Origin of the sequence: Bradyrhizobium sp. CCGUVB4N (assembly GCF_024199945.1) — a bacterium.
In the GTDB taxonomy this organism is placed as follows: domain Bacteria; phylum Pseudomonadota; class Alphaproteobacteria; order Rhizobiales; family Xanthobacteraceae; genus Bradyrhizobium.
Map to the genome: position 1 here is coordinate 1,940,047 of NZ_JANADP010000001.1, position 230,686 is coordinate 2,170,732.

182 protein-coding genes, 28 pseudogenes and 1 riboswitch (2 of these 211 running past the window's edge) are annotated in these 230,686 nt (G+C 58.3%); of the genes and pseudogenes, 147 read left to right on the top strand and 63 right to left on the bottom strand.

The annotated features are described in order from the left end of the window. From NLM31_RS08740 to NLM31_RS08750, 3 genes are all read left to right on the top strand, one after another. On the top strand, positions 1-3,082 hold the 3' portion of the coding sequence (locus NLM31_RS08740; RefSeq protein WP_254192047.1) for a non-ribosomal peptide synthetase. Its footprint begins 3,374 nt before the window's first position; 3,082 of the gene's 6,456 nt are visible here — the last part of the coding sequence; the start codon falls outside the window, past its left edge; it ends in the stop codon at positions 3,080-3,082. 7 nt (positions 3,083-3,089) lie between these two features. Next, positions 3,090-4,490, top strand: coding sequence for an MATE family efflux transporter (locus tag NLM31_RS08745; RefSeq protein WP_309143680.1), 1,401 nt, complete (start codon positions 3,090-3,092; stop codon positions 4,488-4,490). Positions 4,491-5,647: 1,157 nt separating this feature from the next. Next, positions 5,648-6,424, top strand: coding sequence for a DUF4239 domain-containing protein (locus NLM31_RS08750; RefSeq protein WP_254192049.1), 777 nt, complete (start codon positions 5,648-5,650; stop codon positions 6,422-6,424). 60 nt (positions 6,425-6,484) lie between these two features. Here NLM31_RS08750 and gmd read toward each other — a convergent pair. Further along, positions 6,485-7,398, bottom strand: a pseudogene (gene gmd, locus NLM31_RS08755) (GDP-mannose 4,6-dehydratase); the annotation flags it as partial. Between the two features lie 905 nt (positions 7,399-8,303). Here gmd and NLM31_RS08760 point away from each other — a divergent pair. The 4 genes and pseudogenes from NLM31_RS08760 to dctA all read left to right on the top strand — a co-directional run bounded on the left by NLM31_RS08760 (position 8,304) and on the right by dctA (position 12,990). Then, positions 8,304-8,504, top strand: coding sequence for a hypothetical protein (locus tag NLM31_RS08760; protein ID WP_254128818.1), 201 nt, complete (start codon positions 8,304-8,306; stop codon positions 8,502-8,504). Between the two features lie 27 nt (positions 8,505-8,531). Then, positions 8,532-8,783 (top strand): annotated as a pseudogene (locus NLM31_RS08765) (hypothetical protein); the annotation flags it as partial. 2,056 nt (positions 8,784-10,839) lie between these two features. Beyond that, positions 10,840-11,694 (top strand): electron transfer flavoprotein subunit beta/FixA family protein, encoded by an 855-nt coding sequence (locus NLM31_RS08770; protein ID WP_254192050.1) that lies wholly within the window; start codon positions 10,840-10,842, stop codon positions 11,692-11,694. 48 nt (positions 11,695-11,742) lie between these two features. After that, entirely contained in the window at positions 11,743-12,990 is a 1,248-nt protein-coding gene (gene dctA / locus NLM31_RS08775) for a C4-dicarboxylate transporter DctA (RefSeq protein WP_254192051.1), read from the top strand. Between the two features lie 3,171 nt (positions 12,991-16,161). Here dctA and NLM31_RS43385 read toward each other — a convergent pair. Then, positions 16,162-16,353 carry an H-NS family nucleoid-associated regulatory protein gene (locus NLM31_RS43385; RefSeq protein WP_375167477.1) on the bottom strand — a complete coding sequence of 64 codons (192 nt, stop codon included), beginning with the start codon at positions 16,351-16,353 and terminating at the stop codon, positions 16,162-16,164. Positions 16,354-18,634: 2,281 nt separating this feature from the next. Next, positions 18,635-18,946 (bottom strand): hypothetical protein, encoded by a 312-nt coding sequence (locus tag NLM31_RS08780; RefSeq protein ID WP_254128821.1) that lies wholly within the window; start codon positions 18,944-18,946, stop codon positions 18,635-18,637. A gap of 143 nt (positions 18,947-19,089) precedes the next feature. Between NLM31_RS08780 and trpD the strand changes: the two genes are divergently transcribed. The 5 genes and pseudogenes from trpD to NLM31_RS08805 all read left to right on the top strand — a co-directional run. Then, complete coding sequence (gene trpD, locus NLM31_RS08785) at positions 19,090-20,106, top strand: anthranilate phosphoribosyltransferase (RefSeq protein ID WP_254192052.1); 1,017 nt, start codon at positions 19,090-19,092, stop codon at positions 20,104-20,106. Positions 20,107-20,111: 5 nt separating this feature from the next. After that, the gene (trpC, locus tag NLM31_RS08790; protein ID WP_254128823.1) at positions 20,112-20,939 is read left to right on the top strand and encodes an indole-3-glycerol phosphate synthase TrpC; all 828 of its coding nucleotides are present in this window, start codon (positions 20,112-20,114) and stop codon (positions 20,937-20,939) included. Further along, positions 20,936-21,226, top strand: coding sequence for a hypothetical protein (locus NLM31_RS08795; RefSeq protein WP_254192053.1), 291 nt, complete (start codon positions 20,936-20,938; stop codon positions 21,224-21,226). The genes trpC and NLM31_RS08795 overlap by 4 nt, the downstream gene beginning before the upstream one ends. Positions 21,227-21,739: 513 nt before the next feature. Beyond that, positions 21,740-22,240 carry a flavin reductase family protein gene (locus tag NLM31_RS08800; protein WP_254192054.1) on the top strand — a complete coding sequence of 167 codons (501 nt, stop codon included), beginning with the start codon at positions 21,740-21,742 and terminating at the stop codon, positions 22,238-22,240. A 535-nt stretch (positions 22,241-22,775) separates the two neighbouring features. Next, a pseudogene (locus NLM31_RS08805) lies at positions 22,776-22,997 on the top strand (transposase); the annotation flags it as partial. A gap of 1 nt (position 22,998) precedes the next feature. On the opposite strand, the gene NLM31_RS08810 reads toward NLM31_RS08805, so the two are convergent. Beyond that, on the bottom strand, positions 22,999-23,391 hold the full coding sequence (locus tag NLM31_RS08810; RefSeq protein WP_254128825.1) for a type II toxin-antitoxin system HicB family antitoxin: 393 nt from the start codon (positions 23,389-23,391) through the stop codon (positions 22,999-23,001). A gap of 46 nt (positions 23,392-23,437) precedes the next feature. Beyond that, a complete protein-coding gene (locus NLM31_RS08815) occupies positions 23,438-23,626 on the bottom strand; it encodes a type II toxin-antitoxin system HicA family toxin (protein ID WP_254192055.1) in 189 nt (62 codons plus the stop codon). A 122-nt stretch (positions 23,627-23,748) separates the two neighbouring features. Between NLM31_RS08815 and NLM31_RS43390 the strand changes: the two genes are divergently transcribed. Further along, on the top strand, positions 23,749-23,997 hold the full coding sequence (locus NLM31_RS43390) for an ImmA/IrrE family metallo-endopeptidase (protein WP_375167543.1): 249 nt from the start codon (positions 23,749-23,751) through the stop codon (positions 23,995-23,997). Between the two features lie 159 nt (positions 23,998-24,156). Here NLM31_RS43390 and istB read toward each other — a convergent pair whose 3' ends face one another. Then, complete coding sequence (gene istB, locus NLM31_RS08820; protein ID WP_254192056.1) at positions 24,157-24,960, bottom strand: IS21-like element helper ATPase IstB; 804 nt, start codon at positions 24,958-24,960, stop codon at positions 24,157-24,159. A 14-nt stretch (positions 24,961-24,974) separates the two neighbouring features. Continuing rightward, positions 24,975-25,664 (bottom strand): transposase, encoded by a 690-nt coding sequence (locus tag NLM31_RS08825; RefSeq protein ID WP_254192057.1) that lies wholly within the window; start codon positions 25,662-25,664, stop codon positions 24,975-24,977. Between the two features lie 101 nt (positions 25,665-25,765). Here NLM31_RS08825 and NLM31_RS08830 point away from each other — a divergent pair, with 101 nt between their 5' ends. The 3 genes from NLM31_RS08830 (at position 25,766) to NLM31_RS08840 (ending at position 29,197) form a co-directional block, all read left to right on the top strand. Next, on the top strand, positions 25,766-26,068 hold the full coding sequence (locus NLM31_RS08830) for a DUF5372 family protein (protein WP_309143725.1): 303 nt from the start codon (positions 25,766-25,768) through the stop codon (positions 26,066-26,068). 198 nt (positions 26,069-26,266) lie between these two features. Next, complete coding sequence (locus NLM31_RS08835; RefSeq protein WP_254128543.1) at positions 26,267-26,791, top strand: helix-turn-helix domain-containing protein; 525 nt, start codon at positions 26,267-26,269, stop codon at positions 26,789-26,791. 333 nt (positions 26,792-27,124) lie between these two features. Beyond that, complete coding sequence (locus tag NLM31_RS08840) at positions 27,125-29,197, top strand: recombinase family protein (protein WP_254191822.1); 2,073 nt, start codon at positions 27,125-27,127, stop codon at positions 29,195-29,197. Here the strand turns inward: NLM31_RS08840 and istA are convergent. Then, positions 29,186-29,962 (bottom strand): IS21 family transposase, encoded by a 777-nt coding sequence (gene istA / locus NLM31_RS08845; protein ID WP_254192058.1) that lies wholly within the window; start codon positions 29,960-29,962, stop codon positions 29,186-29,188. The two genes, NLM31_RS08840 and istA, sit on opposite strands and share 12 nt — an antisense overlap. A gap of 205 nt (positions 29,963-30,167) precedes the next feature. On the opposite strand from istA, the gene NLM31_RS08850 reads away from it, so the two are divergent. Beyond that, entirely contained in the window at positions 30,168-30,521 is a 354-nt protein-coding gene (locus NLM31_RS08850) for a hypothetical protein (protein ID WP_254192059.1), read from the top strand. Between the two features lie 534 nt (positions 30,522-31,055). Here NLM31_RS08850 and NLM31_RS08855 read toward each other — a convergent pair. Both NLM31_RS08855 and NLM31_RS08860 read right to left on the bottom strand, forming a co-directional pair. Then, positions 31,056-32,090 (bottom strand): LLM class flavin-dependent oxidoreductase, encoded by a 1,035-nt coding sequence (locus tag NLM31_RS08855; protein ID WP_254128827.1) that lies wholly within the window; start codon positions 32,088-32,090, stop codon positions 31,056-31,058. 43 nt (positions 32,091-32,133) lie between these two features. Next, complete coding sequence (locus tag NLM31_RS08860) at positions 32,134-33,225, bottom strand: histidinol-phosphate transaminase (RefSeq protein ID WP_254128828.1); 1,092 nt, start codon at positions 33,223-33,225, stop codon at positions 32,134-32,136. A 261-nt stretch (positions 33,226-33,486) separates the two neighbouring features. Between NLM31_RS08860 and NLM31_RS08865 the strand changes: the two genes are divergently transcribed. Further along, positions 33,487-33,666, top strand: a complete 180-nt coding sequence (locus NLM31_RS08865) for a hypothetical protein (protein WP_254128829.1) — start codon at positions 33,487-33,489, stop codon at positions 33,664-33,666. Between the two features lie 877 nt (positions 33,667-34,543). On the opposite strand, the pseudogene NLM31_RS08870 reads toward NLM31_RS08865, so the two are convergent. Both NLM31_RS08870 and NLM31_RS08875 read right to left on the bottom strand, forming a co-directional pair. Further along, a pseudogene (locus NLM31_RS08870) lies at positions 34,544-34,865 on the bottom strand (thiamine pyrophosphate-binding protein); the annotation flags it as partial. Positions 34,866-34,978: 113 nt separating this feature from the next. Next, positions 34,979-35,242 (bottom strand): LysR substrate-binding domain-containing protein, encoded by a 264-nt coding sequence (locus tag NLM31_RS08875; RefSeq protein ID WP_375143546.1) that lies wholly within the window; start codon positions 35,240-35,242, stop codon positions 34,979-34,981. A 699-nt stretch (positions 35,243-35,941) separates the two neighbouring features. Between NLM31_RS08875 and NLM31_RS08880 the strand changes: the two genes are divergently transcribed. From NLM31_RS08880 to NLM31_RS08890, 3 genes are all read left to right on the top strand, one after another. Further along, positions 35,942-36,160: a hypothetical protein gene (locus NLM31_RS08880; RefSeq protein WP_254128830.1), complete on the top strand. Its 219-nt coding sequence runs from the start codon at positions 35,942-35,944 to the stop codon at positions 36,158-36,160. A 224-nt stretch (positions 36,161-36,384) separates the two neighbouring features. Then, positions 36,385-36,843, top strand: a complete 459-nt coding sequence (locus tag NLM31_RS08885; RefSeq protein ID WP_256561151.1) for a MerR family transcriptional regulator — start codon at positions 36,385-36,387, stop codon at positions 36,841-36,843. Positions 36,844-36,977: 134 nt separating this feature from the next. Continuing rightward, positions 36,978-38,087, top strand: coding sequence for a branched-chain amino acid ABC transporter substrate-binding protein (locus tag NLM31_RS08890; protein WP_254128832.1), 1,110 nt, complete (start codon positions 36,978-36,980; stop codon positions 38,085-38,087). Between the two features lie 349 nt (positions 38,088-38,436). Here the strand turns inward: NLM31_RS08890 and NLM31_RS08895 are convergent, their stop codons facing one another. Continuing rightward, positions 38,437-39,390 (bottom strand): LysR family transcriptional regulator, encoded by a 954-nt coding sequence (locus NLM31_RS08895; protein ID WP_254128833.1) that lies wholly within the window; start codon positions 39,388-39,390, stop codon positions 38,437-38,439. Between the two features lie 933 nt (positions 39,391-40,323). Between NLM31_RS08895 and NLM31_RS08900 the strand changes: the two genes are divergently transcribed. The 8 genes from NLM31_RS08900 (at position 40,324) to NLM31_RS08935 (ending at position 49,148) form a co-directional block, all read left to right on the top strand. After that, positions 40,324-40,917: a NodA family N-acyltransferase gene (locus NLM31_RS08900; RefSeq protein ID WP_254128834.1), complete on the top strand. Its 594-nt coding sequence runs from the start codon at positions 40,324-40,326 to the stop codon at positions 40,915-40,917. 14 nt (positions 40,918-40,931) lie between these two features. Then, the gene (gene nodB, locus NLM31_RS08905; protein ID WP_254192060.1) at positions 40,932-41,573 is read left to right on the top strand and encodes a chitooligosaccharide deacetylase NodB; all 642 of its coding nucleotides are present in this window, start codon (positions 40,932-40,934) and stop codon (positions 41,571-41,573) included. Positions 41,574-41,588: 15 nt separating this feature from the next. Next, the gene (gene nodC / locus NLM31_RS08910; protein ID WP_254128836.1) at positions 41,589-42,941 is read left to right on the top strand and encodes a chitooligosaccharide synthase NodC; all 1,353 of its coding nucleotides are present in this window, start codon (positions 41,589-41,591) and stop codon (positions 42,939-42,941) included. Positions 42,942-42,954: 13 nt separating this feature from the next. Continuing rightward, a complete protein-coding gene (gene nodS / locus NLM31_RS08915; protein WP_254128837.1) occupies positions 42,955-43,566 on the top strand; it encodes a nodulation methyltransferase NodS in 612 nt (203 codons plus the stop codon). A gap of 25 nt (positions 43,567-43,591) precedes the next feature. Further along, the gene (gene nodU / locus NLM31_RS08920) at positions 43,592-45,298 is read left to right on the top strand and encodes a nodulation protein NodU (protein ID WP_254128838.1); all 1,707 of its coding nucleotides are present in this window, start codon (positions 43,592-43,594) and stop codon (positions 45,296-45,298) included. A gap of 9 nt (positions 45,299-45,307) precedes the next feature. Next, positions 45,308-46,222 (top strand): nodulation factor ABC transporter ATP-binding protein NodI, encoded by a 915-nt coding sequence (gene nodI / locus NLM31_RS08925; RefSeq protein ID WP_254128839.1) that lies wholly within the window; start codon positions 45,308-45,310, stop codon positions 46,220-46,222. Then, entirely contained in the window at positions 46,222-47,010 is a 789-nt protein-coding gene (locus NLM31_RS08930; protein WP_254135270.1) for an ABC transporter permease, read from the top strand. The genes nodI and NLM31_RS08930 overlap by 1 nt, the downstream gene beginning before the upstream one ends. An 89-nt stretch (positions 47,011-47,099) precedes the next feature. Beyond that, positions 47,100-49,148: a carbamoyltransferase gene (locus NLM31_RS08935; protein WP_254192061.1), complete on the top strand. Its 2,049-nt coding sequence runs from the start codon at positions 47,100-47,102 to the stop codon at positions 49,146-49,148. Between the two features lie 14 nt (positions 49,149-49,162). Here the strand turns inward: NLM31_RS08935 and NLM31_RS08940 are convergent, their stop codons facing one another. Next, a complete protein-coding gene (locus tag NLM31_RS08940; protein ID WP_256561152.1) occupies positions 49,163-49,942 on the bottom strand; it encodes an IS5 family transposase in 780 nt (259 codons plus the stop codon). A gap of 113 nt (positions 49,943-50,055) precedes the next feature. Between NLM31_RS08940 and NLM31_RS08945 the strand changes: the two are divergent. The 5 genes and pseudogenes from NLM31_RS08945 to nifA all read left to right on the top strand — a co-directional run bounded on the left by NLM31_RS08945 (position 50,056) and on the right by nifA (position 57,143). Beyond that, a pseudogene (locus NLM31_RS08945) lies at positions 50,056-51,109 on the top strand (IS630 family transposase). 112 nt (positions 51,110-51,221) lie between these two features. After that, the gene (locus NLM31_RS08950) at positions 51,222-52,193 is read left to right on the top strand and encodes a nodulation protein NodZ (protein ID WP_254192063.1); all 972 of its coding nucleotides are present in this window, start codon (positions 51,222-51,224) and stop codon (positions 52,191-52,193) included. A gap of 251 nt (positions 52,194-52,444) precedes the next feature. Continuing rightward, positions 52,445-53,671 (top strand): ISL3 family transposase, encoded by a 1,227-nt coding sequence (locus NLM31_RS08955; RefSeq protein WP_254127840.1) that lies wholly within the window; start codon positions 52,445-52,447, stop codon positions 53,669-53,671. A gap of 888 nt (positions 53,672-54,559) precedes the next feature. Next, on the top strand, positions 54,560-54,808 hold the full coding sequence (locus NLM31_RS08960) for a hypothetical protein (protein ID WP_254128842.1): 249 nt from the start codon (positions 54,560-54,562) through the stop codon (positions 54,806-54,808). A gap of 517 nt (positions 54,809-55,325) precedes the next feature. After that, positions 55,326-57,143, top strand: a complete 1,818-nt coding sequence (gene nifA, locus NLM31_RS08965; protein ID WP_254128843.1) for a nif-specific transcriptional activator NifA — start codon at positions 55,326-55,328, stop codon at positions 57,141-57,143. A gap of 248 nt (positions 57,144-57,391) precedes the next feature. On the opposite strand, the gene NLM31_RS08970 is transcribed toward nifA, so the two are convergent. Further along, positions 57,392-57,676, bottom strand: a complete 285-nt coding sequence (locus NLM31_RS08970; RefSeq protein WP_254192028.1) for a hypothetical protein — start codon at positions 57,674-57,676, stop codon at positions 57,392-57,394. Between the two features lie 115 nt (positions 57,677-57,791). Here NLM31_RS08970 and NLM31_RS08975 point away from each other — a divergent pair, with 115 nt between their 5' ends. After that, the gene (locus NLM31_RS08975; RefSeq protein WP_254192027.1) at positions 57,792-59,171 is read left to right on the top strand and encodes a transposase; all 1,380 of its coding nucleotides are present in this window, start codon (positions 57,792-57,794) and stop codon (positions 59,169-59,171) included. A 1,545-nt stretch (positions 59,172-60,716) separates the two neighbouring features. On the opposite strand, the pseudogene NLM31_RS08980 reads toward NLM31_RS08975, so the two are convergent. The 8 genes and pseudogenes from NLM31_RS08980 to NLM31_RS09020 all read right to left on the bottom strand — a co-directional run. Then, positions 60,717-61,161: pseudogene (locus NLM31_RS08980) on the bottom strand (MFS transporter); the annotation flags it as partial. Between the two features lie 1,438 nt (positions 61,162-62,599). Beyond that, positions 62,600-64,135 (bottom strand): class I adenylate-forming enzyme family protein, encoded by a 1,536-nt coding sequence (locus tag NLM31_RS08990; protein ID WP_254192064.1) that lies wholly within the window; start codon positions 64,133-64,135, stop codon positions 62,600-62,602. 295 nt (positions 64,136-64,430) lie between these two features. Further along, positions 64,431-65,120 (bottom strand): hypothetical protein, encoded by a 690-nt coding sequence (locus NLM31_RS08995; RefSeq protein WP_254128848.1) that lies wholly within the window; start codon positions 65,118-65,120, stop codon positions 64,431-64,433. Positions 65,121-65,134: 14 nt separating this feature from the next. Then, the gene (locus tag NLM31_RS09000) at positions 65,135-65,884 is read right to left on the bottom strand and encodes a hypothetical protein (protein WP_254128849.1); all 750 of its coding nucleotides are present in this window, start codon (positions 65,882-65,884) and stop codon (positions 65,135-65,137) included. 218 nt (positions 65,885-66,102) lie between these two features. Then, positions 66,103-66,303 carry a hypothetical protein gene (locus NLM31_RS09005; RefSeq protein WP_254192065.1) on the bottom strand — a complete coding sequence of 67 codons (201 nt, stop codon included), beginning with the start codon at positions 66,301-66,303 and terminating at the stop codon, positions 66,103-66,105. Between the two features lie 363 nt (positions 66,304-66,666). After that, on the bottom strand, positions 66,667-68,253 hold the full coding sequence (locus NLM31_RS09010) for a carboxyl transferase domain-containing protein (RefSeq protein WP_254192066.1): 1,587 nt from the start codon (positions 68,251-68,253) through the stop codon (positions 66,667-66,669). Positions 68,254-68,275: 22 nt separating this feature from the next. Then, positions 68,276-68,779: an acetyl-CoA carboxylase biotin carboxyl carrier protein subunit gene (locus NLM31_RS43195; RefSeq protein WP_254192067.1), complete on the bottom strand. Its 504-nt coding sequence runs from the start codon at positions 68,777-68,779 to the stop codon at positions 68,276-68,278. A gap of 1 nt (position 68,780) precedes the next feature. Further along, complete coding sequence (locus NLM31_RS09020; protein WP_254192068.1) at positions 68,781-70,256, bottom strand: acetyl/propionyl/methylcrotonyl-CoA carboxylase subunit alpha; 1,476 nt, start codon at positions 70,254-70,256, stop codon at positions 68,781-68,783. 1,653 nt (positions 70,257-71,909) lie between these two features. On the opposite strand from NLM31_RS09020, the gene NLM31_RS09025 reads away from it, so the two are divergent. The 3 genes and pseudogenes from NLM31_RS09025 to NLM31_RS09035 all read left to right on the top strand — a co-directional run. Then, positions 71,910-72,302, top strand: coding sequence for a hypothetical protein (locus NLM31_RS09025; RefSeq protein WP_254128853.1), 393 nt, complete (start codon positions 71,910-71,912; stop codon positions 72,300-72,302). 403 nt (positions 72,303-72,705) lie between these two features. Then, positions 72,706-73,066: pseudogene (locus NLM31_RS09030) on the top strand (transposase); the annotation flags it as partial. A gap of 8 nt (positions 73,067-73,074) precedes the next feature. After that, positions 73,075-73,200 (top strand): annotated as a pseudogene (locus NLM31_RS09035) (transposase); the annotation flags it as partial. Between the two features lie 329 nt (positions 73,201-73,529). Here NLM31_RS09035 and NLM31_RS09040 read toward each other — a convergent pair. Beyond that, entirely contained in the window at positions 73,530-74,648 is a 1,119-nt protein-coding gene (locus tag NLM31_RS09040) for an IS110 family transposase (RefSeq protein ID WP_254191884.1), read from the bottom strand. 104 nt (positions 74,649-74,752) lie between these two features. Between NLM31_RS09040 and NLM31_RS09045 the strand changes: the two are divergent. Further along, positions 74,753-75,682: pseudogene (locus NLM31_RS09045) on the top strand (IS701 family transposase); the annotation flags it as partial. A 52-nt stretch (positions 75,683-75,734) separates the two neighbouring features. Here the strand turns inward: NLM31_RS09045 and NLM31_RS09050 are convergent. After that, a complete protein-coding gene (locus NLM31_RS09050) occupies positions 75,735-76,373 on the bottom strand; it encodes a hypothetical protein (protein ID WP_254192069.1) in 639 nt (212 codons plus the stop codon). Between the two features lie 872 nt (positions 76,374-77,245). Here NLM31_RS09050 and NLM31_RS09055 point away from each other — a divergent pair. The 5 genes and pseudogenes from NLM31_RS09055 (at position 77,246) to NLM31_RS09075 (ending at position 90,716) form a co-directional block, all read left to right on the top strand. Next, entirely contained in the window at positions 77,246-82,831 is a 5,586-nt protein-coding gene (locus NLM31_RS09055; protein WP_254192070.1) for a trifunctional serine/threonine-protein kinase/ATP-binding protein/sensor histidine kinase, read from the top strand. Positions 82,832-83,845: 1,014 nt separating this feature from the next. Beyond that, positions 83,846-85,912, top strand: a complete 2,067-nt coding sequence (locus tag NLM31_RS09060; protein WP_254192071.1) for a hypothetical protein — start codon at positions 83,846-83,848, stop codon at positions 85,910-85,912. A gap of 1,466 nt (positions 85,913-87,378) precedes the next feature. Continuing rightward, the gene (ltrA, locus tag NLM31_RS09065) at positions 87,379-88,854 is read left to right on the top strand and encodes a group II intron reverse transcriptase/maturase (protein ID WP_254192072.1); all 1,476 of its coding nucleotides are present in this window, start codon (positions 87,379-87,381) and stop codon (positions 88,852-88,854) included. Between the two features lie 107 nt (positions 88,855-88,961). Continuing rightward, positions 88,962-89,372: pseudogene (locus NLM31_RS09070) on the top strand (transposase); the annotation flags it as partial. Positions 89,373-89,477: 105 nt separating this feature from the next. Beyond that, complete coding sequence (locus tag NLM31_RS09075) at positions 89,478-90,716, top strand: glycoside hydrolase family 28 protein (RefSeq protein WP_256562075.1); 1,239 nt, start codon at positions 89,478-89,480, stop codon at positions 90,714-90,716. Positions 90,717-90,997: 281 nt separating this feature from the next. Here the strand turns inward: NLM31_RS09075 and NLM31_RS09080 are convergent, their stop codons facing one another. After that, positions 90,998-91,984 carry a pectinesterase family protein gene (locus NLM31_RS09080; RefSeq protein WP_254192073.1) on the bottom strand — a complete coding sequence of 329 codons (987 nt, stop codon included), beginning with the start codon at positions 91,982-91,984 and terminating at the stop codon, positions 90,998-91,000. Between the two features lie 630 nt (positions 91,985-92,614). Here NLM31_RS09080 and NLM31_RS09085 point away from each other — a divergent pair. The 4 genes from NLM31_RS09085 (at position 92,615) to NLM31_RS09100 (ending at position 97,714) form a co-directional block, all read left to right on the top strand. Further along, positions 92,615-93,928 carry an LLM class flavin-dependent oxidoreductase gene (locus NLM31_RS09085; protein WP_254192074.1) on the top strand — a complete coding sequence of 438 codons (1,314 nt, stop codon included), beginning with the start codon at positions 92,615-92,617 and terminating at the stop codon, positions 93,926-93,928. A gap of 88 nt (positions 93,929-94,016) precedes the next feature. Further along, complete coding sequence (queD, locus tag NLM31_RS09090) at positions 94,017-94,373, top strand: 6-carboxytetrahydropterin synthase QueD (RefSeq protein WP_254128861.1); 357 nt, start codon at positions 94,017-94,019, stop codon at positions 94,371-94,373. Between the two features lie 1,798 nt (positions 94,374-96,171). Then, positions 96,172-97,008 carry an SDR family NAD(P)-dependent oxidoreductase gene (locus NLM31_RS09095; protein ID WP_254192075.1) on the top strand — a complete coding sequence of 279 codons (837 nt, stop codon included), beginning with the start codon at positions 96,172-96,174 and terminating at the stop codon, positions 97,006-97,008. Positions 97,009-97,519: 511 nt separating this feature from the next. Next, entirely contained in the window at positions 97,520-97,714 is a 195-nt protein-coding gene (locus NLM31_RS09100; RefSeq protein ID WP_254128863.1) for a 4Fe-4S binding protein, read from the top strand. 613 nt (positions 97,715-98,327) lie between these two features. Here NLM31_RS09100 and NLM31_RS09105 read toward each other — a convergent pair. After that, complete coding sequence (locus NLM31_RS09105) at positions 98,328-98,765, bottom strand: response regulator (RefSeq protein ID WP_254192076.1); 438 nt, start codon at positions 98,763-98,765, stop codon at positions 98,328-98,330. A gap of 375 nt (positions 98,766-99,140) precedes the next feature. Here NLM31_RS09105 and nifH (NLM31_RS09110) point away from each other — a divergent pair, with 375 nt between their 5' ends. From nifH (NLM31_RS09110) to NLM31_RS09155, 10 genes are all read left to right on the top strand, one after another. After that, positions 99,141-100,031, top strand: coding sequence for a nitrogenase iron protein (nifH, locus tag NLM31_RS09110; protein ID WP_254192077.1), 891 nt, complete (start codon positions 99,141-99,143; stop codon positions 100,029-100,031). 76 nt (positions 100,032-100,107) lie between these two features. Continuing rightward, a complete protein-coding gene (gene nifD, locus NLM31_RS09115) occupies positions 100,108-101,610 on the top strand; it encodes a nitrogenase molybdenum-iron protein alpha chain (RefSeq protein WP_254192078.1) in 1,503 nt (500 codons plus the stop codon). 47 nt (positions 101,611-101,657) lie between these two features. Continuing rightward, positions 101,658-103,217 carry a nitrogenase molybdenum-iron protein subunit beta gene (nifK, locus tag NLM31_RS09120; RefSeq protein WP_254196158.1) on the top strand — a complete coding sequence of 520 codons (1,560 nt, stop codon included), beginning with the start codon at positions 101,658-101,660 and terminating at the stop codon, positions 103,215-103,217. A gap of 115 nt (positions 103,218-103,332) precedes the next feature. Further along, a complete protein-coding gene (gene nifE / locus NLM31_RS09125; protein ID WP_254192079.1) occupies positions 103,333-105,000 on the top strand; it encodes a nitrogenase iron-molybdenum cofactor biosynthesis protein NifE in 1,668 nt (555 codons plus the stop codon). Positions 105,001-105,023: 23 nt separating this feature from the next. Continuing rightward, positions 105,024-106,406, top strand: coding sequence for a nitrogenase iron-molybdenum cofactor biosynthesis protein NifN (nifN, locus tag NLM31_RS09130; RefSeq protein WP_254192080.1), 1,383 nt, complete (start codon positions 105,024-105,026; stop codon positions 106,404-106,406). A gap of 22 nt (positions 106,407-106,428) precedes the next feature. Beyond that, positions 106,429-106,824, top strand: a complete 396-nt coding sequence (gene nifX / locus NLM31_RS09135; RefSeq protein ID WP_254128869.1) for a nitrogen fixation protein NifX — start codon at positions 106,429-106,431, stop codon at positions 106,822-106,824. Between the two features lie 10 nt (positions 106,825-106,834). Beyond that, on the top strand, positions 106,835-107,305 hold the full coding sequence (locus NLM31_RS09140) for a NifX-associated nitrogen fixation protein (protein ID WP_254128870.1): 471 nt from the start codon (positions 106,835-106,837) through the stop codon (positions 107,303-107,305). A gap of 8 nt (positions 107,306-107,313) precedes the next feature. Then, positions 107,314-107,523 (top strand): CCE_0567 family metalloprotein, encoded by a 210-nt coding sequence (locus NLM31_RS09145; RefSeq protein ID WP_254128871.1) that lies wholly within the window; start codon positions 107,314-107,316, stop codon positions 107,521-107,523. A 2-nt stretch (positions 107,524-107,525) separates the two neighbouring features. Further along, the gene (gene fdxB / locus NLM31_RS09150; RefSeq protein WP_254192081.1) at positions 107,526-107,810 is read left to right on the top strand and encodes a ferredoxin III, nif-specific; all 285 of its coding nucleotides are present in this window, start codon (positions 107,526-107,528) and stop codon (positions 107,808-107,810) included. Positions 107,811-107,940: 130 nt separating this feature from the next. Then, positions 107,941-109,145 (top strand): IS3 family transposase gene (locus NLM31_RS09155; protein WP_375167478.1). Its coding sequence is split into 2 segments (ribosomal slippage): positions 107,941-108,226 and positions 108,226-109,145, totalling 1,206 coding nucleotides; the frame shifts between segments, so codons are not numbered across the junction. Between the two features lie 286 nt (positions 109,146-109,431). Here the strand turns inward: NLM31_RS09155 and NLM31_RS09160 are convergent. Beyond that, positions 109,432-109,746 carry a hypothetical protein gene (locus NLM31_RS09160; RefSeq protein ID WP_254128874.1) on the bottom strand — a complete coding sequence of 105 codons (315 nt, stop codon included), beginning with the start codon at positions 109,744-109,746 and terminating at the stop codon, positions 109,432-109,434. Between the two features lie 347 nt (positions 109,747-110,093). Beyond that, on the bottom strand, positions 110,094-110,684 hold the full coding sequence (locus tag NLM31_RS09165; RefSeq protein WP_254128875.1) for a hypothetical protein: 591 nt from the start codon (positions 110,682-110,684) through the stop codon (positions 110,094-110,096). A gap of 334 nt (positions 110,685-111,018) precedes the next feature. Here NLM31_RS09165 and NLM31_RS09170 point away from each other — a divergent pair, with 334 nt between their 5' ends. From NLM31_RS09170 to NLM31_RS09245, 16 genes are all read left to right on the top strand, one after another. Beyond that, on the top strand, positions 111,019-111,339 hold the full coding sequence (locus tag NLM31_RS09170) for an iron-sulfur cluster assembly accessory protein (protein ID WP_254192083.1): 321 nt from the start codon (positions 111,019-111,021) through the stop codon (positions 111,337-111,339). A 40-nt stretch (positions 111,340-111,379) separates the two neighbouring features. Next, positions 111,380-111,673 carry a NifU family protein gene (locus tag NLM31_RS09175; RefSeq protein WP_254128877.1) on the top strand — a complete coding sequence of 98 codons (294 nt, stop codon included), beginning with the start codon at positions 111,380-111,382 and terminating at the stop codon, positions 111,671-111,673. An 11-nt stretch (positions 111,674-111,684) separates the two neighbouring features. Then, positions 111,685-112,881 carry a cysteine desulfurase NifS gene (gene nifS / locus NLM31_RS09180; RefSeq protein ID WP_254192084.1) on the top strand — a complete coding sequence of 399 codons (1,197 nt, stop codon included), beginning with the start codon at positions 111,685-111,687 and terminating at the stop codon, positions 112,879-112,881. After that, the gene (gene nifT, locus NLM31_RS09185) at positions 112,878-113,102 is read left to right on the top strand and encodes a putative nitrogen fixation protein NifT (RefSeq protein WP_254192085.1); all 225 of its coding nucleotides are present in this window, start codon (positions 112,878-112,880) and stop codon (positions 113,100-113,102) included. Before nifS ends, nifT begins: the two co-directional genes overlap by 4 nt. Beyond that, complete coding sequence (locus NLM31_RS09190) at positions 113,099-113,965, top strand: SIR2 family protein (RefSeq protein ID WP_254128880.1); 867 nt, start codon at positions 113,099-113,101, stop codon at positions 113,963-113,965. Before nifT ends, NLM31_RS09190 begins: the two co-directional genes overlap by 4 nt. Before the next feature lie 331 nt (positions 113,966-114,296). Then, positions 114,297-115,841: a nitrogenase cofactor biosynthesis protein NifB gene (gene nifB, locus NLM31_RS09195; protein ID WP_375143637.1), complete on the top strand. Its 1,545-nt coding sequence runs from the start codon at positions 114,297-114,299 to the stop codon at positions 115,839-115,841. 12 nt (positions 115,842-115,853) lie between these two features. After that, positions 115,854-116,078 carry a 4Fe-4S binding protein gene (locus NLM31_RS09200; RefSeq protein ID WP_254128882.1) on the top strand — a complete coding sequence of 75 codons (225 nt, stop codon included), beginning with the start codon at positions 115,854-115,856 and terminating at the stop codon, positions 116,076-116,078. Positions 116,079-116,416: 338 nt separating this feature from the next. Next, positions 116,417-116,947: a hypothetical protein gene (locus tag NLM31_RS09205; protein ID WP_254135273.1), complete on the top strand. Its 531-nt coding sequence runs from the start codon at positions 116,417-116,419 to the stop codon at positions 116,945-116,947. Beyond that, positions 116,940-117,683: a 4Fe4S-binding leucine-rich repeat protein gene (locus NLM31_RS09210; protein ID WP_254192086.1), complete on the top strand. Its 744-nt coding sequence runs from the start codon at positions 116,940-116,942 to the stop codon at positions 117,681-117,683. The genes NLM31_RS09205 and NLM31_RS09210 overlap by 8 nt, the downstream gene beginning before the upstream one ends. A gap of 27 nt (positions 117,684-117,710) precedes the next feature. Then, positions 117,711-118,031 (top strand): nitrogen fixation protein NifZ, encoded by a 321-nt coding sequence (locus NLM31_RS09215; protein ID WP_254128883.1) that lies wholly within the window; start codon positions 117,711-117,713, stop codon positions 118,029-118,031. Then, the gene (locus NLM31_RS09220; RefSeq protein WP_254128884.1) at positions 118,024-118,263 is read left to right on the top strand and encodes a nitrogen fixation protein NifZ; all 240 of its coding nucleotides are present in this window, start codon (positions 118,024-118,026) and stop codon (positions 118,261-118,263) included. Before NLM31_RS09215 ends, NLM31_RS09220 begins: the two co-directional genes overlap by 8 nt. Before the next feature lie 12 nt (positions 118,264-118,275). After that, the gene (locus NLM31_RS09225; protein WP_254128885.1) at positions 118,276-118,629 is read left to right on the top strand and encodes a hypothetical protein; all 354 of its coding nucleotides are present in this window, start codon (positions 118,276-118,278) and stop codon (positions 118,627-118,629) included. 11 nt (positions 118,630-118,640) lie between these two features. Further along, positions 118,641-118,910 carry a hypothetical protein gene (locus tag NLM31_RS09230; RefSeq protein WP_254128886.1) on the top strand — a complete coding sequence of 90 codons (270 nt, stop codon included), beginning with the start codon at positions 118,641-118,643 and terminating at the stop codon, positions 118,908-118,910. Further along, entirely contained in the window at positions 118,907-120,118 is a 1,212-nt protein-coding gene (locus NLM31_RS09235; protein WP_375167479.1) for a DegT/DnrJ/EryC1/StrS family aminotransferase, read from the top strand. Before NLM31_RS09230 ends, NLM31_RS09235 begins: the two co-directional genes overlap by 4 nt. Before the next feature lie 416 nt (positions 120,119-120,534). Further along, positions 120,535-120,927, top strand: a complete 393-nt coding sequence (locus tag NLM31_RS09240; RefSeq protein ID WP_375143548.1) for a BolA/IbaG family iron-sulfur metabolism protein — start codon at positions 120,535-120,537, stop codon at positions 120,925-120,927. A 19-nt stretch (positions 120,928-120,946) separates the two neighbouring features. After that, complete coding sequence (locus NLM31_RS09245) at positions 120,947-121,285, top strand: ferredoxin (RefSeq protein ID WP_254128887.1); 339 nt, start codon at positions 120,947-120,949, stop codon at positions 121,283-121,285. A 913-nt stretch (positions 121,286-122,198) separates the two neighbouring features. Here the strand turns inward: NLM31_RS09245 and NLM31_RS09250 are convergent. Together NLM31_RS09250 and NLM31_RS09255 are read right to left on the bottom strand one after the other, a co-directional pair. Then, positions 122,199-122,612 carry an ArsC/Spx/MgsR family protein gene (locus tag NLM31_RS09250; protein WP_254192087.1) on the bottom strand — a complete coding sequence of 138 codons (414 nt, stop codon included), beginning with the start codon at positions 122,610-122,612 and terminating at the stop codon, positions 122,199-122,201. Continuing rightward, positions 122,609-122,851, bottom strand: coding sequence for a hypothetical protein (locus tag NLM31_RS09255; protein WP_254128889.1), 243 nt, complete (start codon positions 122,849-122,851; stop codon positions 122,609-122,611). The genes NLM31_RS09250 and NLM31_RS09255 overlap by 4 nt, the downstream gene beginning before the upstream one ends. Positions 122,852-123,426: 575 nt before the next feature. On the opposite strand from NLM31_RS09255, the gene nifH (NLM31_RS09260) reads away from it, so the two are divergent. The 27 genes and pseudogenes from nifH (NLM31_RS09260) (at position 123,427) to hypE (ending at position 150,094) form a co-directional block, all read left to right on the top strand. Further along, positions 123,427-124,317, top strand: a complete 891-nt coding sequence (gene nifH, locus NLM31_RS09260; RefSeq protein WP_254192088.1) for a nitrogenase iron protein — start codon at positions 123,427-123,429, stop codon at positions 124,315-124,317. Positions 124,318-124,417: 100 nt separating this feature from the next. Further along, positions 124,418-125,110: a nitrogen fixation protein NifQ gene (locus NLM31_RS09265; protein ID WP_254135276.1), complete on the top strand. Its 693-nt coding sequence runs from the start codon at positions 124,418-124,420 to the stop codon at positions 125,108-125,110. A gap of 103 nt (positions 125,111-125,213) precedes the next feature. Beyond that, the gene (gene irrA / locus NLM31_RS09270) at positions 125,214-125,609 is read left to right on the top strand and encodes an iron response transcriptional regulator IrrA (RefSeq protein ID WP_309143681.1); all 396 of its coding nucleotides are present in this window, start codon (positions 125,214-125,216) and stop codon (positions 125,607-125,609) included. 138 nt (positions 125,610-125,747) lie between these two features. After that, positions 125,748-126,926, top strand: a complete 1,179-nt coding sequence (nifV, locus tag NLM31_RS09275) for a homocitrate synthase (RefSeq protein WP_254192089.1) — start codon at positions 125,748-125,750, stop codon at positions 126,924-126,926. Between the two features lie 141 nt (positions 126,927-127,067). Continuing rightward, on the top strand, positions 127,068-127,394 hold the full coding sequence (gene nifW, locus NLM31_RS09280) for a nitrogenase stabilizing/protective protein NifW (protein WP_254128891.1): 327 nt from the start codon (positions 127,068-127,070) through the stop codon (positions 127,392-127,394). A 678-nt stretch (positions 127,395-128,072) separates the two neighbouring features. Next, on the top strand, positions 128,073-129,200 hold the full coding sequence (locus tag NLM31_RS09285) for an electron transfer flavoprotein subunit alpha/FixB family protein (RefSeq protein WP_254128892.1): 1,128 nt from the start codon (positions 128,073-128,075) through the stop codon (positions 129,198-129,200). Beyond that, positions 129,197-130,504 (top strand): FAD-dependent oxidoreductase, encoded by a 1,308-nt coding sequence (locus NLM31_RS09290; RefSeq protein ID WP_254128893.1) that lies wholly within the window; start codon positions 129,197-129,199, stop codon positions 130,502-130,504. Before NLM31_RS09285 ends, NLM31_RS09290 begins: the two co-directional genes overlap by 4 nt. Positions 130,505-130,542: 38 nt before the next feature. After that, entirely contained in the window at positions 130,543-130,839 is a 297-nt protein-coding gene (locus NLM31_RS09295) for a ferredoxin family protein (protein ID WP_254128894.1), read from the top strand. 421 nt (positions 130,840-131,260) lie between these two features. After that, positions 131,261-131,458, top strand: a complete 198-nt coding sequence (locus NLM31_RS09300) for a hypothetical protein (RefSeq protein WP_254128895.1) — start codon at positions 131,261-131,263, stop codon at positions 131,456-131,458. Positions 131,459-132,265: 807 nt separating this feature from the next. Next, positions 132,266-132,751 (top strand): hypothetical protein, encoded by a 486-nt coding sequence (locus tag NLM31_RS09305; protein WP_254128896.1) that lies wholly within the window; start codon positions 132,266-132,268, stop codon positions 132,749-132,751. 1,161 nt (positions 132,752-133,912) lie between these two features. Further along, a complete protein-coding gene (locus NLM31_RS09310) occupies positions 133,913-135,238 on the top strand; it encodes a DUF3422 family protein (protein ID WP_254128897.1) in 1,326 nt (441 codons plus the stop codon). 1,512 nt (positions 135,239-136,750) lie between these two features. Continuing rightward, entirely contained in the window at positions 136,751-137,842 is a 1,092-nt protein-coding gene (locus NLM31_RS09315) for a hydrogenase small subunit (RefSeq protein WP_254128899.1), read from the top strand. A 22-nt stretch (positions 137,843-137,864) separates the two neighbouring features. Continuing rightward, positions 137,865-139,655: a nickel-dependent hydrogenase large subunit gene (locus NLM31_RS09320; RefSeq protein WP_254128900.1), complete on the top strand. Its 1,791-nt coding sequence runs from the start codon at positions 137,865-137,867 to the stop codon at positions 139,653-139,655. 18 nt (positions 139,656-139,673) lie between these two features. Further along, a pseudogene (gene cybH, locus NLM31_RS09325) lies at positions 139,674-140,402 on the top strand (Ni/Fe-hydrogenase, b-type cytochrome subunit); the annotation flags it as partial. 15 nt (positions 140,403-140,417) lie between these two features. After that, on the top strand, positions 140,418-140,999 hold the full coding sequence (locus NLM31_RS09330; protein WP_254135277.1) for a HyaD/HybD family hydrogenase maturation endopeptidase: 582 nt from the start codon (positions 140,418-140,420) through the stop codon (positions 140,997-140,999). Between the two features lie 30 nt (positions 141,000-141,029). Then, a pseudogene (locus NLM31_RS09335) lies at positions 141,030-141,317 on the top strand (HypC/HybG/HupF family hydrogenase formation chaperone); the annotation flags it as partial. A gap of 279 nt (positions 141,318-141,596) precedes the next feature. Then, positions 141,597-141,932 carry a hydrogenase accessory protein gene (locus tag NLM31_RS09340; protein ID WP_254128901.1) on the top strand — a complete coding sequence of 112 codons (336 nt, stop codon included), beginning with the start codon at positions 141,597-141,599 and terminating at the stop codon, positions 141,930-141,932. Then, positions 141,929-142,780 (top strand): hydrogenase expression/formation protein, encoded by an 852-nt coding sequence (locus tag NLM31_RS09345; protein WP_254192090.1) that lies wholly within the window; start codon positions 141,929-141,931, stop codon positions 142,778-142,780. Before NLM31_RS09340 ends, NLM31_RS09345 begins: the two co-directional genes overlap by 4 nt. Positions 142,781-142,835: 55 nt before the next feature. Beyond that, a pseudogene (locus NLM31_RS43200) lies at positions 142,836-142,904 on the top strand (hypothetical protein); the annotation flags it as partial. A 68-nt stretch (positions 142,905-142,972) separates the two neighbouring features. Further along, positions 142,973-143,098, top strand: coding sequence for a hypothetical protein (locus tag NLM31_RS42980; protein WP_256562435.1), 126 nt, complete (start codon positions 142,973-142,975; stop codon positions 143,096-143,098). Between the two features lie 13 nt (positions 143,099-143,111). Beyond that, positions 143,112-144,191, top strand: coding sequence for a hypothetical protein (locus tag NLM31_RS09355; protein ID WP_254135278.1), 1,080 nt, complete (start codon positions 143,112-143,114; stop codon positions 144,189-144,191). After that, a complete protein-coding gene (hypA, locus tag NLM31_RS09360) occupies positions 144,184-144,525 on the top strand; it encodes a hydrogenase maturation nickel metallochaperone HypA (RefSeq protein ID WP_254192091.1) in 342 nt (113 codons plus the stop codon). The genes NLM31_RS09355 and hypA overlap by 8 nt, the downstream gene beginning before the upstream one ends. Continuing rightward, entirely contained in the window at positions 144,525-145,424 is a 900-nt protein-coding gene (gene hypB, locus NLM31_RS09365; RefSeq protein ID WP_254128904.1) for a hydrogenase nickel incorporation protein HypB, read from the top strand. The genes hypA and hypB overlap by 1 nt, the downstream gene beginning before the upstream one ends. Continuing rightward, a complete protein-coding gene (hypF, locus tag NLM31_RS09370) occupies positions 145,421-147,670 on the top strand; it encodes a carbamoyltransferase HypF (protein WP_254192092.1) in 2,250 nt (749 codons plus the stop codon). Before hypB ends, hypF begins: the two co-directional genes overlap by 4 nt. Before the next feature lie 11 nt (positions 147,671-147,681). Beyond that, positions 147,682-147,918: a HypC/HybG/HupF family hydrogenase formation chaperone gene (locus NLM31_RS09375; protein WP_254192093.1), complete on the top strand. Its 237-nt coding sequence runs from the start codon at positions 147,682-147,684 to the stop codon at positions 147,916-147,918. Further along, positions 147,915-149,057 carry a hydrogenase formation protein HypD gene (gene hypD, locus NLM31_RS09380; RefSeq protein ID WP_254192094.1) on the top strand — a complete coding sequence of 381 codons (1,143 nt, stop codon included), beginning with the start codon at positions 147,915-147,917 and terminating at the stop codon, positions 149,055-149,057. Before NLM31_RS09375 ends, hypD begins: the two co-directional genes overlap by 4 nt. Next, a complete protein-coding gene (gene hypE / locus NLM31_RS09385; protein ID WP_254128908.1) occupies positions 149,054-150,094 on the top strand; it encodes a hydrogenase expression/formation protein HypE in 1,041 nt (346 codons plus the stop codon). The genes hypD and hypE overlap by 4 nt, the downstream gene beginning before the upstream one ends. 1,130 nt (positions 150,095-151,224) lie before the next feature. Here hypE and NLM31_RS09390 read toward each other — a convergent pair. The 3 genes from NLM31_RS09390 to NLM31_RS09400 form a co-directional block, all read right to left on the bottom strand. After that, positions 151,225-151,659, bottom strand: coding sequence for a hypothetical protein (locus NLM31_RS09390; protein ID WP_254135279.1), 435 nt, complete (start codon positions 151,657-151,659; stop codon positions 151,225-151,227). Positions 151,660-152,354: 695 nt separating this feature from the next. Then, positions 152,355-152,540, bottom strand: a complete 186-nt coding sequence (locus tag NLM31_RS09395; RefSeq protein ID WP_254192095.1) for a hypothetical protein — start codon at positions 152,538-152,540, stop codon at positions 152,355-152,357. 47 nt (positions 152,541-152,587) lie between these two features. Continuing rightward, a complete protein-coding gene (locus NLM31_RS09400) occupies positions 152,588-153,271 on the bottom strand; it encodes a helix-turn-helix domain-containing protein (RefSeq protein ID WP_254192096.1) in 684 nt (227 codons plus the stop codon). Between the two features lie 556 nt (positions 153,272-153,827). On the opposite strand from NLM31_RS09400, the gene NLM31_RS09405 reads away from it, so the two are divergent. Next, on the top strand, positions 153,828-154,103 hold the full coding sequence (locus tag NLM31_RS09405; RefSeq protein WP_254192097.1) for a hypothetical protein: 276 nt from the start codon (positions 153,828-153,830) through the stop codon (positions 154,101-154,103). Between the two features lie 676 nt (positions 154,104-154,779). Here the strand turns inward: NLM31_RS09405 and NLM31_RS09410 are convergent. Both NLM31_RS09410 and NLM31_RS09415 read right to left on the bottom strand, forming a co-directional pair. Beyond that, positions 154,780-155,217 carry a DUF1488 domain-containing protein gene (locus NLM31_RS09410; RefSeq protein WP_309143726.1) on the bottom strand — a complete coding sequence of 146 codons (438 nt, stop codon included), beginning with the start codon at positions 155,215-155,217 and terminating at the stop codon, positions 154,780-154,782. Between the two features lie 90 nt (positions 155,218-155,307). Beyond that, positions 155,308-155,759: pseudogene (locus tag NLM31_RS09415) on the bottom strand (GSU2403 family nucleotidyltransferase fold protein); the annotation flags it as partial. Positions 155,760-156,573: 814 nt separating this feature from the next. Here NLM31_RS09415 and NLM31_RS09420 point away from each other — a divergent pair. Continuing rightward, the gene (locus tag NLM31_RS09420) at positions 156,574-156,903 is read left to right on the top strand and encodes a hypothetical protein (protein WP_254192098.1); all 330 of its coding nucleotides are present in this window, start codon (positions 156,574-156,576) and stop codon (positions 156,901-156,903) included. Between the two features lie 239 nt (positions 156,904-157,142). Here the strand turns inward: NLM31_RS09420 and NLM31_RS09425 are convergent, their stop codons facing one another. The 9 genes from NLM31_RS09425 to NLM31_RS09465 all read right to left on the bottom strand — a co-directional run bounded on the left by NLM31_RS09425 (position 157,143) and on the right by NLM31_RS09465 (position 166,045). After that, positions 157,143-157,790, bottom strand: a complete 648-nt coding sequence (locus NLM31_RS09425; RefSeq protein WP_254192099.1) for a chloramphenicol acetyltransferase — start codon at positions 157,788-157,790, stop codon at positions 157,143-157,145. Between the two features lie 98 nt (positions 157,791-157,888). Next, positions 157,889-158,578 (bottom strand): ABC transporter ATP-binding protein, encoded by a 690-nt coding sequence (locus tag NLM31_RS09430; RefSeq protein ID WP_254192100.1) that lies wholly within the window; start codon positions 158,576-158,578, stop codon positions 157,889-157,891. Beyond that, positions 158,565-159,311 carry an ABC transporter ATP-binding protein gene (locus tag NLM31_RS09435; RefSeq protein ID WP_254128916.1) on the bottom strand — a complete coding sequence of 249 codons (747 nt, stop codon included), beginning with the start codon at positions 159,309-159,311 and terminating at the stop codon, positions 158,565-158,567. Before NLM31_RS09435 ends, NLM31_RS09430 begins: the two co-directional genes overlap by 14 nt. Beyond that, a complete protein-coding gene (locus NLM31_RS09440) occupies positions 159,308-160,324 on the bottom strand; it encodes a branched-chain amino acid ABC transporter permease (protein WP_254192101.1) in 1,017 nt (338 codons plus the stop codon). The genes NLM31_RS09435 and NLM31_RS09440 overlap by 4 nt, the downstream gene beginning before the upstream one ends. 4 nt (positions 160,325-160,328) lie before the next feature. Continuing rightward, complete coding sequence (locus NLM31_RS09445) at positions 160,329-161,192, bottom strand: branched-chain amino acid ABC transporter permease (RefSeq protein WP_254192102.1); 864 nt, start codon at positions 161,190-161,192, stop codon at positions 160,329-160,331. 89 nt (positions 161,193-161,281) lie between these two features. Then, the gene (locus NLM31_RS09450) at positions 161,282-162,622 is read right to left on the bottom strand and encodes an ABC transporter substrate-binding protein (RefSeq protein ID WP_254128919.1); all 1,341 of its coding nucleotides are present in this window, start codon (positions 162,620-162,622) and stop codon (positions 161,282-161,284) included. Positions 162,623-162,651: 29 nt separating this feature from the next. Then, entirely contained in the window at positions 162,652-163,881 is a 1,230-nt protein-coding gene (locus NLM31_RS09455; protein WP_254192103.1) for an ABC transporter substrate-binding protein, read from the bottom strand. Between the two features lie 126 nt (positions 163,882-164,007). Then, positions 164,008-164,844 carry a phosphodiesterase gene (locus NLM31_RS09460; RefSeq protein WP_254192104.1) on the bottom strand — a complete coding sequence of 279 codons (837 nt, stop codon included), beginning with the start codon at positions 164,842-164,844 and terminating at the stop codon, positions 164,008-164,010. A 28-nt stretch (positions 164,845-164,872) separates the two neighbouring features. Then, entirely contained in the window at positions 164,873-166,045 is a 1,173-nt protein-coding gene (locus tag NLM31_RS09465; protein WP_254128921.1) for a cobalamin-independent methionine synthase II family protein, read from the bottom strand. 969 nt (positions 166,046-167,014) lie between these two features. Between NLM31_RS09465 and NLM31_RS09470 the strand changes: the two genes are divergently transcribed. After that, positions 167,015-167,920 carry a LysR family transcriptional regulator gene (locus tag NLM31_RS09470; protein ID WP_254128922.1) on the top strand — a complete coding sequence of 302 codons (906 nt, stop codon included), beginning with the start codon at positions 167,015-167,017 and terminating at the stop codon, positions 167,918-167,920. A 289-nt stretch (positions 167,921-168,209) separates the two neighbouring features. On the opposite strand, the pseudogene NLM31_RS09475 reads toward NLM31_RS09470, so the two are convergent. The 4 genes and pseudogenes from NLM31_RS09475 to NLM31_RS09490 form a co-directional block, all read right to left on the bottom strand. Continuing rightward, positions 168,210-168,525: pseudogene (locus tag NLM31_RS09475) on the bottom strand (EAL domain-containing protein); the annotation flags it as partial. A gap of 71 nt (positions 168,526-168,596) precedes the next feature. Next, positions 168,597-170,039 (bottom strand): phosphonoacetaldehyde dehydrogenase, encoded by a 1,443-nt coding sequence (gene phnY / locus NLM31_RS09480; RefSeq protein WP_254128923.1) that lies wholly within the window; start codon positions 170,037-170,039, stop codon positions 168,597-168,599. Between the two features lie 137 nt (positions 170,040-170,176). Further along, positions 170,177-171,337, bottom strand: coding sequence for a phosphonopyruvate decarboxylase (gene aepY / locus NLM31_RS09485; protein WP_254128924.1), 1,161 nt, complete (start codon positions 171,335-171,337; stop codon positions 170,177-170,179). 70 nt (positions 171,338-171,407) lie between these two features. Continuing rightward, entirely contained in the window at positions 171,408-172,484 is a 1,077-nt protein-coding gene (locus NLM31_RS09490) for a methyltransferase (protein ID WP_254128925.1), read from the bottom strand. A gap of 683 nt (positions 172,485-173,167) precedes the next feature. On the opposite strand from NLM31_RS09490, the gene NLM31_RS43395 reads away from it, so the two are divergent. Then, entirely contained in the window at positions 173,168-173,602 is a 435-nt protein-coding gene (locus NLM31_RS43395; RefSeq protein WP_375167480.1) for a hypothetical protein, read from the top strand. On the opposite strand, the gene NLM31_RS43400 is transcribed toward NLM31_RS43395, so the two are convergent. Together NLM31_RS43400 and NLM31_RS09500 are read right to left on the bottom strand one after the other, a co-directional pair. Then, entirely contained in the window at positions 173,599-173,916 is a 318-nt protein-coding gene (locus tag NLM31_RS43400) for a hypothetical protein (RefSeq protein WP_375143550.1), read from the bottom strand. The two genes, NLM31_RS43395 and NLM31_RS43400, sit on opposite strands and share 4 nt — an antisense overlap. 422 nt (positions 173,917-174,338) lie before the next feature. Next, positions 174,339-174,905 (bottom strand): annotated as a pseudogene (locus tag NLM31_RS09500) (IS630 family transposase); the annotation flags it as partial. Positions 174,906-174,983: 78 nt separating this feature from the next. Between NLM31_RS09500 and NLM31_RS09505 the strand changes: the two are divergent. After that, positions 174,984-176,156: an IS110 family transposase gene (locus NLM31_RS09505; RefSeq protein WP_254191892.1), complete on the top strand. Its 1,173-nt coding sequence runs from the start codon at positions 174,984-174,986 to the stop codon at positions 176,154-176,156. 464 nt (positions 176,157-176,620) lie between these two features. On the opposite strand, the pseudogene NLM31_RS09510 reads toward NLM31_RS09505, so the two are convergent. Then, positions 176,621-177,169, bottom strand: a pseudogene (locus NLM31_RS09510) (IS630 family transposase); the annotation flags it as partial. A gap of 39 nt (positions 177,170-177,208) precedes the next feature. Here NLM31_RS09510 and NLM31_RS09515 point away from each other — a divergent pair. The 6 genes from NLM31_RS09515 to NLM31_RS09540 all read left to right on the top strand — a co-directional run bounded on the left by NLM31_RS09515 (position 177,209) and on the right by NLM31_RS09540 (position 184,302). Next, positions 177,209-177,481 carry a LexA family transcriptional regulator gene (locus tag NLM31_RS09515; RefSeq protein ID WP_254192105.1) on the top strand — a complete coding sequence of 91 codons (273 nt, stop codon included), beginning with the start codon at positions 177,209-177,211 and terminating at the stop codon, positions 177,479-177,481. 48 nt (positions 177,482-177,529) lie between these two features. Continuing rightward, the gene (locus tag NLM31_RS09520; protein ID WP_254192106.1) at positions 177,530-178,669 is read left to right on the top strand and encodes a CoA transferase; all 1,140 of its coding nucleotides are present in this window, start codon (positions 177,530-177,532) and stop codon (positions 178,667-178,669) included. Between the two features lie 7 nt (positions 178,670-178,676). Continuing rightward, a complete protein-coding gene (locus tag NLM31_RS09525) occupies positions 178,677-179,876 on the top strand; it encodes a CaiB/BaiF CoA-transferase family protein (protein WP_254192107.1) in 1,200 nt (399 codons plus the stop codon). A gap of 627 nt (positions 179,877-180,503) precedes the next feature. Beyond that, positions 180,504-181,427 (top strand): 3-hydroxyacyl-CoA dehydrogenase, encoded by a 924-nt coding sequence (locus NLM31_RS09530; RefSeq protein ID WP_254128926.1) that lies wholly within the window; start codon positions 180,504-180,506, stop codon positions 181,425-181,427. Between the two features lie 441 nt (positions 181,428-181,868). Then, a complete protein-coding gene (locus NLM31_RS09535) occupies positions 181,869-182,762 on the top strand; it encodes a 3-keto-5-aminohexanoate cleavage protein (protein WP_254128927.1) in 894 nt (297 codons plus the stop codon). Positions 182,763-182,979: 217 nt separating this feature from the next. Then, a complete protein-coding gene (locus NLM31_RS09540) occupies positions 182,980-184,302 on the top strand; it encodes an MFS transporter (protein WP_254128928.1) in 1,323 nt (440 codons plus the stop codon). A 295-nt stretch (positions 184,303-184,597) separates the two neighbouring features. Here NLM31_RS09540 and metE read toward each other — a convergent pair whose 3' ends face one another. Continuing rightward, a complete protein-coding gene (gene metE / locus NLM31_RS09545; protein WP_254192108.1) occupies positions 184,598-186,928 on the bottom strand; it encodes a 5-methyltetrahydropteroyltriglutamate--homocysteine S-methyltransferase in 2,331 nt (776 codons plus the stop codon). A gap of 108 nt (positions 186,929-187,036) precedes the next feature. Then, positions 187,037-187,262: riboswitch (cobalamin riboswitch) on the bottom strand. Positions 187,263-187,799: 537 nt separating this feature from the next. Here metE and NLM31_RS09550 point away from each other — a divergent pair. The 19 genes and pseudogenes from NLM31_RS09550 (at position 187,800) to NLM31_RS09635 (ending at position 211,010) form a co-directional block, all read left to right on the top strand. Beyond that, positions 187,800-188,708 (top strand): TauD/TfdA family dioxygenase, encoded by a 909-nt coding sequence (locus NLM31_RS09550; RefSeq protein WP_254128930.1) that lies wholly within the window; start codon positions 187,800-187,802, stop codon positions 188,706-188,708. A 1,020-nt stretch (positions 188,709-189,728) separates the two neighbouring features. Next, complete coding sequence (locus NLM31_RS09555) at positions 189,729-191,336, top strand: carbohydrate porin (protein WP_254192109.1); 1,608 nt, start codon at positions 189,729-189,731, stop codon at positions 191,334-191,336. Between the two features lie 141 nt (positions 191,337-191,477). Then, positions 191,478-191,693, top strand: a pseudogene (locus NLM31_RS09560) (IS3 family transposase); the annotation flags it as partial. 515 nt (positions 191,694-192,208) lie between these two features. Further along, positions 192,209-193,561: a coproporphyrinogen-III oxidase family protein gene (locus tag NLM31_RS09565; RefSeq protein ID WP_254192110.1), complete on the top strand. Its 1,353-nt coding sequence runs from the start codon at positions 192,209-192,211 to the stop codon at positions 193,559-193,561. Between the two features lie 7 nt (positions 193,562-193,568). Next, complete coding sequence (locus NLM31_RS09570; RefSeq protein ID WP_254128933.1) at positions 193,569-194,522, top strand: methyltransferase domain-containing protein; 954 nt, start codon at positions 193,569-193,571, stop codon at positions 194,520-194,522. A gap of 342 nt (positions 194,523-194,864) precedes the next feature. Beyond that, complete coding sequence (locus NLM31_RS09575; RefSeq protein WP_254128934.1) at positions 194,865-195,218, top strand: hypothetical protein; 354 nt, start codon at positions 194,865-194,867, stop codon at positions 195,216-195,218. A gap of 294 nt (positions 195,219-195,512) precedes the next feature. Next, positions 195,513-196,343 (top strand): sulfite exporter TauE/SafE family protein, encoded by an 831-nt coding sequence (locus NLM31_RS09580; RefSeq protein WP_254128935.1) that lies wholly within the window; start codon positions 195,513-195,515, stop codon positions 196,341-196,343. A 99-nt stretch (positions 196,344-196,442) separates the two neighbouring features. Beyond that, positions 196,443-196,595: pseudogene (locus NLM31_RS43405) on the top strand (efflux RND transporter permease subunit); the annotation flags it as partial. Positions 196,596-196,778: 183 nt separating this feature from the next. Next, on the top strand, positions 196,779-197,093 hold the full coding sequence (gene groES, locus NLM31_RS09585; RefSeq protein ID WP_254128936.1) for a co-chaperone GroES: 315 nt from the start codon (positions 196,779-196,781) through the stop codon (positions 197,091-197,093). A gap of 90 nt (positions 197,094-197,183) precedes the next feature. Next, positions 197,184-198,824 carry a chaperonin GroEL gene (groL, locus tag NLM31_RS09590; RefSeq protein ID WP_254192111.1) on the top strand — a complete coding sequence of 547 codons (1,641 nt, stop codon included), beginning with the start codon at positions 197,184-197,186 and terminating at the stop codon, positions 198,822-198,824. 101 nt (positions 198,825-198,925) lie between these two features. Beyond that, a pseudogene (locus NLM31_RS09595) lies at positions 198,926-199,489 on the top strand (Ku protein); the annotation flags it as partial. 1,331 nt (positions 199,490-200,820) lie between these two features. Then, positions 200,821-201,084, top strand: coding sequence for a DUF3551 domain-containing protein (locus NLM31_RS09600; RefSeq protein ID WP_254128938.1), 264 nt, complete (start codon positions 200,821-200,823; stop codon positions 201,082-201,084). A 1,548-nt stretch (positions 201,085-202,632) separates the two neighbouring features. Further along, the gene (locus NLM31_RS09605; RefSeq protein WP_254192112.1) at positions 202,633-204,150 is read left to right on the top strand and encodes a Wadjet anti-phage system protein JetA family protein; all 1,518 of its coding nucleotides are present in this window, start codon (positions 202,633-202,635) and stop codon (positions 204,148-204,150) included. Further along, positions 204,140-204,781, top strand: coding sequence for a DUF4194 domain-containing protein (locus tag NLM31_RS09610; protein ID WP_254128940.1), 642 nt, complete (start codon positions 204,140-204,142; stop codon positions 204,779-204,781). The genes NLM31_RS09605 and NLM31_RS09610 overlap by 11 nt, the downstream gene beginning before the upstream one ends. Continuing rightward, positions 204,781-208,218, top strand: coding sequence for an SbcC/MukB-like Walker B domain-containing protein (locus tag NLM31_RS09615; protein ID WP_254196162.1), 3,438 nt, complete (start codon positions 204,781-204,783; stop codon positions 208,216-208,218). Before NLM31_RS09610 ends, NLM31_RS09615 begins: the two co-directional genes overlap by 1 nt. 1 nt (position 208,219) lies before the next feature. Beyond that, positions 208,220-209,386 carry a Wadjet anti-phage system protein JetD domain-containing protein gene (locus NLM31_RS09620; protein ID WP_254128941.1) on the top strand — a complete coding sequence of 389 codons (1,167 nt, stop codon included), beginning with the start codon at positions 208,220-208,222 and terminating at the stop codon, positions 209,384-209,386. A gap of 226 nt (positions 209,387-209,612) precedes the next feature. Beyond that, a pseudogene (locus tag NLM31_RS09625) lies at positions 209,613-209,797 on the top strand (hypothetical protein); the annotation flags it as partial. Positions 209,798-210,170: 373 nt separating this feature from the next. Further along, on the top strand, positions 210,171-210,515 hold the full coding sequence (locus tag NLM31_RS09630) for a hypothetical protein (protein ID WP_254128942.1): 345 nt from the start codon (positions 210,171-210,173) through the stop codon (positions 210,513-210,515). A gap of 132 nt (positions 210,516-210,647) precedes the next feature. Continuing rightward, entirely contained in the window at positions 210,648-211,010 is a 363-nt protein-coding gene (locus NLM31_RS09635; protein WP_254196163.1) for a hypothetical protein, read from the top strand. Here NLM31_RS09635 and NLM31_RS09640 read toward each other — a convergent pair. Together NLM31_RS09640 and NLM31_RS09645 are read right to left on the bottom strand one after the other, a co-directional pair. Next, positions 210,996-211,529 (bottom strand): annotated as a pseudogene (locus tag NLM31_RS09640) (alkyl hydroperoxide reductase). The gene NLM31_RS09635 and the pseudogene NLM31_RS09640 overlap by 15 nt on opposite strands. A 6-nt stretch (positions 211,530-211,535) precedes the next feature. Then, entirely contained in the window at positions 211,536-212,090 is a 555-nt protein-coding gene (locus NLM31_RS09645; RefSeq protein ID WP_254192113.1) for a peroxiredoxin, read from the bottom strand. A gap of 669 nt (positions 212,091-212,759) precedes the next feature. On the opposite strand from NLM31_RS09645, the gene NLM31_RS09650 reads away from it, so the two are divergent. Further along, a complete protein-coding gene (locus NLM31_RS09650; RefSeq protein ID WP_254128944.1) occupies positions 212,760-213,500 on the top strand; it encodes a hypothetical protein in 741 nt (246 codons plus the stop codon). 233 nt (positions 213,501-213,733) lie between these two features. Here the strand turns inward: NLM31_RS09650 and NLM31_RS43410 are convergent, their stop codons facing one another. The 3 genes from NLM31_RS43410 to NLM31_RS09660 form a co-directional block, all read right to left on the bottom strand. Next, positions 213,734-213,793, bottom strand: coding sequence for a hypothetical protein (locus tag NLM31_RS43410; RefSeq protein ID WP_375143638.1), 60 nt, complete (start codon positions 213,791-213,793; stop codon positions 213,734-213,736). Between the two features lie 139 nt (positions 213,794-213,932). Further along, positions 213,933-214,427: a hypothetical protein gene (locus NLM31_RS09655; protein ID WP_254192114.1), complete on the bottom strand. Its 495-nt coding sequence runs from the start codon at positions 214,425-214,427 to the stop codon at positions 213,933-213,935. A 40-nt stretch (positions 214,428-214,467) separates the two neighbouring features. Beyond that, a complete protein-coding gene (locus NLM31_RS09660; RefSeq protein ID WP_254128946.1) occupies positions 214,468-214,815 on the bottom strand; it encodes a hypothetical protein in 348 nt (115 codons plus the stop codon). Positions 214,816-214,900: 85 nt separating this feature from the next. Between NLM31_RS09660 and NLM31_RS43415 the strand changes: the two are divergent. From NLM31_RS43415 to NLM31_RS09685, 6 genes and pseudogenes are all read left to right on the top strand, one after another. Further along, positions 214,901-215,020: pseudogene (locus NLM31_RS43415) on the top strand (IS3 family transposase); the annotation flags it as partial. A gap of 512 nt (positions 215,021-215,532) precedes the next feature. Continuing rightward, positions 215,533-216,072, top strand: a complete 540-nt coding sequence (locus NLM31_RS09665; protein WP_254192115.1) for a GcrA family cell cycle regulator — start codon at positions 215,533-215,535, stop codon at positions 216,070-216,072. A 233-nt stretch (positions 216,073-216,305) separates the two neighbouring features. Continuing rightward, entirely contained in the window at positions 216,306-216,584 is a 279-nt protein-coding gene (locus NLM31_RS09670) for a hypothetical protein (RefSeq protein WP_254192116.1), read from the top strand. Between the two features lie 65 nt (positions 216,585-216,649). Beyond that, entirely contained in the window at positions 216,650-217,009 is a 360-nt protein-coding gene (locus NLM31_RS09675; RefSeq protein WP_254192117.1) for a transposase, read from the top strand. After that, the gene (tnpB, locus tag NLM31_RS09680) at positions 216,990-217,343 is read left to right on the top strand and encodes an IS66 family insertion sequence element accessory protein TnpB (RefSeq protein WP_254192118.1); all 354 of its coding nucleotides are present in this window, start codon (positions 216,990-216,992) and stop codon (positions 217,341-217,343) included. The genes NLM31_RS09675 and tnpB overlap by 20 nt, the downstream gene beginning before the upstream one ends. Before the next feature lie 124 nt (positions 217,344-217,467). Then, complete coding sequence (locus tag NLM31_RS09685) at positions 217,468-219,039, top strand: IS66 family transposase (protein ID WP_254192119.1); 1,572 nt, start codon at positions 217,468-217,470, stop codon at positions 219,037-219,039. Positions 219,040-219,391: 352 nt separating this feature from the next. Here the strand turns inward: NLM31_RS09685 and NLM31_RS09690 are convergent, their stop codons facing one another. Next, positions 219,392-219,703, bottom strand: coding sequence for a hypothetical protein (locus tag NLM31_RS09690; RefSeq protein ID WP_254192120.1), 312 nt, complete (start codon positions 219,701-219,703; stop codon positions 219,392-219,394). Positions 219,704-219,987: 284 nt separating this feature from the next. Between NLM31_RS09690 and NLM31_RS09695 the strand changes: the two genes are divergently transcribed. Together NLM31_RS09695 and NLM31_RS43205 are read left to right on the top strand one after the other, a co-directional pair. After that, positions 219,988-220,575, top strand: coding sequence for a transcriptional regulator (locus NLM31_RS09695; protein ID WP_254128950.1), 588 nt, complete (start codon positions 219,988-219,990; stop codon positions 220,573-220,575). 163 nt (positions 220,576-220,738) lie between these two features. Beyond that, a pseudogene (locus NLM31_RS43205) lies at positions 220,739-221,436 on the top strand (nucleotidyl transferase AbiEii/AbiGii toxin family protein). A gap of 492 nt (positions 221,437-221,928) precedes the next feature. On the opposite strand, the gene NLM31_RS09705 reads toward NLM31_RS43205, so the two are convergent. Then, a complete protein-coding gene (locus NLM31_RS09705) occupies positions 221,929-223,176 on the bottom strand; it encodes a sedoheptulose 7-phosphate cyclase (protein ID WP_254192121.1) in 1,248 nt (415 codons plus the stop codon). Between the two features lie 973 nt (positions 223,177-224,149). Between NLM31_RS09705 and NLM31_RS09710 the strand changes: the two are divergent. The 7 genes and pseudogenes from NLM31_RS09710 to NLM31_RS09740 all read left to right on the top strand — a co-directional run. Then, a pseudogene (locus NLM31_RS09710) lies at positions 224,150-225,126 on the top strand (IS3 family transposase); the annotation flags it as partial. Between the two features lie 516 nt (positions 225,127-225,642). Next, positions 225,643-226,932, top strand: coding sequence for a group II intron reverse transcriptase/maturase (ltrA, locus tag NLM31_RS09715; RefSeq protein WP_375167544.1), 1,290 nt, complete (start codon positions 225,643-225,645; stop codon positions 226,930-226,932). 63 nt (positions 226,933-226,995) lie between these two features. Continuing rightward, positions 226,996-227,148: pseudogene (locus NLM31_RS09720) on the top strand (integrase core domain-containing protein); the annotation flags it as partial. A 144-nt stretch (positions 227,149-227,292) separates the two neighbouring features. Then, positions 227,293-227,585: pseudogene (locus tag NLM31_RS09725) on the top strand (hypothetical protein); the annotation flags it as partial. Between the two features lie 136 nt (positions 227,586-227,721). Continuing rightward, a complete protein-coding gene (locus NLM31_RS09730; RefSeq protein WP_254192123.1) occupies positions 227,722-228,129 on the top strand; it encodes a cupin domain-containing protein in 408 nt (135 codons plus the stop codon). Positions 228,130-228,316: 187 nt separating this feature from the next. Further along, the gene (locus tag NLM31_RS09735; protein ID WP_254192124.1) at positions 228,317-228,454 is read left to right on the top strand and encodes a hypothetical protein; all 138 of its coding nucleotides are present in this window, start codon (positions 228,317-228,319) and stop codon (positions 228,452-228,454) included. Positions 228,455-228,475: 21 nt separating this feature from the next. Beyond that, positions 228,476-228,655, top strand: coding sequence for a hypothetical protein (locus tag NLM31_RS09740; protein ID WP_254128955.1), 180 nt, complete (start codon positions 228,476-228,478; stop codon positions 228,653-228,655). 51 nt (positions 228,656-228,706) lie between these two features. Here NLM31_RS09740 and NLM31_RS09745 read toward each other — a convergent pair whose 3' ends face one another. The 3 genes and pseudogenes from NLM31_RS09745 to NLM31_RS09755 form a co-directional block, all read right to left on the bottom strand. Further along, a complete protein-coding gene (locus NLM31_RS09745; RefSeq protein WP_254192125.1) occupies positions 228,707-229,966 on the bottom strand; it encodes a type II toxin-antitoxin system HipA family toxin in 1,260 nt (419 codons plus the stop codon). After that, on the bottom strand, positions 229,956-230,297 hold the full coding sequence (locus NLM31_RS09750; protein WP_254128957.1) for an XRE family transcriptional regulator: 342 nt from the start codon (positions 230,295-230,297) through the stop codon (positions 229,956-229,958). The genes NLM31_RS09745 and NLM31_RS09750 overlap by 11 nt, the downstream gene beginning before the upstream one ends. A 289-nt stretch (positions 230,298-230,586) precedes the next feature. Beyond that, positions 230,587-230,686 (bottom strand): annotated as a pseudogene (locus NLM31_RS09755) (transposase) (its annotated part continues 98 nt past the right edge of the window); the annotation flags it as partial.

Below are 230,686 nucleotides of genomic sequence, written 5' to 3' on the forward strand. Positions count from 1 at the left end.
CGTAACAGCTATCAGGTCGCTACTGCGAGTTTCGGATGTGGGGGCTGGCGATATGGTCGCCATGCTGGTCGACCGGTCGCCTGACGTGGCCGCGGTTATTCTTGCGACAAGAGCCTTGCAGGCTGTTGTTGTCCCAATATCGCCGGATTGTCCGCGTGATCGGATCGAACATATCCTGCGAGATAGTCAGGCAAAGCTCTTGGTTCACGCAAATATCGCTGAACCTGGTTTTGACGTGCCGTCGGTCTGTCTCTTGACGCTGGAAGCGCCCAGCGTGCCGGCTTTTAGGCGCAGCGACAAACAATCACAACACGCAATTGCAAGCCTAATATACACCTCCTCCTCAACCGGGAAGGCGAAGGGGGTTCTGATACCGGAATCGGCAACTCTCAATCGGCTGAACTGGATGTGGCGACGCTTTCCCTTCGAGCGTACCGACGTTATGGTCGTCCAGAAGTCCGCATCACTTGTCGCTTCCTCTTGGGAGTACTTTGGGGGGCTTCTGAAGGGTGTACCCACGCTGATCCTGACCCAGGCGCAGTTGCTGGATCCGGATTTGCTGTTGGGCACGTTGGCCAAACGACGCGTGACACGTTTGTTTGCCTCGCCACCACTCCTGTCCGGCATCATTGCTTCGCAGGAACGGCACCCGCGACCGACAGCCTTGCGGCTGGTCACAAGCAGCGCCGAACCGATGCCTTCCTCGCTCCCCCGTCGCTGGCGTGCATATTTCCCGGACGTGCCATTGTGGAACTTCTATGGTGCTACGGAATGTGCGTCCAATGCAGCAGTCTATGAAACATCGGGTGCCTGCGACGGCTCGTCGCTTGTCCCCGTTGGGCGTCCAATCGATAACGTCAAACTCTACGTTCTCGATGCCCAATTAAAGAGAGTCCCTGTCGGAGCTCCCGGCGAACTCTGCATCGCCGGACGCTGCGTGAGCGCTGGGTACTGGCGGGATCAGGATCGGACCAACCGCTGTTTCGTCCGCAATCCCTATGATGACGGCCAATACGGCGTTCTCTATCGAAGTGGCGATATCGCACGCATCTCAACCGGCGGTCTGCTCGAGATTTGTGGCCGATCGGACAATCAGATCAAAGTACGGGGCTTTCGCGTCGAGCTGGAGGAAATCGAAACAGCTCTTGAGTCTCATCCTGCAATCGCAAAGGCAGCGGTGGTCGCAGAAGGCAAGGATAATCATCGTCGCTTGATCGCTAACGTGGTTGCGTCTGGCGACAGTCCGAGTTCTGAAGATATCGTCACTCACCTGCGCCACACATTACCGTCCTACATGATCCCTGCCGGCTTCCGTTTGGTTGACAGCATCCCCCTTACGGCAAGTGGGAAGATTGATCGTTCTTGCCTGTCGTCCGTTCCAACCCGCGAGGTCGGGTCAGTTCCATGTGCTGAACCCCGCACGAGAAAGGAGCGCATTCTTGCTGCGATCTGGCGGGAACTATTAGGCGCCAAGTCGGTCGGACTAGATCGGAGCTTCTTTGATATCGGCGGAGATTCTCTTCTCAGCGTGCGCTGCGTCACGCTGGCGCGCAAAGCTGGGCTGAATCTCACCGTCGAGCGGCTCCATCGAACACCGACCATCAGGGAATTGGCGGCAGACGAGGCGATTACGCCCGATGCCTTCCGTTCGCCAGACGGTTCATTGCCGGTGATCCCCGCAATCACATCTTGGAACCGTGTTGCCGGCTTCGACGAGCACTTCAACATCGGCGATCTGTTCTTCTTGCCCGCCGGTATCCTGAACGTGCGAACGCTGGAGCGTGCCCTTTCCCATGTCATGGATAGGCACGACGGCCTCAGACTCCATATTGCTCGAACGGTTGAGGGCCTACGTCTGACAATCGGACCGTCCGTGGCCGAACGCCTCGTGGAAGAGATCGATCTCGTCGGAATGGACGTGCTTCAGCAGCGCAAGATCATCGAGAGCATGTCAGCAAGGCGTCAGCGCATGTTTCGGTTCGACGGCCAGAGGCCGCTTGTGCACGCCACGGCCTTCCGCACCGCGGAAAGTGGCGACTACTATCTGCTGGTCCTGATGCATCATTTTGTAGCGGACGGGATAGGCTATCGACTGTTCCTGGAAGCATTGGACGCGACGTACAACGCCCTTGCTTCGGGCCATATCGAGACCGCTGCCGAGAACATACAAATGCTTTCTCCATGGTGGAAGCGCCTTGAACACTACGCGAACAGCGAAGCGCCGGCCGAACTCACATGCTGGGAAGGAATTGACTACCATCAGTTCAATTTCCACGTCTGCGACGCTTCATCAGGCGGCGCGAGCGCTTCGAAAGTGACCGCGAGAGAGCTTCACTATGCGCGACTTGCACATCGTATGGACGAAGCGAACTGCCCCCCGCTTTGGGAAGATCAGGCCAAATACGATCTTGAGATCGACAAAGAAGCGACAGGCGACCTCTTCAATATTGCAGCCAGGTGGGCGCATTGTCAGGACGTCGATGTCTTTCTTGCCGCCATATCTGGCGCTTTCGGACGCGTTTGCGGCAACTACTCGCTTTGGATCGACAACCTTACCTCAATCCGAGGTCGGGTGTTTGACGATCTCGAGTCCTCTCAAATCATCGGCAATATCAGCGAGCTTGTTCCGCTTCCTTTGAGACTGACAGGAACGGAGCGCCGCTCCGATCGTGCGCGTTCAATATACCGCCAGCGCAATGCCCTGCCGCGCAGGGGCATAGGGTTTCGGGCCGTGAAATTCCTAAACCGAGACCCTGCCGTGCGGAGCCGGGTCGATCGCCTGCCCCTACCAAGAATTGGATTGAATTATCGAGCGGGTGTGCAGCGCCATTTCCCACGCCGTCTCCTAGCCAAGGAACCCTCTCCACTCTGGATCGGCGAAGACATGGATGAGGCGTCCGTGGGTCATCTCTTCTGGTTCGATGTCGGATATCAAGCCGGGCAGCTACTGATCGAAGCAAGGTACGATTCAAGCCAAGTCCGTTATGAGTCGACCCGTAATCTTTGCACAACGTTGCAACAGGAGCTGTTGGAGACGATTAGCGAATTCGGAACAGTTCGCGGCACGGTCACCCATGAATGAGCCAGGTGTGGGATTCGCCGTCGAGAGCGATCGCAATGTGACGACGAAGAAGAGCCAGCATATTGACCTTTCGGACCCAGATCTCTTGAGTCTCATTCTGCGGCTCGCCATTCCCTCTGTTGTTGGCTTATCGATCAACGCGCTACAGCAAGTCGTGAACGCGATCTTTGTTGGCGCACTTGGCGCACAGGCGATTGCCGCTGTCAGCATGGCCTTGCCAATCGTGGTCCTGCTCGCGGCGGCTGGACAGGGGATCGGTGTCGGAACGGCGTCGATCATATCCCGTCATCTTGGCGCCGGTGAGTACCTGGAGGCGAGTAAAGACGCGAGCACCGCACTTGCGATCGCCGCTCCGATCGGCATCGTTGTTACGCTCGTTCTGCTTCCAAGCCTGCGGGGGATCTTCTTAACGCTCGGCGCGACTCCAACTATCATGCCCATGGCGCTCGACTACGCAGCGGCGCTTTTGTTCGGGTACACGTTGATGCTTCTCAATATTGTCAACGGATTCGTTGTCAGAGCCGAAGGAAATACACGATTCAGCATGTGGACGATGGTTGCCGCCTTCATACTGAACGCTGTGCTTGATCCCATCTTCATATTCTTACTGGACTTCGGTGTACGAGGCGCTGCCCTCGCAACGCTGGTGTCCCAGATCGCTGCTATCAGCCTCTATGTCGCGTACTTTACGACGCTCCGCGGAAAAGTCCTCGTCAGGATATCTCGCGTCTCGTTGCGAGCCGATCGCATCAGACAGCTCGCGTCGATAGGCGCGCCGGCGTCCGTGACCAGCATTTTATCTGCTATTGCCGTGATGCTCTTATACAGAGCTGCCGCACCGTTCGGGGACGAGTCCATTGCGGCCGTGGGAATAGCTGTGCGGATCTTGACGATCGGCGCACTGCCTATCACTGGCTTCTGTATAGGCTCTCAAGTCGTCCTCGGTTTCGGCTGGGGCGCGCGGGACTTTGGTCGGGTGCTGAAGGCTGCGAAGCTCATACTCGCTATAAATGTCGCTCTTTCCGTTGCGTATTCTGCGGCCGTTGTGACTTTTGCTCGGCCTTTGGTCAGCCTGTTCAGCGATAGCGATAAGGTCAGGGAAATTAGCATCTCGACCTGCATCGTGTTCCATCTGTTTTTTGGGCTTTTTGGTATTGAGAGTTTCGTGACGACGATGCTTCAGTCGTTCGGGAGCGCGCGCCTCAGCGCAATTGTGTCCTTCGCGAGGCAAGGCTATCTTTTCATACCTACCGTACTGGTTTTCCCGGTCATATCGGGTTTCGATGGAGTGTTGGCCAGTCAAGCGCTCGCCGAGCTGGGCGCCGGAATGATCGCGCTGTTTGTCATGATCCGCCAGTTCGCTGAGCTCAGACGCGCGCTCCAGCGCCCTGCTTCAGGACCAATCTAGATTATGGCGTGACCGGACAGCGCATGTCACCGGAGCCCAGAGCACTAGGATTAGCCGGGGAGGTGGTGCGCCCCAAAGTAATGACAAACGCAACGTGCAAAAGCCACGCGCAATAGTATTCGTCTTGAGCATTGGCGGGCGAGTGCCGCAGGCCACGGCAATTGAAAGCGGACGCCGAGCGGGACCTGAGAGCCAGCCGAGATCGGGGCCCCGCGCTCTCTCGCGGGCATTCTGGTTGGAGTTGCAAAGGAGTTCGCTGCCGGGTTCGCCGTGGCCCAGCCTCGAAGCATTGCGCAGCTGGGACGTAACCGCGCCACCTCGGCGAGAACGATCGGAAGCCGCGGCGCACAGCTCGAAACGACTATCAATGGAATTTATCTCCCGTTTCTCGAGGCACGTTGCATTGGCGTCGCGATTTCGAGGCTCGGCGCGTAGCGCTACGAGGCTCGCGAACGTTGCCTGGGGCATTCGCAGGGAATTGAGTTGATCCGGTGGGCATTGGTGCCCGCTACACAGTCGACTCGGTTGCCCTTCGCTGTCGACAATGATGGTCGTCCTGCATTCGCGTCAGAGATCGAGGAGGAGGAAGAGGAAGGGGACTGACTGGGTTGTCCTCGCGCCTGATCGTATAAGGAGCTCTATCTGTTCAGCGGGTACAGCGGTCGGCACCACGGATCCTGTCGTCGTTTTCGTTCCGAAGAATCGCCAGTGACTTTTGCGGTGCCCGCCACAATGTTCAATTCGACCTCGCCGACACGCATGAAAGTCAGGCTGCGCTGCCTCATCAGCATTTCCGCGTCCACAAATCATGCCCGCGGCTTGTCGTTCGGCCATTGCCGGCTGGCGGCCAGCTCACAAACCGCTTCTGCATTCGCCGCATCCGTCCTGCTCGGCTGGACATAAGGCGTCACGTAGGCGGGCGGTACCATACGGACCAAATGTCGCATCGAAGCAGTTTCTTGCCCAGAGTTGGTCCTTGCAAAAGCCATGAAGAAAGTCTGAAAGAAATATGATCCTTAAGCGAACGAACCTAATCTCTGGACCGTTCCATCGCGGCTCCAGAGTTGGGCCTTCGCTAGCAATGCACTATCGGGTGGCGGAATGCTTATATGCTCTAATCGGAGCCTGCGCCTTGCATCAGAGGATCGGCTAAACCAATGATCAAAGCTTGGCTGGACTTTCCGATTTTAGAATTGTTCGCGGTCCTCAGCACTCTTTACGCAACGACCGGCGCTGTCATTGTGATCGCGAGTTTCAGTCCTGCAACGGTTGTGCGGATGCGCCGCGTAGAAGGCGTGGTCGCTCCTTTTTCTGGCGCGGTCGGGGTGTTGTTTGCGTTCCTCACCGGATTTTTGGCCAATGATATAACCGATCGAAACCGTCAAGCGGCCCGCGCGGTGCAGTCAGAGGCGGCGGAGCTACGCAACATTTATGCTGTTAGTCACGCGTCCGTCTCCGACATGGCGAGCCTTCGCTCAGTGGTTGCGAAATACGTCTCCGCCCTCGTGAAGGACGAGTGGCCGGCGATGGCGCAGGACCAGAAGGCCCGTTCGCCTGCTCCCGCCTATGACGCCTTGCTGCGAGAAGTGAGCGATCCGCAGATCGCTCAAACAGCGGGCGGGGCAGTGCAGACGGCCTTGTTAAATGCCGCAGTCGGAGCGGGCAGGGCGCGTTCCGAGCGGCTCGCCTTGGCTTCCGACCGCACCATCGATGCCAAATGGATTCTCGTCCTCATCCTTGGCGTGGTCACACAAATATCGATCGGATTGGTGCACCTGAAGAGGGTCGGTGCGCAGATTACGGCACTAACCGTGTTCTCAATCGCCGTTGTGATAGCGCTGGGACTCATTGGCCTGCAAGAGCGTCCTTTTTCCGGTGATATCCGAGTAGAACCGGGACCACTGGCAGAGCTCACCAAAATCGCAGCGCAATGAAGATGCGTCAGCCTCTTGCAGTGAATGAAAACCATTCCCGCATTGATGCAACCGAGAGATTGGTCGCACCCACGTTGTGGTGAGCTCAATGGCCTTATCGCTCTTGGTATCGATGCCAGGTTTCTTCGACGCCTTCGCTGTGCCATTCGACGCCGACCTCGGCAAATGCGGGCTCGACTATCTCGCGCACCGACCGCGTCTCGCCGGTCGCGAGCACGAAATTATCGGGCTGGTTCGCCTGCAAAATCATGTGCATGCCCTCGATATAGTCGCGTGCATGCCCCCAGTCGCGCTTGGCTGCGAGGTTGCCGAGCTAGAGCGTCTTCTCAAGACCGACTTGCGACGGCGCGGGTGATCTTACGGGTCACAAAGGTCTCGCCGCGGACTGGGCTCTCGTGATTGAAGAGAATGCCGTTACTTGCGAATATGCCGTAAGCTTCGCGATAGTTCACCGTGATCCAGTACACGTACAGTTTGGCCACACCATAGGGCGAGCGCGGATAGAACGGCGTGCTCTCCTTCTGGGGGACTTACTGAACCGAGCCGTAAAGCTCGGATGTAGAAGCCTGGTAGAAGCGTGTCTCCCTCTCCAGGCCAAGGATCCGGATCGCCTCGAGCAGGCGCAGCACGCCGGTCGCATCAGCATTTGCAGTATATTCCGGGGTTTCAGAGCTCATGCCGACGTGGCTCTGGGCGGCAAGGTTGTAGATCTCGGTCGGCCAGATCTGCTGGATCAAGCGGATCAGATTGGTCGAATCGGTCATGTCGCCATAGTGCATCAGAAACGGCACATTCGCGACTTGCCTGTCCTGATAGAGATGATCGACGCGCGCGGTATTGAAGGAAGAGGACCGCCGCTTGATGCGATGCACGACATATCCGAGCGATAATAGATATTCGGAGAGATAGGCGCCATACTGCCCGGTCACGCCGGTAATCAAAGCGACCCGCCGTTGAGAGTCCTGACTTGTCAAATTCTACCCTGGTGCAAACGAACCGATCGGTTTCCGTGCCCCTCAGTCACCCTCCGCCCGTAGTACTCCGACGGAAGCTCTGTTCAAGCCCTCAAAACCATTCACGGTGATCAAGAAACGAGTGCCAAAGGACAATAGACGTTTACTGCATTGATTTTTCGGAGTTTTTGCCTTCTCCTCGGTTTTCCGACGCCGTGATGACGTTCAGAACGTCTACGCCAAAGGCGTCCCGAGGCGGCTAATGGCCTTAAACCCAGCTTCAACCCTTATCTGCAATCGCAGGCTCGTCATCCTGTTATTCGGGCGGCGCAATTTTCGGAGCAATCAAAGATAGATGCAATCGTGAGGAGCGCCGTGAGCGAAACAGGTGAAATCCGTCGAAAAATGTAACCTGACGCGGAATTTGTGCGCCGAAGGACGAACTCGTTGCACTCATCCAACACGAAAGCTGGCTACCATGCAGTATGAGTTCTAACCTTGTTTACGCGCCGATTGTTTGGGAACCGCTTGAAAAAGGCAGGCGCCAGCATGACTGGCCATCGCGGGGATGCCAGAGCCAGAAATTGTGCTTGGACTCCTAGCGAAGATCAGCCTGCTCGTAGGACTGTGATGGAGTTCGACAGGGCGCAGGCTGGCTCGGAGTGCCGGATAGAAATAGCCGCCAAGTAGAGGAGCTTCAGCACCGCGCCGAAGCAGCACTCCGAAAAATTAAACGGGTGTGGATGTGGCGACAAGTGCGATCGAAGCCTAGCCGCCACAATCGAACAACGAGCCAGACAACCGCCCGGTGGCGTTGCGACAGGGGGCAGAAAACACGGTGGAAGCTAGGTCATGCATTCCACTTGAATTGCGGAACGCGCGATCCGTATTATCTTCCTCATATAGAGCACGCAGGAGATCTCCAAATGGTGGATACGGCTACCGCCGAGCTTCTGCACGCGGTCCTCGATGAGGTCTGCGCGCGCATTTCGCGCTACGAGACTGGTGTCCGCGCGCATGTTGCCGCTAAGCTTCTGGAAGCCGCCACTAGAGGTGAGACGATACCCGACCGTCTCAAACAGATTGGCCTCGAAGCACTTCGCGACGCACCGACCATGTGGCGGTAGGCGCGGACAATATGATCTCCCACGCAGGTGAATTTCCAGGTTACCGTTCTTAAGATCCTTGTGAGCTACCCGGGCGGATTCGCGCCGATGGCGGAGCTCAAACGCGACATGGCCATTCTAGCGACGAGTGGTCGAGACTGGGCCGAGCGCACCAAGAGAATGGCCGCCCGTGTCCCAAACCTCGACATTTTTTCGCAGAAACTCGTTGAGCGGGTAAATGGTGGCTGGCGCATCACAGAAGAGGGGCGCACGCTCCTCGATTTGATGGAAGCGCGTCGGGTCGGCGCGCAGGCGCCGTCGAAGACGACCACATCTGCTTCCAAGCAACGCGAAGCGGACGAGTGATCAATTGATCCCTGTCGGTGGTGTCACGGTGCGCCGCGCTGAAGTTCGATGTTTCGCCGCCCAGGTCCTCGGCGCGATCGGAATTTCAGGCGGATCTAGCGACGGTCGTAAAAGATCCTCCAGAGGCGCGGACGGTGCGCGTCGTCGCCGATCGACTATCGGAGAAGTCGGCGCATCAGGTTAAGTCAGCGCATCAAGTGAAGGCGATGGTGAAGTGCTTATCATCCCTGGAAGATGAGACATAGCAAACCCGGAAATGCAGACGTACACGTTCAGCGTTCGTTTCTGTATTCTGGGCACGCGCGCTTTGCTCGCGATTTCCGGATGAACGACTGACAGGAGACGAGCTATGCACCGGTCCTGCACGGCTGCCGCGTTAAGCTCACAGATATCCTTCAGATCAATCATCAGGGCACGGAGCCTTGCGGCATGGAATTTGACCATCGTGAAGATCTGGCGGCGGTGCCCCTCCTCGCCAGCTTATCGCACTCTGCGTGGATGGAGGCACATAACTCCTGTATCGAGAAGGGCTTGCGGTTAGCGGCAGCGTCGTGCCTGGACTTATACTGTCTAATTCGACGCGGCGGCCAGCCTCGGCCTCAACCATCTGATGGGCGATAATGCAAAGCAGCGCGACTGAGGCAGCCCACAATGCGAGATGCTTCCACCAGCAAGACTCGGACTCAGACTCTTCGCGCGCGATGGCAGCAGCCACTCCTCCCAAGGTCATCCCTGCCATGACCAAGACAAACAAATCAATGCCTTCCATAGGCGCTCCGTTCAGCGGGGCGCGCAAATCGTGCCATGTTATATCCTGTTGGTTTAAAGGCGATCACGCGAAACGTCCATCCGACAGAACTATTGAACGTCAAGCGATGCAAGCAACTGGGGCCCATCGAGCAAGCCAAGATCGGTTCAACTCTGCCCACCATCACGGGTTTTCCGGCGTCTGCGAAAGTGCACCGCTAGCGTAGCCACAAAGTCGGAGGTCGCAGGACCTCTTTCGAAAGAAAGCAACCCCCTTGAATCATCCCTACAACCTGACGCTACGTAAAGTTCAACCCCCGACGTATAAGGAGTCTTGAATCTTGGGCCGTATCTGGTCGTACGATCTCAAGTCGGTCGCTATTCACGGATGCGAGTTGCGCGAACCGAATGTTCCCGCGCACAGCTCTTGAGCGACATCAATGCGCGGTGCGATTGTCTCCATCAACGTTGTAATTGTAGCCGAACAACCGGATTCGCCGGATTGCTGAGGCTATGGGCTCGGATTGCTAGGCAGTCCGGGCCCGCCGCTTACGAGCAGCGTTCAAAACGCGTGTCTCGAGCCCGCGCGAACTTTTCGTCGGCGATCGAGGGTAGTTCAGGTAAGTCCAAAACGCCGCAGACGCCTCTGATGAAAAGCAACAAGAAGAGGATCACTAGGTTGCGCGCTAGCGACAGCCCACCGTGGCGGACCATGAAGCGCCGATTGTTGCGTTGCTGACCATTCGAATGGTTTGATGTTCGGCAGCCTCCTCGGAAGGTGCTCGTGCGAATTGCTTGTGAAAGAACCGTTCTCGATTGCGGCACGCTGCTTGCTTTGCTCAACGTAGCATCGCCACGCAGTCTGGTGATGTAGGGGTGGGCCAGGTGCGCCCCTGCTCGTGCGTCAGGCCCGCCCCGTTCTTTCTCTGAGCCAGGAACGCTCATCGACCTGGCGGCAATTCGCAATGACAACGCCCAAGCACAAGGGCGCCCGGAGGATACGCGTATGGAATGTCTTCACGAATCGCATCTGCAGCATCGCATTGTCGTGTGCGACCAGAATCTGCGAAAGACGTTGTCTTATCTGCGACGTGCCGTCGGAATTGTTGAGCTTAAGACACCGACCGTCGTCCTCGGTGACTGCGACACATCCCTACATCGACGTCAAATTTTGGACGTCCGTTCACTCGCGTGAGACGCGCCGTTTCAATCCAATTCCCTGCAGCCTTTGGAGAGATAGTCGATGCACAACGTCGTCTGTATAAAGCAGGTTCCGGACTCCGCGCAGATCCGCGTGCATCCCGTGACCAACACCATCATGCGCCAGGGTGTGCCGACGATCGTCAATCCTTACGACTTGTTCGCGCTCGAGGCCGCGCTGGAGCTGCGCGACAAGATCGGCGGCCAAGTCACTGTTCTCACCATGGGGCCAATAGCCGCCGAAGACTCGTTGCGAAAGGCACTGACGTTCGGTGCAGATCGTGCAGTGTTGCTCACCGACCGTGTTTTCGCGGGGGCCGATACGCTTGCGACCACTTACGCGCTGGCAACGGCCATCCGCAAAATCGGAGAGGAGTATGGGCCACCCGACCTCATCTTTGCCGGCAAGCAGACGATCGACGGTGATACCGGACAGGTTGGGCCTGGTATTGCCAAACGGCTTGGAGTGGTGCAGCTCACCTATGTCGCCGGGATCACGAGCCTGGATCTCGCGTCGCGCGCGATTGAGGTCGAGCGACGCTCGGAAGGCGGTGTGCAGGTGCTGCGCACAAAGTTGCCATGTCTCATTACCATGCTAGAGGCGACAAACGAGATCCGGCGAGGGAGCATGATGGATGCGTTGCGTGCGGCACGTACCGACATCGTCAAATGGAACGCGCAGGACGCGGGCGTTGCGGATATATCGAAATGCGGCCTCAAGGGCTCGCCGACTATCGTCAAGCGTGTCTTCGCCCCCTCCAAGCGCGCCGAGAGAGCAATGCTGGTGGAGGACGCCAACCAGCCTGTACCGGCGTTGATCGACGCGATCTTTAAGCACCGGCCAAAGTTAGAAGCTGAACTTGCAGCCCTGGCGCGCGCTTCTGATCTGAAGCCGTAGCGATGAGCCGTTGAAATCTCCCGCTATTGTCGCGCCGTGGTGCTGCCCATGAAGGCTTGGTACAAGAGTCTATACGCCCAGGTGCTGATCGCCATTGTCATGGGCACCGTCGTCGGATGGCTGTGGCCCTCGCTCGCAACCAACGACTGGATCAAGGCGATGGGCGACGGCTTCGTCAAGCTGATCAAGATGGTGATCGCCCCGATCATCTTCTGTACCGTGGTCTCGGGCATCGCCCACATCCAGGACGCCAAGAAGGTCGGGCGCATCGGCGTCAAAGCGCTGGTCTATTTCGAGATCGTCTCCACCTTCGCGCTCGTCATCGGGCTCGTCGTCGGCAATCTGGTTCGCCCGGGTGCGGGCTTCGGTGGCGCAGCGGCAAACGCAAAGGCGGTCGTCAACTACGCCAAGCAAGCCGAGGGACAAAAGACAGTTGACTTCATTCTGCATATCATCCCGGACACCGTGGTCGGCGCGTTTGCGCAAGGTGAGATCCTCCAGGTTCTACTGTTCTCTGTGCTGTTTGGCTTCGCCATCATGGGGCTCGGCGAGCGCGGCCACGCAATCCGCAACTTCATCGACGATGCGGCCCATGCCGTGTTTGGCGTCATCTCGATCGTGATGCACGCAGCGCCGATCGGCGCATTCGGTGCGATGGCCTATACCATTGGCACGTTCGGCACCAGTGCGATCCTCAACCTGATCGGGCTGATCGCGACCTTTTACGTCACCGCTGCGCTGTTCGTGTTCATCGTGCTCGGAACCATCGCGCGTCTTGCCGGCTTCTCGATCTTCCAGTTCCTTGCTTACATCAAGGACGAGCTGTTGATCGTGCTCGGCACTTCGTCGTCGGAAAGTGCGCTGCCGTCCTTGATGGAGAAGCTCGAGCGGCTCGGCTGCTCGAAGTCCGTGGTTGGCCTTGTGGTGCCCACGGGCTACTCGTTCAACCTCGATGGCACCAACATCTATATGACCCTGGCGAGCCTGTTCATCGCGCAGGCGCTCGGCTTCGATCTCACCTTGGGCCAGCAGCTCACCATCCTGGTGGTGGCGATGCTGACCTCGAAAGGCGCCTCCGGCATCACCGGTGCGGGCTTCATCACGCTCGCCGCGACGCTGGCGGTCGTCGATCCGCGGCTCGTGCCGGGCATGGCAATCGTGCTCGGTATCGACAAATTCATGAGCGAATGCCGCGCGCTGACCAATCTCTGCGGCAACGGCGTCGCCTGCGTGGTCGTCGCCTGGTGGGAAGGCGAACTCGATCGCAAGGAGCTCAGTGGGCGGGTCTGCCGCTAAAATCGATCGGACGAGTATCGGAGAACGACCTCAAGCAAGCCTGACGCCTTTGATGCCGTGCGATGGTGACCAGCTCGTGCGGCTCGGCAGCGACGCTGATCTCTGCGCCGCTGGCGCATGGAGTAGCAGCAGCACGTCGAGACCCGGCGCTGGATTTGCAAAATCAGGCAACTGTTGGCGAAGGAGACTTGACCGGAGAGTGACCCGCCGGTCGAAGTGTTTTCCGCCGTAACGAGATGCCGGGGGATTTCATGGTCAAACCATGGGCTGAGTTTGGTTGAGGACTCACGAACATCGGACGCGAGCTGGCGAAGAGGCCGAAAGGGCGTGTGGAGGTGGCCGCATCGAGTCTTCGCCGTGGCAGAACCGGGCTCGCTCCGGCGCCGCAACGAGCCCGGACTATCTCCGGAGAAGTTCTGTTAATGCGTCAATCGCGCTCGCCGAGCAACGAATATCGTCAATTTCTTGAGATAGCGTAAGTGCTCTTGCCCGAATGGCCGATATATTCGGACGGTCTAATATGGGACATCTAAGTTCGTTCAGACGTTGGTTCAGTTCGTCCAGCTGAGCCTGAAGTCGTTCGATGTCCGCATCTCGATGTGTTGGGGATTTGATGGTCCAGGCTCGCCGTGCTTGCATGACTAGTCCCCTTCTTTAACTCGCACCAACGGCTTAGCAGAGTTCGTGGCCGGAATTGGGAATCCCTCTCCGAGCGCCTGGCGGTTTAACGTCGCACCGAAGCTGCGCTTCTATCTGCCAGTCTCATCAATCGCTATGATCTTGTTGAGCGGTAATGTGGCCGACAACAGAGTGCGTTGCTGGCCGGTGGACAGATAAGGCTGCCTTGTTGGAATGAACTTGAATCTAACGCGGCGTCAGGTTGTAGGATTAGCGACAATCGTGAAGAAGCTAACGGTGATACGTGAATCGGTGTAATCGGCTATCGAGGAGAGTTTACTGCGCGCGAGGTCAACGCATGTGCGGAACGTTCCAGTCGAATGCGCGAAAGGAAGGACAAGCGATGTCAGGATTGCCATTGGTCCCAACGCGCGTTTCGAAGCGCTCGTTCATGGCCCGCAATGCAGGAGAAGGCAGCCTTGAGGCAGGACGGCGTATCCAGTGCGTCCCTCTCCCCTGCTTGGCACGTCGGCGACTGGCAGAATGAGACCTGCATGGATTAACATCGATACCACCGTCGGGCCAAATGACGACAGAGTTGTTTCTCGCCGGTCGGCTGCACAACCCGTCACGGTCTTCCCAAACTGCGGCGAAACGACTTGGTGTGGTCGAGCTACGGCGACCGTGAACATGTGGTCTTGTCGAAGCCAAAGGCTGTAAAATGCCGCCGCTCGTTTCAAATGATGAAGCGCTGGTGGCTTGTGACGAACGAGCAATGGGGCTCGGTCCGTGGTCAGTGATGACCAGACTAACGCTTTGCTTCATGCACGCCTCATAGGCTGGAATCGAGGCCATGTTCTGCAAAGTGCATCAAGCGATCGAGCCACGGGGACTGCCGCGAGTTGCAGCGATCAAGGTCGCTGGGTTTGGGACGCTTCCATCCTTAGTGCGATCGTTCCTTGCGCCAGGGTGAGACGCCGCCCGCGCAGCGTCGAGCTGTCCGTGAGGATACAATGGCGCGTCTCATCGATGAGGAAGTGAACCGTTCGGGAAGCGGTCGCCTCGTCAATCGGAGTACGGTGCCGCGCTCCTAGCGACATGCGCCCGTAGGTCGTGGCAGTAGAAGGGGCAGACTGGCACTGCGCAGCAGTGCCAGTTTGGAACGAAGAAGGTTCCGAGCAGAACGTGATCTACATCAGATCCGATGTATCTGCGTGGCAAAGGAGATGACATGAGAGCGCAGATTGTGGATCAGCTCGAAGCTGGTCGCGTACGACATGGACAATTCGCCAGCGCACCAGGGTCAGGTCCTCGCGGTCTCTTCTTTGTGCAGGGACCCTGCGGCTGCAGATTAGAAATCATTGGATTGCTCCGTCCACGTTGGGAGCATGTCTCCGTTTCGACACCGCGGCGTTGTCCGAATTGGCAGGAGATGTGCTTCGTCAAGGATCTCTTTTGGGAGAAGGAAGAGTGCGTGATGCAGCTTCATCCGCCCGAGTCCGAATACGTGAACAACAGCCGTTACTGTCTGCATCTCTGGAGGCCGACTAGTCAGGAAATTCCGATGCCGCCCTCGTGGTTCGTTGGTATAGTCGGAATTGGCCCATCTGAAGCGGCCACACTGGCTGCGCAAATACGGGTCAGGTGACGCAGATCGATCGGATCCGCCCCAACTGGAACTGGCACGATCAAGGAGTACCTCATCCCACTCGTGAAGGAGCTGCACGCCGATCACCGGCGGAATGCAATTGACCGGCCATCGATCCATTTTGAGTTTCTCAGAAACTCCGCGCATGGGTCCATAACCCAGTGTGCGGAGCGGTCCTTGCCTCCTGGTCATTCGCCCGCGTTGCCGCCGATAGGAGAAAGCCCATCCGTTATTCGGATATGTTCTATGAATACAATCGATTGTGTGCACTGCCGAGAACGGCGGATAAAAAGGACCGATCCGGAGAGACGTCAGAGCCTATCAGGATGATTTGCCGCGAGAGGAATTCTCAAGTCTGCGTCGAGCATCGCTGCCGAGCACGAATGGGCTAGACTTGCATGAGCTGCTCGTCGCGTCCGGAAACGAAATTCCCACCATACTTCTTTTGGCTGAGCTCGGCGACGACAACCGGGCTCGCGCGCCGAAAGCCAGCGCGTCGCATTTGCTGCGCGAGCCGTTCAGCAATAGCGAGCTGCACGCGTCCATCAAAGTGACCCTCAAAGACCGGACGACGCTTCGGAGGGCCCTTAATATGATCGGGCTGGGCTTGGTGACCTCCTCGTGTGGTAACCACCGGAGTCGGCTCCTGGCCGCAAATCGGATGCGAGTTCTAATTTCGCCGAAGTTAAATTGTTTCGGGGCGACAAGCCCGCCTTCCAAGCATAAGACGATTAACTCAAGCCACCAGATCTCGGTTGATGTCAACGCATAACCGGTGGGCGAGCTGAGAGCCGAGACCCCCTGGCAAGGCCGGTATATTGAGCTTTTGCGACATAGGCAGGAAGAAAACTGTAGTCGTTCAGAGTTATCTGGCGCATATCTCGCATAGATCGGGGCTGGCATTGCTAACGGGCTTGTGAAGCCTTGTGGCGACGCTTACGAGCAGATCGGTCGATAAGGTAATCATCCAACTTTCGGCCGGCACGAAGTTGCGGGCTGAGCCATCGCGTTGGTTTCCCACGGCCCGACCAAAGTGTGCTCCGTGTTCTTCGGATTTCTAAACTTTGCCCGCACAGGCGGGGAGGGCCTACGCTCACGACCTAGCCGGGCGAAGCTTATCGACGCTTCCGATGGTTCGCAGCCGCTCCTCTAGTCTGACCGTTTCCGCTGTAATCCGTTGAGCTAGAGCTGCGGACGCCTTCTCGCGGAGACTCCACAACTCGTCGACGCTCATTGACTTCAAGTCATTCGTCTTCATTGCGATCTGCCATGCTCGAAAATTTCATCGCATGAAATAGTCGCGCGAAGTAGTAAACAAGCCGCGAGTTTCGGGTAGCGAAACGGATGAGCTCGTTAAGACCGCAGAAGAACCTGGGAGCCGCCCTACAGCGTTGTCGGAGAACGACGAAGCAATCGATGGCTAGAGTAGCAACGACATTAGTTGCTTCTTTCTGGGCAATCTATTGGATTGCCAGGACAGGTCCACATTGCGGACCGAGCAACCTCACTCCACGAGCTATATAGCTACCGCGCGGCGGTTCGACATAGTCGGCACCGTCAATCCAAAATGACATATCCTCGACCGTAAGCCGTGGATTATAGATCCATCCAGTCTGGACAGCTTTCACCACTGCGAACGCCTCGCGTGGCGAAGACGAGTCCGGAATAATGACATCAGCATCTTGCTCACATGCTGACAGTAGCTCGATAAGATCTTTGACCTTCATTTCGCAGCCTTCGGATTGCAGTCGAGAGGAGCCTCCATCTAGGAGCTCTGAGGAATCGGTCAACCCTGCGCCACCTGCAGGCGACCGACCGCAACAGGCAGGGCTCTCCTTTCTCAGTCGAAGAGCCGCACCTTCTCCGCCTGCCGAGCCGAATTATCAAGACGCCACCGCGTTTCAGCTGCCTATCGTGACAAATCCATAGCGAATTGATCTGACGGCCGAGTCAGTTCTTTCGGGTGAATCCGCGCTCGTTACCCATCGCGCAGCTGGCGAGAGATGAGCGTTCCCGTATGGGCCGTTCCACCAACCACAAGTTTGTCTAGACAATACCGACCTTGAGTGAAGCTGTGTCGGCTACGGCTTCTGCAGCAAAATATCGTTCCGGGCGAGATTCTCACGGAGCTTGAATCGGACGTTGCGTCAAGTTGTATGATCGCAAAGTGGTTTCAATACGAACGAGGAATAAAGCGCGGGTCATGATGTGCTCGCCGCTCATCCGAAAAGGCGCAACCGCTCTGCAAGCTGAGGTTTATCGATGACGCTATTTTTAGTGCTGCTTCCGATTTTGTTTGTTGGTTTCGCAGTTGGGTACACCGTGCGCGCATGGCGCTCTCAAAAGCGGCGTGAGCGCTATCGTTTGCACGCGGCTTACCTTCGGCCGGTCTCCCGCGTTACGGAAAGTCCCATAGAAAGGTCCAAGCGCAGAGCGTTCTGATGCGTCATCAAGTCGGAACTCAAAAAGACAGGGGAACCGAAGCGGATTCCGGAAGATATGCCGACTAGGATGTTTATCAGATACCGCAGATGGCGCGGTTTCAGGTTATCGGCACAAATCTCCCGGCGATAAGCGATTATGGATGCCAAGGCTGGCGCGGACAATGAAGTCCAGCTGCCGGTGGCAAGGGCGTTCAATGAGTGCGGGTCCTTGATGCGACACCTCGTTCGCGAGCCTCGCGTCATCCACCTGCGGAGCCCCCGCCGAGTACGCCGGCGGGGGCGTCTTCTAGAGGCCGTGGCGATAAACCCGGCACGTAACGAGATCTGGACAGTTCGGCGAAGTGGTCACGGTTGTTGAGCAAGGACGTCGTGAGAGCGGAGGTGTCGTCAGATTTAAAAATCGGGCGCTTTACCTGATTTCCGTTTCACGATCATGCGTCTTCTCACCTGAGCGTCGAAATTGTGCGCTGAACGATTTAAGATTAGGGCGGTTCCGCAACCACAATTCGTCTTGAGAATTGGCATCCTCTTCCCTCGGCGGTTGCGTCGCGCGCTGCTGAGCCAACTGCGCCGAACCATCCCCGGTGTTTGGGCATGCGGCTTCGCCGTGTTTGGTCACGCGTGTTGCGGCTCAACGCTCTCGCGACAGTGTTAATTGAGTAAGGCGCCGTGTGCGGGGGCGCCGTGGTCGCAGGCGCAGACACCGACTGGCGGCACAACTGCGGAAAGTTCAAGCGACATCCGGGCATTCCAGTCGACGCCGCAACGAATCACATCGTATCAGAAGCGTCGAGTTTTGAAGAAGGGACCTCGAGAGCGAGCAGTGTGGCGAATGTTAGCGAGGCTGATCCCTTCCCGGTCTTGGCGCGAGTCTACGCTTGCAAGCGTGTCGCCTCCTGCTCGTTCGCTGAATTGGCTTGAAGCTGTCGCAGCGTCAGGTTGTAGAGTTCCAGAAGATCGCAGCAAAGCCGAGGTCTTCCAATGGAAGCAGGCTGCGCTTGTCAGTGTGCGCGAATGTCAAGGTGAAGGTGGCGGGTTTTGTTGAAAAGAGATCTGAAGCATCTTGCAGACGTCGCGCCTTGCATTGGAGGGCACCAACGACATTTGCGGCGGCGTGGCGGCAGTCACAAACGGCATCGGACAGGCAGAAAGCCGTAACGGCACCGAAACTCTGATCGTCTCGATCGCTGAACTCGTCCTGCCTCAGCCGAAGTCCCGAACTGACCAAAGGCGAAAAGGAAGGCATTCAATGCGCCTTGACCAAAGAACGGCCGGCGGTGTCTCTCAACAGGGCGGCCGGCCGCATTGGGAAATCACCGCGTCGATCGACAGGGCCGCTCGTGCTGGCGCCGAAAGCGCAACCAACAATTCGGCCTGGCTCGAGAGTACGTGATGGATCTAAAGGCAATCATGAGCAAAGTCGCTAGCGGCGCCCCCTTGGGCCACCAGGAAATGGCCCTGGCGTTCGACAGTATGCTGTCGGGCAAGGCGACGCCCGCACAGATGGGTGGGTTGTTGCTGGCGCTGAGGGTGCGCGGCGAGACAGCGGAAGAAATAGCCGGCGCGGTTTCCGCGATGCGCGGCAGAATGCGACCGGTCAATGTACCGCCCGATTCCGTCGACATCGCGGGCACAGGCGGTGATGGTTCCGGCTCGGTCAACGTCTCGACATGCGCCTCTTTCATTGTCGCGGGCGCCGGCATTCCTGTCGCCAAGCACGGAAACCGCGCGCTGTCATCACGCTCGGGCTCCGCCGATGTACTGGCATCGCTTGGAGTGAAGATCGATTTGGAGCCCGATGATGTCGCCCGCTGTGTCCGGGATGCCGGGATCGGGTTCATGTTTGCGCCGACCCATCATCCGGCAATGAAAAACGTGAACGCGACCCGGGTCGAGCTCGCGACCCGCACAATCTTTAACCTCCTCGGACCGCTCTGCAATCCTGCGCGCGTCAAGCGGCAGATGATTGGTGTGTTTTCGCGCCGATGGGTGAAGCCTCTGGCGGAAGTCTCTAAGAACCTCGGCGCGGAATCGGTGTGGGTGGTGCACGGCTGCGATGGACTTGACGAGATCACGCTCACCGGCCCCACCTCTGTCGCCGTGCTGGAGGAGGGCGAGATTCGCAGCTTCGAGATGACGCCGGAAGAAGCCGGGCTGCCTCTCTGCCGAAAGGAGGAACTGAAGGGCGGAGATCCCGATGCGAACGCGATTGCACTGCAGAGCGTGCTGGAGGGCATGCGAGGCCCATATCGGGATGTTGCTCTCCTGAACGCAGCGGCGGCCATTATAGTAGCCGGTCGGGCCACAACGTTGAAGGAGGGCGTGGCCATCGCGCAGGCATCACTTGACAGTGGCGCCGCCGCCGCGCGCTTGAAGCATCTGGTTGCAATTTCCAACGCCAAGTAAGCGACATGATCGATTCCGACATTCTGACGAAGATCGAGATATACAAACGCGAAGAGATCGCAGCTGCCAGACGCGCGAGTCCGCGTGCTGAGCTCGACGCGCGCGCACGGCGTGCGCCTTCTCCGCGCGGCTTTCTCAGCGCAATTAACAGGAAGCGCGCGTCAGGTAGCTATGCCCTCATCGCCGAGATCAAGAGAGCGTCGCCATCGAGGGGGCTCATTCGCTCTGACTTTTATCCGCCGTCTCTTGCCAGATCGTATGAAGCAGGAGGCGCCGCCTGCCTCTCGGTCTTGACGGACAAAGCATCTTTCATGGGTGACCTCGATTATATGGAGACGGCGCGTGCGGCCACAAACCTGCCGGTCTTGCGCAAGGACTTTATTTTCGACACGTATCAGGTGATCGAGGCTCGCGCCCATGGCGCCGACTGCATTCTGCTGATTATGGCCGCGCTGGACGACGGGGCTGCCCACGACCTCGAGGCTGCGGCCTTAACGTACGGTATGGACGTCTTGATCGAGGTCCACGACCGCGCAGAGCTCGATCGCGCCCTCAAGCTTCGCTCGCAGATGATCGGCATCAATAACCGCAACCTGCGCACGTTCGTGACAAACCTTAAGACAAGCGAAATCCTGGCGCCGCTCGTCCCGAAGGATCGTCTGATCGTCAGTGAAAGCGGCATCTGCGCGTTCACCGATCTGGCGCGGCTCTCGCGATCCGGCATCTCGACCTTCCTAGTGGGCGAAAATCTCATGCGTCAGTCTGACTTGACAGCAGCAACTCGCGCTCTGCTTTCACCAAATCAGGCGGCAGCGACTCGGGCGAACCAATGACACGCAAAGTCTCCAATCAGCTGATGCGCCATACTCATATCCACGCTGACAGCGCCAGCCTTCGCATGATCGGTAGATCGGGAACACGCGTCGGTATGCAACCCGCCACAGCGAAAGGTCGTGTATCGACAATTGCGAAATCGGCCTTAGGACCATGGTCGGATCGGCGAGTGATGATCGCGCATCCGCATGTCACGGATCATTTGCAAATTGCAGCGGAGCGCCAAAAAGTCTCGTTTGCGCAGCTTTGCGACTATTCCAGCGGCGCGTCGGCGCCTAAGCCTTGAAGACGGATGGGCTAGTGTCAACCACGATCAGGCCCGCATTAGGCTTGCCGACAGAACCTCCAGGCGTGTTCATCACCATGAACCGGCTAGTCACAAGCTCGACCGAGGCGCTTGTTACCGATCTTCTCTCCGACGCAGAAGCCTGCTCGATGTGCTCAACGGAGTTGAGAGGGCGCATATCGATCGAGCGGAGGGCCAGCTCGGACCACCTGAAGATGAAAACGGCGTGCAGGAAAATACGCGTCGGGGGAATCACCGAAATGGTCGATCGCATGCCAACCACGACCAACGTTCCGAAGCTATTGCATGTCAGGGTATCGATATAGCTTGGCGACGTCAGTCGAGGCCGCAAGTCTCGCCCAACCGATCTGCGACCAAGATAGCTTATCCGAGCGATAAAGCGCCGGCCTGGGGAACCGAGAGCCGAGAGCGCGGCAATGTCCGCATAGCGCGAACGCTCGAACTTGAACGTGGTCCCGCAGGCGGGGCGCTGATCATCGGTTGTCTTGCCTGATGAGCGATATTCAATCCATCGAGGCGATCGAGTTTCGCCAAGCCATGCGAAATCTGGCCAGCGGTGTTGCGATCGTGGCGACAGGAACGGCGCTGCAACGGCGTGGTTTAACGGTCAGTTCTATCACTTCGATTTGCATAGAGCCCCCCTGTTTGCTGATCGGCATCGATAACAGTTCCGGGACTCACGATGCTATACTTGCGAACGGCAGTTTTGGCGTGAGCCTTCTTGCTATTGATCATCGGGACATCGCTCTGCGGTTCGCCGGTCGAGATGGCTCCAAGGGTCTCCAACGGTTCGATACCGCTCCTTGGGATCAGGGAATTCTCGACGTGCCTCTATTGCAAGGCGCAATCTGCGCTCTCGAATGCGTTTTGCACCACTATCAAGTCATTGGCACGCACGGAATATTTATCGGCCGAACCGTTGCGGTGCGCCCAGGCGAGGGCAATCCACTTATCAACTGTCGCGGCGAACTTCGAACACTACCGCACGATTGAATGCAGCTTTCTCAAGCGGCATATCAACGCTGGCAGCTAGACTCGTGGTTGGAAAAAAGGCGATGGAGCCGCGCTATGATCGTAGAATACTCGCCCGAGAGTGACGTCCGGCTGATGGGGCCGCTCGACTTTTGCGGGTTCAAACTCGTTCTGCGAGGTACGCTCGGCATCCCCTCGAGGTTGGTCGGAATCACGGCCGTTGACCAGGACAACGCATTGGTTCCTATCGATCTGGTGCCTAACACCTGGTCGTAGGACGATCGGGGTTGGGACGTGGCTTACAGCCAGATGATCTCTGGTCCCCGCGAACGCGCCTGGATCGATCCCAAAGCAAACGCGATCCGCGCACGCATTGGCTTGATACCCCTCATCTCGCCTGGATTTTCAGACGTGTCACGGGTCGCGAGTGAGTCAAGTTTTGCGTGCTTCCGCAACGACAGTGGCAAAGCAGTGGATAGTCGTGTGGACTCTAAGGATTCCCTTTTGAGGCCAAATCAGATTCGAGGCTTCTTTTTGGGAGGCGGCCTTGGGTGTGATGGATCGTTTGGTGTTGAGCGACGCGGCCTGGGAGCGCATGGCGCCGCTCATCATAGGCCGGCCTGACCAGAAAGGTTCGACCGGACGCGACAATCGGATGTTCGTGGAAGGGGGGCTTTGGATCGTTCGTACGGGCTCTCCCTGGCGTAATCTTCCGGAGGCGTTTGGGGATTGGAACAGCGTGTTCCGGCGCTTCAGTCGATGGAGCATCAAGGCCTTAGTTAGGCCGCCATCGCTTTCTTGGCGGCTTGCGCAAGAAAACCAGATCGAGTGAAGCCATGCTGTTCGGCATAGTTGTCGATCTCACTCAGAACGTCGGCGGGAAGAGTGACGTTGACGCGCACACTCTTCACCTCTTCCGCAGGCGCTGGAATGAGAACGGCAACGCCATCTCTGTTCTCAGCGTTCGCCATGATATCCTCGAGAGAGGAGGGCTCAGGTACGGCTTGGCCGTCTGCTGCCATACCTTCCAGATGTAGGGCCAAGGCTTCCGCAGCCATAGCGCGTGCATCGTCCAGATCCGTGCCAGCGGTGATCAGGCCGGGAAGATCGGGAAACGAAACACCATAGTCGCTGTCCGCGTCCTTATGGATCAGTGCAATATAGTGTCGCATGTGAGTTCCCCTCCTTGGGTGGGCCGGTCGCCCTCTCGATGCGGTGTCATTTCAACTTCAGGTCGGCTTGTTTCTCGATGCTCTTTAGCGTTCCAACCGGGATGTCCCGCTTGGGGTGAGGGACTGTGACCCGGCCATTCTTAGTCGGGTGTTTGAATTGAATGTGGCTACCTTTTTGGGCAACCTGTTCCCATCCGTCGGCCTTCAGAGCTTTGATAATGTTTGCCGATTTCATCTGTGTATTTATACACACCGAAGCTAACAGGAGTCAACACATAAATACACACTAATTCGAAAGGTTCCGTTCCTCGAGCGCCGCGGGGGAGGGGATCCGTTGTTGAACAAGCGAACAAGCAGATTGAGCAGCAGGCTCATCGTTTTGCCGGCCCCTTTCTGCTTCCACGAGAAGCATTTCGTTTTGAGGTGACGCCTCCGACGCTGGACTATTTCTGCGCGCTCAAGAAGCGATGGGGGATGTCAATCGCCACTATGATCTATCGAGCGTTCGACCTGGGCTGCGCATTACGACGATCGCGACCACCCGCTACGACGCATCGCGACCACCCGCTACCCAGTATGAAGGCGCCGTTGGGCAACACTTGGTGATTCTCAGTATTCTGGCTTGGCGTCAAGCGGGGTGGAGGCCGTCCCCGTAGTCAACAGGAGGGACCCGCGCGCGCTGCGGAGTGCCCCCACGGCTGACGCAGCGGCGCGCGCGGGAGGTCCCTGTTGACCCACGGGGGCGGCCGGGATGAGATCTGCGTGTCATTTCTTGGCTCCCTTCCACGCTTTGCCATCGGCTGCAGTCGCGGGTTGCGCCGGCGGCTCGATTGCTTCGGCGGCTTTGATCTTGCGCATCGACGGGCCGTCGAGTTCGAGCCGGTAGGCGTTGTGGACAATGCGATCCAATATCGCATCGCCGAGAGTGGGCTCGCCAATAACCTCATGCCAAGTTGCCACGGGGAGTTGGCTGGTGATGAGGATGGAGCCGCGGCCATGACGGTCCTCGACGATCTCCATGAGATCGCGCCGCTGGCTGGCTGAGAGGCGGTCGGGTCCCCAATCGTCAAGTACGAGCAGATCGACCTTGACCAGCATCCGGAATAGCCGCGCGAAGCGGCCGTCGCCGTGGGCGAGATCAAGATCGGCAAACAGCCGTGGCACGCGGGCGTAGTGGACTGTGTAGCCATCGCGGCAGGCCTTCTGCGCGAGCGCGCAGGATAGCCACGACTTGCCCACGCCGCACGGGCCGCTGATCAGCAATCCGCGGTGCTCGGCGATCCAGCGGCACGTTGCCAATTGCTGGAACAGCGCCTTGTCGAGCCGTCGCGTCGTGCGGTAGTCGACGTCCTCGATTGCGGCTTGGCTGTGACGCAGCCGAGCGGCACGCAGTCGGGTCTGGAAGCGCCGGGTGTTGCGATTGGCGGCCTCGCGGTCGAGCAGTAGCGCCAACCATTCGGCATGCGCGAGATCGCGGGTCTCCTCTTGCGCTTCGAGCTCGACGAAAGCCTGCGCCATGCCGTCGAGCTTGAGCGCTCTGAGTTGGTCGAGGGTGGGGTGTGTGAGCATCAGTCGTCATCTCCTCAATGGAAGTAGGTTGGGCCGCGGATATTGTCGTGCGCTATCGCCGGCCCGTCCGCGGACGTTGCAGGCTGCTGGCGATCGAGGTTGTTCTTCAGGATCGAGTTGACTGAGCTATAGGAACGCGCACCGATCTCGAGCGCACGACTGCAAGCGGCTTCGAGCCGTTCGCGGCCATAGCTCTTGGTGAGCCGCAGGATGCCGACGCAGGCGCGGAAGCCTTGCTCGGGATGCGTGCGCTCCTGCAGGATGGTCTCGACGAGCGCCGCGGTGTGGCGCCCGATCTCACCGGCCTGCCGTCGCAGCCGCTCCGGCGTCCAATCGGCATAGCGACGATGGCTCGACGGCATGTGCTCGCGTACCGTCGTGTGCTTGCGATTGGAGGACGAGCGCACATGGGCCGCAACGCGCTGGCCACGGTGGAAGACTTCGATCGTGCGCGCGGTGATACGCGCCCAAACCGTCTCGCGCAGCAACTGGTGCGGCACCGAATAGTAATGCTTCTCGATCTCGACGTGGTAGTCGAGCCCGACTCTGCATTCCTTCCATTCGGCAAAAACGTAGGGCTCGGCCGGCAATGGCTTGAGGGCCGAGAGCTCCAGCCCCTCGAAGAGCGCGCGGCGGCTCGCACCGAGGTGCCGCGACATGCGGTCATTGATCTGCGTGACCAGCTCGGCGATGGCCGCGTTCAATGCCGTGAGGGAGAAGAATTGCCGGTTGCGTAGCTTGGCGATGATGACGCGAGTCGCGACTTGGACTCCAACTTCGGCCTTAGCTTTGGAGTCGAGCGCGCATTGCATACGGTGACGAGCATGGCGCGCAAGTTTTTACGGTCACCCATCCGTTCCATCCGCTGCGAGGACAGACGTTCGAGCTGCTCGCCGTGCGCAACAACTGGGGCGGAGACCGCGTGTCATACGCAGGCCCCGAAGGGAGGCTGCGCACGCTTCCGGTCGAATGGACTGACGTTATCGAGCCCGAACTCGTAGTCACGGTTGGTGCTGGTCGCGCCTTCTTCCGAGCCGATCGACTGCGTGAGCTGCGCAAGCTCATCGATGAGGGCCGGAGGCAGCAGGAGGAGCCACCGTCATGTTAGGCAAATTATGTACAATGTGTCTTAGGAAATATGTGCATGCATCGGCGGTGGCGCGCGAGACGACACACGGTGACCAGCAAATAATCGGCGATAAGATAGGACAATTGTGGATTTTGCGATCCCATCTTCTTGATATCCGTCCATATGTTGTATCTATTTATCAAGACACATACGCGATTCGTGCTTCAAGGAGGCCGGATGGCATCAGATTCACGTCAGCGGGCGCGGCGCCGACAGGCCTTGCTGGCGCAGGGCGCCACCCACCCGCGCCCTCAGGCCGTGACCGATCCGCTCTTTCGCGGCAGTGCATTCTTCGATCCGAACGATCTGGTCCAGGTCAAGTACGAGATGCTACGCAGCGTCGAGAAGGAGGGGCGCGCCGTGGTGGATGCAGCAGAGGCCTTTGGACTGTCCCGGCCGGTCTACTACGTGACCTGGGAGCTGTTCAATCGCGAAGGTCTGCCGGGCCTGTTACCACGCAAACGCGGGCCGAAGCGTGCGCACAAGCTTACCGAGGAGGCCCTTGCCGTGCTGGCGCAGGCGGTGCGCGAGGCCGAACGCATGCCAAGCGGTGCAGAGTTGGCCGAGCTCTTGGCCGAACGTTGCGGCATTTATGCCCATCCACGCAGCATCCTGCGACGTCTGCTCCCGTATCTGAAACCGCAGGAAAAAAAACGCTCCCGATCGCCGAAGCGGCAGCGCTCGAACCCGCGCCGTACGTAGCCCATTACGAGCTGCTTCGTTCACAGGTCATCGGCGCGCGAGCCGATCTCGGCGGGGTGAGTCCAAGAGGTCAGCCCGGCGGCGTCGGTCTTGCCTTGCTGCTGTGCGAAGGGATGCCCAGGTGGCTCAGGGCACTTGAGGGCGTTATCCGTGCGTCAGGCGTGCTGCGCACCGCAAACGCCGCGGAGATGCCGGCGGCTGAACCTCCCAGCGCGTGGTCTGCGCCGCAGTGGCTCGGCAGCGTGCCGCATCGCGATCTGACTGCGCTTCTGGCCAATCTGGTTCTCTCGACGCGTTGTGTCGAACACCCGAACCGAAGGAGGGATATCGATCATGCCAATGAACAGTGAGGCCAATCAGAAGATCACGGCCACGCATCTGTCGCGCATGGCATTCCTGTACGTGCGACAGTCGACGCTGCGCCAGGTCTTCGAGAACACCGAGAGTACGCAGCGCCAGTATGCGCTGCGCGATCGTGCCGTCGCACTCGGTTGGCCGCTTGATCGGATCGTGGTCATCGACAGCGATCTCGGGCAATCCGGCGCCAGCGCGGCCGACCGCGAGGGCTTCCAGCGTCTGGTCAGCGAGGTTGGCCTGGGCCGTGTCGGGATCGTACTCGGACTTGAAGTATCGCGCCTTGCGCGCAACAACACCGACTGGCATCGATTGCTCGAGCTGTGTGCACTCGCTGACACACTGATCCTGGATGAAGACGGGCTGTATGATCCGGCGCACTTCAATGACCGTCTACTCCTGGGTTTAAAAGGAACCATGAGTGAAGCCGAACTTCATGTGCTCAAGGCGCGACTTCGCGGCGGCATCCTCAGCCGCGCCCGCCGCGGCGAGCTGAAGCAGATGGTCCCGGTCGGCTTTGTGCATGATACACAGGAGCGTGTTATCCTTGATCCGGACCTCCAGGTGCAGGCAGCCGTGCGGCTGTTCTTCGACACCTTCAGGCGCGCAGGCTCCTGTTTGGCGGTGGTAAAGGAGTTCCACGCGAAGGAGCTGCTGTTCCCGCGCCGTTTGAGAAGTGGCGCACACAAGGGCGAACTCGTGTGGGCTGAGCTCCTGCACTGTCGCGCTCGGCAGATCATCCATAATCCGCGCTATGCCGGCGCCTTCGTGTTCGGTCGTACCAAACACCGTCGTCTGCCGAGCGGAAAGTACTCTTCGCGGCAAGTTCCAAGCGAGGAGTGGATCCTGCTGCGCGACATCCATCCGGGCTATATCAGCTGGGAGGAGTACCGATCGAACCTGGACCGTGTGAAGGGTAATGCGCTGGCCTGGAGCACCGAGCAGCATCGGGGCCCGGCGCGCGAGGGGACGGCCTTGCTGCAAGGTCTTGTGATCTGCGGGAGCTGCGGCGAGCGTATGTCGGTGCGTTATCACTCTCACCACAACCAACAAGTGCCGACCTACTGGTGTGGCCGGCGCCCGATGCACCGCGGCGAGATCGGTCTGTGTCAGACGGTGCATGGCAGCGCACTCGATGCTGCGATCAGCGACATCCTGATCGAGGCAATGACGCCGCTGGCGGTCGACGTCGCTCTCAGCGTGCAACAGGAGCTCGCCAGCCGTCAGGAGGAAGCAGATCGGTTGCGCCGTCAGCACGTGGAGCGAGCGAAGTATGATGCAGAACTCGCGCAGCGCCGCTTCCTCAAGGTCGATCCCGACAACCGGCTGGTGGCCGATGCCCTGGAAGCCGACTGGAATACGAAGCTTCGTGCGCTCGCCGCTGCACAGGAAGCATACAACAAAGCCTCGGCCGCCGATGTAAGCGTCGTGACCGATGCCGAGCGTACCGCGCTGATGGCTCTCGCCACCGACTTCCCCCGCCTCTGGCGCAATCCGTGTACGCAGATGAAAGACAAGAAGCGCATGCTTCGCCTGCTGATCGAGGACGTGGCGCTCAGCAAGGGTGATACGATCCACGTGGATATCCGCTTCGTCGGCGGCGCGACGCGCTCACTGGATCTGCCGCTGCCGAAGTCGTGTGTCGAGTTGCGTACGACAGATGCCGCCGTGATCGAGGAGATCGACCACCTCATCGATACCTACACGGACAAAGAGATCGCCGATCTGCTCAACGAGCGAGGCGTGCGGACCGTCGTGACCACTCCTTGGACAGCTGCGCGGATCGGGCGGCTTCGCCATAGCTACCACCTCATCGATCGGCATACACGCCTGCTCGCGCAGGGACTGCTGACTCCGCAGGACGTCGCGGCTCGCTACAACGTTGTGGTCTCAACCGTCCACATGTGGCGCCGACGTGGCCTGCTACGCGCACATCCGGTCAACGATCGCGGCGACTTCCTCTATGAGATTCCGCCAGAGGACCTGCCGACGAAGTTCGCTCACAAGCGCGATTACCAGATCGATCCTGTAACTTCATCCTCACGTAACTGACGAGGTGCAATATGAGTCTGAGCCCTTGTCCCGAGGCCGATACGGCCGCGCCGGCAGAATTGTGGTGCTGTAGTGAGCCGCCATCTCAGCGTAGGTGCGATTGACCGCCGGTTCATAGAAGCACGCTTTGGTGATGCCCGACCGCAGATTGTCGCACACCACCGTCGCCGGAACCCCGCCCATGAATGCAAAAGTGCGCGTGTGCGAACCGATCCAGTCGGACAGCCCCTGCGTCCAGCTGGCCTCGGCGTATGTGAGGCTCGATGCACCGAGCACGGCGACGAACAGCTGCGCCGTCATCGCTTCGCCGGTCGACGCGTCGATTACCGCAAGCGTCGTGCCGGCGTAATCGACAAACATGCGCTCGCCAGCGACGTGGCTCTGCCGCATGGTCGGCGACAGCCGCGCCTCCCAGGCGCGATAGAGTTCACAGTAGCGGCTAATGCCATAACCATCGGGGTGGACGGCGCGATGCTCCTCCCACAACAGCTGCAGCGTCACCCCCGGCCGGCGCAGTTCGCGGTGAATAGCCGCCCAGTCCGGCTGCGGCCGCCGATCCTTGGCCGCGACCGCAGGCGGCGGGAAGAGCTGGCGCTCCAGAGCTTCGTCCCTCAGGCCGTCCGGCAGCGGCCAGGCGAGGCCGGCACGCCGCGCCCGCCGGATGCACTCCCCGGCGGCCGTCGCGCTCACCCCGAGGCTGGCGGCGATCTTGCGTTTGGACAAACCGGCTGCGGACAGCCGCAGCACGTCACGGATCTTGCGCATCGGTAATCTCGGTCCAGGCATTGTCCCCCGCTCCTTGTGGAAAAGGAGCGAAGCCATGCCGATTCGCGGATTACCCAACGGCCTCCATCACACCCGTCCACAGGCTGGTCGCGATCGCCCGGAATGGGTGGTCGCGATCAATCGTAGCGGGTGGTCGCAATCCATCGTAGCGGATGGTCGCAATCAATCGTAGCGCGCACTGGGCATGATCGACGAGCAGGAAAAGAGCGTTCTCTATCGAAATTCGACGCGGCGAGGCTGGCGCGGCCCATTGCAAGTGCCATTCGACAGCCCGTCTGAGATGCCGATAGAACGGCCGAAAATGATCCGCCGTGGATTACGGGTTGTCATTGAGCTCGGGACAAGCAAGGTAGCCATCAAAGCTGCGTTGAATTTGCCTGAGAAAGAGATCGAGCAGATCGCGGGCTTAGAGCCGGGCTTCTTTCGACCCGCGGCCGAGGTTCATAGCCTTGCGACGGCGAAACGGCAGACGCTGAAAGCAGTCGACGTCGAAAGCGGCGAGGTAATAGAGTTTCCGCACGCCACAAAGCGTTCCTAATCTCGCATCCGATAAGCCCCATCGGCCGAGCCGCGAGGAACGAGAGGGGCAGCAGACTCGGAAAGCCGCGCAGAAGTCAAGTCGCGTGAGCAATCCGCGACGCGGCAAACATACTTCGCATCGCGCGGTGTGCTTCACTAGATGGAAGCCGCCCGAGAGGCGGTACCTAGCATTTCCGACGGTCCACGTGCATTGGCCGACTCAAGTTCCTCGGACGAAGGTTCAGAACGCCAATATGTCATTCCATGAAGGTGTCCGCCAGGGACCGTGCAGCTCAAGGAGGCGCAGCACACGATTTTATAGGAGTGCGTTTTGTCGTTGTTCCTCAAGTGTTGTGGGCAGCGGCGGTAGAATTGACGCGTCAGCAGCGCAAGAAATGAGCCCGCCAAAAGGCGAGTGACAGGAGTGTTAGGAGGGTAGGGCATGGCCCAAAGCGCAGCTGCGCGATGAACGAGATCACCACCATTGCTCGGCATTTGTAAGGCTCAAAAGACGGCGCCTGCAACTATCGAACCCAGCGCCTGACGGCAAGCCTTATGTTCGGCCAACTCCCGCAGCGACTTCAGACCGAATGATGGTTGCGGTGTTCAATGAAGCCTCTAGCGAGAGGTCCCCAAATGCGAGCTGACAAAGAAGATAGTTGGCGCCTGCCTCTTCCAGATGATTGAGGAGTGTTTGTCGTATTGAAGCGGCCGTCCCGGCGACGCACAGCTCACTCTCGATTGCTGCATCGAACGTCAAGGGCAGATTTTGTGGAGTGGGGATGTTGTTGCGTTCATAAAGGAACTTGAAGCTGTCGAGCCAGCGACCATAAGCAGGTGCAGCGAGTGAATAAGCATCTGCTTCAGAACTTCCAGCCACGACCATACGCAGCAAGCCAAGAAACGGCGACTGACCATTCGCGTCTGAGCGTTGCTCTCGATGCGAGCGGTATGCGTCCGTGACCCTTCGGACGGACGATGAGGGCCCAAGACTCGCGATGTTTGCACCGATTTCCGCGGCCCAGCTTGCCGAATCGGGGTGATTTACAGCGATCCATGTCGGGGGATGCGGCCACTGACGAGGCGTCAGCGTCAATGGAACCTCGTCCAATTGGTAATGGGTACCCTCGTAGGAGAGCGTGCCGCCGCGCATGGCTTTAACAAGGATTTCGCTAGCTTCCGTATAACGTCCCGGTGCAGCGTCTGCACGGACCCCGAAATATCCCAACTCAACGGGGAGGGAGCCGCGTCCGATGCCAAGTTCAAGCCTACCGCCGCTCAAGTGATCCAACATACAGGCCTCTTCAAAGACCCGCAGCGGATGATGAAGGCTAAGCAGCATAACCATCGGGCCGATGCGAAGATTGGTTGTGCGTTGAGCGACGCTGGACAAGAACAGATTCGGCGAAGGACTTCTGCCATGTGGAGTACAATGGTGCTCTGCTAGATGATAGGCATAGAACCCCAGACGATCGCATGCTTCAGCGAGCAGGAGCCGATCGTCATATTGTTTGGCGACATCACGGCCGTTCGCGTCCAGGTGATCGAAGATGCCGAACGTCAGTGTTGATGAAGGGAGATTTTTCACTAGATCACCTCGAGAATTGCAGCAGGAGAGTTATCGGCTTGGCTTAGCGCGAAGATCTGGAAATGTTACCGACCGCTGAAAGAAACGTATCCATTTGCGCGTCTGTGCCGATTGTAATGCGTATGAAAGTTTCGAGACCGCTTTCAGGAAAGAATGCAACAAGCACGTTGCGGCCCTGCAATGCGGCTTGCCACCAAGCGCCATCGTGTTCGCCGGGCACCCGAGCCAGCAAAAAATTTGCGTGGGAAGGCAATACCGCAAACCCAAGTTTGGACAGCTCAATTGTCGTTCGTTCCCTTGCAAGCATGATACGTTGGTGGTCCTCCTCGAAGGCGGCTCGATGCGCAATGATGCTCGCGCCGACCGCATGACCAATCACATTCATGTTGAAGAGGTTCTGCATGGTACGCAGCCTGCCGATGAGCTCGGGGTGACCGAAGCCGAAGCCGATGCGAAGGCCCGCGGTGGCATAACTTTTCGAAAAAGTTCTCAGTACCAGAAGATTTGAATAGCGGTTGACGAGCCGTAGTCCGTTATCGGGCGCAAAGTCGACATACGCTTCGTCGAGCACGATCAGTCGATCAGATTGTGCTACGAGCCTTTCGATATCGGCGATCGAAACAAACGTTCCCGTCGGATTGTTCGGATTGGCCAGCACGATGAACTTGGCATCCCTGGCGGGACCGAAAAGCAATTGGTGCGTGGGTAAGGAATGGGTCTTACCCCACCCGATCTCCAGAAATTGAGCTTCGTGCAACATGGCGAGCTTGCGGTTGAACGAAAATCCGGGCGATATCATCGCGACGGTGTCGCCCGGAGCGAGGAACGCTTTGTAGATGAGACCGAGAAGTTCAGACGATCCGTTCCCAGCAATCACCTGATCGGCGGACAGTCCGTAGGCACAGGCGGCCGCCTCGCGCAAGCCGGCGTTATCGTCTTCCGGATACAGATAATGCTGCTCAAGGGCGGCAATCGCGCTTTGCCTGATGATCGGCGGCAACGGGAATGGGTTCTCGTTCATGTTGAGTTTGACGCAATTAGCATCAAGCGCGGGCGGAGCAGGTGGCGTAACATCTAACTGTTTTGCCACGTGCGAGAGGGACGAGAGTGCGCTTAGCAGCCTTGCGTCTGACATGTGGTCACTCCGTCGAAAAGCATGGGTTCTGAGCATGGCGATGGTCCGATCTGGCTGAACACTCGTCTTGGAGCATGAGCTTCCGCACCAGCAGGCCGACCTGTCTCTTCACAGTCGGACGGCGCGGAGCTTCACCAGTTTTTAGATATCTATCCTAACAGTTGCATGAATGCAGGAAAGAAACCGTAATTTGTGTTCCTCGTTCCTCGTTCCTCGTTCCTCGTATTGCGAGGGGCGAGTCGGTCGGATGTGAGCTCTCCCATGATACCTGCATTGAGTGCTGTTCAACTCCAGCGAAGGCGCATTGTCGGCCTGGAGAACTTCATCGACATCTCGATGAAGACTGTCGGCGGTGAGTTCAGACAGATCGATGTCTACTGTTCGGTAACGGCGGACCTCAAGAAAGCCCGCCGCGCGGCCGCCGGTCGTGCTTGGAGTTGAGGGACATCGTAGTTGTTCTCCAGCAGGGAGATATAGATGCTCTTGTACGCTTTCTTGGACGTGCTCGAGGAGCGTGACAGACTGACGCGGCGCAAACATTTGCGTTTGAGACATTCACAACCCTCGTTCCGGCGTCATCGACGGCCCCGATGCTCCTACCTGTTCTGGTAGTGTACAACTTGACCCTACGTTCGTTTCAAGGGGGCGATAGTCGTTGGACAATGGGGCATACTCGCTACAATGAGACTCGAGCCGCTAACGATCGACGAAATCGCCAAGCCATAAGGAAACGAGGCAAACTGCTTGCACTCAGTCGCTGCTTGCGTGTCCGAAGGCCGGCGACGCTATTCTCAGCGACGGCGTTTACGCGCCTGTGAGAGCCACCGCAGGGTCGCAAAGGCGCCTTCTGATGGGAAGTGAATCAAACCGAGCCACCCTCTAACTTGCAAACGGCCGCTTCAAGCGCGCGACACAGGAGGCGGGCCCGAGCGACCGTAGCTCGGAGTGTCTTTGTTCCTGATATCCCAATCCTCCAAGGTCTCCGAAACAATGGTAAAACCGCGGTAGATCGGCACATTCACTATCCCGGCATGTTCGGCCGGCACTTTGCCGAAATTGCCAGAGCCGCTGGTATGTATGGGGTGCGCCTTGAACATCCCCCAGAGGTAGACGACGGCATCGCCGCCGCGCCTGCGCACGAAGGGCCAGCTTTAGTCGACGCCGTCGTCAATCGGACCGAGCTCGCCGTGCCGCCCTCCGTAACGATGGAGATGGCCAAGGGCTTCTCTCTCCACACGCCTAAAGCAATTTGAATGACCGGACCGATGAGGTCATTGACTAAAGAGGATCTCGGGATTGGCGTTCCTGAAAGTACGACACCGTCTTCTGCCGAAGGAACGTGTGCAGCGATCGCATGCACTGGTACGGGGGAACGATGACAATCAAACAATCAAACAGCCGTTGATGAGATGGAGATTGCCTGGCCCGCAGCTTCCGGCACAGATGGCGAACTCGCTGGTCAGGTGAGCCTCGGCACCGGCCGCAAAGGCCGCCACTTCCTCGTGGCGGACATGAATCCAGTCGATGCATCCGTGACGGCGGATCGCATCGGTAAGGTCATTCTGGCTATCCCCAGCGATTGCATAGATGCGCTTGCCCCCGACCTTAGCAAGAGTGCGGGCAGAACGGATCTGCAACACTGGGCCATGGCCGATGTCTTGTCCGAGCGATTGACTTAGCGAAGCGCGAACGCCTCGCAAACATATCGACGGCGCAGCGCGATATCGCGTAAATGAACTCTTCGGCTGCCAATTCAGTTGCTACTGGTATGATCGTCTCCGCGCGTGCAAGCCACCAGATCTAGCCACGCCCTCGCAGCATGTGACAGATAAGCACCGCGGCGCCAAATCACTGCAATGTGCCAGTCCATATCAGCTTCGTCGAGCGGCACCCAAGCGATCGACAGATGTTTGCGTTGTTCCGCGATCATCCGCGGCAGAAAAGCTGGCCTCATACCCGTCGCAGCAAGCTCGACGATAAAATCAATCTGGCTGCTACGCGCGACGACTCGCTGCATTGATGTCGAGTATCGCGGCGTGGTTCTTTGTTGGCGCCGACCCAAGACTACAAGAGGCTCATTTTTCGCCAGTAGCAACATTCTCTTTGAATGCAATCGGAATCAGTATCTGGGCCCCGGTGTCTGAACTTCCGCCGATGATCTCCCTGCGCACCGCTTCCGACCAAAGGTAGCGCATCGTTGAGGCCGTGCCGGAAAAGGCAATACGGCTTCTCGACTTGGTGCCGAGGTCGATCGGAACTGCCTCTCCGGTGTATACCGACTTGTGTTTCAGGCAGAAGATCTGTGCTGCATGCCTTTGCGTGTCAAATGCTCAAAGACTGCGCAGTCTTACCGGCGCGTTGGTCTAAGCGCCGGGCGATTCGGTGCGCGCCAAATCGCGACGACCGCGAAAGAATGGCCAAAAGCCATGATGGTCGCACGGTCTCTGTAGATGAATGCCCCTGACGATCGCTACAGATTCGTTGCGTTCTCGTTCCGCCCCGTGCACTAGGAAAAATCCAGTCGACGAGTAGGAATAATCTAGTCGACATTGCGTTTGCACGCCTCCGTCTGGCCAGCGCGCTTTCATGTTGCATCGAGCGACAAATCGATCCGCGCATGGTCTCGCGCCGCAGGTCGGTCTTCTTTTTGCCCTAACGCAGCCAAATGCCCTTGCAAGGAGCCGAGCCGCCGACACGACGTTTGACAGGAGAGACGGTGCAAGTGTTGCAGGCAAGAAGTGGTGTCTTCGATCCGGAAGACCTTTGCATGTTGGGGAAGATTTTTGATGAGGCGGTGGCGGCGCTGCCGGCAAGTATGCGAACTCCCATCAACAGAACGGAGATCGCCAAGCTTGTGCTTGGACGCACAGCCGCTGGTCGGGCCGAATTGGTCCGCCTCAGGAAGCTGATGGTAGCCATTGCTTCCGCCGTTTAGTCCAGCAGAGGTCCAATGCTTCTTTCGATGCGCCCATGACGAGGTCATCCGACGCAAAGTCAACAGTGTGGTTGCTTCTTGCATGTCACATTCGCCCGGTGAAGCGCTTCCTCGGAAGGCAAAGTTCGATATTTCGTGCGAGAACCTGGCCGCAAGATCTACGGGCCGTCAAAACCGCTTGAATCTCACGTGGCGTTAGGTTGTAGGTTTGAAAACTGAGAAACATGAACAGACCTACAGTACTCAGGCGTCGATGGCGACGCATCGGTGAACTTGCGGATGCGACCGGCGTGACGGTACGCACTCTGCGTCACTATGAGCACACGGGATTGTTGGCCGCCTCGCAGCGCACGTGCGGTGGTCACCGGATCTACGACGGTGAGAGCCTCAGAAGAGTTTATCACATTCTGGCGCTTCGTGATCTCGGATTCTCTCTTCGAGAGATTCGGAAGGCGATGGACGGCAGAACTTCGCTTCCTGATTTATTGAGCGAGCAATTGGAGCGAGCGGAGCTTCAGGTCGCGCGTGCAACAAAGTTGCGCGATCGTTTGCGCAACATTACGAAGAATACGGAAGCGGATGTCAGTGTAGACGAGCTACCGGCCCGCCTTGATGCAATGTCGCGAGAGAGCGGTGGTCAGACGCGCCGGCGGGCACGGGCTCCCGATGATGGGGATCGATAGTGGCGGCCAGGAGAACTACGATTGCGTGAACGATCGGTCAAGAACGTGACGTTATGCCTACGGCAACAACCACGACTGAGGTGCCAAAACGAGCGTACATCGTAGCGCGAATCAGCCGACGTCAGGGGTCGCAAATGGCATTTCTTCGCCTGAGTTCATTTGCCGGTGCAGCGGTCCTTGCTTTCGTGTTGGTCTCCGGCGCCTCAGCTGACGATGTTTACGTTGCAGTGGCCGGACCTATGACAGGCAGCAAAGCTGCGGTTGGTGCTCAGATGCTTTACGGCGCAAGTGCGGCCGTGGCTGATTTGAACTCTTCTGGATTGCTTCCAGAACTCAAGATCAGATTGAGTGTCGCCGACGACGCCTGCGATCCGAAGCAGGCCGTTGCGGTAGCCAATCGGCTGGCAGCGGACCAGGTTAGGTTGGTTGTTGGTCACTATTGTTCTTCTTCCTCAATTCCCGCTTCCGACGTTTACGCTGAAGCGGGAATTATTCAGATTTCGCCCGGATCAACCGATCCTCAGCTGACGGAGCGAGGTCTGCGAACGGCTTTTCGGATCTGTGGCCGTGACGACCAGCAAGGGGTAGTGGCCGCCAACTATATCTTGCGGCACCACTCTAAAAGAAAGATCGCCGTCCTCGATGACAAGAGCGCAGCTGGCAAGGGCATTGCAGATGTCGTTGCGTCTCGTCTTCATGATGCGGGCCTCCTGAATATCATGCGACAAAGCTATATGGCCGGCGAAAAGGATTACACCGCTCTGGTATCAAGGATGAAGAGGGAAGGAATCGAAATCGCCTATATCGGTGGCTATTATGCCGAAATCGGCTTAATTGTACGCCAAGCCGCTGACGCACGCGCGCGTCTCACGGTCATGGCTAACGACGCGCTGATGACGAGCGAATTCTGGGCGATTGCGAGCAGTGCCGCAAATGGCACTCTCTTCACATTCATGTTCGATGCCACCAAGAACGCAGAGGCTGCCGGCGTCGTAGCCAGATTGAAAGCAACAAAACGAACTGCGGAAGGCTACACGCTTTACGCTTATGCCGCGGTACAGGCGTGGGCCCTTGCGGTGAGGCGCGCTGGCTCCTTCAACGCTCTGCGCGTCGCGAAAGCGCTTCGTTCGCAAGAAGTTGAAACCGTGATTGGCCACGTGCGGTTTGATGCGAAGGGCGACAATGCATCTGCCGGTTTCGTGGTCAATCGCTGGCGCGGCAACACGATCGAGAGGGTCGAGTAGACCAGGTATCGGTGGCTGAACGAACGACCTGATTATCAACAGGCCCGCTGCCTGTTTGGCCAATCGGCCGCCAGCAGAGTCTTGCGGTGGATGAGAACGCGATCCTCCGAGGCAACCATCGGAGATCGAAAGACACCGCGATCACCGGGTGGATCAGGGAGAGGACGGTCGAGCTGCCTGACAGGAGAAATGTGCGGCGAAGGGCTGACCCCGAAGAATCACCGGGGACGGAAAGCTATATCGACTTGTGAGGTCTCACTGTCGTCGGGCCGCCATTTCTTGGAGCGAGCGAAGGTCCTGCGAACCGCGATTGTCATGCCGAAGCATGTATCGCTGTGTCTCTAGCGGGCTAAGAGTGGTTCGGAAGATGCCGTAGGCGTGTCTTGGCGCGGGGAGAAACTAGGCGCCCTGCCTCCTGCAACAAAATTTCACGCATCCATATGCTTGCCGGATCAGTATTGTGAAGGGAAGGCCATTGGACGGCCTCGGTAAAGCCCGGAAGCGGTAGCGGGAGTTTAGTGATCCGCAGCGGCATCGTCTTTGCGAAGTACTTCACGAGCGTCAGGGGCATCGTCGCTATTCGGTTGGTTCCAAGTAACATGGGAGGGATCATGCTGAAGCTTTGCACGACGACCTCAACGCGCCTCTTGATGCCGTGCTCTTGCATAAACCATTCGTCTATGGAAGGCACTCGATTGCGCCCGAACTTGACCGCGACATGCCCCATTGACATGTATCTCTCGAATGTAAGCTGCCGCGATAGTTGCTTGTTCGAGCGGCAGCCGACGCACACGAGTGTCTCGTCAAAAAGGGTCGCCTTGGGGTGAGCGTCCGACATGTAGAGCTCGGGCACGATAAGAAAATCGATTTCGGCGCGCTGGAGAGGGTGATCGAACGGATTTGCGAGAGGTACCAACTCGAACCTGACGCCGGGCGCATCTCGTGCGACACGCTCCACGACATGTCGAAACCACACGACCGCAGCAAAATCAGACAGGCTGATCCTAAAGCGCCGTTCAGAGTCGGCCGGTTTGAATGCATCCCTGGAAGTTATGGAGAACTGGATGTGAAGTAGAGCCTCGCGAGTTGGGGCAGCGAGGGCTTCTGCACGTGGAGTCGGAATAAGTTCGCGACCTTTCATCGTAAAGAGGTCGTCTTTGAAATACGCGCGTAGGCGGCCAACCGCCGCGCTCATGGCCGGCTGGCTCAAGTTGATGCTGCGCGCCGCTGCTGTGAGGTTACCCTCAGTCATCAGAGCATCGAGCGCGACGAGGAGATTAAGATCAAGCCCTCGGAAACGCATTGTCACCTATCCGCACTGTAGATGTTTCTCATCCAAACAATCGATTTTACGAATTCGCTCGGCGCCGTCTAGGAAATCTCCAGTACCTGAGCAATCGGGGTAGGTTTCGGAGACGCAGAGCGTGGCACCGCAGATCGCAAGAATTGGTGATGCAGTTTCGTCGGCGCTTGGGCGTAACAGCTTAGCTCGGCCTCCGTCATTGTATTGTCACATCCGAATGCATTGCATCGATTCCAGTGTTAACCACTCATGCCAACGCTCGCCGAGCGCACACGCGGCGAGCCGTCGCGCCCGCTTTAAGAGAACAAATGAGCGGCAACAAGTTCGTCGCGTGCATCGAACTTGGCGGCAGAGATTGGACGAGGCAAATGAAGCCGCGGCTAACACGCTCGTGTCCCGCTTTCGGTGCCCGCGATCAGCATATCTCCTGTACGGCCAGAGGAGCGTGACGTCGCTTGCAGCGGAGTCGCAGCTCCTTCGCCCGTTCGAGACAGTTTCTACAATGGGGTCGTCTCCCGCTGCAACCGTACGCCGCTCAATAATGCGGCCAGGAGCGCGATTTAAACCATCGTATGCACTCCGCATACCATTCAATGGAAGGCGTCTACCTCGATATGATTGGGTAACTGGGTGGGCCTTCGATAACTTGAGTACCACACATCGCGGCCGCGGAGGATTTGAGACACTAGACAGAGCGCCACCTGTAACAGAGCCGGCCGCTACTCGCCTGGAGACGACGGCGATAACGAGCCGCGGTACACTCAAGATGAGCATGAAGGGTGGCTCGCTCCCCGCGCGATGCGATCGTAACGCCGTCCACAAGCCAACATTCCCCCCATTCGCTGACGACCCCATCGAACGAGCACCGTCACACTGCCCGTCGCTCGCTTGAGGCGTGCCTCAGGAAGGCAGCAAGAAGCAGGAGAGTCTTTCATGCGCCCTCAACTCCAGTGGAGGACGTGCTGGGAAAATAACTTACAACTCGCCGACCACGTCCAAATCTCCGGCTTCTTTCGAAGCGCCTACGGGCCGACCGGAGCGTTCAACGCAAAGCCATTTGAAGGCAATCGAAGCTGGGCGGGCGCGAGACCGGAGCTCAGGGTAGTTGGCTACGATGATCGCGGCGTCGCGGCTCATATCGGCGCATTGCGCCGGTTCATCAAAGTCGGTGGAACCGATCTGTTGGTGGCCGAACTTGGGTTGTACGCGGTACGCCCGGATCTCGAAGGTCTCGGAATCAGTCATTCCATGCGCGTGATGTATCCTCTGTTGCAGGAGCTCGGCGTCCCCTTCGGCTTCGGTACGGTTCGGCATGAACTCAAAGAACATGTCTTTAGGCTGCTCGGCCGGCCGGGATTGGCGACAATTGTTCAGGGCATTCGCGTGCGATCAACTCTTCCCGATATCTATGCCAACTTGCCCCCAACTCGAGTCGATGACGCGCTGCTTGTAGTGTTCCCTATAGCGCGGCCGATGAGCGAGTGGCCCGCCGGCACAGTCATCGAGCGTAATGGGCCAGAGCTGTGAAACAAACGAGTTGCTTGCTCGAAGCCAACAGCAAGCGCATCACGGACACCGCTCGCCACAGCGTCTATCTGACGTTCGATGATGGGCCTAATCCATACTGCACGCCGGATATTCTTGGTGTGCTGGCGGAGTACCGCGCGCCGGCGACGTTCTGTGTCATTGGCACGTACGCGATGAATGAGCCAGAGCTGATTCGTCGGATGATCGCGGAAGGGCACGAGGTCGCGAACCACACGATGACACATCCCGATCTGTCCAGATGCGACCCCGACGAGGTGCAGTGTGAAATAATGACCGCGAGTAGCGCCATCAGGAGCGCATGCCCTCAGGCCCCGGTGCGACGTGTGCGTGCGCCGTATGGGATTTGGACCGAAGCAGTGCTGGCCAAGTCAGCGAAGGCCGGACTTGCGGCTCTTCACTGGTCGGTAGACCCGCGCGACTGGTGTTGTCCCGGCGTCGATACAATCGTCGAAGCAGTGTTAGCCTCTGTCCGCCCTGGTGCGATCGTTCTCTTGCATGACGGATGCCCGCCCGACGAGTTGGGGCCGGGCATTCATGCCGGTCTGCGCAACCAGACGGTGAAGGCGCTGTCCCAACTTATTCCAGCCTTGCATGATCGCGGATTCGCGATCCGCCCGCTTCCGCAAACTCATTGAACAATTGGCGTCCTAATGAATCTACTTGCCACAACTAGTACTGTTGTCGTTTCGACTTATGCGTTGCTCTCCGCGGTCTACAAGTCGGCGCAGGCGTTCCATGCATCGCCGACACGAGTGTCGTCGGTATCATCAGATGGGGGCGACCCTGAATCGATACCCAGCGTGGATGTAATCGTACCCTGCTTCAACGAGGACCCGCGCACGCTGTCGGCATGCCTAGAATCCATTGCAAGCCAAGACTATGTTGGGCAACTACGCGTCTATGTCGTCGACGACGGTTCTGGAAATCGCGACGACGTGGCACCCGTCCATCATGCCTATGCGCACGATTCAAGGTTCAACTTTATTCTCCTGCGAAAGAACGTTGGAAAACGTAAGGCACAGATTGCCGCGATCCGCCGGTCTTCCGGAGAACTGGTCCTCAACGTCGATTCGGACACGATACTCGCGACCGATGTGGTCAGGAGGCTCGCACTGAGAATGCAAGATGATGGGATCGGTGCTGCCATGGGGCAGCTGACGGCGAGCAACCGGAGCGCCACTTGGCTAACTCGGTTGATCGACATGGAGTACTGGTTGGCGTGCAACGAAGAGCGCGCAGCTCAAGCTCGTTTCGGCGCGGTCATGTGCTGCTGTGGTCCATGTGCCATGTACCGACGATCGGCCCTCGATTTGCTGCTGGATCAGTACGAGGCGCAATTCTTCCGAGGAAAGCCGAGCGATTTTGGTGAGGATCGCCATCTCACGATCCTTATGCTGAAAGCAGGATTTCGAACTCAATACGTTCCAGACGCGTACGCCGCGACAGTGGTTCCAGATAGGGTAGGGCCGTATCTGCGCCAACAGCTTCGCTGGGCCCGCAGCACTTTCCGAGATACCCTACTTGCGTTGCGCCTTTTGCCCGGTCTCGATCGATACCTGACATTAGACGTTATCGGGCAAAACGTCGGCCCGCTTCTTCTGGCGCTTTCGGTGGTAACGGGCATTGCACAGCTCGCGCTCACGGACACTGTGCCATGGTGGACAGTTCTGGTAGTCGCATCAATGACCATGGTGAGATGCGGCGTAGCTGCCTTGCGTGCTCGTCAACTGCGATTCTTGGCGTTTTCTTTGCACACGCCCATCAATATCTTTCTGCTACTTCCGGTAAAGGCCTATGCGTTGTGTACGCTTAGCAATAGCGATTGGCTCTCACGCAATTCAGCCAAGGCACCTGGGTTTGGCGTAAACCAGGCGCTCCAGCAGAACCAGGATACTCAACCAGACCCAGCCCGGCCTTCGGGATCGGCAGTTCCGATTCGTAGTTCGCGCCGTCCGTCTAGCAATGACACGACCGCATTTGCAGCGGCGAGCGATTCGGACTGAGGAGCGGTAACTCATGAACCCGGATGACCGTTATCAATCGTTGGAACGAGAATTAACTGCCGATGATCCATGGCGGCTGGACGGCAATCCGTTCGAGCGAGAGCGTCATACGCAGATGCTCCGGCTTTCGCTTTCCAACGGCTTCATCACGAATGCGCTCGAGGTCGGGTGTGCGGCCGGCGCATTCACGGAAAAGCTTGCGCCCCATTGCGGACGACTTACAGTCGTTGACATCGCGCCGCGAGCGATCGGTCGGGCGAGCCAACGGACGAAGCGATGGTCGCACATCACATGGATAGTCTCTGATATTCAGCAGTTCTCTCGAACGGAACGGTTCGACTTGATCGTGGTGGCGGAAGTGCTCTACTACCTCCGCGATATTGCCGAGATGCGTACGGCCATCGGCAATTTGGTGGGAATGCTTGCGCCGGATGGTCATCTGGTTTTCGGATCGGCGCGTGATGCCACCTGCCTCGGCTGGGGACATGCTGCCGGCGCCGAGACGATCATCGCAATGTTGAACGAAACATTGGTCGAGGTCGAACGGGTGCAATGTCAGGGCGAGTCGGCGAACGAAGACTGCTTGCTCGCTTGTTTTCGGAATTCTGTCTTCCCTTCTATCTAAAAACTGACCGTAGCATCGGGGCACTATGCGTATCTGTGGCATCAAGCTGACGCACGACGGGTCCATCGCTCTTGTAGAGGATGGACGTCTGGCCTTTTGCATCGAGCATGAAAAACGTGAGAACAACCGACGGTACTCGGCCATCGAGAATCTCGACACAGTTGTTCTCACATTGGCGGAACACGGCCTTCATCCCCGCGATATTGATCAGTTCGTCATCGACGGTTGGGACGGGGAAATCGAAACGGAATTCCACGTCCTGAGTGGGTCGGAACGTCTGACGCTCAAAGGCGCACCGTATGTTGAACCTCCCGATGGGCTCCTATCTTCACGCGAGGGGGATGGGCTGGTGCTCGAGGGCGAGAGTTTCTCCTATAAGAGCTATGCGCACGTCACGGGCCATGTTGCCTCCGCTTACTGCACGAGCCCGTTTGCGAAAGCGAGAGATCCGGCTTTCTGCCTCGTATGGGATGGCTGCATCTTTCCGCGACTTTATTATGTGGAGCCGGGCGGGGGCCGCTTTCTCGAATGCCTATTCCCGATGATAGGCCATGCTTATGCTGTCGCTGGCCATTACTTCGGGCCCTATCGGCAGCCGAACCGGACCAGCTGGGACCTTGGCGTTGCGGGCAAACTGATGGCCTATATCGGTCTGGGGGCGCCCGATGAAGGCGTTGTGACGGTGTTTAGGGAGGTCTATGAGAAGCGCTTTGCGGGGGACACGGAGTCCGCTCAGCGTTACCGTGCGAACATAAATAATGCCGAGGCGTCACTTGCGGCTACGCATGAATTCTTCGTAGAAAGCGCACTTCGACTAGAGGTCAAGCGACCCGCGGATGTACTCGCATCGTTTCATATTTTCCTCGAGCGTCTGCTCATGCGGGAGATGGGCCTTGCTTTGCTTCGGCATTCGTACTTTCCGGGGCCGCGCAATCTATGCATAGCCGGTGGTTGTGGTCTTAACATCAAGTGGAACAGTGCGTTACGTGCGACCGGCCTGTTCGATGCTGTTTGGGTGCCGCCTTTCCCGAATGACAGTGGTTCAGCAATCGGAGCCGCCTGCTCGGCAATGGTGGCGGACAAAGGTTTCGTACCCCTTGAGTGGTCGGTCCATAGTGGTCCAGCCCTTGCAGGCGGAGATGCACCGGTGGGATGGGACGCAGCACCCTGCAGCATAGGCGAGCTTGCCGCACTCCTCGCAACTGGTAAGCCCGTGGTCTTCCTTAACGGCCGCGCCGAACTCGGCCCACGCGCCCTGGGTGGCAGAAGCATTCTTGCTGCGGCGACATCTCCGACAATGAAGGACTATCTCAACGATATCAAATTTCGCGAACACTTCCGGCCGGTTGCGCCGATATGCCTGGAGGACCGAGCGCCGGACATTTTCGATCCTGGATCGCCGGACCCTTACATGCTCTTCGACCATCAGACGCGGCCAGAGTGGCGAGACAGAATCCCCGCTGTTGTGCACCTCGACGGATCCGCACGGTTACAGACGATTGGCAGAACATCGCAGCACAAAGTGGCTGAATTGCTCATTGAATATGAAAAATTCACGGGCATTCCGCTGCTTTGCAACACCAGCGCCAATCACCATGGACGTGGCTTCTTTCCCGATGTCGCAGCTGCCTGCAAATGGGGGCGCATCGAACACATCTGGTGCGACGGCCTGCTTTGGACCAAAACGCTCGAAGTCAAGGTGCCGTCGTCCGAGCTGGCTCTGACAAGCTGAGATGAACGCATGTCGAGCGTAGCGATCAGTTTTGCCGCTGTAAACAAATCGTATCGCGGCAAAGCAGTTGTCAACGATCTGGCATTCACCGTTGCAGCGGGAGAGTGCTTCGGGCTGCTCGGTCCAAATGGTGCGGGCAAGAGCACCATTGTGCGTATGATACTCGGCATGGTCCCGCCGGACTCTGGCCAGATTACAGTGCTCGGCAAGCAAGTACCGGCACACGCTCGCTTGGCACGCGCAGGCGTGGGCGTGGTCCCGCAATTCGACAACCTCGAGAATGAGTTCACGGTCCGCGAGAATTTGCTGGTGTTCGGGCGCTATTTCGGCATGAACGCGCGCGAAATCGATGCGGTCATTCCATCGCTGCTCGAATTTGCCCGCCTCGAGAGCAGGGCCGATGCGCGCGTTGCCGAGTTGTCCGGTGGCATGAAGCGCCGATTGGTGCTGGCACGTGCGCTGATCAACGACCCGCATCTGCTCGTTATGGACGAACCAACGACAGGTCTTGATCCGCACGCGCGCCATCTGATCTGGGAGCGCCTGCGAGCGCTACTCGCGCGCGGCAAGACGATCCTGCTGACGACCCACTTTATGGAAGAGGCCGAGCGGTTGTGCGACAGGCTCTGCGTGCTTGAGGAAGGACGCAAGATCGCCGAAGGTGAGCCTCAGGCGCTAATCATCGAACAGATCGGCTGCGATGTCATGGAGATCTATGGTGGCAACCCGCAGGTATCTATTGAGCTGATCAAGCCTTACGCGCAGCGCATCGAACTAAGCGGCGAGACGATCTTTTGCTATGCGACGGATCTGGAGCAAGTGCGGAGGCAGTTGCGAGGGGCTGTGGGGTTGCGGCTTCTAGAGCGTCCGCCGAACCTCGAGGATGTGTTCTTGCGACTGACCGGACGCGAGATAGAGATATGATGAATATGACTTATGGCGCGGCCATGCCTGCGAATGCGTTTAACTGGGTTGCGGTATGGCGACGCAACTATCTAGCATGGAGGAAGGTCGCGCTTGCGTCGCTGCTCGGCAATCTCGCCGATCCGATGACCAATCTACTGGGGCTTGGCTTCGGCCTCGGACTCATCGTCGGTCGTGTAAACGGGACCTCATATATCGATTTTCTGGTGGGCGGGATGGTCGCGACCAGCGCGATGACTTCCGCGAGCTTCGAGACGATTTACGCAACATTCGCCCGCATGCACACGCAACGGACCTGGGAGGCAATGCTGTGCACACAGCTTACTCTTGGCGACATCCTGCTCGGAGAAGTGGCATGGGCAGCCAGCAAGGCCGTGCTGGCCGGTACAGGCATCACAATCGTCGCCGCGGGCTTGGGTTACGCGGCGTGGCCATCCATGCTGTATGCGCTACCCGCTATCGCTCTTACCGGGTTCGTGTTCGCAAGCTTGGCGATGGTCATTGTATCCTTAGCGCCAAGTTACGACTATTTCATATTCTACCAAACACTTGTCCTTACACCCATGGTGTTCCTCTGCGGCGCAGTGTTTCCGATCAATCAGTTGCCCGCGGCCTTCCAGTTCGTCGCAGGCCTGTTGCCGCTGGAGCATTCGATTGAGCTCATTCGCCCGGCGATGCTGGGGCGGCCAATCGGCAGCGTCGGTATACACATAGGCGCACTCTGCATTTATGCGGTCGTGCCATTCTCGTTGTCGGTTGCGCTGCTTCTCCAACGCCTCATGCGCTGAGACGCCGCAGTGGAAAGCACGACGCCGCAGCGAGCAACCGTGGGCCGGTTGGTCCCAATAGAGCCCTCTCACAATAAATGGAGAGTAAGATGCTGTGCCTCGGATTGAGCGGCGGATTAGACAAGATTTATGAATTACGACCCGAGCTTCCAAGTACGTTTCTTCACGACGGCGCTGCGGTGCTCGTGCGTGACGGTCGTGTGATAGCGGCCGTTGAAGAAGAGCGCCTCAATCGGGTCAAGCATTCCAATAAATTTCCGAGCAACTCAATCCAATACTGTCTCGATGCTGCCGGTATTCGACTGAGCGACGTCGATCGCATCGCGTTCTATGCGACCGAAGCGTATTGCAATGCAATGCTCGAACGCCTGTTTGTCTCGCAGCCATCCGATGCCATTCCGATGGATGCTAGGCTCCTGCTCCGGACGATGCTGGCTCAGGAGTTCAACACCGAAGTCGATCCATCGCGCGTTTCGTTCGTAAGTCACCACCAGGCGCACGCAGTAAGTGCATTTGCAATGTCTGGATTTGAGCAGAGTCTGGTCCTCGCAATCGATGGCGGTGGTGAGTTTGTCTCCGGTCTCGTGGCCATCGGGTCCGGGACCGAAGTCAATCAACTCGAGAGCTTCCCGGAGAGCAACTCTTTGGGGCTATTTTATCTCGAGACGATCCGGTATCTGGGTTATAGCTTGTTCGATGAGTACAAGGTCATGGGCCTTGCTCCTTATGGCGATCCTGCGCCTTATCGCGAGCTGTTTGAGCGGTTCTACGAGCTCTCTGAGAACGGGGGCTACCGGCTCTACCTGGATCGCATCGGACCGGCGTTGGTCCGCAATATTCAGGTTCGACGAAAAGGCATGCCATTCACCCAGCAGCATCGAGATGTCAGCGCGTCATTGCAGGAAGCGCTCGAGCGAATCGTGTTTCACATAGTTCAGCACTACCGCGAAGCCACGGGTATGAAGCGGCTGTGCTTGGCTGGTGGCGTGGCCCACAACTGCACCGTCAATGGCAAGCTGCTGTATTCGGGTTTGTTCAAGGAGATCTTCGTGCAACCCGCGGCGCATGACGCAGGCTGCGCCCTAGGCGCTGCATTGATGGCATCTGATGAGGTTGGGCGGCCTGCCCCGCGCGAGCGGCTGAAGGAGGTCTATTGGGGGCCAGATCTCGGGACCGACCGCGCCTTGGAGCAGGAATTGGCGGCATGGGCCGGACATCTCGACGTCGAACGCAGTGATGACGTGTCCGGCAGAGCGGCCGATTGGATGGCAAACGGCGCAGTAATCGGATGGGTGCAGGGTCGGTCGGAGTTCGGACCACGTGCGCTGGGTAACCGCAGTATTCTCGCCGATCCCCGACCTTCCGCGAACAAGGGTCGCATAAACGCTATGGTCAAGAAGCGCGAGGGGTATCGACCGTTCGCCCCTTCCGTATTGGAGGAGGATGCGCGCGAATATTTCGATCTCCCGGCCGGAACGGACGAATTTCCCTTCATGAACTTCGTCGTTAGCGTACTTGATGCCAAGCGCGGCTTGCTGGGCGCCGTCACACATGTTGATGGTACCGCACGGCTACAGACAGTGTCGCGCAAGTCGAACCCAGCCTACTGGCGGCTTATTGATGAGTTCAAGAAGCGGACGGGCATCCCGGTTCTGCTGAATACCTCCTTTAACAACAACGCCGAGCCGATCGTGGATTCGGTTGCAGATGCCGTTGCCACATTTCTGACGACCGAGCTCGATGCTCTCGTAGTTGGACCGTTCCTTGTCAAAAAGCGCGCTGCAACGCTCGAGGATTGGACCTCGCTCGCGGTTTCACTGCCGCCTTATGCATCCCTGTATTGCGTCCGCGCACACACGGCACGAGACCGACAGGAGACGGCATGCGAGATCCGCACGACCGTCTCCGGCGGTGGTGGTGTGCGCATTTCAGATAGCGTGTTCGATCTGCTGATGCGGATCAAGGGCGAAGCCGTCCTCCGCGACCTCTTCAATTCGATGACATTGGATCAGGTCGCGCGCGAAGTTCTCGTCAAAGAACTACGGAGCCTATGGGAACAGCGGCGTGTTCGCCTGCATCCTCCCTCACGCGCTACACGGGTGCAGAACGACAGCGATCGTATGGCAGAGCCAGCATGAACGTCGATCGATGACTAGGTCGTGTTGACGGTTCTAATCCAGAGCATCGCTGCGGCGATGCTTAGCATCGACAGGAAAGCTCTGGCAGTTTTTTCGTAACGGGTGGCGACGCGACGGAACTGTTTGATGCGATTGACACAGCGTTCGACAAGATTGCGATGTTTGTAGGCCTCACGGTCATATTTGATCTGGATCGTGCGGTTCGATCGCGGCGGGATCACAGCCTCGATGCCACGCTCCACAAGGTCAGCACGAATGGCGTCGCTGTCGTAGCCTTTGTCACCGAGAAGTTTTCTGGGACTGAGGTCGTGAAGCTCCATCAATGCGTCGTAGCCATTAACTTCATGGACCTCGCCGCCAGTGATGTCGAAGGTCAGCGGGTGGCCTTCGGCATTCGTGCGGATGTGGACCTTCGTCGAGAAGCCGCCGCGCGAGCGGCCGAGCGCCTCTTGATTTTGATTCCCCCCTTTTACTCCAGCTGCATGCTGGTGCGCCCGGATGATGGTGGAATCGATGGCGTGCTCCTCGTCGGCGGCAGGCCCGAGACTCGCCAAAGTCTCGAATGCCGCATCCCACACCCCGAGCTTGCTCCAGCGTGTGAAGCGAATGAAGACCGAGTTCCACTTGCCATATCGTTCCGGCATGTCGCGCCACGGCGCGCCAGTTCGCAGAACCCACAGAATGCCGTTGACCGTACGCCGCTTGTCTAGAATTGGCGGGCCTCGTTCGCCGCCATCGGGCAACAACGGATCGAGCATCTGCCATCGTGTCTCCGTCGGATCGGCCCGACTCAATCCTGCCTCCTAGAAAGGCAGCCTTGAATCAAAACTCGATTCCTCTGTCAAAAACCTTCAACACGGCCTAGTACCCCCTTTCCCAGGGAAGTGAGTCATGATTCAACGTTGGGATGGTACCCGAAGCGAGAGGAGTCCACTTTTCGAAGAAAGATCGTAAGGTGCTGTGAGGAACGTTGGCGCTCACCGCTGACGCTGCAGCGCGATTTGACGTGAGCGCGGATCGTTCTTATAGCTGCGGCCGGCCGCAGTACCCGATCGATCGCCAAGGAGGTTGGGTCCAGCCGCGGACTGTCAAGCCTTTGGCGCCATCGCTATGCGGATCAAGGTCTTGAAGGCCTGCAAAGCAAGCCCCTGCCGGGCAAGCAGCCGATCTATACGAAGGCTACCGACAGACGGATTTTAAAGTTGCTGGATAAGTCGCCTCCCGCCGGGTACGCGCGCCGGACAGGGCCGCTGCTGGCTGGAAACTTGGCGATGTCGACGTTCAATATTTCTGGCGCTTCCTGCGCAATAACAAAATCGATCTCGCTGCCGCAAGTCATGGTGTGAGAGCAACGACCCGCAGTTTATGGCCAAAGCTGCCGACGTAGTCGGCCTCTATGTGGCACCGCTCAAAAGGCTATCGTCCTATGCGTAGACGAAAAACGCTCGATTCAGGCCTTGGAACGAGCACAGGGTTATCTGACGCTGCCCGACGGTCGCGCCTTGGCCGGGTAAGGCCACGACTACAAGCGGCACGACCGCGCCATTTGCAGCGCTGGAAGTCGCCACCGGGAAGATCCTTGCGACGCAATCGAAACGCCGCCGCCGGGTCGAGTTTGTTGACTTCATGGATCGTGTGACCGCAGCATTTCCGAACCGCCAGCTTCGCGCTCGACAATCTCACAAACCCACAAAAAGAGCGCGCTATGGCTTTTGGGCGCATCCCAATGTGAAAGTTCATTTCACGCCCACAAGCATCCTGGCTCAATCAGGCTGAGGTGTGGTTTTCGATCTTGCAGGGGCAGTCGTTGAGCGGCGCCTCATTCACAAGTCTCAAACAGCTCAAGCAGCACATCGATGCCTACATCAAAGCATACAACGACAAAGCCGAGCCTTTCGTCCGGACAAAGAAAAAGGTTCGACCGCGTCCATACAAAAGGTAGACGTATCACTCAGCTATGATTCCGGGTGCTAGGGCCGCGATGACCTCTGGAGATCTTACGCAGAGTTCCCTAGGTCTGATCCGTCCGGTATGTCGTGGCGAGGACAGTAAAATGTTTGTTGATGGTGGTCTGTGAAAGAAAGGTTCGTTGTTTCCCGACGACGTACTGGCTTCGGTGATTGCTTGTGGTCGCTCGCGTCGGCTTGGCAATACGCCAAGCGGACAGGGCGTACGTTGGTTATCGACTGGCGCGGATCTTGTTATCTCGATGAGCCCTTCACCAACGCGTTTGGGGTGTTCTTCGAGCTAATCCAAGACATCGCCGGTGTACCCGTGATTTGCGATGATCGGATCAATCAGCTCTCTTTTCCGGGACCGTTTTTTCCAAGTTGGTGGAATCGGCCATCCGTCGACTGCGTTTATCGACCAGACGAGCAGATTTTCCGCGAACGTGATGAGCTGAGGCAGCTCTTCGAGGCTCGGGATGACACTCACGCGAATACTGTGGTGTGTGATGCTTGTTTGATGTGGGGGTGTGATCAGGATGCCGAACGACAAATATTTCGGGCCGTCAAACCGCGGTCTGAAGTTCAAACTCGGATTGACGCGATCTATCAGGAGCACTTCAAGGGTCGCAGCGTAATAGGCATTCATGTTCGACACGGCAATGGCGAAGATATCGTGGGGCACACGCCATACTGGGCCGATCCGGAGCGTGCCTTGCGGCAGGTGTGCACGGCCATCGAAGAGATCAAGGCATCGCCCCACGAAAGGCCGGTGAGAGTGTTCTTATGTACGGACAGTCCGAAAGTTCTGGATCGGGTGTCGGCCATGTTTCCCGACCTCTTTACCATCCCAAAGCGCTTCCAGGCGGTTCAAGCAGGGCCATTGCACAGTGCAAAACTGGGAGCGGAGGGAGGGTTCTCTGCTCTCATCGAGATGTACCTCCTCGGTCGATGCGATACCGTGATCCGCTTTCCGCCGACCAGCGCCTTCACGCGCTATGCGCGCCTTGTCGCGCCGCGCATTATTGAGTTCGATTTGAATGATCCGACTCGTCTGATCTTGATCGATGAGCCGCTCGAGCATCACCCGATCTTATAAGTGCCTCTTTTGAAAACCGAGTGGGGGCAGTGACGGCTTTGGCCGCTTGACGACGAGCGCCGCGTTCATCCCTATGTTCGACCGGATGAGAGACCATCCCTCCGTCCCGACCTGCCTTGCCCGGTGCAAGGGGGCGTTCGGCGGTCAAGGATGGCCGCAGGCCACCGCACCGCGGCGCGAAGCGTCCTTGAGGGCCGACCGCCCCCTTGCGATGCTGGGTGCAGGTGGGGCTCTGGGAGGCGTGTGGGACGGTGCAAAATCAGCTCTTCGAATCGGCGCTTGGGATTACCAAGCCGTGGTACGTTCGGGGCGTCGACTTCGACGCTGCCAAGAAGGTTCTGACGATCACTGTCGATTTCGTCGCCGGGACGCGATTTGCGGTCGCCGGTGTCGCGGGCGTCCACCCGGTTCATGACACCCAGATCAAGCGGCTGCGACATCTCAACTTCTTCCAGCACGAATGCTTCCTGGAGGTTCGGACGCCGCGGGTGAAGCTGCCCGATGGGAAGGTCGTCCTGGCCGAGCCCGCTTGGTTCGGCAAGCTCGCCGGCTTCACCCTGCTGTTCGAAGCGCTGGTGCTGGCCATGGCCCAGCAGATGACCTTTGCGGCCGTCGCCAAGCTGGTCGACGAATCCTGGCATCGGGTCCACGCGATCTGCTCGCGCTATGTCAATCTCGCCTTGGCCGAGGCGGACCTTTCGGCAGTGACCGCCGTGGCGATCGACGAGACGTCCTGCCGGCGCGGCCACAATTATCTGACCATCACCGCCGACACCGATGAGCGGAAGGTAGTGTTCGTCACCGAGGGCAAGGACGCCAAGACGGTGGCCGATTTCGCCGCCGATCTGGCCGCCCACAAAGGTACCGCCGAGCAGGTCCGTTTGGTCAGCATCGACATGTCGCCGGCCTTCATCAAGGGCGTCGCAGATCATCTGCCCAACGCCCGCATCACCTTCGACAAGTTCCATGTCGTCGCCCACGCTTCCACTGCCGTCGACAAGATGCGGCGCCTCGAACAGCGCACAGATCCAAGCCTCAAAGGGCTGCGCTGGACGTTGCTCAAGGACCGCGGCCGGCTGTCGGACGAAAGTCGCGCCGATCTCGACACCTTGATTGCTCAGGCCGCGACCAAACGCACGGCGCGTGCCTGGCTCTATCGCGAGCATCTGCGCGACATCCTCGATCGCAAGCAGATCAACGTCGTCTCCGCCATGCTCAAACAGTGGTGCACCAACGTCCTGCGCTCCAGGGTCGAGCCGATGAAGGAGGTCGCCAGAATGATCCGCAAGCACTTCGACGGCATCGTCGCCTGGACGCAAACCCGCCAGACCAACGGCTACATCGAAGCCCTCAACGGCCTATTCCAGGCGGCTAAACGCAAGGCCCGCGGCTATACCCGTTTCACAACGATGCGCACCGTCCTCTTCCTCATCGCCGGAAAACTCGACTTCACTCCGATCAACCCCCATGCCGCGTAGCCCACTCAAAGTTCAAAAGAGCCTTATAAGTTGCATGCCCTTACACTCTCGCCGATCGTGCGGCGACTTGTGTTTGTTCTGTTGTCGCGCTGCCGCGTCTTGACGAGGGTGGCGGGCCTTTTGCCGATTGGGGCGCCTTGGCAGTCGAGGTCATCGCTCTAATTTAACTCAATGCGCCGAAACGCGCTCACCGGCGAATCTTGCCGGTTCCGGGACCACTGAGACAACGAATCCGACATACGGGGGTGGTAACGTTCGATTGGCGGGCGTTGCGGGTATCGTTGCGGGTGCGGCAGTGAGTGCCGTTGTTCTGAGATGTCTGCCCGCGCAACAGGCTGTCGTGCTTGCTGTCTTACGGTCTCGCAGATAGTCGAGTGCCCCCAATTCGATCGAGAGACGAAAGGCTGCCGAGCCGCAACCTGGGTCGTGGGACGTGACGAAGCGACTTACTTCCCGTGAGTCGAAGGCGGTCAACCAAAAAGATGCCAGCGACTGTGACGTCGGATCGTCCGGCTGACAAATGACAAACCGTGCGCTCAAGACGCATTGAAGCATTTCCAACAAACTTGGCACTGTTGCCGTAGTTGCGCTTGAGTAAGAGAAGAGACGAATTTGACAGGAGCGCACGTCCGCCGGGGACAACTTGGGGAGCTCAAAGACACGGTAAGATCCCTCGCCTGTGTGGTTGCCAGAAAGCACACGCGCTTAATGTCTTCGATCCGCTAAGCTGTTAGCGAGCGCGACACTGCGTCGCAATCGCATCGGCATTCTTCGTATTGCGCTGGCCCAAATCCTGCACAGATCCAAGCGCAGTTGAGTGCGACAAGGAGAATGGAAGAAAGATGCGCTTGGACCGGCATGTCAGACAACCATGCGCTCCAATGTCGCATGTCGGAAATCGACGTCAATATCCGTTGCATGTTGGTGGGACCGGCATGCAGCAGGAAAGACTGGAATATGCTGGTGCTCAATGCGCGTCGCGACTTCGGCTCGTCGGCCGGAGATCGATTTTTGCGCTGGCACGCCAGCTCTTGCCCGCGGCAAGCTGTCGATGATGATTCATTCCCGCAAGGGGCGGTGGCTGAAGACGATGTCGAGGTCGAGCTGGCTACCGCCGGATCCGACCGCACCGCTTGACCGAACTCAAAGAGTTTGGGCGCAAGCGGCTTCTGGCATTGCGCAACAGCGCGGCCGGCTCACACTCCGTGCCGGAGGGCGCGCTGCTGACATCATCGGAAACGCCAGTCGCCGACGGACGCAATTAACATCAGTCGTGGCGGCCGAGCCTGTTGGCATCGCGGTGGCGTTCCGTCCTTTGACCTACACGCGACCTGCATGGCCACCTGGGGTAGGCATATCGCTCCAACATTCTGGGACGTCGTGGTGGGAAAGCGAAAAGCTCACCCTGCGCTCGAATGAAGCAAGTGAAACACGAGATATCGCGATCCGCGACGTAGGCCGTATGTGATCATCTGCGAATACGTGAGAAGTCATCTCTTGTTTTCGTTGGGTCTGCACCAATATTATTCCAGCGAAGGTTTGTGCGCGATCTTGTGAAGCAGCGTGAATCGAATGAAGCGTCTTGTTCACCGTCGTGCCATGAAAAGATGTTATCTCCTGGCGGCATCCGAGTGGACACGAGATTGAGCGTGACATGCAAGACGATGTTTTGAAGTGCGAACTAAGCGCAAGCGAGGAGAGGAAGGGCGACGTCGGCGTTGTCACAGTGCATATTGCTTCCGCGGGCGAATGGCCTGGCTCGGAGGGCGAGGCGAACAATCCCGTGGTCGTACCCTTGAACGAAATCGCCCTCAGAGGAGTGTTCGAAATATCGAACATGCTTGCTAGTCCTTCGCGGCTCGAAGTCGCGCTGGCAAGCGTCATCGAACTGCTGCAATCCTCACTGCAGATGCGGCACGGTGTCGTCTCTCTCCTGGCAGACGACGACGTGGCGGAAATCGCGGTCGGCGCCGGTTGGACCGAAGGAAGCGATGAACGCTACCGCATGCGCCTGCCTCAAAAGGCGATTGATGAGATTGTGGCGACGGGGATGCCGTTCGTAGCTGAAGACGTTGCAACGCATCCAGCGTTTAGTGCTGCTGACATGGATGTGCTCGGGGCCGGCGATCACATTCGGTTATCCTTTATCGGAGTTCCCATCAGCGTCGATGGACAAGTAGTCGGCACCCTATCGATCGAGCGTGTGCCAGATACCGACTCGATGTTCCCGCTCGATTCCGATGTCCGGCTGCTCACCATGATTGCCAACCTCATCGGACAGGCGGTGAAGCTCCATCGCTTGGTGGCGCGCGACCGCAAGCGCCTCATGGCGGAGAGCTATCGATGGCAGAAGGAGCTCCTCGAATTTAAGCAACCGGCGCGAGAGCGTAAGAAGGTTCATATCGATGGTATCATCGGTACCAGTCCGGCACTACGCGGACTGCTCGACAAGATCGCGGTGGTAGCCAAGTCGAATGCCACAGTTCTGTTGCGAGGTGAGTCGGGCACCGGCAAGGAGCTGGTAGCCAAAGCTATTCACGAGTTATCTCCGCGGACTAAGCGGCCGTTCATTAAGATGAACTGCGCGGCGCTGCCTGAGACAGTGCTGGAATCCGAATTGTTCGGCCACGAAAAGGGGGCGTTTACTGGTGCCCATAATTCACGCAAAGGGCGCTTTGAGCTTGCCGACAAGGGGACGCTGTTTCTAGACGAGATCGGCGAGATCTCGGGCTCGTTTCAGGCAAAGCTGTTGCGGGTTCTTCAGGAACAAGAGTTCGAGCGGGTCGGTAGCGGCCACACTATAAAAGTTGATGTCCGCGTGATCGCTGCAACCAACAAGGACCTGGAAGGGGCGGTGGCAAAGAACGAGTTTCGCGCCGACCTTTATTATCGTATTAGCGTAGTTCCATTGCTGCTGCCCCCGTTGCGCGAAAGACGTAGTGACATTCCGCTGCTCGCCACCGAGTTTCTCAAAAATTTCAACAGCGAAAACTGTCGTACGTTAACGTTCGATCCGAGTGCCATGGACGTGCTGATGAATTGTGGTTTTCCGGGTAATGTGCGTGAACTCGAAAACTGCGTGCAACGGACCGCAACACTGGCGCCAGGGCCGTTCATCGTCAGGCGCGATTTTGCTTGCTGTCACGGTCAATGCCTCTCTGCCCTGTTGTGGAAGAGCGGATCGGATCAAACGAAGCCGCGGGCCACGGTGATCGGTGAGCTATCGGCGAAACCAGTTATACCGGCTCCTGACACAGCTGCGTCGATTGCCGTTCTAAGTCCACCTATCGAGGTCGCGCCGGCCGATGGTGCGATCGTGAGTGGTGCAAAGCTGACGGATCGCGAGCGCCTCATTGCTGCAATGGAAAAAGCTGGCTGGGTTCAGGCAAAGGCCGCGCGCCTTCTTGCACTGACGCCGCGCCAAATCGGATACGCGCTCAGGAAATATGGCATCGAAATCAAGCGTCTGTGAACAGCTCCTGGATTCGGTCTATGCTGTCAGAGGCGCGAATGTGAAGTGACGAGAGGCCTCCCACGTCCAAGAAGAAGCAGCATCGGAGATCCGGCGCGACGATGAGAAAATGCGTGTGATGGTCGAGGCCGTCAGCCGGCTGCAGGAACCGGCCAGTCCCCGGCAAGGCGGTCGGTGCAGCGAAAGCCAAGCCGATTGACGTAAAATGCTTAGGCTCTCAGCTTGACTTTGGCCAATTTTGAACTCGTTCATGGGATACGCGGACCCCTGAACATGGGATCGTTCTCGACGATTTCATGAGCGCTCGTGAGCATGAGTTTCATGCGCCCCATATTGCCAAAGGTTGTCCAGCGCCCCTTCACGTTCGACCAGTAGAAGAGCTCGAAGCGATCGGTATCTGGAATGGGGCGCAGCCGTGCGACCGGATTTGAAGTCCGACGGTTGATAACTAAATAACCGCTACGGCTCTTTTCTATGTCGTGATGCGTGAACTGAGCAGCAATCTGGGCAAGCGTTGGGTCGGATTTTGCCATAGCGCTCAATGTGCTCGATCGGTGCCGCGCGGGCCAGAGTGGATCGGTTTGCCGATTCAATTTGTCGCAGCTGGACGAGGTTGCCGCGATTCAACATGCCGATTCTACCGATGGGATGCAACACGCCCGTCTTCTTCCCCGCTCTTGCGATCCGCTGCCGCCGCGTTTTGCAGCCCGGCTTGCAGTCTTCACCGATCTGTTCACGCGTCCTACCTGGCCGAATGTTCTGATGCTGCTCGCCGGCGTTATCCTGGCGCCCGGCCGGCGCACTGTCACGGCGGCGCTGCGCATCCTCGGGCGAGAGCGCGATCCCGATTTCTGTACTTTCCATCGCGTCCTCAACCGGGCGGCGTGGTCGTCGCGGGCCGCGGCAGGCCGCCTGCTGCTCCTGCTGATCAAGGTCTTCGTGGCGGCCGGCGAGCCAGTGGTGATCGGGCTCGATGACACCATCGAGCGGCGCTGGGGACCCAAGATCAGCGCCCGCGGCATCTATCGCGACCCGGTGCGCTCCTCCAAGGGGCACTTCGTCAAAGCCAGCGGTCTGCGCTGGCTTTCCGCCATGTTGCTGGTGCGCGTGCCGTGGGCCGATCGCATCATGGCGCTGCCCTTCCTCACACTGCTCGCCCCCTCCAAACGCTTCTATGACGGCAAGTCGCGCTCGCCCAAGACGCTGCTCGATTGGGCCCGCCAGGCTGCTTGGCAAATCCATCGTTGGCTGCCCGATCGATATATCGTACTGGTCGCCGACAGCGCCTTTGCCGCCATCGAGTTCCTTGCCGCTGTCCGCAAGCATGTCTGCATTGTCACCCGCCTGCGCCTCGATGCCAACCTGTTCGAATTTCCCCGACCAAAGCGCAAAGGTCGTGGCCGCCCTCCAATCCGAGGTAAGCCCCACAAAAAACTCTCTGCCATCCTCAAGGATCGCAACGTGTCCTGGACGCGCTACCGGGTCAGTCTCTGGTACGGCCGAACCAATCGCATTGTCGAGATCGCAACCGGCACCGCTCTGTGGTATCGCGGCGGCGTTCCGCCGGTACCGATCCGCTGGCTTCTCGTCCGCGACCCAACCGGCGAGTTCGACCCGCAGGCCTTCCTGGCGACCGATCTCAACGCTCTTCCCCGCGACATCCTCGCCTGGTTCGTCACTCGCTGGCAGGTCGAAGTCACCTTCGAGGAAGTTCGCGCTCACCTCGGTGTCGAGACCCAGCGCCAATGGTCGGACAAAGCCATTCTGCGCACTACCCCGATCTTGCTCGGCCTCTACTCCATCGTCACGCTATGGACCCACGACCTCGCCAAGGCACAAAAGCTCAAGCCCAGAACCGCGGCTTGGTATCCAAAAGCCGCGCTGACCTTTAGCGATGCGATCGCATCCGTCCGACGCCAAATATGGGCTCATCAGATTTCTTTCATGTCCCGGCCGCGCCGGAACAGTATAGAAATTCCGCGCCATATCTGGCGCCGGATGGAGAACGCGCTCGCCTACGCCGCATAAATCGGCCAAAGTCGAGCTCAGGACGTCAGGTACAAAATATGCGACGTGAGATAGGGGGCGTGGACGGATAACGGAGGCTGGCGATAAAATAGCCGAGGCTGTCGATTGGCCGTAATAGATACGTCCCCGAAGCGTTCGAGAAATTCCCCATAACCACGGGCGGCCGTCTGACAGAAACCGGCAAGCCGATCACGAAATCTGTGCCATCGATCGATTCGATGGAACCGTCATCAAGATAGCGCACATCGCGGTTGCGGCGCAATTCCGCGGCATTGTGTCTAACATTGCTATATTGGCCGCGCCCACTACCGTCTTCCGAAATCGGCAACGCGGGCTCGGCGGCTTAGGCGCCTCGCAAAGGAGGCAATCGGCCGGCTACCGATCAAGATCGTTGAACTTCCGTTCAAGCTCCCGCCCGTGCAACTATCTGTGCAGTGGCACAGATCCAGATCGAACGATACGGCCTTGAGCTGGCTCCTTGAGATGATGAGGGCAACGGCAAGGAATTTAGGCTGAGCCCCCACATGCGAGGGACTTGAACGGTCAGAATGGCAAACATGTCTTTTGCCGCGTTTGGTGGATCCTGTGTATCTCGGCGGTCGGGTGCAGGATGAAACTTCTTTGGCGGGTGCGGCCAGGAGCTTGACGAAGAGCCTCCTCTCCAGTGGTTAATTAGCAAGAGCGACATTGAAGTTTTGCGTCTGAAAGTGGCTCGTCCTGTGGCGGAGGAACAGACAACCCGCTGTGTGGTGTGCAGAAGGACGACCACCTCTGGTGTATTCCTGCCGGCCATCAGGCCGACAGTGCAGATTGGTAGGAAGATTGAGGTCCGGGAGCTGGAAGAACGAGGGCCGCAGCCTATGCAAGGTCGCTAATAGATCCGTGCCACGGGGGGCGCACCACGCCACCACTGAGGCCGACACTATAATCCGGGCCACCGTCCTAGTTCGGTACGTAGACTACAAATAGCGTTGTTCGCCAGATCAAATACATTCTTTTCTCCTGTTCTCAATGAACGTTCCAGGTGGGCTCGTAGCCTGGCGCGCAGCAACGCCTCAGCATTGTGGGTCAGAAATGGATCTTTCTCTACGAAACGCCATGACTTCTCAAACGCTGCGCTAACCAAAGTATCGAGTGTGTGCTCTGGCTTGGGCGAAGTGTGATCCATGGATAGAAACTCCAACAAGATATCCTTTTTCAGCAACGACTGGCCGCTGGTCAGAGAAGGTAGGTTGAAAGCGGCGCTTGCGGCGGGGAGTACTTGCAGTCATTCAGCTCGTGAACCCATGCCTATACAGGTGCTTGTTGAAGCGATGATGACTGCTGCTGTGCAAAGCTGCTTCAGTACTTCACAAATTCGGTATTCTAGTAAAACTTGCCACGATTGGCGCCTCACGTGATGGATAAAATCTATCGTCCATCCGCAGGACGAATCTGTTAGCTTCGCCGGGTTCAGATCCCATTGGCGTCAGAGCTGCTAAGCCAACTGCTATTTCGCTATTTCTCGCCTACGTGCATAAAGGCTTCCACGCAGCGCCTCGGTAAGACCACGCGAGCGGTAGGACGTCTCTTCAAGGCCAGAAAGTTCGGCGCTTTTTCGAGAGTTCGGCGTAGGAAGAAGATCAGCGAAATGATGAAGCAGCCCGCAAAGAACGGAAATGCGCCAACCCCAGAACGGTTTCACGCGGCATCGTCTCTGTAGCCGAGGATCGCTGCAACGAAGATCGCGACCTGCTGGCTCGACGATTGGAGCGAGGTGCAGAAGCCGCGGTTCCGGGGGCGTTGAGATCTCCGATAGATAGACCGAAACGCCGCCGGCGCACGATAGCGCCGATCGGGCGCATTAGAGCGCCCATTCAGAACATACCAAACGTGCTAAGCAGCAAAGTGGTTTCATCATCCGATGCAAAGAATGCCTTCACGACAACGCTAGCACAGAAGCCGGATAGGAAGAAGTCGAACTGCTCGAAAAAAATCCGCTCGTCGCACGATAGTCGCACCGCCCGGGAAATCGAGGTCGACATGGTCGTAGAAGTGGCTGTCCTCGGTTGCGGGCGTGAGCTTGACCACCGCGTCAGGAAAATCCTCAAGAGGGACCGAAACGTCATGGTCAATCGGCCTGCCACCAATCGGATCGCAGAATTGATCAAACAGACACGCCGCGACGATGGAAACCTTTAGCCAATCTTCTTGCAGGGAAGCGCGAATAGTGGGGACCGCTAACACCAGTAACAGGATCAGTCCGCCGAAGGCCAGGGTAATGGATTCGGAATAGGCACGAGAAGCAGCCAGCGCTGCCATTGGACGAGACAGATGCGGTCTATAAATCTCAAGTAACGACCATATGGTGTCCGCAACGCCCTTGCGCATACCCGGGCGGAAACGAAAAGACAGCTCGCAGTCCGACAGGAAGTGCCGGATAGCGGTCCTCCGGTTCGGCGGTATAGTCTGACTCACGTGGATCTTTCACTTCTACTATGTGCGTGTGCCTGGGATGTTCAGGCGCGTCTTTCTGAGGTCCGACGGCAACCTCCAAGTCGGTAGCCGGATATCTCAAGAGGCCGCTGCCACTTGGCGCAGCAGAGGCCAGCGCGAGGCTGACATATCCACTGCTGCGGAAGGCGCCTGCGGCCGAGTGATTGTCGCGACTTCAGCTCACATGTCCGCTTAGGATTGCGAAAGCCGAGCAAAACGACCGGAGTTCGTCTTTGGAAAAGTCGAACAGTACGGATGGATCCATGCTGGTCGCAAGGACGATCGATCGCCGGTGCCCACCCGAAAGTCGCTCGAGCCGCAGTTTGTTCGAGCGCCGTATCTTATGAGCTGCATCGAAACAAATGACGTTCTGACTAGCCATAACTTGCTCCCGTTATCTGATGTGGATGCTGCTCTCGAAATCGGCGAGCAGATTCGGCGGCCCACATAGGGGGCAAGTGTGGCGCCTTTGCGCGGATGCTGAAGTGATAGATCGGCAACACCTGACATCTGTCGCAGGTGCGTCAACTTCCGTCAGTAAAAAACGACGGGTACGGCGTGGTCGAAAGCTGAGGTCGGTGGGAAACTGAAGCAAACGGTATCCTTGGCAGGCATAGGGCACGAGCTTGCGGAATGATCTAATCGCAACAGGCGAGCAGGATCTAAAATCGGCTCAGCGTGACGCATCACATTGCCTGGGTCATCGATGGATCGCACAAACGACACTGCCGCGTGCCTTGGATTTGAACGCCGGAAGGAGGGCGAGCCGCAGACCCACAACGGGTCGGAATCGGCAGTCGATAGGTTGCCGAAGACGGTGCAAAACGATCCGCCTTCCGAGATCCAGCTTGCTGGAAGTTCCTTTCAAGCGCGCCATCGCGTGAGAGCTGCTCATGGAGCGGCCACACGCGCGGGCGAGGCACATGAACTGCGGTGAAGCAATCCAAGTTCCGTCAATTGCTGAAGTCTTGGTCGCCTGATCGGGAATCAAGATCTCTGAGTACATTATGCTGAATCTTGCCTAACGCCGTTCGCGGCAATTCTTCCGTGAAAATGATTTCGCGGGGCACTTTGAAACGCGCGAGATGCGATTGCGCATGCGTTACGAGAGCTTCGGCGTTCGTCCCGGCTCCGGGCCGCGCGATCACATAAGCGACCGGTACCTCGTCCCATAAAGGATCCGGCCGGCCAATGACCGCGCACTCTGCAACGTCAGTATGCTCGAGGAGTACACGCTCGACCTCCGCCGGATAGATGTTTTCTCCGCCGGAAATAATCAGGTTCTTCTTGCGGTCATGAACCCAAAAATAGCCGTCTCGATCACGAGAGGCGATGTCGCCAGTGCGATACCAGCCGTCATGCATCGCCTCGCGCGTGGCTGCTTGATTGTCCCAATACGCGTGCAATACGTTTGGGCCTCGCACGGCGATCTCACCCGGCGTCCCCGCGGGCAACTCGTTACCGGCATCGTCTATCACGATCGCTTCACAGCACAGTCCGGGTAGGCCGGTCGACCCCTGCCGCGAAAGGTCACCGCCGAGCCTCGTATAGATCGCAATGGGGCTCGTTTCCGTAGAGCCGTAGACCTGCAGCACGGGCACCCGGCGCGCAGCCAAGCGATCGATCAAGTGTTGCGGCACAATCGTTGAACCCACCGAGACCGCTTTCAGCGACGACAGATCGGCCGTCGACCACCTAAGGTCGCCAGTCAAGGTTTGAATGATCGCAGGCACCAAGGCGGTCAAAGTCGGCCGATCATGCGCGAGTGCGGTAAAGGTGGCGTCAGTCGTAAACCGTGAACAAATGCTAACGGTCGCGCCAAGATGCAATGCCGGCGTCGTCTGAATGTTGAGCCCGCCGACGTGAAAAAGTGGCAGTACTGTCAGCACATGATCGTCGGATGTGAGGTCGTGCATATGCTGACTCATCACGCCGTTCCACAACAAGGCTTCTTGGCTCAGAATTGCTCCCTTTGGCCGGCCCGTGGTCCCTGAAGTATAGACGATCAGAAGCGGGTCGGTCATGTCCGCGTTGGGGTTGTAGTTCTCTCGCTGTATCTGCTCCAACAAGCCCTCCCATGTGCGCGTGCCGGAAGACGCAAAGTCGAAGCCCACGGTCGTTACCTGGGGCAGTGTCTCTGCTAGAATCGGCAGGAGTCCTTCAAAAGCCTGCTCGGTGAGCAGAAGCTTGGCCCCTGCGTCGGCTAAGATGAAAAGCTGCTCGGTAACCGCCAACCGCCAATTCAAGGGCACCAATATCGCCCCGAGTCGCGCGCAAGCGTAGAGGAGAACGAGGTAATCAGGGCGGTTGAGGCTGAGGAGAGCAACGCGATCGCCTCTGTTGACCCCGAGCTCATTTTTCATGGCACGTGCTGCGCGGTCGATGCGTCGATTAAGGTCGGCGTAACTTAATGTCTCGCCTTCGAAATGGATCGCAGGCTTGTTAGGAGCGAACGCAGCGTTGCGCTCAATCAGTGAGCAGAGATCCACTATTCTTGATCCTCTCTTGGGTCCTTACAGGGCTCTCAGCCGAGTTGTCCGAATCAGCGTTTGTCGTCGCCCATTTGAAGGTTGTGACTGTGTTTCACGATTGAGAGGCCGATGTAGCCAAACGGACAAGACGTCAGGGTCATTCAACACTGGCTGCACCGACATCGCCGGGACCTTGGCGCGCAAGGCTCCGTATAACTCAGGCCGCCGCAAGCGCGGGCTCGGAACCGGACGCGTTCGGCATTGTTGTGGGAGGCGACCGGCTCGCATTTTCGTACCACTGGTGCGTCACAGCTCAGCACGACAACTGCGGTATCACACTCAACTCGAGATCACGGAAGCTGGTGTAATTCTGCCGAATCCATTGATGCAGTTCGCTTGAGGAATCCTTTTCATGGCGTAGATAGCCGGTGAAAGACAAACCTAATCGGCAGATAAAGGCGTTCAGAAATGCCGGCAGTGCCGCGAAGCGGAGCACGCGGCCCCGCTTCATGGCCTCGAATAGTTCGCCGCGGACAACGAACTCGTTATGGACGGTGATCAGTATCTGCGGCGGAACCTGCCACCGTAGCATCTCATGGGCGCGCGTAGAGACACGGTCGATGTCAGGCATGAATAGGACGATTGGCACGACGTTGTGCAATATCGCCTCGCTCAAGAAGTCAATCTCACCGCACATTTTGAAGAACTCGTCGAAGGCGTGGAAGCCGAGGTCGATCACCTTTGCCACGCTATCGTTGAGGATCAGTCGATCAACTAGCTGCATCTTGCCATAGGTATCCATGATATCCGCTGTCTCAGTGACAGTGGGGAGGTAGTCGAGCAACGACGGCTCCTTCAAGTTGAGGTCGAAGGAGAGCACTGTACCGTTCTTCAGTAGCAAGAACTCGCTCAAGAGCCGCGCGACCAGGGTCTTGCCGACCTGCGGGCTCGCAGAGCAGATGATGTAGACCGGGGTTACCAAAACTGCGATCCAGCGCTGCATAAGTCCTCGATTGACTACCTCTCGCCCGCACGGGTCACCGACTTGGCGCCGGCGAGGTCTGTCAAGTTGATGCGGTCATATTCGCTCCAGACATTGGCAAGCCAATGTCTGACGTAACCGCGCAGCACGAAAGAGTAGTCCGCGGCGTCTTCGTGCGGCCCTTTGTTCGCAACAAAATTGACGAACGGGACGGAGGCGACTTCGACCTGTTCATAGGCCATCTCATTGAGCTTCGGGATCGTTAAGTCAGTGGCGTCTTTGATGCGGCGGAAATAGGAGTTGTACGTCGCCTGGTCCCATTGAAAGAACTGCGTGTCGTTGATGAAGTTCTTGACCAGGTAGTACTTTGCCCCGGCCATGAAATTGCTCGTTTCGGCTATCTCGTCCAGCGAGGCGATAGACGATCCCAATACATGGAATACGGCAAAGGTAATTTGCCCCGATCGCGCGGCGTCTAAAAAGCCTATATCGCGCAGCGACGCGAGCGCTGGGGACATCAGTCCTGCGCGCACGTCGATCACGCTGACGGATAGGCCCGAGTTCAGCGTGTCGAAAATCTTCATCTGGTCCGCGGTCCTCGTCATATCCACGATTTCGGTGATCGCGGGGTGAAAGCGCTTGAGCGTCCCGCGCGGCGACTCGGTGTCAAATGCGCGGGTCTGCACGTTGTTCGCGCTGAAATAATCAAGAAGCGTCCGAGACACGGTCGTTTTGCCGACCCCTCCCTTGTCCGCTCCGATCACAATAACTACTGGCTTTACCATGGAAGTCCTCTCAAGATCCTCGTTCAATCCATGCGACCGCGAAGTGCGCGGCCTGCGTGTCTGCGGTCGTGGCTTCGACGCAATCATGGCCTAATGTGGAGTTCGTTTGATTTGTGAGATCTAGACAGCCGCTCCTGTTGAGGATGCGGCTGTCTATCGTCGCTCTGGAAAAGATGGCATCTCAGTTCATACGTGCGTTTCCATGTCCGAGTGGCTTACTAAAGCGCGATAGCGACTTCACGTTGTCCTACGAAGCTCCGCATAGGCAGCATCATCAGACCAATCACAACGGAAAGCACGATTGCGACCACGGCGACAAAAGTATGCTTGTCCCAACCCGTCCCTTCTCGAGGATCTTGATGCGCCAACATCAACGACGTCAGGCCGCGGTTGGGGCGCTGGGAAGAGCGGATGCGCATGGGTTGGTCCTACTAGTCAGGTGAGACGGATCGCCAGACCGGCATTGTCGAGCGCTTGTAGGATTTCATTTGCAACACGTTGAGCGCTGCCCTTGTGCTCGCCGATCTGGCTAGATGCCACGACGCCCGTGATTATGGAGCATGCTTTCTGTCGCTCCGCGAATGTGTTCTCAAGATAGTCGCCGCATGCCTTGCATTCGATCACAGGGCGGCCGCTCCATGGGTCATGTGATGCAGTGTGATCTCTGGCATGACATTTCGGGCATTGCATGTGTCAGGCTTTCGAGTCGGAGTCTTCGTTCTTGCGAAGCGTATGTCGGCGCGGGGTATCTCTTGTCCAGTCGTCGCGCGCGAAACCGCGACCTACAGTCTGAATATGCCGTAGTGTGGCGCTCCGATTGGAGTATTAAGCGAAGCACTCAATGCGATTGAGAGTGCGTTTCTGGTGTCTATTGGATCAAGAATGCCGTCATCCCAAAGCTCGGATGTTGCATAATAGGCACTCGATCGCTCCCGATACTCTTCCAAAATCGGCTCTCGAATGGCTGCTAATTCTTGCTCGGACAGACGCCCGCCGTCACGAGCCAATTGCCTCGCCTTGACGTGGGTTAGCACACCAGCCGCTTGCTCCGCCCCCATGGCCGAAATCTGAGAGTGTGGCCAGGTAAACATAAAGCGTGGGTCGAAGGCTCGACCAGCCATGGCGTATGTCCCTGCTCCATGAGAGCCGTTGCAAATCACCGTTATTTTCGGGACCTCCGCTCCGGAGACGGCCATGATGAGCTTGGCTCCGTCCTTCGTGATGCCGCGCTCTTCGTATTCCCGTCCAACCATGAAGCCGGTGGTGTTCTGCAGGAAGAGCAAAGGCGTCCGGTTGTTGTCGCAGAGCTGTATGAAGTGGGCGCCCTTCAGGGCACTGTCGTTTTGCAGCACGCCGTTGTTTGCGATAACTCCGATCTGGTATCCATGGAGTCGTGCGAAACCGCATACCAGGGATTGGCCATAGCGGGGCTGGTACTCGTGGAACCGGCTGCCGTCAATGAGGCGCGCGATGATCTCCCGCATGTCGAACAGCGCGCGGGGATCCTTTGGAATAATGCCGTATAATTCAGATGGATCGTAGGCCGGAAGCTCCGGAGCAGATTGAGCAATCGCTTCTTTCGCTGGACGCTTCATCTGAGCAACAATGTCGCGCGCAATGGCAATCGCATGCATCTCGGAAGTCGCGAAGTAGTCACTCGTTCCCGAAACGCTCGTATGCATGCGAGCGCCACCAAGCGCTTCGGCAGATACCACCTCTCCGGTGGCGGCCTTCACGACTGGAGGTCCGCCGAGAAAGATGGCCCCGGTCCCCTGCACGATGATATTGTAATCGCTCAGCGCCGGAACGTAGGCTCCTCCCGCGGTACAGTGCCCCATTACGATGGCAACCTGCGGCACCCCCATCTTGGAGAGAACTGATTGGTTACGCAGAATTCGACCTGCGTGATAGCGATCAGCGAAGAACTCTGCCTGCAAAGGCAAGAACCCGCCCGCGCAGTCACAAAGATGGACCACCATCAGGCGGTTCTCAATTGCGATATCCAAGGCGCGTACGAGTTTTTTTACGGATAGTGGATACCAAGCGCCGCCCTTCACACTGGCATCATCCGCATGAACAATGACCTCGCGACCCGCCACTATGCCGATGCCGACGATCTGCGCTGCACACGGCACTTCGCCCTCGTAAGCCTTGTTGGCGGCGAGGGTCGAAAGCTCGAGAAACGGGGTGTGGGGATCAAGTAACGCCTCGATCCGATCACGAACGAACAGTTTGCTTTGCTGCCGCAGGCGTCCACGGTCTCGCGCCGGTCGATCGAAGCGAGCTGAACGCTGGCGCTCCTTCAATTCGGTCGCAAGTCGTCGGTTATGGAGCTCGTTGAGGCGAAAGTCTCGCGACTTGGTGTCCACCCGGGAAGCAATCCGATGCACGTCAGCGCCCTTCCTCGAAAAATGTAACCAGCGCGGAGTCTCGCTCGAAACTGTCGCCTACGCCGAAGTGAACGCGCTCGACCACACCGTTCCGAGGAGCACGCACGATGAATTCCAATTTCATACTTTCGACCAGCATCAGCGTCGCGCCTGCAGACACGACATCACCACGAGAAACTTGGGTTGCAATCACGACGCCAGGCATCGGTGCTCGAGCCACAAGATGGCGCGCCTGCTCGTCCAAGCAAGCGAGCGTTCGCAGTTGATCGCGATATCGTAAAATGTGCGTCCTGCCGCGGATATGCAGGTAAATCATATCACCATCGATTGCGAATTTAACGGGAACGGTGTCGCTCGCAATGACAAGGGTACCGCTACCGGCGAGTTCGTGTGAAAACGACACCGGGGCAAATACCGCGTCGTCCAGGTGAAGACGATAACCGTGTTGGTCAGCTGAGAGCCATAATTCATAGTTCTCGTCATCAAGTGCAAAAAGGTGCTTCACATCAATTTCTCCACTTGCCGATCTCTGCGTGGAGCGCGGGCACGGCATCTGCTGAATCGCGAACGGGCCTTGTCAGGAGCGCGGCGGCCGCTAGGACGGCAGGTAGGTCGATCGCACATTGGCCAGCCGCCACGTGCGGGTTTTCATCGAGATAGCCGGTATGAATTTGTCCGCTCAAAAACGTCTCGTCAGCGAACAGACGCGCAAGGAAATCTACGTTCGTCTCGCAGCCAAGAAGCACCAACTCGCGCATTACGCGTTCGGACGCTAATGCGGCGTCACGGCGGTTGGACGAATGTACAACGACCTTTGCAAGCATGGGATCGAATGCAGTCGTGATCTGCTGACCTTGAACAATGCCGCTGTCAATTCGTACCCCCTCGCGCTGAGGGTACTCCAGCATGAGTATCTTTCCGGTCGTCGGAACGTAGTCGCGTTCAGGAGCTTCAGCGTATATTCTGGCCTCAATCGCGTGGCCTTCAGAGACGATATCGGACTGTGCATAGCGAAGCGGGCGACCTGCGGCGATATGAACTTGCTCGGCAACGAGATCGATGCCGGTGACCATCTCAGTTACAGGATGCTCAACCTGAAGCCGGGTATTCATCTCTAGAAAGTAGAATTCACTCCCTTCGAAGATGAATTCGACAGTTCCAGCATTGCGATAGTTAGCACTACGAGCGATGCCGACCGCTATTTCGCAGACCTCGTTACGCAACTTTGGCGACAAGGCAGGTGAGGGTGTCTCCTCAATGATTTTCTGAAAGCGGCGTTGCACCGAGCACTCTCGTTCGAAAAGGTGGATCACCTTCCCGAAGGAATCGCCTAGCACCTGTACCTCGATGTGGCGTGGTTTTTCGGCATATCTCTCGACATAGAGCCGGCCATCATCGAAGTAACGTAGCCCCTCACGGCGCGCATGCGCGATCGCGTCATCAAGGTTGTCGAGATTGCGAACAATCCGCATGCCCTTGCCGCCGCCGCCAGCGGAAAGTTTCACCAGCAAAGGTAGGCCAAGGGCCCGCGCTCTGGAATGGAAGGTGTCTGGATCGTCTTCCTCGACGGCGGAAGGCGCGACTGGAAATCCGCAGCGCTTAACAAAACTGCGGGCGCGAATTTTGTCGCCCATCAGTTCGATGCTTTCTGAACTCGGCCCGACGAATGCAATGCCCGCCCTTTCAACAGCTCTCGCAAACTCTGCGCTCTCCGACAGAAATCCATACCCAGGATGCAAGGCGCCGGCCCTTGCTCTGCAGGCTGACGCGATAATTTGCTCGGCATCGAGATAGGCCGCGATCGGGGAGCAACCGTCGATGGCGATCGCAGTGTCCGCCATGGAAACCGCTGGCGTGTCTGCATCGACATCGTGATAGACGATTGCGGAGCGTAACCCCAATTTGCGCAACGTCTTGATGATGCGCACGGCTACCTCGCCCCTATTGGCGACCAGGACCGTATCGAAGGGGAGTGTCTGCATCGCGTATTCGTCCAAAGAGGGTCGGAATTCCGGCGCTTGAGAGCTGTTGGTCCACGAGAAAGTGCGCGCACTCGTCACGCAAGGGCGAAATGGCCGCGATGCCCCATGGATCGGGTTCGAGCGAGGCCGGCCGGGACCGATCGAAGCCGCGCCGAAGTCATTTCGAGCCTGCCTTTGCGCTGCCATGCGTTGACATCACGTAGCGACACTGGTCACTCAAGCTGGTGACCTTAGTTCGGAGACAAGCAGTGATTGCCTCGATATCCGGTATGACGCTGCTGCAGAGCCGAAACACGTCCGGTGTGCAAGCCCTCTGGTCCTCCTCCGTTGCCGGCTTATCTCGGGCGACGGCGGGCTCGAGAGTGAGAGAGAGCATGGTCGCAAACGCAATGAAAGCTATTGCATTGGAACCGGTTCTATAGGGCCAGAGAACGAGGGGACACAGGCTTCGAGTCAAGAGATCCTCTTTGATGGTTGATTGGCGCCGTATTGAGCGTCGTGCGAGGCGGTCAACGCTTCTGCAATAGAGAGTTGGCCAAGGGCTCAAATCAGCGACTCTCGCGAAGAGCGACAGCGTTTTAACTCGCGGGGCGGGGTGCTGCTCTGGGCCATAGTGACGGTTGCTTCAAGCGAGCTCGAATGCATCCGAGAGCGACAGATAAGAGGTAATTGCAACGCACGTCTCTGGACGCAGGTGAACTGCACGTCGATCCGTGTCATCACAGTGTTCCGTGTCGGACATCCTCGTGACGCGTAGGGGGGGGCTCCTGTATCGGACATATCGGGTTTGTGACGATGAGCACGAACCACGATGGGAGATCGAACTGGCGAACTGAATGGAGGTCTCTTGTCATGGGCGACGGAGACGTGCGCATGCTCGGCATCGGACTCAGAGTACGCCCTCTCTTTCGCCTGACTTGGGCCAAAGGTGGCAAGCAATTCAAGGTCTCGAGGAAGTCGGCGATCGCTCTTTCGGGCGAGGGGGCCAGATCCTGATAGCGTCGTCCGAGGTGAACATAAAGAGGGTGGGACATTGGCGATCCTTAGACTCCTTGGAGATGTTGGCCTCGCCGGAGACCACCATCACTTGTTCGAGATCGTACAATTTGACGCCACGTGCGATTCAAGCCCTCCGAGCGTTTTGTTTGACGAAATTGTGTGAATTTGTATGGCGGCGGCACGCACATCATTCGCGACAACGTTTTGAGGGCAAGGCGACAAGAAAGATAGAGGGTGAAACGATCTCGCGGCTCAGCCAACCAAATCGCAAAGGTGATCGTGGCCAATCCTGAGTGATTGCGATGCAGAAGCAGACGTCACTCGGCAAACGGGGCCACTCGTGGACAAAAGGTAAAAGGCCCGTTCGCCGTCAGTCCACGCGGAGATCGGCGAGCGATCAAGCAGGCAAAGGCGGTGGCATGAGAAGGTTTGCGCTTTCGAAGCGAGCCGAACAATCTGCTGTCAGCCCGACTTCGTCGTGCACGATTGCAGCGTCGCGAAATGAAAGCCGATGTCCTCTGGCTCAACGAGAGCAGGGGCGCGGCTGCAGCCAACTAGAGTTGGTAGGCACCAAAGGAATCGCTTGAATCTTACGTAACGTCACACTGTAGGCCTGAAGCGCAGAATGTGAACGGAATACGAAAGGCATGCATCATGCATGAATGGCGCAGCTTTCAATTGAACACGCTCCCTACTTACGTGCTCGGCATAGAGTATAGCATCGTGACGCCGGTTGCCGACTATTCTCTCCCCAATAATTGCGGCCGGTCTAAGGAAGACGAGCAAGAGAGGGCCAAAAAAATATGGGCCGGCTGCTTCGCGCCTCAGGACCGGATCAAGTACATCCGCAAAAAACGCTCGCAGTTTGAGTTCCGTGACATCAGTCAGATGATGGACGTCGTGCGGGGCCGCTGCTTCACCGGCTGCGCGTCGGAGCTAGTCAACTGGCGCAATCGGTTCAGGGCGAGGGCGTGGCGCGTCGTCCTATTGTTCTGCCTGGCCACATGGTTAGCCATTGTCTTCGCCGTGGTTCGAGCAGTCAGTTGAACGTTGGCACGCGAACTCATTACAAGCTGCGGACCTGAGCATTGGTTCGGATCGAGAGTGTCGAGGAGCGAGCGAACTCTGCGAGTCCGGCACTCGCTAGCAATCCGTCGAGCCAAGAGTTCGTCAACGAGGTGGTGGTCCATTGCCCATCGGTGCAGAGACCGGGTAGTAGCGATGCGTCGGCTTATGTGAGCGCACCAGCGGTACCGGAAATCGGTCGTTCTGGCGCGACTTCGACGATCGATTGACGAGATCAGATATCGGCGATTGGCCGAAAGTCGCCTCGGACACGTCGAGCGGCCCACGCCAGGGCGAAAGCAGCTCGATTTCTCTTTTGCGGTCGTCGTGACTGTTCTTCACCGTGTTACGATGAGGAGCGAGGTCTATTAGGGTCTGTACCTAAATGACGCGACATGATTCCCTTTCCCGCGAGTTTTTGATTCGGGGGCGAGAGAATGCGTGCGGGTTTGTTTTGGCTGAATAACAGGCAATGGGCACGTATCGAGCCTCATCTGCCGACGGGACTGACGGGGCCGGATCGGGACGACGACCGGCGCATCATCAGCGGGATCATTCACATGCTGCAATCGGGTGCGCGATGGCGCGACTGCCCGCGCGAATACGGCCCTTACACAACAATCTACAATCGCTTCAATCGCTGGGCCAAGCGCGGGCGATGGTGCGCAATCTTTGAAGCGCTGGCCAAGCCGGGCAAAGATGCCGTTGCGCTGTCGCTCGACTCGACCTCGATCAAAGCTCACCGGTGAAGAAGGCAGATGGCCTGGTTGGTGATGAGGCGGGGTTTCTTGTCATCGATGACACGGCGTTGCCCAAGAAGGGATCTCACTCGGTTGGCGTGGCACCCCAATATGCCTCGTCGCTCGGAAAGACGGCCAACTCTGATGTTCGTTGTCCAGGGTTATCGGCATGAGGGTGCGACCTCCGTTTGTGCCGGAGTTGTCAATTGGATGATTGTTACGCAGCGCAGGAGGCAGAGCCGCTGAGACGACGGTTTGTAGACTCTGATACGCGGGTTGGATACCGCATTTCCGTTTGTTCGTCCGGGGCTGTCTCGATCTGCCAGCGGGCATCGACAATGTCGGCCACACAATTGGTGCGAGAGTTCCCCAACCGGGGCCCTGCCTCCAGCGATGCGCAACAATGATGTCGCTCCTGAGAGTTCTCCTGTGTTGAGGTGGAAGGAAGCGTAGCTAATTCAGCAAGCGATCAGGTTGCGCTGTGCGGCTCCACCTCTTGGCCGATTGCCCAAAGGAAGGCGGCCATTTCCCGGGCGATGGCCACGGTGACGACTGCCTGGCGTTTGCCGCGTGCCATCAGCTTGCGATAGCGAGCGCAGAGTCTGACTTGGGCTTTCCAGGCGATGTCGCACACCGCTTTCGTCAGGCCGGCCTGCCGCTCCTGCAGTAGGCGGCTCATCCGGGCGGGGAAGCGGTAGGTCCAGGCGCCCTCAATGAGCACGCGGCGCGCCCGGCCATTACCAGCTTTGGTGATGCTGCCCCGCCGGATGCGTTCTCCCGTAGAGTTTTCGCAGGGCACCAGGCCAAGATACGCCATCAGTTGGCGCGGGCTGTCGAAGCGGCGCACGTCGCCGATTTCGGTGACGAAGGTGACCGCGGTCAGGAAGGCGACGCCGCGTAGCGCTTGGTAGGCGGCGATCACTGGAGCCATGGACCATGAACTCACCGCCTCGGCAACCTGGTCGTCCAGACGCTTCAGACGGATCTCGGCGGCCTCGATCGCTTGGCGATACTCGGCCAGCACGAGATACTGCGCCGGATGCTCGAAGCGTTGCTCGCACAGCCATCGTGTATGCGCCTTGGTCCACGCTTGACGGCCGGTGAAGACCCGGCCGTGACGGAGCAGGAAGGACTGCAAGCGTTGACGGGCCCGCCGCAGATCTTCCATCGCGGCTTCCCGGGCACGTACCAGTTCTCGCACCGCCTCGTGCTCCGGATCCGGTACCCAGACCGCGGTCAGCTCTCCTGCACGATGCAGCTTGGCCAGGGTCAGCGCATCACGGCGGTTGGTCTTGACCCGTTCTCCAGGCCGCTTCGGGATCAGTGATGGTGCAACCACGATGCAGTCGTGGCCAAGCCGTGTGATCTGACGATGGAGACCGTAGCCGGTCGGGCCGGCTTCGTAGCAAAAGGCGAGGCCCCGGTGCCTTTTGGCGAGCTTCGTTATCAATCGCTCCACCGCATCAGGCGTGCTGTCGATCTCGCCGATGAAGCGCACGTCGCCATCGCGCCCCGCCTCGGCTACGGCTACCGAGATCTTCAGCTTCGACGTATCCAGTCCCACGTAGATTTTGCTATCCTGCCGCACGGCTCGTCCTCCTATGCGAGAGGCTCGGCGTCGGCCCACCCGGCGCAACCCTCGCTCATCGCATATTGCGGACGAGCCACCTCTCGGACAACGAACATACGGTCTGCCAGTCGCTGGTCTCGGTAACGTTGGCGTCGCGCGAGGTACCCGTGATGGTGGGCCTGCGGCTATTCCTACCCGAGAGTTGGACAGATGATCGTGAGCGCATGGCGCGGGCCGGTGTGCCGAAGGATAGACAGACTGCACTGACAAAGCCGGAAATCGCGATCGCGGAGATCGACCGCGTCATCGCCTCCGGTGCACGTTTTGGCTGTGTGCTTGCCGATTCAGGGTACGGCTCCAGCGGGACTTTCCGTCAGGCTTTGAGCGAGCGCGGTCTGTTGTGGGCGGTGGGTCTGTCGCGACGCCAGAACGTTTATCCCACCGACGTTGCCTTGATCTTCCCTGTCGCGAAGGCCGGAAAGCGCCGCAAATACCACATTCCAGATCAGCCCCCTGTCGCTGCTGAAGCGATGTTGGCCAAAGGAAAATGGCGAAGGGTCAGTTGGCGGCGGGGCACCAAAGGTCGACTGACATGTCTCTTCGCGGCCCGCCGTGTCCGCGTTGCGGATGGCCATAAGCACCGCATGCTCGATAATCGGGTGCAGTGCATGCCGGGCGACGAGGTCTGGCTCGTCGGCGAACGCCGGTCGACTGGCGAGCAAAAATACTATGTGTCGAACCTACCGGCCGATGCGAGCCTCAAGATGCTCGTCGCCACGATCAAAGCCAGATGGGTCTGTGAGCAGGCCCATCAGCAGCTCAAGGAGGAGCTTGGCCTCGACCACTTCGAAGGGAGATCCTGGACGGGGTTACACCGACACGCCTTGATGACCATGATCGCCTACGCCTTCCTCCAATCCCGCCGCCTCAAAGCAGCGGGACGAAAAAAAAAGAATCGCCGGACCGCCGCCACAGCCGAGCATGCCGGCCGTCAGGCAAGCCATCCTCGACCTCTTCGCGCAGCCTCCACCCCGGCGATGCCCGCACTGTGAGAAACTCCTCGTCGATCCAAGCAAAACTAAACTGCCAGAGTAGTGCTAGTATTCAAGCGGCAGCCACAAGGGCAATAATCAACTTAACGAGAAGACCAAGTTCGATTTCAGTAAAAGATGCACGCCCTAGGATGAGTTTGGCTATGTCTGTCCGGTTGGAATGAGTTCGCAAGCTTGGGGGTAACGCCAAGACTGCTTCATCAAAAAGACGTCCCAGCTTCAAAAGCTGTTCCGGCTCGTACAGTTTGCCGTACTCCCGCTCGATGCGTCTCGCTTTCCCTCCTGTGACTGCACTATCAGTTTGTTCGTTAACTTTCGAGCACATGTCGAGCTTCGTCGCTACCAGCTCGTTTGTAAGTGCATTGAGGAGCCGAGTTGCTTCAAGCGCGCTTTGGCCCTCGCAGATTAGTCTTGCAATCTCTTCGATTTGTAACTCGATCCTCTGTTTAAGGTGTTGAACACGGGAATTGCAGCAACGTGAGAGCGCAGCACGCTCTCCAGGCGGCGCAGTGGTGATATGTGGGTCAGCATCAGCTTTCAGTCGAACGGGAGATGAGCTGGCAAAAGCGCGAAAAGGAAGAGGGAAATATCGAAGCAGCTGCGTAAAAAGGCCAAATGCCATCACCCGATATGCTTGGTTCAGGTGCTCAACTGCTCTCGATTTTCGAGATACGTACACTGTCAAAGTCATAGCTGCCTCATGCATCGTTCTGGTACACGAATCTTCTAGCGCGACGCGCCGGCCTCCAGCGCGCGGGAGGATGCTGCCCGATAAGACCGGCTGATAACCGTTCGAAAGGCCGTTTTGGAGCCTTACCGTTGAACAGGTGACGAATTAGTCCACCTGGAGCAACTGCCCTTAGCAGTCGACGATCAATCCTCACGACCCGCTCCAATCCCCGAGCTCAAGCGCTGCGTTGACTAGCAGCAGTCATTTGGATTGGTAAAATAGATTGTTGTGATGCAGCGCATTCACCCCATGGATGGAAGGAGCGGGCAATGACGTATTCCGGATTACGTCCGCAGCAATCGAAATGCCGTTGATGCAGCGCTACGATTACGAGTCTTTCGCGTCTGGTCGAGCTTGGCGCTGGGAAGTTACTGAACGGTAGGCCAAGGAGCGAGTTTTCTCGCGCCACGACACAGACTAGGTGATGCAGTCGTGCAGTCGTTAGATTGAGTTCGCGGATCGTCCGTGTTCAGCAACTCTCGATCGTACCCGCCACCATTTTGGAAGTGGTATTAGGGCCTCGTTGCGCGATTAGATTGTGCCCTGTCGTCATATCTGTTGAAGACGCGTCACTGCAGCCGGCAACGCAAGCGATCATGGCCTCTAGCGGGCGGCAATCGTCTCAAGGTTGTGTCTGGTACGGTGCGATAGGTGTGGACATGCCGGGCTCATACATTTCCCGAGGCAGCCCATGTGGGTTCGAAGAGCGTGCCCCGCTCCGGATCGTGCAGACAAGCGGAAATCTGACGCTCCCGGCAACGCGTAGAAATTGTCATGTTGTGGAATATATGGCAGATTCCATTTGAGCCCAGTTTAATCGACCGGACGGTCGAATGTCGCAGAACCCTCTCAAGCCGCCTCAATTCGACATGGAAAGACATGAGGATTCGGTGGTGCTTTGGGAAGACGATGATTGGGTCTTCTGTCGCGCGTGGCGTCCGAACGCCGATGGTGACCGGCAACTAGTTTTGATTGTGCGATCCGCTCCAGCGCACCCTCCGCGTGCTGCGCTCGACCGCCTGGCCCATGAATATGAATTAAGGGAAGGGCTCGACCGGGGATGGGCGGTGCGGCCTCTGGAGCTACTCCGCGAAGCTGGCCGAACCACTCTGGTTCTGGAGGATCCGTCTGGTGAACCCCTGGTTCGCCTGCTGGGCGTACCTTTGGAGCTGGACTGCTTTCTGGATCTGGCCATTAGCATCACTGAAACTCTAGGCAACATTCACCGGAATGGCTTAGTGCATAAAGACGTGAAGCCGGCTCATATTCTGGTCAATTGCCCGGACGGACAGGTTCGGTTCACCGGATTTGGCCTTGCTTCGCGCCACCCGCGCGAGCGGCAGGCGAGCGAGCCGCCCGAGTTCATCGCGGGCACACTGCCCTACATGGCGCCGGAACAGACCGGGCGGATGAATCGCTCCGTCGATTCTCGCAGTGACCTCTATTCACTCGGCGTCACGTTCTACGAGATGCTCACAGGTGCACTGCCGTTCGCCGCGTCTGATCCAATGGAGTGGATCCACTGTCATATCGCCAGAAAGCCAATATCCCCGCGAGAGAAGGCAGAAGGCATCCCGGAGCCGGTTTCCCGAATAGTGATGAAGCTACTCGCCAAGGCTGCGGAGGATCGTTACCAAACGGCCGCCGGTGTTAAGCACGATCTGCGGCGTTGCCTCGTCGAATGGTCGGGCCGGCGACGTATCGCCCCCTTTGTGCTAGGCGAACAGGATACGCCGGATCGCCTACTGATCCCCGAGAGACTCTACGGGAGAGGCGCCGAAATCGAGGCGTTGCTCGCCGCTTTCGATCGCGTGGTCGAGAGCGGCGCCCCGAGGTTAGTACTTGTCGCCGGTTACTCCGGCGTCGGCAAGTCCTCGGTTGTCCACGAGTTGCATAAAGCTCTGGTGCCCTCGCGTGGGGTCTTCGCGTCGGGCAAATTTGATCAATTCAAGCGTGACATTCCCTACTCTACGCTAGTTCAGGTATTTCAGGGGGTTGTCCGGCCTCTTCTCGGCAAAAGTGACGCTGAGCTCGCGAATTGGCGCAACGCACTCCTGGATGCACTCGGTCCGAACGGACGACTAATGATCGACCTGATTCCCGAGCTAGGGCTGATCATCGGCGAGCAGCCTGCCGTTCCGGAGCTTCCGTCCCAGCAAGCACAAACTCGCTTCCAACTGGTCTTTCGCCGGTTTGTCGGCGTCTTCGCCAGCCAACATCATCCGTTGGTGATCTTCCTTGACGATTTGCAATGGTTCGATGCGGCAACTCTTGACGTGCTCGAGCATCTCCTGACCGAGGTCGAACTGCAACTGCTGCTCATCGGTGCGTACCGGAGCAACGAGGTTGATTCCAGCCATCCACTGAAACTCAAACTCGATAGCATTAACAGCACCGGGAAGAATGTAGAGGAGATTACGCTTGCGCCACTGAGCCCTGAGCATGTCGAGCAGTTGATTGCGGATGCATTTCGCTGCAAGCCGAAGCGCGCAGCACCGCTCGCTCAGCTCGTTCACCAGAAGACTGCGGGCAATCCGTTCTTTGTCATTCAATTCGTTTCTGCTCTCTCCGCAGAGAAACTATTGAGCTTCGATCACAGCGCGGCGTGCTGGACTTGGGATCTCGAACGCATCCACGCAAAGGGATACACCGATAACGTGGTCGACCTGATGGTCGGGATACTTGCCCGTCTGACAGCCGCAACGCAGAATGCGCTGCAGCAGCTCGCCTGTTTCGGCAACATCGCCGAAGCATCGGAGCTTTCAATTGTCTACGGGACTTCGCAGGCGCGGGTAAACGCACTGCTGTGGCCGGCGATCCATCAGGGTCTAGTCGAGCGACACGGAAACATGTACAGTTTCGTCCACGACCGCATTCAGGAGGCCGCGTACTCGTTGGTTCCGGAAGTATCGCGCGCTCCAGCCCATCTGCGGATTGGCCGGATGCTCGCCGCGCATACGCCTCCGGAGAGCCGTCGAGAGGCTATCTTTAATATCGTCAATCAACTCGATCGGGGGCTGTCCCTAATAACCTCCAGTAAGGAACGAGAGCAGCTCGCAGAGTTCAATCTGATCGCTGGCCAGCGTGCCAAAGCGTCCGCAGCTTATGCATCCGCACTCACCTACCTGATCGCCGGCATTGCACTGCTTGCGGACGACTCATGGCAGAATCAGCGCGAGCTCACCTTCGCGCTGGAGCTGAACCGGGCCGAGTGCGAATTCCTGATCGGCGAGCTGGACGCCGCCGAGGAGCGCCTATCCGCGCTTTCCAAGCGCACTATGCATGCGGTCGAACAAGCACGTGTAGCATGTTTGCGCGTGGATATGTACCTGACGCGCGGCCGCAACGAGCGTGCGGTGGCGGTAGGTCTCGAGTATTTGCGCTGCGTCGGGATTGACTGGTCGCCACGTCCGACGCGGGAGGAGGCTCAATCCGAATATCAGCTGATGTGGTCCAAGATCCCTGATGGCCAGATTGAAAAAATTGCAGAGTTGCCTTTAATGAAAGACGAGACATGCCTTGCTATTTTAGCCGTCTTGACGCGGATCGTGCCGCCGGCCGCGTTCACTGACACCAACCTACCTACCTTGGTGATATGCCGAGCGGTGAATCTTAGCCTCGACCACGGCAACTCTGACGCTTCGTGTGCGCACTACGCTTGGCTTAACCGGGTCTTAGGTGGCCGGTTCGGTGACTATCAAGCCGCTTATCGTTTTGGTCAGCTTGCCTGCGATCTGGTCGATCGTCGTGGGTTGGTCCGTTTTCAGGCTCCGGTCTATCTAGCCGTCGGATCCACTGTGATTCCTTGGATCAAACACATCAGGGCTGGTCGCGACTGGATTACGCGGGCGTTCAAGGCGGCCACCGAAGTCGGCGATCTCGTTTATGGGGCCTACAGTCTGGCGCATTTGACCTCAAGCATGATCAGCGTGGGCGATCCTCTGAAAGATGTACAGAGCGAAATAGCGAGAAACCTCGCTACCGTTCGAAAGATGAAGTTCCGCTTCGCGTCCGACATCATAGGTCTGCAGCTCGGATTCGTTCGCACGATGCGAGGCCTCACGCGCAGGTTCGGCTGCTTTGATGATCACGAAATTGACGAATTGGCCGTCGAGCGCTCCCTCGAGAAAGGTCCAGAAGTCGCCGCTCTTGGAGCCATCTATTGGACCCGTAAGCTTCAGGCGCGTTTCTTTGCGGGTGACTACGTCGCCGCGATCAATGCGAGGTCAAAGGCAGAACTTCTAATATGGACAGTACCGACGGAAGGCTCAACAGCGGATTTCCACTTCTACGGTGCGCTGGCTCACTCTTGTCATTGCGATGGTTCAGTCGCGAGTGAAGAGAAAGAGCATCGAGGTATCATAAACGCCCATCACAAACAGCTTCTGGCGTGGGCGACGAATTGCCCTCAGAATTTTGAACATCGAGCTGCTTTGGTTGCAGCCGAAATGGCAAGGCTTGACAATCGCGATGCAGAAGCAATGCGGCTCTACGAACACTCCATACGATCCGCAGCGGCCGATGGTTTTCTTCACCATGAGGCGATCGCCTGCGAGCTTGCGGGGCGATTTTACGCTGCGCGTGGGTATGAGAGGATCGCAAAGACTTATCTGAGCGATGCACGGCACAACTATCTGCGTTGGGGAGCGGATGGGAAAGTGCGACAGCTCGGCGAGTTGTTTCCTTATCTGAATGAGGAGGATGACGCGCGAGCCCTGTCCGGCACGAGCATAGGAGCGCCCGTTGAAAATCTAGACCTTGCTACGGTCATCAAAGTCTCGCAGGCGGTCTCCGGTGAGATCATTCTGCAGAGGCTCATTGATAGACTCATGCGCACCGCCATTGAGCAGGCCGGTGCCGAGCGAGGTCTGCTGATCCTGCTCCGTGGCAATGAACCGCGGATCGAGGCAGAAGCCACAACCGCCAGTCAAGCGCCCGTTGTGCACATGCATGAGCAATCGGTGACCGCGGCTGCCCTCCCAGAATCGGTGCTCCACTATGTCATGCGCACCGGTGAAAACGTCATTCTCGAGAATGCTGCTGTCCAATCTTCATTTGCTAACGACCCCTATATCCGCGAACACGGGTCGCGTTCGGTTCTGTGCCTGCCCCTCATCACTCAATCCAAGCTCATCGGTCTGCTCTACCTCGAAAACAACCTGGCGCCCGGCATCTTCGCGCTGGCGCGGAGTTCGGTGCTAAAGCTGCTCGCCTCGCAAGCAGCAATAGCCCTAGAAAACAGTCGTTTGTACCGTGATGTTCAGGAACGTGAAACGAAAATCCGCCGCCTGGTCGACGCCAACATTATCGGGATCTTTATCTTTAGCGATGAGGGAGAAATTATCGAAGCTAATCATGCCTTTCTCGAGATAGTTGGATACGACCGCGAAGATCTCGTCGCGGGCCGGGTGCGCTGGAACGAGCTAACTCCCCCAGACTGGACGGAGCGCACTGCGCGCGCCGAGACGGAGATGCGAATGACTGGAGCTGTCCAAGCTTTCGAGAAGGAGTACATCCGCAAGGATGGTACCCGCGTGCCGGTTCTGATCGGGGCAGCCGGGTTCGATGTGCGACAGGATCAGGGTGTTGCGTTTGTGGTTGATTTGACTGAACGCAAGCGGGCGGAAGCCGAAGCCCGCGAAAGCGAGCGGCGGTATCGCGAGACCCTGATCGAGCTCGCACACGCAAATCGCGTCACCACAATGGGGCAATTGACGGCCTCGATCGCGCACGAAGTCAACCAACCCATCGGTGCGGTCGTCAGCAACGCGGAGGCCGGTCTAAACTGGCTCGATGCGCAGCCGCCAAACCTGCAACGGGTCCGGCAGACATTCGGTCGGATTCTCAGCGATGCCGTGCGAGCTGGAGAGATCATCGATCGGATCCGGGCGCTAATCAGGAACGCGCCTCCGCAAAAGTCCCCCTTGGCGATCAATGATGTGGTACTTGAAGTTGCAGCCCTGACCCGCGCGGAAGCGATGAATAACAGTGTCTCGGTGCAAACCCAACTCGCGGGCGCCTTGCCGCTCATTCGGGCAGATCGAGTTCAACTCCAACAGGTGATTATCAATTTGATCATCAACGCCGTCGAGGCGATGAGCGGAGTAGAGGAGGGAGCGCGGGAGCTGGTAATCAGCACTGCGAGATCCGGCTCGACTGGTATACTGGTTAGCTTGCAAGATTCCGGTCCAGGATTTGATTCGAACAGTGTAGAGCGCCTGTTCGAGGCCTTCTACACCACCAAAGCCCAGGGTATGGGCATGGGACTGGCTATCTGCCGTTCAATCATCGAGGCCCATGGCGGACGCATGTGGGCGAGTGCGAAAGAGACTAGAGGCGCCGTCTTTCAGTTCTCTCTGCCTGTCGAGCCGGATGATACCGATCCCAGCTTACAAACTGATGGAATACCGGTGGCATGAGACACGACGAGAGTCCCGGCAAAGCTCCGTCCGCATAGCGATTGGTTGTGTCTCAGATAATTGCGTCCCTTGTCAGTCCGCCTTATGATGCGCGGATTTGTCGAGCCCGGCCTTCTGGCAGATCGAAACGGTCCGAAGCGCTGAAATTTCTTAGGTCGACCGGAGCTATCGAAAATCGCATGGTGGCAAACTAGAGAACGATTGCGCTTCTGATCGAGGACGGGTGATCTGGGCTTAGGGTGCCGAAGAGGTCGGTCTTCAAGCCTTCACCGACTTCGGAATCGAAAACCTGATCGGGCCGATAAGTTCCGCAAAGAAAAGCGTTAACTCCATAAGCGGTATCTCTGCGACCTAGGTCGAATGAATACTCTTGAATTGGCGTTTCGCCCCTCTTTCGTCGTCTTGCCAATCGGAACATCATCTCACGCTCCAATCGTTCGGTCATCCGTGCGGGATCAGCAACCACGAAAACATCTCCCCCGCTTCGTTTAAGTCGCGCTTACCGCTTCAGAGATGGCGCAGGCGCAGCCTCTCTCTCGATACGCCGCCGTAAGAATGGATGCGAACTCCATTTTGCGGCTGCGCACCAATCGCCATTCGCGAGCTGCGCGTGGAAGGCTCGTGATTGGTCGGGTGTGCCGAGTCAGGACAATTTTGAAGTCGCGTGCTCGCTCAAAGTCGCCTGAAGAGCACGCCGTATCCTGCCGTGGAAGAAGTCGCAACTGGTCGCTGAAATTTTTGCGGGCTTGTCAGCTCCTGAACAGCTAACTGACCTATTGAGGAGTCTCCCAAAAATCTGAACGTCAATTCCTTCTACCAGACTGAGAACATCACGGACTGGCCGATGTCAATATGAACTGAAGGGGTGCCCGCTTGCTGACGGTACGAACGATGAATCTGCTGAGCTGCAGACTTCGATACGTGGACTCGGGGCCAAAGCTTTCACGTCTTCACTCGGCCGTTTCCCGTGGGCCGAGCTCGATGTCTTCCAGCTGCGCGGATTTGTGAGGTGCCATGGAGCGAGCGAACAACAATTTCAACCTGTTCGACTTTGATGTGGAAGGATTCGCGCGGGCGTACGGTCAGCAGCCGCAGGCCGATCAGCGCTCCGGCGATACCGTTCAAGGTTTTGAGGAGCGATTGGGCGCGTTGCAACTGAGCTCGTCTCGCGAAAACTCCGCAGAAGCTAGTTCGCCTGATGCGCGTCCCGGAGGGAGTGGAGCGATCCGGGGGGGCGACATCGGTGGTTCGATGCGGATGCCACGACAGGCGGGGAGCGCGTTCAGGTCCACGCGGCGCAGCGTTGACATCCCCTGCGCTCTCCCTAGAGAGTGGATCGAAGAACAGCCGCAGTCCGATCTGCGGGACGATCGCTTCGGAAGTGCACGGTACATCCCGTTATCCGATTCGGAGTCCCCGACCCAAGCCGAGCGCAGCAAGAAACGGGGACTATGGTCGCGCATCAAGTCAGAAGTGGGGAAGGCGTTCGGAGGGAGACGCAGCGAAAAATCGTCTAGCTTCCAGGCGCAGCATGATATCCTTTCAACAAACATTCGAGTTGATCACGCCAAGCAACCGGCCCGCATACGCGGCGTATTCGTGGAGGACGATGCGCTCTTGAACGAGTTCGAGAGCCAAGCCGCAGGGCTGAGCGCTGGCACAATTCGGAATGCTCGAGCCGACATTCGCAATTTCAGCGCCTGGCTTAACGAGAATGGAAGGGAACAAATCGCCTACCGGCTGGGTAATCCTGCGCTGGAACCGGGGTTGGACCGCGATTTAGAGGCCTACGCGAATGCTCGCCATATCAACAGAAGGCGCACGGATGCGGCTTTGAAGAAGCTTCGGGATGCCAAGGCCGGAAAGGCTGTGACAACTGCTAGCTTTCGATTGGTTCCTTATGCCGTGGATGCGACCCTGATCGACATGTGGGGGGCAGCGGAAAAAAGGGCACATAGGGTCGAGCCGGAAACTGTGAACCGACGGGCTGGCCGTCTTTCCAGGCTGAGTGACTGGTTGCAAACGCGCGAGAGGAGAGCCATGGCTGACAGGCTCTTCACTCAAGGGCTCGCTCAAGACGTCAAGGAGTACAGGCAGCAAACTGGGGACCGCAAAATCGACGCCGATTTGCTCCGGCTCCAGCGATACCAACAAGTGATCGACGGAAATCGAGCGCTGGGAATAAGCCTTCCTGAGGATGCTCCGGGGAATACGGTTCGACAGCCCAGTCCACCGCAAGATCCTCTCGCAATGCCGGCCACACCAAGTGGCGGGGCATGGGATTTTTGGAGGGAGGTTATGCAACAACCCGCATCACCATTGGCCACACAGGTCCGCGGACCGCAGCCGAGCCCAGACCAGGATCTTCCCGCAATGCCAGAGACACCGAGCGAAGGGGCTTGGGGCGTCTGGAGGGAGTTTATACAAGAGCCCGCGTCATCATCATCCGCCGCGCGGATGCCGTCGGACGTCTATGGCGATCTTGAGCCACTGGTTAATCTGAATCCTCCCACACCGTACGAATTGTACGACGATGCGCACTCTACGCCCGCACTTGGCGGGGCCAGACCGCCGTCGTTCGTTGGGCCATCAGTTCTCCAGCAGGAGGTCGGGGATATCGGGCCAATCATCGGTGAGGGTTGGCGCCACGGCTCCCAACCGGCCTCGGACGTGGTCATCGACATCCTCCATAACATTGATCGACTGCCAAACCAGTTCGGCCCGCGGCAGGTCGAGATCCAGGGAGAGCTTTATTCGGTCACACTGGGGCCGGGAGGGCGCAACGACGTTCGTCTCATCCATCATCCGCGCGCTAGCCAGATAGATGAAGCTGCGCCATCCGTTCGGGCCACTGGGCAATCCCTTCGGCCTGTACCTGATCTTGGCTATCTCATTCGCGGTGGGTGGCAACACCGCGAACGCTTGCTTCCGAACTACCTTGCCCGAGCCTTGGAAGGCGAGGGCCTCATGCCCGCTGTCGGCCGCCCAACGTACGTCAACATCCACGGTGTGCCTTACAGGGCCGAGTTGGTGCAAACGGACAGCGGCGAACGCGTTCGGATCCATCCTGAGCTTGGCTGAAGAGCGCGCTTTGACGGCAACGCATTCTAGTTTGGTAATCCTCGGCTTTAGTAGCGCAAACTCGAGAAGCGGCAGGCCGCGGACCTGCCCAGCTCGTACAGATAGTGCGGGCGAGGACATCGAAACCACGAAGTCGCCACGACGGCCCCCGAAAGGTAAGTCGACAGTGATCGACAGCGTAGATGCAGCCCATCAACACAATCGATTTTACCAGTCTGATAGGATTCCGCATAAGGCAAAAGTCGGCTTGGAGAAAAGCCTTCAGTCATATCGGAATGGTTATCGATCTTTGCTTGAATGGCCTGGAGAAACAGTCGATCTATGTCGAGCGTCAATGCCAGCGCACGGTCAAGTCCGACCGCGTGCTTCGGTTGGCATGAGGCCGAACTCCGTGGATCCCGGTCCGATTGAACAGAAGAAAGCAAAACCAGATTTCGTTTGGGACGGACATCGGCCCTCTGTGGCTAAGGTTAGCGGCGAATGCCCTCGCCGCAAATGGACCGCCGGCAGCAGCCACTCCCTCTGCCGACGGAAGCTGGCGCGATGCGCAGTAGCATCGCTCCTTCCGAGACTGACTTGTGCCCGGCCACCGAAGGTGGCCGGGCTTCTTTTGGGTGGCGCGGACGAGCGACCGCCTGGAAGGCGGTCGTCCGCAATTCAGTTTCGTTTCATCTCTGCAGCAGCGCATTTCCTCATAGTGGAGCAGGTGCATCATGAATGACTCTCAAGACAACAGACGATCATGCAGTTCATACTGGTAAATCACAGGACGCCAAGCAGCTCGTCGACCTGCATCGAGTGTCATCGACCTCTAGGGGGCGGCTACTTGCGAGATATGTCCACGCGGGAGCCCTACTGCGGCTACGATTGTTATCTTTGCTACCGGGAGAAGAGACTAAGCGTGCCGTGGTTCGCGATTAGATACAGCGTCCGTTCGCTCGCGCGCGATTATTTTGCTCACATCGAAACTGTCGGTTCCTTTGCTGCCGCTACATGCTGGTATTCGATCGCACTCACCGAAGCCGCACTGCGTCTTGGCGAAATGGCGCTGTTGAAGCGACCCCATACGTAAGAACGCATGGGGTTAACTAGCATTACAGTTGGTGCGCCGGGAGACCGGCAAGGAGTAGGTGGTGGAAGTCCACTGCGATGAAGGAATAGCGATCCACATCGGCCCCGAGCCGTGCGCAGGCGTCCGCGAGGATGTCGGCGAAGCGTCGGCAGGGGAGCGCATAGGCCAGCCATGGAGCCGCGAAAGAATGCTTTCCCGAGAGCCGACGCTGTCAACTGAGCGGAAGGCAACACGAAAGGGTGCGATATCGCGAGCGCCCAGACGTCTCGGCGTGGTCGCAGACCCTGGCATGTGCAGAAGCTTCTTGTACGGGAACCGGGAGCTCTCTTGGTCGGCCAGATGCTCACGGAAGCAGCCTGGTCCGCGGCGGGAAGGCGAGGAGCCGTAGCCGCCGATGAACGATCTGGAGAAGTCTGACTCCGCCATAGTAGCAACGAAGTCGCCGAACAAAGCCGGAGGTACGGTGGCGGAGGCGATGGAGCGAAGGGCGGGGACCAAGGGAAACGCGAGACAGCAAAGCACACTCCGGACACAGGGCCGGGATCGTGTGATCCAGGAGCTTGATCGCGTACGGCAAGCCGCAAGGCAGAGGAAGAAGGAGCGGTTCACAGCGCTTCTCCACCATATCAATACCGACACGCTCCGGATGGCTTTCTACGCGCTCAAGCGCAAAGCAGCCCCCGGCGTGGATGGTGTGACATGGCAGGACTTCGAGACAGATCTGGAGCCCCGGCTTGCGGATCTGCACCGACGGGTCCACACAGGAGCGTATCGTCCCCAACCGTCACGTCGGACGTATATTCCGAAGGCGGACGGCCGGGAGAGAGCGCTGGCGATCGCGGCTTTGGAGGACAAAATCGTCCAAGGCGCGACCGTCATGGTGCTCAACGCCATCCACGAAGGCGACTTCGTCGGTTTCTCCTACGGGTTTCGACCCGGTAGGGGCCCACATGATGGGTTGGACGCCCTGGCGGTAGCGATCACCACGCGGAAGGTGAACTGGATACTTGACGCCGACGTGCAAAACTTTTTCGGAAGTGTGAACCAAGACTGGCTGGTCCAGTTCTTGGAACACCGCATCGGCGACAAGCGCATCATCCGCCTGATCCGTAAATGGCTGAAGGCGGGCATTCTCGAAGACGGGGTCGTTACCGTGGACGACAGGGGCACGGGGCAAGGATCGGTGATTTCGCCGCTGCTCGCCAATGTCTACCTGCACTACACGTTCGATCTTTGGGCCGAACGCTGGCGACGGCAAGAGGCCCATGGCGACATGATCATCGTGCGCTATGCCGATGATCTCGTGGCTGGCTTCGAGCATGAGGACGACGCTCGCCGTTTCCTTGATGCAATGCGTGAACGGTTTGAAGCATTCGCGTTGACACTCCACCCAGACAAGACCCGCTTGATTGAGTTTGGTCGCCGTGCGGCGGTCAACCGCAAGGGGCGCGGCCTTGGCAAACCGGAGACCTTCATGTTTCTGGGCTTCACCCACATCTGCGGTAAGTCACGCCGGGGGAACTTCCTGCTCGAAAGGAAGACCCGTCGCGACCGTCTGCGGAGGAAGCTTCAGGACATCAAGGAAAAGCTGCGGCGTCGGATGCACCAACCGATCCTCGTCCAGGGTGCATGGCTGAGACAGGTCGTCGCCGGCCACTTCGCCTACTACGCGGTTCCTACAAATGGGCGGGCGCTCTCAGCGTTCCGCTACTATGTGAGCGATCTCTGGCGTCGAACGCTTCGGCGGCGAAGCCAACGAGACCGCTTCACGTGGGACCGCATGACGAAGTTGGCGGATGAATGGCTCCCTCAACCCCGTATCCTCCATCCCTGGCCACAACAGCGCTTCGCCGTCACATACCCAAGGTAGGAGCCGGATGCCTTAATTGGGCTCGTCCGGATCTGTGCGGGGGGCGCTCAGCAATGAGCGTCCCTACCGCAAATGTTTCTTGTGGATTTCTGAATCCATGGACAACCATGATTCGAATGTCGTGGGCGCGGGCCGCGTCGGTTGAGGAGACGCTTGCGTTATGGGCGGCGTCGCTTCGAGAGATCAAGAAGCGGATACGTCCGTTGTTCACGCAAGAGCGTGTGGCGACGAATGCGGGCCTGTTCCTGGAAGGCCTGCTCGGAGATGAGCAGCGCAAGACCGGTTGGATGCGGGCGGAGGCGGCTGGCGATCCTGGCCCATGGCGGCAGCAGGCGCTTCTTGGTCGTGGGGATTGGGACGCGGATGCTTTGCGCGATATCGTGCGCGACTATGTCATCGAGCATTTGGCGGATGACGACGCGGTGCTAGTGATCGACGAGACCGGCTTTCTCAAGCAGGGAAAAGCGTCATGCGGAGTGGCGCGGCAATACACTGGTTCGGCAGGCAAGATTACGAACTCTGATGGCATTCGGCTTTCGGGTGACGACGGAAAGCATGGGTGGCGCCGCAAAACGAAGAGGTTGTTCATGTTAGTCCCATTGCGCTACTGGGCACTGCTGTCCATGCTCGCCGCCGTAGGCGCCGGCGCACAAGCGAAGGATCGCCGCACGGTCGCCGAACCTGTCGCACCTAGTTATGTCTGCGCCCGCCTGGCGCCATCAAGACAAAACGACACAGCCAGGCTGCAAGACGCCATTGCTCACTGCCCTCCTGGCTCAGCGGTTTATTTGTCCGGCGGGACGTTCCTGTCGGGCCCCCTCGAGATGAAATCCGGAGTAACGCTATGGATCGAGCGCGGCGCCACGCTTGTCGCGGTTGCCGAGAGGGAGGCCTATGACAAAGGCTTCGGAAATTGTGGTCGCATCGAAGGCAAGGGCGATGGTTGCCGGCCGTTCATCAGCTTCTCCAAAACACGTGGAGGCGGCATCTATGGCGAGGGCATGATTGACGGCCAGGGCGGCGCGCTCATGGTCGGCACTACAGAGAGTTGGTGGCAGCTGGCTCGGCGCGCGCAAGCCGAGGGCGGCTACCAGAACGTCCCACGCCTGATCCAGATCGATCATGCCCATGACATTACCTTCCACGGCATCACACTGCGCAATGCGCCCAATTTCCACGTGGCGATGAGCCGGGTCGAAGGTGCCACCCTTTGGGGCGTCACGATCGATACACCGGCCGACGCCCGCAATACAGATGGCATCGATCCCGGCGCCAGCCAGGATGTGACGATTACTCACTGTCAGATACGCACTGGGGACGACAATGTGGCTATCAAAGCAGGCAACAATGGTCCCACACGCCATATTTCCATTATCGACAACTATTTTGGCTGGGGGCACGGCATGTCGATCGGCAGTGAGGTGAGCTCAGGTGTCAGCGACATACTGGTGCACGGCCTGACCCTGGACGGCACGACGTCTGGTCTGCGCATCAAGAGCGATGTCAGCCGGGGCGGTCTGGTGGAGAGGGTGACCTATGAGAATGTGTGCCTGCGCGGCAACCGATGGCCCATCTATTTTGATACACGCTATGACATCCATGCATCCGGTATCCGGATTCCGCTCTACCGAAAGATCGCTCTACACCACGTGCGTGGCGGTGATGGTGCGCTGGTGATGCACGGGCTTGATGGAGGTCATGCACTTGAGATTGCGCTCGATGATGTGCGGTTTTCCGATTCTGCGACCTGGCAGGTGGAAAATGCAAATGTGGTGGTCTCCGACGTGTGGCCACCGTTGCGCAGTGGGCAAGCCCCACTGTCGTCGGGTGAATGGGAAGGCTGTGCAAAGGCATTCCGATAACCACCGACCAGCGTCCAGAAGGCCTCGCGCCCCGGTAGTACTCATCGCTTCATTGTAGCATCCGCACTTGACCGCACAAGAATAGCAGGCGCTCGGAATGTGGCTGGCGTTGCTACTCGGTGCCGAATCGGGGGATAAGCTTGGCTATCCGAGAAGCTTGCGAGATTCGCGAGGCGGCTCGCAAACCTTAATGGGTAAGATAATAGGACAATGCCCCGTGTGCGCGCGAGAGAACGGCGCGACGGCAGACAAATCACAATTCCTCGATCAACCCATAGTTCCTATTTTGATGGTGAGTTCGGCAGCCAGTTCGTGTCATCAGCAAAAAAGGAGTTGAGCGACCATTGCCTAGCTTCACTGTCCGTCAGTTGATGGGAGTAAGGCTCCCGTCCTCCGAGATTGGCGCCGATTCCGGTGGATTGGTATTCGGCATAGTAGGCTGTCATTAGCCTGTTGGTCTTGCCGCGATCCCACTCGATCCACCCTTCCGCTATCACCGGCGCATTCATCTTGGTGGATAAGAAGATCACCGTAGCATAAGAGCGCCAAGGGCGGCCAAGAGCGATGCCACGTGCGGCGAGATCGGCGGTCAGAGTGCAATGGTCAAAAACATAGGCGCTGTCCTCCTCCGGCGAGTCTTTGCTTTGTGCGGTGTACACCACTGCCTGATTGGCGAGGCCGTGCAGCTCACAGCGCTGAAAATAGGCATTGGCGTTTCCGAATATATAGTCGACATGTCCCTCGATATAGCAGTCCGAAAAATATTGCCGTGCTCTTCGGCCATTCGGCCCTCTGTTGGCGAACAGCGTGTCCTGTGCGCCGAGCAGGCGGATGTGGGTAATAACGTCCTTGTCTCCAGTAATAGCCAGCGCTACGGCCTGCGACAGCGGATTGACCGGATTTAGGGAATAGTCGTTTTGTACCGTTAGATTGTTGAGCCGGAAGTCATCGCCAGATGCATCCATTGTGGCGGAATGAACGGTTCCACCCACTTTGATCGCGCCGTCGCCATAGACGACAACCGTGTCTTCCGGCTTCTTCCCCGTGCCTCTGATATGAACGCCGGATTTACTGACCTTCACCTTCTCGCGATAGATGCCCGGCGCGATCAGAATGTCGCCGCCTCGAGCTGGCAATGCGTCTATGGCCTCCTGGATGGAGCGATATGCCTTGTCGCCGGATTGCGAGACAAGAATTTGCTCAGCACTGGTTTTCGGGAGCTGAAAGCAGCTGGTCAGAATGGCAGTGGAAATCAGGAAATATCGCATATCGGTCCTTATTCTTTGTCGGGCCAGTTGCTCGCTCGCGGCTGCAATGCTCGGCCAAACTAGACTAGCTGCGTCCAACATGTGCTTATAGTGGCAGCTTCCTACCCGTCCCACACCTGGATGCATGGGGCAACTTCAATCGTGGATGACGATCGCGCCGCTTCAGCGTCGGCGTGGGGACGAATATGAAAATTGTCAGAACTCACACTTGGTTTCGTCGTATCTTGCCCTGCCTTGCTTGGAGAGGCCCATGTCCGAAAAGCGACATTAGGGTGAGAACGTTGTGTTGGCGCGATGCAAATCGTTGCATCCCCTCTGCAATCGTGGCTTGCAGGCTCCTGGCACGATGATTGCTCAATAGTCGAAGGGCACCGTCACGGCGATATTGCAGTCGCTGGCGAGGGAGTTCAAATGAGGCGCAGGCCAGCTGGTGCGAACCAATGCCTTGCCAAATCTTGGCTTCCCGAGCCGGAGGTGCAGCCGTGCATGTCGGGATGAAGGTTGTGCCAACAAATGCTGGAGCAGGAACGCGGATAGCATGGTGCCTGTGGTCAGCGACCGATGGCGTGACCGTGCCGGTCGCATCCGAGAAATACGAAACGCCATGACTGTTCTGCCAGAGGAAAACTGATGAAGTTTGGAGTGTTCTATGAGCACCAATTACCGCAGCCCTGGGAAAATGGCGGCGAGAAAGAATTGTTCGACAACGCGCTGGAGCAGATCGAGCTCGCCGATCAGCTCGGATTCGATTACATGTGGCAGGTTGAGCATCACTTCCTCGAGGAATACTCCCACTCGTCCGCACCCGAAGTCTTTCTGGGTGCCGTTTCGCAGCGTACGAAAAATATCCGCGTTGGCCACGGCATTTGTCTTTCGCCGCCGCACTACAATCATCCAGCGCGGGTAGCTGAGCGCCTCGCGACGCTCGATCTCATCTCTGGAGGACGCGTCGAATGGGGGACTGGAGAATCCGCCTCGCTAATCGAGATGCATGGGTTTGGAATAGAGCCCGAGTTGAAGAGTGCCATGTGGCGGGAAGGCGTCGAACAGACCGCCAATATGATGACCATGCGGCCGTATCCGGGATACGAGGGACGATTCTTCAAAATGCCTTCCCGCAACATCGTGCCAAAGCCGATTCAGAAACCGCACCCACCGCTCTGGATGGCTTGTTCCCGGCGCGACAGCATTTTGCGCGCCGCCCGTTATGGTGTAGGCGCGCTGGTCTTTGGGTTTGTCGAAGCGTCTCAAGCAAAACTCTGGCGGGACGAGTACTATGAGACAATCAAGTCAGACGAGTGCGTTCCCATCGGTCATTCGGTGAACGCCAATATAGCAACGCTCAACGGTATGATGGTTCATGACAGTGCCGAAGAAGCGATGCGTCGCGGAATCGATGGCTTCAAGTTTTTCGGATATTCGATCGCACATTATGCGATATATGGTGAACATCGTCCTGGGCGCACGAATTTGTGGCGGCGCTTCCAAGCGGTCAAGGACGACATCAAGGAGACGCCGGGCTCTGGTAGCATCGGTCGGCCTCAGAGCGTTCGTGACCATCTCATGAGCTACGCGGATGTCGGTATCGACCAGATGATCTTCATCCAGCAGTGCGGACTAAATAAGCACGAGCATATCTGCGAGGCACTCGAGCTGTTTGCCAAAGAGGTTATGCCCGCACTGAAAGAGCGGGAAGACGAGCGTGTCCGACGTAAAGAAGAGGAGCTGGCACCCTACGTAGCGGCAGCGCTGGCCCGCAAGCCCTTGATGCCGGAGCTGCGCGAAACGGACATCCCGAACATCGAGGCTATGGGCATCGTACTCGAGCGTCGCACTGGTAAGGACTACGCTTCGGCGGGCGGCCCCTTCGCGGATCCAACCCGCGGAGGTGCCATTCCGATGGTTTCACGCGAAACCTATGCCAAGGCAGCCAAGGTCGACTGATGGCGAAGCGGAACTTGCCTGAGTTCATGTTCGGTGCCGCTCGCAGCGGCGACGGCGGAGCACCACACCTGCAAGCATCTGAGCCCTAATGAAGATATCACACGCGTTCACATTCGAGGCGGCTCACCGTCTTCCGAACGTGCCGGCCACACATAGGTGCAGCCGCGTGCACGGCCATTCCTATCGAATTGAAGTGCAGCTCGATGGACCGGTGGATCCGGTCACAGGATTCGTCGTAGATTTCTTCGACCTTGAGGAGTCCTTCGCCGAAGTGATGAATGCACTCGATCATCAATGTCTGAATGAGGTCGAAGGATTAGGCAATCCCACGGCGGAAAACATTGCCATTTGGATCTGGGAAAGACTGTATCGCAAGTTTCAAGGAATGTCGTGTGTTCGAGTCTATGAAACATCCGATGCTTGGGCCGAATATGACGGACGATGACAAGGGTATCAGCCCATTTGGTCGGTCCCGCTGGGGTCGATTAGAGCCGCTCGAACCTTCAATTCGAGGCTGCAATCCAAAAGCTCGCGAAATGGAAATCCCGGCTGAAAGAGTTCGTGAGATGGCCTCGTACGGCAGAAGACATTCCTGAGCATTTCCCTCCACGGCCGACCTAGTGACGGGGCACTGCGCGGCCCCGAACGCCATCTAGCTGGCCGTGCCAGCGTATTGATCGTGACAATCGCCGGTCGATGCGGAGCTAACACGACGCGGGCAACCTGACATCTTGGAACGCGGGCAGACGGCGCAAGAGAAAAAGATGGTTGAAGCGCCCCGGCGCTCGTCGTCACGAAGAAAGCGCGCCGGGTCCGCCAGACGTCGCCAGTGCATTCTGACCAATCTGTCCGCTCATGAATCAAGTAGCGTGGCAGATCTGGGGCGGGCCCAGTCGGTCAAAGCATTGCCTCCGCGATATACTGACCGGAGCGCGACGGAGCTTGAATCGCACGTTGCGTCAAGTTGTAGACCGCACCATGGTGATACCGACCTAGCAAGGTGGCGCGATATGACGTTCTCACAATGCATGTGGGGAAAGGAAGGTGTTGCTCTTCTTTTCATTATACTTTCCATCTTCTTTGCTAGCTTCGGGTTGGCCTATGCCTCGCTAGAGTCACGGTTTCAGCGACGTGACCAGTACAGACTAGACGTGCATGATGCATCCCCTAGTGTCGGCTCTCCAGACGCCTGCGACCGCGAGAGCCGATAAGGGTAGGGATGGATCTCCGAATAGCGGAAGGTTCTCTCATCGTTCAATGGCTCATGCAGCGGAGAGCGGGATGCATACATCGAAATCCGCAGCTGCTCGTGAGATAAGGAGCAGAAGCTCCTGCACGTGCGTATTTGAGGGCTCTCCCACGGCCCGCGTGGGCAAACGCACGAGGCCGCGTCTACACTGAGATGATGTTGTAGGAAGTAGCAGCCCACGAGGGCGGCAATCTCGAGAATCCGAGCAACTAGTCGCTCCAAGTTAGGTCGCTGTTCTTGAAGCTCACAAAGCGATTGGCACATTCGACGGGCATCGGGTGAAGCCGTCTTGCTGTTAAACACAAACGTTCAAAGACCATAATACTCGATCCGGCGTCGAATGTCCTGTTCGTCAAGCGGCGCCACTGGATTGGCGGTCGCAAATACGAGAGCGTCAATGGCACGGCGCCTTTCTTGTAGCCTGTCGTCTTGTCGTGCAAACACAAATTTATAGAGCTTACCAACTGACGCCACGTCCGATTCAAGTTCTATCGAAGCGCTCGCGTAAATTATGTTTTGCTGCTGTGGAGCAGGCTATGCGCCTCAGTTTTGCCACGCTAGTCGCTTCAGTCAGAGCAGCATCATCACGGATGTACTGGTGGTGCTAGAGGCGGAACCCGGCGCATTTTACACACGGCAAAGTGCGCCGGGCGCCTCGGTTGATCGCGAGCCGCAATTCGTCGAAGTCTGAATCGATTGCGCCGAAGTGCGTTGTCGAAGGACAGTTGGTGGGCGAGCTGCAAACCAGCTGGAAGACAAAAGGGGCCTCCTGCACGAACATGGCCTTGTCAGCCCGCATCGCCACCTGAGCCGGCCTCAACGCCCATTCAATTCGAGAGGCAAGGGCTTCTGCGTTGAACCGACGAAGATGTCGGTCAGGTGAGGTCTGGCCGAGGGCATTGCGTCCTGCATTGCCGGCCTTGGTCCAATAATTGCTAATTCCCGGCCGGAGATGCCGGGGGTGCGCATCTAATCTAGTCCTAAAGGAGCTCGCTTGCGCCTTCATGAATCAAAAGGAGACAGCGTTGCTGGCCCGACCTCTACGCCGGATCTCGCGCTCTGCCCGTTTCACGACGATAGGTCGCACGCGCAGGCTGGCGGAAGGAAGACGCTTCTATTGACCGGCGCTTCGCGGGGCATTGGCCACGCGACGGGCAGGTTGTTTTCGGAGGCTGGCTGGCGAGTCATCTCCTGTTCTCGACAACCCTTCGATAGCCGATGTCCCTGGGAGTCGGGAGGCAATAACCATGTGCAGGTTGAGTTGAGCGATCATCGCGCGTTACCGGGCGCGATTGCCGAAATCAAGAAGCGGCTCAATGGAGAGCCGCTTCACGCGCTGATCAACAATGCGGGCATCTCCCCAAAGGCGTCGGACGGAGGCCGACTGAATTCGCTAACAACATCCATCGGAACTTGGATGAGCGTATTTCACGTCAATTTGGTCGCGCCGATTCTGCTTTCCCAAGGCCTGTTCGAAGAGTTGAAAGTGGCATCTGGCTCGATCGTCAACGTCACCTCAATCGTTGGCACTCGTGTGCATCCTTTCGCCGGTACAGCCTATGCGACCTCCAAGGCAGCGCTTGCCTGTCTCACGCGCGAGATGGCGCATGATTACGCTCCGTTCGGGATTCGGGTCAACGCGATCGCGCCAGGCGAGATCAAGACCGACATCCTCTCGCCGGAAGCCGAAGCGAAGCTCGCGCCTATCATACCGCTACATCGTGTCGGCACACCCGATGAGGTTGCGAAGGTTATCTTCTTCCTCTGTTCAAGCGCTGCGAGCTACGTCACAGGTGCGGAAGTGCCGATCAATGGCGGACAGCACGTGTGATATGGGCGGACAGAGCAGGACGCGAAAGTAGGCTTGGTCGCGCTGGCCTAAGACGAGATATCGGCTACCGTCGTGCAACGTCAATTCGACGGTCGCGAACGCGACAAAAATGCTCGCGTAGACGACAAAATGGCTGTCGCTAGTCCGACGGCGCAAGTAGAACGTCCCACGTGACTTACAATGAGTCAAAGGTTGAAGCCGGAGAAGTGTGAGGCAGTCGGACGAGGCGCCGTTGATAGTGACACCGCTAGCTGCTGGTAGGTTTGGTGCAACTGAACACGGGAAAGCCCACGTCGCCTCTCTTGAGGTCGCTGCAGACCGGCTACACGCTCAAGACATTCGTATCATAATAATTCTGGCGGGCATTACGAATGCAAGGTGCCGTCTGGCTTGCGATGGCACACGTCTGACGGATAGTGTCGAACTATCCAATCGCCTCGTGTGTGGCACGATGCTTGAAGGGAAAATGCCGAAGTCGAACGGCATCGTTTACTCGCAGGAGTCGCAATTCATGGCTTATAAGATCGTCGCCTCGCAATGCTCGGTTTGCGGTGCATGTGAGTTCGAGTGTCCGAACGGCGCGATCAGTTTAAAGCGCGACATATATGTGATTGATCCCAAGAAGTGCACAGAGTGCGAGGGGCACTGCGATACGCCGCAATGCGCCGTCGTCTGTCCAGTCGAAGGCACATGCGTCCCCGCCTGACGACGTCGAAGAGGATGTTGCCCCGATCGAGGCGATCGAGAGATCGTCGGCGCACGCACGCCGAATTATCAAGCGGCGTAGCGAGCTTGCGGTAGCATGCCGGTCAGTTTCATCGTCGCCAGCGGCTAATGGATGATTGGCAGCTTAGCAGAGTGGGGCGCGGCAGCGCGTCGACCAATCGCTATCGCTTTGAGGCTCTGATAGCCGGAAGGAGTCTGTCGGAAGATCGCAGAAATCCACCGGAGAGGGAACGAACTTGCCCGAATGCCTCCATGACCGCTGGAGGCCTAATGGACCATGACCGGGGATAGCCCGGGCGTCGAGGACCCAAAGAGCCCGAACTTCAGGACATAATGCGCGCGGAGGTCGAAAGAGATGGTCTCCTCCTTCGACGAGTTAGATCTGAGCATCCTGAGGGTGGCCCCTAGTTGGTGATGTTGGAGGTCTGCGGCGCAAGAGCTCGCGGTCGAAGCGGGCTCCAAACCGGTTCCCTTGGCCCAACGCCAAGGTAGAGCTGAAAAAGTAGATAAAGTGTCATGCCGCTCGCGGATGTCATCTGCGAGCTGGCGCAGGTGGACTGCAATTCGGCTATCCGAAGACGCATAACAAGCGCCTAATCGAACGCGACACAAATGACATGGGATGGTTCGCCGGGAAGGTCCGGTGCGCCCAAGGCTGCACTGACGGCACCGCAGACAGAACTGAACGAGATTGGATTGCTGATGACCCCGTGTGCGCCTTGTTCAAGCCCGGCCTGCACCACAGGATCGGATTTCCGTTCTGCTACGAGGAGGATCTTGGCGCTCGTGAACACTCTATTTAGTTCGTCCAGGACCGCCTCGCCTCGGTCCCGCAGGATGGCAATGCCGATCAGTACTACGGCGGGAGTCTTCGTGGACGACGACATAGCCTCAGCCATCGCGGCAAAAGCATGTGTCCGATAGTGTTCGCGCAAGATGTAGTCGAGCGCGGAACGCACCACCTGCTCAGGTTCGATCAGGAAAATGGTCGGACGGTCTTCACTCGTTGAAACGTCGGTTTCGAACTGCATGGTACCCTCGGCTCATTCATTGATGCGCCTCAAGCAAGCTCCGGACCGGAATACGATCAGAGATGTGCGGTAGGATAGCTGCCGTTGTGGCTGGTCGGTAAGACAAGTATTGCCGTGTTTCGGACAGGCGAGTGCAACGAAACATCGAGCCTTGCCGATGTCGGACTTGCAACAAAGCGCATCTGGACCGGTATCTATCTCCACTTACTTCGTTTTTCGTCCCGAAAAGGCGATGGCACGCTCGTTGCAAAAGTCATTACCCGAGGGCGACGCTGTCGACCATTGTATTGGACTGCGCTGTGATGCGGCGAGCTGGACGATGGGATCACGACAGAGCGCAGCAGGTAGATCGTCAATCGGTTGATGGAGAACAACATGGCTTCGCTGAGACAAATCGCGTTTTATGGCAAGGGTGGTATCGGTAAATCGACGACCTCGCAGAACACCCTCGCAGCACTCGCCGAGATGAATCACAAGATCCTGATCGTCGGCTGCGACCCGAAGGCGGACTCGACCCGCCTGATCTTGCACGCCAAGGCACAGGACACAATCTTGAGTCTCGCGGCAAGCGCCGGCAGCGTCGAAGACCTCGAGATCGAGGACGTCTTGAAGGTCGGCTACAAGGATATTCGCTGCGTCGAATCCGGTGGTCCGGAGCCGGGCGTCGGGTGCGCCGGCCGTGGCGTCATCACCTCGATCAACTTCCTGGAAGAGAACGGGGCCTACGAGGACATCGATTACGTGTCATACGACGTGCTCGGCGATGTCGTATGCGGTGGCTTTGCAATGCCGATACGTGAGAATAAGGCGCAAGAAATCTATATCGTCATGTCCGGCGAGATGATGGCGATGTATGCCGCCAACAACATCTCCAAGGGCATTCTGAAGTATGCCAATTCGGGCGGGGTGCGGCTGGGCGGCTTGATCTGCAACGAGCGGCAAACCGACAAGGAGCTGGAGCTGGCAGAAGCGCTCGCCAAGAAGCTCGGCACCCGGCTGATCCACTTCGTGCCCCGCGACAACGTCGTTCAGCACGCCGAGCTGCGCCGCATGACGGTGCTGGAATATGCGCCGGACTCCAAGCAGGCAGACCACTATCGCAATCTTGCGACCAAAATCCACAACAATGGCGGCAAGGGCATCATCCCGACCCCGATCAGCATGGACGAGCTTGAGGACATGCTGATGGAGCACGGCATCATGAACCAGATCGATGAAAGCCAGGTCGGTAAGACTGCTTCCGAGCTCGCCGCGCTGTCCGCGTAATTCAGCTCGCATATTCGACGTCTTTCGAGAAAGCGTTGACGCCTGAAGCGCACAAGACAATTAGAAGGATATCCGCATGAGCCTCGCATCTACCCAGAGCGTTGCAGAGATCAAGGCCCGCAATAAGGAGCTGATTGACGAAGTTTTGAAGGTCTACCCGGAGAAGACCGCCAAGCGTCGTGCAAAGCACCTTAACGTGCACGAGGCCGGTAAGTCCGACTGCGGCGTCAAATCGAATCTCAAATCGATCCCAGGTGTTATGACTATTCGAGGTTGCGCCTATGCCGGCTCGAAAGGGGTGGTGTGGGGGCCGATCAAGGACATGATCCACATCAGTCACGGCCCGGTCGGTTGCGGGCAGTATTCCTGGGGATCGCGGCGCAATTATTATGTCGGTACCACCGGCATCGACACTTTCGGAACCATGCAGTTCACCTCCGACTTCCGGGAAAAGGACATCGTCTTCGGCGGCGACAAGAAGCTCGCCAAGGTCATCGACGAGATCCAGGACCTGTTTCCGCTCAACCGAGGAATCAGCATCCAGTCGGAATGCCCTGTCGGCCTGATCGGCGATGACATAGAGGCGGTGTCGAAGGTCAAATCAAAGGAATATGACGGCAAGACAATCGTTCCGGTGCGCTGCGAAGGCTTCCGCGGCGTATCGCAGTCGCTTGGTCACCACATCGCCAACGACGCCATCCGTGACTGGGTGTTCGACAAGATCACCTCGGAGACGGAACGGCGATTCGAGCCAACGCCCTATGACGTTGCCATCATCGGCGACTACAACATCGGCGGCGACGCCTGGTCCTCTCGCATCCTCCTGGAGGAGATGGGCCTTCGGGTGATTGCGCAATGGTCGGGCGACGGCAGCCTTGCCGAGCTTGAGGCGACGCCAAAGGCGAAGCTGAACATCCTGCACTGCTATCGCTCCATGAACTACATCTCTCGCCACATGGAGGAGAAGTTTGGTATTCCGTGGTGCGAGTACAACTTCTTCGGCCCATCCAAAATCGTAGAGTCACTGCGCAAGATCGCGAGCTTCTTCGACGACAAGATCAAAGAGGGGGCCGAGCGCGTCATCGTGAAATACCAGCCGCTGATGGACGCCGTCATCGCGAAGTACCGACCGCGCCTGGAAGGCAAGTCCGTGATGCTCTTCGTGGGTGGCCTGCGCCCGCGGCACGTGATTGGCGCTTATGAAGATCTCGGTATGGAGGTCATCGGGACCGGCTACGAGTTCGGCCACAGCGACGATTATCAGCGCACCGCCCAGCATTACGTCAAGGACGGTACGTTGATTTATGACGACGTCACTGGCTACGAATTCGAGCGCTTCGTCGAGAAGATCCAGCCTGACCTCGTTGGTTCTGGCATCAAAGAGAAGTACGTGTTCCAGAAGATGGGCGTGCCGTTCCGGCAAATGCACTCCTGGGACTATTCGGGTCCTTATCATGGCTACGATGGGTTCGCGATCTTCGCCCGAGACATGGACATGGCAATCAATTCCCCGATCTGGAAGAAGACGAGGGCGCCGTGGAAGGACGCCCCGCGTCCGAGCCTGATGGCGGCGGAATAGGCGAGCCGGGCCAGACGATCGAACACGAATCCAAAAAGGACGCCACGATGACCCAGAATGCCGAAAAAGTGCTCGATCATTTTGAGCTGTTCCGAGGTCCGGAATACCAGCAGATGCTGGCTAACAAAAGAGCGCTCTTTGAGAATGCACACGATCCCGCGGAGGTTGCGCGTATCCGCGAATGGGCCAAAACCCCCGAATATCGCGAGAAGAACTTCGCGCGCGAGGAACTGACCATCAATCCGGCCAAGGCCTGCCAGCCGTTAGGTGCGGTGTTTGCTTCGATCGGATTCGAGGGCACCTTGCCCTTCGTGCACGGCTCACAGGGCTGCGTCGCCTATTACCGAAGCCACCTGTCACGACACTTCAAGGAGCCGACCTCCTGTGTTTCCTCGTCGATGACCGAAGACGCAGCCGTATTCGGCGGCCTCAACAACATGACCGACGGGCTCGCCAACAGCTATAACATGTACAAACCGAAGATGATTTCGGTCTCGACCACGTGCATGGCGGAAGTGATCGGCGACGATCTCAACGCCTTCATCAAGACCTCGAAGGAAAAGGGGGCGGTGCCGGCTAAGTTCGACGTTCCCTTTGCTCATACGCCTGCCTTCGTCGGTAGCCACGTCACCGGCTATGATAACGCCCTGAAAGGCATCATCGAGCATTTCTGGGACGGAAAAGCCGGGTCCGAACCCAAGCTTGAGCGCGAGCCGAACGACAAGATCAACTTCATCGGGGGCTTCGACGGCTACACCGTAGGCAACCTCCGCGAGATAAAGCGCATTTTCGAATTGATGGGGATCAGATACACGATCCTTGCGGATAACAGTGACGTGTTCGACACGCCCACTGACGGTGAGTTTCGCATGTATGATGGCGGCACGACTCTGAAAGACGCCGCGGATGCGATCCACGCCAGGGCGACCATCTCTATGCAGCAATATTGCACGGAGAAAACGCTTCCGTTCATCGAGAGTCATGGCCAGCAAGTCGTTGCGTTCAATCATCCGGTCGGCGTTAGTGCGACGGACGACTTTGTGATGACGCTGTCACGCATTTCGGGCAAGGCAATCCCAAAGGTCCTAGAACAAGAGCGCGGTCGTCTGGTCGACGCCATGGCAGACTCCAGCGCACACATTCACGGTAAGAAGTTTGCAATCTATGGTGATCCCGACCTTTGCTATGGCTTGGCGACCTTCCTGCTCGAGCTAGGTGCCGAACCGACACACGTCCTGTCAACCAACGGCAACAAGGCCTGGGAAGAGAAGATGCAGGCGCTCTTCGCCAGTTCGCAGTTCGGCAAAGACTGCCATGCCTATCCGGGTAGGGACCTCTGGCACATGCGATCGCTGCTGTTCACTGAGCCGGTCGACCTTCTGATCGGCAACACCTATGGCAAGTACCTGGAGCGCGATACGGGCACGCCGCTGATCCGCATCGGCTTCCCGGTGTTCGATCGGCATCATCATCACCGCTATCCGGTTTGGGGTTATCAGGGAGGCATGAATGTTCTGGTGAAGATACTCGATAAGATTTTTGACGAGATCGATAAGAACACCAACGTGGTCGGAAAGACGGACTACAGCTTCGACATCATCCGCTGATGTGGGCGTGTCTCCGCCTCATTGCGGCTTATCGCCGCCGTGAGGTGGGGATGCGGGCGCCAGCCGGCCTATCGACCGTGCCCGAACCAGAAAACGTCCGCGGAAGGAGACAACCGTGACTTCGCTATCGGCGACCATCCAAGGCGTCTTCAACGAGGCGGATTGCGTTGAGAACGCCAACAAATCGGCAGCTGCCCGCAAGAAGGGCTGCACCAAGCAACTGCAGCCTGGCGGAGCCGCCGGAGGTTGCGCTTTTGATGGCGCCAAGATTGCGCTCCAGCCGTTTACCGATGTCGCTCATCTGGTTCATGGCCCGATCGCGTGCGAAGGAAATTCCTGGGACAATCGCGGTTCTGCCTCCTCTGGCTCCGATCTCTGGCGCAGAAGCTTCACGACCGACATGCAAGAGATCGATATCGTGTTCGGCGGCGAGAAGCGGCTATACAAAGCCATCAGGGAAATCATCCGTAAGTATGATCCTCCGGCGATCTTCGTCTACCAAACCTGCGTGCCTGCCATGATCGGCGACGATATCAACGCGGTCTGCAAGATCGCCACAGCGAAATGCGGCAGGCCTGTCATTCCTGTTAACGCGCCGGGATTTGTCGGTTCGAAGAACCTTGGAAATAAGCTCGCCGGCGAAGCGCTGCTGCGATACGTGATCGGTACCCAAGAACCCGATTACACGACCCTCTACGACATCAATCTCATCGGGGAATACAACCTGTCCGGCGAATTCTGGCAGGTCAAGCCGCTGTTGGACGAACTCGGGATTCGCGTCCTGTCCTGCATCTCCGGCGATGGCAGATATCGCGACGTTGCCTGCTCACATCGGGCGCGCGCGGCAATGATGGTGTGCTCGAAGTCCTTGATCAATGTTGCGAGTAAGATGAAGGAGCGATACGGCATCCCATTCTTCGAAGGATCATTCTACGGTATCCAGGACTCCAGCGAGTCTTTGCGCGAGATTGCGCGCATGCTGATCGAGCGCGGAGCGCCGGCCGAGTTAATGGAACGCACCGAGCTCACAGTCGCACGCGAGGAAGCGAAGGCGAGGGCCGCAATCGAGTTCTTCAAGCCGCGTTTTGCTGGCAAAAAGGTGCTGCTTGTCACCGGGGGCGTTAAATCGTGGTCAGTCGTCGCGGCTTTGCAGGAGGCCGGACTTGAGATCGTCGGAACTTCTGTAAAAAAATCAACCATGAAGGACAAGGAGCGCATCCAAAAGTTGATGGGCCATGATGCTCATATGATCGAGGATCTGACCCCGCGTGAAATGTCCAAGATGCTCAAAGAAGCAAAAGCCGACATCATGCTCTCGGGCGGCAAGTCGCAATTTGTCGCCCTTAAGACCGCGACGCCATGGCTCGATATCAATCAGGAACGCTGCCACGCCTATATGGGCTATCTCGGCATCGTAAAGCTGATGGAAGAGATCGATAAGGCACTCTACAACCCAATATGGGATCAGCTCCGTAAGCCCGCGCCGTGGGATGATGCCGACGTCGCTTGGAAAGCCAAGTCGCTTGCGCAGGTAGATGTGGCAACTGTCGATATTGATCCGAATTTGGAGCGCGTCGAAAAGGCGCGCTGCGATAAAAGAGCCTTTCGTTGCCAAAATCTTGATCTCGGTGTCACCAAGGAGAGCGTTGTCACTCTCGGTTCGACTACAGTCGATGACATCGCGGAGCATGCCGGGGCCCCCGACATCTGCGGCGCCAGTGAGCGGGCGATCGCGGGAATGACTGCGGACCTGCCGACCTCCACGCAGGAGGCGGCAGAGTAGGACGGTAAATCAGGTTCAAAGCCATGGCTATCGTTACCAGTTCCAATAAAGCCTGCTCGAGCAACCCGCTCAAGATGAGCCAGCCAATCGGCGGCTCCTTTGCCTTCTTGGGGCTTCGGGGGGCAATGCCGCTCCTACACGGTTCTCAAGGCTGCACGTCCTTTGGCTTGACCCTGTTTGTCCGCCATTTCAAGGAGGCGGTGCCGCTGCAGACCACCGCGATGAGCGAGGTTGCCACAGTTCTCGGTGGCTACGAGAATGTCGAGCAGGCGATCCTCAATATCTGCAACCGCACCAAGCCCGAGATCATCGGTATCAATTCGACAGGAGTCACCGAGACCAAGGGTGACGACGTCGAGGCGTTCATCCGCCTTATCCGGCAGAAGCATCCGCAGCTCGAAAAATTGCCGCTTGTCTACGTTTCGACTCCGGATTTCAAGGACGCGTTTCAAGATGGCTGGGAAAAGACCGTGGCGCGTATGATCGAGGTGCTTGTCGATCCTCGCGATGCAGCCGCACCGCGGGACCTCTCGCGCGTTAATGTCCTGCCTGGCTGCCACCTGACCCCCGGCGACCTTGACGAGCTGCGGACGATTTTTGATGATTTTGGGCTGAGGCCGTCCTTCCTGCCGGATATCGCCGGTTCGCTCGACGGTCACATTCCCGATGAATTCACGCCGACCACGATCGGTGGGATCGGGGTCGACGAGATCGCGACTATGGGGCAGGCGGCTTGGACGATCGCGATCGGAGCGCAGATGAGGCGCGCGGCCGAGGCCATGCAAGCAAGGACGGGTGTGCCGTTCCGGCTGTTCGAGCGGCTCTGTGGCCTCGGCCCTAGCGATGTATTCATCGCGTCTGTAAGCGAGATCAGCGGCAAACCAGTGCCCCCAAAATACCGCCGGCAACGTGGCCAGCTCGCGGACGCCATGCTGGATGCGCATTTCCATATTGGCGGCCGAAAGCTCGCCATTGGGGCTGAGCCGGACCTCTTGTTCGACATATCCAGCATGCTCTGTGAGATGGGCGCACAGCTGACCGCGGCAGTGACGACAACGGCCTCTCCGGTGCTCGAACGCGTCAGGGGGGGAGAGGTTATCATCGGCGATCTTGAAGATCTGGAGGAGCTGGCCAAAACGCGCGAATGCGATCTCCTGATCTCCCATTCACACGGCCGCCAAGCGGCAGCACGGCTGAACATTCCATTCTACCGTGCTGGCTTCCCGATGTTCGATCGCATTGGCGCAGGTCACCAGATGACGGTCGGCTATCGCGGCACGCGCGAGCTGATCTTTGACCTTGCCAATCTCATCATTGCCGACCGCGAGGACAACCGCCAGCCGACGCCGGACACCTGGCGCATCACCGACAACGGCCTGCATGTCGTTCCCCCGCGGCCCAATTGATGCGAAGAGAGGAATTATGCCGATGAAAGTCGCATTCGCCACCCAGGATCTGAAGCGCGTCGATGCCCATTTTGGCTGGGCTAGAAATATCGCCATCTATGAAGTCAGGCCCGAGGGGCACAGTTTCGTCGAAGCCATCCAGTTTGACGGCGACCTTAAGGACGACGGTAACGAGGACAAGCTCGCGCCGAAGATCGAAGCTATCAAAGACTGCTCCATCCTCTATGTGGCCGCGATCGGCGGCTCTGGCGCCGCGCGCGTCGTCGCAAATAAGATCCATCCCATGAAGGTGAACCAGCCTGAAGCGATCGACGATCTTTGTGTCAAGCTTGAAGCCGTATTGAAAGGCTCACCGCCACCCTGGTTGCGCAAGGTGCTTGCCAAGGGCCAGGAACGCTCGTTTGATTTAGAGGATTGAGGTAAACGACATGACTGAGGCGGCCGAATTGATCCAACCCGGGCCTGCGGGAGAGGCGCCCTTTGTGAAGGAGCTCGTCAAAATCTGGCGCGCCGAGGACGGGCATGGTGCTTGGGAGGGCAAGAAGGACCTAGAGCTGCTCGAGCCCTATATTCTCGACAGGGAGAAGCGCCGCACCTTGCCGATCGTCGGTGACCCCGATCCGGACACGATCTGGCGGCTTGAACTGTTCTTCAACGCTGTCGCCGTGTCCATTGAGAAGGCGACCGGCGTGATGGTCTCGCCCATGCTGAAAATGCACCATGAAGGCTTTGGCCGCATAGTGCTGATCGGCGGGCGGCTCATTGTCGTAAATAAGCAGCTGCGCGACGTGCATCGTTTCGGTTTTGACAACCTCTCAAAACTTGCCACGGAAGGTGACATGTATGTCGACCGCGGAATTGAGATGATCCGTAGGTTCCCGGAAGTTGCGAACTACTGAGGTGACGAATGAGCGATCTTGAAGCACTGAAAGCCGAGATCAAGAAGCTTTCCGCCAAGGCGACTCAGGCAAAGATGGATCTCCACGATTTCGCCGAAGAATTGCCGGTCAACTGGACCTCGGTCCTGAGTGTGGCCCAGAAGGTCCACGATGCCTTCGACGAGCTCGAGCGCAAGCGCGAGGATCTCAAAGCGCAGGGAAGAGCAGACGGAAAGTAACCATGTCATTCGCAACGCGCGACGGCCGCGACTGGAAGCCGGAGTATCTGGCTTCCATCGACCCAAAGAAGTGCATAGGCTGCGGCCGCTGTTACAAGGTGTGTGGCCGCGAGGTCATGATGCTGAACGGTATCAATGCGGACGGCGAGATGATCGATCTAGAAGACGATGACGATGAGATCGAGAAGAAGATCATGGTGCTAAACGATGACGGAGCGTGCATCGGCTGCGGGGCTTGTGCCCGGGTGTGCCCGACCAACTGCCAAACCCACGTTTCAGCTGCTTGAGTTTAGCCATCGGAAACAGAGAAGCGATAACGTCGCTAGGGATCTTCTGCAAGGACTGAAATGGACTCCGTTTTTGGGACCATCAGTTAAGTTGGAAAGCGACCGCTCCGTTTGCTAGATGGAGCGGATGATGACGAAGAAGACGAGACGGAAGATTGATGTAGCGCTGAAGGCGAAGATCGCCTTGGAGGCGGTGCGAGAGCAAGCGACGGTGGCCGATTTGGCCCAGCGTTACGAGGTTCACCCCAATCAGATCTACGCCTGGAAGAAGCAGCTTCTGCAGAATGCGGCGCGCTCCTTCGACGCCAATGTTGGCCTTGACGCGGAAAAGGCGGCGGAGAAAAAGGTCGAGGACCTCTACGCCAAGATCGGGCAATTGACGGTGGAGCGGGATTTTTTGGCAAAGAGGTCCGGAAGATGAGCGTTTCGGACCGTCGCGGGATGCTCGATCGCGCCGACAAGGGGCTGTCGATCCGCCGCCAATGCGAACTGCTCGGCGTGGCGCGCTCCGGCGTCTATCGCCTGCCAAAGCCGGCCAACGACAATGATCTCGCGGTGATGCGGCGGATCGACGAGTTGTTCACCGCCTGGCCATTTCTCGGCTCGCGGCGGATCACGGCGATGCTGAAGGCCGAGGGCGAGACGATCAACCGCAAGCGCGTGCAGCGGCTGATGCGCCAGATGGGCATCGCGGCGCTGGGTCCGAAGCCGAACACCAGCAAGCCGGCGCCGGGTCACAAGATCCATCCCTATCTGTTGCGCAACATGACGATCGACCGCCCGAACCAGGTGTGGGCGGCCGACATCACCTATTTGCCCATTGGCCGCGGCTTCCTCTACCTCGTCGCGATCATCGACTGGGCGAGCCGCGCCGTGCCGGCGTGGCGTCTGTCCAATACGATGGACACCTCGTTCTGCCTGGCGGCGCTCGACGACGCCTTGGCGCGACACGGCCGACCGGAGATTTTCAACACCGATCAAGGCTCGCAATTCACCAGTGCCGCCTTCACCGGCGCGCTCGCGGCGGCCGGGATCAAGATCTCCATGGATGGCCGCGGCCGCTGGATGGACAACGTGTTCATCGAACGGCTGTGGCGCTCCCTCAAGCATGAGGATATCTACCTCAAGGGCTACGCCGACGGCCGCGAGGCCAAGGCCGGCATCGCCGCGTGGATAGAGTTCTACAATGAACAGCGCTTGCATCAGGCGCTTGGCTATCGCACGCCGATGGCGGTCTGGCGCGAAGCAACCGCAGCCGCTGTGGACATGATGGACAACGCTACCGCGTTGACCACATGCCCACAGCAACAGCAGACAACGTCGTTGGCGGCGTGATAGAAAGGAAGTAGGAGCGGTCGGATTTCCCAACTAACAAACCGGCTCAAACGGTCCCGCTCCGCGGGTTCATTTCAGGACCAAGCCTATATAGCGTCAGAAGGCATTGGGTGAGTGCGTGAGTGCTCCGCCTCTGCCGCTGCGGCTCTAAAAGGAGTTGGCCCTGGCGCCTCTCGTCGTCATTGCCGCGCTTGTCGGCGATAATTCGGTATGTCGTGAAAACTTGATACCAGTTTCGCCGAGATATGATGGTTAAATCGAAGCTATAAAGCCGCCTCAACTCTTGCTACTCGATTCCCTGTTCACATGCTTTCATCATCGCGGCAATCCGAAACCGCTCCTGGATGGAGATGGGGTTAGCGAGCATATCGGCCTCTGCCTTCTTAAAGGCGGCGAGAACGATCTCGGCTTCCTCGCGCGTCAGCGGGACGCGGCCGGCCATGTGGGTAGCGTCAGGTACTGCGGCCAGGATTGCTCGGCAGTACGGATGATCCTTGACCTCGATGAGCTCGCTAGCTTCCAGCTTTCCGTCAAGCAGGATTGCCAACCCTAGCACCTCGAGCTTGCGGCCGTCCTGAGTGGTCTTGATGAGCGTTGCCATTTCTATTCTGCCTCCTGCGCGACGATGGAAAGTCGCCTTGGGCCACAGTACATTGTCGGGCGGGGTCCGCCGCGACGCCAGCTGGAATCAGTCCCGTCAAACAGAACGAGAGCTCTACCCATCTTCGCTCTCGCTCCCTCAGCGAAGCCTGGAGGTAGGATGGGCATTGTAGTCGTCGAGCCGCTCAAGCCAGCCGTTTGAACTTGAACTGCCGCAATCTGTACCGAGGGGACTTGCATGCGAGACTTTCGCACTGTTGATCGTTCGATTGTCTGGCCTGGCGGACAAGTCCAGCACAACGCCAACAGTCCTGGCAAATGGGATAAGATGAGATCTGACGCCAGAACTCACACGGGGCGGTTCTCGTTGCGATTCTTCACCGGCTGCATCTTGGCGAGGCCTTCTTCGTAGGAGAGTTCGGCATAAGGGGCATTGATGCTCTTGGCGGCATCGAGCAGATAATCGAGCTTGCCGGCAGTATCGAGTTTCTTGATGTCGTTTTTCTCGACCCCAGTGAGATCCATCATCTCCTTCCAAACCGTCGACTCGTCACACGGTAGTATGCGAAATGTGACGTCACGGATCTTGATGCTGTATTTCGCCAGAAGATCGATATTGTTGCAGAACATGAAGTAGGTGCCGTTCTGGCTCAAGGCGCCATCCAGTACCGTTGCGGCATCGGCAAGATAGGCAAGAGAATGCAGGTAGCCAGCCAATACCGGGATTGTGGCCTCTCCCTCGTCCGCGACCGTCAATACCTGCTCGATCGAATAGTCGGGCGGACGCTTCTCGTCGGCCACCTGAACCTGGAACCTTAGCGCGATATCGCCGCGGAAGCCGAAGCGGCCCGGCTTTGTGGTGTCACCCTTCAGCACCGCATTGAGCAATCGGCCTTCTTTATCAAGCCGGCCAAGAGCGGTGTTGTCGATCGACGTCATGAAATCCTCCTGGTCTAATGTGGCTGGCGCAGGGTGTCGAATCGAGCGAACCCACGTTCGGCTCCATGCAAATTGTTTGCCGTCGGCCCACGTATGCGGCGAAAGCCAAAAGCGGCGCCTCGTCTGCGCGGCTTTGACGGACATATCCTGCCGGCAGCGTTACAGCACCGTGCCAAGATTGTTTCCTAGCGGCAAAGCGTCATGTCGTAAGCCCGACACGCCCTGCAGCGCAAATGACCGACATTCGCCAAAGCCAAGTACTATCGGGAGCGTGGTTGCTGGCATGGGACTTGCCAATCTCATCCCGAGCTGACGTAGCTCGCGAGGGAAATCGATGATCAGTCTGACGAAAAGCGCGGAGAATGCGGTGAAGAGCGCGATCTCTGCGTCAGCGCAGCCGGCGAAGGGCTTGCGGATAATGGTCGAAGGGGGCGGCTGCGCCGGATTAAAGTACGCGATGGGGCTTGCCGACGAGCCGAAGCCTAATGAGACCGTAATCGAGCGGGGCGGCATCAAGGTATTTGTCGACAAGAATTGTCACCCGCATCTTGCCGGCACGACGATCGATTTTGTGGTGGCGCTGGAGGGCTCTGGCTTCACCTTTGACAATCCCAACGCAAAGTCGGGCTGCTCATGCGGCAAGTCGTTTGGCTAGAGCTGCATCCCTGACGAGTCGCCACGAAGAGGTTTGAAACATGCTTGTCGAGACCGAACAAACGAGACAGCTGCCGGCCGCGAAACCTGCCGAATGTGAGCGTATCGTCCGCGCCGTACTCGACGAAATTCGGCCGAATCTGAAGCGTGACGGCGGAGATTGCGAGCTTATTGGCATCGACGGCAACAAGATTATGATCAAGCTTACGGGGGCTTGCGTCTTCTGCAAGCTCGCCAGCGCAACACTGGAAGGCATCCAGGCGCGCCTCATCGAACGGCTTGGCAAATTCGTCCGCCTGATCCCGGTCGCGGGATCCTCCAAAGCCCGATACTAAGAAGGCGCACTGTGCAGTCGGTCTACCTCGACAACAACGCGACCACTCGGACGGATCCGTCCGTCGTCGCTGCGATGCTACCATTCTTCTCCGAGCAATTCGGCAATGCCTCATCCGCCCATGCAGCAGGCAGGCAAGTTGCAGAAAGCATAAGACAGGCTCGTAGGAGTGTGCAGGCACTGATCGGTGCTGCTTTTGATCACGAGATCGTCTTTACCTCGGGCGGTACCGAATCGGATAACACGGCGATCCTTTCGGCACTCTCCGTGCAGGAGCGACGCGACGAACTCGTCACCACGACCGTGGAACATCCCGCTGTGCTCTCGCTCGCAGATGAGCTCGGCCGTCGCGGCAACAAATGCCATCTAATTCCTGTTGACTGCTCCGGCCGGCTCGACATTGATGCTTATCGTCGCGCGTTGTCCCCGCGTACCGCGGTCGTCTCCGTCATGTGGGCCAATAATGAGACCGGCACGATGTTTCCGGTGGAGGTCCTCGCCAAGATGGCGCGATCCATCGGCGCACTCTTCCACACTGATGCGGTGCAGGCTGCGGGGCGGGTTCCGATCGACGTGAAGACGACCCAGATCGACATGCTGTCGCTCTCTGGCCACAAACTGCATGGTCCAAAAGGCGTTGGCGCTCTCTATGTGCGCAAGGACACTAAGTTCAGGCGACTGATTTTCGGCGGACCGCAAGAGCGCCGCCGACGTTCCGGCACCGAGAACGTCCCCGGTATCATTGGGCTGGGTAAGGCTGCGGAGCTTGCTGCCGTAGAGCTCGGGCAGGAGCGCAGGAAAATAGCCGCGCTGCGCGACCGGCTGGAGCAGGGCGTCATCGCCTTCGGCAAGTGTGTGGTGCTCGGCGACAAGGAGAGCCGTCTGCCAAACACGTCAAATATCGCCTTCGAGCATCTCGAAGGTGAAGCAATTATTCATCATTTGAGTCGCGCTGGCATTGCCGCGTCCCTCGGATCAGCCTGCGCGTCAGGCTCCATGGAACCGTCTCATGTGCACCGAGCGATGCACGTACCGTCTGCCTTGTTGCACGGCGCGATCCGCTTTTCGCTGTCTCGCGAGACCACCAGCGAGGAGATCGATCACGTCCTCGTTGTGCTACGAAATATCATCGCGAAACTGAGAGGGACCCCATCTGGGCGGTCAGAGCGTGCAAAGACGACCTTTCGATCCAATGAGTCTATCAGATGAAAGTCATCATTCGTCGTTCTCCTGAAACTGGTCTCTCGATCTACGTCCCCAAGAAGGATCTTGAGGATCGGATCGTTGAATCCGAGCACGAGACACTGTGGGGCGGCTGGATCAGAATGGCTAATGGCTGGGTGCTCGACCTGCCGCCGATGACAAGCGACACCACCTTGCCGATTACGATCAACGCAAAGAGGCGTGGCGGCGACAGAGAAGAGACATGAACGTGCCGGCTCCGCGCATCGAGTTCGTTGGTCGGCCAGTTGCCGAAACCATGCTCCGCAAGGTCGCGGAGGGGCTTCGTCGTGGCGATGTCGTGCCCTATCTCGGACCCGGCGTGATGGATTCGTCGAACACGAGCGCGCCGATGAATCCGGAGGACTTGGCGGCATTCTTCGGCACCAAGGTGACGTTGCCAAAGCGCACGAGAGGGAATGCCTGGGCTTCCGCACAGCACATCGAAATCACGAGGCACCGCACCACCGTAACAGCGATGATGGCGGACGCCTTTGGCGCGCCGATCGCGCCAGCGCAGCTACAACGGTATCTTGCAACGCTGCGGCTGCCGCTGATCGTTGACAGCTGGTACGATGGTGCGATGCGAAATTCGCTGGCGGGACACAGCAATTGGGGTGAGATCCAGGGCATCACCCGCGCCGGTCTGAGTGAGGATCGCTGGTATCGCTTCTACGATTGCGCAGGCCATGAAGTCGTTTCCTCTCTTGCAAGAAGTTGGACAACGGTCCTCTACAAGCCGCACGGCAGCGTCGTCCCAGCCAAGAATTTCCTGGTCTCCGACGCCGACTATGTTGAGGTGCTCACGGAAATCGACATACAGACGCCGATTCCCGGAGAGGTGAAGGCTCGCCGTACCGGCCGCAGCTTCCTGTTTCTGGGGTGCCGCTTCAACGACCAGCTCCTGCGCATCTATGCGCGACAAGTGTCAAAGCGCTCGTCCGACGTTCACTATGCCGTGGTCGAACCCGACACGCTCTCCAAAAATGAGCTCCGCTTTCTGGCCGACCAAGGCCTAACGCCACTCGCAGTTCCGCTTGCACGTGCTGTCGAGATCCTTTTGGCAGATTAGGGAGGCTTCTCGCGTGGGCATTTGACCAGCGCTTGGCGAGGCAGCTCTTACACCATCTTGCTGCCACCTGACGAGCCATGTTTCCAGCAAAAATGAGAAAGGAGCGGCGATACCTTCAGTCAACATCTTCTCGCGCCGCTAGGTGCCGTTTCGATCACAACGCATGTCGGCTTTCCAACACGCCCGGGCAAGAGGCACACCAAAGCGCTTCCTAACTCGTTGAACAAGGTCATGAAAGTTGCACGCCGAGCCGTGGCATGCGGATTGCTGAGCCTCAGATACCGAGAAATCTCGCAGGCCTAAAGGGAGAACTGGATAAATGGCGACTCCAATGCATCGGGGATCATCGAGCGACGCCATTGAAGACGGCGAGGTCACGCGGTCGATTGCCGAGCACAAGGGCTGTGGCAAAAGTAGCCGCGGCGGCGGAGCTAGATGCGGTTCGCCAGCAGGCTGCACTGATCTTCCAGCTGAGACATGGGAAAAGGTGAAAAAGCACCCCTGCTACAGCGAGGAAGCGCACCATCACTATGCGCGCATGCATGTCGCGGTCGCGCCAGCCTGCAACATCCAGTGCAATTACTGCAATCGCAAATACGACTGTGCCAATGAATCGCGTCCGGGTGTGGTCAGCGAGAGGCTCACGCCTGAGCAGGCTGCCAGGAAAGTCATGGCCGTTGCCTCTACCATTCCACAGATGACGGTGCTCGGTATCGCCGGTCCTGGCGACCCGCTCGCCAACCCCGAAAAGACGTTCAAGACCTTCGAGCTCGTGCACAAGGCTGCGCCGGATCTCAAGCTGTGCCTGTCAACCAACGGTCTCGCGCTACCCGATCACATCGACACCATTGCCAAGTTCAACGTCGAGCACGTCACGATCACGATCAATATGATCAACCCCGAGATCGGGGCAAAGATCTATCCTTGGATTTTCTACAACCACAAACGATACACGGGCGTCCAAGCCGCAAGGATCCTCACTGATCGCCAGCTTCAGGGCCTGGAGATGCTCACTCGGCGAGGGGTTCTCTGCAAGGTCAACTCGGTTATGATCCCCGAAATCAATGATCAGCACCTCGTCGAAGTGAGTAAGGCAGTGAAGTCGCGCGGCGCCTTCCTGCACAACATCATGCCGTTGATCTCTTCTCCCAAATATGGAACCGTTTTCGGTCTGAAGGGCCAGCGCAGCCCGACGGCACTTGAACTAAAGGCGCTGCAGGATAGCTGCGAGGGTGAGCTGCATATGATGCGCCACTGCCGGCAGTGCCGGGCCGATGCGATCGGGTTGCTAGGCGAAGACCGCAGCGCGGAGTTCACCATCGAAAAAATCGCGACGATCGACATCAAATACGATGTCGAGAGCCGCAACGCTTATCAGGCCAATGTCGAGAATGGCCGTGCCGCCAAGGCCGCGGCCAAGCACGCTAACCTTGCGGAACTCGCAGTTAGCCTCGGCGACACGAAGGTCCTGGTGGCGGTCGCGACCAAGGGCTCGGATCTGATAAACGAGCACTTTGGTCACGCCAAGGAGTTTCAAGTCTATGAGCTCTCCAGCGGTGGCGCCAAGTTCATTGGCCATCGCCGCGTCGATCTGTATTGCCAGGGTGGCTATGCCGAAGAGGGAAAGCTCGCGACCATCATCCGCGCCATTAACGATTGCCACGCAGTATTCATCGCCAAAATTGGCGGCTGCCCCAGGGCGGAATTGATCAAGGCCGGCGTCGATCCCGTCGATCAATATGCTTATGAGCCTATCGATAAGTCGACGATCGCCTGGTTCAAGACCTATCTCGAGAGGGTCACCAGCGGTGCGATCAAACATGTCGAACGCGGCGATGCTGCGATCCGCCAAGGCGCATTGATTACCGCGGCATGAGAGAGGAAAAACATGCCGTTCAAGATCGTCGCCTCTCAATGCACGAGCTGTTCGGCGTGTGAGCCGGAATGCCCCAATGTCGCGATCGCGGAGAAGGGCGGAACATTCATGATCGATCCTGAGAAGTGCACCGAATGTATCGGCCATTTCGACGAGCCGCAATGCGTGGCGGTCTGCCCAGTCGACAATACCTGCGTCCTCGATACCTCGCTTGCACGCCACCAGGCGCGCAGGTGAGCGATGGAAATGACATGAACTTCCAGAAGAGACGATTGGTGCGACGAGCTATCCGAATGATGCTCCGAGCCGGCTGGCGCGCCGGCCGCGACCTTTGTCTTGCGATCAGCCCAAGTGGATGTTCGGGGCTTGCCGGTGGGATCAGCCTGAAGCCGCAGGCCATTGTTGCTGGGGTCAAGCACGATGACGTCTGGCGGGTTGTTCGCCGGGAGAGACTGCCACACGGCACGACGATGTGCCGACCGATTTCGTTGATAAGCCGAAGCGGACCGGGTTCGTATTGCAAGATCGCAAGCAAGTCTCTTGCGGGGACCATTGATTTCAAGAGGCGACCCGCGATGCCAGATGCCCTGTTCAGTCCGCAGTCCGAGATCAACGAGGTACTCCTCGCCAGGACCTTGCTTGGGGATGGGCTGCCCAGCGAGGCCGAGCATCACTTGTGGCAAGCAAGCCTCTCCTATCACCTTGATGAGGTCGCCGAAAGCCACCTGCGCAAGGCCGCAGGCCTGGCACCAGGGCACGCGGCCGTGCTGATCGGCTTATTTCGCTTCTATTTCTATAAGGCCCGGCTCGCCGAGGCGCTTGAGGTTGCCAAGCTCTGCATAAGCAAGGCGTCGGAGATGAACAATCTCCCATCGGACTGGCGTCTTGTCCGTGCCCATGATGCGGCGTTCGGTCGATATGAAGATATTCTGCCGCGGTTCTTTCTGTTCACGCTGAAAGGATACGCTTATTTGCAGATGCGCCTCGGTCAAATCGAGGAAGGGCGGTTAGCCGTTCAAAAGCTTCTTGAGATCGATCCCACCGATAAGATCGGTGCCAAAGTTCTCCTACGTGTCCTCGAACGTATGGGGCAGGCGGATGAGTGAGGACATTGGCAAGGCGAGAAATTGGCAGGGCAATCAGATCAATTGCGCCTGCTGCGCGCATATTGCTCTGAATCGCAACGGCTGCTGTCAACTCAAGCATGCTTGCGTCAACGACCGCTATGCCGGACGTATCGACTGCTTCTTCGAGAGAAATCCGAGCCTGGCCGACGCCTACCTCGCTCACCCGCATTTTGAAGTGCGCGCGATCGCGGCGAGATTCGCCAACGTCTTCCTGCTGCCGCCATTGCTCCACGATCACGACGAAACCGTGCGTTGGAGCGCCGTCCGCCGCCTGCCCAAGCGTTTCGCCCTGCAGCTTCGCAACGACCCTCATCACGAAGTTAGGATGTGGGTCGCGACACTGCTTGAAGGCGACGAACTTCTGCCGATGGCCTCGGATGAATATTACTACGTCCGCCTTGTAGTTGCGCGGCGGATTGCGCCCATGCTGCTCCGCGGAATGATCCGCGACGAGGACGCTGAGGTTCGTTGCGCCGTGGCGCGACGCCTCCCGGAGAAGTGGTTGCTCGGCCTGATCAATGACCGTGACGCATTGGTGCGGTTGGAGGTAGTTCAACGCCTGCCGGCGGAGTTGTTGTCGCTTCTGCGCCACGACCCGGATTGGCGTATCCGGCATGAGATCGCAAGCCGGATCGTGCCCTCCGAGCTCATGGGCCTTGTCGATGACCCATATAGCCTGGTGCGCGAAGTTGCGCGCTCGCGGCTTGTCCGATAGCCGGGACAAGAACAGGGGACCCTTGGCATGAACAATATTGTGGCTGATAGTGACATCGTCGAGCTGACTGCACGACCGTTCTTCGACTTTGGCGAGAAGGTGCGTGCCAACTGCACCATCCGAAATGACGGCACCTACGCCGGCAAGGAGATCGGCGACATCCTGGCCAAGAAGGGCGAGGTCGGCTACGTCATATCGATCGGCACTTTCTTGCAGCGGTTTTACATCTACGGCGTTGAATTCATCCAAAGCGGTCACCGGGTCGGCATGAAGCGAAACGAGCTCGATCCGGTCATACCACGCGCCGAAGTCGAGGACCTGCGCTTGCCGGGAGCCGACGATGATTGAAGCCAGACTGCCAAAATTTCAGCAGGGCCAGCGCGTCAAGGCGATGTTTGACCTGATCAATGACGGATCCTTTCCCGATGCCCCAACGGAAGGGCTCCTGGTCAGCCTCGGCGACATCGGCAAGATCGTCCAAGTGCGCCGGCACACGGAAGCGAACCTTCCGATCTATCTCGTCGAGTTCGGTGAGAACTTGGTCGTCGGTTGCCTCGAAAGCGAAATCGGCCAGGTCTAGGAAGTAGACGCGATGAACGCGGCCTTAGACATAAATCCGAACCTACCCGTGCATCCCAACGACATCGATCGCAGGCGCATCGAGCGCGCGCTGAAGTCGAGAGAGCGCTATCGTTATGTCTCAGCCAACATCACCGGAGTTGCCGGCGGCTACTTGATCGAATGCCCATGCTGCTCGCGCAATATCGACGTTAAGGGCGGCATCATTGACGTGGCCGTGCTGCGCCATGACGGGGCAAGCGCCAACTGGCAGGTATTCCGAAAAGATCACAAGCACGGCGTCTGGAAACTGCACTCCACGCACAAGCGTTTGGCAGCAGTTACCGATCTATTGAACGTCGATGCGGAACGCGTGTTCTGGCAATAAGGACCCGTTCTATGGCTCTGGGAGCAGGCGAAATTGCGGACATCGAGCGGACGCTCGCGTCATTCGATGATGCTTCTCAAGCCTATGCGGTGTTGCGACAGGGGTATCCGCATCTCGCCTGGATCCGCTGCGACTCGTCAGACCTTACCGAAACGCCTTTTTACAGCGTCGGACAATTCGACCTGCATTTGCTCGATAGCGCGGACCATTGTGCCCGGATCACGGATGATCCGACGCGGGCGACCGGCATTGTGCTCGCCAAGCGGGCCGTCGAGCCGTGACCGGACCAGCTCTAGGCCACGGCCTCGTTGCCAAGGCGGACGAAGAGCCGGTTCCAACGGGCTATGAATCCTTGATTCCGTTGTCGGATCCTGACATTACCTCGGCCGAAATCGCGGCAGTAGATCGCGTGTTGCGCTCGCCGCGGCCGTCTAACGGCCCGCTCACGGAACAATTCGAGGCGGCATTTGCCACCTATCTCGGGCGGAACTATGCCGTTGCGGTACCGAGCGGGACCATCGGCCTTCTGCTGTCTCTGAAAGCTTGCGGCATCGCCGCAGGCGACGAGGTGATCGTCTCGTCCTATTCATATCGCGAAACTGCACACGGCGTCAGCCTCGCCGGTGTGCGGCCGGTATTTGCGGACATCGACTATTGGTCCGGGACGCTCGCGCCGCAGAAAGTTGAGGAGCGCATCACGCCAAAGACCCGCGCCATCCTCGCCGCCAATGCCAATGGCTATCCCGCAGCCTGGTCGGAGCTGCGCGATATCGCGAGAAGGCGTAATCTTCTGCTGCTGGAAGATTCGACTGAGGCCGTCGCCTCACGTTATAAGGGCCAATTGGTCGGCACCTTCGGCGATGTCGCTGTGTTTGACCTCGCGCAGCCCTCGCTTCTGACCTGCGGCGAAGGCGGCATAGTGGTTACCGATGATATCGACCTTGCGGTGGCACTTCGTCGTCACCGTTCGGACCGGACTGACGAGCGTTCTTCCGCTACCGTCGGTTCGGCTGCGCCATATCAAGCCGAAATGAGCGATCTGTCCGCTGCGCTGGGGATTACGCAGCTAAGGCGTATCGACGAGATACTCGAGCGTCGCCGGCTGATTGAACAGCTTTATGCAACGCATATGCAGTCGTTCGAAGGCATCAAACCGCCCTATGTTGGACCCGACGTGACTGAAGTGAACTGGTTCCTTTATGTTGTCCATCTCGGGACGCGTTTCACGCGCTCCAGCCGCGACGCGATCGTCGAGGATCTCCGCGTTGAGCAGACCGAGGCTGCGGCTTACAACCATCCTCTGCACCTGCAGCGGCATTATCTCGATCTCGGTTATCGCCGTGGCGATCTGCCAGTGACCGAAAAGATCTCCGATCGCGCCGTTGCACTGCCATTTCATACGCATCTCACTGATAGCCAGATCGAATTCATTGTCCAGACCATGAAAGACGCCTCAATCAATGTAGGCGCGGGCGCGGCGATCTACTGAACAGCCGCAAATTGCGGAGAAGGCGAGAAAAAGATCTCGCTCGTCATCCTACCGGAAGGTGGAACCATGGGCCTATCGTCACTCCGGCTTGCCGCGGAGATCGCGATCCATACGGACGTCCAGCCATGAGTCGCCGAATGGTCAAGGATCTGAGGAAGCTGCCGGAATATGCGGTCGCAGTCGCACCGAGCTGCCGTGAGTTGTCGAGCCAGGAACTCATGGCAGAGCCTATCGCCGCCACGCGACGACGATGTCGGCGATCGATCTATCCTTGTTATCTTCGCGACGGTCCGCCCGCGGGATTGTCGACCAATGCGCGTCGCTTCCATCCGTGTCGGCGGAAGTCCTTTCAAATGGTCCTGTCGAGAGTTGGTTTGGTGCTTGCATGAAACCGGGCGAGAGCAGGAGTAAGCGACATGGTGATGGCTGGGCTGGCAATTGAGGCCTTGATCGGCGAGGCGCTTCCGGAGGCGAATGTGATCGTGACCGATCTGGCGGGCACCGGACACCACTGCGGGGCGCGAATCGTCTCGCAGGCCCTTGCCGGCAAGAGCCGCATCCAACAGCATCGGATGATCCATGCCGCGTTAGGGAGCAAAACGATCGACACGTTTCGACGCGCTCGTGCTCGAAACCCTCGTGCCGAAACGAGTCACTTGCAAGGGAACATCATGAGCGACCTACCCGAACAATGCACTAAGAACTTTAATTGTGGAGGTGACATCAAGCCGTCTTCGAACGGGCCGATCGTCATGCGACCCTATGTCAAAGCAGAGTCTCGCGGCCATTGCGACATCGCATTGCGGTAACAGAAGTATGAGCGGCAACATGAATGAGTTCGAACTCCCACAGCTCTACCGGCATCACGTTTTCGCCTGCCGCACTCAGCGCCCTCCTGACCATCCGCACGGCAGCTGCGGGACGGCGGGCGGAGGATCGTTATGGGAACGGCTCGGCAAAGCAATCGAGGCGGGTGGGTTGACCGATATCGGCTTCACCGCAGCCGACTGTCTCGGCTTCTGCGGCTCCGGTCCTCTGATGGTCGTCTATCCTGACGGTGTCTGGTATCGCCCGAGCACCCCGGAAGATATTGACGAGATTGTCGAGTCCCATCTGAAGAATGGCTGTCGCGTCGACCGCCTCGTCGTGGTGCTCACGCGGAGTTAGCGGTCTTTTGCTTTCCACTTACGGGAGACGGAGCCATCGGCCGTCTCCGGCCGCACTAAGAAGGACGTCGATGCATCGCATCGGCGATTGCGAGGCTCTTTCCTCGTGAAATGGTGCACAGGGACGCTTGGCCGTGGGGCCGCTGTGCCGAATGCCGCTCTCTTCCAGAACGAGGCAAGGATAGTGCAATACCGCCTACGAAGAAGACTTCACACCTGCGTCCACCATGGCATCGCCTCCGCGCGCGTGGAGGGCCAAAACAACCCAAATATCCTTTTCCAGCAAATGGACCGACCGGCCCGAAGCCGTGGTAACAACGCCGAGAGCCGCAAGCCGCTCGCCACGAGAGGGAGCCAGATAGGAGTCTGCTATCGGCTACGAGCACCTGGCTGATGGATTCTGACATCCACGCGGGCAATGCAGGCATGAGCGCGATCAGATCCTGTAAGACCGGTTGCGGGAGCTTTTGCTTGAGTTTGGTCCGTGCCTCCGCGGCATGCGGTCTTCCCAGCTGAGCAAGCGCACGGACCGCGTCCCCGGCCGCAAGCTCGTGGCAATGCTGCAGAATGAGAAGGTCTGCCGGCTCGGAAAACAAGCGGTCAATCTGGTCACCATTCTTGCCAAGCCCCGCCGGGGTCAACGGTGTGAATTAGGCAGGCCCCTTGAACATCAGTGCTGTAGCCATTCGCCGGCCGTCTAAGCGAACGCGGTCTGAGAAAAGGTCAGAGCGCTCGCCTCCCCAATTCTTCGGGATCGCCTGCTCGCCCATGATCTCGGCGAACGCCCGTCTGATACGGTGCTCTGGGATTTCGCGCAGCGCGCCGAGGTCAGATTTCGCGGGGTGGTATGTAGCTTTAGCGCCGCTTTCTCCCACAAGAGGCTCGTGTGATACGCCACCTGCGAAGCAAACACATCACACCTCCGCACACCGCGGCGCCTTCTCCGTTCGCGCGCAGTTCTGAAGCTCTCGCCTCGGGCTTGAGCCCAGCAGCGACGGTACCGGCTCGCGGTCAAATCCTGCACATCTTGTGTTATTGGCTTCGATCAGCGGCCGCCTGATCAGCAGTCGATCCTCGAGCATCAAGGCGATCGCGCTGGCGGCGTCGATCGCCGCCGGATCGACTTCGCCCGACGTTACCCGCGGCGCGGCTGGGTTGAACCAGGACCGAACCGGCGTGTTACCAAAGAATGTACATAGATCGGGCGCGGTCCAGAGTTCGGTCAGCAAGCTCTTTACCACGACATGATGACCCGCTGCCTCCAACGCACAATTCTGGCGCGCGTTCGTTCCGCAGTCGGGCTTCTGCCAAAACAGAATCGTAGTCATGTCAAGATTCCCCATTTGATCACGCTAAGCTGGATGGTTGGCACTGCCTTACCGTTGCCCAAGATGGTGTTGACCTTCTCACCCCGTCCAGCGTCAGCGGTGTGATCACCGTGCCATGGCGCGCTCGTCTTCACGCGCTCAGGTGAGCCCACCTCGTCGGACGTGTAGGTAACGAAGAGAACGCGGACACCTTCGAACTTTCCGGTGAGTTCGCCAATCAGGTCCAGTCCGCGGCTCATCAGTCAAGTGACACCGAGAAACATCTGGGGCGATTCAGTCGAAGCTCGCGGCATAGGCCTATTCAGGCGTGGCCAGTTCGTGGGTCTCGATCTCGTCACGAAACAGGAACTGCAACGCCGAATGGGTGATCTTTTCCTGGTCGACCTCGAACACGCGCCGCCGTTTACAGCCTTGTCTGTCTCGACGCCAAACTGCATGTTGCCTTCCTTTCAAATCGCGTCACGATGCGGCGTTGGCAATTGTCATTCCGTCCTGCGCGGTTACAGTCGCAGCTAGATCGCACTTTAAGAGCCACAATCCTTGTCCTGTTTCTGACATAACAACAAATGGCTCGGCGCGGCGTCCGTCAATCGCGTCTGTCGACCATCTTCGAGTAGGCGCTTAAAGCACGCGCGGCGAATGGCACGCTAGTTGCTACTCGGATGCCGTAACTGCGAGTGAGGGTTGAGGCCACGCCGGCGCGTATGGCGAGCGCGTTCTCTTTCCCGACGCCGTGTGCCCAGGTTTCTGAGGGAGAAATACTCTCGCGCAAGTCCAACGCGAAAGCATTGGCAATCGGTTAATGGAGAGCAACATGGCTTCACTGAGACAAATCGCGTTTTATGGCAAGGGTGGTATCGGCAAATCGACGACCTCGCAGAACACCCTCGCAGCACTCGCCGAGATGAATCACAAGATCCTGATCGTCGGCTGCGACCCGAAGGCGGACTCGACCCGCCTGATCTTGCACGCCAAGGCACAGGACACAATCTTGAGTCTCGCGGCAAGCGCCGGCAGCGTCGAAGACCTCGAGATCGAGGACGTCTTGAAGGTCGGCTACAAGGATATTCGCTGCGTCGAATCCGGTGGTCCGGAGCCGGGCGTCGGGTGCGCCGGCCGTGGCGTCATCACCTCGATCAACTTCCTGGAAGAGAACGGGGCCTACGAGGACATCGATTACGTGTCATACGACGTGCTCGGCGATGTCGTATGCGGTGGCTTTGCAATGCCGATACGTGAGAATAAGGCGCAAGAAATCTATATCGTCATGTCCGGCGAGATGATGGCGATGTATGCCGCCAACAACATCTCCAAGGGCATTCTGAAGTATGCCAATTCGGGCGGGGTGCGGCTGGGCGGCTTGATCTGCAACGAGCGGCAAACCGACAAGGAGCTGGAGCTGGCAGAAGCGCTCGCCAAGAAGCTCGGCACCCAGCTGATCCACTTCGTGCCCCGTGACAACGTCGTCCAGCACGCCGAGCTGCGCCGCATGACGGTGCTGGAATATGCGCCGGACTCCAAGCAGGCGGACCACTATCGCAATCTTGCGACCAAAATCCACAACAATGGCGGCAAGGGCATCATCCCGACCCCGATCAGCATGGACGAGCTTGAGGACATGCTGATGGAGCACGGCATCATGAACCCGATCGATGAAAGCCAGGTCGGTAAGACCGCTTCCGAGCTCGCTGCGCTGTCCGCGTAATTCAGCTCGCCGGCCTCCAAAGGAGGCGCGCGTCAAGACTGATAGGATCCAATCAGTGGAGTTGTCCGTGACTGCAGCGCAAGAGGGTCTAATCGCTGCGATGTCGATTCCGTCGGGTGGGACCCCCGCTGACAGGCAGCTTGTCGGAATTGAACTCTACCATGTTCTAATTGGCTGCGGTCCGGCAGACGCTGACGTAAGGGATAATGACAAGTTTGACCGGCATGTGTTCGCCTCAGTTCTTTGTGCCGCTGTAATGGATGGAGCGCCTCTTCCAGAGCGCACGGGCCTGACCGCGCAGGAGCTCAATGAACTCCTGGCACAATGTTTCCCATCCGCGCCCGTGCAGGCCATCATCTCGATGGAAAACTCCGGTTCAGCCAGTGACGAAGAGATCATGCTGCGCGACCTCCTGCTCGGGCAGCGATCGGCAAAGGGCGAGATCAGTCGCTGGCTCGCTGCTATGGTCGCAAGGCGTGCGATGGAACCGAACCATTTGTGGGAAGATCTCGGACTACGCGAGCGGGCCGAGTTGACGCGCCTGTTGATGCGCCATTTTGCGCCGCTGGCGTCGCAAAACACCAAAAACATGCGCTGGAAGCGCTTCTTCTATCGCAGATTGTGCGAGAACGAAGGTTTGGTGATGTGTACGACGCCGGTGTGTACGCAATGCCGCGACTTCAATCACTGTTTCGGTGAGGAGAGCGGCGAGAGCCGGATGGCGGAGCGTCGCCGCAAACATTTGCGGGGAATGGAAACTCCTGCCGGAGCCGCAGGCAATCCGCAGGTGTGAGCAATCGACTATGCGCTCCCCCAGAAGCTGCGAAGGACCCCCGCAAGCTGCGATGCCTCGACCCTTGCGCTTTGGCCTTGCCGGAAATTGCTCGAAAGCGTGCATGCGGCTGCTGCGTGATGCGGCCCTGCAGCCGACGCGCCGGCGCGTGCTGCTGGCTCAGTTGCTCTTCGCAAGGGATGACCGCCACGTCACTGCCGAGATGCTCTTCAGCGAGGCGATCGAAGCCAACATCAAGCTCTCGGTTGCGACCGTATACAACACGCTGAACCATTTCACACGAGCCGGCCTGCTGCGCCGGATCACGCCCGACGGCTCAAAGTCGTTCTTTGACATCGATACCAGCATACACCCGCATTTCTATCTCGTCGGCGAAGATACTTTGATCGACATCCCCGAAAAGCTCCTGCTCGCGCGGATGCCCGAGGCCTTACCCGACCACGAGATCTCCCGGCTCGACATCATCGTCCACATTCGCCGTAAGCCAACCGACATCTGATATATCCGACTTTCGACATTGTTACATTTACGGCAATCTCAGTTGCTACCCAGAAGTGCAGTGATTTCAGGCAGTTCGTCAACCACCGCCCTGGCACGGCTGTTGCTCACCGTTCAGCGGAAAAGACGGAATCTGCACATGGCCTTCGGTGAAACGACTCGGTTCGGCAGCTCGCAGACACGACAAATAGTCCTGAACGACACCACGTTACGCGACGGCGAGCAGGCTCCCGGCGTGGCCTTTACAGCGGTGGAAAAACTATCGATCGCGCGCGCGCTAGCAAAGGCCGGGATCACCGAGATCGAAGCCGGTACGCCGGCGATGGGCCATGAAGAAGTCAGCGCGATCCGCGCTATTGTCGAAGCTGGCCTGGCCGCGACAATCATTGGTTGGTGCCGGATGAAATCTTCCGACGTCGATGCGGCAATCGATTCCGGCGTCTCAATGGTCAATGTCTCGATCCCATCCTCCGACGTGCAAATCGCGGCCAAGCTCGGCACCGACCGGGTTGCCGCGCTCGAGCAGGTAAGGCGGGTCGTCGGCTACGCTCGCGATAACGGGCTCGATGTCGCAGTCGGAGGCGAAGATTCTTCGCGCGCCAATGTCGACTTCCTGATCGAGCTGATCACCGCAGCAAAAGAGGCGGGCGCGCGGCGCTTTCGTGTCGCCGATACGCTCAGCGTGCTCGACCCGGACGCAGCCTTTGCGCTGGTGGCGGCGCTACGTGCCACCTCCGATCTCGAGATCGAATTCCACGGCCACGACGATCTGGGCCTCGCCACCGCTAACACGCTCGCCGCAATCAAGGCCGGCGCAACGCATGCCTCGGTGACCGTGATCGGCCTCGGCGAGCGTGCGGGCAACGCGCCTCTGGAAGAGGTCGCTGTCGCGCTCAGGCAGCTCTATGGATGCGACACCGGCGTTGTGCTCCCGGAACTCGACAATGTCGCGGCTGTCGTCGCGTCCGCTGCCGTTCGCAGCGTTCCGCTTAATAAGGCGATCGTCGGTGAGCATGTTTTTACCCACGAATCCGGTATCCATGTCGATGGCCTCCTGAAGGACCAGCGCAGCTATCAGGCGCTCGATCCGCGGCTGTTGGGTCGCTCTAACCGTTTTGTCGTCGGCAAACATTCAGGGCTAGCCGCTATCACGGCGTTGCTGAACGAATTGCAGGTTTCCGTGAGCGATGAGGAAGGCAAGGCGATCCTCGCGCGCGTTCGGCAGCATGCGGTCGAGCATAAGGGCGGGGTCGCGCGCGAGACTGTAATGGCGATCTGGCGCGAAGTCCGCGAGCGCTCGATGATCAACGCAATGTGAGGCTGTCATGTCCAGAATAGTCGCCATTTCTGTGATCGAGGAGATCGTTGAGCCGCCACGCCTGCGATACGCCCCCCGTTTGACGAGCACGCGTGGCCGGCCATCATTGCACACGGTGGAAGAAAAGACGGAGAAAGCCGAATGGCTGACGGAATCCTTTTGCGATTAAGCAAGGCGGCTGCGGCTGAGGAGTTTTTTGACTTGCTCGGCGTCAAGTACGAACCCAAGATTGTCAACGTGGCTCGGCTCCACATACTGCATCGCATGGGGCAGTATCTCGCAGACGAAGACTTGACCGGTGCGAGCGATGCAGCGGTCGCAGAACGTTGTAAGGCCGTGCTGGAGCGGGCATACACGGACTTCGTCGGCTCCTCACCAATCGATCAGCGCGTTTTTAAGGTCCTCAAAGAAGCGACCGCGCCACAGGCGAAGAAAGCGTCAAACTTGGTTCAACTGGAGACGTTTTAGTCATACTCGGGTTCAAAAAGGGTCTCTCACTCGTCCTGGTCGTCCCACAAGGACGGCAGTACGCCGCATAGTCCCAGATTACTCCGATGCCGCTGCGTTTGCGAGATCTCGGAAATTGCGACGTCGTGCTCACTGCCTTGCGGTGGCTATGTTCTTCGTGGAGGCGACGATAGGACGGACCTAACGCCTCTGTTCGGTCTCCGACGCTTGTCGCCGTGTCCTTGTCAGCTCTGGCGGTTCCGGCTGGACGAAAGTCACGTCGCCGCAGTCGCAAGCCTCTGTGTTGATATCAACTTTCGATCAAACCCTCAATTGGTACGACACTTGCTGTCTCTATTCGCAGCGAAGCCTTGGAGAAGCGCATGCATATCGACGTCTGCTACAAGCAAGTCCCGGCTTTCCCGGGGATTCGAGTGCACGCCGTGAGTAAGACCATCACGCTTCAGAGGAGGAAGCCAAGCCCTCGAGTTCAGCTTTCGCTCCCGCAATGTGGCTTCTGCGGATTGCCGTCAGTGCCAGCGCTTCTTTGGACCGGAGCTGCGCGGCTAAGGCAGCTGTAACCGAGACCCGGCGAGGAACGGTCGCTGAGCTGAGACAGATGATCGTCGCGCGCCAGACGAACCCGGAAGCCGATCTCGCGGTATGGCGCTCGACTAATGAAGCAAGGAAACCAATTCCATGAGCTCTACATCCAAAAGTCGCGCTCCGGCGGCCGCCTCTGGGCGCGCCGCGACCAAGAGGGAGTTGCCCGATCGCTTTAAAGCTTACAAGCACGTCTGGGTTTTCGTCGAGCAGGAACGCGGTGTTGTGCACCCCGTGTCCTGGGAACTCATGGGTGCCGGCCGTAAGCTCGCCGATAAGCTCAAGGTTGATCTCGCGGCTGTTGTCATCGGCCCGGAGAGTGAGGCGACGCAGCAGGCCGCTGCCCAGTCCTTTTGCTATGGCGCCAACCTCGCCTACCTGGTCGCTCACAATCTCTTGGCCGACTATCGCAACGAGTCCTACACCAAGGCGCTGACCGATGTCGTCAACACCTACAAGCCGGAGATCCTGCTGTTGGGAGCCACTACGCTCGGCCGCGATCTCGCGGGCTCGGTCGCCACGACGCTGCTTACGGGACTTACTGCGGATTGCACAGAGCTCGATGTCGATGCTGACGGATCGCTCGCTGCGACGCGGCCGACCTTCGGCGGCTCTTTACTCTGCACGATCTACACGCTGAACTACCGTCCGCAAATGGCTACCGTCCGCCCCCGCGTGATGCCGATGCCAAAGCGCGTCGCACGCCCGGTCGGCCGCGTTATCACTCACCCACTCGGTCTCGTCGAAGACGACATCGTCACAAAAGTTCTCACCTTCCTGCCCGACCGCAACTCAGCAAAATCAAATCTTGCTTATGCCGACGCGGTCGTTGCGGGCGGGCTTGGGCTCGGATCACCGGAGAACTTCCAGCTGGTACGCCAGCTCGCGACCGTGCTCGGGGCCGAATACGGCAGTTCGCGACCGCTCGTGCAGAAGGGCTGGGTCACCTCTGATCGCCAGATCGGCCAGACCGGCAAGACGATCCGACCAAAACTCTATATCGCCGCCGGCATCTCGGGGGCGATCCAGCACCGTGTCGGCGTCGAAGCGGCCGATCTTATCGTTGCCATCAACACCGACAAGAACGCGCCAATTTTCGACTTCGCTCACATTGGCATCGTTGCGGATGCCATACATCTTTTGCCGCCGCTCACTGACGCGTTCCGGACGCGGCTGTCGCCACATTCCCGTGACCGGAAGCAGGTCGAAGGAGTTCGATCATGATCGAGGAAAAATTCGATGCCATCGTCGTTGGCGCAGGCATGGCGGGTAATGCGGCAGCGCTCACCATGGCCGAGCGCGGTATGAAGGTGTTGCAGCTTGAGCGCGGCGAGTATCCGGGATCAAAGAATGTGCAGGGCGCGATCCTCTATGCCGACATGCTGGAGAAGCTTGTTCCCGATTTCCGTGACGACGCTCCGCTTGAGCGACACCTGGTCGAGCAGCGCTTCTGGATGATGGATGACCGCTCGCACACCGGCTTGCACTACCGCTCCGAGGACTTCAACGAGGAGAAGCCGAACCGATACACCATCATCCGCGCTCAGTTCGACAAATGGTTCTCGCAAAAGGTTCGCGAAGCCGGCGCCACAGTATTATGCGAAACGACGGTCACGGACCTAGTCCGAGATGCCCATGGTAAGGTAATCGGCGTACGGACCGATCGGCGCGACGGCGAGATCCATGCTGACGTCGTCGTGCTGGCGGAGGGCGTCAATGGCGTGCTCGGTACGCGCGCTGGCCTGCGCGAGCGGCCGAAGCCCGAGAAGGTTGCGCTCGCAGTCAAGGAAATGCACTTCCTGCCTAGGGAAACCATTGAATCGCGCTTCAATCTCAAGGGGGACGAAGGCGTGGTGATCGAGGCCGTAGGCACGATTTCTCGCGGCATGACCGGTATGGGATTCATCTATGCCAACAAGGAATGCGTCTCGCTGGGTATCGGCTGCTTGGTCGCCGACTTCCAGCGTACCGGCGAGACGCCTTATGGCCTACTCGATCGCTTCAAGCGGCATCCTTCGGTCGCGCCTCTGATAGAAGGCTCCGAGGTGAAGGAATATTCTGCCCATCTGATTCCCGAGGGCGGCTTCAAGGCAATCCCGCAACTCTACGGCAAGGGCTGGGTCGTGGTCGGCGACGCCGCGCAGCTTAACAACACAATTCATCGCGAAGGATCAAACCTCGCGATGACGTCGGGCCGGATCGCGGCGGAAGCGATCCTTCAGATCAGGTCGCGGAACCAACCGATGCTCCCGCAGAACCTGGTGCTATACAAGAAGAAGCTCGATGAATCCTTCGTGATCAAGGACCTAAGGAAGTACAAGGATATGCCGGCGCTGATGCACACCCGGTCGCAAAACTTCTTCCTGACCTATCCGCAACTCGTCTCCAAGGCTATGCAGAACTTTCTGCGTGTCGACGGTACGCCTAAAGTCGAAAAGGAGAAGCTCACACTTAAATCGTTCACCAAGGCGCGCTCGCGGAGCGGCCTGTTTGGCGACGCCTTTCGCCTCATGCGCGCGTGGCGTTGAACGGAGAAACAGCAGCGACCAACGACGGAGACAAAACAATGTCGATCGAGCAATCCCTGCGTGTCGAGGACAAGCTATTCTATAACCGCTATCTCGTCGATACCGGCCGTCCCCACATCAAGGTGCGGCCGCACACCAAGCCATCGCCGCAGCTTTTGTCGATGCTGAAGGCCTGCCCGGCGCGGTGCTATGAACTCAACGAACAGGGCCAAGTCGAGTCCACCGTCGATGGCTGCATCGAATGCGGCACCTGCCGGATAATCTGCGAGGAGACCGGCGACATCGAATGGAGCTATCCCCGAGGGGGCTACGGCGTCCTGTTCAAATTCGGCTAAGCCAACATCGGCGGCTTTTGCACTGATCCGAAACAACGTGCAGACTTTGAGGCACCTTCCGTGGGGCTCGCCGCGGGCTAGACCGCGAGAATAATCGGGGCTTCGGCCGAATGGCCGGCCCTATTTGGGATTCTGCACGGCCGAACTCGAAGCGTTCCTCGATAGGCCTGAGGCGACCGTCGGGCTACCACGAATCTTCCATGCTTGGGGGCGAAAGCAGTGAAGCTTGAGTCTGCCGCTTGGCATCACCTCAAGCCGGTTCCGCGATCGTCCGGAAGCGCGTGGGTCGGGCGCCTCTAAGCCGTCCTTGCCTGGGCTGCGGGCGCGAACAGTGACTACCAGGGAACGCAGACGACACGAAAGTGTCTCAGTGTCTTCTCACCACCTCACTCCACCAAACGAAGTACGCCAGGACAAAGTTGTGACGACGACGATCAGCGAGGATCTTGCTGCTATGCGCAGTCATCGTAATCGCATCCACCGCTATCGCGGTTTGCTTGAAGGTCAACCGACTGACCTTGAGCGACAATATCTCGAGCAACGCTTGTCTGAAGAGCGCTGTGCTTTCGATGCCCTAGTGGTGGGTAGTTTTCCCCTGGTTTTCAGAATCCCCGCATGAAGCCGGTCGAAGCCATCTGTTCCAGTCACAAAGGTCACCCACCTTGGGCTTGGCGTCGCCCAGTGTTAGGCTACTCAATGCTCTTGGGAGCGAAATGTGGTGCGCCAGAGACGGTATTTGCCGCAAGCCAAGTTGTTTTGCCTCTCGTTGGCCTATTCGCTTTTGCGAGCCAGGCGTTCCGCAACAGGACCTTCCGACATCGAGAGCCATCGAGCGTATCATCTGCGGCTTGTGATCGGTGCCCGCGTGTCATCAGAGGGGGCGCTCCTGCACAGCATCAAGCGCCCTTGTAGTCGAACATGTGGGCTTCACGACGCCTGACCGCCACTGAGAAGCTGGATGACGTGTCGTGATCAAAGCGCTGTACGCACCTGAGTGTCCGCCATAAGCACGAAATGAGATCTCTCTCCCTGGGGGTATAGGTTCGGTAAGTCGCCGCTGACGCAACGATGGCTCATGTAACCATATCCGCTAACTCGATCCTCCCGCACCAAGACGCTGATGTGACGGGCGTCGTACACCTTGATGACAGGATGCTGGAGACTATGAGCCAATACGACCGACGTAGCGGTTGCCCGAATGCGCGGTTTCACATTTTCTCCTTGCTAATTGGCCGTCGCAACTAGGTCGAGGGCGGCTGATGTCTAGCCCCGACCGCGCCAAGCCCACTGTCGATTTCGTGCCTAAGAAAGCAAGCGGTGTGCCGAACTGCGATCGGGGTGAGATCGCGTCCGAGGAGGGCTTGAATCGGACGCAGCGTCAAGTTGTATCTAGCGTACAAAATCGGTTCCAGAAGACATAGCCAAAATGAGACAATCCTCCCTTGTTGCTACAGTATGTACCGTATTCGGCTTGATTGGGGTGAGTGGAGGTGCGCTCGCTGACACAATCGGGCACTACGACTGCACCATAGTCGCAACAGCCCGAGAGCCGGTCGGCGATCGGAATGAACACAACATCGTCAGCTTCCAATATACGTGTCGTGGCGGAGATGGGTTATTCAAGGACGCAATAGTCACAGCAATATCTGTCGTTGAGTGTGATAACGAGAAGGGAACCTATTTGGCTTCTTTCGGTCTTCACCGCTCGCCCGCTGGCTTCGCGGCTGAGCAGCTGTTGGAGGGCATCGCCTACATTGTCATAGAGGACGACAAAGCTGTTGGCGTCGAATCGTACGGTAAGACGTCCTTTAAGTTCGCATCCGGTACCTTGGCAGACCTCCCAGAAGAGACCGTCAAATTCACGGCCACGCCCACCGGATTGGGTCGATTCAAGCTAGAGTTTACGGACTGAATTGCTCGTCAATTGAAGCCGTCGTTGTCCACCTGCAAGTAGCGAGACGTCGCTGGCTTGTCTCTGATTGCTGGCTGGCTGTAGGAGTTATGCGTGTCTGCTCGCGATGCGGGCGGCCTCGCTGACGGTCGTCCGGCGGAGTCACTAACTTGCAGCGTCTCAGCAAGTTGTCGACCCGCACGCGGCTCTGCGCGCATCATATGGAAATGAAGGAGGGCCGGCTCAGATGCACGGCGCTCATATTGCGCGGCCCGCTTAGATATGGACCTGGCCAAGACCTTGGTCAGCTCTTCGACAGATCATTGGGGATATAACAGCTTCAAAGCCTTCAGCCGGTACGTCGACTGCACTGGAAACGCCCGAGCCATGGCTGCCCAGTCGTGCCTCTTGACCCGGCAAGTGAGGCCAAATTCGAACAAGAGGACACGAATTGGCATGCCGCGGCTAGGGGCGCAGGTCTCGGTCGCCGTGGAGCGATACGCGCTCCCGCGCAAATGAGCTGAGATCGAAGCAAGGCCAAGAAGTTGAAAAGTTCCGGTAACCAGCTGCCAAACCTCGCTAGATCGCATTGACAGCGCATAACGCGCGATTGCTCATCTGGCGTATCACATCCGTGCCAGCGCTTGGGCAAGAGCGCCGTTCGGAGGCACGGTACTGGCGCGTCCGGTGACTTGGGGAACCGTGCAGATCCGTTTGTTCGTTACCGCGCGCGTGGCTATCTCACCTGAACGTGCACGACGACAATAATCCACATTGTCGCTAGACGCGGCGGTGGGCTCGAAGCGCTACACGCGGGTCCGTATGTACCCACTGGCCCAAATCCTGCACTGCACAAATGCGGGGCGCCTGAGCTTACGGAATGGAGGCGCATTTGAAACTTGATCAACCCAAACGACGATGCTGTGGTGGCTCCACTGCTGGCGAACAATGGCCGCATTTCGCTGAAAAGGCCGTCCGGCGCAAGGCTGAGGTCATCAACGACTTTAGCAGAAGGCTCAACAAGCTCGTTCCAGATCAATTTGCAGACACTGATCTGGCTTGGACAAGGACCTTCTTAGGAGCCGAAGGCCACCAACCTGCTCTCGATCGCGCGCCCGGGAATGCACTCGCTCGCCGGCGCCGACCATGCCACTCGCGGTGATGCGGGCTTGGGAGATCTCTATGTTCGACCAATTGGATTTAGCATCATTCAAGCTCCACCCTGAGCGTGACGCTGTGCTCGGCGAAGTGCATGCGCGCCCGTTTACCGGTCTCGTTTCACCGCTTGGCATGGTCCGCTTCATATTTCTTGCAAAGGGCGACGATGCCGCAAGCGATCGCCGCCGGTTTATCGAGTTCTGCCGGGCGAATAAGGTCCCACCACCGGAGGCGTCTGCGAAGCATCATCAGATCGGGTTCGGACCGGTGGTGCTGCGCTGGGAGCAGCATTCGGAATTTGCTACTTTCACGTGGATCTGGAGCACTGCGAACAGTCCAGCAACGCGGCAATTCGGCGATGTCCGTGACGGCGTTCGATCACTAATCCGCGCACTATCGCAGACCGGAGAATTGCTGGCCGCGATCAAGTTGGAAGTAGAGCGGGGTGCTTCTCCAATGGAACGCGCCGAGCAGATTTTTGACCAAAGTAGTCTGGCGATGGTCAACGTCAAGGGAGGCGCAGGCGCTGTGGCCTCCGACTTCCGCGCAGACAAAAGAGGTTTTACGAGAATTCTAGTCTACGATCTCGGACTGACGCCGCACGATCTCGGCGCACTGGTACAACGTCTCCTGGAAATCGAGACCTACCGCTCGCTAGCGCTGCTTGGTCTGTCGACCGCGCTGGAGCTTGCGCCGTCGGTCGATCGGATCGATCGCCGTCTCGTCGAAGTGCTCGAGGAGATGCAGGGCGCCGAAGGGCTGAAGGTCAACAACCATCTGCTTGAGGAACTGACCGCATTGGCCGTCTCCTTCGAAAGAGACGTCGCCGGCAGTCTGTTTCGCTTCGGGGCCAGCAGAGCATACAACGAGCTGGTACAATCCCGACTGTCGATCATCGAAGGCGAAGATGTCGTGGGTTATCCGACCTGGTCGTCGTTTCTGGGCCGCCGTATGACGCCCGCGATACGAACCTGTGCGACGATGGAGGAGCGTCAGGCCAACCTATCGGAAAAGTTGGCTCGTGCCGCCGATCTGTTGCGAACGCGCGTCGACGTCGAAATCGAGCAACAGAATCGTGATCTTCTACGTTCGATCAACGAGCGCACGCGACAGCAACTCCGGCTGCAGTCTACGGTGGAGGGGTTGTCAGTCGGGGCCATCGGATACTATGTGGTCAGCCTGTTTGCCTATCTCGCAAAGGGCGCGCAGGACGTCGGACTGCACGTAGAGCCCGCGTCCGTCACCGCGGCCTTCGTGCCGATCGCCGTCGGTGTGATCTGGCTGGTGAGCTACAACATTCGGAAGCGGCACCTCAAGCCCGACGATGCACCGTCCAGGGTTCGCAAATAAGTCTGCCAAAGGCGAGAATCTCGCTGTGCACGCGAGGCTCGGCGATGTGCATGTTTCAATTTCGTGTGGGCGCCCGGCCGCGGCGCGCCTCTGCGTGATCTGCCACCGTGAAGGCTGACTATTCGAGTGTCTTTGTGGATAGGTTGACGCTCTACATTGTCATAGATCCAACGGATCGGCGAGGCAATCAGGCGGCTCGGCGTGGTTCCGTACGAGCACGGGATGTTTGGGGCGCACATCGTGCTTTGTCGGCGTGATGTTCGGTTTGCTACAAAATTGTTCGAGAGTGACCGAGCGCAGCGCATCAATGCGAATGACCGCAAGGGAAGAGCACCCGAACAGAAATGTGCTGCCCAAATGGCCGAAACAGCCCGCTGAGACCGCTTTGATCTTGATGAAGGTCTCGCAATCGGGCGCGAATGGATACAAGTTGACATCAGCTGGATTCACGCTGTTCGAGGATATGAGAAGTTTGCAACAAAATGTAAGCTCGCCTCGGCACGCCACTTGCTTTGTTCCAACCAGCATCACTAGGCCCCCCTGGTGGTGTAGGGGCGGACTCGGCGCTTTTCCAGGTCCAGGCGTCGAGGCCGCCCTGCGATACTTTCGACGGCCCGCCGTCGGGAAACGATATCAAAGGGTATGTCGGGATCCCTACCGCTGCGGTCACGTTCGGCCGTACTTCTGAGCCCGTCTTGTCATCATGCTGTACGAACCCGAAATCCGGCGCATGGCGGGATCAACGTTGCCAAGAGCCGGGACCGTGCGAGCGGCACGGGCTTGTCGGCCTTTGCGATCTCTTGGGAGAGGTCCGCTTCGCGCGATGGACTCGATCGTAGAATCTGAATCTTCCAGCCGAGGAATTCCATCGGAGGAATAAGCGAGATTGGGCTCTCTACGAAGTCGGAAAGCGGCGTAGCTGCGACTTGCGTTGCGGCTAGTGTGCCGAATCGCTCACGGGCCAATGGAAGACGCATGTGCCGGATACGATCGGCGTCCAATATTCCACTCGCATCCCACACATAATATGGCCCGTGCGACAATCGTGCAGCGCTCCGCACGCTCGCGGGATGGCGCCGATTATAACAACTTGAAGAGCATAGATCCAACCAGCTTGTATGGCCCTAGATCTGTCTGCGCACCGCGATCATGGTCGATGCCAGAGGCCGGGCCAATTCGGTTAAGATGCTAGATTCTGAATGGCCGAATGATCGGGGCCTCTGAAATGCGCCTCGCCGCCGGAGCCGTTCAATTGTGCCTCGCACCTCATCACGCCGAGCGCCAATGGCACCGGCAAGGCCGCCTTTGCCAAAGATGGACACTGGAGAAAGTCTGCGTCTCAGGCTCACAGCGAAGCGCAAGGTTAGTCATCTAGGTGGCGCGGTTGGTGCAGTCATCCAGCAAGGCCGCTCGTAAGCGCCAGATCCGAGATGAGGGCGCTCACGCAGTAAGGTTGGCCCGCTTCTTGCTGCCCGTGCGTCCATCGATGCGTCAAAGAAGACGAGAGGGTTCATGGAGGGGGCGACGGAAACATTCTATAGCGTAATCAGGCGACAGGGCATCACGCGCCGAAGCTTTCATAAATTCTGCAGCCTGATGGCGGCGAGCCTCGGGCTTGCGCCGCTGGGGGCGAGCCGCATTGCAACCGCGCTCGAAACAGAGCCACGAATGCCGGTGATTTGGATGCATGGGCTCGAATGCACCTGCTGCTCTGAGAGCTTCATCCGTTCCGCTCATCCCTTGGTGAAGGATGCCGTGCTGTCGATGATCTCGCTCGACTATGACGACACCATTATGGCGGCAGCCGGACATCAGGCCGAAGCGATCCTCCAAGAGACCCGCGCCAAGTACAGGGGCCGGTATGTGCTCGCGGTCGAAGGCAATCCGCCCCTGAACGAGGGCGGCATGTTCTGCATCGACGGCGGCAAGCCTTTCGTCGAGAAACTGAAGATGATGGCCGAGGACGCGATGGCCGTCATCGCCTGGGGCACGTGCGCCTCCTGGGGCTGCGTTCAGGCGGCCAGGCCCAATCCGACGCGGGCAACGCCCATCGACAAGGTCATAACCAACAAGCCGGTCATCAAGGTGCCGGGATGTCCACCGATCGCCGAGGTCATGACCGGTATCGTCACCTTCATTATCACCTTCGGCAAATTGCCCGAGCTCGATCGCCAGGGCCGGCCCAAGATGTTCTATTCGCAGCGCATCCACGACAAATGCTACCGGAGGTCGCATTTCGATGCAGGCCAATTCGTCGAGGAATGGGACGACGAGGCGGCGCGCAAAGGATATTGCCTGTATAAGATCGGCTGCAAGGGACCAACTACCTACAACGCCTGTTCGACGGTGCGCTGGAACGGTGGCATCTCCTTCCCGATCCAGTCCGGCCACGGCTGCATCGGCTGCTCGGAAGACGGGTTCTGGGACAAGGGCTCGTTCTACGACCGCCTCACCAGCATCAAGCAGTTCGACATCGAGAAGAATGCCGACCAGATTGGCATGGCGGTAGTGGGCGCCGTGGGAGCTGCGGTCGGCGCGCATGCCGCGGTGACGGCAGTAAAGTGGCTCGCCAGCAAGCGCGAAGACGCAAACCAAGATCACTAGTCGATTTGAGGGACCGCAAGCGATGGGCATCCGGACACCCAACGGGTTCAAGCTCGACGATTCCGGCAGGCGCATCATTGTTGATCCGCTGACCCGGATCGAAGGTCACATGCGGGTCGAGGTCAATGTCGACTCCGACAACGTGATCCGCAATGCAGTCTCCACCGGCACGATGTGGCGGGGCATAGAGACCATCTTGAGGGGCCGCGATCCGCGCGACGCCTGGGCCTTCACCGAGCGGATCTGCGGCGTCTGTACCGGAACGCATGCGCTCACTTCAGTGCGCGGTGTCGAGAATGCGCTCGGTATCACCATTCCGGAGAACGCCAACTCGATCCGCAACATGATGCAGCTGTGCCTTCTGGTGCATGACCATCTCGTGCACTTCTATCACCTGCATGCGCTCGACTGGGTCGACGTAATCTCGGCACTCAAGGCTGATCCGAAGGCGACATCGGCGCTGGCGCAGTCGGCCTCGTCCTGGCCGTTGTCTTCGCCCGGCTATTTCAAGGATCTCCAGATCAGGCTGACGAAGTTCGTCGCATCCGGCCAGCTTGGACCGTTCAAGAACGGTTATTGGGGCCATGCCGCCTACAAGCTGCCCTCCGAAGCGAACCTGATGGTGGTCGCGCATTATCTGGAAGCGCTCGATTTCCAGAAGGATATCGTCAAGATCCATGCCATCTACGGCGGCAAGAACCCGCATCCGAACTGGCTGGTCGGCGGCGTGCCCTGTGCAATCAATGTCGACAGCACCGGCGCGGTTGGCGCCGTCAACATGGAGCGGCTCAACCTCGTCTCCTCCGTCATCAATCGCTGCATCGAGTTCGCCGAAAAGGTCTATTTGCCCGACATCGTTACGATTGGCTCGTTCTACAAGGACTGGCTCTATGGCGGCGGCCTCTCGGGCAAGAGTGTGATGGCCTATGGCGACATCCCGGAGACGGCTAACGACTATTCGGCCGGTAATTTGAAGCTGCCGCGCGGCGTGATCATTAACGGCAACCTCAATGAAGTGCTGCCAATCGATCATGCGGACCCCGAGCAGATCCAGGAGTTCGTCACCCACTCCTGGTACAAATATGCCGATGAGTCTAAGGGCCTGCATCCCTGGGAAGGCGTTACCGAGCCGAACTATGTGCTCGGTCCCAATGCTAAGGGCACCAAGACCGACATCAAGGAGCTCGACGAGGGTGGTAAGTATTCCTGGATCAAGGCGCCGCGCTGGCGCGGCAATGCGGTGGAGGTTGGACCACTCGCCCGTTACATCATCGGCTATGCGCAGAACAAGCCCGAGTTCAAGGAGCCGACAGAAAGGCTGCTCAGGACGCTCGGCCTGCCCCTCATCGCGCTGTTCTCCACACTCGGCCGTACCGCGGCGCGGGCGCTGGAATGCCAATGGGCGGCGCACCAGATGCGCCACTTCCAAGACAAGGTGGTCGCGCGCATCAAAGCCGGTGACTCCTCGACCGCGAATGTCGACAAATGGAAGCCGCATAGCTGGCCGCAGGAAGCAAAAGGCTACGGGTTCACCGAGGCCCCGCGCGGCGCGCTCGCGCACTGGATCAAGATCAAAGAAGCTAAAATCGACAACTACCAGTGCGTGGTGCCCACCACCTGGAACGGCTCGCCGCGGGATCCCAAGGGCAATATCGGCGCCTTTGAAGCTTCGTTGATGGATACGCCCATGGCGGATCTGCAACAGCCGCTGGAGATCCTGCGCACCATCCACTCCTTCGATCCGTGCCTAGCGTGTTCGACGCATGTGATGTCGCCGGACGGCCAGGAAATGGCGATGGTTAAGGTTAGTTAATGAGGAAGGAACGCCCTGATGAGTGCAGTTGCGCCCCCGGCGGAAACTGAGCCGGACCTTGACGCGACCGATGCCGCCGGTAAGCAGGCCATTGCCGGGCCCGTGTATATCTACGAAGCGCCGGTGCGCATCTGCCACTGGGTGAGCGCGTTTTCGATTTTCCTGTTGGCGGTCACCGGCTATCTGATCGGAACGCCGCTGCCGTCGTTCGCGGGCGAAGCGTCCGACAACTTCGTGATGGGCTATATCCGCTTTGCCCATTTTGCGGCAGGACAGGTGCTCGCAGTGTCCTTTCTCACCCGCATCCTATGGGCCTTCGCCGGCAACTACCATTCCCGGCAGATATTCTACGTTCCCGTGTATCGTAGACAGTTCTGGAAGGACGTCTTGCACGAGGTCCGCTGCTATGCCTTCCTAGAGCGCAAGCCGAAGATGTATCTCGGCCATAATCCGCTGGCGCAGACCGCGATGTTCACGTGCTTCACGTCGGGCGTGGCCTTCATGATTGTCACGGGATTGGCCCTCTATTCGGAAGGCACCGGGTACGACAGCTGGCAGCACAAGCTGTTCGGCTGGGTGTTTGCAATCTGGCCGAACAGCCAGGATGTGCGCACTTGGCACCATCTGGGCATGTGGATGCTGATCATATTCTTGATGCTGCACGTCTATGCCGTCATTCGCGAAGATATCATGTCGCGCCGGAGCATTATCTCCTCGATGATCTCCGGTGTACGTCAGTACCGAGACCCGCCGAGCAGGTCGGTGCCGACATGTTTACAGCCAACGCGCATCCTGGTGCTCGGTATCGGCAACATTCTTTGGGCAGACGAAGGGTTTGGGGTGCGGGCGGTGGAAGAATTCCATCGCCGATACGCGGTACCCGATAACGTCACCATCCTGGATGGGGGTACGCAGGGGCTCCAACTTGTGAACTATCTTCGGGAAGCTGACAGCCTGATCGTATTCGACGCGGTCGATTATGGCCTGGAGCCTGGACAGTTGAAGGTCGTGCGTGACGGAGATGTGCCGCGCTTCACCGGCGTTAGGAAGATGAGCCTGCATCATACCGGTTTGCAGGAGGTTATCAGTGCAACTGATCTGCTCGGACATTGCCCAAAACACCTCGTGCTGGTCGGTTGTCAGCCACTCGACCTCGAGGACTGGGGCGGGTCCCTGACACAGGCGGTGCGCAATCAGATCGATCCTGCGGTTGAACTTGCCAGCTCAATCCTAGCTGAATGGGGCGTGAAGGTAACGGCCCGCATTGCACCATTGCAGGAATCCGAGTGGTTGCTCGCCAACGGCATCGATCACCTGCATTACGAGATGAGAGCGTGGACCTGAACGGTCAGCGAGCTGTCGGAGACATCGCAGATGTGTCTTGGTTTGCCCATGACGATTATCGAAACCGACGGCATCTCGGCGCTTTGCGAGTTTCGAGGCGTACGGCGGCGCGTCTCGGTGCTTTTGCTCTCCAGTCCGCCTGTCCATGCCAAGGTGCTGGTCCATCTCGAAACAGCGGTTCGGCGTCTAGAGGATCAAGAAGCGCGGCTGATTGCCGATGCGATTGAAGGCATCGGCGCGGCGCTCAACGGCGAGGCTTGCGATCGCTTCTTCTGCGACCTGATCGACCGCGAGCCGATACTGCCCGAGCATCTCCGGCTCGATCTGGCCAATGGCCATCTTCGGCACTCCAATACGAACGATACGACAAGTGCCGGGCTCAGGGAAACTGCTGCGAAGCCGGAAGACGAGCCTCAGGTTCAAAGAGATGACTGTGATCCGGTCTCAGCAGCGGACTTTTCCGCATGAGAAAATATCTGAAACGGTCAGAATCGGAAGAACTATGCAGCGGGAACGCCTGATGTGCTGCCACATGGCCGGTCCGAGGTCGATTTTACTTGCCTCGATCGCTCTCCAGCCGCGTCCGATGAGGCAGGAGTGGTGACCGTGTTGTTGTCGGCGGGCGATCCCGAAAGACTTGCGGAGGCGACCGAGGCTGCCGTCGTTCCGCCCGAGCTGATCAATGAGTGTATTGGGCGGCTGCGTGGCGCGGTGATCGCACGCAAGGCCGAGGATGACCTCGCTCAGGGCTCTTTAATGCGAGTACAGCCGATGGTGATGTGGCTCGCCAAGGCGCAAACACTTGGGCTGATCGCAAGAACAATTAAGGCTTGGTCGATCCATGTCGACCATATCTCCAAGCCGATCGGCCGACTGCACCGAGGGGCCGCCGCAGTCGTCTCGTACCATAAATCGCTGGGTGTCGGACTATGAAGGCGGCCCACTGGTCAGAGGCTGAAGACGCGGAGCAGCGAGTCTACCGCGAGCAGGGCTTGGACGCAGCTGGCGGCATCCTGACGGCAGCGGGCGCTTTGGCGAAGCTTGCGTCGCTCGATAGTGCGGAGCTGGCCAGGAACTGCCCGAGGGCGGTCGAGCTATTGTCGAAGCTCGCTATCACTATCGCCAGCCGAGAGGTCGCCGCCTCGACGCGACTGTTCAGGCTCGGCAATCTCGACGACCTTGAACGCAAGCTGATTGCCGATGTGCTCGGCGAAGGCGAAGTGGCCGGCCTCATCGCGCTGCCGGATGGATCGCTCGCGCAAATCCAGGAATCGGTGTTGGCCGGAATCTGGCGCGTGCGGCTCGAGACGGATGAGGCATCGGAATATCTCGAGGTCGGCGCCATCCCGGAAATCGTGAAGCGCGCGGCCTCCGATTTCACGACAGCAGATTTCGAGATCGGGCAGGTGCCGGACGGATCCATGAACGTGCTGCCGGTGCTTGCCGAAATCCGAGAGCGTGCGCTGGCTTGGCGCCCGGGCATGCTCTCGCAGATCGTCAATTTCACGCGGCTGCCGATGAGTCCAGTCGACATGAGCTTCCTCCATGAGACGATCCGGAATGGGCCGGTCCAACTCGTCTCGCGCGGCTACGGCACATGTCGCATGTTAGCGACCGGAATCCGCAATGTCTGGTCGGTGCAGTTCTTCAATGCGATGGACACCATCATCCTCGACACGCTCGAGATCGGCGGCGTGCCGAAGGTCGCACTCGCGGCCGACGAGGATTTCGAGGATTCCGCCGAGCGGATGCGCGAAATCATCGTGGCCTATTTCAAATGAAGGGTTTCGAGTATTTTGACGTGCGCCAGCATCTTACCGACGGCACGCGGCTGGAATGCGGCATCCGGTCTATGATGTCGCAGATGGCGAGGCGCAGGTCGCGCCTAACACACGGATCGGTTCGTCGCCGGAGGACTGGCACTGTCCGAATTGCGACGCCTCGAGATCCAACTTCCCGGCGATGGAATGGGGATGGGCAAGGCGCATATCCAGCTCAGCGCGGCCAATACCGTTGTGTGGGGCGAACGGTCGGCCGGCGCTTATCGCAAGATCGGCGATCGCGCGATGCGGCGGTCGGTTCCCGCCTCTTCATTGTGACGGAGCGGCATCCATGAGCCCGGCCTTCCTCAACGAGATCGACATCACGGTCTGGCGCGCCGGCCGCACCATCGAGGACGTTGCAATCGTACCGCGCGGCCGACCGTCCTTGACGCGCCTGTTTGCGGGAAAGCCGGTCGCGTCGTTGCTGTCTGTCCTGCCGCGCCTATTCTCGGTGTGCTCGGCAGCCCATCAGGCGGCATTCCTGTCGGCGGTCGAGGCTGCGCACGGCAAAGCATCCTCTGCCGAGACATTGCAGCGCCGCGTCACGGCCGTGATTGCCGAGCGTCTGACCGAGCTGGTGCGGGGGCTGTTCGTAGGTTGGCGCACGCTGGACCGCCGGAGTGCCGCCGTGGCTCGTGCCGCGATGCTCGCCACGACCGTGCTCAGCAGCGGCGAGGGTTCGTCACGGGGCCGGGCCGTGTCGCAGATCTGGACGTCGCTTAACGCGCTAGGCATCACGGGCGAAGAGCTGGCACCGGCGCCGGGTAGCGCACTGGCCACGCATCTTGCGAGCCTCAACGGCAACGCGCTGTCGCTTTCGGTGGTCGAGCAGTCATTCTTGTCAGCGGCCGACGATCTTGACGTCGTCATGCGGATGGTGGCAGACGGCCCAGCCTTTTCCGGTGCGCCCGACCTTAACGGCCGCATTCCGGAGACCGGCGTCTGGGCGCGCCGGATCGGGCGTGAGTCGACCGTTCCGCGGGACGCCGGCCCTGCCGAGCGCCTGAACGCGCGGATCACTGAGATTGCCCGGCTTTGCGCCTGGCTTGAAGGCAGGACTCAAGTGCTGGAAAATGGCATCATCGAGGGCTATCGCCTCGGTGCCGGCAAAGGTGCGGCCGCTGTCGAATGCGCGCGCGGCCGGCTTTACCATGCCATTGTGCTCGACAACGACGATTGCATCGTCCGTTTCGAATTCCTAGCCCCGACAGAATGGAACTTCCATGCGCGCGGACCGCTGGTCCGCAGGCTGCGAGGCTCCCTGCCGGCGGACGGGCGGCAGGGCCAGGACGCGGTCCAAAACCTCGTCAGCTCGTTCGATCCATGCGTCGGCTTCACGCTCAGCTTCCGCGAGGTCGGTCATGCATGAAATGGCGCTATGCGAAGGGATCATCGGGATCGTCGAGGAGGAAGCGCGCAAGCACTCGTTCTCCAGGGTGAAGGTGGTATTCCTTGAGATCGGAGCGCACAGTCATGCTGCGCCGGAGGCGATGACGTTCTGCTTCGAGGCGGTCGCCGCGCGGACCATTGCGCGAGGCGCGAGGCTCGAAATTGTCAAGACGCCCGCAATAGCTTGGTGCGTGGCCTGCTCGACGAGCATCGAGATCAGGCACCGTTATGGACCGTGTCCCCTCTGCGGCAGTCATCGATTGCAGGTGACCGGCGGGGAAGAAATGCGCGTCAAGGAACTGGAGGTCGACTAATGTGTACGGTTTGCGGCTGCGGTGACAGAAAGTGGGTCGTCGAGCATGCACGTGATTATCATCATGATCACGGTGGACGGCATCATCACCCTCATGGACCTGGCCACGATCGCCATCACCATCATCATGGTGGCGCCCATATTGAGGAGCATGGCGACGTCGGGCTGCTCGATTGCGGTGCGAATCCGGCTGGCCGCCGGATCTCCGGCATGAGCCGCGATCGTACCATCCAGGTCGAACGCGACATCCTCGGCAAGAACGAAAAGCTCGCCGGCGACAACCGCGCACGCTTCCGTGCTGATGGTGTGCTCGCGTTCAACTTGGTCTCGAGCCCCGGCGCAGGCAAGACCTCGCTGTTAGTTCGCGCCGTCCTTGAACTGAAACACAGCTTTCCGATCGGCGTGATCGAGGGCGACCAGCAGACGTGCAACGACGCCGAGCGGATCCGCGCGACCGGCGTGCCGGCCATCCAGATCAACACCGGCAAGGGCTGCCATCTCGATGCCGCGATGGTGGGCGCGGCCTATGACCGGCTGCCTGGCCTGAACAGCGGCGTTCTTTTTATCGAGAATGTCGGCAATCTCGTCTGTCCTGCGGGATTCGATCTCGGCGAAGCCTGCAAGATCGTGGTGTTCTCGACCGCCGAGGGCGAAGACAAGCCGCTCAAATATCCCGACATGTTCGCTGCCTCGTCCCTGATGCTGATCAACAAGATCGATCTTCTCCCCGTGCTCGGTTTCGATCTCGCCAGGACTATCGAATTCGCGCGGCGAGTTAACCCCCGGATCGAGGTGCTGACGGTGTCGGCGCGCACTGGTGAAGGATTGGCGGCATTCTATGCCTGGATCCGCAAGCAATCGGAGAAGATGAAGCCGGTCGATATGGTCACCGCGGGATGATCGTGCGCGGTGAGACCACGGCTCAGAATGGAAAGCGGCTACGCCTGCATGTGCGCGGCGCCGTGCAGGGCGTCGGGTTTCGACCCTATGTCTATGGCCTCGCTGCGCGCTATCGCCTCGGCGGCTTCGTCGCTAACGATCCGCACGGCGTTGTGATCGAAGTCGAGGGCGAGCGCATGTCCGATTTCGTCGCTGCACTGCCGCTTGAAAAGCCGCCGCTCGCGCGGATTGACGGGATTTCCATCCAGGGCATCGCTGCCGTCTTGAGCGACGAATTCTGCATTCGCGCCAGCGGACAGGGCAAGGTTTCGACGCGGATCGTCGCGGACGCCGCGACCTGTCCGCAGTGTCTGAGCGAGCTGTTCGATCCGAGCAGCCGCTTCCATCTTTATCCCTTCGTCAACTGCACCCATTGCGGCCCGCGCTTTACCATCGCCGAGCAGCTGCCCTATGATCGCTCCGCCACGGCGATGAAGCGCTTCGCCATGTGCGCGGCGTGCGCGAACGACTATGCCGATCCCACAAGCCGGCGATTCCATGCCGAGACGATCGCCTGTCCGCAGTGTGGCCCGAGGCTCAGCCATAGTGCGGGCGAGATCGCGGCTACGATCGCCGCGGGCAAGATCGTCGCGATCAAGGGGCTCGGCGGCTATCAGCTCATCTGCGACGCGCGCGACGATAGTGTCGTGCAGTGCCTGCGTCGGCGAAAACAGCGGGACCAGAAGCCTTTTGCCGTGATGGTGGGGTCGGTTGACGCGGTTTCGGAGATCGCCGAGGCCAACATGGCTGAACTTGCCCTGCTGGAATCCTCGCCTCGGCCGATCGTGTTGTTGATGTCACGCCAACGGCTTGCATCCGCGATCGCACCGGAGCTGTCGCGCATCGGCGTCATGTTGCCGGTCGCTCCGCTACATCACCTGGTGTTCCATGAACTGAATTCGAGCCATCCGCGGACGGACAAAAACTGGGTGATCGTCGTAACCAGCGCCAATCCCGGCGGCGAGCCGCTTTTGATCGACAATCGGGAGGCGGAGCAGCGCCTTGGCGCGATTGCGGATCTTATCGTCACCCATGATCGCGCCATCGTGACACGCGTCGACGATTCGGTCGCGTCGGTCGTGGCGGGACGGATGCGGTTCATTCGTCGGGCGAGGGGCTATGTTCCCGAGCCGGTCCGGCTTGCGCGGTCGCTGCCTCCCGTGCTCGCCGTCGGCGGCGCCTTGAAATCAACGGTCACGGTCACGCGTGGCAACGAGGCCTTCGTATCCCAGCACATCGGCGATCTCGATACCGTAGAAGGCATCCGCTTCTTCGAGGAAACTGTGCGACACCTGATCGCGACACTGGATGTCGAACCGGTCGTCATTGCGCATGACCTGCATCCCAACATGGCATCGACCCGCTTCGCCGAGGCGAGCAGCCAGCGGCTGATCGCTGTTCAGCATCACCATGCTCATGCTGCCTCGGTCATGGCGGAGCACGGTATCGAGGGATCTACGCTCGCGCTCGTGCTCGATGGCTTCGGCTATGGCAGCGATGGCGGCAATTGGGGCGGCGAAATTCTGCTCTGTGAAGGAGCGCGCTTCCAGCGGATCGGACATCTGGCGCCGCTCAAGATGCCGGGCGGAGAGCGCGCTGCGCGCGAGCCATGGCGAATGGCGGCGAGCGTGCTGCATTCCCTGGGGCGTGGCGAGGCGATCCCGCGCCGGTTCGCGAGCCGGCCGCAGGCCGGACGCCTCTGCGCGTTGCTCGACCAATCCGACGTGCCCGTGACGACCAGCGCCGGCCGGCTGTTCGATGCGGCGGCGGGACTGCTTGGTCTCTCCTCCGTCCAGAGCTACGAGGGCGAGGCCGCGCTGAAGCTGGAGGCGCGCGTGCGCGGCTCCCGTGTCGCAGACGATGGGTGGGTCATCGAAGACGGCGTGCTGTCAATGCATCCGCTGCTCGATTGCCTGAGCGCCGATGCGCTCGATCCGACCGAAGGAGCCGAACTCTTCCATGGCACCTTTGCCGCCGCTTGCGTTGACTGGATCGCGCGTGCGGCGCAGCAGACAGGCCTCACGAGCGTGACTTTAAGTGGCGGCTGCTTCCTCAATGCCATCCTCGCTGAAGAGATCGAGCGCGGCTGCCTCGCCGTCGGTCTCAGACCGCAGCTTCCGTGCCAGGTGCCACCCAACGACGGTGGCCTGAGCCTCGGGCAGGCCTGGATCGCGGCCCTGCTTCTCCTCGAACACCAAGGCTCATAAGGAATCGCCTGATGTGTCTCGCCATACCCGCTAAGGTCATGACGCTTCTCACTGAGGATATGGCCGTGGTTTCCATCGATGGCGTCAGCAAGGAGATATCCGTAGCGCTGATCGAGGATATCGCCATCGGCGACTACGTGATCATCCACGTCGGCTACGCTCTAGCCAAGATCGATCCGCAGGAGGCGAGGCGCACGCTCGAGCTCTTACGCGAGCTCAGCATCGAAGGGCAGCGAGCCTCGCAATGAAATATGCCGACGAATTTCGCGACAAGGTCACCGCGCTGGGGCTGGCAAAGACGATCCACGCCGCGGTCGATCCGGAAAGATCCTATCGCTTCATGGAATTCTGCGGCGGCCATACGCACGTGATCTCGCGCTATGGCCTTGAGGACATCCTGCCGAGCAATGTGCGGATGATCCACGGCCCCGGCTGCCCGGTCTGCGTGCTGCCGGCCGGGCGAGTCGATATGGCGATCCGGCTCGCCGAGCGGCCCGATGTCATCCTGTGCGTCTATGGCGACCTGATGCGTGTGCCGGCTTCGCAAGGTACTTCGCTGCTCAAAGCAAAGGCCGGCGGTGCCGATATCCGCATGGTCTATTCCACCATCGATACGATCCGGATCGCAGAGGAGAGCCCCGCCCGCGAGGTCGTGTTCTTCGCCATCGGCTTTGAGACCACGGCGCCGCCGACGGCCGTCATGGTACGTCTGGCCGAAAAAAAGCAGCTTTCGAATTTCAGCGTATTCTGCAACCACGTGCTGACGCCGCCGGCGATGCAGAACATTCTGGAGAGCCCCGACATCGGCAATATCGGCCATGTCGAGATCGACGGTCTCGTCGGGCCGGGCCATGTCTCGACCATCATCGGCACGGCGCCTTATGAGTTTGTCGCGGAGGAGTTCGGCAAGCCGGTCGTGATCGCCGGTTTCGAGCCACTCGACATGATGCAGGCTATCCTGATGCTGGTCCGGCAAGTCAACGAGCATCGCCACGAAGTGGAAAACCAGTATCGCCGCGCGGTGACCCGCGACGGCAATCCGCGTGCCAAAGACGAGATTTCTGACATTTTCGAGCTGCGAGATCGATTCGAATGGCGTGGTCTCGGTGAAATCCCCTACAGCGGACTGAAGCTGAAGCGCGCTCACGGCATACACGACGCAGAGCTGCGCTTGGACATGCGCGAGCTAAGCGTTGCGGACAATCGGGCCTGTGAGTGCGGCGCCATCTTGCGCGGGGTAAAGAAGCCGGTGGATTGCAGGCTTTTCGGGACCGTCTGCACGCCAGAAATGCCGGTGGGGTCCTGCATGGTCTCCTCAGAAGGCGCCTGCGCCGCGCATTGGACCTATCGCCGCTTCCGGGATCAACAGCAAAGGGGAGCGTCATGAGAGGCCATCAACGCAAGCTCGACATCCGGAATGGCTGCATCGACCTGTCTCACGGCTCCGGCGGCCGTGCGACGGCGCAGCTGATTTCGGGGCTGTTCCACGAGGCCTTCGGCAATGAATGGCTGGCGCGCGGCAATGATCAGTCGGCCTTCGACGTCGGCGCCGGTCGCATGGTGATGACGAGCGATAGCTACGTCGTCTCGCCATTGTTCTTCCCGGGCGGGAATATCGGTTCGTTGGCCGTGCACGGCACGGTCAACGACATCGCAATGGCCGGGGCGAGGCCGCTTTACCTGTCAGCGAGCTTCATCATCGAGGAGGGGTTTCCCTTCTGCGACCTCAAGAGAATCGCCGATTCCATGGGCGAAGCGGCGCGATTGGCCGGCGTCCACATCATCACGGGCGACACCAAGGTGGTCGAGCGCGGCAAGGCCGACGGTCTCTTCATCTCGACAGCCGGCGTCGGTATGGTACCCGACGGGCTCAATCTCTCCGCAGAGAACGCGTGCGTCGGAGACCGCGTTTTGATCTCGGGCACGCTCGGTGATCATGGCATCGCCATCATGTCCATGCGGCAGAACATCGCCTTCGAAACCGAGATCGCGTCCGATTCGGCGGCGCTGCACGATCTCGTCCAGAAGATGGTTCAGGCCGGAGCCCACGGCATTCGCCTGATGCGTGACCCCACCCGCGGCGGGCTTGCCGCGACCCTGAACGAGATCGCCCAGCAATCCGACCTCGGCTTCCGCTTGCAGGAAGAGGAAATCCCGGTGAAACCGGGCGTGGCGGCGGCCTGCGCGCTCCTGGGACTCGATCCGCTTCATGTCGCCAATGAAGGCAAGCTGGTTGCGATCGTGTCGCCCGATGTCGCCAATGCCGTACTCGCTGCTATGCAGGCGCATCCGCTCGGCTGCGATGCCGCCGACATCGGCGAGGCGATCGCCGACGTCCGTCATTTCGTACAGATGATCACCCGTTTTGGCGGCGGCAGCATCGTCGACTGGCTATCGGGCGAACAACTGCCGCGGATCTGCTGAGGATGAGGCATGCAGGATAGGACTATGGGACGCGGCATGGACTCGGTCGGGTGCGGCACGAAAGCATCTTGGCGGCGGCCCTTTACCACTAACATGATTGCAAATACCACAATGAGAAGCAGAAGCTTACGCATTCGACGAAGTTATTCCGGAACTTGTATCGCAATTGTGAAGCTCATCCATCATGAGCTGAAGGGGACTAAATAATATTGTGGCGCACAAAAGGACTCGGTGGCTCGTTGAACAGCTCCTAAGTTAGCGATTTCTTTGCTCACGCCGCAAGTCGCCTAGCCATCCGCAGATCGCGCTGGAAAACTGTGCTTGAGCCCGCAAACAGCAGGATTATTGCGTCGAATTCGAATAATTATTGTGGTTTCAGGCCGTCACCGGACACTTTGCCATCGAGGGCTGTATGATGGAGAGCCATGACCTTGTTTCCGCTAGCCTACTGGCGCTGACTGCGACGGGCCTCGCGCTGCTCTGCTCGAGCCTGCTCGCCTTCGCCTTCATTTGAAGTCAACTTAGTGTTCGCGCCTCGCGGCTTAAGGTTGGCCCGGCAACGATGGCCAACTCTCAGAATCAAGAAAGCGCAAATTGGATCCACGGCGAACCGCGCGATCTCTGCCGGCGAGGATTTGCGCAGTCGCAGGGCTTCTTTTCATGGCCTGTGTCGCCTGCACGAACCCACCGGTGCTCTCGTAGGCCGCATGCTGGAATCGGGCGCTTCTGACGAGATCGACGATAGTCTTGCCGGTGAATAGATGCGGACAGGGACATTCTCGATCGTGTGGTGTTCGAGGCCCATGTCGAACACTTTGGGTCCAAAGCGGATGATTTCAATTCTGGGACCCTCGATCGGCCGCCATTCACGCGCCTTCAGGAAGGCTTCCAGGACATCCTCGTCCGACGCGGGTGCCAAACCGAACGCGGTCTCCCTTGGATACGCACAAAGCCCGTCCAAAAACTTCCTGAGTGTGCAGCTCTCAACCAATTCCCTCAAGGTGCCGGTCGATAGATCTCGACCCGCGGGCCAAATCCGCCCGTCGATAGGCGTACCCCGGCTTCAAATGCCTTTTAAGTTCCTCGCGTGGCGGGCCGCGCGCTTCAGCAAGACGTTCGGCCCCGGCCGCTCATCGCCCGCGCCATGGACGAGGGTCCGCTCCTCCGAGAGACTGCCCCGCGGCTTCCAATGCAAGCCTTACAGCCGTTGAATCCGGGCTGGAGCGGGACAGTCCGCGCTGCCGCCGAGAGTCTAGTCGCGATCGCCCCTTAGCAATACCTTGCGGACGTGGGCTAGCGAGGCATTGCAGCGGCAACCTCAGGCGTGGGCCGATCTCTGCAAAGCCAGCTTTGAAGTACAATGCCAAGCTGGAGTTGCGGCTCCACATCGGCTGCCTGGGCGCCGCCAATTCAAGTTGACCCCAGGCCTTTACCCTCCCCAGGCCTACGGCAGCCTCAATGAGACGCATCGCAACCCCTGACGATCGCTGGTCCGGCACGACGTAGAGTTCGGTGATCGTAGCGTACCTTCCGCGCGCGAAAAGAGCCGCGCTTTCCGACAACATGATGACGCCGACCGGGCGATCCTCGGCAAAAGCTAGGAACCCATGGATACGCTCTTCAATAGCAAGGAGTTCGGCGACAAGCTGGGTATCTGGTCCGGCTTGTACCTGGCCGCCCCCAAGTTCGGCGGCTAGCGCAGCAACCATGTGGGTCACTGTTGGGGCGTCATCGACAGACACTTCGCGCGTCGTTACCATAGTGATCCTCCTCCGAGCTCAAGCGACATGGCATCCGATCAAGCGGCAGCATCGCGGCCAGCGTGGTCACCAGCGCGACGGCAAACGATGTTCCACGCGCCACTCGACTGTCGAAGGCCAGCGCAGCAAACAGCAGTGTCGCGCCTTGAGCGAAGTTCAGGACACCGGAAGGCCTTGTAAATCAGCAAAAACTGACGGTGATCAGCAAGTGTATTCCCCCGGAAAGCAGCGCGAGAGCTATTAACCGACATCGTTGTCCAGTGGCTAAATCCTCTCAGACAATCTTCGAATGCGCGAGTCCAAGACGAACTCTTTTTGATAGGGCGAAGATAACCAGACCTTTGTATTTTCCCAGGAGACGTATTGATCCTTGCTCGCCGCGCACCTGCTTTGGGACTCCGCCGCCTGATGCGCCCGCCGCGCGCCACCCGTCGTAAGTTTCGTTCATTGCTTCTTCTCACCTTAGCTGACGAGGCGGCCTGCCTCATTCATCGTCCAGTTCACCAGCGGTCTTCCAAATTTGAATCCACTCGTTTTAGATCGGCCACCGATAGGCCGGTGTAAGGCGATATTGCTTCTTGAACGCGCACCGCCTGTCGAATTTGTTCAACTGTCGCTGGGAGGCGCTCGGCGAGCTCAGGCTCGGCGATCAACTGTCGCAACTGAAGTCCGCGCTGGACACGCAAGCGCAAAATTCTCCTGCCACAATGCCAATCTCCAATTCCAATTGTAGCTAGTTGTGCAAGTCGATGCGTGCAAGCAATCCTCGGTCCAGGATCGCGATTTCGCGTTGAGTACTGCCGATGAACTCAAGAATGCCTGCCTTGTGCAGCTGAGACACCGCGCGCGATACCGTTTCGAGCGTCAAGCCAAGGTAATCAGCGATATCGCGGCGGGACATCGGCAGCGAGATTTTGCCGGCGGCGGTCAGACGCTCGTCCATTTCCAACAAAAACGCAGCAACCTTCTCAAGTGACGTTTTGCGTCCCAGTAGCAACATGTGGTCTTCTGCGTGCTGTAGGTTGCTAGTCGTCAGACCAAGTAGGTCGCGCGACACGAGGGTATCTTTCTCGGCCACCAGCTCGAGGCTTTGTCGTTTCATCAGGCGAAGAGTGGTCTCAACAACGGCTTCAGTTGTAAAGCGGTGCGTTCCACCGTTTTCGAGCCCGAAAATGTCGCCAACCAAATGAAATGCACCGATCTGACGGCGACCATCGGAGAGCAGTTTGTAACTCCGCACCGCACCTCGTGTTACGAGATAGACGTACTTGGCGGGTTCCTTTTCACCGTAGATTTCTTTCCCTTTTTTGTACGTGTATTCGCCTAGATTGACGATCGGGTTTGAGCTGCTCGCCAAGCGGAAGTGTTTGAGCGAGTTTGGACGAGACGTTTGATCTGTCGTGATGCGAACAAACATCGGCATACTCCTAGATCAAATCCCAACTCGAACAAAAACTGTTGCGAGATAGAGTGCAGTGGTCGCCGGCGCGTCTAGCAGCGTTCAGCGACTCTAATGACGACATTAGTCTCCACAAGAATGGCAAGGCCGTCAACCTCGCGTTTTGAACCGAGCCAGACACAATCTGACGATAATGGATTGGTGGTTAGTAGCTTGCCGCCTGGCATTGACTCCAAGCCCCACGGACGGTCGTGAGATCTGGCAAAAAAGGCTACACCAACGATTTCCGGCGTCCTGAATCTGCTTAAGGGTGAAATGCGTCGCCGCTCTGCAATAACTCGCCGTATCTCGACTTAACCGGAGTTTCGGTCCTGTGAATGCGCGCGAAGCATCGTTGAGGTGCATCAACAGAAGATTTGGTCGGCGATGCTACCGAGTTCGTCTTCAAATGATGGAGGCTGAAACGCAATTTCGTGTACGATCAATTCGCCGTGTGGCCGTTCTTGGCTTGATACCGATCTCTGCAGAGGCCGCTTCAGAGTGTCCGGTCACCGGCGTCCAGTCGAGTTAGGGTGTGAATTCAAGCGGCTACTTCAGTGTCTCGGCGTTCGGCAAGTGGCACATGGCTATTGCCGCTCAAGGTGGACGCAGTGATTGCCGCTTCCACCATCTCGCAAAAGCCCGCACATGGGACGCTAAAGCTGATGTATCGACATACACTTACACGGCCAAGGCAGGTTACAAGGGCAGCGATGCGTTTGCAGTCAGCTTTACGGGAAAAGGGGCCCTCGGGTTCTGGAAAGTCAGTAATCACAATGAACGCGACAGTTCAGTGACACGTGTGCCGTAGTCGGCTTGGTGATGGGCCTGCGGGCCGGGCCTAACGTCGGGAGTGCCCTTGCTCCCGGAGTTGCTCAAAGGCTGGCGATGAAGCAAGAGCACTGCCGTCTGCACATTCTCTGCCGATCAAGATTCGGCGGGCAGGAAAGATGTTCCGGTCAAGATCGCATCGCCCATTGGCGAAAGACGCGGATTCCTGACCTCGCGGTCACTGCCCAAGCCCCGAGTTGCCCTAATCAGTAAGGGAGGCAGCGAAACATGCTCCCCATGAACGCCGTGATCGAAGCCGCACACACACCTGTGCTCAGTATCACGCGCGCGACGTCACCGTCATCGCCCGGGCCAAGTCACTCGTCCTCAATCTGTGCCACGTAGTTGGCGTTATTCCAGGCTACGAACAGTGTTGACGTCCCGATGGATGTAGCGTCCGCGTCAATTTGGTTGGGTACCCGCCTTGAACATATCGATGCAAAGGCTGGCGATAGGATCGAGGGCGTCCACCGTCGCATGCTGACGCAGAATGCGGACCGTTCGCGCTGATCGAGCGATTTCATGAGTTCGTGCTGTGCTGTGGCGGCCGGTGCTGGCGCGCGCGGGCAACTGGTCACCGGCCAGGTCGGTGGAGAGAGCATATCGTGGTCGATCGGCGTCAAGCGCGGAATTGGCCGGTAGAAGCGAACGACGATCTACTTCCGCTTAGGAGTTGCCGGGCGCTTGGCGGTCTCTCGGGGTTTGTTCGCCGGAACGTCTTGGGAGAAGCGCTCGACGTCGGACGTCTTGACCAAGACCGCTCCAGGTTCCTCAATGGGAGCGGACAGATATTTCGCGCGTGCGATCGCCTCTATCCTCGGCCTATTGTTGTTAAGGAAAGCTTCCAGTCGACCTTCTTTTCCAAGTCCGTCACTGCCGAAATGATCGTCCAAGGCCTCGCGGCTGATCACGCAGTTGACTCGACTGCCGAGCGCTTTGCCGGCAAAGGTCACGATGTCGCGGCTGAGGTCGTAGCGAGCAGGAGAATTGTCGAAGGACAACTCGATTCCGGGAAGGGTTAAGCGGGGCATACCAATCGCAACGAGCACTGCATCTCGGACGGAAGCCTCAAGCAAACCCAATCCTTCGAGCATGAGCTGACGCCATTTGGGACCGCGCTCATAGGCCTCCTCCCAAGCAAACTTCAGGTCATGTGGACGCTTCTCTGCAAGTGCTGCAAAAAGTACCTCGGCTTGTTGCAAGTCCTTGTCGTGTTTTGCAAATCCCTCAGGGCGTCGACGCGAAATGATCAACTTGTGGACGGCGTATCGGACAGGCGCCGGCACACGTAAATGCCTGCACCATGCAGGACGACTGCCGGCTCGGGATTGCGGATCAGGAAATCGAGGAAATGCAATGGTTGGGCATCTGTTTGAAGAGCAGGCAGCTTTTTTGGACGTCCCGTTTCCGTGTGATCATCAGGTGTGAGAAAATCAACCCGTAAACCGCCAGTGGCCGAATAGCTTGTCGCCCGACGACCATCGACGACATTGGATACGGGGCGAAAGCTCTTGTTGATCTGTTTGAGGACGTCCAGCACGGGAGTGGTGCGGTCGCCGACTGAGACGGAGACGTTGGTGAATTGGGCGATGTCCATGGTAATCGTGCCGGCAGACGGCAAGCGGAGGCCAAGCATCGCGGCGTAGGTCTGGCAATAGTCCCGACAAGTACGCCGCGAAGACGAAAGACGCCAGCGCGAGCGAAAGCTGCAATGATCTCGCCGATCTCGGTGACAGGACGAGGTAGGCCCAGCGAGCGGACAACGGTGGAGACAAGCGCTCGACGCTCGCGCTCGTCTTCGCGAATTTCCTTGTGGCGCTCGATTTTTTCCAACAGTTCGGGCGTCTCGGGTCCGACATAGCGTTGGGACCGCTCGGCGCCCGTGCCGGTTTGAAAATACCAGTACTTTCGCTGCTTGACAGTCTTGGAGGTAAATGCGCCGTCTTCCGCGAACGCTTCCTGGAAGGCGGCGTTGGCAGTGCGCTCGAGAAGCTCGGCATAGGTCGTCTGGGAAACCAAGGAAGGGGCCGGCATAGGTCGTTTCCAGATTTATACTCACTTTGCAAGGTGAGTATAAACCCCGTTAACCCGGCTCCAAGGGGTAGAATCGGGCGCGCCAGCCCCATCATTGGAATGCTTGTCCTATCTCGTCTGCCTTTTGTTCCATGCCTGCCTCTATCGCGCTCTTGTCCGCATACCGCGGCAACAGCGAACAGGCGAGCCTTGCCAGGCGGCGGCGGGAGTGGGCGGTTCGTGGCCACGACCCAAACCCGCCAATTCCTGGTCGATCCGGACGTCCGTTTTGTGATGGAGTTGCTGGACTACGCTCAGTTCCGTTCGTTGATGAGGCGCTGAAGAGCCATTCTCCGTTCACAAAAGACAGGCTGGTAGGCGCGCTAGAGGTTTACTGGTAAGGCGACAAGGTCGCCGAAGGTACGTCGAAGCCGTTGATGCAGCCGGAGGGCCGGGCGGTCCGCTCGGCGTTCGACGGCTTTCTGAAGTGGCTGGAGCGTATTGAGGTCCTGATCGGCAACGATGTCATCAGCGTCGGCGGCTTTGGCGAGCTGTTTTCCTACGGGTTGGTGTTGCTCACCGAGATACCCGGAAACGAAGACAAGATAGTTCACCTCGGAGATGCGGAGCGGCAGGCGGTTTGGGATTATATCCGGGGATACGAGTACAACTTGATTGTGCGGCTGTTTGCTCGCTACGGCCGTGCCGGCCCGGTCGGCATCAAGAGCTTCAAACCCCGGCCGGCGACGGCGAGCACCGTCAAATAGGCTCACCGTTCACGGGGGCGCAAGTTGGCTTTCAGTTTCTGGGTCCGCCTCGTTTACCCGAATGTAGTCGGTTCGTTGTCTGATAGGGTTTCGGCAGAAGTGTCTCAGTGTTGAACGAGCACGATTGGTGTGAAGCTGACGTGCAGGCCATCTAGGCCAAGCATTCTGACAACGGCAGTTCTGTAATAATCTCAATGCGCCAAAAGCGCTGAATATGTCAGAACGGGCCTTAAAAAAAACTACGGCATTTCGAGACTCGCAAGCTCGCCCGCTTCGTATTTACTCAAAAAATCTTCAATCGCCAGCTTGCGGAAATCCGGCAGCGCAGCGTGCAGACTTTTGTGATCCCAGTCCCACCACGCAAGCCTGGCGAGCCGCCCGGCGATATCGTCCGAGAACCGCCGCCTGACGGTGCGAGCCGGATTGCCTGCGACGATTGTGTAGACCGGCACATCCTTGGTAACGATTGCACCGCCCGCAACCACGGCACCAGTGCCGATGTTGCGGCCTGGAAGTCCGATTGCGCCGTGACCGATCCAGACGTCGTGACCGATCTGCACCTGATGCTGTCTCCGCCAATCGAAGAATTCTGCCTCGTCACTCTCGTTCGGAAAATAGGCGCTTGCCCGATAGGTGAAATGCGACTGGCTCGCTCGGTGCATCGGATGGTTGCCGGGGTTGATTCGGGTCATTGCCGCAATTGAGCATAATTTTCCTATGCTTGTGTAGGTGATCTGGGAATCGTTTTCGACGTAGGAATAATTGCCCATCGTCGCTTCTCGCGGGATCGTACGCGCGCCGACCTCACAGTATGCGCCGAGTTCTGTATCGTGCAGCTGCGCAGCCGGATGGACGGTCGGTTGGACTGAGAGGGGTTTGGCGGCCATGGTGGCTCTGCAAATTAAGAGGTAGGCACTCGTCTCGAATGGATTGACACTGGTGAGCCGCAGCATCGCCGGACGGCAGGCTCGGCGCCGGCAAGATTTCAGTCCGTCTCGAAGACGCTGTTGGCGAGAAGTTCGGCCGGATTGCGTTCCGCCACGATCTGTCCCTTCTGGACGACCAGCGCTCGAGCAACCAGCGAGGCGACGAAACTGAGATCCTGATCGGCAATGATTATGGCCGTGTTTTCCAACCGGTGAATTGACGATAGGCATTCGGCGATTTCGTCGGTCACTGAGGGCTGAATGCCCTCTGTCAGTTCATCGAGCAGAAGAAGCCGCGGCGAGCGAACCATGGCGCGCGCAAGCGCCAGCAACTGCCGTTCGCCTCCACTCAAAGCACCGCTGGGGCGCGCGAGAAGCTTTTCGAGCCTAGGAAAGAGACGCAATATTTCGTCAATCGGCTTTGCCTTGCCGGCGCCGGGCATCATGCCCGCGAGCAACAGATTCTCCTTGACGGTCAGGCCCGGAAAGCCCGCGCCGCCTTGCGGCGTGTAACTAAAGCCGAGACGACTGCGTTGATGGGCAGGCAGAGCTTCGATGGCAACACCGTCCAGTATGATGCGGCCGCCTTCGACCGGCAACAGCCCCATGACGGTCTTAAGCAAGGTGGTCTTGCCCATACCATTGATACCGATGATCCCGAGAATCTCATGAGCGCCGAGATCGAAGCTCAAGCTGCGCAGTACCTGTGTATTGCCGTAGCCGGAGACCAAGCGTTCAGCTTTCAGCATGAATGGCCTCCTTCTTGCGGCCGAGATAGATGTCTCGAACGGTCTCGTTCGCCTCGATTTTGTCCATGGTGTCCTCCACCAACACTTTCCCCCTGTGCAAGACAGTAACCCTCTGTGCGAGGCGGGCGATGAACTCGAGGTCGTGCTCGACCACGATCACCGTGGCACGGGCATTGAGGCGCTTGATGATGTCGACGGTCTTCAACATCTCGTCGCGGGTCATGCCGGCGGTCGGTTCGTCAAGCAGCGCGAGACGGGGATCGCTCGCGAGCAGCATGCCGAGTTCGCACCATTGGCGATGAGCGTGCGACAGTGTGACCGCCGGCTGGTGAGCGAGACGATCGTCGAACCCGATCTCGTCCAGCACCAGGTCAACGACCTTGTCCAGCTCACGCTTTGCGAGGCGTCTTCGCAGGGCGGCGAGCCGGATATTTTCGCGAACGTCAAGGTTGGCGTAGATGCTCGGGATCTGGTTCTTGATGGCAATCCCTAAGCGGGCAATACGATGGGTCGGTAGCCCCTGCAGGTCGTGGCCCTCGAAGAGAACGTGGCCACTGGTCGGCTGATGCTGATGGGTGAGGCATTTGAAGAGTGTGCTCTTGCCAGCACCGTTCGGACCTATGAGGCAGCGGATTTCGCCGGCGGTCACGACGAGGTCGACGCCGTCAACAGCGGCAACCCCGCCGAACCGTTTAACCAAACCCCGCGTTGCGAGAATCGGTGAGCCGCTCATGCCGGCTTCTCCTTCCGCCGCAAGATACCGAAACGGTTCGGGAATCTCAGGTTCGACAGCTTAAAGATCATCGGCAGCAGACCTTGCGGCGCAAGCAGCACGAACACGATGATCGTCGCGCCGAAAATCAGCTCCGTATTGAAGATCTGGTCGGCTCCGAGCTGGCTGCTGAGAAGCTGGAAGCCGAAGCTTGCCACCACGGGTCCGACAAAGGTCCCAAGTCCCCCGGCAATCACCCACAGAACGAATTGCGAGGCTTGCGGAAGATCGAAGACATTCGGGCTGACAAAACCCATCACCGCCGTGTAAAGCGCTCCACCGAGCCCTGCGATGGCAGCACTCACGGCAAAGCCAACGAGCTTGTAGGAGCGAATGTCGTAGCCAAGGAGTTCGCTCCGCAACTCACTTTCGCGAATCGCCGTCATGATACGCCCGGCATCGCTCGAACGCAGGAACGAGAGCAGGATGTAAGCGCCTGCAAGCGCGAGCAAACAGATTGAGAACGTTGCGTCGGTGGATAGAAATGCCTGCGGATCACCTGGCATATTGAGCGAGGGTACTGCCGTGATGCCATTGAAGCCGCCGAGCGGCACCGGACCGACGTGAAACCAGGGGTCCGCGGTCGACGTCATGAAGGAATAGAAGATCAGCGTCACGCAGAGCGTAATGACGCCGAGATACACGTCACCCAGACGGCTGAAGAACAGGAAATAGCCAAGGATGAGCGAGAATACGACCGGCAATACGGTCCCGATCAGCACGGCAAGAGTACTATCGCCGAGATTGGAGACCGCGATGGCATAGGCATAGGCACCAAGACCGAAGAAGACCGAATGTCCGAGGTTCAGGATCCCGAGCGTCCCCCAGACGAAGGCAAGCCCAAGTGCTGCGATCGCCATGGCCGAAAAGGCCGACAGATTGAGGAGGTCGAATGGCTCCAGAACAAACGGCCCAAGGGCCGCGAACAGGACGAGAGCGGCTGGAAACAGAGCATGTTTAATTTGGCGCACCATGACTTTATCGCCCTCCGGTCCACAGGCTGGAGACGCCCGTCGGAAACAGGCGCAGGATGACCACGGCCAAAAGCAACAGCGAGGCCTGGCCGACGACTGGGGTCGCGAAATAGGACAGCAGCGCCTCAGCCGGCCCAAGGATCGTTGCGGCAGACAGGAACCCCGTAATCAAGGCGCCACCACCGCTGATCACCGTGACGAAGGCGCGGGCGACATAGGCCGCCCCCATATGAGGAAGCACACCGGATATCGGCGCCAGCAGCGCACCGGCCAAGCCACTGATTGCTGCCCCGATGATAAAAGTGGCCGCATAAACGCGATCACAATCGACCCCGATGGTCGCGGCCATCTCCGAATTCTGCATCGCCGCCCGCGCGATCAGCCCGTATTTCGTCCAGTGCAGTGCTAACAGTGAGCCCACGACCAGCAGGGCGGTGATGACGACCAGGAACAACTGGTAAGCGCCGATAGAGTAGGCCCCGATCGGAATATTGCCGAGCGGAGCGCTCACGCCCATCGTGGTGTTACCGAAGATGGCCGTCACAGCGCCAATCAGGAACAGGCTCAGCCCCCAGGTCGCCAGCATCGTCGTCACCAGATGACCGTAGAGTCGGCGAATGATGAGGCGCTCCACGACCGCGCCGATCAGGGCAACGAACATCGGCGCCACAACCAGCATGGAGAGCCAAAGATTGATGCCGGCATGATTGGCGATCACGGTGGCGTAGCCGCCGAGCATGATGAACTCGCCGTGAGCAAAGTTGATGACGCGCATCATGCCGAAAATGACGGCAAGCCCCAGGCTGATCAGGGCGAGAAGCGCGATGGAATTGGCTACCGCGAAGCACAATATGATGTATTGGTCCATGATCTAATCCCGACCTGCGAAAAACGGGGACCGGCAACGGGCTGCGGCGCCGCAAGAGGCGCGGCGCCGGCGAGCCCTGCCACCAAGATCTACGGCATCAGGAAATCGGTCTGGTTCGGATTGGTGAAGACATTGCACTTGCCGTCATAAGTATCCGGCGCAATCTGCTCCTTCTTCTCGATCAGGCTCCAGACGCGGTTCTTAACCTTGATGATGTGGACGTCTTGCGTCGTGTTGTGGGTGGGGCCATCCGTGGTCATGACCCCAGCAGGTCCTTCCCAGCGAATGCCGCTTTCGAGGGCGGCGAGAACCGCTTCCCGCTCGAAGCTGCCTGCACGTTTGACGGCTTCAGCCCAAAGCATGACACCGCTGTAGCCTCCGAACACTTCGCCGTTGATATAGGGGTGGTTCTTGCCGGCCACGGCTTCGACCTTGGCCAGGAACTCCTTATTCTTTGGTGTGTCGAGCTCCTGGAAGTAGTTGTAGGCAACGATCACGCCGTCGGTTTCCTCGGGAGCAAGAACCTCGTGCTCGTTGCCAGCGGCAAACACGATCGAGATGATCGGAATCTTGTTCAGCATTCCGGCCGCTGCCCACTGCCGGTAGAACGCCATGGCTGGACCGCCAACGAGGCAGGAATGGAGGATATCCGGCTTGGCCGCCTGAATCTTTGCGATAGCCGAGGTGAAGTCCGTAACGTCGAGAGGATAGTAGTCATCGGCTACCACCTCGCCACCTACGCGCTTGGCCATTACGTGGTTCCAGATGCCGAAATTGCGGGGTGCGTTATAGTCTGAGGCGATGTAGTAGAGTTTCTTGCCGAGATTCTTGAATGACCATTCGAGTAGCGGCACAACCTGCTGGTTGCCACCCGTGTTGACGCAGAACGTGTTCTTCTCGCAAAGCCCGCCTTCATAGAAGGAGCCGTAAATGAAGGGGATCTTGTACTTGCGCAGGACCGGGCGCGTGGCCTCGCGCGCAGCGCCGCTCAGCGCACCCTGCACCATGACGACCTTGTCGTTCAGCGCCGCCCTCTGCGCATATTGCGGGTATTTGTTGATATCGGACTGGCCGTCATAGACCTTGAGCTCGACCTTCTTGCCGAGCAGACCGCCGGCGGCATTGATCTCCTCGACGGCGACTTTCATGCACAGATTCGACGGCACGCCATAGATATCAAGAGCTCCCGACAAGTCGTGCAATGAGGCGATCGCGACCGTATCCGCCGCGGCCAGGGCGCGGGTGGACGACGAGCCGGCGATCACCGCGGCGGAGAGCGCTGCGGACGAGCCGAGAAAATTGCGACGGGACAAGTTCATAACAATGTTTCCTTTGAGCTCTGAGGAGAAGAGAAGCCAAGATAATGTGAAGAGAAGAGCATGTCGGATCGACGCGACGTGTCGTCGTCGATCATTCAGGCCAGCAAGCAAGAACTCCCTGCCGGCGCCTAAGTGCGCATCTAAGGCATCAGGAAATCGACCTGTTTGGGATTAGTGAACACGTTGCACTTGCCGCCATAGGTGTCCGGCGCAATCTGCTCCTTCTTCTGGATGAGGCTCCACACGCGGTTCTTGACGGTGATGATGTGGACGTCTTGCGTGGTGTTATGGGTGGGACCATCCGTGGTCATGACACCGGCCGGCCCCTCCCACCGGATGCCGCTTTCGAACGCCGCCGTAACCGCGTCCCGCTCGAAGCTGCCGGCGCGCTTGACGGCTTCCGCCCAGAGCATGACACCGCTATAGCCGCCGAAAGCATCGCCGTTGATGTACGGACGGGACCCGCCGACGGAGGCGTCGACCCTGGCCAGGAATTCCTTGTTTTTCGGTGTGTCGAGTTCCTGGAAGTAGTTGTAAGCGACGATCACACCATCGCTTTCCTCCGGGGCAAGAACTTCGTGCTCATTGCCCGCGCCGAAGACGATTGAGATGATCGGGATCTTCTTCAGCATTCCGGCGGCCGCCCACTGGCGATAGAAGGCCATGGCCGGCCCTCCCACGAGACAGGAATGCACGATGTCGGGCTTTGCCGCCTGGATTCTTGCGATGGCCGAGGTGAAATCCGTGACATCCAGGGGATAGTAGTCGTCGGCTACGACCTCGCCGCCTTCGCGTTTGGCAACCACATGATTCCAGATGCCGAAATTGCGCGGCGCGTTATAATCCGACGCGATATAGTAGAGCTTCTTGCCGAGATTATTGAACGACCATTCGAGCAGCGGAACGACCTGTTGGTTGCCGCCAGTGTTCACGCAAAAGGAATTCTTCTCGCAGAGGCCGCCTTCGTAGAGCGAACCATAAAAGAATGGCACCTTGTAACGGCGCATGACCGGTCGCGTCGCCTCTCGTGCGGCGCCGACCATGGCGCCCTGAAGCATAACACAGCGATCGTTCAATACTGCCTTTTGCGCGTACTGGGGGTTCTTGTTGATGTCAGACTGTGTGTCGTAGATCTTGAGATCGACTTTTTTACCGAGGAGACCACCGGCCGCATTGATCTGCTCGACAGCGACCTTCATGCACAAATGCGACGGAGCGCCATAGATGTCGAATGGTCCGGACAGATCATGCAGCGAGGCAATCGCGACAGTGTCTGCTGCGGCCCAAGCGAGGTCCGCAAATGAGCCGACCACGGAGGCAGCCGAGACCGCTGCGGAAGACTGAAGAAACGCGCGGCGTGACAAAGGCATGTGAATGCTCCTTGGAGCTTGAAAATGAGAGCCCAATGGTGCGAACGACCGCCTCCGTCGGGGCCAAACGACGGACGGGCAGGCTTGATGCTCTTCGGCGAGGAGTGGCTTTCGCCGAAGGCAGAATCAGGGTTGGGCTTGCCGTGCCATCGGCACGACTTGACGCTCGACAGGCAGGTCGGGCTCGTACAGGTACTTTGCGCTTCCATCGAGAAAGTCGTGGGTGTGGATCACGACGGCGTCCGGGTTCAGGAATGCGATTGCATAGGCCGGTGGCTCCATGCTGCAGGGAATCCCTCGCTTGTGGCTGAAGTCGAGCCACAATTGATGATTGAGTCCGCGCAAAGTGGAAAACGGAATGTTCTGCCAGCTTCCGGTAATCGGGCGATGCACATGCCCGAAGAACAGATGGCGGATAGCATGACCGTCCAAAATCCGTCCGAACGCCGCGCCATCATCAAGCATGATGTCGTCGGCCGGCCGGAAATGAACCGACAGCGGCGGATGGTGCATGAACAGATAGACCGGCTTGCCCTGCGCCTCGTCCAGGCGTGCGCGCAGCCATGCCTGGCGCTGTTCACAATAGAGGCCCGCATGGCTGTCGGAGCGCTTGGTATCGAGGAAGAGAAAGCGCCCCGCTGACGTGTCGAGCACCGATTGAACAAAACCGTGATCATCCACGGGAGCTTCGGGAAACACGCTACGGAAATTGCCGCGATCGTCATGATTACCCATCAGAAGCCGCACCGGCATCGGCAGGACCTCAAGCGCTTCCCGCAGGCGAATATAAGCGCTCCGTTCGCCATGGTGGGCGAGATCGCCCGTGATCACGCAAAGCTCTGCATCTGCATGGTGCCTGGCGACATCGGCAAGGCAGGCCTTCAGGCGTTCGCCCGGGTCATTGTCGAAGAGACGATCGCCAGGTGGAACGAGGTGAAGGTCTGTGATTTGGATGATTTTCATTGCGGTGTTTGCCAGCGGCTTTGCGCCTTCACGAGGCAATGGCTTGCCTGGAGCGCGTTGAGTTCGCGTTCCAGAGCCGGCGGGATGCAATCTCGGCGCCTTGCACAAGCGACTCGAGTTTGCGCCAGGCAATGTCCGGGTCGACGGTGTGAAAGGTCGCAAAGCTCGCGAAGCCGCAGTCCGTTCCAGCGATTACGCGCTCGCGGCCGACCAGATTGGCGTATTGCTCGATGCGCTGAGCGACGACTTCGGGATGCTCAATGTAGTTCGTGCAGGTATCGATAACGCCTGGCACGATAACCTTATCATCGGGAAGTCGCGTTTCCTTGAACAGGCTCCATTCATGCGAGTGGCGCGGATTCGCCGCCTCCAGCAGAAGCGCCATTGGCCGCGCCTTGATGATGATGTCGAAGATCTCGTGGAGATCGATGTCGTGGTGGTGCGGCGACTCATAATTGCCCCAGCATAGATGCAGGCGCATCCGATCGGCGGGAATGTCGCGCAGAGAATGATTGAGCACTTCGACGTGAAGAGCGATTTCCTTGCGGAACTCCGCCACATCCATTGGTTTGGCCCGAAAATGGCGGCCGAGCGCCAGATCCGGACAATCAATCTGCAGGAGCAAGCCTGATGCAGCGACGGCATCGTATTCATGCTTTATCGCATCGCCTAGCGCATAGAGGTAGGCTTCCTGCGATGGATAATATTTGTTGGGCATGTAGTGTGCCATGATCCCCGGAGACGAGGCGTTCATGAACGCTTCCTCGACAGAAACCGTGTTGAGTGCCGCCTTGAGATTGGCGATATCCGTCGCCACCGCCGCCTCTCCCTGGTACTCGAGAGGCCCCACGCAAGCGGGAGTCTTGATATCGAGATTGACCCGCTTTGCGAAATTCGAGAATTCGGCCAGTTCGGACAAGGCAAGCGGCTGATCAATGCCCGTCAAGCCTGTCATACGCTCGCGCGCATAGGTCGAATAGGCATATTTGCTCATCTCGCCATCATCGACAACCGTTAGGTCAAGATTCGCCTGCTTTTTTACGATGTCGGCGACCGCTGAACTGATGCTGGCCGCCAGCAAGGGACCGCGATCAGCGCCCAGTCCCCCCTTTTCTTTCGCCAGCAGCATTTCCTCCAATAGGGGCGGCCGCGGCAAGCTGCCGACATGCGTCGTAAGGATTCGATCGGTGCTTACTTTCATTCGTCTCTCCTGTAAATTTTGGCGAACTCGGCCGACGGCCCTCTATCAGCGCTTCTGCGGCGCGAGGAGCACCTCCTTCACTGATGATTTCATTGGGCGTGAGCGATGCGCTCCCTGTTTGCGAGCCGAGAGCGCATAGCGGCTTGTCGTCTGCTTCCGGAGAAGAGGCGTAGCAAGTGTTGTTGACGCGTAAATGTCTTGATATTAGCCTTGCTAATAGAAGAAGTACTGCTTCTATTGAATAAGCTGGCTTCCAAATCGGCTCAGTATTGCCACTGCCGCCTTTATCCTGCGCGACGAGCCTGTTGATCGCAGTCAATTATCCCGGACCGTGCCACCGTTCCCGGTAAGAAAATTCAACGAGCAGCTTTAATTGTCGGTACGTTCCGTTTCAAAGTGTTTGCAGTTGGCACTATCTCTTTGAGATGTTTCTCTCGCGCAGAGGCGTTGCTGCGAAGCTGAGGTTCTTTGGCTTGCCTAGACCTGAGACTAGCGAACAAGGCTCCAAGCTCTGCTTGGAGAAGCAGCAGAAGTTTGACTTTTCGTATACCGTGTGATGTTCATTCCCGAGTACCACAAGAAAACTGTGCGGCGACCTGAGGCAACATCTCGGAAAGTTGTTTCGTCGATTCGTGATGCAGAAGCAGAGCTCGATTGAGGAAGGGTTATGAGAACCTTCTGGGAGCCGGGAATACGTTGTTTTGACCGTCGGCCCAGACGAATCCGTGGGTAGAGAATGAATCCGGAAGCAAGAGGCCGAAGATCCGCACCTTTATCCGCTGTTCATGTGGCACTGATTCCACCTTTGGGTGTCCTCATCGATTGTGCCCGCACTGGCGATGCCAACGTGGAGGTTGATCCGCCCAACGGTTTTTGGTTCTGCCAGAGACAACGGACGATGCGCGAAAAGCCCTTGACCCCGCTTGGGAATGCGAATCCACCACAATGGGATGAGCAGGCTTCAACAGCATGAAAATCAGTTCTCATCAGACTGCTGCTTTTACAGAGGTCTTCAGGCGGAGAAGCGTTTCTGAAGCTGCAACCGTCCTCGGTGTCACCCAGTCGGCCGTCACCCAGCATCTTGCCAAGCTCGAGCAACATATGGGGACGACACTCTTCATTCGGCATCGCACCGGGCTCGTACCTACAAAGCCCGCTCAGGAACTGTTCGCGCTAACTGATCGCGTTCGGGTTCTAGAGCAACTGGTCGCGGAGAAGATCAATGCCTACAGTGATCTATCCGCCGGCCATCTAACGGTGATCGCGAACGCGCCTTGTCCGGCGATGCCGATTATTTCCGAATTCAACCGGCGTTTTCCGACAGTGAGGATTACGTTTTCACTGGTGCCCTGGGAGCTTGCTAAGCAGCGACTTGAAGCGCGTGATGTCGACATTGCTATCATCACCGAACCTGATGACCTTGCCAGCCTATTCCACGTGGAGCTAAGCAAAACTCGGCTTATGGCGCTCGTGCGGCGCGAGCATCGGCTCGCCTGCAGACCGACACTCAGTCTGGCTGAACTTGCACAAGAAAGGATCATTCTAACCGAGGATGGTTCTCTAACACTACGAGAAGTGGAAAAGGCGTGTCTTGAGAAGAGTATAAATATGCCGAATGTTATTAAGATGGCGACTTATCCCGTTCTAAAGGAAGCGGTTCTGCACGGAATCGGGGTAGGTATTCTTCTTCAAGACAGCGTTTTTCCAGCAGAGGAGCTCGTGTACAAATCTGTCGATGAATTCTGCAGTGATTTCAAAACGTATATCGTCACGACATCGGATAAAAGACGCTTACGGTGCGTAGAGTCATTCTTTGAAACGGTTCAGATGTCTATAGAGAATCAACGAAGTAATCGCCATGCCGAGACAGATTAGAAGTCCTATCGCAGCCGCCTTGCGCGGACTGAAGGAACATCGTTCGAGGTAGTTGCTACACGACGGGGCCTGTTGGAATACGCCCTTGGATGGTGAGCATCGACGCGCGAGGAGTACGACCGCGCTCGCCGGAGATCTCAGCCGGCTGTCGTTGGTTTCATGGATGTCGCTCCGGCCTTCGATGTCGTAGGGTGATATCGCAAGTTGGTCACGTGCTTATCTCGGAATTCATTCCGTTGGCATGATGGTCACTTGGTTTGCCCACGGTGTTTCAAGCAGCAGGCGTCGATCATTGCCTATCTTGATCGAGTAGGGCGAAGATGCGGTCGGCTGATACCGGTCGGCCGATGAGATATGCTTGGATTTCATCACAGCTGGTTTGGCGCAAAGAGCTGCTTGGTGATTTCGACGCCTTCTGCGACCACGCCAATGTGTAGATCGTGCGCCAGTGAGATCATTGATTTTACGACAGCCGCGCTATCCGGCCGTGTCAGCATGTCGCGTATAAAGGACTGATCGATTTCAATGTGGGAATAAGGCAATTCTAGCAAATAGGTCAGCGACGAAAATTCCGTTCCGAAATCATCAAGCGCTACCGTCCCCCCTGTCGATTGTTATGATAAGGATGCAATAGGACGATTCCTCCGCCTTCGGCGCCAGCCAAAAAGCATTTGGCCTAGACCGGCCATGGAAGCGAGTAGGTCTTCAACTGCGTGAAGCTACGCATTGCTTCCAGCACGCCCTCCTTGTGCCCGAGTCCGGACTGCTTGATTCCCCCGAACGGGGTCAATTCGGTGCGATATCCGGGAACTTCCCATACGTTGACGCAGCCAACGGCGAGACCGTCGATGAGCTTCGTCACATGATCGAGCCGGTTGGAGCAGACTCCGGCAGAAAGTCCGAACTTGGTTGCGTTAGCGATCGATATGATCTGATCAACATCGTTCGGACAACGGATGATCGGCAGCACAGGTCCGAATGTTTCTTCAATGACCAGTTCGCATCTTGGTGAGACATAGTCCAACAGGGTGGGCGGATAAGATGCGCCGTCAGGTGGGCTTCCGAGCAATAGAGTAGCACCAGCATCGACGGCATCGCTAACGCGCCGAGCAATCAGTTTGGCCGCCTCTTGATTGATGACGGTGCCGAGGTCAACCGATGGATCGCTCGGATCGCCGGTCGAGAGCTTCCGCATGTGATGGAACGCCCGCTCGGCAAATTCGTCGGCAATAGAATCAACGACGAGTGCCCGCTTGACGGATGTACATCGTTGACCCGAATTCTTGATCGCTCCTTGAACAGCTAGATGGGCCGCCCGATCGACATCGGCATCTTCGAGCACAATGATCGGATCGTTCCCACCGAGCTCCAAGATGAGCTTCCGGTAACCGGCCCGTTCCGCAATATGATGCCCAGCGCGAACGGAGCCGGTAAATGTCACCAGCTCTGCATTGGGATCGGTGAACATCGCATCTCCCAAGCCGTGGGGGGCTCCAGTCACGATCGAAAGCATACCCTCCGGAAGGCCTTGCTCGTACAGAATCCTGCCAAGCGCTAGAGCAGTCAACGGCGCCCGCTCAGAGGGCTTCAGGACCACGCGGTTGTTCGTCGCAATGGCGGGAGCGAGTTTATGACTGACGAGATTGAGAGGATGGTTAAACGGCGTGATAGCGGAAATCGCACCGGTGAGCGGTGTGCGCATGGAAAAAATGCGCCGATCATGGGGTGTCACGCCAATGTCAGATGGATAAATCTCGCCCTCGCTCTGGATCAAGGTGTGGGCAGCAAATGACCAAACATCGCATGCACGCCCGGTTTCATGCAAGGAGTCCTTCAGGCAGAGGCCGGTTTCTGCCGTGATAAGCCGAGCAAACCGGTCTTGATCTCTTCTAACGGCGCTTGCTGTCCCCAGGAGGATATCCGTTCGTTCGCGGCGCGTGAGCCGAAGATCAGTCCGCGCAGCTATCTCAAATGCTTGGCGTGCATGTCCCGGTCTAGCCTGCGGGACGCTGCCAACAAGCATTCCCGTGAATGGATTGCGGACCTCGATGGTCGCGTCCGAGTGGGCAGGCGCGCCCGCGATGAGCATTGGATGGTAGTCTTGATCGTTATCGTGCATGCCATAACTCGATTGGTTGCGCCTATTTAAGATCCGAGACAGATCTTGCGTTGTTCCGAAGTAGCTTGCTAGCCCATAACAACCCGGTTCATCCTCGAAACAGAGCGATGAAAATCAGCATACGCCCGACCATAGAGCTACGACGCCCGTCCCGTTTTCCGGGCGGTCTCGGGCTCGTTACGGCGAATGCTGGCACAACGCTGAAAGGTAGTTTTGTTCTGTAGGGGAGAATATCGACTCGTGACGCGGGGAAGCTGAGGGGGATGGAGGCGGTTGACTTTGCAAACTACGAAGTGGGGCCCCTTATGCTGAGCGCATTGCCGCATGATAGTCGCGATATGCTCGGCTCGCTCACAGCGGGTCGCCGTTCGATACCCGCAGGCGGAGGCGATAACTTCAAGAGACGTCGTTCGTGATGTCGAGAGCTGACCGCCAGTTGAAACATAGCCTTCGTTGTCCAGCACCACATGCATGAGATTTTGGGGGCTGGCATAGCCAATAGTCGATAGAATCCCCATGTGCATGAGCGCGCCACCGTCTCCATCCAATGCCAGGACGGGGCGGCCAGGCGTGGCCAGCGCGAGCCCTGCCGCGACCGCACTGCAATGCCCAAGGGAGCCCTGCATGTAGAAATTCAGGGGACGATCTTGGACACGGAACAGCTCACGCGAGATGAACCCGGTCGTAGAGACAATGAGAGTGTCATTTTGGAGCTGCTGGCAAATCAACTGTATGGCTTGCCCGACACTAAGCCCGTAGTGGATTGCATCAGCTCGTAGTTCAGCCGCGCTGCAGTCGGATAGCTGGCCTCGCCGGAAGAGCAATGCAAACGGGGAAGCGCGATGAAATTCATCGTTGCCGCGCGCGAGCGCGTGATCCAAGCCGGACTCGGTCCCATCGAAGTCACACCACTCAATGGAGAGCTCGTTCAGAAGAGTCTTTGTCTTGGCACCCATGATCGCGTGTTGTGGCTCGTCGACAGATTCGTCGGGGTGGCCGCGAACGGACAAGAGGAGCAAGAGCGGAATTTTGTTGACCATCAACAGAGATGTCAGCGGGTTGATGATGTTGCCGAGCCCAGAGTTTTGAAGCGCAACGACGCCTCGCTGTCCTGAGAGAACCGCGCCAGCAGCTAGTGCAATTGCGCTGCCTTCATTGGCGGCAGGCACGGTCAGGAATCCAGGAGAGTCAGCCACTTGGTCAAATAGATCGCCAAAGTTGGAACACGGTACCCCAGAAAAAATGCTGTACCCAGCGGCGCGGATCTTCGACAGCAGAACGCGGGTCGGAATGGACATGTCGTGCTCGCGCGATTCAAGAAAGGAGCGGCGGAGTAAGTCGCTCCCCAAAGCAGTAGTGTCAAAAGCGTCAGGCGATCTTTTTCGCGACGATGAGGCTGCGATTGCAGATGGATTTGTGGTAGTCGATCTCTTGGAAGCCTGTGCTCTCGAGCATGGCCCGCATGTCCTCGAAGGAGTAACAGCAGCCCTCGTACCCCGTCGTAAGCAGCACGGAGTATTCTGCTTCGGCAGCTGGAGACGGGCGGCCTCCGCGGTCGTCAGGGTGGCAGCTGTAAATTGCTATGCGACCGCCGCAAGTCATGCTGTCGAAAGACTTGCTCAGGAGCAGTTGGACCTTGTCAGGTCCCCAATTGTGAAGGACGTGCGAATAGAGGTGCAGGCTGGCATCCCGGGGCAGGGGGTCGACGAACATGTCTCCAGCTATGACATGGGCACGACCCGGGTACAAATTGCGGTTAGTGAGACAGCTCCTTGCAAGTTGATCAACGGGTGGACGCTCGAAGATCGTTGCCGAGAGTGAGGAATTGCACATCAATAAATGCGCAGAATAGACGCCTGATCCACCGCCAACATCGAGCAAGGAAGTATCGTTCGTGCAGTCAAGCAGCGTCGCGAGGTGCGGAGCAAAGATCCGTCCGCGTTCCTCCATGCCTCGCGTGTTCAGATCGGCAAACTCATCCGTCTGCATCAATGCGTCCCAAGTCTTGGTTACGCCACGCTCGACGTGCCAGGTTTCCGAGCCATCCTGTCGTAGGATCTCATAAAGTTCCCGAACAGAAGGCTTATACTTCATCGTTGCAATATACGAGGCGATGTTGTCTGCGGAATTGCCACTCAGATATCGAACGGCGCTGGCCGTTGCGTGCAGCCGGCCGGATTGGTTGGAGATGAGGCCCCACGATTCGAGGAGTCGAACCATGGTCCGCGTTGGCCGCTCCCGAAGAGAGAAATGGAGTCGCAGTTCCTCCTCGGTGACCGGGTGACCATCCAGGTAAGTAAAGAGGTCAAGCCATGAGACTGCGGCGATATAGAGATCCGCGGCATACGAGCTGTCGCGCCACTTGATCATTTGTGAGATATCGGGAGGGTAGACAGCGGCGGCTTCAGAGATATGATCGCGTGACGTCAGTGAAGAGGATTGCATTGCCGCAAGTCCTTCGAAGGATTTGTATCTGTGGATGAGCTATTGCTGATCTCGGCAAGCTCTAGCCCGACATTCGGCCAGCAATCAGTGACACACGTTCGTCATTTGGATCAATTGCTAGTAATGGTAGTTGACCTTTCGCAAACTCTTGCGTCCAGCACGATGTTGTAGGAGTGACGGCCAAGCGCCGAAAATCACAAGCTGCACATGCGAGCACCGTTAACTCCTTCTCACTAACAATCGCAAGGCTCGGCAATCGATGTCTGCGGAGTACTTTTGGATATGCTTAGCGATGATACGGGTCGCGACGCTCGTTCGAGGCAGTGCAAGAGGGGGCCAACACCGAATTTGGTTGGCGCGCAACCTCTTGTGTGCGCTTATCGGTCGCATTCCGGTTCGCGGTCGAACCGCTGTCGCGGTGTAGCGAAATGTATCCGGCTCTAGAGCGCGGTCTTCTCGATACATACAAGCGGTCTTCTCGACTCATCGAAAAGGCTGCGACTCGCGTTGGCGGCGCTGTCGCACCTCTGACGTATGTCGCAACTGCTTCAAAGCACGTGAGGCATCGCAATTGATCGCGGACGCCTACTTGTTGTCTTTACGCTTGACTAGCGCGACCTGTGGGTACTGGTACGATACTTGCTGTTCTCCTCGCCAGCTCTCAAAAGCACGCAGGAGGAGAAATGAACCGGACCACGATCGGGGCCAGTGGTGGAAATGGCGTGCATGCGACAGCGAAATTCGACGCCGTGGTCATCGGCGCCGGCGTCGCCGAGCTTTATCAACTCTACCCCCTGCGAGAGTTCGGGCCGCACGTCAGGGCGATCGATGCGGCCTTGGGTGTCGGCGGCACGCGGTATTGGAACCGATATCCCGGTGCGCGCGTCGATTCAGAAGGCTACGTCTATCCGTACATTTTGTCCGAAAGTCTCTACAAAGGATGGAGCCGGAGCGAAAAGTGTCTGAGCCAACCGGAAATCGAGCGCTGGCTGAATTACGTAGCGGACGAACTTGATCTGCGCAAAGACATTCAGTTCGGCATGACCGTCCAGAGCGCTCATTTCAATGAAGCGGCCGAACGATCGGTGGTCGCGATCAACAAATGCCCGAGCGGCTAAGGGATTCTAAGCTGTGCGACCTGCTGATCCCAGCCGAATATGGATTCGGTACCCATCGAGTCCCTTTGGAGCAGAACTTCCTCGATGCATTCAATCGGCACAACGTGGGAATTGTTAGCGTCAAGACCAACGCAATCGAGCGCATCGCGGCCGAAGGCATCCAGATGGCCGACAGCATGACTCACCCGCTCGACGTCATCATCTTGGCGACCGGGTTCGACGCAGGAACGGGCGCTTTGACCCGCATCGACATCCGCGGTCGCGATGGACGGCAGAGACGTTCGGACCAAGGTCGAGTGGATAATCGAATGCATCAGCCACCTCCGTGGCAAGAACTTGAACGTGATCGAGCTGACCAAAGAGGTGGAAGATCAATGGGTCGCACATCAGGATGAGACTGCCAAAGAGATGTTAATCGCCAAGACTAATTCCTGGTACTAACTCCTGGTACTTGGGATCGAACGTCGAAGGGAAGCCGCGTCGGGTTCTCTCCTACACGGACGGCGTTGGCAGCTATCGACAAGAATGCGACGAAGTCGCAGCAAGCGGCTATCAGGGCTTTGCCATGCACTAGCTCCAAAATTAAGCCGAATCCGGCGCGAGCAGGCCCGAGATTCGAGAGTTCCACTTGATGGTGGTTTTTACTTGGGAAAATGGCACCGTGACGGGAGCATTATCAGATCTGCGGGTCGTCGAGATTGGCAGCGCGGCGGTTACTAGTACCGCTCCACAGAGATTATGACTCCTTGACGGGATAGGCTTTGTGGAGTTTTTCGCGAGCCTTCTCGGTAGTGAACATCCATTGGATTTGAGCGCCTTCGGCGTTGCGCCGCTGTTGCCAAGCGGCGACCTCGGCGAGGATGGTTTCCTTGTCGTCGATGCGGCGGTCGAGGCATTGGCTGCGCAGGACGCCGATTTCGATTTCCACCATATTCAGCCAGCTGGCGTGTTTCGGGGTGTGGTGGAACTGAAGCCGCTTCAGCACCCGGCGAGCCTCCGGTGCGGGGAAGGCGTCGTAAAGCGCCCCGGTTGAGTGGGTGGAGAGGTTGTCCATCACCACCCGGATGATCGGGGCGTCGGGATAGTCGATATCGACCAACTCGCGCATGCACTCGGCGAAGTCTTGGTTGGTGCGCCGGTCGGTGACCTTGACTCGGCGCCAGGGACGGTGGGCGTCGAGGAAGACGAACAGATTGACGGTGCCGTTGCGGCGATATTCGCAGTCGTAGCGCTCAAGCTGGCCCGGCTTGGCGGCAATGGGCTCGCGCACCTCGCCGATGAGTTGGGTCGGACTCTCGTCGAAGATTCCATGGGGAGTGGATAGCGACTAGGTCTGAGGCCAGACTGAGGTTGCTGAATCCCTTCAACCTGGAGAACGACGATGTTGCTCGATCATCATTCCGACGGACCGGCCGCTATCCGCACGCAGTTTGGCGCAATTTTTGTGTCGTTGGAACTGAGCCGTTCGACTTGGCTGGTTACCTCGCTATCGCCCGGCAAGAGCGAGAAAATGTCCAAACGCAGCGTGAAGGCCGGCGATATTGCGGAACTCTTGAAGCTGTTCGCAGAGCTAAAGCGCAAGGCGCAGGCGCGAACGGGTGAGAGCTATCCGATCATTACGATCCAGGAGGCGGGGCTGGATGGGTTCTGGCTTCACCGCAGTCTGCAGCAGGAGGGCATCGAGAGCCACGTGGTGGATCCGGCCTCGATCGCGACTTCGCGCCGGCGCAGGCGGGCCAAGACGGACAGGCTGGATGGCGAGACGCTGCTGCGGGCGCTTTTGGCCTACAAGCGCGGCGAACCGCGGGTCTGCGCGATGGTCGTTGCTCCCTCTCCGGAAGAAGAGGACCGCCGCCGGATTTGCCGTGAGCGGCGGACATTGATCGCTGAGCGGATCGAGCATGTGAACCGGATCAAAGGCCTTCTGTTCGCGCAAGGGATATCTGATTACGCGCCGTTGCGGCGCGACCGGCGGGCGCGCCTTGAGGCCCTGCGTACGGGGGACGGTCGCGCACTGCTGCCGCATCTCAAAGCGCAGGTCAGTCGCGAACTCGATCGGCTCGAACTGCTGCTCGACCAGATCAAGGCAGTGGAGGCCGCGCAGGATGCTCTCCTGGTCGAGGCGGGAAAGCCAGCCGGCGAGAAGAAGGGCGCAGCGGACCCGGTCACAATGCTGCTCGCCTTGAAGGGAATGGGCGCCAACTTCGCCGGGGTTCTCTGGTCGGAGGCCTTCTACCGCCACTTCGCCAACCGTCGTCAGGTTGCTGCCTATGCCGGTCTTGCGGCCACGCCATGGCGGAGTGGCGGTATCGAACGCGAGCAGGGCGTGTCGAAGGCCGGCAATCCGCGGCTGCGCACAACCATGGTCCAGCTCGCCTGGCTCTGGGTGCGCCACCAGGGACAATCGGCTCTGGCGCAGTGGTTCAAGGCGCACAGCCAGCGCGGCCGCAAGCGTGCGATCGTGGCGCTGGCGCGCAAGCTGCTCGTGGCTCTGTGGAAGTACGTGACCGCAGGCGTCGTGATTGAGGGAGCCGTGATGAAGTCCGTCGCCTAACACAAGCGCTTTCCCCCGCAAACTCAAAACCAATCTGCCGAGGTTCGATCAGCCTCGGCCGATCCGGGTGGACGAACCGATGGTCTGCATGGCTTCAAAAAGCCGCGTCGAAGAATGGTCTCGTCCTCTCGAGCCTGCCCGCCGCAAGCGGAATGTTGGTGCAGTTGCCTCGCGCGACGACCGAATGTGAGTTTGATCTGGCAAGTAAACCAGATTGCCAAAACCGGGCTCGACTTGGATCGCCATCGAAAAAAGGAGCTATCTGGCCTGCCTACGCCCGACCACATCAGCCTGATGGCGTGCTCGATCAAGTCAAGGCCAAGCCGCTGCGCGGCGGCCCTACGGGCCGGCCTTGACTTGATCTGCGCGCCCCATCTCCAAAGCTCCAAGGTCGGGACGAAGAGCTGGCCTGCCATCGAACAAAGAGCTGACCAACCACCTTGACACACTCAATCCCCATGTGAGCAGACCACAGGTCGTTGGGGATCGGGCGCCTCGGCATAGAGGTCGAGCACATCCTCCATGCGAGCGACGTATTCCCCGTCAACCTTGGGGATGCACCACATGTCTTTGCGCCAGGGCTTCAGATGGTTCTCCGCCAGCCGTCGACGGACGGTCTCAGAAGACAGCTCTTCATGGTCGGTGAGCCGGACCATCTCATCGGCCAGCAGCTCAAGGGTCCAGCGGGCCCGTCCCGGTGGCGGCTTTGAGCAGGCGGTCGCCACCAGGAGCGCCTCCTCCTTGCTCGATAATTTGCGTGCTACCCCAGGGCGCGGCTCCTCGGAGAGCGCACCCTCAAGGTTCGCCTCCACGAAACGGCGCTTGGTCCGATAAATCGTCGATCCTGAGACCTTCAAGGTTGCGGCGATTGCCTCGTCGCTCAAGCCGTCGTTCGCCGCCACGAGGATCTGCGCGCGTTTTATTTTGCGCGTCGCGTGGCGTCCCCCGCTCAACAAAGCGTCAAGTTGATCACGTTCCGATTGGCTAAGGTCGACACGAAACTTTATATTCAACTGCACCTCCTTAAGCGTCGAGGCGCGGATGAATCGGAAATGAGTCAAACACTTGACGAAAGCCCCGCGGCGGCCGGACCCCGCTTTACGCAGACCCAAGGCCAGTACCTAGCCTTCATCTACGCCTATAGCCGGATCTTCAAACGGCCCCCGGCCGAAGCCGACATGCGTCGCCATTTCGAGGTCACCGCTCCCACCGTCCACCAGATGGTGCTGACCTTGGAAAAAGCCGGGCTCATCACACGCGTGCCCGGAGCTGCCCGAAGCATCCAACTTCTCGTCCCTCCGGAAGCCTTGCCGATTTTGCGCTAAAAAAATCCGTCATCATCTCTGTGGAACGGTACTAGCTATTGCGCGCGATTGTTCGCCGACTTCGGCGCGGATGTGCAGAAGATCGAGCCGCCGGCCGGCGATCCACTTCGCTATTTCGCGCCGCTCACTCCAATGGGCCAGAGCGCTTGGTTCGCGTTCCTGAACTTTAATAAGTCAAGCACGATCATCGATCCCGCTGCCCCGAATGCGATCGCGCGGCTGACTACAATGATCGAGAATTGCGACAGTCTAATTGACGGCAGGGACATTGATCCGGCGGATTGCCCGTCCATTGACGTCGCTGGGATCCGCCAACGGCGGTCCAGATTGATTTCCCTCCAAGCGAGCTGGTTCGGCCGCGAGGGTCCTTATGCAGGATTTGCCGCAACCGATACGACGATCCGCGCGCTCGCCGGCCTCATCAAGCTGGTTGGACCGGTCGAGGGTCCACCATTGCACGCACCGGATTTCCAGACTGGTATCCTCGGTGGCCTGTGGGGGTTCATCGCCGCAGCTTCTTCGGCGGTTGCGCAAATCGAGGGCGAAGCTGGGCCGTCGTGGTCGGTCAGTATCTTCGAATCGAGTATCGCTGTCAGCGAATATCTCATGTTCGAGGCGTTTGCGCGCGGCGAGGTCGTGCATCGGATTGGTATTAACCGCTTCTGGCCGGTGTTCCCGGGCGGCATTTACGAAACCAAGAAAGGCTGGCTCGGCGTGACGACATTTACGCCGGCGCAGTGGCGCGCATTCTGTGACATGCTCGGCCTGTCCGGCTTGCGCGATAATCCGGCGCTGGTCCTTGGCGAAGAGCGTCTGAAGCACATCGATCGGATCGAACCACAGTTCGTGCCGAAGCTGAAGGCTCGGACAGCGCAGGAGTGGTTTGCAGAGGGACTGAAGCGGAGAATCCCGATCGTGCCGGTGCCCGACATGTCCGATCTGCTCCTCGATACCGAGAAGAGGGCGCGGCGCAATCGTGCCTGTCGCCCTTGGTCAAGAAGAGGGCAGGACCGCTGGGTCGATGCAGCGGCTAACCTTGACGCCGCCGCGCCGCGGAGGCAAGGCTCCGGCGCCCGGCGAGCAGCAACCTTTCGCCGAAAACCGAAAGCAGCGATCTTTGGCTGTGTCGTGGACGCCCAGGAGCATCGGTGCCGGCCGGCAGCCCTTGCGTGGGGTTCGCGTCATTGACTTCACGATGGGCTGGGCTGGCCCGTTGTGTACGCGTACCCTGGCTGATCTTGGTGCGGACGTCATCAAGATCGAATCCACCCAGTACCCGGATTGGTGGCGCGGTGTTGACCGGCGGCCCGCTTACGTCGACGCGCAGATGTACGAAAGGGCGCAAGCTTTCTGCATAATGAACCGCAACAAGCGCGGCATCACGCTTGACCTCACACAGCCCCAAGGCCTTGCTCTTGCCAAGCGTCTCTTGGTGAGGGCCGATGTTGTCGTAGATAATTATTCTGTTGATGTGCTGCCGAAACTCGGGCTTGGCTACGATGTGCTCCGAACGCTCAATCCTCGACTTGTCATGTTGTCCATGTCAGCGTTTGGTGCGAAAAGCCTCTATCGCGATTGTCGTGCCTACGGCTCCACCCTGGAGCAGGGTTCTGGGTTGCCGAACGTCGTCGGAAACATGGATGGACCACCAGTGATGAGCCACGTCGCCTTTGGGGATGCCGTGGGTGGATTGAACGGTTGTGCTGCAGTTCTGGTCGCGCTGTTTCACGCCCGCAATACCGGGCTGGCACAGTTCATCGACCTTGCCCAGATCGAATGTATGATGCCGTTTGCCGCACCGTGGATCACTGTTCACTCGATCAGCGGTATGCCTCCGCCAAGATACGGTAATCGACATCCCCAGTTCGTGCCGCATGGCTGCTTCCGCTGCGCGGGTGAGGACAGCTGGGTCATGGTAGCCGCAAGCGACGAGGACATGTGGCAAAGGCTTGCTATCCTCATTGGACGGTCAGACTGGGCGATAGACGCCTCGCTGAGATCTGCGGAAGCTCGCCCCGGCATTGAAGACGAAATGGAGAGGGCCATCGAAGCTTGGACGATTACCCGCGATGCGGATCAGGCCATGTCAGAGTTGCAGGCGGAACGAATTGCGGCCGGCGTGGCCCGACAGCCAACTGACCTGCTCGAGGACCCACATCTCAGGTCGCGCGCATTTTTCCAGGATATCGAACGTGCCTTCATCGGCATGCACCCACAGCCCTCAATACCGATCCGCGACGTCTCATTGCCCTTTGCGATCCGTACAGCGGCACCAACGCTCGGAGAGCACAACAGCGAGATCCTATCGGAACTTCTCGGGCTTTCCGAGACGGAGATCGCGCAATTGGCGTTGGAAGGCATCATCGGGACGTCGATGGTCTCCGAGCGAAACTAGCAAAAGCAAGTGACGTCTCGTGAATATGATAGATCGGCCGCCCATTTCGTTTCCAAGGACTTATGAAACCAGCACAAGGCACAGCATGCCTGGAGCGGCGTCCTCGACGTTACCTCGACCGGAGACTGAATGTTATTTCTATGCAGTATCGTCACCTGATCGGATAGAGGCGACGCCAACCCCTAATAAAGTTGCTTCTTAATCTCTTGCTCTGAGCCTTTCAGGCCGTTTATCGCACTGCAGGAGTTGAACCAACGCATCCGCTGCGTACTGCCCCAAAGAGCTTTTCGCGCCAATTTCGTGTTCGCAGGATTTGAAGCGGGCGACGACAGCTCGTCCTGACCGCAGGCGCGCCCGCGCGATTACCGGCGATAGATCCCAGCTATGTCCTTCAACGAAATCCAATGGTCTGGCAATTGGCCCAGCTCTTGCTCCACGGCTTACCGCCACCGTGAAGCTTCACCGCCGGAATTGTCTGCCGTAGAGCATTCCAATGCGAGATGCTTTCAGTGTGTCAAACGAATGATAGGTCGAAAGCGCGACCTCACTCATCAGTGAGGGCTGGATTCACATCGCCATGCTGCTTTTGACGCTATCTCGCCTCAAGCACATGGGAGGGAGAATGGCATGACCGACGCTGATGCGACCAACTCGGATCTCTCGCCCGAGCGGGACTTCTCAGTTCGTCGACGACTATTCTTTCTCGAGGTGAGTACCAACCGTATTCAAGCGATGAATCCGGATGGTTCCGGTAGAAAGGTTATTGTCGCCGATTGTCAGCTTCCTGACGGAATCGCCATCGATGTCGGCAATAGTCGCATCTATTGGACCAACATGGGGTCCGGCGTCGCCGTCAATGATGGTTCGATCGAGCGTGCAAATATCGATGGAAGCGCTCGCAAAGTCATCGTTCCGCCCGGCGTCACGTTCACACCGAAGCAGATCCAGATCGATCAGAAAGGCGGCAAGCTCTATTGGTGTGACCGCGAAGGGATGCAGGTTATGCGGTGCAATCTCGACGGCTCTGAGATAGAGACGCTGATCGAGGCAGGCCGCGGTGACATGGACCGGCGCGACCCGACCAGGTGGTGCATCGGCATCACGATCGACACCGAGCGCCGCAAAATCTACTGGTCGCAAAAAGGTCCTGACAATGCCGGCCGGGGCCGGATCTTCCGCGCCGACTTTGACATCCCCAAGGGCGAACACCCGGCAAACCGCTCCGACATCGAGGTGCTGTTCAATGGCTTGCCGGAACCGATTCACCTTGAATTCGATCTGGCAAACCGCGTGCTCTATTGGACCGACCGCGGAGATCCCCCGCGCGGCAACACAGTCAATCGCGCACGAGTCGACATAACGACGGAGCCAGAGATCCTGATCACGCACCTGATGGAGGGTATCGGCATCGCACTCGACGTTGCCGGCAACCAGATGTTCATCACGGACCTCGCCGGTTCGATCTATACCGCCGATCTCGATGGAAAGAACAAGCGCAATCTCCTTTGGTCCCAGGGAAATTTCACCGGAATCGCGTATACGGAAATTTAACCCATCGAGGAATTGAAATGACCGTAAACAAGCCAGTTTCGGCAAGGCGCCGTCGTCGGCATCAACCTGTTGGCACGAGCTGGACGGCGCTGTTTGCCACAAGATCACAGATCCTCGCAAACCACATGGCACAGAAGGCAGAAGGCACGCTGAGGCAGTTCGCGGCGCCCGACACTCAAGCGGTTGGGCCGCGCGCCCGAAGCGCCGCTCTCGACGCGCAAAGTTCGCGACCTCCCCCCCTTAAGGTGCCGGCGGCGTTGTTCTCGTCTGGAGCAACGAGCTAGAACGGCTCAAACGACCGGGATGAACGCCAGGCGTTGGAGGCTTCAACTTGCCGCAGAGGCTACTTCCGGCCCGGGCGTCTAGCGTCAAAGCGTTCTTGAGCGAAGTGGTCAGATCCGCCCATAAGTGACTTCAGCAATCGATGTCAGGAGATGCAGTATGAACGTTAAGCGCAAGATTATTGTCACGATTGCGCCAACGGGAGGCGTGGTGAAAAAATCAAAAAACCCGCACCTTCCGACCCAGCCCAGCGAGATCGCCGAGGATGTGTATAGGTGCTACGATGCGGGCGCATCTATTGTGGCGTTGCATGCGCGCAGGCAGGACGATGGCGCGACCTGTAGTTCGGAGATCTACCAGGACATCAACTCACGGATCCGGACAAAGTGCTGTATCGTGATCAATAACAGCACGGGCGGGGGTATCGATGGAGATATGGTGCGATCCATAGGGCCCGGGCTCGATGAGGTTATATTCGAACAGCGTCTACAAGGCTTCGAAGCCGGCGCTGACATGGCGACATTTGGCGCTCATACCGTTCTGGCCAGCTTTGGTGGCCGCGAGATTTTCGTTAACACCTCGCCCACCCGCTGCGACATCATGGCAAAACGATTCCAAAAAACGGGCATCAAGCCTGAATGGGAATGTTTCTCACTTTCTCATCTTCTCCAAGATCCGATACGCCTCATCAACAAAGGGTTCGACAAACCGCCCTATTGGATCAATTTCGTTCTTGGCGCCGATCGCGGAATCCAGGGGGGATTACCGTACACTCCGCAGATTCTCGATATGCTCATCGGGAATCTTCCAAAAGGAGCGATGTTTTGCGTTAGCGGGGTCGGTCGAGCTCAGTTGCCGGCCACAACTCATGCGGTGCTCGCCGGCGGCCACGTTCGCGTCGGACTCGAAGACAATCTGTATCTCGAACCGGGTATACTTGCCACTAACGTGCGGCTCGTCGAGAGAACGGTAAGAATTATCCGAGAACTCGGGTACGAGCCAGCCACCGCGGTGGAAGCGCGGACAATGCTCGGGCTTGCGCCACGCAAATAGTCCGGTGTCGATAGTTCCCAATCGAAATTACGCGTTGGTCCGATGGCCGGCTCTCGACAGCTCCTGAGCATGAGCGTCAATCGTGGAAAATGTTGTCGATCATTGAAATGGACGATCGCCACCTGTGGCAAAGGTTCTCGAGTCAACCTGGTATCGTCGCGCGGCTTCGGTCCTCGAAGGAGGCGTGTCGTCGGCACAATTTGTAGGAGCAGAACGAGTGATAGTCTCCGTTGCTGCCCAATGTCATACCAACGATGAGGCGAGCTCTAACCTGGTCGCGAGCGCCGTTGCCAAAAACACGCTGCGGCTGGTGCCACTTTTGGGTCTTGCCTATCTCTTCAACAACCTTGACCGGACCAGCGTCGGTATCGCTGCGTTGCAGATGAACGAAGCCATTGGCTTGAGCGCCTCACAATTCGGCTGGGGGGCGGGGATCCTCTTCTTTGGTTACTGCGTGCTGGAAGTCCCCAGCAACATGATGATGTATCGTTTCGGCGCGCGCCGCTGGCTCGCCCGCATTATGATAACCTGGGGCCTAGCAGCCGCGGCGACGGCGTTCGCCGTTGGACCATACAGTTTCTACGTGATCCGCTTCCTTCTGGGCGTGTTTGAAGCAGGCTTCTTCCCCGGCGTCATTTGGTACATCTCAATTTGGTTTCCGGCGCGAAACCGAACGGGCGTTCTTGCCTGGTTCATGGCTGCAACACCCCTGTCCGCGTTGATCGGCAATCCAGTCTCGGCTTTGCTATTAGAAATGGACGGTGTGTGGAGGCTGGCCGGCTGGCAGTGGATGTTTTTGATCGAGGGCCTTCCGGCCTGCCTGCTCGGGGTTCTATGCCTCGTCCTGCTTGCCGACACGCCGGACAAGGCCTCGTGGCTGACGCCCACCGAGCGTGATGTGTTGCTGAACGAGCTCGCAAGGGAGAAGGACAAGAAGGTCAAGAAGGATCTCTGGGCCGCGATAAAGGACGTCCGCGTGCTCATGTTGACGGGCATCACTTTCGCATTCACGATCGGTTCTTATGGAATCGGCGTCTGGCTCCCCCTGATGTTGAAGAGCCACGGCTTGAGTAACACGCAGGTCGGTTGGCTCTCGGCGGTGCCCTATCTCTTTGTCACGATAGGCATGTTGTTCTGGGCGCGCCATGTCGATCGTAAAGGGTACAGGATCTACAACCTGATCGCTGCATTGATGCTTGGCGCGACCGGACTTGTCGTTTCGGTGATGTTCACCTCTCTCGTGTCGGCGCTCACATGCATGACGCTTGTTCTGATCGGCACGATCTCCGCGCGGACGATCCTCTACACGATGCCGCAGAGCTTCCTTACCGGCGCTGCTGCTGCCGGAGGCATCGCATTCATCAATTCCATTGGTGCCTTTGGCGCCTTCGTCGGCCCGTACATGGTTGGCGTTCTTAAGGATGCGACGGGATCCTTTGATATCGGTATGATCGCAATGGCATTCATTCTGGTTGTTGCCACTGGCATTGCCCGCAGCCTTAGGCTGGTGATTACGTATGGTGATAACGTTCCTTTCTGAGCGGACCGCCCGAGTAGAGGCCCCTCCAACCAATCGTTTAGCCGCAGCCGTAGCTTCTGCTGAACGATCGATTGGAGATCGCTGCTGCTTCTCCCATCGTCTGCAACGGTCCTCTCCGGGCTCCTGGCAGATGCAATCGGCCGGGCCCGCGCATCTCGCTGCCGGGCGACCCCAGAGAGGCTGCAATGGGCGCGACCGCTCGCTCGGCGGAAATGTGATTTGCGCGGAGGTCCGGCATTTGATCCAGAAACGAATCGGCACTCCGCAACTCCTAACTACCGAGCTCGCACTTGCATCAAGGCCCCCTGCGAAGTTCGCGCGCCGCCGCGACCATGTTGATGAGCGCAGGGCGGACTTCCTCCCATTTGCGGGTCTTCAGGCCGCAATCAGGATTGATCCAGAGCTGCGAGTCCGACAGGCGTTGGCGGGCCAAGGCGATGAGATCTCCGATCTCAGTGGCTTCGGGAACGCGCGGCGAGTGGATGTCATAGACGCCGGGACCGATGTCGTTGGGGTATTTGAAGGCCGTGAACGCGTCGAGTAGCTCCATCTTCGAACGCGACGTCTCGATCGAGATGACATCTGCGTCCATCGCGGCAATTGCATCGATGATGGCGTTGAACTCCGAATAGCACATGTGGGTGTGGATTTGCGTCGCATCTGCAACGCCGGAGGAGCAGATGTGGAAGCTTTCCACTGCCCAGTCGAGATAGGCCTTCCAGTCGGATCGGCGCAGCGGCAGGCCTTCGCGTAGCGCGGCCTCGTCGATCTGGATCATGGTCGCGCCAGCCTTTTCGAGGTCGCCGACCTCGTCGCGGATCGCAAGCGCGATCTGGCGGCAGGTGTCGCTGCGCGGTAGGTCATCGCGGACGAATGACCAGTTCAGGATCGTCACCGGTCCGGTAATCATTGCTTTCATCGGTTTTTTGGTCAGCGATTGCGCGTAGCGCCACCATTCGACAGTCATGGGCTTCGGTCGCGAGACATCGCCGAACAGAACCGGCGGGCGAACGTAGCGCGAGCCGTAGGACTGCACCCAGCCGTATTGGGTGAACACGAAGCCGGAGAGCTGCTCGCCGAAATACTGCACCATGTCGTTGCGCTCGAATTCGCCATGCACGAGCACGTCGAGGCCGATGTCTTCCTGCCACTGCACCGTACGGGCCGTCTCCGCTTTGAGGAATTGCTCGTATCGCGCGTCCGTCAGTTTGCCCTTGGCATGAGCGGCGCGAGCGTTGCGAACGTCGGCGGTTTGCGGGAACGAGCCGATCGTCGTCGTCGGAAAGGCCGGCAGACCAAAGCGCTTGCGCTGGACCTCTGCGCGGTTGGCAAAGGCGCTGGTTCGGCGACGCATGGCGTCGTCGATCGTCGCCATTCTCTGTGCAACGATCGCGTCGTGGATCTTCGGGGAAGTCTCGCGCGCCGTCGCCGCAAGATCGGATGCGGTCAGCGCGGCTGCGACACTCGCCTCGCCTGCGAGCGCCCTCGCGAGAATCGTGAGCTCGCCGATCTTCTGCACCGAGAAGGCAAGCCAGCTCTTCACGTCCGGATCGAGATCGGTCTCGAGCTCAAGATCGATTGGGACATGCAGGAGCGAGCAGGAGGGCGCGAGCTGCACGCGATCCCTGCCGAACTTTGCAATGACGGGTTTGAACCGCTCGATCAGTGCCGATAGGTCAGAACGCCACACGTTGCGGCCATCGATGACGCCGAGCGAAACCACGAGGTCGGCGCGGGCGCCGCATTCAATCTGGCTCAATTGTTGGGGAGCTCGGATAAGATCGACATGCAGCCCAGCCACAGGCAGGCCCAGACCGGTCGCGAGGTTGTCGCCGATCGCCCCGAAATAGGTGGCCAGCATGACCTTGATGTCAGGTACCTCCTTGGCGAGACAGCCATAAGCGCGCTGAAGCGCATTCCGCGTGGTCTCGTCGAGATCAAGCACCAGGCACGGCTCGTCAAGCTGGACCCATTCGGCTCCGCGTTCTGCCAGTTCCTTGAGAACCTCGACATAGACTGGCAGGAGACTATCGAGCAGCGAGATCGGATCAAACGCCAGATCAGCGCTCTTGCCGAGCTTCAGGAAGGTGACCGGTCCTACCAGAACCGGACGCGTTTGATAGCCAAGGGCTTTGGCCTCCTCATATTCCTCGATCGGCTTTCGCGAGGAGAGCCTGAAGGTCTGACCTTTATGGAATTCGGGCACCATGTAATGGTAGTTGGTATCGAACCACTTGGTCATCTCCTGCGCGGCGACCCCGCCGGCGTCATGGGGGTGACTGCTACTTGCTTCATGCTCCCCGCCTTGAGAGCCGCGCGCCATGGCGAAATAGGTCTTCAGCGGGACCGGACCTACCTTCCAGCCATACGCCTCGGGAATGGCGCCCACCATGACGCTCGTATCGAGAACCTGATCATAGAGTGAAAAGTCATTTGAGGGGATGACGGTGACGCCAAGCGAGTGCTGACGCGCCCAGTTGGCGACACGAAGACCGGCCGCCGCTTCAAGAAGTTGCCGGCAGCTGATCTTGCCGGCCCAGTAGCCTTCGAGTGCCGACTTGAGTTCGCGGCGCGGCCCGATACGTGGCATGCCGAGAGTTGCGGCAGGAAGTGAGAGAAGAGACATAGCTTTAACCCCATTATGGTGATGGTGGGGGCAAAGGCCATGGCGGACGCGGGCAGGAGGGCCGCGAAAGCGCCTGCTGCTTGGCGTACCACCGGACACCCCGCCCGTGGACGTTTATGTTGTCGGGGCAGGTCTCCTGGCTCGCGGGTCATCGTCTGCATCCGGCCTTCCCGAAGCATCTGCTTCAGTGACACGTATGGATGCGGACTCGCTGCTTACAGTTGCGGGGGCAGCGCCGGCATTACTTCAATCCTGAATGGATCGTGAGTGCACCGGCTTCCCTCTTAGCTCCAGATCGAGCGAGACCTGGAGAACCTCGACGTCATCGATTTATCCGCAACCGAGGCGGTGCGTCAACCTCGGAGGAGGACCGCCTCTTCTGCGGCATGCTTCCGAGAATACGGCCTCAACAATGGAGGTCACTCCAAACGAACAGCTTGACGATAGGGTGCAAAGCCAAAGTTGACCAGCGCCCCTGACGGCCATTGTTGTCGATAGGCTTGGCTGCCCTGTCCTTCCGATCTCAAGCGTTCTCATGTCCTTCTCCAACGTCATGAGTTTCTTGCTCGCTCGGCACGGGCGGCAATTTCTGCATCGATCGTCAAGCGAAGTAAACCCTTGTGCCCCGGTCAACTACCAATGTTAGCAATTGATCGAACCGGCAGATCGGTCAATCATGGATGAAAGACCGTCACGTAGGCCACACCTCACCTGTCGCAGACCCCGTAAAGAGTGCACGAGGGGGCTCGTCGCCGTCACCGTGGAGTTTGGCGGATCCCGCTATGCGGTCCAGCAATCTGGCGTTCGACAGCTCCTATCGCAGCTGAATAGCTGGCCTGGCGAACAAGGCGCGAATTTGGAGAGTGCCGCTATGAGTGCAACGGACTTGTCGGACAATGTCATTCCTCGCGCCGACATCGTCAAACGGGGAGCGCGCATCGGAGCGGAAATCCGAAACATCAAGCTGTCGGGCGATCTGCCGGACCAGACGATCGCCGCAATCAACGAGCTGCTGCTCGAGAATAAGGTGGTCTTTTTTCGCGACCAGGGTCATCTCGATGACGCCGAGCAGGAACGTTTTGCTCTTCGTTTCGGAAGTCCGGCATGTCATCCGACGCTCGGTGCCATTAAGGGGACGGCGTCGATTGTCGAGCTTGACTCGGTCCGCGCCGGTAGCCGGGCCGACCTATGGCACACCGATGGAACCTTCGTCGACCGCTACCCTAAGATCGCGGTGCTGCGAGGCGTCGTGATGCCACCGTTCGGTGGCGATACGGTTTGGTCAAACACCGTTACAGCCTACCTCGACCTGGTACCGCCGCTGCAACGGCTTGCGGACAAGCTCTGGGCCGTGCACAGCAACGCCTTCGACTACGCGATAATGCCCCGCGCCAGCGAGCTCGACAAGAAGCACTTGGACGAAGTCTTCACAAAAACGATCTATCAGACTGAGCATCCAGTTGTGCGCGTCCACCCCGAGACCGGCGAACGCACGCTACTCCTCGGCGCCCTGGTGCAACGTTTTATTGGCGTCCCGAAATACGACGGCCAGAAGCTGTTTGATCTGTTTCAGTCTCATATCACTGCGCTCGAAAACACCGTGCGCTGGAGTTGGAAGGAAGGCGATGTGGCGATGTGGGACAATCGCGCCACACAACACTACGCGGTGAACGATTATGGCGATCAGCATCGGGTCGTTCGACGCGCCACCGTCGTGGGCGAGGTACCCGTCAGCATCGATGGTCAGAGCAGCGTAACGCGCATCAAGACAGCAAAATAGCCGACCGTGAAGGTTGCCTAGTCTAGCCGGTCAACTGGATTGACGTCGGTCCGGCGATGCAGCCTCTACCATTGCCATCCATCCCTGTATGCAGCATTCGGCAGCTCGGTCCGCCATCGCATTCAATGGTGTCATTGAAAGCCATCGTGCCAGCTCTTAACCCAAGAGCGGCTTGGATTCCCGGAGAGGCTGCATCGGGTTGTTTGAGCTGAGTAGAGCTGCAAATGAGTGAACCGCAAGAGGCGGAACGTGGCTTTGTCGCTTCGCCACAGGGGCGCTTTCGAAGGAATGCCCTCCCCTTAGGTTTCCTGCGCGTCTCGAGATCGGCTTTCTCCTGCGTATTGGCCTCGAGACCTGCCGAGCCCCGTCCCTTCTGAACCAGAGTCAGCTCGCGCCGTTCGTCTTGGGCGAGTCAAAAATGCCGTCCAATCCATAGCTATTCAGCAGACTGAGGGTGTCGTCTATCCCCGCGAACTTACTGCGCGGTCAACAACACCGCGTTGCCGCTCTGCAAGCGTTTCCGCGGTGGTCGATCCCGTGTCTTTGCGAAGCGCGCTATGAGCGGGAAAGCCAACCTCTTCCAGCAGACGATCCGACGACTTCGTGGCGACGACGCCAAGAGCGTGCTTTTCGCGTCTCAGTGTCTGTAAACGAGCCAACGTCCTGAAATGGCTGTTACATCCACCTCTCGGCGCGCGGAACGCCGTGGAAAGAGCGAGTATCCAATCGATCGCGCAGGCCGTTGGAAATTGAGCACGCGCATTGATAGGAAGCGCCTTGCTCCCGGTCACCTACCAACCTTGGCAATTGATGTAACTGGCGGGCACATGGCAATCGTGCGTCAATAAAAGTGGTGCCGCTCACGTTAAGGAAGTCGGGATGCGATATGGGTCTGGCCGCAAGCGGCCTGATGAATCTGCTGTCTCGTCATCTGCAGCTATGGGGTCGACTTCTAAGGCAATCTCTCTCGCTTCATGGAAGCCGAGGGTAAACTGTCTTGCGCGCTCGTCGTGCACTCTCGTGTTAAAGGTCTCGTGGCTTCGGGCTCGTCAGTTGATTTGTCGCGCGGTTCACGCGCTGAAGAAGAAGCTTCATGAAGCGAGCGCGCAGAGATGGGTTGCTGTTGCACTGTCTCTCGCCGCGAGTGCGGTCGGGGCGGGAGCACAAACTGCCAATGAGTCTAACTCCAAAAACGACACTGCGAGTGAGATTGCGCCGAAAAGAATTCAAGAGAAGACGCTGGCGGCTATCAAATCCCGAAGCGGCCGGTCGCAACGAGCCGGGCGCCTCATCACTAGCGCAGCGCCCGCACAGAGTACGATTTTACTTGCGCCAACATCCGACGGCGCGGCTCTGCCTGCGAAGAATGGAACTCAGGAGAAGACCGGCCCCCTTGCAAAGTTCGTGCACCTCCAGGAAAAAGGTATGTGGCTCAATATTCCCGGGCCGGCCGATACGATAGATCAGGATTGCGGCGGCGTTAGATCTGCACTGGGAGGGGTCGGGATCGGCTATGTCGGCGGGACAGTAAATACCTTCGTAGTCAATCAATTGCCGAATGCAGCGAGAAGCCCCATCCGCGATCAGCTATATGTCGGCCAGAACCCGACGTTTAATACCTTAAACTTCGTGATCGCGACGTACGATCTCAGCCGCTTTGGGATTCCCGATGGTCAGATCATTGTGGGAGCCGAGCAGCAATATTGGACATGGAAGCCTGGCGGGCCAGATAGAGTAGGGATCAATACGATTGCTTACTATCAGACCGCTTTCGACGGGAAGCTCGAATTCAAATTCGGTTACCTCAGGAACATAAATGAGTTCGTAGGCACAGTGGTCGGAGGGAACGCAGCAGTCAACGTGTTTGGAGCATCATCGAATATCTTGTACCAAGCAGGCATAAGCAACAACGCGGCCCCGACGCCAGCTCTCAATTTGAAGTACAATTTTGATGATCGCTTCTACAATAAAGCCTCAATACAGCGTTCACTCAGTCCAGACGGCCAATCTGCGCAGATCGCTGAAAATCCGACCGGCTTGAACTGGAGCACGACCAACGCGGGCGTTCTCTTTCTCGACGAAACCGGCTACAAGAACAAGGCTGGTCCAGGCTTGCCCGAGACTTGGTTGCGGGCTGGTGCCGGAGTCAACAATAGCAGCTCCTCGGACTTGCAGCATCCGACTCAACCGAGAACCAGCGGCAATAGCATCTATTACATCGCCGCGGACAGGCAGCTATGGCAGGCTGATGCCCAAGGCTTGGCAGCTCGTGGCATCTATGCGGGAATTTCCGTCATGTACGCGCCGCCTGACTTAAATCGGGTCAGTCAGTACTATGAGCTTCGTCTTTATGCGAAGGGGCTGTTTGATAGCCGGCCGCACGATCAGATTGCTATTGTTGCCACCAACACTGCGTGGAGCTACATCGCAGTGGATGCTGCCTTGGCCAAGGGCCATTTGGCGCATCGCGACAGTACGGCGATTTCTGGAACATACACGGCGCATCTGGCACCCGGGATATACTCAAGCTTGGGACTGACATACATCAATAATCCGGCAAGCATCACATACACCCCCCGTACGGGACATGCGTTGAACTTGTTGGTGTCCACGTCGATGTTCTTCTAAGATTCGAGAACTTTGATGGTTTCTGTGTCCGCTATGCTCGCCACGTGAAGGGCGACATGGCCGCTAGTGCGCCACTACATAGAAAGAGCAGTGAACCGCCCGGGGTTTGCCGGAGGCTCCAATTCCTGCGAGGATGGAGCCATGACGAGCAAGACGACGAACAAGTTTTCACCCGAGGTCCGGGCCCGAGCGGTCCGGATGGTTCTGGATCATGTCAGCGAGCACCCGTCTCGCTGGACGGCAGTGACATCGATTGCAGCGAAGATCGGCTGCACGCCGCAGACGCTGCATGACGGGGTAAAGAAGGCCGAGATTGACAGTGGGCAGCGGGCCCGCGTTCCGACCGACATGGCCGAGAACTGAAGGCCCGGGAAATAGGCCCGGATGCGGATCATGGTCGGTTGAGGTGCCGACGCCGATGGCCGGGCTAGCTGATGGCCGCCGCACGATTTCGGTTACCCCTTGTGCTAACCGCCCCGAAAACTGGTTTCCAGAAATCGGCTTGGGTTCGTCAGGTAACGCCCTATTGCCGCGCCAAATCAGGCGTTCACAACCCGTTGTCGAAGCGGATTCATCTTGCAACGGTCCTGGACCGCTGCACGATCGTTGCCGCTCTCAAGAGGTATCCTGCCCCTGTTGTCGGGTCGTCGCTTCCAAGACGCTGTGATGTTCGGACAACGAGCGGTGCAAGCGCTCGCGGTTAAGTCATTGAAAAAATGGAGAACGAACTTTCTCTGGGCTCTTCCAGCAAGGTTGGCACAACTCTTGAATTTCTCTCGCTGCGCGCCGGCAGGAGCGATCGCGCGATCCTAGTGGTTGGGCTAGGCGTCCATAACGCTCAGGTCATGCACGGCGACTGAGGGATTTATGTCATGGATCGTCTGGAATTTCTTCGGACGAAGATAGAGAAAAAGGAGCTTCCAACCTATGTCTATGGCTATCCTTCGAAGCGATCGTATCGGGTTCTCCCGCAGCCACTCCGCATAACTGATGTTGTTGAGCAGGCCAGTCGCTCAAAGCAAATCAACATCTATATTCATATTCCGTTTTGTCGCTACCGCTGCACCTATTGCACGCTCTTTCTTACAACGCGCAATAGACAGGCCACCCAGGGGGCTTACGTTGCTCGATTGGTGGAGCACATCGCTCGATATGGAGAGTACTTCGGAGATCGAGAAGTCGTCAGTATCTATTTTGGCGGCGGCACCCCAACGCTGCTAACACAGCATCAGTTCGGCGAGCTCTTCGCCGCCCTCGACGTTGCATTTCCAAAACGAAGCCGGCGATGTGAGATTACGGTGGAGGCCGCGCCGGACTCCTTCAATAACAACCTTCTGGATCGCTTGAAGGAGCTTGGCGTCAATAGAATGAGCATGGGCATCCAAAGCATGGAGTCGGACGAACTTGCGAACTGCGGAAGACCATATTCGGTCAGGTTTGCAGAAGCTGCAATCGAAGCCGTCATCAAGCGCTTTCCTCACGTCAACCTTGATCTGATTTACGGCCTGCGTGGCCAAAGCCGCGACTCCTGGATCTTCTCGCTTGGCCGCGTGCTCGACTATGAGCCGCAGACAGTTTCTCTTTATCCCGTTGTTGTTCGTCCGATGACGAACATCATTGCGTCGAAAACGAACAATCCTGAATTGTTTTTCTCTGAAGCGGAAAAGTATGAAGTCTACGATCAGAACGCTGCTTTGATGGAAGCTAGAAGCTACCGCCAGGAATCCTTTACACGTTTCACCAGGATCACAGGCGACCATGCCTATCGGCAGGAGGTGTCGGACTTCGAGGGAACGCCCCTGCTAGGATTGGGAGCTGGCGCCAGAAGCCATTTCGGCCAATATCACTATAGTACGGACTATGCCGTAGACCGGAGTGCGACTTCGCGAATTATCAAGGCCTTTTCGGATCGCCCGTTCGATCCCGAGGCAATAGCATCGCACGGAATTAAGCTGCCTCCGGACGAGCTTGTGCGTCGTTACGTCTTGCTTGGCCTCACATTGTCGGCCTTAAGCAGAAAAGATTACGCTGAATTATTCGGGCGGGAACTGGCAGTGGACTTTGGCGAAGAACTGAAGGCGCTCGAGTCTTTGCACCTCGTCAATTCGGCAGATGGAGATGTTTATCGACTTACTCATAAAGGGTTCAAGTATTCGAGCATTATGGTCCGAACGTTCTATTCCAACAGGATGATTGCCCTTGAGGAGCAATATCAGGCAGTATGAGGGCAGTATGGAAGACGAGGCGAGACATTCACCGTTTTGGTGGGATGCAGGCTACGCCGACCACAACGTTTCATGTATGGGTGGTCCTAGCCCGGAAATCTTCGAGATCGCGCCAGCACTCCGTGCGGAAAGTGTGGTTGTCGAGCTTGGCTGCGGCGAGGGGCGCAACGCTCTCTATTTGGCTCAGTTCGGTCATCAGGTTATCGCGACCGATATATCTGAAGCCGCTATCTCCAAGCTGAATCGGCTCGCAAACCATCTTGCCGTGAAGGTTACAAGCGGTGTGGCTGCTGTTGAATATTTCCAGCCCCCTCCTTACCTCGACGTCTTCATTGCGCATTCGGTCTTGCATTTCACGGAACGGACCGTCTGGAAACCACTCGTCGCAGCCCTGGTCGATCGAACGCGGCCTGGAGGATTTCATTGCTTCACCAACACGCTCGATCAACCAGATCATCCTATCCCTAAGGAGGGATTGGCAACTGGCCACAAAAAGTCGTTCGCACGTGGAGAGCTGGAGGCCATCTATACAGAAGCCGGTTGGGAGATCTTACGGTCCGATCACTACATTAAGTGGGATTCGCATCCTGGCATACCAATTCATTCGCACTGCATCGAGAAAGTTGTGGTTCGTAGGCCCATCGGATCTGAAGATCTCCCGCGAATGAGAGCTGAGCCCATCAAGGCAACCGGGATGATTCCTGCCAAACAGTTTGATAGGTTGAAACTGGGCACACCGCGCGATGCCATACTTGAAATGTTCGGCTCGCCATCGGCCAGCTATGGGGTGTCGACTAACCGCAAGACAGTCGGAGGCAACAATCAGGGGGCCATAGCCGACGGCTACGCGCGCGAGGATGTGTTCTATGGCGATCACGGTCTTCAGTTCGTTAACAGAACGCTCACGGGCAAATATCGATATTTCACGCCCCCGAAGCGCTTGAGCATTCGAGAAGCGTAAGCTTCAACAAAAATTCTCATTGGGATCTTGGCCGCAGAGCAACGTCGTGGCTCTGCTCTTACGCTTTCCTGGCGGGAGTTTCCGACGTGCCATCGCGGGTCGAGCCCACGCATAAGTATGTCCAGGTCGCGACTGAAATATCGTCCATGGCTTTCGCGGCGAAGTGTTGGGGTAGGGCAGACCTCGCAGAACCGCTTGCAGTAGCGCCAGTCCGGCTTAGGCACACTGCTTGCTTCGTTCAAGGAAGCATTGCCGAACTCGCCGGCGATGTAGGGGCGGGCCGGCGCATCACATCGAGGCGTCGGGCCGCTCCGCTTCTAAAATCCATCAAGAGGAGGACATATGAAGGCGCACGTTCGGGCCGCTGCGGCTGCGGTTGCGTTGGCCCACACGTTTGGGCGCGCAATTGTGCGCGTGCACGACTACGAAGTCTCCGCATCTTCCAGGATCAGTGTGTCGGTACAAGAAGGAATAGTCAGTGGTTATGACTACGGCAGGCATTGCTACGTAACCGGTACTTTGCCGAACCTGTACCACCATGGTGAACGTTCGCATTTGATGCTCAAGCCGAAGAGCTCCGGTGTCTACGGCGGCTTCGACCACGATACGTCATCCTACTTTTCTGTGAATGTCGCAGGCGATGAAGCCCACGTATACGACTACAATGAAGACCTGTACTTCGCATACAGCGTCTGACCATGCATCCCGCGCGGGCGTTCGCCTCGCTCGATGCTGCGATTGCGGTGAGGTCCCGGCGATTTGACAGAAACCCAACTTACATTGTCGCATCCGCAACAATGGCCCGGAATGCTGTTGGGCCGGTATCGATGAGCGAGGGCGAGCCGTTGGATGCAGCTTCGTCGCGGCGATCGAGAAACTCATCTCGCCCCGACTGAGTGATTGTCCACATCTTCGCCGACATTTAAAGAGAAAGATGCCGCTGGTGGGCTCTTTGGTCTGAACTGCTCGGTGTAGACCCCGGACACCGCCATGCAGCGGTGCGTTAATCAACCAATCGTTCCTCGCATTCGTAAATCCATCTGGATAGGGAAGCTTCTTATCACCGCTGCTCAGAACGCTGAATTGCCGATTGCAATGCTGACAATTCTCTTCGCTATCATCTCCCTTCTTTACGCGACTGTTGGGCAGGCGGGTGGTACCGCGTTTCTTGCCCTCATGGCCCTTGCATCGTTTCCATCAACTCAGATGCGACCGACGGCGTTGTTGCTCAACATCGTTGCCGCCACGTATTCGACATGGCTGTTCAATCGCGGTGGGTTTATTGATTGGAAGAGGTTGAAGCTCTTTCTAATCGCTTCGGTGCCAACTGCGCTGATTGGAGGAAACACAATCCTGTCTCCCCATCTCTATGATGCTATCACCGGTGTCGCCCTTCTCGTCGCGGCTGCGATCTTGTTGATTGGGCGATCTAGGAGAGCGATCCCTGATGGTGAGACGCCGTTGTGGGGCGCAATTACGACAGGAGCCGGTATCGGCCTCGTCTCGGGACTCACTGGCGTCGGGGGCGGCGTTTTTCTCGCGCCTGTCCTTATCGCAATGCGTTGGGCTTCACCCAAAGAGACAGCAGCTTTGTCTGCCCCTTTTATATGGGTGAACTCCGCAGTTGGCTTGGTGGGCGCGATTTACGCTGGACAGTTGCCTTCACCGCAGACATGGCTATACGCACTGGGAGCCGTCACAGGGGCGATGATAGGGACCACGATCGGTCTTCGTTGGCTGTCGGAAACCACAACGCGCTACGTAATCGCTGTTGTACTTGCGGCCGCGGGGATCCTGCTTATGGTCCTTGCTACGACATAACACCATGAGCTCGAATCTTGGATCTAACTCGGAGGCTGCTCGCCACATGCCGGGATTCTGCTTGACGCTGACGAGGCCCAGGCAACGGGCTATTGACAGCTAGTCGGGCTGATTTCCAAGCATGGTATCCTGATGGTCGCGTTCGCCAATCAGCTTCCAGCTCAAGGAGAGAGACTCGATCGCCGCTCGGTTATCGAGATAGTGGCGCACGTCCGGTTCCGTCCAATCTTAATGACCACGGCAGCGATGGTCGCGGCCTCTTACCGTTAGCGAACTGGCAGATCGGGCAACGAAGTAGCATACTTTTTTTCTACTCCGAACTCTTGCTCCTAAGGAAAACCGTCCTATTTCAAGCTCGCCCATGCTGGCACTCGCGGGCCTCGATTGCTGGCAACTGGGAAACCGTCAACTCACGCAAATACCTAGGAGAGCTGCATGAATTTCCGTCCGCTTCACGACCGCGTCGTGGTCAAGCGCATTGATGCAGAAGAGAAGACTGCTGGTGGCATCATCATTCCCGACACTGCCAAGGAAAAGCCCTCGCAGGGCGAAATCATCGCCGTTGGCCCCGGTGGCCGCGACGAAAGCGGCAAGCTGATCCCGATCGACCTCAAGGTTGGCGACCGCGTGCTGTTTGGCAAATGGTCGGGCACCGAGGTCAAGATCGACGGCCAGGAGCTGTTGATCATGAAGGAAAGCGACATCTTGGGCGTTCTCACTCACGTGTTTTCCAACACTAAGGCCGCCTAATCCACCGCTCGCACCGCTCACCCCTGAGGAGCGCCTGCCGGGCGCCTCGCCAAGGGTGAGACGAGACCAAGACAACTCAGGGAAACCAATATGTCAGCCAAAGAAGTGAAATTCGGCGTCGACGCCCGCGACCGCATGCTGCGTGGCGTCGAGATCCTTGCCAACGCCGTGAAGGTCACGCTCGGTCCGAAGGGCCGCAACGTCGTGCTCGACAAGTCGTTCGGCGCTCCCCGCATCACCAAGGACGGCGTCACCGTCGCCAAGGAGATCGAGCTCGAGGACAAGTTCGAGAACATGGGCGCGCAGATGGTGCGCGAAGTCGCCTCCAAGTCCGCTGACGCGGCCGGCGACGGCACCACCACCGCGACCGTGCTCGCGGCTGCAATCGTCCGTGAAGGCGGCAAGGCGGTTGCCGCCGGCATGAACCCAATGGACCTCAAGCGCGGGATCGACCTCGCCGTCGAGGCCGTCGTCGCGGATCTCGAGAAGAATACCAAGAAGGTCACCTCGAACGAGGAGATCGCCCAGATCGGCACCATCTCGGCCAACGGCGACCAGGAGATCGGCAAGTTCCTCTCCGACGCCATGAAGAAGGTCGGCAACGAGGGTGTCATCACCGTCGAGGAAGCCAAGTCGCTCGAGACCGAGCTCGACGTCGTCGAGGGCATGCAGTTCGACCGCGGCTACATCTCGCCCTACTTCGTCACCAACGCCGACAAGATGCGCGTTGAGATGGACGACGTCTACATCCTCATCAACGAGAAGAAGCTCTCCTCGCTGAACGAGTTGCTGCCGCTGCTTGAGGCCGTGGTGCAGAGCGGCAAGCCGCTGGTCATTGTCGCCGAAGACGTCGAGGGTGAAGCGCTCGCGACCCTGGTCGTGAACCGCCTCCGTGGTGGTCTGAAGGTCGCAGCAGTCAAGGCTCCGGGCTTCGGCGATCGCCGCAAGGCCATGCTGCAGGACATCGCGATCCTGACCGGTGGCCAGGCGATCTCGGAAGATCTTGGCATCAAGCTCGAGAACGTCACGCTCAACATGCTCGGTCGCGCCAAGAAGGTGATGATCGACAAGGAGAACACCACGATCGTCAACGGCGCCGGCAAGAAGGCCGACATCGAGGCGCGCGTGGCCCAGATCAAGGCGCAGATCGAGGAAACCACCTCGGACTACGACCGTGAGAAGCTCCAGGAGCGTCTCGCCAAGCTCGCTGGCGGCGTCGCGGTGATCCGCGTCGGCGGCGCGACCGAGGTCGAGGTGAAGGAGCGCAAGGATCGCGTTGATGACGCGATGCATGCGACCCGCGCGGCTGTCGAGGAAGGCATCGTCCCGGGCGGCGGCGTCGCCCTGCTCCGTGCCACCGAAGCGCTCAAGGGGCTGCGGACCAAGAACGACGACCAGAAGACCGGCGTCGAGATCGTGCGCAAGGCACTGTCCTGGCCGGCTCGCCAGATCGCGATCAACGCCGGTGAAGACGGCTCGGTGATCGTCGGCAAGATCCTTGAGAAGGATCAGTACGCCTACGGCTTCGACTCGCAGACCGGCGAGTACGGCAACCTCGTCACCAAAGGCATCATCGACCCGACCAAGGTCGTGCGAACTGCAGTCCAGAACGCCTCCTCCGTGGCGGCGCTGTTGATCACCACCGAGGCCATGGTCGCTGAGCTGCCAAAGAAGGGCGGCGCAGGTCCCGCCATGCCGCCTGGCGGCGGCATGGGCGGCATGGACTTCTGATCCAGCCGCCTCACGCCGAATCACGAAATGCGAAAACCCCGGCAGCAGTTGCCGGGGTTTTCTAGTTGGGGCGCACTCACATGCGTCGCTTTGGCCTGATATATCTGCGGCCGGATGGCAAGGTGGGGCATGATGCGCTCGCCGTCATCCGCGAGACGATCGGGGAGATGCACAGGCGTGTGGTGTTGACCAATCGCGAGCACATCATTGCGCTCAAACCGCTCGACAAAGGTCTGGTCGGCAACCTGCTGCGTTATCCCTAAGAAGTGCGTTCCCAGCAGGAGTATTTTGACGAGATCCAGGACGTCAAAGTGACAAAAGACATGCTGGACCTTGCGAAGCCCATCGTGAACCAGAAAGCAGGTCGTTTCGAGCCGAACAAGTCCGAGGATCACTATGAGGCGGCCCTCATCGACCTCATCAACAGCAAGCGTGCGGGCAAACCCATCACACCGAAGGAGCTGCCGCTCGGCGAGAGCGTCGTCGATCTGATGGAAGCGCTGCGCCGCAGTGTTGGGCAGGAAACGGTTCCGGCGAAATCAGCGAAGAAGCCGCGCAAGGCAGCGAGCGACCAGAAGGAAATGCTGATGCCGATTGAAAGCAAGAAGCCGAAGAAGGCGGCGGTGTCCAAAAAGCCGTCGGCAAGCCAGCGCAAATCTGCCTAGGCCGTCGGAAGTCTGGTTGCGTTCGAATTCTTAACCAGCGAGCGTCAGCTTTCCCATGACTGAGATAGTGTCGGGTTTCATGCGCGTCTCGATGCGCCGTTCGTCGTCAGTCGCGAATAGCCGGTCACGCCTTACCACGTGGCTGCGTAGGCGCAAGCGGAATGGGGCGCGCTATGGAGCGTGAAGCTCGTGACGGGTTACCTGCCTTGACTTCATATTGATCGGCAAGCTTCAAGAGACGTTGCCTGGTAAACGGATCAGCTTGCTCAGCAATGTCGCGGACCAAGGAAGCCCGAGCCCGATAGAAATCCTCGTTCATAAAACACCAAACACATGCTGGTTTGTTGGTTATGCATACCGCTTGATTCGCTAGCGGTCTGCTTCTTTCTGCGATAATTAAGCGTATTCTGATTTCATTCAGCTAGCGTGAACAATAACGCCGCCGCGGCTCGCGCATGGGTGAGCATGCGCCTCACCTATGCTCGTGAAGTGCTTCGCTAAATTTGCCGCGCGCATCGAACAAACATCATTGCAGCGTACGCGGACCTGCTTCCATCGTCCTTGTCAGTGGCCGGTCTTAGCTCGCGGATCTTATCCAACAGCTCATAAGCCTCGGCGGCACGCGGGCGTGGTGATTGACGACGCCACCCGTCAGAAATGCGTTGCCAAGGTTGCGTCGGAAGGATCTTCATCCATGCGCACTGTCGCCAGCTTCTCGGCCAGCAGCTTTTCGTGGTCCAGAGGATCGCCTGGCGCTCGCGACGGCACGGGCCATACCGATTCTGCCGTTCGAAGCTATCCTTGCATCAGGTAATTTGTAGCATCGACCTCCAAATTGAAGTCAGTCAATTTAGACGAGAGCCGAGGCCGACATCAAGTGTGACGAAAGCCAAAGGCTTTTCATTCCGATCCTCCCGCCGCTCCGATAGAGAGGGGCGCCCTCCTTATTTGAGCACGTAGGCGTGACCGATCAGACAAGTCGTGGGATCGAGCCTTGTGGACCGACGGTTCGAGCACCGAAACCAATTCGGCATTGCTGGCCGTCCTATCCATATCCACTGAGCTTCGCCGGTCCGCAACGCGAAGGCTTCGCATGACGCTGCAAAAATGCAATTTGATCGCCGAAGCAGCAGGAATAGTGCGCGCTCTTTATCGAAAAAGCAGATACCGTAGCCCAGCGAACGCAAATGAGAGCTTTCGTGTGCGATTGTGACCTCTTCTCGGACAGTGTCCTGGCAGTGAGCGCGGTCGGCTATTTGCCTTTGACTAAGATCAAACTATGCCGTGCGGATCCGCTATCCTCGGCAAGACTCAACGGAGGCTAGACTCTCATGCGTTATCTTTGCATTCTTGCGCTAGCGCTTTCCTTCATCGTCTGTCCTGGACCGCGTTCCACCGCCGCTCCGCGGGAGGGGAGCCGCATGCCCTCCGCTCCGCAGGACCTCTATTGCCTTCAGGGACGTATTTGGGGCTATCCGGGCAATTGCCAATTCTCGACCTACGGCCAGTGTATGACCAGCGCATCCGGCACAAACGCCTATTGCGGCATCAATCCGATCTACGCGTTCGAGCGACATGGACGTCTGCAGCGCTGAGTGAAATCGCCGCCGAGGCGAGGTGAGCGTGCTTGGCGTAAGTCCCGCAAAATCAGACATGTATTCGAACTCAGCAACGAACTATAGTTGGGCGCATGTCGCGCCAACGCCCGGCGCGGCCATCGCCGCGGTGGCCGTAGCCGGGAAAGCTCAGCCATTTCTCACGGGCCTCGGCCGCGATCGCTGTCGAATCAAACCAGCGCAGGAGTGATCGCCAGCGTCTAACCGACGAAGTCTCTTTGTGAACAATCCTGAGCGGTCTTAGCGCCAGCGTCCTCGCCCAAATCCCACAATCCATCGCCGGTCTTAAGCGTCGCTTACTATGAAAAAAGCAACAATACAAGTTGATGGATCATAGGGTTCTGGCCTCGTTGCCATCCGCTGTTGGGCCGGAGCCGAATTTACACGAAGCGAGCAAGCCCATTCAACAAGGGACATAACCTGATCGAAAGCGAGGACAGATCCGCCGCTCTTTTTGATCGTAACAATGAACCTGCGGTATTGAGGACGGTGGCTGGCGAGTAATCGCTCTTGCGGTAGGCCTCCTCGGGTGCTCGGATAAGGTAGTCAACGAAAGTATAATCCGATCGGCCGGAGCCGTCGGCGAAGTGAACTTTCGTTCTTACTTGCAATCGATCACCTCTTAACAGCGCCAAGTCTGCGCGTATCACTGAGGGCCTAGAGTGCCATTCAACTTCTAGGATTCCATAGTAGGCCTCGGAACTCAGCGTCCACGCAATACCCAAATCGCAGTCGGTAGGACGACATCTGCTCCACCCATGAACAAGGGCTTTGTCGAATTGCTGGTCGATCAATATGCGTGTAATGATGCCGGCGCTCCGATCCTCACTAGACCAATTTCCAGCAAACTCCGTCATTGTCCTGCCACCGAGGTTGCGGGGCATAAGAGTGTTGGATTGCTCGCCAAACGCTGGTCGGAGAAGCAGGAGCGCGAGCAGCATGACCGCGGATAATCGCAACATTGTTTTGTCCTATTTGGTTGACATTCATCGGTTGGCAACAACCGTGCCAGCTAGCTGGACTCGTTAAATGGAAGGTTTGGAGTGGATCTCGTCTCTGCAGCTCAGAGATGCCTCGTCGTAAATCCGACGATCCGCCGCGCCAACAGACGGCTGCGTGGCAGACTTCTTACTTCCTTGTTCGATTTCGGCGCGACTTGATAGCTGCCTAACAGCTCACTACGGCATGAGTGTACCGTGTGAGAGGCCGACTGCGCCTGCGCGCTACGCAGCGGATAAGGCTTCTGATTGCCGAGTTATTGCCTGGTGTAGCGGTGTAGCTCCTTCGAGCGGAAAACAGAGCGTGCGCGGCGCGGCCATTCGCGTTTCGTCCGGGCACGAGGCTACAACACGAACTTGGGTGTTCCCAATCATCGGGACAGGGTGACTGAAAGCGCGGTTAGGTACCCAAGGTCTCTGCAATCCTTCGAAGGATGGACAACCGCAGCTTGTCCCGATAACATGAACGGAAAGGGAACGATATCGGTGCGTCCCGGTAGTTCGGGGCGATTGCCGGGAGGGGGCCGTTTTGCTGTTCCGACACCTCAATGACGATCTATTTCTAGCATTTTCGCGAGATCATAAGCATCTTTACTCTCTCGTCTTGTTGGACTTACACGACCGCTTTTTCACCGGAGCCCCGGCCTTTCCCACTCCCCAAGAGGTCACGCACGCAATTTACGACGTGATGCGGGCCAATCCGGCGCTTTGGAACGAGAGTGACGACTTCGGCGAGCCACTGCCCGAGGTCGTGTCCGCAGGGCGCAGACGGATCAAGCGCGCCGCGGCGAGCAAGACCGAGACGGCGGACCGGGCTCTGATCATCGCTCGCCAACTCTATCAGCGGCTGGTCGCTTGGGGCTGGCTCGAAGAGGAGGAGTACGGCCTACGCGTTACCGTCGACATGTCGATGGGACCACTTCTAGTGATCCAACGTCTGGCCAGCCTGAACAAGGACGTCTCTCAGAGGTTCGGCGGCCTCATCGTTACCGTCCGTGTGAATCTCGAGGCCGTGGAGAAGCTCAATCCAACGGTCGTCGACAGGAAGCAACGGCAGGTCGCGCTGGCGCTGCGGGAGGCACGCAACCAGGTCGACCAATTCACCAAGAGCCTACGCGCCATCCTGTCGGACCTGAAACGCATCCGCCGTACCGTCATGGAATCCAAGACGGTCGGCGATCGGCTCGAGGCCTTCTTCGAGGAATTCGTAGAGCAGCTTCTGCTGAGGGATTTTGAGTCGATATTGACGTTCAATCATCCTTACCGGTTCAGGGACACCATCATCGATCTCGCGAGGCGGATTGCTTATACGCCCGCGACCATGAAGGTGCTTTCCGAGGAGTACGTCACCGCGGGCCTTTCGCCATCGATGTCGGAGGCCAACCTAGATGTCGAGAGCGATCTACTCGCGATCGAAAGCACCTTCGGTCATATCGGCGAAATGTTCGAACGGATCGAGGCCTTCCGGCGCCAACTCGAGGCACGCGTCCGCAACACAATCAAATACGCCGAGCGCGGCACCCGCGGCCTGGTAGGACGGGCAGGGGATCTGGTGCGCCGGCTCGATGGGCTCATCGCGCGAGGGCGGCACGCGAACGCCACCGTCGAATGGAGTCTCGAGCCGCTTCGTTCGCCGTGGTCGGAATTCCACCATGCACCGAGCCGCGAGCCGCGCAAATCTATCGAACTGAAGCCCTTGGGCGATTGGCCCGACGATCCCCTCCACGAACTCCGGAAGAAATTGCGCAGGCGATATATCGAGAGAATTGCGCCCGGCCCCAAGGAGGTTCAACGCTTCCTCGAAACCCAGGTGCCCGTCGCGGGGACGAGAGAAGCACGATTTATGGTACTCGAGACGGTCGACGATTTCCTTGCCTTCGATGCCGCTCGTAGGTTTGTTTTGACCAACGAAATTCCGCCGGAGGTTGGCCTTCATTTCGAATTGGAGTTTGCGCCGGACTCGCCCCCTCATGATAGCGAATGGCTCCGGTGCTCCAATTTCATTGTCCGGCGCCATGCCCCTGCGAGGCGCCGCCATGCTCAGTGAATTCGAGGCGATCGAGCGCAGCTTGGGTGCGGAAAAAGCTGCCGACCTCAGGAAGGCAATGCATTTCCTGTTGAGGCGGCAGTTTCTCTTCGCCGGCGATCCGCGAACCGGTACGATCTACAATGTGATCATGGACGGCCGCTTTCGGTCGGTCATCGATGAATTCTTCGACAGTTGCGGTTACCGGGTGCATCGGGACACCGCGGCCCAGTGGGCCGGGATCGTCGCTGTCGGTGAAGACGTGCCACTGCCACGCATGAAACTCGACGAGACCATCGTTGTCCTGGTGCTGGCCGCGCACTGGCAGGACGAAGTCAACGTCGGCGCTGTCGAAGACCGCGCCATAGTCGTCACGACGGTGAACGACCTGTTCGACCGCTACAAAGACATGGTCCAACCGAACGGATCGGGCGCGATCTCGCTCGGTCGTTTTCGGGAGATATTGAAGGAAGCGTCTCAAAGGAGCCTCGTCGATGTCGGAGATTTCGACAGCGAGGCGCAGGACTTCGAAGTCGCGATCCGTCCGATGATCAAGCTGATCAGCGGTTCGGACGCCCTGCAGCGGATCGAACGCTACGTCCGATCTCAGGAGGTGGGCGTGCCCCAGATGGTCGATGGAGACGAATCGTGATGGAGTTGCGTCATGTATCCATGGTCAATTGGCACCTCTTCGACGTCGAAGATTTCGATCTGACCGGCCATGTGGGCGTTTTCGGCGAGAACAGGTCGGGCAAGTCGACCATACTCGACATGGCCCAGGTCGTGTTGACCGGCGGTAACAAGAACGTTCAGCGGCTCAATGCGGTCGCCGGCGACAAGGGAAAAAGCCGTAGCGCATCCAAGCGAACCATCGTGGACTATTGCCTTGGCGCCTTGGGGGAGGATGAGCGCAAGAGAGAGCAGGCTCGCACCTACATTTGTCTCGGATTCGTAGACACCGAAGGCAAGCGGCCTCCGGTCACGATCGGAATGGCGATAGAGGCCCGCCGGTCGGAGACCAACGAAACCGTCCTCGGCCGCTTCGTCGTCACCGGCAAGATATTGAAGGCGGCGGACTTCATCGAGGTGAGGGAAGGCAAGCGATTTGCGGCAGAATGGGACGACGTTCGCAACAGGATCGTCTCAGCCGTCGGACAAGACAATCTCGTCAATCACCGGGACAAGGCGATCGACTACGTCCGAGAGTATATGCGCAAGCTGGTTCCGCATGCTTCCGTCGTCGGAGAGCAGAACGCAAACTCGCTTCAAAAGGCCGTCGTGAACGCAATGACGCTGGATCACGATCAGACCGCCACCGAATTCGTGCGCAATTACATTCTCGAAAAGAACAATATGAAGGTGGGAGAGCTCCGGGAGTCGATCCGAACCTACCGGAATATCAACGATACGATCCGGACGATGCGAGAGAAGCTGGAGGCACTGGTGGCGCTGAAAGCCATTCTTGCGGAACTTGCCGACTCCCACGAGCGCAAGGCTCTGGAACAGTGGATATCGAAACGTGCCAATTGGTTCGGCGCACGTACGGCCTACCTCGCGGAAGTCGCGAAGTTCACGGAGGAGGCGGCCAAGCGCGATGCGGCCAAGGCCGAGATGGATTTCATCGATGACGACTTGAGAGCGATCGAGGCCGAAATCAGAAGGTTGGACATTGCGATCTCCGAGCACGACGCAAAGAGCGGACGCAGCGCGCTCTCTCAGTCGCTGACTTCCGCCTTGCAGGCGGGGCACCGTGCAAGCATCGAATTCGAGCGAAGGTTGGATTCCGTCCGTTCTCTGCAGGCCCTGGTCGCCATGAGGGATTTTGGCTTCGACGAGTTTATCCCGCTGATCTCCGGGCTGACGCGGGCCGCGGTCGGCGCGTCGATCGAGCGGCCGACCGGTGGCTTGCTGGATGCGGAAATTCGACTGATTGCCTCCGACCGAGTGTTGGTAATGAAGGTCGACCAAGCACGCCGCGATCTGATCCGGAAGGCCGAGGACGAAAAGGGCCGGGCACTGTTGCTCGAGGAGCGGCTTCGACAGCATGCGAGCGGCGGAAGTTCGATTTATCTGCACGAAGACACGGAGCGCTTATGTCTCAAGTTGCGGCAAGCCGGGATGTCGCCCCGCGTGCTGTGTAACCTCATCGAGCTATCGGACGTCGCCTGGACGGCAGCGGCAGAGGGCCTCTTGGGCCGAGACCGGGAGGCCGTCTTCGTCGATCGGTCCGATATCGCTCGCGCCACGGCCATCTTCAAAGACGGACGCCGTGAATTCCGGCGTGCTTCGTTGGTGAGCTTGAACAAGCTCGATCCGAACGGTCCCGGTCCGCGTGCTGGAACATTTCCAGCGCTTTTCAAGTCCGACGATCGGGATGCCATTGCGTTCATCATCCGAAGGCACGGGACGGTGCGGCTGGCGGATACGATCGCCCAATTCAACGAACCCGGGCGGGCGATCATGAAGGACGGTCTTTACGACGATGGTTTGGTGCGAACGCACCGCGCGGCCGAGCCTTCTGACTTCAAGATCGGCAAGGCGGCGCAGACCCAAGCGTTTCGCGATTTGAAGGAGCAGGCCGAACAGCTTTCCGATGCGCACGCAAGGTCGGATGGTGCGGCCAAGTTCGCCGATGCGGCGTACGTCCAGCTTGGAAGAATCTTCGACGACAAGCTGCCGTCGTTCAAAACCATCGTCGCGGACTACGAAAAGTCGGAACTGGAGCGGAAAGAATTCGAGCAACGTATCGCTGCGTTGGACGGCGCCGGTGACGGCGGCCTGAAGCAAAAACGACAAGCCCAGTTGGAACTGAAGCGGCATCGTGCAGGACAGAGGACTCCGCAAGAGGACGCGCATCGTAAGCACACAAGGGCGGCCGACATCGCGATGCACACCATCGAGTCGGGAGAGGGGACTTCGGGCTCGAAGCTGGGGGCAAGGGTAGCCTGGGCTTCGTACGGGCAGTATCGAAAGCTATACGATCGGCAGTCCGGGCGCGCGGCTTATCGGTCTCGTTTCGAAAAACTATCGACACGAGCCGTTCTGGATAGGCACAGGACGATCGCGTTCGAAGCGTCGAAAGCGGCGACCGGGGCGGATGATGATCGGATCAAGATCGAGCGTCGCATGCGACAGGCGCTCGGAGATTATTTCGACCAATTCGGCGTCGTGTCGCAGGTGGGGACCGAGAGTGAGCCTCTGCAGGAAGTGCGACCGTGGATGGAGACGCTGATTCAGGAAATGGAGGAGAACGAACTACGGCGGTACGAGAGACAGGCGGCGGAGGCGGCCGATAAGGCGAAGACGCTGTTGCGAGGCGAGTTCATCAACGCTCTCACGTCGCGTATCAGCAAGATGGAGCGCGAGCTCTCGGCCATGAATATCGGCCTGGCCGATCATCCGTTCCACAACGAACGGTATTCATTTCACCATACGCGCCTGGTCGAATTTCAGCCGATATTGAAGGTCGTCGAGATCGGTAAGACCTCGCCAGAGGCGCTCGACATGCTGTTCAAAGGGGACGAGGTTCCGGACGACTTTCCTCATCGCGACACGCTGCGGGAGATCGAGGCGTTGCTCGAGGATCCGGAGAAGGATTTCGGTCTGTTCGAGGATTACCGCAACTTCTTCACTTTCGAGATCCACATGACGGACATCGTTACTGGTCGACCGACGCGATGGGAGACGCGCCGGGGAACCGGGTCGGGCGCCGAGCAACAAGTCCCGATCTATGTGGCCATCGGAGCGTCGCTCGCGTCGGTCTACCGTAGCGGGAAGTCCGGAGCGGGACGTCCATCGGGCATGTCGGTGGCGATTTTCGACGAGGCGTTCTCGAAGATGGATGGAAAGAATCAACGGCAGATGATGAGCTTTTACAAGAAGCTCGGTCTCCAGATCATCATTGCCGCGCCAAACGAAAAGAGGATCGCCGTTCTAGAACATATCGATACTGTGATCGAAGTCGATCGAATTGGTGAAAACGCTCGGGTTACGGTGGCCGAGCTCAAGGAGCGAGCTCGTAGAGAACTCCAGGCGATGGACCCCGATCGCATGTCCGATGACGAGCTCAAAACGATGGCCGCAGAATAGGATGCCGAGGCAGTTCACCGACGCGCGCCTGCTAATGTCGGATCTTCTAGACCGTTTTGAAGGCGGCGCCGAAAGCCCGATCGCTTATCCGGACTATGACGGGTTTCTCAATGTTGCCCAGATGGACAAGTTCATCAAGGAGCTCCGCGATGCGGAAGGACGCGGAGGGATCCGGATCGCCAGGGGGCGTGGACTCAAAAGTGAGCAGATCAAGCACGTCAGGCTGGAGAACGCCCCGCCGGTCTACGAACTTCTCGAACGGAGACCGGTCGGAGAGCTGATGGAGGTGGCCGCTAACCGCCTGTTCGACGGACTGGAACTGCCTGTTGAATTTCAGGGCGCGGTGGATGGGCTTCGGTTGGCTTGGTCACGCGGGCGCGAATGGCAGGGCTTCTCGCTGGACGACGTGGATCGCCTAAGGCCTGCCTTCGTGATGGCGAAGGCTATATTGGAGGGCAAGCACGCAGGCCTAGACTATCGGACGTTTTCCCGTCGCTTCGGCGGGGAAAGTAAGCGGCTCGAAAGGCTGGAAGGACCCGTGGTCAGGCTGTTGAGCGGAGCATTGGAGCTTCCGCCGGGCGCTCGCCCAAGAGATGCGCTTCGGACACTAGGACTTGAGAAGTTCGCCCCCCCAATGCTGATCTCCGGCCGGCTCGATTTTGACGTGGCCGAGTTATCGGCCGCAGGGCCGAAGTATTTCGGCATTTCACCGGACGAGGTCCGACGTCTCAGGGTTCGAGAAAAGCCCCAGTATGTTTTGACGATCGAGAACTTCGCCAGCTTCAATCGTCATGTCAGGGAGGCCGACCCGGAGCGCGCCGGCGTCACCATCTACGTCGGCGGATACCCTTCAATGGCGACGCAGGACGCCCTAAGAACCCTAGCGACGACCCTGCCTACCGACGTTCCATTTTACCATTGGTCGGATATCGACCCGGATGGCACTTGGATCTTCTGCACCATCGAGACCTCAATCAGTAGGGCGCTCAAGCCCCATCTCATGTCTGCGGATCTGGCCGATAGGCTAGGGAAGGCGCCGACAGAAAGACTGAGATTGCCCGCCGGACCTGTCACGTCAGCTATTTCGGATCTCATCGACTATCTTCGACGTGATGACGCCAAGTGGTTGGAGCAAGAGGAGCTCGATCCCGTACTGCCCCAATCGTGATCTTCTTGACGAGGTCGCGGCGGCGGTTTGCCTCTCTCGACATCTGGCGTCTTTGCGGAAAGACTTCGGAGGCGCGAGCGCCCGGGGGGCAGTCGAGGACGACGCAGAATTTGGCGGCCGTATCGAGCGCGGTCGCAAGCGCGGCCCCAACAGATACTTGCGCATCGACTCCCACCAGCCGCACGAGAAGCCAATTCCACCATCACGCGACGCTGTGCATCGCGGACAAGGGGCGATCAGCGTGGCCAAGCGGCGGCACGGCTCGATCGAGGCCGCTACAAAGGCAGCAGCGGAATGACGCGGTGGGTCGGGCTCGACGTCATTGTTGACAACCTCATGAGCTTCGGTCGCGCTCTGGACGAGCAGTCACTAAAAAAGGTAGCCACTTCCAGAGTAACCTTGGCTCGATAAGCCCCGACGGTCCCCGGCGGGGCTTATCGCTTGCCTGCATGGTTGACGCGCCCTTCAGAGCCGCGATTCTTGCGCCCGAGAGTAGCTAGTGAACGCACTTCCACCGGGTTCGCGCCACTCGTTCGGCTCAACCTCGGCTCGTGCCGAATCCATCTTGATTATGTTGACTGAAGTCCGTCAAAGGGACGCGCTGTCGTCTTTGATCCGCCACCTTGCGACGTTCTCTTTTCGATAAGCACCTCGCCTTCATGCATGATCTGGCTAAGGTGCAAGTCAGCGGATGCGGCTGAGCAAGGGACGAGCTAGGAAGGCGCCGACTTGGAGAATTTCCCAACACCCCTTCCGATCAAACTGAACGTGGGAATTGAGTTCAATGTTGAAAATTGTAGCAGTAGCGGCAATTTTTGTAGGAGAAGCCCTTTCAATAATCGCCGAATTGATTGCCTCAAAGAAATTTGGAACGGTGAGTGCGCCTCTAACAACGCTTCTGCCGATGTTCCTGCTGATAACGTTGGGCGGCATCCTGCTCGTCTTTGGATACGCCATCGGCTACATGCATCTCAAGAACATTTGGATAATTGTCGCGATATCGGTGGGATCGATTTTAGTGGTGGAGCCCATTCTCACATTTCTGCTGTTCCGCGACGTGCCTACAACCGGCTCACTGATCGGGCTGGTTTGCGGCGCGGTGGGCACGCTCGCAGCGATTTTCTTATAAACGCTCGTTTGGTCGGAGCTCAATTGGCAGGCTTGGGCGAGATAGGTGATGGAACTGAAGAGGTCGGCGCGGCAGGCTCGGCACTCGCTGGAGAGGCTGGCGTTGGTCGGGAAGGTGGCGGCTTTGGACCGAATGGTGTCCGCCGTTACCCGCTTTGGATCGCGCGTCTTCGGCGCGCCTGTCTCGTGCGCCAACCACCCTGGTCTGACAACGCAGTTACCCGTTCGTCGGGTTTATCTGACCTCCGGTCCTTCTCGCGAACTCCGGCTCGGCAAGCATGTTGCTCTTTTTGAGGCATGCGCTCGACGCGTGCGCCCGATCGGGACTACAGCCCCCAGGCCGCCAAGCCATGTCGTAAAAAGGCGGAAACGGTTGCCGCGCGTAGCCGCGCTGCGGCTCTGGTCCGCACCAATCCCGGCCCATCTCCGGCCTGTGTCGGCCTACCCCAGGCCCTTTGTCCTAGAGCGAGGAAATGGTGGATCATCCCCGAACTAAGCTACGCACGATCGCCTTGATTCTGACCGCGATCGACTGCACTATCGTGGCAAAGTGCACCGCCGTTTGGACCACCGCCGAGCTGATGCCGGGCTCCCGCAGCGTTTTCTCACGAGCGTCCATGCAGTCGCCGCACCATTTACCACGAAGACTGCCTACGACCACAACTTGAAATTTGACCCTGTTCACAACGGGGGCGCGACAACATTCGCGCGTAACCGCACCAGCATCGCCTTGTATTCCGGATTGGATGCGAGGTGAACGAAGCGCTATTAAACCTTGTTCATCGCCATCACGGCAGCCGCACATTTCGCTGCTGCGATCGCCGCTGGTGTGATCACGACGGCCGCCGCGGATACCATCGCCTCTATGACAGTGAGTTGCGAGTCGCAATCGCGCTCGCCAGCAACAGACCGTATTTGCTTTGCGGTAAAAGCGTCTCATCGGTCATCGTTGGCGCCGGAGTCAGACGTCCTTGGCGCAATCCGGAATTTGATCCCTCAACTGCTCGATTGACATGTTGCCTCAGGCGAGCTGCAGCGTCTCGCCGCCGATTTCGCGATTGCAGGGGCAGAGCTCATCGGTTTGCAGCGCGTCCAGGACCCGCAGCGTGTCTTTCGGGCTGCGGCCGACATTCAGGTTGGTCGCATAGACATGCTGGATCGTATTCTCCCGATCGACGATGAACGTGTAGCGATGGGCGACGCCCTCAGGCGAGCGCACGCCAAGGCCATCGACAAGGGCGCCTTTGGAGTCAGAAAATTGCCAGATCGGAAGGCGATGCAGGTCTTTGTGCTCGCGGCGCCAAGCGAGCTTGCAGAATTCGTTGTCGGTTGAGCCGCCAAGCACGATCGCATCGCGATCGGCAAAGTCCCTGGATAGCCGGGCAAACTCGGCGATTTCGGTCGGGCAGACGAACGTGAAATCCTTGGGGTAGAAGAAGATGATTTTCCATTTTTCGGGAAAGCTCTCTTGAGTCAACGTCTCGAACGCGCTCTGCCCCTTCTCTTCCTGCAGGTGAAAGCCGGGCTTCACGCCCGTGACTTCGAACGGCGGCAACTTACTTCCAATTCCAAGCATGTGCGTCCTCTCAGGGTTGCTTCGCGTGGAGCGATGGTTCGGCTTCATCGAAGCAATTGACATGCCACTCGATCTTGCGGCTTAGACCGGCGGAAATGCACCACAGGTACTGATTGGTTTGAGGATTCCGGAGAATCGATCGGGGAGGCACCAGCACTTCGATGCTGTGGGGCGAGCCGGGCTGGCGACCTGACGAAAAACGTGCACATTCGAACGTCAACATCATCTGGTTAATGGAAGGCAGAGGACACCGCGAAGCGCCGTTGCATTCCCATTCGGGCGCTTGATGGGTGCACGGATTTGGCGGTCACGGCCTGTGGCATGTGTTTTCTCCTTAACCTACTTCGCTCTGGCAAAATCACTTGCTGCGATCTTGGTGTGTTTGGACTTAGTCGAAACGACTTGCTCGGGTGGGGGCGCCGAGCGATCCGCGAGAAGAAACGTTCTGCGAGGCTGTCCTCGGTATCGATGATCGAGGCGCGGCAGATTGGTGACGCTCGCGAGGGGGCTTCAAGTGCAGCTGCAGGAGTGTAGCACGGAGTTGTATCCTACCAAAACAAGGAGGCGACAACATGCTACTTTGTGTAGCAAGATGCTATGCGCGCGTTCGGAACGAAAAATCGGAACGAAAAAACAGTGTCCCACAAGCGCGTGATTCGGAGTAGTCGGATGATCACGCCGGTTCGACGGAACTGGAGTCCCAAGGTATTGTTCAATGGTTTGACGCCCGCGATGTTCGCTGCCGAGCCATCTATTGTACGCGCGCGTTGGGACAAGTTGTGGCCGGATTTGTATACGGAATATGACGCGAGGCATTTGAAAAAAGAACTGTCCATTCGTAGCTTGATCGTTACCGACGAAGCTGAGGCATTCTTTGACGCCTGGGCTGCGGATGAAGAGCGTCACACCGATGGCTTCGTCCAAATCATAGAACTCGTCGCTGGCGGATCCGAAGAGAATCTTCGGGAGAGATTGAACGATCGATCCCATAATTTTAGTTCGATCAGTGAATACTTGAAAGACGAATTCTCTCTAATGGTTATGATCGCATTTGATGAAATGTGTACTTGCCACGCCTATGCTACAGAAAGGGAGTTTTATGTCAGACTTCGGAACGACAGATTCCTTGGCTGGCTGAGAGAAGTGATCGCCGACGAGGCGGTTCACTCGATGAATGCGGTTAACGTTATCCGCGCCCGCTACGACGACCGCATCCGCGAAGTCGGCCCAATCCTTGATAGTCTGATCAGTGACTTCGCTGATGATCCTCCTTACGCCGGCACCTTCGTTCTGGACTACTTCGGCGGGTCATATACGAAAGAGCTTTTTGTCAAGTGCCGCGCCGCGATCCTGAGAAATCTTGCCAAGCCACTCACGACCGCAGAGCGAAACAGACCGAAGCCAATTTGACCTCAACGCCGTCGCGCCCCGCTTTCGGAGGCTTCCAGCACCGAGGCCCAGCTCACTCCTTCGGCTTAAGATGACCGGCTGCTGCACAACAAATAGCGAATGTCGAATGGCGCCGTTGCCTTTAGGATCGACGGAGGCTGTCTCAGTCTTATCGCTGAGTTCGCTAGACCCAAATTGTTCGCCAGACGTTGGATCTGCGACAAGCCTGCCCTTGGCGTTGCAGACGCCGGGGTTTACCCAGCTGCCGATACCTTTTTTTCGGTAATGACCGTGTAGCCGTGCACCTTGGCCAAGGCGATGACGAAGGGATCGGCTTTCTCTTTGCCTGTTCAAACTGGAACTGCTGCCGGTCGCGCTGGAGACATAACCTGGGCTAGCCGAGAATCTACTCAGCCTAGGGAGCGAACCGACTGATAAATTATTGGAGCAACCTTATTTCTGTGGCCAAGAAATGCGTCGCGCCCGTCCATGACCGGCCTTCGTGACGCCACTGCGCTTGACCTTGTACCGGTCGAGCTTTCTGAGGGCACGCGACCCAGATAGCCCATCAGCTCGCGCGGGGTTTGAAAGAAGATCGCCGATCTCGGCCAACACGCCCACAGCCGCTATGAGATGGATCCCACGTACCGCCTGGAGGGCCGCGACAACCTGTGAGAGCGACCATTCGGGCACCACTTCGCGGATAGCATTTTCCAAACGCTCCAAACATTCGCCTTCCTGGCGTATTCCCTCGAATAGCTCTTCGAATGCGATGCGCTGCTCGCGGTACTCGATCTTCTGCGCCGACGGCCATCTCATGTGGCCTGGTCCCCACGTTGTCTTGCCCGGATAGATGCGTCCCAGCCGCAGCATCAATGACCAAATCTGTTGACGCTTGCCCTGGAGGTCCTTCTTCACTAAATGACGGGCGCGCGCGAGAGCGCGCATAGCCTCATGGTGTTCGTCCGACACCCATACCGCGGTAAGCTCACTCAGCGCGCAACAGCTTGGCGGGGCTTACCGCATCGCGCCGGTTCGTCTTCACTCGATCGCCGGCGTTCTTCGGAACGAGAGAGGGGGCGACCACCAGGCAGTCATGGCCGAGGCTCTTGAGCAATCTGTAGAGGCCATATCCCGTCGGCCCTGCTCCGTAGCAAAACGTCAAATGACAGCATTTTGCTGCAAGCTTTGCCACCAGCTTTCGGATCGCCGCCTCCGTAGCAGGAAACTCCCCCAGATACCGGACCTTGCCGCCACGGCCGCTATCAGCAATTGCTACCGCATTACGCAATTTTGACGTAGCGATTCCGACAGAGGCCTCGGTATGATGAGCCACGGCTCGCCCTCCTTGTTTGAGGCTCTGCCTGGTCCATCCGGGTAACCCTTGTCGCAACATCGAGGGTGAGCGCCTCATTTTGTGGATAGTGACGCCAGCGGGAAAGCGGAAAGCTGTCGTGCATCTCATGAAGGCTCACGGGATGATGAGCGAACGGCGGGCGTGCAAGGCCATCGGCTGTTGCCGCATGACCATCAGATTTCGCAGGAGGTCGCCGACATTCTGGCAACTCTTGCGCGCGAGAAACGCACTATTTCTCCGCCGCCTGCAAGATTATCTCGAGAATGCCTCGCATCGGACATCCTTCTGCTGCACAATCCAGCGCGTCGGGCGAATTTCGAGGTGCTGCGATCCAGTGAAACGCCGAGCGTTCTCGTCGAAATGGGTTCATTTCAAATAAAGACGACGAATTGCTGCTGCGATCATCATCGAGCCAACGTCGTTGCGGCGCCTAAGACCGGTCTTGAGGTTTTGCATACGACAGACCACGACGCTCTAAGTGCCGCAATTGCCGCGGCTCCGCCTCGCTGGATGAGGGGACGACTGTCCGCGAAGCGCCCAGGGCATTGGGGATAAACCGCAATCAGTAGTGTGACGCGCTTGAAAGCTAAGCCGGTTGGCGCTACCGAGATGTAATGTTATAACATAACGCTGCATCTCGGTAACGCCATGGATCGTCATACCGCTCCGGTTGCTAGATGCGCAGGTGAGAACGGGATGTCAGTAGACGGTGCAGGATGGACAGACGAGCGTACTGAACGGCTGAAGTCTCTTTGGGCGGGAGGACTAAGCGCCAGTCAGATCGCTGCCGAGCTTGGCGGCGTCACGCGAAACGCCGTGATCGGGAAGGTTTACCGTCTCGGTCTTTCTGGCAGTGTGACAACCGAGACGAAACCGCGGGCCCCACTTTCACCCCGTCTCCAGCAATCATCACGGTTTGGTCCCATGGCCAGCGTTCGGCATCGCGGCAATCTGGCCTTGGTCTCGCCCGAGATCGACTATGTCGACGAGCAGGTAGAGGTCACATCAGAGATCGTGCCACTGGCCCGATATCTCACTCTGGCAGAGCTTGAGCCGAGTTCATGCCGCTGGCCCATCGGGGATCCGGCCTCGCCGGAGTTTCGGTTTTGCGGTGCGCCGGCGCTTCCGGGTGAAAGCTATTGCAGGGCGTGTGCGCGCAAGGCCTATCAAACAACGACCCCACGCTCATCCATCTCTGGACAGCGCTTCAACACGGGGCGTGGGTTCAGGCCATAAGTGGACGTTAGCCCGAGTTCGCGGATTCGCGTTGGAAAATCGCGATTCTGAGATTTTTTCGTGAGCTAAGCGATTGATCTGCAAGGAGTTGGATCGTCGTTTTCGACCGAAAACGGTTGTAGTGAAGACCTACCCGATTCCCAAGGGCGTGGCGTTGCGCGTAGATTCGCTGCGCCATATTCCTGCGACGCACCGAGCGAAAGAAGAACGGCAAGGCGCACCACTATTGGAACGTGGTGGAGAACAAGCGGCTCGATGACGGCCGTGTGGTGCAGCGGCATGTGCTGTATCTCGGCGAGATCAATTCCTCTCAGGCAGCGGCATGGCGCAAGGCGATCGAAGTGTTCGACGAGGACGCCGGCCGCGCACGGACACTGGCGTTGTTCCCGGAGGATCGCTGTGAAGCGGTGACCGGTGATGCTTCCGTCATTCAGCTTCGCCTGTCGGAGATACAGCTTCGTCGTCCGCGACAATGGGGTGAGCGCGGGGATGGGATGAGGTGTCCACCATGAGCGAGGTGGACACCATCGATGATCACTCCAGAAGAACCTTTGAGACTTGAGACGGTCGGCGTGTTGTGCTGTTGTGCAATGGCCGGCGTCGCTATGATCCGGCCAGCAAACAGCGACCGGTCGAGGCCTGTCTGCAGCCTGGCGTGTCGCTGGCGGGGCTGGCGTTGCAACACGGCGTGAACGCGAACCTGCTGCGCAAGTGGGTGGCCAAGCGACAACTTCAGAACGGGGATGACCAGCCGGAGGCGCGGGCGCCGATTGCGCCAGCTTTTATTCCGGTTTGCGCGACGGAGCGATCCTGTGCAGGGCGGCTGACGGCATCGATGCCCAACGGCGTGACGCTTTCGCTGGAAGGCGGCGACGCGCAGTTGCTGTCGGCGGTGATTGAAGCGCTGGGGCGTTGCGATGTTCCGACTGGCGTCTGATCTTCGGGTCTACCTTCACCGCGAACCGATTGACTTCCGGGCGGGCATCAACAGCCTGGCGATCGTGGTGGAGCAGTCGATGGGGCTGGATCCGTTCCAACGCGCGGTGTTCGCGTTCTGCAATCGTCGCCGCGACCGGATCAAGCTGCTGATTTATGATCGGTCAGGATTTTGGATGCTGCTGAAGCGGCTGGAGGCCGACAGATTCCACTGGCCCCGAAGTCAGGAGGCGGTGCTGTTGCTGACGATGGAGGAGCTGCACTGGCTGCTTGACGGCATCAACATCGCGGCGATGCGTCGTCATCCGGTGCGGCAATATCAGAGCGTGGGCTAAGCGAGTTCGATGCGGGCGGCGTCATCGGGCTTCGGCATGGCCGTTCTCAGATGACCCGCCGAAGACATGACGAAGACGTTGGAGCCCGGTTGACGCGGCGGCATGACTTCGATTCAAGACTACGATGAGTCGCAAGCCCACGACGCACGAGCTGGAAGCCTTGATCGCGGCGCACGCGGCCGAGATCGCGGCGCTGAAGGCCGAAAACGAGAAGCTTGCACAACGCGTGCTGCATTTTGAGGAGCAGTTGCGCCTGGAGCGCCTGCGCCGGTATGCGCCGAAGAGCGAAAAGCTCAAGGAGCGCATCTTCAACGAAGCCGAGCAGGCCGCCGCTGAAAGCCGGGAGGACGACGATGTCGAGGCGGTCGCCGTGCCGGACACGGGATTGCCGGAGGCTCCAAAGCCGGCGCCGAAGACACGCGGCCGCAAGCCGCTGCCTGACGATCTGCCGCGCCAACGCGTCGAACATGATCTGGGTGAGGATCAAAAGGACTGTCCGTGCTGCCATAATCGGATGCATCGGATGGGCGAGACCGTCACCGAGCAGTTGCACGTCGAGGTGAAGGCGTCGGTGCTACAACATGTGCGGTTCAAATATGCCTGCCGCCACTGCGAGCGCACCGCGCTGAACACCCCGATTGTGACCGCGCCGATGCCGGGTAGCGTCGCCACGCCATCGACGCTGGCGCTGGTGCTCGCCAACAAATACGTCGACGGCACGCCGCTGTACCGTGTGGCGGACGCGCTGGGGCGCGCCGACGTCAGCATCAGCCGCGGGACGCTGGGCAACTGGGTGATCCGGGCGAGCGAGTTGCATCTGCATCGGATCTATGACGCGCTACAGCAAAAGCTCAGGTCGCAGCCCCTGGTCCACGGCGACGAAACCTGGGTTCAGGTTCTTAAAGAGGACGGCCGTGATGCGCAGGCCAAATCCTTCATGTGGGCCTATCGCAGCGGCCAGGACTGCGCGCAGCCGGTCGTGCTGTTCGATTACCAGCCCGGTCGCGGCCAGGAACATCCTCAGGCCTTCCTGGCCGGCTATCGCGGCTTGTTGATGAGCGACGGCTATGACGCCTGGCGCACGCTGACAGGCGCGACCCATCTCGGCTGTATGGCGCATGCGCGCAGGAAATTTACCGATGCGCTCAAGGCCAGGACAAAGCCTGGCGGTCCGCCATTGCAGGCGCTCAGGTTCTTCGAGGCGTTGTATGAGGTCGAGAGGGTGGCGCGCCAGACGCCGCCCGACGGCGAAACGCGCGCCGCATACACCTTGCGGCTGCGCCAGCAGCATAGCCTGCCGGTATTGGCCGCCTTCCGGACCTGGCTCGACGACCAGGCGCCGAAGGTCCTACCCGAAAGCTTCACCGGCAAGGCGATCGCCTATGCGCGCAACCAATGGGATTATCTGACCCGTTACACCAGTGACGGTCTCGCCCCGATCGATAACAATGTTCTGGAGCGCGACATCAGGCCGTTTTGCACCGGACGAAAAAGTTGGCTGTTCAGCGACACCGTTGCCGGCGCCAAGGCAAGCGCCGTGACCTACAGTTTGGTGCTGACATGCCGGGCATGCGGCGTCGATCCCTATGCATGGCTACGTCACGCGCTCACCGAATTGCCCCAGCGCGCGCCAGACGCTGATATCGAAGACCTGTTGCCGTTCAACTGCATCGCTCAAAAAAACCTGGCCAGCTGACAACGACAGCGGCTGACGGTCGAACGCTCAGGATCAATCAAGCCGTTCCGATGATCCCGCTGGGGCCCGGCGTCACGCAACACCGCGGCCAGCCGCGCGCGCAGCCTGTGCAGCAAAATGCGCGCTTACAGCCATCGAGCTCCGTCTTGCTGTGGGCGAAAACGTTGTCGATCAGCTCACAGAAGATTAACCAAACTGCATTTCCCAGTTCCTGGACATCGGGTCGATTCCGGCAAGAACGCGTCAGGGCTTCTGTAAATCGGTCCGGAAGATCTTCATCGCGAGCGTCTTTATTTATCCGCGCGATCTCTACCAGTGCAGCATTGCTGCCTCGGCGCAAGTCTGCCATTGATTAGGAAGGCCGGTGCGGACGCACCTCGACATCTTGAGCGAGGTGATCGAAAAACCCCATGCGATTGAGATAGCCCATTGTGCCCGCTTCACCTTCCTCGAAATCGAGGCAGACACTTTTCGTCGCCGAGACGAGTTGGTTTGCGAGCGACAGCAGACGAACTGCCGAGTCGACCATAATCTTGCAGCGTTCGGGGAATTCAAAAGTGACGTGGTTGTTATTCGTGTTGTGAGGCCCGCACGATCGGCCTAACGCCGTCTCAAATTGTGATGCGTTGATCCAGTAACTTGGAAAGCGCACCACGCAATTCACGCGAAATCCTCACTGAGCGATTCGGGCGATCATTATATGTCTTGGTTGCGGATAGGGGTGGCTACAACGTTCGGCCGGTCCCAAGTTTGGGATCCGCCTGACCTAAAATGGCTCGCTCATGCACCCAATAAATAGTGAGTATCTTCAATAAGATGGACGCATCATTGATATATATCCTTGCGCATTATCTTGACAATCGCAAGGTTTTGTATCATATATGTTCCATGAGGAAGGAACCGCAACGCCAAGAGGATCGGGCGATCTCGCTTCTCCAAAAGCGGGGCATGATGCGGCTTTCCGAATTCCTCGAGGAAGGGATCACGGCCGCAACCATCTCCAGGATGGAGCAGAAGGACGCGGTCAACCAACTCAGTCGTGGTCTTTACCAGCTCCCTGACGCACCGCTGGATGGCAACCATTCACTCGCCGTCGCTGCTAAACTCATTCCAAATGGTGTCATCTGCTACGACTCCGCGCTCGCCTTCCATGAACTGACCGACCGTATTCCTCCCTACGTATGGATGGCGATCGGTCCCCGCGACTGGCGACCCAAGATTACGAGTCCTCGTATTCAGATCGCGCGTTTCGGCCTGAAAGAATTCGATAAGGGCGTCGAGCGTCACATGATCGAAGGCGTCTCGGTGCCGATCTACACGCCGGCGAAGACGATTGTTGATCTCTTCAAGAGCGGCCAACGTCAAAAGACTTTCTACAACGCGCCCACAGGCCTTGCGCATGCCACGCAAGCAATGAAAGACGCGCTCAAGCTACGCAAGGCGACACCGTCCGAAATTGCAAAGTATGCGGTCGAGGCCGGTATTTGGGAGAAAATCGTTCAGCCGCGCCTTGAGACGCTGACCATAAATGCGTAAGCCGTTGAAGAATGTCGGCGCTTCCGTCCGGGCCCGCCTGCTCACTCTCTCGAAAGAGCGCAACGAGCCGTTTGACCTCCTGCTCACGCAATATGCGCTTGAACGGCTGCTCTACCGGTTGAGCATCAGCAAGTACAAGGACAAGTTTGTCCTTAAAGGTGCGATGCTCCTACGCCATTGGCTCGATGATCCGCATCGGCCGACACGCGATCTCGACCTGCTCGGCTTCGGCGAAAGCGATCCGCAACTTACCCTCGGCTATTTTCGGGAAATTGTTCGGTTCAAGCCGACGACGGCGTCACTTTCGAAATCGACACGCTTGAGGTCGACGCGGTCCGCGATGACTCCGGCTACAGCGGACTACGCCTCAAATGCTATGCGACGATCGATTGTGCTCGGATACGGATCGTCATCGATATCGGCTATGGCGACGCGACCGAGCCTGGACTCAATGAAATCGAACTTCTGCCGTTGCTCGATCAACCGGCCCCCAAGCTTCGCGCCTATCCACCGGAGACGGTCATCGCCGAGAAATTCCAGGCGATGGTCCATCTTGGCCTCGCCAACACGCGTTTGAAGGACTTCTACGATATCTGGGTACTCTCCCGCACATACGAATTTAAAGATGACCGGCTCGCGCGTGCACTACGCGCGACTTTCGAGCGCAGAAAGACAGAGATTCCAACTGTGCGGCCAGATGCGCTCAGCGAGGCGTTCGCGAACGATCCGACCAAGATCCAGCAATGGACTGCCTCCATCCAGGACGTCGCAATCGATCCCGGCCCTCTAAATGGCGTCGTCGAGACGCTTGCCACTTTCCTGATCCCCCACGCGGAAAAGGCGCGAGACCTGAAAGCCTAGGAGCTGCTATGGTCAGCCGGACCAAAGCCGCCGGTATGGATGGTAAGCCCCTTACGACCGCTCTTCATCGATGGTGGCCCTGAGGTCTTGCCGGCTAGCGCGATGGTCATCGGCGAAGCGGATGGCCTCAGACATCCCACTTTTTCGGTGGGGGGATCCACCGAACCAGCGGCGGATTAGCGGTGACGCAACTCGTCGAATCGAAGGGCACCGTCGTGATGAACGACGGATACCTTCCGGCATCGCGACATCCGGACGAGCGCTCGTCTAATCCGTCTCCGGCAGCCTGACCGCACTATCGGGAAATACGCTCAATTTCAGAAGCAAATCGACCGGCCCAAACAGGTTTGACCTGGAGTTCACGGAGTGAGTGCAGTGGCGCATCGATCCACAAGCATCATGGGAGCGAGACGATGAAGGCTCTGATGAATCTGCCCTGCAAGTTCACTTGCAAGATCCGTCTAAGCCGCCAGGTCGACCACAGCCGTATCCTCAGAGGCGGAGCTCGCTTCGAGCATTTTCGTGCTGATTCCTGATTGCGTCGTCCACCGGCGCTCTCGCTGTGGTATGAGATGCCTTTTGTAGATACTCAATCGTTTCTCCAATGAGAGACATCGAGAGGCAATTGGTGTCCTTTACAAAAGTGTGCCGGCCAATCCCGGTGGGTACCACTAAGTTGAGTGCGCCATCTCTGTGTTTCTTCGTGGCGTCAAACGCGCCCTCGACCAGTGATTCGTCCAGTTTTGCATGATAGATTGGCAGCCCCGCGTTGGTGAGCAGGTGAACAATGCGCAGCGCCTCCCGCTCTGTCATCAACGACAATCGCGATGCCAGAATTGCGCTGAACGCAATGTCAATTGCGACGGCGAAACCGTGATGCAGTTGGTAACCTGTCGCTGCTTCCAATGGATGGCTCAAGGTGTGACCAAAGTCGACCGCGCGCTCCAATGTCGCCGTCTCGAAAGGGTTCGCGCTGAGCTGAGTAAGCATTCCCGAAATCGACCGCCTCAGAACGCTCTTTGCGACGGCCTCTGGCTCTTGAAATCGCGTTCGCGTCAGATCCGTGACCGTCGCCTCAACATCCTCGAACAACGCACTATCACAAACGCACGCAAGCTTCACGATCTCGGCGATGCCCTGGAGGATGCCATCTTCGCTGAGGGTTCTAAGGAACGTCGGAATGACAGCGACCGCTTTCGGCGGGTAAAAGCAACCGATGTAGCTCTTGAGGACGCCAAAGTTGACACCGCCCTTGAGTCCGATGCCCGCGTCCACCTGCCCGATTAGGGTGGTCGGAATCCGCACATGGGATATACCCCGACGCAGAAGAGACGCGGCGAGACCAACGATGTCGGAGCACACGCCGCCGCCGATCGAAACAAGAACACCGCGGCGATCGATATCCGCTTCTTGGGCCTGACGACAGACAGCCATGACGGCATCAATAGATTTTGTTGTTTCTGTGCATGCCAGCACGAACACGCGCGGCTCGACGTCTAGCACCGACCAACAAGCGCTGAGCTGTTGCGAATAAAGGCGATAAACGGTTGGCGTCATAACGACGAGGATACGATGGTCGTTCAGATGAGTCTTTATCCATCGCGTGAAGGAGGCTGAAGTGACATCCTCAAACAGGTCGACTCCAAAGCGGCAACAGCGGCTCGCTTCAAGCGATAGTTCAAGCGCCGGCGCAGCGACGTCGGGATGTTCAATCGGCGAAACGGCCGGCGAAGGTTTCATGTCGATCTCCTAGTAGTCCTCTAACTTGACGATTCTTTCGGTCAGTCGCCCGAGAAATGAGCATTGTCACCAAGGGTTCTCCGATGGAGGTGCGCTCCGACAGCTGTGAGCGAAGGTGCCTTGGACGCTCCTTGAGGTGGATGTGCCGCGTGATCCGGTGGGTGCCGTCGTTTGGACAATCGGCTGTGAATCTGACAAGTTCTCGCGTGCAACCGGAACGTTTCAGTGACCCCAGGGATTGAGTTCGCGCGGATTCCTTGCATGGCTTCGAATGCCGCCGCGAGCAGGTTGACACGATGTGAGTGTTTTCCAGCCTTGATGAAGGGCCTGGCACCAGCGCCAAGCACACTTCCTGGCGATTGTTTGTCGACACGCAGCATGGAGAGATGGAATGGAGAGAAGGTATCAGCTATCACTGTCGGACCTATTGTCGGACAGCAGCCGGACGCCGCCCGACGGCCCCACAGCGTGCATGGTACAACAACAGGAGATCGCAGATGTTGGAGATCATTGATGCCGATCTCCAAGTCGCGTAAAATAAAGTCCGTCCAATCAGGCCGCTCCTCAACGACACGCAGGCGCAACCGAACCTTTTGGATCGGCGGCTGGAGCTACGCTCTGCGACAGAACGACCAAGCGCTACGTCGTGCATAAATCCTGCTTCAGTTAATCAGCTCTCGAGAGCTTCAGCACCTGCCAGTTTTGGTAGGCGGAGCCCCCAAAGCGGCAAGCGAACCCGATCGTGATGGCCGGGCGCCATGGAAAGTTACCCCCCGTGGAGGCACCGACCGATGGAACGCCGGCGAGTTGCTCGCCGACGCGCTCAACGGCAGGGTCGCGCAGATCTTCGACACTATCAAGGATGAGCGAGCGGCGCGTGCTCAAAGAGCTGGCTCCGCAAATTCGGACAGTAGCTTGAGTGGATTTTCTGCCTGACAGCGGCGAGGATTCTCGCCGCGAATCAGGAGCGAAGATGACGAAGAGGAGTCGCCGGACGCATTCTCCGGCATTCAAGGCGAAGGTGGCTTTGGCGGCCGTGAAGGGGGAGAAGACGTTGGCCGAACTGGCGCAACTGTTTGATGTCCATCCGAACCAGATCACGACCTGGAAGAACCAGCTCCTGGAAGGCGCCGCCGGCGTGTTTGGGCAGGACAAGGGACCGGCCGAGGCGCCGGTCGATTTGAAGGCGTTGCATGCCAAAATCGGCGAGTTGGCGTTGGAGAACGATTTTTTGTCCGGCGCGCTCACCAAGGCGGGCCTGCTGAGCGCAAAGCGATGATCGACCGCGACCATGATCTGCCTGTCGTGCGCCAGGCAAAGGTCCTGAACCTTGCCCGCAGCACGGTCTACTATGAGCCTCGGCCGGTTTCGGCCGAGGACCTTGCCTTGATGCGCCGGCTCGATGAGTTGCACCTCGATTATCCCTTCGCAGGGGCGCGCATGCTGCGATCGCTGTTGCGGCGTGAGGGCGTGCAGATTGGCCGCCGCCACGTCGCGACGCTGATGAAGCGCATGGGGATCGAGGCGATCTATCGCCGTCCGAACACCAGCAAGCCGGCACCGGGCCACAAGATCTACCCGTACCTGTTGCGCGGATTGAAGATCGAACGGGCCGACCAGGCGTGGTCGATGGACATCACCTACATTCCGATGCGGCGTGGCTTCGTCTACCTCGCGGCGGTCGTTGATGTGTTCAGCCGACGGGTCCTGGCCCATCGCGTATCGATCACGATGGAGGCAGCCTTCTGCGTCGAAGCGCTCCAGGAGGCGTTGACGAAGCACGGCAGGCCCGAGATCTTCAACACGGATCAGGGCAGCCAGTTCACGAGCGTCGACTTCACCAGCGTGCTGATGGACGCCAAGATCGCTATCAGCATGGATGGCAAGGGCGCCTGGCGTGACAACGTGTTCGTCGAGCGGCTCTGGCGCACGATCAAATACGAGGAAGTCGTGTGCTGTGAACGTCACTGTTCGAAATATGAACGGTGGCGATGCTTTATCGGAGATGAGGGTAGGCCCCTCGAAGTCGGCTTGCAGGAGCAGGCTTCAAACCGCCACGAGCTGCATTGGTCAAGAGCCATTGTGGTGAACGTCGATGGAAAAGGCGGAGCAAGACTCCGTCAGGTGAGGTTCAAGGAGACGAACGGAAGTAAACCGCTGATGACGTGTCGAAACGTATCAAACGACGTCGAAACCGGGACCCAGACTTCTGTCCCGCGAATAAAGATTGAGGGGAGCCTGTCTACTGCTCAATCGGCGTCCGGCATGGAGGCGGCGTGACCTTGATCCAGGCTTTGGTAAGGAACTCAGGAACCTGTCGTCCCGATGCCAAGGGAGAAGCTCAAGCGGATGGACTCCGCGAGGGCGAGAGTACCGATGCGGGACACAGGGGCGGAGTCGCTCGTAGTAGGGATGAAGGCTCTGTAACGGAGCTGGACCGAAGGGGTGACGTCGCCCGGCTTTATTATGTTGGCAACCCGCAAGGGGAGGACCAGCGTGGATAAAGCAAGACCGTTTAATATTTCCAAGCGCGAAGTATGGTTGGCTTATAAGCGAGTGAGGGAAAACCGCGGGGCGGTTGGCGTCGACGATCAAACGATCGCGGAGTTCGAGAAGGATTTGAGTAACAACCTTTATCGGCTCTGGAATCGAATGTCGTCGGGCAGCTACATGCCGCCACCGGTTCGTCGAGTTGACATACCGAAAGGGGACGGACGGGGAACGAGATCGTTAGGTATCCCGACCGTTTCTGACAGAATCGCCCAAATGGTAGTCAAGCGATATCTTGAGCCCGTCCTGGAACCAGTGTTCCACGATGACTCCTTTGGATATCGTCCCGGTCGGTCGGCGCATGATGCGTTGGCTGCGGCACGGCAGAGATGCTGGCGCTTTGACTGGGTGCTCGATCTCGACATCAAAGGCTTCTTCGACAACATCGATTGGGAGTTATTGATGCGAGCGGTGCGTCGTCATACCGACTGCGCATGGGTGCTGCTCTACATCGAAAGATGGCTGAAGGCACCCGTGAGCATGCCGGATGGCGCGCTGGTCAGCCGAGAGAAAGGGACCCCGCAAGGGGCAGTCGTCAGCCCAATCTTGGCAAACCTTTTCCTGCACTATGCGTTCGATCGTTGGATGAAGGAAAATAATCCAGACATTCCGTTCGAGCGCTACGCGGATGATGCCATCTGTCACTGTCGCAGTGAGGCGCAAGCGCTTTCATTGCGGCAAGCGCTGGAAGCGCGGCTTGCGGCGTGTAAGTTGGAATTGCATCCGCAAAAGACGAAGATTGTGTACTGCAAAGACTCGAACCGACCGAACGGTTATCCGGAGCAACGCTTCGATTTTCTGGGCTTTACGTTTCGACCCCGACAATCGATGAATCGCGCTGGAAAGCTGTTCGTCAGTTTCTCTCCTGCGGTCAGCGACAAAGCGGCCAAGGCGATGCGCGAAGACGTGCGTCGCTGGAAGCTGCATCATCGCAACGATCTCGACTTGGAGAAAATCGCCCAATGGGCACGGCCAATTCTTGTTGGCTGGGTCAACTATTACGGGCGTTTTCATCGTTCGGCGCTTCGCAGGGCACTGCGCACGGTAGATCCATTTATCGTGCGGTGGGCACAGCGGAAATACAAAAGACTTCGAGGACACGCAAAGCGAGCGTGGGGCTGGTTGCGCGGGGTTAAATCCCGCCAGCCAAACCTGTTCGCCCATTGGTTCAACGGGTCTCCGGTTGGGGCGATAGGAGCCGGATGAGTCGAGAGGCTCACGTCCGGTTCTCGGAGGGCGTGGGGGTGGGATTCCCCCGCGCTACTCAACTATCTGCGCGCCTACGACAGCGTGTCCGAGGCGCGAGCGTCGATTTCCAAATATCTGGCGTTCTACAATCAGGGACGCCCGCACTCGAGCCTTGACGAACGCACGCCCGACGAGGCTTACTTCGGCGTGCAAGCGATGGTGATGGCCGCATGATCGTCGCCCGCGATTTTGTCGTCGCTCTGGTCGGGCTACGCCCTCCCGACGCAACGACAAAATCGCAAAGCCCCGCAGTCAGTGTAAACCGGCAGGAATCCACTTAATTTCCGCGGGGCGCTGTCCAAACAACCGGGGCCAGCTCTCAATGTCGTTGACACCGAGGCCGCGAAAGCAAAGCTGCAAAAAGATCAAGGACGCCTTCCAGCGCTGGATCTGGTCCGATCCGGATCGCACCGATCGCCTGGCCAGGGTCTATAACGATCGCTTCAACAACATCGCGCCAAGAGCCTTCGACGGCTCCCACCTGAAGTTTCCGGGGGGCCTCTGGTGCCTTTGTTCTTTATGGGGACCAGAAGCGCGTCATCTGGCGCATTGTCTCGGCCGGATCGACATATCTCGCCCGTGTGGTCGGAGCCGGCAAGACCATGACGATGAAATAATCCCGAACTCGATGACCGTAACACGCCTCCGAGGGTTGCGGTCACTTCAAAACCAAATTGCCGTCACGGCGACGATTTTGCCCTCGGCTTGACATCCCGGTACATAGCTACTCAATACAAAGACAAAGCGATGCGGTTTGAGAAGGTCGTCATGCCTGCCCCTGATCGTTTCCCAAAGACATTTGATCGCTGCAATTTGTTCGAACTGCCTCTCGAGCGAGAATGCGCCCACTGCGGGGAAGGGGATGTGTTTGCCCGTCGCATTGCTGCACCGTGTAATTTTGCAGGCTCGTGCAATTTTATTGATTACGCAGAAGTCCCTCCCGGCTCGTCCATTGGACGGCATCGGCATGGGCCGGATGAGGAGGAGTTCTATCTCGTTCTTGACGGGCAAGGTGAAATGTGGAGAGACGGCGATGTCTTTCCTGTCTGCGCTGGCGATCTGATCCGCAATAGCCCAGGCGGAGCGCACGGTCTGAGGAACGTTGGTTCAAAAACCATCCGTCTGTTTGTGTTCGAGCTGTCGGTAGCGCCATGATCTCGCAAGAAGATCGAACGGCGCTTGTGGCCGACGCGCAGGAGTGGATTTATGCCTTTTGGCGCTCGCGCGGACATAAAGGCTGAAGTACGCCATGACAAGCTTGGCTTCCAGGTGAAATGGGCATCAACAATACGTTGACGAATCGTCAAGTGGAATGGATTGTTGGCGAGCCAGTGATCCCAACATGCATCTCATGTGGATCGTCAGCACAGATCTCGACTATGCCGTCATCGGCTATGCCACGGAATGCATGACCGAGCTTGAGCGGACTGAGATGATACAAGGGACCCGCGAGCGACTGCTGACCATCGATCATGATTGATATGAGACCGAGATCGACCTCATGAGTGCCTGGTACCGCCAAATCTCGAAACTGCAGCCGTATGCCGCCCTGGCCGCTTCCAGCGCGGTGAAAGCGAATGGAGAGCCATTATGGCCGTTCGATCCGGAGCGCGCAATGTACGCCGTCATCAAATACCGCATCGATTTCGTCCGGGGACTTTCGACGCATTTTCTGGCCTGAAATCGCCATTGCGGAGGGGCCGCGGCCTTGGACTTTTTAAGCCGACGCGTCTTACGTCGAAAATCCAGGATACACGAACGCACCCTTGATGGCCTCGGCGTCCTTTTCCGTGACGCCTTGACCACGTACGACGTCATACCAAGATGCCCGCACTTGGTCTGTCATGGTGGAGACAAGGCCCTTGGCTTCATCCGCGTCTAACAGAAAGCGCGCATGCTGCGACAGGACGTTCTTCGCATTGGCAAACCGGCCCTGATCGCCGACCCCGAGCGCAAGATCGCGGCGTTCCTGGGCGATGACCGGGGAGGGGGTCAGGTCATAACCGGGCGACAGTTGCCAAGGATTGTCCTTCGCCACCAGCGCATGATTGCGCGGATGATCGTCGAGGTTCGAGATCAGCGCATTAAAAGTCATGCGGCGGAAAAGCTCTTTGGCGTCTTTCTGCGGTTCTTGCACCACCCGGCGCAACTCTTCGGCCATCAAAACATAGGACCAGCGATCTCGCATCTCGGGCGCTTCGTCGGCCTGCAGCAAAGTCAGCCCGCTGATCATGCGTGAACGTTGGTAGCCTGCTTCCGTCTTCGTGCGGTCAAAGCGCTTGACGAGCAAGACATCCTTGCCGCCCACCGTGACGACGGCGCTTTCGGCAACGCGAATGCCGCACAGCCGGGCAAGCTCGAGCATCGCGCGCTCGACGCGCGTGTTGTTCCAGCGATCATCCGGTCGGTTGAATTTGGCGACCCAAAGCCCCCGATCATCCTCAACAACCGACTTGGGACGAGCGCCGCCCATCGACGTCCCGAGCAGCATCAAGTCTTGGACCTGCGCCGCTTCCTCCGTCTCCACATTCTCTTCGAGCATCAGCGTCTCGGCCGCGGCCTGCAGTTTGGCCAGCTCAAGCGTCTGATTGAACTTGCGCCGCGGGGCCGGGGGCTGCTGACCAAGACCAAAGCCCAGCGCGCCAGCACGGTCGTCCGCAGAATTCAGCAGGTAGTCGAGTTCGCCAAGCTGGGGAACGCCGGCATGCTTTTCGATCACGAGCCGGCCCCAATAATCCGGCCCGGCATCGCGCAACGCACCGAATACGCCGTTAAGGCGACCGGTCTCGTAGGTGCTGCCCGAGAGCTTCAGTTCGACCGGATCAATGCCTACGGCGTTGTCGCGCGCGAGATAGGACTTACCGTAGACAAAGCGTCCCACGGCGTTTCCACGACGATCAAGCGTCAGTTGAAAGCGTCCCGCCGTCACCGCCTCGGTCTCGCCAGGCAACGTAATATAGACAAAGCACTCGGTGTTGCCCTTAGAAGTCATTGTCGAGGCCTCCGCCCTTACGCGCGCGCTTGCGTTCGCGCGTCGCCTGCAAGGCAAGGCCTTCCTTGTCCTTGGATGGATCCGCCAATTCTTCAAGCGGCCGGATCATATCGTAAAGCCAAAGCAGGCCCGCATAGACCACGATACCCGTCGACGCTTTGCCTTTTTCGGCATCCATCACCGCACGCAAGCCTGTCCCGATCCGGCTTGCGGCATCCTCCATCGTCATGTTGCGGCGAATACGTGCCGTTCGAAGATCAGCCCCCAATTGGACAAGCGCTTTAGCGACCACGTGCGGCGGAGCCTTCGTGAGTTTGTTCAACGCTACCATGCTATCAAGAGCCGGTTAATTGTGATAAGTAGCTCTCAACAGCATATCACAAAGAAGACTCGATTGCAATGAAATGCTTTCAAGAGCGCTTTCCGGGATATTTAAGTGCTCTTAAGAGATATTTTTCCTTTTTGCGTAACCTTAGCCCGTCTTATTCATGATTGCCGGGGGGGCTACTGGAAGATTTCCGGTCGGAGTTGAAGGCGCGCGCGAACGCTACGGCTTTTTCGCCGCTTTTCGACCGGACTTCGTGAACGCGTTGGAGGACGGCGGCGGGGTGACCGGGGGCTCATGCCCCGCGCGTCAGGGTGCTTGCGGGGACCAGAGCGTTTGCCAGGCCGCGGAACAGGTCGGCGTCGGGGCACGCCGCAGCGAAGGCAAGACGGACG

Excerpts from the sequence above, each read along its gene's own strand:
- NLM31_RS09430 (WP_254192100.1), bottom strand. The coding sequence starts at position 158,578 with ATGCTGAAAGCTGAACGCTTGGTCTCCGGCTACGGCAATACACAGGTA.
- NLM31_RS09685 (WP_254192119.1), top strand. The coding sequence starts at position 217,468 with ATGAGTCGCAAGCCCACGACGCACGAGCTGGAAGCCTTGATCGCGGCG.
- NLM31_RS09220 (WP_254128884.1), top strand. The coding sequence starts at position 118,024 with ATGATTGAAGCCAGACTGCCAAAATTTCAGCAGGGCCAGCGCGTCAAG.
- nifH (WP_254192088.1), top strand. The coding sequence starts at position 123,427 with ATGGCTTCACTGAGACAAATCGCGTTTTATGGCAAGGGTGGTATCGGC.
- NLM31_RS09740 (WP_254128955.1), top strand. The coding sequence starts at position 228,476 with ATGAGTGCCTGGTACCGCCAAATCTCGAAACTGCAGCCGTATGCCGCC.
- NLM31_RS08885 (WP_256561151.1), top strand. The coding sequence starts at position 36,385 with ATGAACAGACCTACAGTACTCAGGCGTCGATGGCGACGCATCGGTGAA.
- NLM31_RS09665 (WP_254192115.1), top strand. The coding sequence starts at position 215,533 with ATGTCAGTAGACGGTGCAGGATGGACAGACGAGCGTACTGAACGGCTG.
- NLM31_RS09315 (WP_254128899.1), top strand. The coding sequence starts at position 136,751 with ATGGAGGGGGCGACGGAAACATTCTATAGCGTAATCAGGCGACAGGGC.
- NLM31_RS09100 (WP_254128863.1), top strand. The coding sequence starts at position 97,520 with ATGGCTTATAAGATCGTCGCCTCGCAATGCTCGGTTTGCGGTGCATGT.
- NLM31_RS09240 (WP_375143548.1), top strand. The coding sequence starts at position 120,535 with ATGGTGATGGCTGGGCTGGCAATTGAGGCCTTGATCGGCGAGGCGCTT.
- NLM31_RS09375 (WP_254192093.1), top strand. The coding sequence starts at position 147,682 with ATGTGTCTCGCCATACCCGCTAAGGTCATGACGCTTCTCACTGAGGAT.
- NLM31_RS09170 (WP_254192083.1), top strand. The coding sequence starts at position 111,019 with ATGATCAGTCTGACGAAAAGCGCGGAGAATGCGGTGAAGAGCGCGATC.
- tnpB (WP_254192118.1), top strand. The coding sequence starts at position 216,990 with ATGTTCCGACTGGCGTCTGATCTTCGGGTCTACCTTCACCGCGAACCG.
- NLM31_RS09445 (WP_254192102.1), bottom strand. The coding sequence starts at position 161,192 with ATGGACCAATACATCATATTGTGCTTCGCGGTAGCCAATTCCATCGCG.
- NLM31_RS08815 (WP_254192055.1), bottom strand. The coding sequence starts at position 23,626 with ATGAAATCGGCAAACATTATCAAAGCTCTGAAGGCCGACGGATGGGAA.
- NLM31_RS09305 (WP_254128896.1), top strand. The coding sequence starts at position 132,266 with ATGAGACAATCCTCCCTTGTTGCTACAGTATGTACCGTATTCGGCTTG.
- NLM31_RS09210 (WP_254192086.1), top strand. The coding sequence starts at position 116,940 with ATGAGTGAGGACATTGGCAAGGCGAGAAATTGGCAGGGCAATCAGATC.
- NLM31_RS43395 (WP_375167480.1), top strand. The coding sequence starts at position 173,168 with ATGAACCGGACCACGATCGGGGCCAGTGGTGGAAATGGCGTGCATGCG.
- hypF (WP_254192092.1), top strand. The coding sequence starts at position 145,421 with ATGATCGTGCGCGGTGAGACCACGGCTCAGAATGGAAAGCGGCTACGC.
- NLM31_RS09050 (WP_254192069.1), bottom strand. The coding sequence starts at position 76,373 with ATGACTTTGACAGTGTACGTATCTCGAAAATCGAGAGCAGTTGAGCAC.
- NLM31_RS09390 (WP_254135279.1), bottom strand. The coding sequence starts at position 151,659 with ATGTTGTCGGAAAGCGCGGCTCTTTTCGCGCGCGGAAGGTACGCTACG.
- NLM31_RS09145 (WP_254128871.1), top strand. The coding sequence starts at position 107,314 with ATGAGCGATCTTGAAGCACTGAAAGCCGAGATCAAGAAGCTTTCCGCC.
- trpC (WP_254128823.1), top strand. The coding sequence starts at position 20,112 with ATGATCGATTCCGACATTCTGACGAAGATCGAGATATACAAACGCGAA.
- NLM31_RS08780 (WP_254128821.1), bottom strand. The coding sequence starts at position 18,946 with ATGCCTTCCTTTTCGCCTTTGGTCAGTTCGGGACTTCGGCTGAGGCAG.
- NLM31_RS09620 (WP_254128941.1), top strand. The coding sequence starts at position 208,220 with ATGCCGAGGCAGTTCACCGACGCGCGCCTGCTAATGTCGGATCTTCTA.
- nifX (WP_254128869.1), top strand. The coding sequence starts at position 106,429 with ATGAAAGTCGCATTCGCCACCCAGGATCTGAAGCGCGTCGATGCCCAT.
- NLM31_RS09160 (WP_254128874.1), bottom strand. The coding sequence starts at position 109,746 with ATGGCAACGCTCATCAAGACCACTCAGGACGGCCGCAAGCTCGAGGTG.
- fdxB (WP_254192081.1), top strand. The coding sequence starts at position 107,526 with ATGTCATTCGCAACGCGCGACGGCCGCGACTGGAAGCCGGAGTATCTG.
- NLM31_RS09080 (WP_254192073.1), bottom strand. The coding sequence starts at position 91,984 with ATGCGATATTTCCTGATTTCCACTGCCATTCTGACCAGCTGCTTTCAG.
- NLM31_RS09455 (WP_254192103.1), bottom strand. The coding sequence starts at position 163,881 with ATGCCTTTGTCACGCCGCGCGTTTCTTCAGTCTTCCGCAGCGGTCTCG.
- NLM31_RS09165 (WP_254128875.1), bottom strand. The coding sequence starts at position 110,684 with ATGACGTCGATCGACAACACCGCTCTTGGCCGGCTTGATAAAGAAGGC.
- NLM31_RS42980 (WP_256562435.1), top strand. The coding sequence starts at position 142,973 with ATGGGCAAGGCGCATATCCAGCTCAGCGCGGCCAATACCGTTGTGTGG.
- NLM31_RS09410 (WP_309143726.1), bottom strand. The coding sequence starts at position 155,217 with ATGCTCGAAGGATTGGGTTTGCTTGAGGCTTCCGTCCGAGATGCAGTG.
- NLM31_RS08970 (WP_254192028.1), bottom strand. The coding sequence starts at position 57,676 with ATGGCAAAATCCGACCCAACGCTTGCCCAGATTGCTGCTCAGTTCACG.
- ltrA (WP_375167544.1), top strand. The coding sequence starts at position 225,643 with ATGTTGGCAACCCGCAAGGGGAGGACCAGCGTGGATAAAGCAAGACCG.
- NLM31_RS09025 (WP_254128853.1), top strand. The coding sequence starts at position 71,910 with ATGCATGAATGGCGCAGCTTTCAATTGAACACGCTCCCTACTTACGTG.
- NLM31_RS09075 (WP_256562075.1), top strand. The coding sequence starts at position 89,478 with ATGCTCGCCGCCGTAGGCGCCGGCGCACAAGCGAAGGATCGCCGCACG.
- NLM31_RS09000 (WP_254128849.1), bottom strand. The coding sequence starts at position 65,884 with ATGGTAAAGCCAGTAGTTATTGTGATCGGAGCGGACAAGGGAGGGGTC.
- NLM31_RS09650 (WP_254128944.1), top strand. The coding sequence starts at position 212,760 with ATGATCACGCCGGTTCGACGGAACTGGAGTCCCAAGGTATTGTTCAAT.
- nifA (WP_254128843.1), top strand. The coding sequence starts at position 55,326 with ATGCAAGACGATGTTTTGAAGTGCGAACTAAGCGCAAGCGAGGAGAGG.
- dctA (WP_254192051.1), top strand. The coding sequence starts at position 11,743 with ATGAAGGCTTGGTACAAGAGTCTATACGCCCAGGTGCTGATCGCCATT.
- hypD (WP_254192094.1), top strand. The coding sequence starts at position 147,915 with ATGAAATATGCCGACGAATTTCGCGACAAGGTCACCGCGCTGGGGCTG.
- groL (WP_254192111.1), top strand. The coding sequence starts at position 197,184 with ATGTCAGCCAAAGAAGTGAAATTCGGCGTCGACGCCCGCGACCGCATG.
- NLM31_RS09470 (WP_254128922.1), top strand. The coding sequence starts at position 167,015 with ATGAAAATCAGTTCTCATCAGACTGCTGCTTTTACAGAGGTCTTCAGG.
- NLM31_RS43400 (WP_375143550.1), bottom strand. The coding sequence starts at position 173,916 with ATGCATTCGATTATCCACTCGACCTTGGTCCGAACGTCTCTGCCGTCC.
- NLM31_RS08770 (WP_254192050.1), top strand. The coding sequence starts at position 10,840 with ATGCACAACGTCGTCTGTATAAAGCAGGTTCCGGACTCCGCGCAGATC.
- NLM31_RS09505 (WP_254191892.1), top strand. The coding sequence starts at position 174,984 with ATGTTGCTCGATCATCATTCCGACGGACCGGCCGCTATCCGCACGCAG.
- NLM31_RS09750 (WP_254128957.1), bottom strand. The coding sequence starts at position 230,297 with ATGGTAGCGTTGAACAAACTCACGAAGGCTCCGCCGCACGTGGTCGCT.
- NLM31_RS09570 (WP_254128933.1), top strand. The coding sequence starts at position 193,569 with ATGGAAGACGAGGCGAGACATTCACCGTTTTGGTGGGATGCAGGCTAC.
- NLM31_RS08800 (WP_254192054.1), top strand. The coding sequence starts at position 21,740 with ATGAGCGATATTCAATCCATCGAGGCGATCGAGTTTCGCCAAGCCATG.
- nifB (WP_375143637.1), top strand. The coding sequence starts at position 114,297 with ATGCATCGGGGATCATCGAGCGACGCCATTGAAGACGGCGAGGTCACG.
- NLM31_RS09575 (WP_254128934.1), top strand. The coding sequence starts at position 194,865 with ATGAAGGCGCACGTTCGGGCCGCTGCGGCTGCGGTTGCGTTGGCCCAC.
- NLM31_RS09630 (WP_254128942.1), top strand. The coding sequence starts at position 210,171 with ATGTTGAAAATTGTAGCAGTAGCGGCAATTTTTGTAGGAGAAGCCCTT.
- NLM31_RS09055 (WP_254192070.1), top strand. The coding sequence starts at position 77,246 with ATGTCGCAGAACCCTCTCAAGCCGCCTCAATTCGACATGGAAAGACAT.
- NLM31_RS08810 (WP_254128825.1), bottom strand. The coding sequence starts at position 23,391 with ATGCGACACTATATTGCACTGATCCATAAGGACGCGGACAGCGACTAT.
- NLM31_RS08865 (WP_254128829.1), top strand. The coding sequence starts at position 33,487 with ATGATACCTGCATTGAGTGCTGTTCAACTCCAGCGAAGGCGCATTGTC.
- nodC (WP_254128836.1), top strand. The coding sequence starts at position 41,589 with ATGAATCTACTTGCCACAACTAGTACTGTTGTCGTTTCGACTTATGCG.
- istA (WP_254192058.1), bottom strand. The coding sequence starts at position 29,962 with ATGCGCAAGATCCGTGACGTGCTGCGGCTGTCCGCAGCCGGTTTGTCC.
- NLM31_RS09215 (WP_254128883.1), top strand. The coding sequence starts at position 117,711 with ATGAACAATATTGTGGCTGATAGTGACATCGTCGAGCTGACTGCACGA.
- NLM31_RS09745 (WP_254192125.1), bottom strand. The coding sequence starts at position 229,966 with ATGACTTCTAAGGGCAACACCGAGTGCTTTGTCTATATTACGTTGCCT.
- NLM31_RS09610 (WP_254128940.1), top strand. The coding sequence starts at position 204,140 with ATGCTCAGTGAATTCGAGGCGATCGAGCGCAGCTTGGGTGCGGAAAAA.
- NLM31_RS09615 (WP_254196162.1), top strand. The coding sequence starts at position 204,781 with ATGGAGTTGCGTCATGTATCCATGGTCAATTGGCACCTCTTCGACGTC.
- NLM31_RS09515 (WP_254192105.1), top strand. The coding sequence starts at position 177,209 with ATGAGTCAAACACTTGACGAAAGCCCCGCGGCGGCCGGACCCCGCTTT.
- NLM31_RS08850 (WP_254192059.1), top strand. The coding sequence starts at position 30,168 with ATGATCGACGAGCAGGAAAAGAGCGTTCTCTATCGAAATTCGACGCGG.
- NLM31_RS09705 (WP_254192121.1), bottom strand. The coding sequence starts at position 223,176 with ATGAAACCTTCGCCGGCCGTTTCGCCGATTGAACATCCCGACGTCGCT.
- NLM31_RS09490 (WP_254128925.1), bottom strand. The coding sequence starts at position 172,484 with ATGCAATCCTCTTCACTGACGTCACGCGATCATATCTCTGAAGCCGCC.
- NLM31_RS09005 (WP_254192065.1), bottom strand. The coding sequence starts at position 66,303 with ATGCGCATCCGCTCTTCCCAGCGCCCCAACCGCGGCCTGACGTCGTTG.
- NLM31_RS09345 (WP_254192090.1), top strand. The coding sequence starts at position 141,929 with ATGAAGGCGGCCCACTGGTCAGAGGCTGAAGACGCGGAGCAGCGAGTC.
- NLM31_RS08960 (WP_254128842.1), top strand. The coding sequence starts at position 54,560 with ATGTCGGAAATCGACGTCAATATCCGTTGCATGTTGGTGGGACCGGCA.
- hypB (WP_254128904.1), top strand. The coding sequence starts at position 144,525 with ATGTGTACGGTTTGCGGCTGCGGTGACAGAAAGTGGGTCGTCGAGCAT.
- nodI (WP_254128839.1), top strand. The coding sequence starts at position 45,308 with ATGTCGAGCGTAGCGATCAGTTTTGCCGCTGTAAACAAATCGTATCGC.
- NLM31_RS09255 (WP_254128889.1), bottom strand. The coding sequence starts at position 122,851 with ATGAGCCGCGGACTGGACCTGATTGGCGAACTCACCGGAAAGTTCGAA.
- nifN (WP_254192080.1), top strand. The coding sequence starts at position 105,024 with ATGGCTATCGTTACCAGTTCCAATAAAGCCTGCTCGAGCAACCCGCTC.
- NLM31_RS09535 (WP_254128927.1), top strand. The coding sequence starts at position 181,869 with ATGAACGTTAAGCGCAAGATTATTGTCACGATTGCGCCAACGGGAGGC.
- NLM31_RS08795 (WP_254192053.1), top strand. The coding sequence starts at position 20,936 with ATGACACGCAAAGTCTCCAATCAGCTGATGCGCCATACTCATATCCAC.
- nifT (WP_254192085.1), top strand. The coding sequence starts at position 112,878 with ATGAAAGTCATCATTCGTCGTTCTCCTGAAACTGGTCTCTCGATCTAC.
- NLM31_RS08930 (WP_254135270.1), top strand. The coding sequence starts at position 46,222 with ATGAATATGACTTATGGCGCGGCCATGCCTGCGAATGCGTTTAACTGG.
- groES (WP_254128936.1), top strand. The coding sequence starts at position 196,779 with ATGAATTTCCGTCCGCTTCACGACCGCGTCGTGGTCAAGCGCATTGAT.
- NLM31_RS09420 (WP_254192098.1), top strand. The coding sequence starts at position 156,574 with ATGCAGCCGGAGGGCCGGGCGGTCCGCTCGGCGTTCGACGGCTTTCTG.
- NLM31_RS09190 (WP_254128880.1), top strand. The coding sequence starts at position 113,099 with ATGAACGTGCCGGCTCCGCGCATCGAGTTCGTTGGTCGGCCAGTTGCC.
- NLM31_RS09525 (WP_254192107.1), top strand. The coding sequence starts at position 178,677 with ATGGGCTGGGCTGGCCCGTTGTGTACGCGTACCCTGGCTGATCTTGGT.
- NLM31_RS08895 (WP_254128833.1), bottom strand. The coding sequence starts at position 39,390 with ATGCGTTTCCGAGGGCTTGATCTTAATCTCCTCGTCGCGCTCGATGCT.
- NLM31_RS09085 (WP_254192074.1), top strand. The coding sequence starts at position 92,615 with ATGAAGTTTGGAGTGTTCTATGAGCACCAATTACCGCAGCCCTGGGAA.
- NLM31_RS09635 (WP_254196163.1), top strand. The coding sequence starts at position 210,648 with ATGGTGTCCGCCGTTACCCGCTTTGGATCGCGCGTCTTCGGCGCGCCT.
- NLM31_RS08750 (WP_254192049.1), top strand. The coding sequence starts at position 5,648 with ATGATCAAAGCTTGGCTGGACTTTCCGATTTTAGAATTGTTCGCGGTC.
- metE (WP_254192108.1), bottom strand. The coding sequence starts at position 186,928 with ATGTCTCTTCTCTCACTTCCTGCCGCAACTCTCGGCATGCCACGTATC.
- NLM31_RS09105 (WP_254192076.1), bottom strand. The coding sequence starts at position 98,765 with ATGCAGTTCGAAACCGACGTTTCAACGAGTGAAGACCGTCCGACCATT.
- NLM31_RS09140 (WP_254128870.1), top strand. The coding sequence starts at position 106,835 with ATGACTGAGGCGGCCGAATTGATCCAACCCGGGCCTGCGGGAGAGGCG.
- NLM31_RS09310 (WP_254128897.1), top strand. The coding sequence starts at position 133,913 with ATGTTCGACCAATTGGATTTAGCATCATTCAAGCTCCACCCTGAGCGT.
- NLM31_RS09230 (WP_254128886.1), top strand. The coding sequence starts at position 118,641 with ATGGCTCTGGGAGCAGGCGAAATTGCGGACATCGAGCGGACGCTCGCG.
- irrA (WP_309143681.1), top strand. The coding sequence starts at position 125,214 with ATGCGGCTGCTGCGTGATGCGGCCCTGCAGCCGACGCGCCGGCGCGTG.
- nifW (WP_254128891.1), top strand. The coding sequence starts at position 127,068 with ATGGCTGACGGAATCCTTTTGCGATTAAGCAAGGCGGCTGCGGCTGAG.
- nifV (WP_254192089.1), top strand. The coding sequence starts at position 125,748 with ATGGCCTTCGGTGAAACGACTCGGTTCGGCAGCTCGCAGACACGACAA.
- NLM31_RS08900 (WP_254128834.1), top strand. The coding sequence starts at position 40,324 with ATGCGCCCTCAACTCCAGTGGAGGACGTGCTGGGAAAATAACTTACAA.
- NLM31_RS09265 (WP_254135276.1), top strand. The coding sequence starts at position 124,418 with ATGTCGATTCCGTCGGGTGGGACCCCCGCTGACAGGCAGCTTGTCGGA.
- NLM31_RS09295 (WP_254128894.1), top strand. The coding sequence starts at position 130,543 with ATGTCGATCGAGCAATCCCTGCGTGTCGAGGACAAGCTATTCTATAAC.
- ltrA (WP_254192072.1), top strand. The coding sequence starts at position 87,379 with ATGAACGATCTGGAGAAGTCTGACTCCGCCATAGTAGCAACGAAGTCG.
- NLM31_RS09550 (WP_254128930.1), top strand. The coding sequence starts at position 187,800 with ATGAGTGCAACGGACTTGTCGGACAATGTCATTCCTCGCGCCGACATC.
- nifH (WP_254192077.1), top strand. The coding sequence starts at position 99,141 with ATGGCTTCGCTGAGACAAATCGCGTTTTATGGCAAGGGTGGTATCGGT.
- NLM31_RS09465 (WP_254128921.1), bottom strand. The coding sequence starts at position 166,045 with ATGAAAGTAAGCACCGATCGAATCCTTACGACGCATGTCGGCAGCTTG.
- hypA (WP_254192091.1), top strand. The coding sequence starts at position 144,184 with ATGCATGAAATGGCGCTATGCGAAGGGATCATCGGGATCGTCGAGGAG.
- NLM31_RS09460 (WP_254192104.1), bottom strand. The coding sequence starts at position 164,844 with ATGAAAATCATCCAAATCACAGACCTTCACCTCGTTCCACCTGGCGAT.
- NLM31_RS09200 (WP_254128882.1), top strand. The coding sequence starts at position 115,854 with ATGCCGTTCAAGATCGTCGCCTCTCAATGCACGAGCTGTTCGGCGTGT.
- NLM31_RS09530 (WP_254128926.1), top strand. The coding sequence starts at position 180,504 with ATGACCGACGCTGATGCGACCAACTCGGATCTCTCGCCCGAGCGGGAC.
- NLM31_RS09730 (WP_254192123.1), top strand. The coding sequence starts at position 227,722 with ATGCGGTTTGAGAAGGTCGTCATGCCTGCCCCTGATCGTTTCCCAAAG.
- NLM31_RS08995 (WP_254128848.1), bottom strand. The coding sequence starts at position 65,120 with ATGCAGCGCTGGATCGCAGTTTTGGTAACCCCGGTCTACATCATCTGC.
- NLM31_RS09285 (WP_254128892.1), top strand. The coding sequence starts at position 128,073 with ATGAGCTCTACATCCAAAAGTCGCGCTCCGGCGGCCGCCTCTGGGCGC.
- NLM31_RS08975 (WP_254192027.1), top strand. The coding sequence starts at position 57,792 with ATGCAACACGCCCGTCTTCTTCCCCGCTCTTGCGATCCGCTGCCGCCG.
- NLM31_RS08890 (WP_254128832.1), top strand. The coding sequence starts at position 36,978 with ATGGCATTTCTTCGCCTGAGTTCATTTGCCGGTGCAGCGGTCCTTGCT.
- phnY (WP_254128923.1), bottom strand. The coding sequence starts at position 170,039 with ATGCACGATAACGATCAAGACTACCATCCAATGCTCATCGCGGGCGCG.
- NLM31_RS08835 (WP_254128543.1), top strand. The coding sequence starts at position 26,267 with ATGGCATCAGATTCACGTCAGCGGGCGCGGCGCCGACAGGCCTTGCTG.
- NLM31_RS09400 (WP_254192096.1), bottom strand. The coding sequence starts at position 153,271 with ATGTTTGTTCGCATCACGACAGATCAAACGTCTCGTCCAAACTCGCTC.
- NLM31_RS09735 (WP_254192124.1), top strand. The coding sequence starts at position 228,317 with ATGCATCTCATGTGGATCGTCAGCACAGATCTCGACTATGCCGTCATC.
- NLM31_RS09695 (WP_254128950.1), top strand. The coding sequence starts at position 219,988 with ATGATGCGGCTTTCCGAATTCCTCGAGGAAGGGATCACGGCCGCAACC.
- hypE (WP_254128908.1), top strand. The coding sequence starts at position 149,054 with ATGAGAGGCCATCAACGCAAGCTCGACATCCGGAATGGCTGCATCGAC.
- aepY (WP_254128924.1), bottom strand. The coding sequence starts at position 171,337 with ATGTCCATTCCGACCCGCGTTCTGCTGTCGAAGATCCGCGCCGCTGGG.
- NLM31_RS09425 (WP_254192099.1), bottom strand. The coding sequence starts at position 157,790 with ATGGCCGCCAAACCCCTCTCAGTCCAACCGACCGTCCATCCGGCTGCG.
- nodS (WP_254128837.1), top strand. The coding sequence starts at position 42,955 with ATGAACCCGGATGACCGTTATCAATCGTTGGAACGAGAATTAACTGCC.
- istB (WP_254192056.1), bottom strand. The coding sequence starts at position 24,960 with ATGCTCACACACCCCACCCTCGACCAACTCAGAGCGCTCAAGCTCGAC.
- NLM31_RS09655 (WP_254192114.1), bottom strand. The coding sequence starts at position 214,427 with ATGCGCGCTCTCGCGCGCGCCCGTCATTTAGTGAAGAAGGACCTCCAG.
- NLM31_RS09320 (WP_254128900.1), top strand. The coding sequence starts at position 137,865 with ATGGGCATCCGGACACCCAACGGGTTCAAGCTCGACGATTCCGGCAGG.
- NLM31_RS09435 (WP_254128916.1), bottom strand. The coding sequence starts at position 159,311 with ATGAGCGGCTCACCGATTCTCGCAACGCGGGGTTTGGTTAAACGGTTC.
- NLM31_RS08760 (WP_254128818.1), top strand. The coding sequence starts at position 8,304 with ATGGTGGATACGGCTACCGCCGAGCTTCTGCACGCGGTCCTCGATGAG.
- NLM31_RS09225 (WP_254128885.1), top strand. The coding sequence starts at position 118,276 with ATGAACGCGGCCTTAGACATAAATCCGAACCTACCCGTGCATCCCAAC.
- NLM31_RS09440 (WP_254192101.1), bottom strand. The coding sequence starts at position 160,324 with ATGGTGCGCCAAATTAAACATGCTCTGTTTCCAGCCGCTCTCGTCCTG.
- NLM31_RS09250 (WP_254192087.1), bottom strand. The coding sequence starts at position 122,612 with ATGACTACGATTCTGTTTTGGCAGAAGCCCGACTGCGGAACGAACGCG.
- nodU (WP_254128838.1), top strand. The coding sequence starts at position 43,592 with ATGCGTATCTGTGGCATCAAGCTGACGCACGACGGGTCCATCGCTCTT.
- NLM31_RS08860 (WP_254128828.1), bottom strand. The coding sequence starts at position 33,225 with ATGTCAGACGCAAGGCTGCTAAGCGCACTCTCGTCCCTCTCGCACGTG.
- NLM31_RS09205 (WP_254135273.1), top strand. The coding sequence starts at position 116,417 with ATGCCAGATGCCCTGTTCAGTCCGCAGTCCGAGATCAACGAGGTACTC.
- NLM31_RS09245 (WP_254128887.1), top strand. The coding sequence starts at position 120,947 with ATGAATGAGTTCGAACTCCCACAGCTCTACCGGCATCACGTTTTCGCC.
- NLM31_RS09600 (WP_254128938.1), top strand. The coding sequence starts at position 200,821 with ATGCGTTATCTTTGCATTCTTGCGCTAGCGCTTTCCTTCATCGTCTGT.
- NLM31_RS09565 (WP_254192110.1), top strand. The coding sequence starts at position 192,209 with ATGGATCGTCTGGAATTTCTTCGGACGAAGATAGAGAAAAAGGAGCTT.
- NLM31_RS08875 (WP_375143546.1), bottom strand. The coding sequence starts at position 35,242 with ATGCAGCGAGTCGTCGCGCGTAGCAGCCAGATTGATTTTATCGTCGAG.
- NLM31_RS09355 (WP_254135278.1), top strand. The coding sequence starts at position 143,112 with ATGAGCCCGGCCTTCCTCAACGAGATCGACATCACGGTCTGGCGCGCC.
- NLM31_RS09580 (WP_254128935.1), top strand. The coding sequence starts at position 195,513 with ATGCAGCGGTGCGTTAATCAACCAATCGTTCCTCGCATTCGTAAATCC.
- NLM31_RS09020 (WP_254192068.1), bottom strand. The coding sequence starts at position 70,256 with ATGCAGACACTCCCCTTCGATACGGTCCTGGTCGCCAATAGGGGCGAG.
- NLM31_RS09175 (WP_254128877.1), top strand. The coding sequence starts at position 111,380 with ATGCTTGTCGAGACCGAACAAACGAGACAGCTGCCGGCCGCGAAACCT.
- NLM31_RS09060 (WP_254192071.1), top strand. The coding sequence starts at position 83,846 with ATGGAGCGAGCGAACAACAATTTCAACCTGTTCGACTTTGATGTGGAA.
- nifK (WP_254196158.1), top strand. The coding sequence starts at position 101,658 with ATGACCCAGAATGCCGAAAAAGTGCTCGATCATTTTGAGCTGTTCCGA.
- NLM31_RS09290 (WP_254128893.1), top strand. The coding sequence starts at position 129,197 with ATGATCGAGGAAAAATTCGATGCCATCGTCGTTGGCGCAGGCATGGCG.
- NLM31_RS08935 (WP_254192061.1), top strand. The coding sequence starts at position 47,100 with ATGCTGTGCCTCGGATTGAGCGGCGGATTAGACAAGATTTATGAATTA.
- NLM31_RS08840 (WP_254191822.1), top strand. The coding sequence starts at position 27,125 with ATGCCAATGAACAGTGAGGCCAATCAGAAGATCACGGCCACGCATCTG.
- nifD (WP_254192078.1), top strand. The coding sequence starts at position 100,108 with ATGAGCCTCGCATCTACCCAGAGCGTTGCAGAGATCAAGGCCCGCAAT.
- queD (WP_254128861.1), top strand. The coding sequence starts at position 94,017 with ATGAAGATATCACACGCGTTCACATTCGAGGCGGCTCACCGTCTTCCG.
- NLM31_RS09645 (WP_254192113.1), bottom strand. The coding sequence starts at position 212,090 with ATGCTTGGAATTGGAAGTAAGTTGCCGCCGTTCGAAGTCACGGGCGTG.